The sequence below is a fragment of the Aminiphilus circumscriptus DSM 16581 genome (genome assembly GCF_000526375.1).
Taxonomy (GTDB): Bacteria; Synergistota; Synergistia; order Synergistales; family Aminiphilaceae; genus Aminiphilus; species Aminiphilus circumscriptus.
This window is the reverse complement of the sequence record NZ_JAFY01000007.1, coordinates 228,623-458,616: the sequence shown is the minus strand read 5'-3', so window position 1 is coordinate 458,616 and position 229,994 is coordinate 228,623. Positions and strand designations below refer to the sequence as shown.

Annotated in this window: 220 protein-coding genes, 9 tRNA genes and 1 other RNA gene (2 of these 230 running past the window's edge); 31 read left to right on the top strand and 199 right to left on the bottom strand. The window is 60.1% G+C overall.

The window, feature by feature from the left end; all coding sequences use genetic code 11:
• The 33 genes from K349_RS0112970 to K349_RS0112775 all read right to left on the bottom strand — a co-directional run.
• Nucleotides 1-66, bottom strand: partial view of a 2-oxoacid:acceptor oxidoreductase subunit alpha gene (locus tag K349_RS0112970; RefSeq protein WP_029166197.1) — the start only. The gene continues 1,065 nt to the left of window position 1, outside the view; only the first 66 of its 1,131 coding nucleotides appear in the window; it begins with the start codon at nt 64-66; the stop codon falls past the left edge of the window.
• Nucleotides 59-268 carry a 4Fe-4S dicluster domain-containing protein gene (locus K349_RS0112965; RefSeq protein ID WP_029166196.1) on the bottom strand — a complete coding sequence of 70 codons (210 nt, stop codon included), beginning with the start codon at nt 266-268 and terminating at the stop codon, nt 59-61. Before K349_RS0112965 ends, K349_RS0112970 begins: the two co-directional genes overlap by 8 nt.
• A gap of 236 nt (nt 269-504) precedes the next feature.
• Nucleotides 505-1,656: an NAD(P)/FAD-dependent oxidoreductase gene (locus K349_RS0112960; protein ID WP_029166195.1), complete on the bottom strand. Its 1,152-nt coding sequence runs from the start codon at nt 1,654-1,656 to the stop codon at nt 505-507.
• The gene (locus tag K349_RS0112955; RefSeq protein WP_029166194.1) at nt 1,653-1,928 is read right to left on the bottom strand and encodes a (2Fe-2S)-binding protein; all 276 of its coding nucleotides are present in this window, start codon (nt 1,926-1,928) and stop codon (nt 1,653-1,655) included. Before K349_RS0112955 ends, K349_RS0112960 begins: the two co-directional genes overlap by 4 nt.
• 3 nt (nt 1,929-1,931) lie before the next feature.
• Nucleotides 1,932-2,435, bottom strand: a complete 504-nt coding sequence (locus K349_RS0112950; protein WP_029166193.1) for a 4Fe-4S dicluster domain-containing protein — start codon at nt 2,433-2,435, stop codon at nt 1,932-1,934.
• A 4-nt stretch (nt 2,436-2,439) separates the two neighbouring features.
• Nucleotides 2,440-3,540, bottom strand: coding sequence for an NAD(P)/FAD-dependent oxidoreductase (locus K349_RS0112945; RefSeq protein ID WP_029166192.1), 1,101 nt, complete (start codon nt 3,538-3,540; stop codon nt 2,440-2,442).
• 2 nt (nt 3,541-3,542) lie between these two features.
• Nucleotides 3,543-3,878 carry a (2Fe-2S)-binding protein gene (locus K349_RS0112940; protein ID WP_029166191.1) on the bottom strand — a complete coding sequence of 112 codons (336 nt, stop codon included), beginning with the start codon at nt 3,876-3,878 and terminating at the stop codon, nt 3,543-3,545.
• 553 nt (nt 3,879-4,431) lie between these two features.
• Nucleotides 4,432-4,584: a helix-turn-helix domain-containing protein gene (locus K349_RS18870; RefSeq protein WP_084460387.1), complete on the bottom strand. Its 153-nt coding sequence runs from the start codon at nt 4,582-4,584 to the stop codon at nt 4,432-4,434.
• Nucleotides 4,585-5,244: 660 nt separating this feature from the next.
• Entirely contained in the window at nt 5,245-5,976 is a 732-nt protein-coding gene (gene tsaB, locus K349_RS18210) for a tRNA (adenosine(37)-N6)-threonylcarbamoyltransferase complex dimerization subunit type 1 TsaB (RefSeq protein WP_029166188.1), read from the bottom strand.
• On the bottom strand, nt 5,973-6,665 hold the full coding sequence (gene tsaE, locus K349_RS18205) for a tRNA (adenosine(37)-N6)-threonylcarbamoyltransferase complex ATPase subunit type 1 TsaE (protein WP_029166187.1): 693 nt from the start codon (nt 6,663-6,665) through the stop codon (nt 5,973-5,975). Before tsaE ends, tsaB begins: the two co-directional genes overlap by 4 nt.
• Nucleotides 6,662-6,922 (bottom strand): hypothetical protein, encoded by a 261-nt coding sequence (locus tag K349_RS19405; protein WP_029166186.1) that lies wholly within the window; start codon nt 6,920-6,922, stop codon nt 6,662-6,664. The genes tsaE and K349_RS19405 overlap by 4 nt, the downstream gene beginning before the upstream one ends.
• Entirely contained in the window at nt 6,864-8,609 is a 1,746-nt protein-coding gene (locus K349_RS0112905; RefSeq protein ID WP_029166185.1) for a bifunctional ADP-dependent NAD(P)H-hydrate dehydratase/NAD(P)H-hydrate epimerase, read from the bottom strand. The genes K349_RS19405 and K349_RS0112905 overlap by 59 nt, the downstream gene beginning before the upstream one ends.
• 222 nt (nt 8,610-8,831) lie before the next feature.
• On the bottom strand, nt 8,832-9,197 hold the full coding sequence (acpS, locus tag K349_RS0112895) for a holo-ACP synthase (RefSeq protein ID WP_029166184.1): 366 nt from the start codon (nt 9,195-9,197) through the stop codon (nt 8,832-8,834).
• A gap of 558 nt (nt 9,198-9,755) precedes the next feature.
• Nucleotides 9,756-9,830: transfer RNA gene (locus K349_RS0112885), tRNA-Val, on the bottom strand.
• Between the two features lie 183 nt (nt 9,831-10,013).
• Nucleotides 10,014-11,000 carry a PGN_0703 family putative restriction endonuclease gene (locus K349_RS0112880; RefSeq protein ID WP_029166182.1) on the bottom strand — a complete coding sequence of 329 codons (987 nt, stop codon included), beginning with the start codon at nt 10,998-11,000 and terminating at the stop codon, nt 10,014-10,016.
• A gap of 305 nt (nt 11,001-11,305) precedes the next feature.
• Nucleotides 11,306-12,421 (bottom strand): 23S rRNA (guanosine(2251)-2'-O)-methyltransferase RlmB, encoded by a 1,116-nt coding sequence (rlmB, locus tag K349_RS17250; protein WP_051464371.1) that lies wholly within the window; start codon nt 12,419-12,421, stop codon nt 11,306-11,308.
• Complete coding sequence (gene uvrA / locus K349_RS0112865; protein WP_034265733.1) at nt 12,405-15,266, bottom strand: excinuclease ABC subunit UvrA; 2,862 nt, start codon at nt 15,264-15,266, stop codon at nt 12,405-12,407. Before uvrA ends, rlmB begins: the two co-directional genes overlap by 17 nt.
• Nucleotides 15,223-17,235: an excinuclease ABC subunit UvrB gene (gene uvrB / locus K349_RS0112860; RefSeq protein ID WP_029166178.1), complete on the bottom strand. Its 2,013-nt coding sequence runs from the start codon at nt 17,233-17,235 to the stop codon at nt 15,223-15,225. Before uvrB ends, uvrA begins: the two co-directional genes overlap by 44 nt.
• Before the next feature lie 402 nt (nt 17,236-17,637).
• A complete protein-coding gene (gene ftsH, locus K349_RS0112855; RefSeq protein WP_029166177.1) occupies nt 17,638-19,572 on the bottom strand; it encodes an ATP-dependent zinc metalloprotease FtsH in 1,935 nt (644 codons plus the stop codon).
• Between the two features lie 124 nt (nt 19,573-19,696).
• Nucleotides 19,697-20,233, bottom strand: coding sequence for a hypoxanthine phosphoribosyltransferase (gene hpt, locus K349_RS0112850; protein WP_029166176.1), 537 nt, complete (start codon nt 20,231-20,233; stop codon nt 19,697-19,699).
• A gap of 192 nt (nt 20,234-20,425) precedes the next feature.
• Nucleotides 20,426-22,408, bottom strand: coding sequence for a tRNA lysidine(34) synthetase TilS (gene tilS / locus K349_RS18200; RefSeq protein WP_029166175.1), 1,983 nt, complete (start codon nt 22,406-22,408; stop codon nt 20,426-20,428).
• Between the two features lie 345 nt (nt 22,409-22,753).
• Nucleotides 22,754-22,830 (bottom strand) — tRNA-Met (locus K349_RS0112840).
• Nucleotides 22,831-22,832: 2 nt separating this feature from the next.
• A tRNA-Met gene (locus K349_RS0112835) sits at nt 22,833-22,909 on the bottom strand.
• 9 nt (nt 22,910-22,918) lie between these two features.
• Nucleotides 22,919-23,003, bottom strand: a tRNA-Leu gene (locus K349_RS0112830).
• Nucleotides 23,004-23,232: 229 nt separating this feature from the next.
• Entirely contained in the window at nt 23,233-24,195 is a 963-nt protein-coding gene (locus K349_RS0112825; RefSeq protein WP_026368683.1) for an IS5 family transposase, read from the bottom strand.
• Nucleotides 24,196-24,729: 534 nt separating this feature from the next.
• A complete protein-coding gene (locus K349_RS0112815) occupies nt 24,730-26,163 on the bottom strand; it encodes an RtcB family protein (protein ID WP_029166173.1) in 1,434 nt (477 codons plus the stop codon).
• A 300-nt stretch (nt 26,164-26,463) separates the two neighbouring features.
• The gene (locus tag K349_RS0112810) at nt 26,464-27,390 is read right to left on the bottom strand and encodes an archease (protein ID WP_029166172.1); all 927 of its coding nucleotides are present in this window, start codon (nt 27,388-27,390) and stop codon (nt 26,464-26,466) included.
• A 198-nt stretch (nt 27,391-27,588) separates the two neighbouring features.
• Nucleotides 27,589-29,109 carry a MocR-like pyridoxine biosynthesis transcription factor PdxR gene (gene pdxR, locus K349_RS0112805; protein WP_029166171.1) on the bottom strand — a complete coding sequence of 507 codons (1,521 nt, stop codon included), beginning with the start codon at nt 29,107-29,109 and terminating at the stop codon, nt 27,589-27,591.
• Between the two features lie 941 nt (nt 29,110-30,050).
• Nucleotides 30,051-30,126 (bottom strand) — tRNA-Lys (locus K349_RS0112795).
• 15 nt (nt 30,127-30,141) lie between these two features.
• Nucleotides 30,142-30,217: transfer RNA gene (locus K349_RS0112790), tRNA-Arg, on the bottom strand.
• 9 nt (nt 30,218-30,226) lie between these two features.
• Nucleotides 30,227-30,303: transfer RNA gene (locus tag K349_RS0112785), tRNA-His, on the bottom strand.
• A gap of 111 nt (nt 30,304-30,414) precedes the next feature.
• A tRNA-Arg gene (locus tag K349_RS0112780) sits at nt 30,415-30,491 on the bottom strand.
• A 145-nt stretch (nt 30,492-30,636) separates the two neighbouring features.
• Complete coding sequence (locus K349_RS0112775) at nt 30,637-30,840, bottom strand: transposase (RefSeq protein WP_029166169.1); 204 nt, start codon at nt 30,838-30,840, stop codon at nt 30,637-30,639.
• Nucleotides 30,841-30,994: 154 nt separating this feature from the next.
• Between K349_RS0112775 and K349_RS0112770 the strand changes: the two genes are divergently transcribed.
• The 3 genes from K349_RS0112770 to K349_RS0112755 all read left to right on the top strand — a co-directional run bounded on the left by K349_RS0112770 (nt 30,995) and on the right by K349_RS0112755 (nt 33,923).
• The gene (locus K349_RS0112770) at nt 30,995-31,228 is read left to right on the top strand and encodes a hypothetical protein (protein WP_029166168.1); all 234 of its coding nucleotides are present in this window, start codon (nt 30,995-30,997) and stop codon (nt 31,226-31,228) included.
• A 267-nt stretch (nt 31,229-31,495) separates the two neighbouring features.
• Complete coding sequence (locus tag K349_RS0112760) at nt 31,496-32,458, top strand: IS5 family transposase (protein WP_026368683.1); 963 nt, start codon at nt 31,496-31,498, stop codon at nt 32,456-32,458.
• 256 nt (nt 32,459-32,714) lie between these two features.
• Nucleotides 32,715-33,923, top strand: coding sequence for a Synerg-CTERM sorting domain-containing protein (locus tag K349_RS0112755; RefSeq protein WP_029166167.1), 1,209 nt, complete (start codon nt 32,715-32,717; stop codon nt 33,921-33,923).
• A 39-nt stretch (nt 33,924-33,962) separates the two neighbouring features.
• Here the strand turns inward: K349_RS0112755 and K349_RS19755 are convergent, their stop codons facing one another.
• From K349_RS19755 to smpB, 3 genes are all read right to left on the bottom strand, one after another.
• Nucleotides 33,963-34,814 carry a tyrosine-type recombinase/integrase gene (locus K349_RS19755; protein ID WP_420834462.1) on the bottom strand — a complete coding sequence of 284 codons (852 nt, stop codon included), beginning with the start codon at nt 34,812-34,814 and terminating at the stop codon, nt 33,963-33,965.
• 578 nt (nt 34,815-35,392) lie between these two features.
• Nucleotides 35,393-35,742, bottom strand: a transfer-messenger RNA (tmRNA) gene (ssrA, locus tag K349_RS18865).
• A gap of 4 nt (nt 35,743-35,746) precedes the next feature.
• Nucleotides 35,747-36,208: an SsrA-binding protein SmpB gene (gene smpB, locus K349_RS0112745; protein WP_029166166.1), complete on the bottom strand. Its 462-nt coding sequence runs from the start codon at nt 36,206-36,208 to the stop codon at nt 35,747-35,749.
• Between the two features lie 187 nt (nt 36,209-36,395).
• On the opposite strand from smpB, the gene K349_RS18195 reads away from it, so the two are divergent.
• On the top strand, nt 36,396-37,148 hold the full coding sequence (locus tag K349_RS18195) for a nucleoside/nucleotide kinase family protein (protein WP_029166165.1): 753 nt from the start codon (nt 36,396-36,398) through the stop codon (nt 37,146-37,148).
• Here K349_RS18195 and K349_RS0112735 read toward each other — a convergent pair.
• From K349_RS0112735 to xseB, 6 genes are read right to left on the bottom strand one after another with little or no spacing between them, the layout of a single operon-like run.
• The gene (locus tag K349_RS0112735; protein WP_029166164.1) at nt 37,102-38,802 is read right to left on the bottom strand and encodes a DNA repair protein RecN; all 1,701 of its coding nucleotides are present in this window, start codon (nt 38,800-38,802) and stop codon (nt 37,102-37,104) included. The genes K349_RS18195 and K349_RS0112735 overlap by 47 nt on opposite strands.
• Nucleotides 38,803-38,805: 3 nt before the next feature.
• Nucleotides 38,806-39,717 carry an NAD(+)/NADH kinase gene (locus tag K349_RS0112730; protein ID WP_029166163.1) on the bottom strand — a complete coding sequence of 304 codons (912 nt, stop codon included), beginning with the start codon at nt 39,715-39,717 and terminating at the stop codon, nt 38,806-38,808.
• A gap of 39 nt (nt 39,718-39,756) precedes the next feature.
• A complete protein-coding gene (locus tag K349_RS17230) occupies nt 39,757-40,659 on the bottom strand; it encodes a TlyA family RNA methyltransferase (RefSeq protein WP_029166162.1) in 903 nt (300 codons plus the stop codon).
• Nucleotides 40,652-42,499: a 1-deoxy-D-xylulose-5-phosphate synthase gene (gene dxs / locus K349_RS0112720; protein WP_029166161.1), complete on the bottom strand. Its 1,848-nt coding sequence runs from the start codon at nt 42,497-42,499 to the stop codon at nt 40,652-40,654. Before dxs ends, K349_RS17230 begins: the two co-directional genes overlap by 8 nt.
• Nucleotides 42,500-42,512: 13 nt before the next feature.
• Nucleotides 42,513-43,415 carry a polyprenyl synthetase family protein gene (locus K349_RS0112715; RefSeq protein WP_029166160.1) on the bottom strand — a complete coding sequence of 301 codons (903 nt, stop codon included), beginning with the start codon at nt 43,413-43,415 and terminating at the stop codon, nt 42,513-42,515.
• Nucleotides 43,412-43,651, bottom strand: coding sequence for an exodeoxyribonuclease VII small subunit (gene xseB / locus K349_RS0112710; protein ID WP_029166159.1), 240 nt, complete (start codon nt 43,649-43,651; stop codon nt 43,412-43,414). The genes K349_RS0112715 and xseB overlap by 4 nt, the downstream gene beginning before the upstream one ends.
• 152 nt (nt 43,652-43,803) lie before the next feature.
• On the opposite strand from xseB, the gene rpmB reads away from it, so the two are divergent.
• On the top strand, nt 43,804-43,998 hold the full coding sequence (gene rpmB, locus K349_RS18860; protein WP_084460383.1) for a 50S ribosomal protein L28: 195 nt from the start codon (nt 43,804-43,806) through the stop codon (nt 43,996-43,998).
• Here rpmB and K349_RS0112705 read toward each other — a convergent pair.
• The 6 genes from K349_RS0112705 to mltG form a co-directional block, all read right to left on the bottom strand.
• Nucleotides 43,995-44,765: a thiamine diphosphokinase gene (locus tag K349_RS0112705; protein ID WP_029166158.1), complete on the bottom strand. Its 771-nt coding sequence runs from the start codon at nt 44,763-44,765 to the stop codon at nt 43,995-43,997. The genes rpmB and K349_RS0112705 overlap by 4 nt on opposite strands.
• 6 nt (nt 44,766-44,771) lie before the next feature.
• Nucleotides 44,772-47,378 carry an FtsK/SpoIIIE family DNA translocase gene (locus K349_RS18855; protein ID WP_029166157.1) on the bottom strand — a complete coding sequence of 869 codons (2,607 nt, stop codon included), beginning with the start codon at nt 47,376-47,378 and terminating at the stop codon, nt 44,772-44,774.
• On the bottom strand, nt 47,365-48,735 hold the full coding sequence (locus K349_RS0112695; RefSeq protein WP_029166156.1) for a TldD/PmbA family protein: 1,371 nt from the start codon (nt 48,733-48,735) through the stop codon (nt 47,365-47,367). Before K349_RS0112695 ends, K349_RS18855 begins: the two co-directional genes overlap by 14 nt.
• A gap of 125 nt (nt 48,736-48,860) precedes the next feature.
• Nucleotides 48,861-50,024: a GTPase gene (locus K349_RS0112690; protein ID WP_029166155.1), complete on the bottom strand. Its 1,164-nt coding sequence runs from the start codon at nt 50,022-50,024 to the stop codon at nt 48,861-48,863.
• Nucleotides 50,025-50,084: 60 nt separating this feature from the next.
• A complete protein-coding gene (locus tag K349_RS0112685) occupies nt 50,085-50,393 on the bottom strand; it encodes a DUF4911 domain-containing protein (RefSeq protein WP_029166154.1) in 309 nt (102 codons plus the stop codon).
• A complete protein-coding gene (gene mltG, locus K349_RS18185) occupies nt 50,380-51,534 on the bottom strand; it encodes an endolytic transglycosylase MltG (RefSeq protein WP_029166153.1) in 1,155 nt (384 codons plus the stop codon). The genes K349_RS0112685 and mltG overlap by 14 nt, the downstream gene beginning before the upstream one ends.
• A 978-nt stretch (nt 51,535-52,512) precedes the next feature.
• On the opposite strand from mltG, the gene K349_RS0112675 reads away from it, so the two are divergent.
• Both K349_RS0112675 and K349_RS0112665 read left to right on the top strand, forming a co-directional pair.
• Nucleotides 52,513-53,991, top strand: coding sequence for a sodium-dependent transporter (locus tag K349_RS0112675; RefSeq protein WP_029166152.1), 1,479 nt, complete (start codon nt 52,513-52,515; stop codon nt 53,989-53,991).
• Nucleotides 53,992-54,285: 294 nt separating this feature from the next.
• On the top strand, nt 54,286-55,026 hold the full coding sequence (locus tag K349_RS0112665; protein WP_029166151.1) for an aspartate/glutamate racemase family protein: 741 nt from the start codon (nt 54,286-54,288) through the stop codon (nt 55,024-55,026).
• Nucleotides 55,027-55,129: 103 nt separating this feature from the next.
• Here K349_RS0112665 and K349_RS0112660 read toward each other — a convergent pair whose 3' ends face one another.
• From K349_RS0112660 to hpf, 12 genes are all read right to left on the bottom strand, one after another.
• Complete coding sequence (locus K349_RS0112660; RefSeq protein WP_029166150.1) at nt 55,130-56,137, bottom strand: proline racemase family protein; 1,008 nt, start codon at nt 56,135-56,137, stop codon at nt 55,130-55,132.
• Nucleotides 56,138-56,161: 24 nt separating this feature from the next.
• A complete protein-coding gene (gene dut / locus K349_RS17220; RefSeq protein ID WP_051464427.1) occupies nt 56,162-56,644 on the bottom strand; it encodes a dUTP diphosphatase in 483 nt (160 codons plus the stop codon).
• 176 nt (nt 56,645-56,820) lie between these two features.
• Nucleotides 56,821-58,233: an argininosuccinate lyase gene (argH, locus tag K349_RS0112650; RefSeq protein WP_029166148.1), complete on the bottom strand. Its 1,413-nt coding sequence runs from the start codon at nt 58,231-58,233 to the stop codon at nt 56,821-56,823.
• Nucleotides 58,234-58,251: 18 nt separating this feature from the next.
• Complete coding sequence (gene surE / locus K349_RS0112645; RefSeq protein WP_029166147.1) at nt 58,252-59,031, bottom strand: 5'/3'-nucleotidase SurE; 780 nt, start codon at nt 59,029-59,031, stop codon at nt 58,252-58,254.
• Nucleotides 59,032-59,044: 13 nt separating this feature from the next.
• Nucleotides 59,045-59,668, bottom strand: a complete 624-nt coding sequence (locus K349_RS0112640; RefSeq protein WP_029166146.1) for a site-2 protease family protein — start codon at nt 59,666-59,668, stop codon at nt 59,045-59,047.
• Nucleotides 59,669-59,731: 63 nt separating this feature from the next.
• Nucleotides 59,732-62,422: a CBS domain-containing protein gene (locus tag K349_RS0112635; RefSeq protein ID WP_338022319.1), complete on the bottom strand. Its 2,691-nt coding sequence runs from the start codon at nt 62,420-62,422 to the stop codon at nt 59,732-59,734.
• The gene (gene coaE / locus K349_RS17215) at nt 62,380-63,285 is read right to left on the bottom strand and encodes a dephospho-CoA kinase (RefSeq protein WP_029166144.1); all 906 of its coding nucleotides are present in this window, start codon (nt 63,283-63,285) and stop codon (nt 62,380-62,382) included. Before coaE ends, K349_RS0112635 begins: the two co-directional genes overlap by 43 nt.
• Nucleotides 63,245-65,266, bottom strand: a complete 2,022-nt coding sequence (locus tag K349_RS0112625) for an ATP-dependent helicase (protein WP_245588055.1) — start codon at nt 65,264-65,266, stop codon at nt 63,245-63,247. The genes coaE and K349_RS0112625 overlap by 41 nt, the downstream gene beginning before the upstream one ends.
• The gene (gene hypB, locus K349_RS0112620; RefSeq protein ID WP_029166142.1) at nt 65,263-65,943 is read right to left on the bottom strand and encodes a hydrogenase nickel incorporation protein HypB; all 681 of its coding nucleotides are present in this window, start codon (nt 65,941-65,943) and stop codon (nt 65,263-65,265) included. The genes K349_RS0112625 and hypB overlap by 4 nt, the downstream gene beginning before the upstream one ends.
• Nucleotides 65,928-66,326 carry a hydrogenase maturation nickel metallochaperone HypA gene (gene hypA, locus K349_RS0112615; RefSeq protein WP_029166141.1) on the bottom strand — a complete coding sequence of 133 codons (399 nt, stop codon included), beginning with the start codon at nt 66,324-66,326 and terminating at the stop codon, nt 65,928-65,930. Before hypA ends, hypB begins: the two co-directional genes overlap by 16 nt.
• Entirely contained in the window at nt 66,319-68,289 is a 1,971-nt protein-coding gene (locus K349_RS0112610; protein WP_169731354.1) for a molybdopterin-dependent oxidoreductase, read from the bottom strand. Before K349_RS0112610 ends, hypA begins: the two co-directional genes overlap by 8 nt.
• A gap of 104 nt (nt 68,290-68,393) precedes the next feature.
• Nucleotides 68,394-68,945, bottom strand: a complete 552-nt coding sequence (gene hpf / locus K349_RS0112605; RefSeq protein WP_029166139.1) for a ribosome hibernation-promoting factor, HPF/YfiA family — start codon at nt 68,943-68,945, stop codon at nt 68,394-68,396.
• Nucleotides 68,946-69,123: 178 nt separating this feature from the next.
• Here hpf and K349_RS0112600 point away from each other — a divergent pair, with 178 nt between their 5' ends.
• Nucleotides 69,124-70,314: a pyridoxal phosphate-dependent aminotransferase gene (locus tag K349_RS0112600; RefSeq protein ID WP_029166138.1), complete on the top strand. Its 1,191-nt coding sequence runs from the start codon at nt 69,124-69,126 to the stop codon at nt 70,312-70,314.
• Nucleotides 70,315-70,678: 364 nt separating this feature from the next.
• Here K349_RS0112600 and K349_RS0112590 read toward each other — a convergent pair whose 3' ends face one another.
• Nucleotides 70,679-72,988, bottom strand: coding sequence for a polyribonucleotide nucleotidyltransferase (locus tag K349_RS0112590; protein WP_029166137.1), 2,310 nt, complete (start codon nt 72,986-72,988; stop codon nt 70,679-70,681).
• Nucleotides 72,989-73,111: 123 nt separating this feature from the next.
• A complete protein-coding gene (rpsO, locus tag K349_RS0112585) occupies nt 73,112-73,378 on the bottom strand; it encodes a 30S ribosomal protein S15 (RefSeq protein WP_029166136.1) in 267 nt (88 codons plus the stop codon).
• A 287-nt stretch (nt 73,379-73,665) separates the two neighbouring features.
• Between rpsO and K349_RS0112580 the strand changes: the two genes are divergently transcribed.
• Nucleotides 73,666-74,349, top strand: a complete 684-nt coding sequence (locus tag K349_RS0112580; protein ID WP_029166135.1) for a response regulator transcription factor — start codon at nt 73,666-73,668, stop codon at nt 74,347-74,349.
• Nucleotides 74,350-74,515: 166 nt separating this feature from the next.
• Nucleotides 74,516-74,821, top strand: a complete 306-nt coding sequence (locus tag K349_RS0112575; protein ID WP_157367390.1) for a clusterin-associated protein 1 — start codon at nt 74,516-74,518, stop codon at nt 74,819-74,821.
• A 120-nt stretch (nt 74,822-74,941) separates the two neighbouring features.
• On the opposite strand, the gene K349_RS0112570 is transcribed toward K349_RS0112575, so the two are convergent.
• The 8 genes from K349_RS0112570 to K349_RS0112540 all read right to left on the bottom strand — a co-directional run bounded on the left by K349_RS0112570 (nt 74,942) and on the right by K349_RS0112540 (nt 81,908).
• Nucleotides 74,942-76,351, bottom strand: coding sequence for a Do family serine endopeptidase (locus tag K349_RS0112570; protein ID WP_029166133.1), 1,410 nt, complete (start codon nt 76,349-76,351; stop codon nt 74,942-74,944).
• A gap of 204 nt (nt 76,352-76,555) precedes the next feature.
• Nucleotides 76,556-77,338 (bottom strand): prolipoprotein diacylglyceryl transferase, encoded by a 783-nt coding sequence (gene lgt / locus K349_RS0112565; protein WP_029166132.1) that lies wholly within the window; start codon nt 77,336-77,338, stop codon nt 76,556-76,558.
• 6 nt (nt 77,339-77,344) lie between these two features.
• On the bottom strand, nt 77,345-78,007 hold the full coding sequence (locus K349_RS0112560; protein ID WP_029166131.1) for a Jag family protein: 663 nt from the start codon (nt 78,005-78,007) through the stop codon (nt 77,345-77,347).
• 72 nt (nt 78,008-78,079) lie between these two features.
• On the bottom strand, nt 78,080-78,868 hold the full coding sequence (locus K349_RS0112555) for a YidC/Oxa1 family membrane protein insertase (RefSeq protein ID WP_029166130.1): 789 nt from the start codon (nt 78,866-78,868) through the stop codon (nt 78,080-78,082).
• A 31-nt stretch (nt 78,869-78,899) separates the two neighbouring features.
• A complete protein-coding gene (gene yidD, locus K349_RS17210; protein ID WP_051464425.1) occupies nt 78,900-79,154 on the bottom strand; it encodes a membrane protein insertion efficiency factor YidD in 255 nt (84 codons plus the stop codon).
• Nucleotides 79,155-79,224: 70 nt separating this feature from the next.
• Nucleotides 79,225-79,653, bottom strand: coding sequence for a ribonuclease P protein component (gene rnpA, locus K349_RS0112545; protein ID WP_029166128.1), 429 nt, complete (start codon nt 79,651-79,653; stop codon nt 79,225-79,227).
• 8 nt (nt 79,654-79,661) lie between these two features.
• A complete protein-coding gene (gene rpmH / locus K349_RS18850) occupies nt 79,662-79,796 on the bottom strand; it encodes a 50S ribosomal protein L34 (protein WP_084460272.1) in 135 nt (44 codons plus the stop codon).
• A 192-nt stretch (nt 79,797-79,988) separates the two neighbouring features.
• Nucleotides 79,989-81,908 (bottom strand): ATP-dependent DNA helicase, encoded by a 1,920-nt coding sequence (locus tag K349_RS0112540; protein ID WP_034266056.1) that lies wholly within the window; start codon nt 81,906-81,908, stop codon nt 79,989-79,991.
• A gap of 189 nt (nt 81,909-82,097) precedes the next feature.
• Here K349_RS0112540 and rpsT point away from each other — a divergent pair, with 189 nt between their 5' ends.
• Nucleotides 82,098-82,370 carry a 30S ribosomal protein S20 gene (rpsT, locus tag K349_RS0112535; protein ID WP_029166126.1) on the top strand — a complete coding sequence of 91 codons (273 nt, stop codon included), beginning with the start codon at nt 82,098-82,100 and terminating at the stop codon, nt 82,368-82,370.
• 93 nt (nt 82,371-82,463) lie between these two features.
• On the opposite strand, the gene K349_RS0112530 is transcribed toward rpsT, so the two are convergent.
• The 5 genes from K349_RS0112530 to radA all read right to left on the bottom strand — a co-directional run bounded on the left by K349_RS0112530 (nt 82,464) and on the right by radA (nt 89,761).
• A complete protein-coding gene (locus K349_RS0112530; protein ID WP_029166125.1) occupies nt 82,464-83,390 on the bottom strand; it encodes a DNA polymerase III subunit delta in 927 nt (308 codons plus the stop codon).
• Complete coding sequence (leuS, locus tag K349_RS0112525; RefSeq protein WP_029166124.1) at nt 83,390-85,876, bottom strand: leucine--tRNA ligase; 2,487 nt, start codon at nt 85,874-85,876, stop codon at nt 83,390-83,392. The genes K349_RS0112530 and leuS overlap by 1 nt, the downstream gene beginning before the upstream one ends.
• Before the next feature lie 326 nt (nt 85,877-86,202).
• Entirely contained in the window at nt 86,203-87,027 is an 825-nt protein-coding gene (locus tag K349_RS0112520) for a slipin family protein (protein WP_029166123.1), read from the bottom strand.
• Nucleotides 87,024-88,373, bottom strand: coding sequence for an NfeD family protein (locus K349_RS0112515; RefSeq protein WP_084460446.1), 1,350 nt, complete (start codon nt 88,371-88,373; stop codon nt 87,024-87,026). Before K349_RS0112515 ends, K349_RS0112520 begins: the two co-directional genes overlap by 4 nt.
• Before the next feature lie 17 nt (nt 88,374-88,390).
• Nucleotides 88,391-89,761: a DNA repair protein RadA gene (radA, locus tag K349_RS0112510; RefSeq protein ID WP_029166121.1), complete on the bottom strand. Its 1,371-nt coding sequence runs from the start codon at nt 89,759-89,761 to the stop codon at nt 88,391-88,393.
• 202 nt (nt 89,762-89,963) lie between these two features.
• Here radA and hisD point away from each other — a divergent pair, with 202 nt between their 5' ends.
• From hisD to hisIE, 8 genes are all read left to right on the top strand, one after another.
• The gene (gene hisD / locus K349_RS0112505) at nt 89,964-91,226 is read left to right on the top strand and encodes a histidinol dehydrogenase (protein WP_029166120.1); all 1,263 of its coding nucleotides are present in this window, start codon (nt 89,964-89,966) and stop codon (nt 91,224-91,226) included.
• Complete coding sequence (locus K349_RS0112500; protein ID WP_029166119.1) at nt 91,223-92,434, top strand: ATP phosphoribosyltransferase regulatory subunit; 1,212 nt, start codon at nt 91,223-91,225, stop codon at nt 92,432-92,434. Before hisD ends, K349_RS0112500 begins: the two co-directional genes overlap by 4 nt.
• Nucleotides 92,428-93,081: an ATP phosphoribosyltransferase gene (gene hisG, locus K349_RS0112495; RefSeq protein WP_029166118.1), complete on the top strand. Its 654-nt coding sequence runs from the start codon at nt 92,428-92,430 to the stop codon at nt 93,079-93,081. The genes K349_RS0112500 and hisG overlap by 7 nt, the downstream gene beginning before the upstream one ends.
• Nucleotides 93,068-93,637: an imidazoleglycerol-phosphate dehydratase gene (locus K349_RS0112490; RefSeq protein WP_029166117.1), complete on the top strand. Its 570-nt coding sequence runs from the start codon at nt 93,068-93,070 to the stop codon at nt 93,635-93,637. Before hisG ends, K349_RS0112490 begins: the two co-directional genes overlap by 14 nt.
• Nucleotides 93,634-94,359, top strand: a complete 726-nt coding sequence (hisH, locus tag K349_RS0112485) for an imidazole glycerol phosphate synthase subunit HisH (RefSeq protein ID WP_029166116.1) — start codon at nt 93,634-93,636, stop codon at nt 94,357-94,359. The genes K349_RS0112490 and hisH overlap by 4 nt, the downstream gene beginning before the upstream one ends.
• The gene (locus K349_RS0112480; RefSeq protein WP_029166115.1) at nt 94,356-95,075 is read left to right on the top strand and encodes a 1-(5-phosphoribosyl)-5-[(5-phosphoribosylamino)methylideneamino]imidazole-4-carboxamide isomerase; all 720 of its coding nucleotides are present in this window, start codon (nt 94,356-94,358) and stop codon (nt 95,073-95,075) included. Before hisH ends, K349_RS0112480 begins: the two co-directional genes overlap by 4 nt.
• Nucleotides 95,069-95,842, top strand: coding sequence for an imidazole glycerol phosphate synthase subunit HisF (gene hisF, locus K349_RS0112475; RefSeq protein WP_029166114.1), 774 nt, complete (start codon nt 95,069-95,071; stop codon nt 95,840-95,842). The genes K349_RS0112480 and hisF overlap by 7 nt, the downstream gene beginning before the upstream one ends.
• 364 nt (nt 95,843-96,206) lie before the next feature.
• Nucleotides 96,207-96,833 (top strand): bifunctional phosphoribosyl-AMP cyclohydrolase/phosphoribosyl-ATP diphosphatase HisIE, encoded by a 627-nt coding sequence (gene hisIE, locus K349_RS0112470; RefSeq protein WP_029166113.1) that lies wholly within the window; start codon nt 96,207-96,209, stop codon nt 96,831-96,833.
• A 21-nt stretch (nt 96,834-96,854) separates the two neighbouring features.
• Here the strand turns inward: hisIE and K349_RS0112465 are convergent, their stop codons facing one another.
• The 6 genes from K349_RS0112465 to K349_RS0112440 form a co-directional block, all read right to left on the bottom strand.
• Nucleotides 96,855-97,781, bottom strand: a complete 927-nt coding sequence (locus tag K349_RS0112465) for a PHP domain-containing protein (protein ID WP_084460378.1) — start codon at nt 97,779-97,781, stop codon at nt 96,855-96,857.
• A gap of 4 nt (nt 97,782-97,785) precedes the next feature.
• On the bottom strand, nt 97,786-98,121 hold the full coding sequence (locus tag K349_RS0112460; protein ID WP_029166111.1) for a serine kinase: 336 nt from the start codon (nt 98,119-98,121) through the stop codon (nt 97,786-97,788).
• Entirely contained in the window at nt 98,118-99,437 is a 1,320-nt protein-coding gene (locus K349_RS0112455) for a [Fe-Fe] hydrogenase large subunit C-terminal domain-containing protein (RefSeq protein WP_029166110.1), read from the bottom strand. The genes K349_RS0112460 and K349_RS0112455 overlap by 4 nt, the downstream gene beginning before the upstream one ends.
• Nucleotides 99,434-99,901 (bottom strand): ATP-binding protein, encoded by a 468-nt coding sequence (locus tag K349_RS0112450; RefSeq protein ID WP_029166109.1) that lies wholly within the window; start codon nt 99,899-99,901, stop codon nt 99,434-99,436. The genes K349_RS0112455 and K349_RS0112450 overlap by 4 nt, the downstream gene beginning before the upstream one ends.
• On the bottom strand, nt 99,898-100,272 hold the full coding sequence (locus tag K349_RS0112445; RefSeq protein ID WP_029166108.1) for a hypothetical protein: 375 nt from the start codon (nt 100,270-100,272) through the stop codon (nt 99,898-99,900). Before K349_RS0112445 ends, K349_RS0112450 begins: the two co-directional genes overlap by 4 nt.
• A gap of 156 nt (nt 100,273-100,428) precedes the next feature.
• Nucleotides 100,429-101,640 carry a type 1 periplasmic-binding domain-containing protein gene (locus K349_RS0112440; protein ID WP_029166107.1) on the bottom strand — a complete coding sequence of 404 codons (1,212 nt, stop codon included), beginning with the start codon at nt 101,638-101,640 and terminating at the stop codon, nt 100,429-100,431.
• A gap of 84 nt (nt 101,641-101,724) precedes the next feature.
• On the opposite strand from K349_RS0112440, the gene K349_RS0112435 reads away from it, so the two are divergent.
• The 10 genes from K349_RS0112435 (at nt 101,725) to K349_RS0112385 (ending at nt 112,724) form a co-directional block, all read left to right on the top strand.
• Complete coding sequence (locus tag K349_RS0112435) at nt 101,725-103,107, top strand: sodium:solute symporter family protein (protein ID WP_029166106.1); 1,383 nt, start codon at nt 101,725-101,727, stop codon at nt 103,105-103,107.
• Between the two features lie 246 nt (nt 103,108-103,353).
• Complete coding sequence (locus K349_RS0112425; protein ID WP_029166104.1) at nt 103,354-104,745, top strand: YfcC family protein; 1,392 nt, start codon at nt 103,354-103,356, stop codon at nt 104,743-104,745.
• Between the two features lie 167 nt (nt 104,746-104,912).
• A complete protein-coding gene (locus tag K349_RS0112420) occupies nt 104,913-106,244 on the top strand; it encodes an N-acyl-D-amino-acid deacylase family protein (protein WP_029166103.1) in 1,332 nt (443 codons plus the stop codon).
• Between the two features lie 61 nt (nt 106,245-106,305).
• Entirely contained in the window at nt 106,306-107,487 is a 1,182-nt protein-coding gene (locus K349_RS0112415) for a M20 family metallopeptidase (protein WP_029166102.1), read from the top strand.
• An 82-nt stretch (nt 107,488-107,569) separates the two neighbouring features.
• Entirely contained in the window at nt 107,570-108,073 is a 504-nt protein-coding gene (locus tag K349_RS0112410) for an adenosine-specific kinase (RefSeq protein WP_029166101.1), read from the top strand.
• 98 nt (nt 108,074-108,171) lie between these two features.
• Nucleotides 108,172-109,323, top strand: coding sequence for an ABC transporter substrate-binding protein (locus K349_RS0112405; RefSeq protein WP_029166100.1), 1,152 nt, complete (start codon nt 108,172-108,174; stop codon nt 109,321-109,323).
• 132 nt (nt 109,324-109,455) lie between these two features.
• Entirely contained in the window at nt 109,456-110,337 is an 882-nt protein-coding gene (locus K349_RS0112400) for a branched-chain amino acid ABC transporter permease (protein ID WP_029166099.1), read from the top strand.
• A 13-nt stretch (nt 110,338-110,350) separates the two neighbouring features.
• On the top strand, nt 110,351-111,223 hold the full coding sequence (locus K349_RS0112395) for a branched-chain amino acid ABC transporter permease (protein ID WP_029166098.1): 873 nt from the start codon (nt 110,351-110,353) through the stop codon (nt 111,221-111,223).
• A gap of 5 nt (nt 111,224-111,228) precedes the next feature.
• Nucleotides 111,229-112,002, top strand: coding sequence for an ABC transporter ATP-binding protein (locus K349_RS0112390; RefSeq protein ID WP_029166097.1), 774 nt, complete (start codon nt 111,229-111,231; stop codon nt 112,000-112,002).
• Complete coding sequence (locus K349_RS0112385) at nt 112,002-112,724, top strand: ABC transporter ATP-binding protein (protein WP_029166096.1); 723 nt, start codon at nt 112,002-112,004, stop codon at nt 112,722-112,724. The genes K349_RS0112390 and K349_RS0112385 overlap by 1 nt, the downstream gene beginning before the upstream one ends.
• Nucleotides 112,725-113,010: 286 nt before the next feature.
• Here K349_RS0112385 and K349_RS0112380 read toward each other — a convergent pair whose 3' ends face one another.
• Nucleotides 113,011-113,451, bottom strand: a complete 441-nt coding sequence (locus K349_RS0112380; protein ID WP_029166095.1) for an OmpH/Skp family outer membrane protein — start codon at nt 113,449-113,451, stop codon at nt 113,011-113,013.
• A 302-nt stretch (nt 113,452-113,753) separates the two neighbouring features.
• Here K349_RS0112380 and K349_RS0112375 point away from each other — a divergent pair, with 302 nt between their 5' ends.
• Entirely contained in the window at nt 113,754-113,975 is a 222-nt protein-coding gene (locus K349_RS0112375; protein WP_029166094.1) for a putative Se/S carrier protein, read from the top strand.
• 84 nt (nt 113,976-114,059) lie between these two features.
• On the opposite strand, the gene pseC is transcribed toward K349_RS0112375, so the two are convergent.
• From pseC to murJ, 116 genes are all read right to left on the bottom strand, one after another.
• On the bottom strand, nt 114,060-115,229 hold the full coding sequence (gene pseC, locus K349_RS0112370) for a UDP-4-amino-4,6-dideoxy-N-acetyl-beta-L-altrosamine transaminase (RefSeq protein ID WP_034266039.1): 1,170 nt from the start codon (nt 115,227-115,229) through the stop codon (nt 114,060-114,062).
• 449 nt (nt 115,230-115,678) lie between these two features.
• Nucleotides 115,679-116,644, bottom strand: a complete 966-nt coding sequence (locus tag K349_RS0112360) for a hypothetical protein (RefSeq protein ID WP_029166091.1) — start codon at nt 116,642-116,644, stop codon at nt 115,679-115,681.
• 303 nt (nt 116,645-116,947) lie between these two features.
• The gene (gene pseH / locus K349_RS0112350; RefSeq protein ID WP_029166090.1) at nt 116,948-117,523 is read right to left on the bottom strand and encodes a UDP-4-amino-4,6-dideoxy-N-acetyl-beta-L-altrosamine N-acetyltransferase; all 576 of its coding nucleotides are present in this window, start codon (nt 117,521-117,523) and stop codon (nt 116,948-116,950) included.
• 161 nt (nt 117,524-117,684) lie between these two features.
• Nucleotides 117,685-118,716, bottom strand: a complete 1,032-nt coding sequence (locus K349_RS0112345) for an N-acetylneuraminate synthase family protein (RefSeq protein WP_029166089.1) — start codon at nt 118,714-118,716, stop codon at nt 117,685-117,687.
• 82 nt (nt 118,717-118,798) lie between these two features.
• Nucleotides 118,799-119,533, bottom strand: a complete 735-nt coding sequence (locus tag K349_RS0112340) for a DUF4910 domain-containing protein (protein WP_029166088.1) — start codon at nt 119,531-119,533, stop codon at nt 118,799-118,801.
• A gap of 231 nt (nt 119,534-119,764) precedes the next feature.
• A complete protein-coding gene (locus K349_RS0112335) occupies nt 119,765-120,496 on the bottom strand; it encodes a cytidylyltransferase domain-containing protein (protein WP_029166087.1) in 732 nt (243 codons plus the stop codon).
• A 6-nt stretch (nt 120,497-120,502) separates the two neighbouring features.
• Nucleotides 120,503-121,498, bottom strand: a complete 996-nt coding sequence (gene pseB / locus K349_RS0112330) for a UDP-N-acetylglucosamine 4,6-dehydratase (inverting) (RefSeq protein ID WP_029166086.1) — start codon at nt 121,496-121,498, stop codon at nt 120,503-120,505.
• Between the two features lie 289 nt (nt 121,499-121,787).
• A complete protein-coding gene (locus K349_RS18180; protein ID WP_029166085.1) occupies nt 121,788-122,150 on the bottom strand; it encodes a flagellar protein FlaG in 363 nt (120 codons plus the stop codon).
• A 75-nt stretch (nt 122,151-122,225) separates the two neighbouring features.
• On the bottom strand, nt 122,226-124,565 hold the full coding sequence (locus K349_RS0112320; protein WP_029166084.1) for a flagellin N-terminal helical domain-containing protein: 2,340 nt from the start codon (nt 124,563-124,565) through the stop codon (nt 122,226-122,228).
• Nucleotides 124,566-124,675: 110 nt separating this feature from the next.
• Complete coding sequence (locus K349_RS0112310; protein WP_029166083.1) at nt 124,676-127,429, bottom strand: 6-hydroxymethylpterin diphosphokinase MptE-like protein; 2,754 nt, start codon at nt 127,427-127,429, stop codon at nt 124,676-124,678.
• 139 nt (nt 127,430-127,568) lie between these two features.
• Nucleotides 127,569-127,799 (bottom strand): carbon storage regulator CsrA, encoded by a 231-nt coding sequence (csrA, locus tag K349_RS0112305; RefSeq protein ID WP_029166082.1) that lies wholly within the window; start codon nt 127,797-127,799, stop codon nt 127,569-127,571.
• Nucleotides 127,799-128,362: a flagellar assembly protein FliW gene (fliW, locus tag K349_RS17200; protein WP_029166081.1), complete on the bottom strand. Its 564-nt coding sequence runs from the start codon at nt 128,360-128,362 to the stop codon at nt 127,799-127,801. Before fliW ends, csrA begins: the two co-directional genes overlap by 1 nt.
• Before the next feature lie 77 nt (nt 128,363-128,439).
• On the bottom strand, nt 128,440-131,781 hold the full coding sequence (gene flgL, locus K349_RS18175; RefSeq protein WP_029166080.1) for a flagellar hook-associated protein FlgL: 3,342 nt from the start codon (nt 131,779-131,781) through the stop codon (nt 128,440-128,442).
• Nucleotides 131,782-131,823: 42 nt separating this feature from the next.
• Nucleotides 131,824-134,379 carry a flagellar hook-associated protein FlgK gene (gene flgK / locus K349_RS0112290; RefSeq protein ID WP_029166079.1) on the bottom strand — a complete coding sequence of 852 codons (2,556 nt, stop codon included), beginning with the start codon at nt 134,377-134,379 and terminating at the stop codon, nt 131,824-131,826.
• A gap of 35 nt (nt 134,380-134,414) precedes the next feature.
• On the bottom strand, nt 134,415-134,861 hold the full coding sequence (gene flgN / locus K349_RS0112285; RefSeq protein ID WP_029166078.1) for a flagellar export chaperone FlgN: 447 nt from the start codon (nt 134,859-134,861) through the stop codon (nt 134,415-134,417).
• Nucleotides 134,862-134,865: 4 nt separating this feature from the next.
• Entirely contained in the window at nt 134,866-135,147 is a 282-nt protein-coding gene (flgM, locus tag K349_RS0112280; RefSeq protein WP_029166077.1) for a flagellar biosynthesis anti-sigma factor FlgM, read from the bottom strand.
• Nucleotides 135,148-135,338: 191 nt separating this feature from the next.
• A complete protein-coding gene (locus K349_RS0112275) occupies nt 135,339-135,740 on the bottom strand; it encodes a hypothetical protein (RefSeq protein WP_029166076.1) in 402 nt (133 codons plus the stop codon).
• Nucleotides 135,727-136,341, bottom strand: a complete 615-nt coding sequence (locus K349_RS0112270) for a ComF family protein (protein WP_157367388.1) — start codon at nt 136,339-136,341, stop codon at nt 135,727-135,729. Before K349_RS0112270 ends, K349_RS0112275 begins: the two co-directional genes overlap by 14 nt.
• A gap of 221 nt (nt 136,342-136,562) precedes the next feature.
• Entirely contained in the window at nt 136,563-137,765 is a 1,203-nt protein-coding gene (gene metK / locus K349_RS0112260; RefSeq protein WP_029166074.1) for a methionine adenosyltransferase, read from the bottom strand.
• 272 nt (nt 137,766-138,037) lie between these two features.
• On the bottom strand, nt 138,038-138,478 hold the full coding sequence (locus K349_RS0112255) for a GNAT family N-acetyltransferase (protein ID WP_245588054.1): 441 nt from the start codon (nt 138,476-138,478) through the stop codon (nt 138,038-138,040).
• A gap of 30 nt (nt 138,479-138,508) precedes the next feature.
• Nucleotides 138,509-138,727: a hypothetical protein gene (locus K349_RS0112250; RefSeq protein ID WP_029166072.1), complete on the bottom strand. Its 219-nt coding sequence runs from the start codon at nt 138,725-138,727 to the stop codon at nt 138,509-138,511.
• 48 nt (nt 138,728-138,775) lie between these two features.
• A complete protein-coding gene (locus K349_RS0112245; RefSeq protein ID WP_169731353.1) occupies nt 138,776-139,981 on the bottom strand; it encodes a DUF3084 domain-containing protein in 1,206 nt (401 codons plus the stop codon).
• A 366-nt stretch (nt 139,982-140,347) separates the two neighbouring features.
• A complete protein-coding gene (gene lat, locus K349_RS0112240; RefSeq protein WP_029166070.1) occupies nt 140,348-141,709 on the bottom strand; it encodes an L-lysine 6-transaminase in 1,362 nt (453 codons plus the stop codon).
• 516 nt (nt 141,710-142,225) lie between these two features.
• Nucleotides 142,226-142,654, bottom strand: a complete 429-nt coding sequence (locus tag K349_RS0112230; protein ID WP_029166068.1) for a YkgJ family cysteine cluster protein — start codon at nt 142,652-142,654, stop codon at nt 142,226-142,228.
• A gap of 2 nt (nt 142,655-142,656) precedes the next feature.
• Nucleotides 142,657-142,974, bottom strand: coding sequence for a hypothetical protein (locus K349_RS0112225; RefSeq protein ID WP_034266017.1), 318 nt, complete (start codon nt 142,972-142,974; stop codon nt 142,657-142,659).
• Complete coding sequence (locus tag K349_RS0112220) at nt 142,974-144,128, bottom strand: flagellar basal body P-ring protein FlgI (protein ID WP_245588052.1); 1,155 nt, start codon at nt 144,126-144,128, stop codon at nt 142,974-142,976. The genes K349_RS0112225 and K349_RS0112220 overlap by 1 nt, the downstream gene beginning before the upstream one ends.
• 14 nt (nt 144,129-144,142) lie before the next feature.
• Nucleotides 144,143-144,721, bottom strand: a complete 579-nt coding sequence (locus tag K349_RS0112215; protein ID WP_029166065.1) for a flagellar basal body L-ring protein FlgH — start codon at nt 144,719-144,721, stop codon at nt 144,143-144,145.
• 5 nt (nt 144,722-144,726) lie between these two features.
• Nucleotides 144,727-145,635, bottom strand: a complete 909-nt coding sequence (gene flgA, locus K349_RS18170; RefSeq protein WP_029166064.1) for a flagellar basal body P-ring formation chaperone FlgA — start codon at nt 145,633-145,635, stop codon at nt 144,727-144,729.
• 2 nt (nt 145,636-145,637) lie between these two features.
• A complete protein-coding gene (gene flgG / locus K349_RS0112205; RefSeq protein WP_029166063.1) occupies nt 145,638-146,426 on the bottom strand; it encodes a flagellar basal-body rod protein FlgG in 789 nt (262 codons plus the stop codon).
• Nucleotides 146,427-146,450: 24 nt separating this feature from the next.
• The gene (locus K349_RS0112200) at nt 146,451-147,245 is read right to left on the bottom strand and encodes a flagellar hook-basal body protein (protein WP_029166062.1); all 795 of its coding nucleotides are present in this window, start codon (nt 147,243-147,245) and stop codon (nt 146,451-146,453) included.
• A gap of 18 nt (nt 147,246-147,263) precedes the next feature.
• Nucleotides 147,264-148,307, bottom strand: a complete 1,044-nt coding sequence (gene mreB, locus K349_RS0112195; RefSeq protein ID WP_029166061.1) for a rod shape-determining protein — start codon at nt 148,305-148,307, stop codon at nt 147,264-147,266.
• 15 nt (nt 148,308-148,322) lie between these two features.
• Nucleotides 148,323-149,180: a tRNA pseudouridine(38-40) synthase TruA gene (truA, locus tag K349_RS0112190; RefSeq protein ID WP_029166060.1), complete on the bottom strand. Its 858-nt coding sequence runs from the start codon at nt 149,178-149,180 to the stop codon at nt 148,323-148,325.
• Nucleotides 149,177-149,986: an energy-coupling factor transporter transmembrane component T family protein gene (locus K349_RS0112185; protein WP_029166059.1), complete on the bottom strand. Its 810-nt coding sequence runs from the start codon at nt 149,984-149,986 to the stop codon at nt 149,177-149,179. The genes truA and K349_RS0112185 overlap by 4 nt, the downstream gene beginning before the upstream one ends.
• Nucleotides 149,974-150,828 carry an ATP-binding cassette domain-containing protein gene (locus K349_RS0112180; protein ID WP_029166058.1) on the bottom strand — a complete coding sequence of 285 codons (855 nt, stop codon included), beginning with the start codon at nt 150,826-150,828 and terminating at the stop codon, nt 149,974-149,976. The genes K349_RS0112185 and K349_RS0112180 overlap by 13 nt, the downstream gene beginning before the upstream one ends.
• Nucleotides 150,813-151,640 (bottom strand): ATP-binding cassette domain-containing protein, encoded by an 828-nt coding sequence (locus K349_RS0112175; protein ID WP_029166057.1) that lies wholly within the window; start codon nt 151,638-151,640, stop codon nt 150,813-150,815. Before K349_RS0112175 ends, K349_RS0112180 begins: the two co-directional genes overlap by 16 nt.
• A 3-nt stretch (nt 151,641-151,643) precedes the next feature.
• Nucleotides 151,644-151,997 (bottom strand): 50S ribosomal protein L17, encoded by a 354-nt coding sequence (gene rplQ, locus K349_RS0112170; RefSeq protein ID WP_029166056.1) that lies wholly within the window; start codon nt 151,995-151,997, stop codon nt 151,644-151,646.
• 4 nt (nt 151,998-152,001) lie between these two features.
• Complete coding sequence (locus K349_RS0112165) at nt 152,002-153,051, bottom strand: DNA-directed RNA polymerase subunit alpha (RefSeq protein ID WP_029166055.1); 1,050 nt, start codon at nt 153,049-153,051, stop codon at nt 152,002-152,004.
• A 43-nt stretch (nt 153,052-153,094) separates the two neighbouring features.
• Nucleotides 153,095-153,721, bottom strand: a complete 627-nt coding sequence (rpsD, locus tag K349_RS0112160) for a 30S ribosomal protein S4 (RefSeq protein WP_029166054.1) — start codon at nt 153,719-153,721, stop codon at nt 153,095-153,097.
• A gap of 37 nt (nt 153,722-153,758) precedes the next feature.
• Nucleotides 153,759-154,151, bottom strand: a complete 393-nt coding sequence (gene rpsK / locus K349_RS0112155; RefSeq protein WP_029166053.1) for a 30S ribosomal protein S11 — start codon at nt 154,149-154,151, stop codon at nt 153,759-153,761.
• 34 nt (nt 154,152-154,185) lie between these two features.
• Nucleotides 154,186-154,563: a 30S ribosomal protein S13 gene (rpsM, locus tag K349_RS0112150; protein WP_029166052.1), complete on the bottom strand. Its 378-nt coding sequence runs from the start codon at nt 154,561-154,563 to the stop codon at nt 154,186-154,188.
• A gap of 6 nt (nt 154,564-154,569) precedes the next feature.
• Nucleotides 154,570-154,695 carry a 50S ribosomal protein L36 gene (rpmJ, locus tag K349_RS18845; RefSeq protein WP_084460445.1) on the bottom strand — a complete coding sequence of 42 codons (126 nt, stop codon included), beginning with the start codon at nt 154,693-154,695 and terminating at the stop codon, nt 154,570-154,572.
• Nucleotides 154,696-154,751: 56 nt separating this feature from the next.
• Nucleotides 154,752-154,970: a translation initiation factor IF-1 gene (infA, locus tag K349_RS0112145; RefSeq protein WP_029166051.1), complete on the bottom strand. Its 219-nt coding sequence runs from the start codon at nt 154,968-154,970 to the stop codon at nt 154,752-154,754.
• A gap of 171 nt (nt 154,971-155,141) precedes the next feature.
• Nucleotides 155,142-155,915 carry a type I methionyl aminopeptidase gene (gene map, locus K349_RS0112140; RefSeq protein ID WP_029166050.1) on the bottom strand — a complete coding sequence of 258 codons (774 nt, stop codon included), beginning with the start codon at nt 155,913-155,915 and terminating at the stop codon, nt 155,142-155,144.
• Entirely contained in the window at nt 155,912-156,565 is a 654-nt protein-coding gene (locus K349_RS0112135; RefSeq protein ID WP_029166049.1) for an adenylate kinase, read from the bottom strand. The genes map and K349_RS0112135 overlap by 4 nt, the downstream gene beginning before the upstream one ends.
• Nucleotides 156,566-156,579: 14 nt before the next feature.
• Complete coding sequence (gene secY, locus K349_RS0112130; RefSeq protein WP_029166048.1) at nt 156,580-157,872, bottom strand: preprotein translocase subunit SecY; 1,293 nt, start codon at nt 157,870-157,872, stop codon at nt 156,580-156,582.
• On the bottom strand, nt 157,873-158,319 hold the full coding sequence (gene rplO, locus K349_RS0112125) for a 50S ribosomal protein L15 (RefSeq protein ID WP_029166047.1): 447 nt from the start codon (nt 158,317-158,319) through the stop codon (nt 157,873-157,875).
• An 18-nt stretch (nt 158,320-158,337) separates the two neighbouring features.
• Entirely contained in the window at nt 158,338-158,523 is a 186-nt protein-coding gene (rpmD, locus tag K349_RS0112120) for a 50S ribosomal protein L30 (protein WP_029166046.1), read from the bottom strand.
• 13 nt (nt 158,524-158,536) lie between these two features.
• On the bottom strand, nt 158,537-159,040 hold the full coding sequence (gene rpsE, locus K349_RS0112115; RefSeq protein WP_029166045.1) for a 30S ribosomal protein S5: 504 nt from the start codon (nt 159,038-159,040) through the stop codon (nt 158,537-158,539).
• Nucleotides 159,041-159,055: 15 nt separating this feature from the next.
• Nucleotides 159,056-159,424 (bottom strand): 50S ribosomal protein L18, encoded by a 369-nt coding sequence (gene rplR / locus K349_RS0112110; protein WP_029166044.1) that lies wholly within the window; start codon nt 159,422-159,424, stop codon nt 159,056-159,058.
• 14 nt (nt 159,425-159,438) lie between these two features.
• Nucleotides 159,439-159,978, bottom strand: a complete 540-nt coding sequence (gene rplF / locus K349_RS0112105; protein WP_029166043.1) for a 50S ribosomal protein L6 — start codon at nt 159,976-159,978, stop codon at nt 159,439-159,441.
• A gap of 12 nt (nt 159,979-159,990) precedes the next feature.
• On the bottom strand, nt 159,991-160,395 hold the full coding sequence (rpsH, locus tag K349_RS0112100) for a 30S ribosomal protein S8 (protein ID WP_029166042.1): 405 nt from the start codon (nt 160,393-160,395) through the stop codon (nt 159,991-159,993).
• Nucleotides 160,396-160,425: 30 nt separating this feature from the next.
• Nucleotides 160,426-160,611, bottom strand: coding sequence for a type Z 30S ribosomal protein S14 (locus K349_RS0112095; protein WP_029166041.1), 186 nt, complete (start codon nt 160,609-160,611; stop codon nt 160,426-160,428).
• Between the two features lie 15 nt (nt 160,612-160,626).
• The gene (gene rplE / locus K349_RS0112090) at nt 160,627-161,169 is read right to left on the bottom strand and encodes a 50S ribosomal protein L5 (RefSeq protein WP_029166040.1); all 543 of its coding nucleotides are present in this window, start codon (nt 161,167-161,169) and stop codon (nt 160,627-160,629) included.
• 18 nt (nt 161,170-161,187) lie between these two features.
• Nucleotides 161,188-161,514: a 50S ribosomal protein L24 gene (gene rplX / locus K349_RS0112085; RefSeq protein WP_029166039.1), complete on the bottom strand. Its 327-nt coding sequence runs from the start codon at nt 161,512-161,514 to the stop codon at nt 161,188-161,190.
• A 13-nt stretch (nt 161,515-161,527) separates the two neighbouring features.
• Entirely contained in the window at nt 161,528-161,896 is a 369-nt protein-coding gene (gene rplN, locus K349_RS0112080; RefSeq protein WP_029166038.1) for a 50S ribosomal protein L14, read from the bottom strand.
• 3 nt (nt 161,897-161,899) lie between these two features.
• Nucleotides 161,900-162,196, bottom strand: coding sequence for a 30S ribosomal protein S17 (gene rpsQ / locus K349_RS0112075; protein WP_029166037.1), 297 nt, complete (start codon nt 162,194-162,196; stop codon nt 161,900-161,902).
• A 6-nt stretch (nt 162,197-162,202) separates the two neighbouring features.
• The gene (gene rpmC, locus K349_RS0112070) at nt 162,203-162,418 is read right to left on the bottom strand and encodes a 50S ribosomal protein L29 (RefSeq protein WP_029166036.1); all 216 of its coding nucleotides are present in this window, start codon (nt 162,416-162,418) and stop codon (nt 162,203-162,205) included.
• A 3-nt stretch (nt 162,419-162,421) separates the two neighbouring features.
• On the bottom strand, nt 162,422-162,844 hold the full coding sequence (gene rplP, locus K349_RS0112065; protein ID WP_029166035.1) for a 50S ribosomal protein L16: 423 nt from the start codon (nt 162,842-162,844) through the stop codon (nt 162,422-162,424).
• Between the two features lie 6 nt (nt 162,845-162,850).
• On the bottom strand, nt 162,851-163,525 hold the full coding sequence (gene rpsC, locus K349_RS0112060; protein ID WP_029166034.1) for a 30S ribosomal protein S3: 675 nt from the start codon (nt 163,523-163,525) through the stop codon (nt 162,851-162,853).
• A 14-nt stretch (nt 163,526-163,539) separates the two neighbouring features.
• Nucleotides 163,540-163,872 carry a 50S ribosomal protein L22 gene (gene rplV, locus K349_RS0112055; RefSeq protein ID WP_029166033.1) on the bottom strand — a complete coding sequence of 111 codons (333 nt, stop codon included), beginning with the start codon at nt 163,870-163,872 and terminating at the stop codon, nt 163,540-163,542.
• Nucleotides 163,873-163,888: 16 nt separating this feature from the next.
• Nucleotides 163,889-164,170 carry a 30S ribosomal protein S19 gene (gene rpsS / locus K349_RS0112050; RefSeq protein WP_029166032.1) on the bottom strand — a complete coding sequence of 94 codons (282 nt, stop codon included), beginning with the start codon at nt 164,168-164,170 and terminating at the stop codon, nt 163,889-163,891.
• Between the two features lie 24 nt (nt 164,171-164,194).
• Nucleotides 164,195-165,022, bottom strand: a complete 828-nt coding sequence (gene rplB, locus K349_RS0112045; protein ID WP_029166031.1) for a 50S ribosomal protein L2 — start codon at nt 165,020-165,022, stop codon at nt 164,195-164,197.
• An 18-nt stretch (nt 165,023-165,040) separates the two neighbouring features.
• Nucleotides 165,041-165,337: a 50S ribosomal protein L23 gene (gene rplW / locus K349_RS0112040; RefSeq protein ID WP_029166030.1), complete on the bottom strand. Its 297-nt coding sequence runs from the start codon at nt 165,335-165,337 to the stop codon at nt 165,041-165,043.
• Nucleotides 165,334-165,960, bottom strand: coding sequence for a 50S ribosomal protein L4 (rplD, locus tag K349_RS0112035; RefSeq protein WP_029166029.1), 627 nt, complete (start codon nt 165,958-165,960; stop codon nt 165,334-165,336). The genes rplW and rplD overlap by 4 nt, the downstream gene beginning before the upstream one ends.
• A gap of 15 nt (nt 165,961-165,975) precedes the next feature.
• Entirely contained in the window at nt 165,976-166,605 is a 630-nt protein-coding gene (gene rplC, locus K349_RS0112030; protein ID WP_029166028.1) for a 50S ribosomal protein L3, read from the bottom strand.
• A 36-nt stretch (nt 166,606-166,641) separates the two neighbouring features.
• The gene (rpsJ, locus tag K349_RS0112025; RefSeq protein ID WP_029166027.1) at nt 166,642-166,947 is read right to left on the bottom strand and encodes a 30S ribosomal protein S10; all 306 of its coding nucleotides are present in this window, start codon (nt 166,945-166,947) and stop codon (nt 166,642-166,644) included.
• Nucleotides 166,948-166,966: 19 nt separating this feature from the next.
• Nucleotides 166,967-168,160 carry an elongation factor Tu gene (gene tuf, locus K349_RS0112020; protein WP_029166026.1) on the bottom strand — a complete coding sequence of 398 codons (1,194 nt, stop codon included), beginning with the start codon at nt 168,158-168,160 and terminating at the stop codon, nt 166,967-166,969.
• Nucleotides 168,161-168,197: 37 nt separating this feature from the next.
• Nucleotides 168,198-170,261 carry an elongation factor G gene (gene fusA, locus K349_RS0112015; protein ID WP_029166025.1) on the bottom strand — a complete coding sequence of 688 codons (2,064 nt, stop codon included), beginning with the start codon at nt 170,259-170,261 and terminating at the stop codon, nt 168,198-168,200.
• 53 nt (nt 170,262-170,314) lie between these two features.
• Nucleotides 170,315-170,785 (bottom strand): 30S ribosomal protein S7, encoded by a 471-nt coding sequence (gene rpsG / locus K349_RS0112010; RefSeq protein ID WP_029166024.1) that lies wholly within the window; start codon nt 170,783-170,785, stop codon nt 170,315-170,317.
• 19 nt (nt 170,786-170,804) lie between these two features.
• On the bottom strand, nt 170,805-171,182 hold the full coding sequence (rpsL, locus tag K349_RS0112005) for a 30S ribosomal protein S12 (RefSeq protein WP_029166023.1): 378 nt from the start codon (nt 171,180-171,182) through the stop codon (nt 170,805-170,807).
• Between the two features lie 44 nt (nt 171,183-171,226).
• Complete coding sequence (locus K349_RS0112000) at nt 171,227-171,502, bottom strand: L7Ae/L30e/S12e/Gadd45 family ribosomal protein (RefSeq protein WP_029166022.1); 276 nt, start codon at nt 171,500-171,502, stop codon at nt 171,227-171,229.
• A 108-nt stretch (nt 171,503-171,610) separates the two neighbouring features.
• Nucleotides 171,611-176,557 (bottom strand): DNA-directed RNA polymerase subunit beta', encoded by a 4,947-nt coding sequence (gene rpoC, locus K349_RS0111995; RefSeq protein ID WP_029166021.1) that lies wholly within the window; start codon nt 176,555-176,557, stop codon nt 171,611-171,613.
• Complete coding sequence (rpoB, locus tag K349_RS0111990) at nt 176,558-180,169, bottom strand: DNA-directed RNA polymerase subunit beta (RefSeq protein ID WP_029166020.1); 3,612 nt, start codon at nt 180,167-180,169, stop codon at nt 176,558-176,560.
• 152 nt (nt 180,170-180,321) lie between these two features.
• Nucleotides 180,322-180,408: transfer RNA gene (locus K349_RS0111985), tRNA-Leu, on the bottom strand.
• Between the two features lie 334 nt (nt 180,409-180,742).
• Nucleotides 180,743-181,726 (bottom strand): L-threonylcarbamoyladenylate synthase, encoded by a 984-nt coding sequence (locus K349_RS0111975; RefSeq protein ID WP_029166019.1) that lies wholly within the window; start codon nt 181,724-181,726, stop codon nt 180,743-180,745.
• Nucleotides 181,723-182,925, bottom strand: a complete 1,203-nt coding sequence (gene tgt / locus K349_RS0111970) for a tRNA guanosine(34) transglycosylase Tgt (protein ID WP_029166018.1) — start codon at nt 182,923-182,925, stop codon at nt 181,723-181,725. The genes K349_RS0111975 and tgt overlap by 4 nt, the downstream gene beginning before the upstream one ends.
• Nucleotides 182,922-183,719, bottom strand: coding sequence for a TatD family hydrolase (locus K349_RS0111965; RefSeq protein ID WP_029166017.1), 798 nt, complete (start codon nt 183,717-183,719; stop codon nt 182,922-182,924). Before K349_RS0111965 ends, tgt begins: the two co-directional genes overlap by 4 nt.
• 18 nt (nt 183,720-183,737) lie before the next feature.
• Complete coding sequence (gene metG / locus K349_RS0111960) at nt 183,738-185,669, bottom strand: methionine--tRNA ligase (RefSeq protein WP_029166016.1); 1,932 nt, start codon at nt 185,667-185,669, stop codon at nt 183,738-183,740.
• A gap of 12 nt (nt 185,670-185,681) precedes the next feature.
• Nucleotides 185,682-186,557, bottom strand: coding sequence for a 16S rRNA (cytidine(1402)-2'-O)-methyltransferase (gene rsmI / locus K349_RS0111955; RefSeq protein WP_245588051.1), 876 nt, complete (start codon nt 186,555-186,557; stop codon nt 185,682-185,684).
• Nucleotides 186,515-187,255, bottom strand: a complete 741-nt coding sequence (locus K349_RS0111950; RefSeq protein ID WP_029166014.1) for a tRNA1(Val) (adenine(37)-N6)-methyltransferase — start codon at nt 187,253-187,255, stop codon at nt 186,515-186,517. The genes rsmI and K349_RS0111950 overlap by 43 nt, the downstream gene beginning before the upstream one ends.
• The gene (gene smc / locus K349_RS0111945; protein WP_029166013.1) at nt 187,255-190,695 is read right to left on the bottom strand and encodes a chromosome segregation protein SMC; all 3,441 of its coding nucleotides are present in this window, start codon (nt 190,693-190,695) and stop codon (nt 187,255-187,257) included. Before smc ends, K349_RS0111950 begins: the two co-directional genes overlap by 1 nt.
• Nucleotides 190,670-192,166, bottom strand: coding sequence for an Rne/Rng family ribonuclease (locus K349_RS0111940; RefSeq protein ID WP_029166012.1), 1,497 nt, complete (start codon nt 192,164-192,166; stop codon nt 190,670-190,672). The genes smc and K349_RS0111940 overlap by 26 nt, the downstream gene beginning before the upstream one ends.
• Nucleotides 192,163-192,810: a TIGR03936 family radical SAM-associated protein gene (locus tag K349_RS18165; protein ID WP_157367387.1), complete on the bottom strand. Its 648-nt coding sequence runs from the start codon at nt 192,808-192,810 to the stop codon at nt 192,163-192,165. Before K349_RS18165 ends, K349_RS0111940 begins: the two co-directional genes overlap by 4 nt.
• Nucleotides 192,810-194,741 carry a TIGR03960 family B12-binding radical SAM protein gene (locus tag K349_RS0111930; protein WP_029166010.1) on the bottom strand — a complete coding sequence of 644 codons (1,932 nt, stop codon included), beginning with the start codon at nt 194,739-194,741 and terminating at the stop codon, nt 192,810-192,812. The genes K349_RS18165 and K349_RS0111930 overlap by 1 nt, the downstream gene beginning before the upstream one ends.
• A gap of 176 nt (nt 194,742-194,917) precedes the next feature.
• The gene (gene rodA / locus K349_RS0111925) at nt 194,918-196,045 is read right to left on the bottom strand and encodes a rod shape-determining protein RodA (protein WP_029166009.1); all 1,128 of its coding nucleotides are present in this window, start codon (nt 196,043-196,045) and stop codon (nt 194,918-194,920) included.
• Entirely contained in the window at nt 196,042-196,338 is a 297-nt protein-coding gene (gene minE / locus K349_RS0111920; protein ID WP_029166008.1) for a cell division topological specificity factor MinE, read from the bottom strand. Before minE ends, rodA begins: the two co-directional genes overlap by 4 nt.
• 18 nt (nt 196,339-196,356) lie before the next feature.
• Entirely contained in the window at nt 196,357-197,157 is an 801-nt protein-coding gene (gene minD / locus K349_RS0111915; protein ID WP_029166007.1) for a septum site-determining protein MinD, read from the bottom strand.
• A gap of 21 nt (nt 197,158-197,178) precedes the next feature.
• Nucleotides 197,179-197,883 (bottom strand): septum site-determining protein MinC, encoded by a 705-nt coding sequence (gene minC, locus K349_RS0111910; RefSeq protein ID WP_051464365.1) that lies wholly within the window; start codon nt 197,881-197,883, stop codon nt 197,179-197,181.
• On the bottom strand, nt 197,880-199,637 hold the full coding sequence (mrdA, locus tag K349_RS0111905; RefSeq protein ID WP_029166005.1) for a penicillin-binding protein 2: 1,758 nt from the start codon (nt 199,635-199,637) through the stop codon (nt 197,880-197,882). The genes minC and mrdA overlap by 4 nt, the downstream gene beginning before the upstream one ends.
• On the bottom strand, nt 199,627-200,091 hold the full coding sequence (locus K349_RS18160; protein ID WP_029166004.1) for a hypothetical protein: 465 nt from the start codon (nt 200,089-200,091) through the stop codon (nt 199,627-199,629). The genes mrdA and K349_RS18160 overlap by 11 nt, the downstream gene beginning before the upstream one ends.
• Nucleotides 200,088-200,864 carry a rod shape-determining protein MreC gene (gene mreC, locus K349_RS0111895; protein ID WP_029166003.1) on the bottom strand — a complete coding sequence of 259 codons (777 nt, stop codon included), beginning with the start codon at nt 200,862-200,864 and terminating at the stop codon, nt 200,088-200,090. The genes K349_RS18160 and mreC overlap by 4 nt, the downstream gene beginning before the upstream one ends.
• 41 nt (nt 200,865-200,905) lie before the next feature.
• Nucleotides 200,906-201,961, bottom strand: coding sequence for a rod shape-determining protein (gene mreB, locus K349_RS0111890; protein WP_029166002.1), 1,056 nt, complete (start codon nt 201,959-201,961; stop codon nt 200,906-200,908).
• The gene (locus K349_RS0111885; RefSeq protein WP_029166001.1) at nt 201,946-202,650 is read right to left on the bottom strand and encodes a JAB domain-containing protein; all 705 of its coding nucleotides are present in this window, start codon (nt 202,648-202,650) and stop codon (nt 201,946-201,948) included. The genes mreB (K349_RS0111890) and K349_RS0111885 overlap by 16 nt, the downstream gene beginning before the upstream one ends.
• A 9-nt stretch (nt 202,651-202,659) precedes the next feature.
• Nucleotides 202,660-203,340 (bottom strand): MBL fold metallo-hydrolase, encoded by a 681-nt coding sequence (locus K349_RS0111880; RefSeq protein WP_029166000.1) that lies wholly within the window; start codon nt 203,338-203,340, stop codon nt 202,660-202,662.
• 4 nt (nt 203,341-203,344) lie between these two features.
• Nucleotides 203,345-203,794: a D-aminoacyl-tRNA deacylase gene (gene dtd, locus K349_RS0111875; protein WP_029165999.1), complete on the bottom strand. Its 450-nt coding sequence runs from the start codon at nt 203,792-203,794 to the stop codon at nt 203,345-203,347.
• Nucleotides 203,795-203,798: 4 nt separating this feature from the next.
• On the bottom strand, nt 203,799-206,072 hold the full coding sequence (locus K349_RS0111870; protein ID WP_029165998.1) for a RelA/SpoT family protein: 2,274 nt from the start codon (nt 206,070-206,072) through the stop codon (nt 203,799-203,801).
• Between the two features lie 61 nt (nt 206,073-206,133).
• On the bottom strand, nt 206,134-207,807 hold the full coding sequence (locus K349_RS0111865; protein WP_029165997.1) for a single-stranded-DNA-specific exonuclease RecJ: 1,674 nt from the start codon (nt 207,805-207,807) through the stop codon (nt 206,134-206,136).
• Nucleotides 207,804-208,334 carry a LapA family protein gene (locus tag K349_RS18840; RefSeq protein ID WP_029165996.1) on the bottom strand — a complete coding sequence of 177 codons (531 nt, stop codon included), beginning with the start codon at nt 208,332-208,334 and terminating at the stop codon, nt 207,804-207,806. The genes K349_RS0111865 and K349_RS18840 overlap by 4 nt, the downstream gene beginning before the upstream one ends.
• A gap of 97 nt (nt 208,335-208,431) precedes the next feature.
• Nucleotides 208,432-209,304 (bottom strand): protein translocase subunit SecF, encoded by an 873-nt coding sequence (gene secF, locus K349_RS0111855; protein WP_029165995.1) that lies wholly within the window; start codon nt 209,302-209,304, stop codon nt 208,432-208,434.
• A gap of 19 nt (nt 209,305-209,323) precedes the next feature.
• The gene (gene secD, locus K349_RS0111850) at nt 209,324-210,712 is read right to left on the bottom strand and encodes a protein translocase subunit SecD (RefSeq protein WP_029165994.1); all 1,389 of its coding nucleotides are present in this window, start codon (nt 210,710-210,712) and stop codon (nt 209,324-209,326) included.
• A 112-nt stretch (nt 210,713-210,824) separates the two neighbouring features.
• Nucleotides 210,825-211,157: a preprotein translocase subunit YajC gene (gene yajC / locus K349_RS17170; protein ID WP_034265984.1), complete on the bottom strand. Its 333-nt coding sequence runs from the start codon at nt 211,155-211,157 to the stop codon at nt 210,825-210,827.
• Between the two features lie 178 nt (nt 211,158-211,335).
• Entirely contained in the window at nt 211,336-211,965 is a 630-nt protein-coding gene (locus tag K349_RS0111840; protein ID WP_029165993.1) for a redox-sensing transcriptional repressor Rex, read from the bottom strand.
• Nucleotides 211,966-212,013: 48 nt separating this feature from the next.
• The gene (locus K349_RS0111835) at nt 212,014-212,394 is read right to left on the bottom strand and encodes a RidA family protein (RefSeq protein WP_029165992.1); all 381 of its coding nucleotides are present in this window, start codon (nt 212,392-212,394) and stop codon (nt 212,014-212,016) included.
• Nucleotides 212,395-212,437: 43 nt separating this feature from the next.
• Nucleotides 212,438-213,718, bottom strand: coding sequence for a phosphopyruvate hydratase (gene eno / locus K349_RS0111830; RefSeq protein ID WP_029165991.1), 1,281 nt, complete (start codon nt 213,716-213,718; stop codon nt 212,438-212,440).
• A gap of 66 nt (nt 213,719-213,784) precedes the next feature.
• Nucleotides 213,785-214,057 carry a S4 domain-containing protein gene (locus tag K349_RS0111825; protein ID WP_029165990.1) on the bottom strand — a complete coding sequence of 91 codons (273 nt, stop codon included), beginning with the start codon at nt 214,055-214,057 and terminating at the stop codon, nt 213,785-213,787.
• Between the two features lie 126 nt (nt 214,058-214,183).
• Nucleotides 214,184-215,587 carry an RNA polymerase sigma factor RpoD gene (gene rpoD / locus K349_RS17165; RefSeq protein WP_034265981.1) on the bottom strand — a complete coding sequence of 468 codons (1,404 nt, stop codon included), beginning with the start codon at nt 215,585-215,587 and terminating at the stop codon, nt 214,184-214,186.
• Between the two features lie 347 nt (nt 215,588-215,934).
• Nucleotides 215,935-217,668, bottom strand: a complete 1,734-nt coding sequence (gene dnaG / locus K349_RS0111815) for a DNA primase (RefSeq protein ID WP_029165988.1) — start codon at nt 217,666-217,668, stop codon at nt 215,935-215,937.
• A gap of 107 nt (nt 217,669-217,775) precedes the next feature.
• Nucleotides 217,776-219,734: a sodium-translocating pyrophosphatase gene (locus K349_RS0111810; RefSeq protein ID WP_029165987.1), complete on the bottom strand. Its 1,959-nt coding sequence runs from the start codon at nt 219,732-219,734 to the stop codon at nt 217,776-217,778.
• A 142-nt stretch (nt 219,735-219,876) separates the two neighbouring features.
• Nucleotides 219,877-220,656, bottom strand: coding sequence for a molybdopterin-guanine dinucleotide biosynthesis protein MobB (locus K349_RS0111805; protein ID WP_029165986.1), 780 nt, complete (start codon nt 220,654-220,656; stop codon nt 219,877-219,879).
• Nucleotides 220,657-220,702: 46 nt separating this feature from the next.
• Nucleotides 220,703-221,491, bottom strand: a complete 789-nt coding sequence (gene larB / locus K349_RS0111800; RefSeq protein ID WP_029165985.1) for a nickel pincer cofactor biosynthesis protein LarB — start codon at nt 221,489-221,491, stop codon at nt 220,703-220,705.
• A 4-nt stretch (nt 221,492-221,495) separates the two neighbouring features.
• Entirely contained in the window at nt 221,496-223,031 is a 1,536-nt protein-coding gene (guaA, locus tag K349_RS0111795; RefSeq protein ID WP_029165984.1) for a glutamine-hydrolyzing GMP synthase, read from the bottom strand.
• A gap of 218 nt (nt 223,032-223,249) precedes the next feature.
• Entirely contained in the window at nt 223,250-224,890 is a 1,641-nt protein-coding gene (gene groL / locus K349_RS0111790; protein WP_029165983.1) for a chaperonin GroEL, read from the bottom strand.
• Nucleotides 224,891-224,972: 82 nt separating this feature from the next.
• A complete protein-coding gene (gene groES / locus K349_RS0111785) occupies nt 224,973-225,260 on the bottom strand; it encodes a co-chaperone GroES (RefSeq protein ID WP_029165982.1) in 288 nt (95 codons plus the stop codon).
• 311 nt (nt 225,261-225,571) lie between these two features.
• A complete protein-coding gene (gene tsaD, locus K349_RS0111780; protein ID WP_029165981.1) occupies nt 225,572-226,594 on the bottom strand; it encodes a tRNA (adenosine(37)-N6)-threonylcarbamoyltransferase complex transferase subunit TsaD in 1,023 nt (340 codons plus the stop codon).
• A gap of 184 nt (nt 226,595-226,778) precedes the next feature.
• Complete coding sequence (locus tag K349_RS17160) at nt 226,779-227,324, bottom strand: hypothetical protein (protein ID WP_029165980.1); 546 nt, start codon at nt 227,322-227,324, stop codon at nt 226,779-226,781.
• Between the two features lie 276 nt (nt 227,325-227,600).
• A complete protein-coding gene (gene murJ, locus K349_RS0111765; RefSeq protein ID WP_029165979.1) occupies nt 227,601-229,205 on the bottom strand; it encodes a murein biosynthesis integral membrane protein MurJ in 1,605 nt (534 codons plus the stop codon).
• A 90-nt stretch (nt 229,206-229,295) separates the two neighbouring features.
• On the opposite strand from murJ, the gene K349_RS0111760 reads away from it, so the two are divergent.
• Complete coding sequence (locus K349_RS0111760) at nt 229,296-229,784, top strand: hydrogenase maturation protease (protein ID WP_034265973.1); 489 nt, start codon at nt 229,296-229,298, stop codon at nt 229,782-229,784.
• 188 nt (nt 229,785-229,972) lie between these two features.
• On the opposite strand, the gene lptB is transcribed toward K349_RS0111760, so the two are convergent.
• A protein-coding gene (gene lptB, locus K349_RS0111755) for an LPS export ABC transporter ATP-binding protein (RefSeq protein WP_029165977.1) crosses the window boundary here: on the bottom strand, nt 229,973-229,994 show its end. It continues 704 nt past the right edge of the window; the window shows 22 of its 726 coding nt (coding positions 705-726); the start codon falls outside the window, past its right edge — the gene reads right to left on this strand; it ends in the stop codon at nt 229,973-229,975.

The window sequence follows — 229,994 nt, the reverse complement described above, 5'->3', positions numbered from 1 at the left end:
GCATCCCGCAGCGATGGCTCCCATGGCGATGCCCATGTTCCCCTGCCAAAATGCGATCTTAGGCATCCTGTTCACGCTCCTTCACCGTAATGGCAAGATCCGGACAGATATTCTCACACTGTCTGCATCCGATGCAGTCGTCCATTCTCACCGGCTCGCACTTCACACGGTCGTCGAGTTCGAGAACGTTCTTCGGACAGACGGCGATGCAGAGTCCGCATCCCTTGCACCATCCTTTGTTGATGAGTACGTCGAACTGCTTGCTCACGAAATGCACCATCCTCCCTTTAGAGACTCAGCCAAGATGCACCACCGGCATTATGACACCTTGCGCACAAGGTTTCAAGCACAAAGTTCGCGAATGAACCATATTCGCAATAATTGTACAGTCATATTCGAAATTTTCCATCGTTTTTTCAGGTTCCAGGCGACACGCGAACTCCAAAAAAGCGAGGGGGGATACGCTTCCCCCCTCGCGGGCTTTTCCCTCCGCAGGATTTCTCCCTACACCACCGCGGGCTCCAGGATCAGTTCTCCCTTCGCGAAGCGGCGATAGTGCAGCATGTCGATGGGAATCGACGTCTTGCCGGTGAGGATGTCCTCGGCGAGAAGCTGGCCCGTGATAGGACCGAACATGAACCCGTGGCCGGAGAAACCGCAGGAATAGTAGAAGCCCTTCACCTCGTCGGCCTGGCCGAGAATGGGCTGCTTGTCCGGAGTCATGTTGTACATGCCGGACCATTGCCGCACCACCCGGATGCCCTTCGTCCGGGGAAGCAGTTTCGTGAAGGTCTTCGACATATGCTCCAGGAAGTTCCAGGTAGCTTTGTTCTCGTAGTCCTCGGGATGCCCCTCGGGGCTGCACCCGCCGATGATGGAACCGTGGGGGCGCTGCTGGATATAATAGTTTCCGGAGAAGCTCATCAGCATGGGCGGGCAGACGCCGAACTCCACCGGCTCGGTGATGAGGATCTCGTGGCGCTCGGAGAAGTTGGGGATCTCGATGCCCACCATCTTGGAGATGTGCTGGGAGTAAGGTCCCGCGGCATCGACCACGACGGGGGTGTCGATGGTTCCCTTTGTGGTGGCAACCTGGGTCACCCTGCCGTTTGCGACGGTGATGCCCGTGCACTTGGTGAACTTGTGGAAGACCACGCCGAGGCGTTTCGCCGCCTCCTGGTAGGCGAAGGTAGTGAGGAAGGGGTCCGCGTGTCCGTCGCGCTGGTGGAAGGTGAAACCCACCGCGTCCTCGGCCCACAGGGCGGGGCAGATTTCGTAGGCCTCTTCCTTGGTGACCGTCCGGGTCTTGATGCCCAGGCTGTTCTGCAGGACCATGCTCTGCCTGAGCCGCTCGTACTCGCTCTCCTTGTAGGCAACCATGAGATAACCGCACTGGTTGAGCCCGATATCCATGCCCAGCTCGTCACTGAGCTGTTCGAAGAGGTCGAGGGCGGCGCCTCCGAGGCGGCAGTTCATCTCCGTGCCCCACTGGGCACGGATGCCTGCGCCGCACCGTCCGGTGGAACCGGAGGAGACGGTGTTCATCTCCAGAACCACCACGTTCTTCATGCCCATCTTGGCGAGATTGTAGGCGATGGCGCACCCCTGGATGCCCCCGCCGACGATGACCGCATCCGCGTGTGTTTTCCAGCTCATCGCTCGTCGCCTCCTTCCGCCAGCAGAGCGAGCTTGACGGGTTTTGCCGGGGGACGGATGGTTCCGGGAGGAATCTCCGCGTAGGGGGTTCCGGTGATCTTGGCGATCTCCCGGAGGATGATCTCACGGCAACCCCGGCCCTGGCACGGACCCATCCCCACACGGAGAACGCGCTTCAGTTCGTCGAAGGTATCGTATCCCTTGCCGATCCATTCCCGGATCTCTTCCATGGTCACTTCCTCGCAACGGCAGACGATGACTTCCTTCTCCATGTCTCACACCACCTTCACGGCCCGGACTTCCGAGACGAGTTCTCTCGGTACGGCCACGGAGACGACGTAGGTCCTGTCCTTCCACGGCTGGGTGACGTTCACGACCTGGGTGCGGTGCACTTCGTCGCCCTGGCGGTTCAGACACGCGACGGTCTGCCCTTTCTCGGGGACGGGAAGCATTTCGTAGGGGAGTTTCAACAGGGCTTCCTTCTCTCCCCAGGTAAGGTCCGCGACGAAGCAGGCGAGGCCGGGGCACTTGGCGACGCACAGGGCGCAGCCGGTGCATTTGCTGTAGTCGATCCGGGGGGTGTCGTTGATGTCCTCGAAGGGGATGACTGCGCCGGTGGGGCAGCTGGTGGCGCAGGGGTTGCACGGGATGCGCTGGGGGCACTCGATGAGGACGAGGCCGTTCTTCTTGGTCTCCCAAAGCTCTTTGGGGGGAAGGACGGCGCCGGGGCGCTCTCCGGTGAGGATGCCGCTGTTGAAGGTCTTCTCGTTGTCGGTCATGGGGCTATTCCTCCCATTTCTGGACGCCGGCGGCGCTGACGCCGATGCGGATCTTTTCGCCGACTTCTCCGGCGCGGAGGTCGGCAAGGCGTTCGCTGTAGTGGGCAAACCGCTCTTTGCGTTCTTCGGGGGTGCCGTGTCCGCAGGCTCCGGCTGCGCCGAGTCCGGCGATGCGGCCTTCGACCATGGCGGAGGAGGCTTCTTCGATTCCTGCGGCGTCTCCGGCTATCCAGATGTCGGGATGGCTGGTCCGCATGGAGGGGTCGCGAAGGGCGACGTGTCCGCAGAGCTGGGGAATGAATTTCATGGCGCATCCGGCCTGCCACAGGAGTTCGCAGGTGGGGGCGAGCCCGACGGCCATGCAGATGATGTCGCAGTCGATGGTGGTGCGTTTGCCGCCGGGGGTGCAGTCGGGGGCGAGGTTCTCGATGATGGCGCCGGTGACGGTGCGTTCACCGAGGGCTTCGACGATGGTGTGCTGGAGGTAGATGGGCACGCCGAGACGGCGGATCTTGGCGGCGTGGACCCAGTATCCGCCGACTTTGGGCATGAATTCGACGACGCCGCACACCTGGACTCCGGCCTGAAGGAGCTGGTAACTGACGATGAGGCCGATGTTGCCGGCTCCGACCATGAGGACGCGGTCGCCGGGGGTGACGCCGTAGACGTTCATGAGGGTCTGGACGGCTCCGGCTCCGTAGACGCCGGGAAGGTCGTTGCCGGGGAAGGGGATGAGCCGTTCCTGGGCTCCGGTGGCGACGACGATTTTCTTGGGCCGTATCCGGAAGTATTTCTCTTCTCCGATCATGCAGGTGACGATGCCGTCCTCGGGGTAGTAGCCGGTGGCGGTGCAGTCGGAGAGGATTTCGATGCGGTCGGCGTTTTTCCTGAGGTCGTCGAAGAGGATGTCGGCGATCTTGTACCCGCGGGTTCCGGCGTATTCGTCCTTGGAACCGAAGAATTTATGGGTCTGTTTGATGAGCTGGCCTCCGAGCTTCAAGTCGCTGTCGACGACGGTGACCTGCGCTCCGAGGGTGGCGGCTTCGATGGCGGCGGAGAGGCCGGCGGGGCCGCCTCCGATGACGAGGATTTCCGTGGTCCGCACGCTCAAACCCTCCTTTCCTCTTCGCTGCGCACTTCGCCGCGGCCGCGCTGGGTTTCGACGCTCATGCCCTCGCGAAGGGGGATGATGCAGGTCCGCACGTTCGGAACTCCGTCCACGACCATGAAGCAGGACGAGCATTTGCCGATGGCGCAGAAGAATCCCCGGGGACGCTTCATCTCCGGCGTCTCACGGTAGATCCGCACGCCTCCGGCGTGAAGCGCCATGGCGATGGGTTCTCCTTCGAAGCCTTCCATCTCGCTGCCGTCGAAGGTGAAACGCACTTTCTTCTTCTTCCCATGCTCGAAATCGAGTATGGGATGTTCCTGGATGAGTCGCATTGCCATTGCCACCCCTCCCCAAAAAGTATATGATATCTTCCCCACAATGACCGCGTTCTCGAAACTCTCCGGTCACCTCCTTGGAATGGGACCAAATTCAGAACAGTCGCAAAAAACCTTTCCGAATCCACAGGGACACCCACTGCTGAATTCAATCTGATGTACAGAGTAAAGTATACCGTATATATCAGAGATATGCCAGATCCATTTTCCTTCCTTTTCTCCCCTTTCGGCTCCGTCGGAGAGGGGAGCTCCGGAAATCACCACGAAAGCGAGATGTTTCGCAAACATACTTGCAAAAGCGGGGACATCTCACGAAAATTCTCCGCGGAACCGTACCGCAACCGGAGAGGAGTCGCAGAGGCACTGGAGAAGTTTTCTTGAGAACCGCGAAAATTCCCGCAAGATCGGGAAGGTGCTAAGGTGCTGTGGAAAACTTATGGAATCTCTGAATAGGGCTACGCCAGCCCCACAGGGCGCCTCGCAGAGCCTGACGCGACCCGAGTCAAAGGAAAGCGAAAGGTCTTTCTTCAGAGCTTCCTTATGAAAATCCTCACGACAATGCGGCGCTGGAGCGCGGAATCTCCCGGCGGATGGTGCTCCTGGAACGCCCGATCCGGAAAGCGATCTCCTGCTGGGATACTCCGATTCGCAGGCCGATGACGATGATCTCGCGCTCGTCTCTGGCAAGATGGTGGTGGCTCATGGCCGGTTCCTCCCCGCTAGTTGGCTGTTATGGTGACTCCATCTTAGCGAAGGGCTTGCCATGGGCCTCCCTGTTTTTTTCTTGGGGGACTGTTCCTTAGCCCTTGTTGCGTTTGAAGTGTAAATCCACTCCCCAAAATGGCGAAGATGTCGCGACAATGCCGCCAATACTGCGGGCGGCGGCGGAACTTTCCGCAGAGTCGGGAAAGCCCCGTGAAGAACCTGCGAAAATCCCGAAAAATTCCGGCGGAACAGGGAAAGTTATCCGGAGGGACCGCGAAAATCTCCCAATTACATTGGGAGGTTCTTTGAAACCCCTCCGGCACTGCACTGTGCAGGATTTCCGGAAAGCCCTTCCGGAGTTCCGGAGAAGGCGGCGAAAATTCTTGCGAAAGAAACGACGATTCTCAAAAATCCTTGCGAAAAGAGAATATCGATGCCCGATGGCACCCCTTCCGGTGTTCCCATTGCATGCACCGGAAATTCTCGCTGAAGAGAAACGATGCCGCCCGACGTTACCTGAAAAAACGAGGACTCCGCGTCCAACCATGGGGAACATCGCTGCCCGATGGCACCCCTTTCGATGTTCCCATTGCCGGAAATCCCTTGCGGAAGAGAAACAGGATCGATCGAAGCAGGCTCCGGAGATGCCCGCATGTCCTCAGCCGATGTCCGCACCCCGGAGATAGTCCAGGCGGACCTCCTGTGGTGCGAGGGACTTCTCTCCGGAAAACTCGCCGAGAAGGGCCACGGTGCTGCCCGGAAGGACCGTTGCGGACAGCAGGGAGATCTCCGGCCCCAGGGCGGCGGCGAGGTGCTCCATTCCTACACCGACGAGCATCTTTCGGCAAGCGTGCTCCGCCAGGAAGCGGGCGACCTCCTCTTCGGCGAGGACCGTGGGCTCCAGCACCGACTCCGCCGGAAGAGCCGGAACGTTCGGTGCGCCCGGCGCACCCGGAGGTACGACGGCATTCGGCAACGCGGCGTCGCCCGGAGAAACGGCGGCGAAACGGTAGGCGGCGAGGTAGTACTGCCCCTTCCGGGCCCGCAGGTAGGGTACCACGAGGAACTCCGGCACGGGGAACGCCATGGCCAGGACCTTCAGGGTGGACATGGGGGCGATCCGAACACCCAGCCCCTCCGCGAGGGCCGATGCGTAAGCGACGCCCACGCGCGCACCCGTAAAAGCCCCAGGTCCGGTGGTCACGGCGATAAGATCCACGTCGGAGAGGGTAGCCTCCACATTCCGGAGGAGCTGTTCCACGAGAAAGGGCAACAGGGCGGATTGGCGCCGCCCCAGATCGAGAGAGATGTCCCCCAGAGGGGCTCCGTCTTCACAGCAACCGACGCTCGTCCACCTTGTGCAGCAGTCGATGCCCAGAACCAGGCTCATGGCGTTTCGCCTCCTTCTCCGGGCCGTGCTCCACCCGCGTTGTTCGTTCCGGCGTTCGTGCCGAAGAGGGTCGCACCCGGGCCGTTCGTGCCGGAAAGGTCCATGTCCTCTTTTACCGCTCCGAGGCTCCGCCGGGCCCGCTCTCCCAGAGCTGTACAGTGGATGCGCCGCCGCGCGGGAAAAGACTTGGTTCCTCCCCCTCCCTCTTCGCCCTCGTCGAAGGCAAAGACGAGGCGCCACTGCTCCTCTCCGGCAACGTCCGTCCAGCGGTCCGCCCATTCCACCAGAAGAATGGCCCCGGCCCGAAGCGCCTCCTCCAGGTCGCGGAGGACCGGATCGCCGGAGGAAATGCGGTAGAGATCGGCGTGCACGAGGAGGGGGTCTCCTTTGTATTCGTTCACCAAGGTGAAGGAGGGACTTCGCACGCCGCGCCTGCCGAAGTGCTCCGCGAAGAAGCGCACGAACTGGGTTTTCCCCGCGCCGAGGTCGCCCTCGAGGAGAATGACGAGCCCCGGAAAGCTCCGGGCGGCGCAGGCCCGGGCGAGACGCGCCGTCTCCTCGGGAGATGCGGCGACAAAAAGAAAGGAATCAACGGAGGAGGTGTCTCCAGAGTAGGACGAAACGCCCCCCCCGGAGCAGAGGCCCTCCCGGGATAGTTGCGCGCCTTGGGGCATGATGTTTCGCGTCACTTTTTGTTTTTCCTCCCAGCCAGCAAAATCATGAGAAGCGTCCCCGAGGCGAGTCCCCCGAGAACAAGGAACGACGGTCCGAGGGGCCATTCGCGGTGCTGTATCTTTATCATGAGAAGGAAGAGGAGCACCGCGGAAAAGGTCACGAGATGCCACTTGAGCCCCCGAATCCGGCTCCGTTCAGTGAGGCGCTCCTCCTCATCCCAGTCTACACGGTGTTTCCGCTTCTTTTGTCGCTCTTTTTCCAGTCTTTCCATGGCGTACCTCCTCAATGACACCGGGAAGAGCCTCCGCGATCTCCGAGGCGAGAAGCCCTTCCTCGCCCCGTTCCGCCGCCAGGCGCTCCCCCGCGGCGCCGTGAAGCCAGCAGGCCACTCCCGCAGCGTCTCCCGGCGCAAGCCCCCGGGCCAGCAGCCCCGCGAGAACGCCCCCAAGCACGTCCCCAGAGCCTGGAACAGCAAGGCCAGGCGAGCCCGCAGCGATGACGAGGGTCGTTCCCGGCGCACCGGGCACCTGGAGCGTGTTCGCTCTCCGCGCACCCGCCGCGGCGGAGATTTCCGGCATCGGCGGCACGTCCGATGTGCCGGGCGTCGGCGTCTCCCGCGTTTCGGAGGCCGCTGGAAGATCGGACATGCCCGGAACGCCGAGGATATTCGGTATATCCGGCAAATGGACTAGCGTGTGTGGCCCCTTGAGCACCGCACACCCCAGGGCTTCTCCGAGACGACGGACCGCATCGAGGCGGGCGGCGGCCACGTCGGTGCTCCGAAGGCCGAGTAGACGGGCGCACTCTCCCTCGTGGGGGGTCACGACGGCGTCAGCCCGAAAAGGAATGCCTCCGGAGGGATCCGCCAGGGCGAAGAGGGCGTCCGCGTCGAACACCACCGGGGTGGTCCAGGTGCGCCAGAGCTTCCGCACGCAAGCCAGGGTTTCGGGATCTCTTCCGAGCCCGGGGCCGGCCAGGAGCACCTCCGCCCGGGATTTCCAGTTCTCCAGCACCGCAAAGGTCCCCGGGCCGTGCCGCGTTCCCGGAACCGGTTCGAGCACCGCCTCGGGAAGGGCCGCGGCGCAGCGGTCCGCGATGGCCTCGGGTACGACGAGGACAACGAGTCCCGACCCGGAGCGCAGTGCTCCCAAAGCGGCGAGCAGGGGCGCGCCGGAATAGTTCGCCGAACCGCCCAGAACGAGCACCGTCCCCTGCCTCCCCTTGTGGGTGTCCCTCCGACGAAAGGGAAAGAACCGTCGCACATCCTCTGCGTCGAAGAGGACCGCGTCGGTCCCCCGGGGCAGCACCGCCGCCGGGGGAACGCCGATGGGAATCACCCGCACCTCTCCCGCGGCATCCGCTCCGGGAAAGATGAAGAGCCCCCGCTTGGGGGCGAGAAAGGTGGCAGTCGCCACGGCGGAGACGTGGGGTTCGTGGGCCGCTCCCGTGTCAGCATCAATGCCGCTGGGTAGGTCGAGGGCGAAGACCGGGACGGCACTGGTCCCGGCGAGAGCGACGAGCCGGGCCGCCTGTCCCCGGGGAGCGCCGGTGCTTCCCGTTCCGAGAAGAGCGTCCACGAGCACGTCCGCCCGGGACAGCTCCTCCAGGAGATGCGCGTCCGAACAGGCTGCGGCGCAGCGGAGATCCCCCCCGAGCAGGCGAAGCGCATCGAGGTTGCTCCGTGCGTCTCCCCGGTAGTTTTCAGGGTCCGCGACGAGGAAGACCCGGCAGGAAAGGCCATCCAGAAGGGCGTGACGTGCGAGGACAAAACCGTCCCCGCCGTTGTTTCCCGCCCCGGCGAGGACCACCAGGCGCCGCGCCCTGGGAAAGCGCTCCCGGAGAAACCGGTACGCCCCGGCTCCGGCATTCTCCATGAGCACCATTCCGGCAAGGCCGTACTCCTCCGAGGCCCGGAGATCCGCCTCCCGGATGGCCCGGGAGGAAAACAGAGGCATCATGGACATCCGCTCCTCTCTCGCAAAGAACCTGGTGACGCCACGGAAACAAACCAATGTGGAGAACACCGCCACCGGGGCGAAAAACACCACGAGAACGCCAACGTAGGGGTGAACCAAGCACTCTGGTGTGAAAATTCCGCGCCAATGCCGCTCAAAAGTCGGGCTGTGGGGCCGATCCCGGGACGGAAAGCCGCACCGACACTCCTCCCCCTTGTTCTCCTTCTATCCTTCCAACACCACCATGGCCACCGCGTAGTCTCCGTCGTGGCTGACGCTCACCCAGCACCTGTCGGCGCCGATGCGGGCGAGCAGATCCTGCGCAGGAGGGGTGAGCAGGAGCACGGGGCCGGTGTCGGTCCGCCGGAGACGCACGTTGCGGAGCCCCGTCGCGGCAAGGCCCCATCCTCCGGCCTTGGCGAAGGACTCCTTCGCCGCGAAGGCCGCGGCGAGGTGTTTCGCGGGGTCGCTGCGCTCCATGGCATAGCGGATCTCCTCCTCCGAGAAGACCTTCTCAAGAAACCGCGGATTCTCCATGGAGCGACGCAGGCGCGACACGCCGCACAGGTCCACTCCGATTCCTCTGATCATCGCATTGCTACCCCTTCCGCCCCTCTTCCGCCGGACGGCCGACTGCCTCCGTCCCGCCGTCTTCTTCTGTTCCGAAGAGAAACCGGAGGAGGCTGAATCGCAGCCGAAAGACACGCAAAGCAAACCATATCGAACACGACTTCGGACCCAGGCCCGGAACCAGCCACCCAGTACCGCCCGAACGCACCGGACATTCCGGACGCGCCGGGCGCACCAAGGAAAAACGGAAAAACCGGTGGACCGGCTCCGCTGCGCGGCTTCATCGCCCACTGTCGAGAGCGCCTCCGTCGGAGGATGGCCTCGTGCTTTTCCTCACACATTATAGTCCGTTCCGGGGACGTGACGAAGGGAAAAACGCGAAAAAGCGAAAAACGGCAGAGGAAACGACACACAGCATGTACCACGCGGCGCGGAAGAACCGCGAAAGAGCATAGGCACTCCCGCCGTAACGTGCGGCACCCCGCCGGGAGAGTACGTTGCCGGACATGCCCAGCCGGAGAAAAAACAAAGACTCCTTCCCCGCGCCGAAAGGCGAAAGAAGGAGTCACTTCTTGCATATGGTGGGTGGTATAGGACTCGAACCTATGACCTCTTCCGCGTCAAGGAAGCGTTCTTCCTCTGAACTAACCACCCGCAAGCGCAAAGGAATTGTACCCGCCCTACCGGAGGTTGTCAACCATCCGGAGCCATTCGGACATTCCGGTTGCTGCGGCCACAGTGACGCTTCGGGACTCGTGCGCCTCCGCACGAGTCAGGGTACCATGCGGTCCGACCCAAGGGCCGGTGAGCTCGCGGACTTATGGACCGTCTGGCGTTTCACGCGGGTTTTGCCGCGGGGAGGGGCATACCGTATTTCTCCGCGAATTCACCGGTCCAGTTCTTGTGTCTGCCGTCACGCCCGGAGCCTGTCACGACCGCCTGAAAGACTTCCTGTACGCTGATGGCAATGACGCGGGAACGGATCTCCGGAGGAAGCATCGCAACGAGAAAGGGAAAGAGGCCCCGGTCCCCGTCGGGGCCTCTGCAGCAGAAGGTGGGATTTCGCTCGTCGTGCAGAAGGACGAACACGCCGTTCCGGTGCAGGGCAAAGAGCACTTCGCGGAAAAACTGGTAATAGACGGACAGGGGACAAACCGGGCTCGCCGACCACGCCGGGGTGAGGATGCCGTGACTCTGAAGCAGCGGCCAATAGGTGCGGCCGATGTGATGCAGGTAACAGAGCGAGAAACGCTCCGCAGGGTTTCTGCCGTCGCAGTCCCCTCGCTTGAAAACCGAGCATCCGCCAAACTCCCGCTCGACAAACTTGGCTTCGACGAACAGGTCGGGAGACGACCCGTCGGAAACGACCAGGTCGACGGATGTAGGTTGGCCGTACGCTTCGTTGAACACGGTTCGGTCCTCGATCTCAAAGTGCGCCGAAACGGCATCGCCACCCCATGCCGCGCCTTTTGCCGCAAGCACGCTTCGGATCGGTTCGAAGTCGTTTTCGAGGACCAACGGACCGACGAGGTTGAAGAGCATGGCCTGGCTGCTTAAACCGTGATGCAGGTAGTGATGGAGAGGAAAACCGCTCCCTTGTTCCGCCCGGCGCTCCCTCTCCCGGCGGATGTATGCGGCGACGTTTCCGAGAATGATGTTGGACGGCCACTGTTCCCAGTCGGCCAGAATGAAGGGGTATTTTTTCCGCACCGGATATCCCCTGGCCCGGAAAAAGGCGGCGGCGCGACCGCGAAGCTCCGACTCGAAATCCTCGTGCCGGGGATACGGCCAGGAAGTGGCTCTGTTGCGACCACTAGTCTGCATTGCTCCACGCTCCTTCAGGGGATTCCCGCGCAGGAGTTCGATGGAGGGCGAAGGGGCGCGATGCGGCCACACGCCAGACTCTGCCGAAGACATTCCCGCACGGATATAGTACCACGGGCATGGAGACGAGAGAGCGAGCCACCGCTCCCCCACTTTCAGAGCTTTGACCCGGGATTTCAGCAGAGATTTCGCGGAGGGCGAAGGACGACGGCCTCGTCGGACAGGTCCCGGTCCCGAGAGGGCGAAGGGCAGGAAACGCGGAACGGTTTGTTCCGCGCTCTCTGCCCCGCGCTGATCACACGGTCCTAGCGAGGGGTGTCGTCAACCGTCCGGACCCATTCGAACATACCGATTGCCGCGGCCACGGCGGCGTTGAGGGAACCCGTGCGTCCCCGCATGGGGATGAAGCGCAGGAAGTCACAGGTCTCCGCCACGAGGCGGGAGAGGCCGGTCTCTTCTTCGCCCACCACGAGGGCCAGGCGGGAGGGGCAGGCGTCACCTTTCCAGAGGGAGTCGGGGCCTTCCGCGTGGAGGCCGAGCACCCACAGTCCCTGTTCTTTAAGGAATTCCAGGGCGGCGACGAGGTTGGTCACGCCCACGAGGGGGATGCGCAGGGCGGCGCCGGAGCTGACTTTCGCGACGGTGCCAGTGGGAAGGGCACCCCGCCGCCGGGGCAGGATCACCGCCAGGGCTCCCGCCACTTCGGCGGAGCGGATGATGGAGCCCAGGTTGTGTGGGTCCTTCAGGTGGTCGAGGACGACCACGAGGGCGGGGGCGTTCTTCTCCCGGAGGAGCGGCAGGAGGGTTTCGATGTCCCGCAGTTCCGCCGGGGCGGCCTGGGCGACGAGTCCCTGGTGGTTGGCTCCTGGGCAAAGCCGCTCCAGGGCATCCGCCTCCAGGAAGAGGAAGGGAATGCTTGCGGCTTTGCAGAATTCGGTGACCCGGGCGGCGAGACGGGGGTCGCTCCCCTTGCGGAGGTAGACTTTGAGGACTTTTTCGGGGGTCTCCTCCAGGAGGGAGAGCACGGCGTGCCGCCCCCAGTAGAAGGAGTCGTCGGTCTGTCCCTGCGGGGGCTGCGCGTCCGCGGGCCGTGGAGGCTGAGGCTTCCGGGGCCGGAACTGCCGGTCGCTGGAGTGGTCGGCACGATTCTCGGAACGCCCGCCGCTGCTGGAACCGGGATGCCCGGAGGTTCGGCGCTCGTTGCCGATATCGCGGTTGCTCCCCTCGCGGTTGTCAGGGCGGCCGGAGGTTCCGGGGCGGTCACGGTCACCGGGGCGGTCACGGTTTTCGGGACGTTCAGAGCGGTCGCCGCCCTCGCGGTTGCCGGGGCGCCCGGTTCCGAAGCGTCCGGGGGACCGGCGGTCGTTTCCACTGCTCTTGCGATTTCCGCCGCTTCCGCGGCGCTTATCCGACCCGTTCATGAGCCACCGTCCTCTGGCGCAGTTCGCCGAAGTAGCTCCGGAGATATCCGGAGGTGTATCCCTTTCCCGACGCGGCGAGTTCCTCGGGGGTTCCCGCGGCGACGATGCGGCCGCCGCCTTCGCCGCCTTCGGGGCCGAGGTCGATGAGATGGTCCGCGGAGACGAGCACGTCCAGGTTGTGCTCGATGAGCAGCACGGTGTTACCCTGGTCCACGAGGCGGTGGAGGAGGTGGAGGAGTTTCTCCACGTCCCGGAAGTGGAGCCCCGTGGTGGGCTCGTCGAGCAGGTAGAGGGTCTCGCCGCTGAAGCGCTTTGCCAGTTCGGTGGCGAGCTTCACCCGCTGGGCCTCGCCTCCGGAGAGGGTGGGAGCCTGCTGCCCGAGCCGGATGTAGCCGAGCCCGGCCTCCCGGAGAACGCCGAGTTTTCCCGCGATGCGAGGGAGATCCTGAAAGAGGTCGAGGGCCTCCTCCACGGTCATGTCGAGCACGTCCGCGATGGATCTGCCCCGGTAGCGCACTTCCAGGGTCTCCCGGTTGTAGCGTTTTCCCCGGCAGACGTCGCAGGGGACGTACACGTCCGGAAGGAAGAGCATGGAGACTTTGGTCACGCCGTCGCCCTTGCAGGCCTCGCAGCGGCCCCCCCGGTGTCCCGGGACGTTGAAGCTGAAGCGCCCCGGTCCGTAACCCCGGAGCTTGGCCTCGGGAAGCGCAGAGAAGAGTTCCCGGATGGCGGTGAACACCCCCGTGTAGGTGGCGGGGTTGGAGCGGGGGGTTCTGCCGATGGGGCTCTGGTCCACGAGGACGACGTTGCGCAGTTCCTCGTAGCCCTCGATGGTGCGGTGTCTGCCCGGGCGCTCCCGGAAGGAGGCGTCGAGGCGTTGCCGGAGTCCGCGGTAGAGCACGTCGTGCATGAAGGTGCTCTTGCCGGAGCCGGAGACGCCGGTGAGACACGTGAGGACGCCCAGGGGAATGGAGACATCCAGGTCCTTTAGGTTGTGCTCTTCCGCGCCGAACACCTGGAGGACCCCCCGGGCTGTGCGCCGGCCCCCCGCGGGGAGAACGGCACCGCAGATTTCTCCTTTGAGGTAGGGGCCGGTGAGGCAGCGGGGTTCCCGGGCGATCTCCTCAGGCGTCCCTGCGGCGACGATGTGGCCGCCGTGCTCGCCCGCGCCGGGCCCCATCTCGACGAGGTACTCCGCGGCGAGCATGGTCTCCCGGTCGTGCTCCACGATGAGCACGGTGTTGCCCAAGTCGCGGATTTCCTCCAGGGTCTTGAGCAGGCGCCCCGTGTCCCGGGGGTGCAGGCCGATGGTGGGCTCGTCGAGCACATAGAGCACGCCCGAGAGTTTGGAGCCGATTTGGGTGGCGAGGCGGATCCGCTGGCTCTCGCCGCCGCTCAGGGTGTCGGAGCGCCGGGAGAGGGAGAGGTACTCGGCTCCCACGTCCACGAGGAAGCCGACGCGTTTCTTGAGTTCCTCCAGCACTTGGTGGGCCACGGCGCTGGCGTTTTCGGGAAGGTTGAGTTCTGAGACGGCCCGATAGAGGTCGGACACGGGCATGCGCACCATGTCGCCGATGCCGTAGGGACCGACCTTGATGGCGAGAGCCTCGGGGCGAAGGCGCAGGCCACCGCAGGCGTCGCAGATTTTCTCGGAGCGGAACCGGGCGAGTTCTTCCTTCACGGCGTCGGACTCGGTCTCCTCCCAGCGGCGCTCGAGCCAGGGGAGGAGCCCTTCGTAGCGCCCCATGTACTGCTGCTCCACGCCGCGCTCGTTGTAGGTCATGGGGACTTTGTCGGGGTGTCCCTGGAGGATGTGGGTGCGAATCTCCTCGGGAAGTTTCTCGAATGGGCCGGCAAGATCCCACCCCAGGGCCTCGGCGAGGTGTCCCAGGCGCCGGAGCATGTAGTGCTGCGGTCCGTTCCAGGGCAGCAGGGCACCCTCGGCGATGCTGCGGTTGGGGACCACCGCCAGCTCGGGGGGGAAGAACTCGTGGCTTCCGAGGCCCATGCAGGCGGGGCAGGCGCCGTAGGGGTTGTTGAAGGAGAAGAGCCGGGGGTCGATCTCGGGGAAGGCCGTGTCGCAGTGGGGGCACACATAATTCTCCGTGAGGAGCCGCTCTTCTCCCCCCTCGATGACGAGGAGGACGAAGCCGGCGCTCTCCGCGAGGGCGGTCTCCACCGCCTCGGCGAGGCGGTCGCGCTTGTCCGCCCGGGCGGTGAGCCTGTCCACCACGATCTCCACGACGTGCTTCTTGTTCTTCTCCAGGGAGATCTCCTCTTCGAGCCAGTAGACGACGCCGTCCACCCGGGCCCGGAGGAATCCCTTCTGGCGAATCTGCTGGAAGAGGTTACGGTGTTCCCCCTTTTTGCTCCGCACCACCGGGGAGAGGATCTCGATCTTTTTCTCCGGGTAGTCCCGGAGGATGAGGTCCACGATCTGGTCCAGGGAATACCGGGCGAGGGGCTCGCCGCAGTCGGGACAAGTGGGCACGCCGACTCTGCCGAAGAGGAGGCGCAGGTGGTCGTAGATTTCCGTGACGGTGCCCACGGTGGACCGGGGGTTGTGGGAGCGCCCCTTCTGCTCGATGGAGATGGCCGGGGAGAGCCCGGCGATGTCCTCCACATCGGGCTTGCTCTGCATGCCGAGAAACTGCCGCGCATAGGCCGAGAGAGATTCGATGTAGCGCCGCTGCCCCTCGGCGTAGATGGTGTCGAACGCCAGGGAGGACTTGCCGGAGCCGGACGGCCCGGTGATGACCACGAGGCGGTTCTTGGGAATGGAGACGGAGATGTTCTTCAGGTTATGTTCTTTTGCGCCCCTTACGACGATGTGGGTTTGCGACACGAGTTGTTACACCTCCACGCAGGTCCAGAAGGCGGTCGCGAAGCTTTGCCGCCTTTTCGAAATCGAGTTTTTCCACCGCTTCCCACATGAGCTTTTCGAGCATGGCCTCCGTCGCCTCGGGAGAGGCGGCTCCGGCAGCGTCGGCGGAGCCGTCGAGGACCGCTTCCTCCGTCAGGCCCGGGGGCAAAAGACTTGCCACGTCCTTGCGGATGCTCCGGGGAGTGATGCCGTGTTCCTGATTATAGGCTTCCTGGATGGCCCGACGCCGGTCGGTCTCTTCCACGGCCCGACGGATGCTCTCGGTGATCTCGTCGGCATAGAGGATGACCGTGCCGCCGATGTTGCGGGCGGCCCTGCCGATGATCTGCACCAGGGATCTGGTGGAACGCAGGAAGCCCTCGCGATCGGCGTCGAGAATGGCCACGAGGGAGACCTCCGGAAGGTCGATGCCCTCCCGGAGGAGGTTGATGCCCACGAGGACGTCGATGGTGCCCTCGCGGATCTCCCGCAGCAGGTCCGCTCGCTCGAAGGCGTCCAGCTCGGAGTGGATGTATTTTCCCTTTATGCCCAGCTCCACCAGGTATTCCGCGAAGTCCTCGGCGGAGCGTTTGGTGAGGGTGGTCACAAGGGCGCGCTCTCCCCGTGCGACGACGTCCCGCAGGCGGTCCAGCAGGTCATCCACCTGGGTCTTCGCGGGAAGCACCAGCACTTTGGGGTCCACCACACCCGTGGGGCGGACAATCTGCTCCACCACCCGATCGGAGTGCTCCAGCTCCCAGTCGCCGGGAGTGGCGGAGACGAAGATAACCTGGTGCATGAATCCGGAGAACTCCTCCCAGGTGAGGGGGCGGTTGTCCAGGGCGGTGGGAAGGCGGAATCCGTGCTCCACAAGGGTTTCCTTCCGCGCCCGATCGCCGTTGTACATGCCACGGATCTGGGGGATGGTCATGTGCGATTCGTCGATGACCATGATGAAGTCCCGGGGAAAGAAGTCGAGAAGGGTTCCCGGTTGTTCGCCGGTCCGTCTGCCGTCGAGATAGACCGAGTAGTTCTCGATGCCCGAGCAGTAGCCCACTTCGGAGAGCATCTCCAGGTCGTAGCGGGTCCGCTGGGCGAGGCGGTGGGCCTCCACGATCCGTCCGGCCCCGTTGAGTTCCGCCACGCGCCGGTCCAGATCGGCCCGGATGGCTCCAAGGGCGCCCTCGATTGCCTCGCGGCTGGTGACGTAGTGCTGGGCGGGGAAAATGGAGGCCCGGAGCTTGGAGACCACCTGCCCTCCCGAGACGGGGTCGATTTCGTCGATGCGCTCGATCTCTTCATCGAAGAAGCAGATGCGCAGCGCCGTGTCGCTGTAGGCGGGGTACAGCTCCACCACGTCGCCCCGGACGCGGAAGTTGCCTCGCTCCAGGGTGAAGTCGTTCCGCTCGTAGTAGTTCTCCAGGAGGCGCTCCAAAAAGTGCCGCCGGTCCATGTGGTCCCCCACGGCGAAGGAGAACACCGCGTCCTCGTAGTTCTTGCGCTGTCCCAGGCCGTAGATGCAGGAGACGCTGGCCACGACGATGACGTCCCGCCGCTCCAGCAGGGCCTTGGTGGTGGCAAGGCGGAGTTTTTCGATGCGCTCGTTGATGGAGGCGTCCTTTTCGATGTAGAGGTCCTGGGCGGGGACATAGGCCTCGGGCTGGTAGTAGTCGTAGTAGCTGACGAAGTAGTGCACGGCGTTGTCGGGAAAGAAGAGTTTGAATTCGCTGTAGAGCTGGGCCGCAAGGGTCTTGTTGTGGGCCAGCACGAGCACGGGGCGGTTCAGCTGCGCCGCAACATTGGCGATAGTGAAGGTTTTGCCGCTTCCGGTGACGCCCAGCAGGGTCTGGAAGCGGGCTCCGCCTTCGAGCCCGTCCAGAAGCTCCCCGATGGCCTTGGGCTGGTCCCCCGAGGGAGGCCAGGGTGCCCGAAGCGAGAACGTGTCCTGCATGATCGAGTCCTTTCGGGATCAAAATCCTTTCGGAATGGTGGGTTCCGGGAGAACGCGCCTGCGGAAGCGGTGCCCCCAGGAACGGCATATCTCTCGCAAACGGCGGGGTTCGGGAAAACGCGTTTTCGGGAGGAATCGCGCCGGAGCCGAAAGTGTCTCCGGTTCCGGCGCGGGCTCGGGAATTCCTCCGGCGGCGGCGCGCCGCAGGTGCGGTGGCACGTCCGATGCCTGTCACGTTCCGCCGTCTGCCGGGTTCTGCTGTCACACTGCGATGCCGCGCTGCGACGTCCTCTTTCGCTGCCGTGCTGCCGCGGGTGTTTCACGGCGCGGCGGCGTTCCGATGCGGCATTCCGGGGAGCGCATTGCGATGCCGCAGTTCCTTTCAGGGCGCGGCGCGGCGGATCAGGCGGTCTCCAATGGTGGCCCGTCCAGGGAGGGGACGCCCCCGGCAGCGTCGGGACGCCGGTCGGCCTTGGCCTTGGCGGGGTCGGCGGGGGTCTCGCCGGGCTGCTCCTGGGCGGCCTTCACCGGGGGCACGTAGGTGCCGTCGATGATGGCGTCAAGGTCCTCCGCCTCGATGATCTCCTGTTCCAGCAGGGTGTCGGCGATGCGCACGAGGAGGTCCTTCTTCTCCAGGAGAAGGGTCCGCACCTCGTCGTAGCAGCCGTCGATGATGGAGCGCACTTCCTGGTCGATGGCGAAGGCGATCTCCTCACTGTAGTTGCGGTCGTCCACGATGTCCCGGCCGAGGAAGACTTCGTGCTGTTTTCTGCCCAGGGTGACCGGGCCGAGTTTCTCGCTCATGCCCAGCTCGGTGATCATCTGTCGGGCCGTCTGGGTGGCGCGCTCCAGGTCGTTCTGCGCTCCCGAGGTGACGTCGCCGAACTGGATCTCCTCAGCGACGCGGCCTCCCAGAAGCCCTTTGATGCGGTTGAAGAGTTCCTTCTTGGAGATGAGGAACCGGTCCTCCTCGGGGATCTGGAGCGTGTATCCCAGGGCGCGGTGTCCCCGGGGGATGATGGAGATCTTGTGCACCCGGTCGGAGCCGGGCACGAACTTGGCCACCAGGGCATGCCCCGCCTCGTGGTAGGCGATGATCTCCTTTTCTTTCCTGCTGATGAGCCTGCTCTTGCGCTCGGGGCCGGCAATGACGCGGTCGATGGCCTCTTCGAGCTCGTCCATTCCGACGGCGGGCTTGTTACGCCGCGCCGCGAGGAGCGCCGCCTCGTTGACCAGGTTGGCCAGGTCGGCCCCCACGAAGCCGGGGGTGCGCCGGGCGATGATGTCCAGGTTAACACCCTCCGCGAGTTTCTTTTCCTTGGCGTGCACTTTCAGAATGGCTTCGCGCCCCTTGAGGTCGGGCCGGTCCACCACGATGTGCCGGTCGAAACGCCCCGGACGCAGTAGGGCCGGGTCGAGAATATCCGGCCGGTTCGTGGCGGCGACGAGGATGATGCCGCTTCCGGCCTCGAAGCCGTCCATCTCCACAAGGAGCTGGTTGAGGGTCTGTTCCCGTTCGTCGTGGCCTCCACCGAGCCCGGCGCCGCGCTGGCGCCCCACTGCGTCGATCTCGTCGATGAAGACGATGCAGGGCTGGTATTTCCGGGCCTGGTCGAAGAGGTCCCGCACGCGGGCGGCACCCACGCCGACGAACATCTCCACGAAGTCGGAGCCGCTGATGCTGAAGAAGGGGACGTCCGCCTCACCGGCGGCGGCCCGGGCGAGCAGGGTCTTGCCCGTGCCGGGGGGTCCCAGAAGCAGCACGCCCCGGGGGACCTTGGCGCCGAACCGGGCGAACTTGCCCGGGTCCTTGAGGTATTCGATGACCTCCTGCAGTTCTTCCTTGGCCTCGTCGCATCCGGCCACGTCGGCGAAGGTGACCTTGGGACGGTTGTCCAGGAAGAGTTTGGCCTTGCTTTTGGCGAAGTTCATGACTTTGCTGCCGCCGCCCTGCATGTGGTAGATGATGAAGATCCAGGCACCGATGAGCAGCAGCGTCGGGAAGAGGGTGGACATGAGGCTGGCCCACCAGGGTGTCTTCTGGGGGGGGAGCACTTCCACCTCCACACCCTTCTCCACGAGTTTCGGAGCCAGGTCGCCCACGCCCACGGCGTAGCTCGTGAAGGGCAGCCCGTCCGTCATGGTTCCCCGGAGTCCTTCCTCGGAGATGGTCACTTTCTGGATCTGCCCGTTCTCCACGTGGTGCAGAAAAGCGCTGTAGCTCAGTTGACGGGCTTCGAGCGGTCCCTTCGTCGGTGTGAGGAACACATTTACGATGCTCACGACCAGGACGATGAGGACCAGGTACAATCCCAGGTTCTTCACCAGTCGTTTCAAACCGAAACCACTCCCTTTCAGTCTTTTGTCTTCGGTCCGCCGTCTTCGGGCGGGGGCGCCGTCAACCGGATTTCTCTCGGGCGAGGCCGCCGGTCGGGCTTTTTTTCCGGGCGCGGGAGCGCCGTCAGTCTGTCATCTCGACCTTGTGGATGTCGGGAAGGTGCCTCCACCGCCCTCCGCAGTCGAGTCCGTAGCCGACGACGAACTCGTCGGGTATGGAGAACCCGCAAAAGCGGACCGCCACGGGGGCCTGCCGCCGCTCGGGCTTGTCGAGCAGCGCGCACGCCGCAAGCGATTCCGGCTCGCGCTCCTCAAGGATCTTGAGAAGGTAGGACAGGGTGAGCCCCGTATCGACGATGTCCTCGACCACGAGGACGTGTTTTCCCCTGATGTCCGCGTCGAGGTCCTTGAGAATCTTCACCGCTCCCGTGGTCTTCGTGGACGCGCCGTAGGACGACACGGCCATGAAGTCGAGGGATGCCTCCACCTGGGGACGCAGGGTCCGCACGAGATCCGACAGAAAGACCACGGCGCCCTTGAGGATGCCCACGACGACGAGATTCCGTCCCTCGTAGGCGGCGGACACCTCATCCCCCAATTCCCGAACGCGCTGCGCGATCTGCTCCCGAGAGAGCAGGATCTCCCCCACAGAATACGCCATTCGCACCGACGCTCCCCTCTTCTCTCGCACACGTTCTCTCCCGTGCGCCGCATGTTCCGCGCGTCTTCACGCCGCCGTCTTTCGCTCGGCCGCTCACATGTCCCCCGCATCGGAAAACGGTGCCCCGGTGGGGGCTTCCGGAAACGGAATGCGGCGCAAATGAACGGCATGCCTGCACGGCACTTCGACGGGTTATTCCGATGTTCGTTCCAGGACGACGGAGAACCTTGTTATTCTAGCATGATTCCGAAAAGAGGCGAAACAAAAGAGCTGCGCCCTTGCGGCGGAGCCATCCGCCTCCGTGGAGGGGGTGTCCGTTGCGGGGTCCGCCGAAGACGCTGACGCTTCCGGGGAAAGCGCAGGGACCGTGGCGGAAGCCGGTGTGGTCGTCGAAGCCAGGACGCAAGTCGAGGTCGCCGCCGTTGTCTCCTGCGGGGAAGACCACAGGGGAATCAGGGGCGGCAGGCCGGGAAAAAGGACGGCGGGGGTTCCGGGGCGGCACCACCAGGGCACGCGGGCTTTCTCCTCCGGGGCGAGGTCGAGGTGCTCCACGGAACGCAGAACGACGGAGACGGCGAGAGACGATCCGGCGCACGGATCGGGACACGGCGCGGAGAAGCATGCGGAGGCAGGGCACTTCTCCGAGGCGGGGCAGCCGTGGAAATGTCCTGGGGGCGCTGCTTTTCCTGGTGTCCGAAGGAGTTCCGGAAACCTGGCACTCCGGCTTTCCAAGGCTGCGGCACATTCGGGGGACGCCAGGCACTCGGAGATCTCTCCGATTTTCGGGGCCGCCAAAGTCCTCGGGTTTGCCGAAGGTGCCAAGATCTCCGAAGGTGCCGGAATTGTCGGCGTCTTCGTGGTTGTCGGGGCTACCGAAGGCGCCGAAGTTCCCAAGGCATCAAGGGTTTCCAAGGGTTCCGGAGTCTTCAGGGTCTCCGGGCTTGCCGGAGTTTGCGAAGTCTCCGGGGTTTCCAGGATCTCCAGGCTCCACCGGACACGCCATGTCCCCCAGAGGAACGCCCCCCGGGTGACCGCACGGTTCGGACGGAAGCACAGCTCCAGTTCCAGCCGCGCCTCCGGAGGCGGAACGAGCATGGACCGGTTTCCCCAGCACAGAAAGCCCCCGCCGCAGAGGAGTTCCTCCTCGCCGCTCCACTGGAAGCGCCAGGTGCCCGAGGTGCAAAGCAGCCGTTCCAGCTCTTCCAGGCGGCGCCGCGAGAGCAGGGGCAGCCCGAGGCGTTCGCCCTCGTCGCGCAGGGCGTGGCGAAGGTCGTAGCTCCCCAGCCGGCGGGCCGCGGCGACGCGCCAGACACACTTTCCGTAGGGAAGATCCACCCTCAGGGTGGGCAGCAGCGCTTCGGTGCGCCGCCGCCGGAGCGACTCCGCCTCGGCGGCGTCCTCTCCGAGGGCCGCGAGATGGGCCAAGGCGTTCTCGTTGACGGTCTTGGCCAGGTAGGGAAGCACCTCCCGGCGGAGACGGTTGCGCAGGTAGGTGGTCTCTCGGTTGGTGGCGTCCTCGCACCAGGTGATTCCGGAGTCGCGGAGCATGCGGCGCAGCGCTTCCCCGCCCAGGCGGAGCAGGGGCCGGACGAATCCGTCGCGCACTTCGGCAATGCCCGCGAGCCCACGGAGGCCCGTCCCCCGGAGGATGTGGTGCAGCACGGACTCCGCCTGATCGTCCAGGGTGTGCGCCGTGGCCACCCAGCGAGCGCCCCGGCGGCGGCGCACGTCGTCGAGGAAGGCGTAGCGGATCCGCCGCGCCGCGGCCTCGACGCTCTCGCCCTTTTCTCTGCGGCCGAGCACGTTTCCCCGCTCCATCTCGAAGGGAAGGGCGAGACGCCGCGCCCACTCCTCCACGAAGCGGGCGTCCGCCAGGGATGCTTCGCCGCGGATGCCGTGCTCCAGATGGGCCACCACAAGCCGCTGCCGGTGCCAAAGCGAGGCGAAGAGCAGGAGCAGGGCCATGGAATCGCCACCCCCGGAGACGGCCACGACGAGGGGGTCCGTGCACTGCCACCACCCCTGGCGCTTTCCCGCCTCGCGGAAGGCCCGGGCCACGTCGGGGGGAACGCGCAGGCGCGGCGCGGTGGTGGAAGTAGATGCGGGAAAAGCGCCGGATGCCGGGCCGGGATTGACGGTGAAGTCGGCGCCAGAGTCGGGATCAGGCCGCGCCATGGCAGTTCGCCTCCTTTCGGGTCATCGGTTTCTTTCTGGAAGTAGCACCCGAGGTGACGCGACCACCTCGACAGACACTACCTAAAACACTACCTAAAAGCGATAGGTCACGCGGAAAAAGCGGCCAGCAAGGCGAGAAAAGCGACTGGGGTCGGTCGTCAATTGGGATCGGTCATCATGGGGTCGGTCGTCAATAGCGGACACCAAAACATGTAAGCAGCCTACTGCTCTTTGAAAAATTGTTTCTCATAGGCAGCGACAGGGGAGAGATAACCAAGTCTCTTCTGCCGTCGCGGACGATACGAAAAAAGCGGTTCACCTCGTCGGTGAACCGCCTTGAATTCCTGGTGGCGGTGACTGGAATTGAACCAGTGACACTGCGGGTATGAACCGCATGCTCTAGCCAACTGAGCTACACCGCCGTTGGTTGCGGGGGCAGGATTTGAACCTGCGACCTTCGGGTTATGAGCCCGACGAGCTTCCTGACTGCTCCACCCCGCGATACCCTCTTGGTGCCGGGCGCGGGACTCGAACCCGCATGGATTCGCTCCCTGGGATTTTAAGTCCCATGCGTCTACCTTTCCGCCAGCCCGGCCAGCGAGGAACATTATATGCACGGTACCCCATCCCGTCAAGTCTGAATGTGGAATCGAAAGTAAAACCTTAAGGAAACCCTGAACAAGCTTCTCTAAAAATGTTCACAGCGGGAGGAAAAGAGGAAATGCCCCGCAAAGACCACGTTTCCCGCACCTTTGGCAGCGAAACGTGAGGAATTATCTCCGTCTTCCAACCCTTTTTAACCCCGGTAGCGATTTTTAGAGACACTACCCCCCTGTGGACAGGAGAAAACCTCTCGCCATGTAGAGATTGCACAGAGCGAAGAGCACGTACACGACACCGGTATTTTTGGCGAGACCTTTATAGCGCACTTTGGTGAATCCGAAGACGCATTTGACGACGTGGAAGACATGTTCAACCCGCGAACGGACTTTTGAAAGAAGACGGTTTTGCTCTTTCTCTTCTTCGGTGAGCTTTTTGTGCTTCGTGGCTCTTTTTTGGGTATAATCCACGGCGCGCGGGGCTTTCGTCCGGATCTCTTCGGTTTTGCCCATGTAGGCCGAATCTCCCCGGACTTCTTTTTCTTCTCCGTGCAGGAGTTCACCGATTCGGGTGGAGTCGTGCACGTTCGCCGGAGTGGTGACGAGACTGTGGACCTGTTTGCTTTCCTTGTCCACACCGACATGGACTTTCATACCGAAGTAGTACTGGTTGCCCTTCTTCGTGGAATGCATCTCCGGGTCGCGTTTCTTCTCCCGGTTTTTCGTCGATGAAGGAGCATGGATGATCGTGGCATCCACGATGGTTCCCTCGGAGAGTTTTAAGCCCCGGGAGGCGAGATGAAGATTCACCGCCTCGAAGAGTTTCTCTGCGAGCTTGTGGGTTTCCAGAAGATGGCGGAACTTGCAAATCGTGGTCTCGTCCGGAACGGGTTCGTTGCCGAGATCGATACGGGCGAAGCGCCGCATGGACTCCACGTCATAGAGGGCTTCTTCTACACCCCTATCGCTGAGGTTGAACCAGTTCTGGAGAAAGTGGATCCGGAGCATTCTCTCCAGCCCTATGGGAGGACGTCCTCTTCCCTCTTTCGGATAGAAGGGTTCGAGACGAGCGCAAAGCTCTTTCCAAGGAACTATCTGTTCCATTTCGGCGAGAAAGAGTTCCCGTTTGGTGGGTTTTCGGTATTTCTCGAACGAAATGGCGCTCGCGAAAGTTTTCTGTCGCTTCATCGTACCTCAGCCCCCTGGAAAGAAGGTCGCACCGGAGGAACATGGTGGCTTTGGGATTCATTTTACGGTCTCAAGGAAAAAACGGCGACATCCGCGCGGAGTTTTTCAGAGATTCCTTAAAACGGCGCCGGAAAGCGCGCCGAAAGCGGGGCCGAAAAAAGGGAGTGTCCCTGGTATCTGGATGTTTCGAAGCGTTTGCGGAAGGGTTGCGGCGCAGACAATAGTACAAACGGAGTCCCGAAAAAGCGACACTGGCAAGCGGAGCCGGAATCCGGAGGGAAACGCTTCTCGAAAAATCTCCGGGTGCACCTCCGGTGACGGGATGCGCCGAGGGCGGCGGCATTCCCTCCGAAGGCCGGTGCAGGTTCGGAGAAGATTCATAGGAAGGGGACGCTTCACAGGTACGGGACAGGTTTGGAAAAAGTCCGAAGCACATTCCGGATGCGAAAAAAAGCCCCGAAGCGGAACGCGGGTTCGTGGGGACAGGTGCAAAAAAGCCCGGAGCGTGCCCCCGGGGAAAGGGGGTGCGCCGCCTTACCCCTTGACGACGCCAAGGGGACGAAGCGAGGCGATCTTCCGGGCGATGCCCGCACGGTGCACCACCTCCACCACTTTGTCCACATCCTTGTACGCCCGGGGGGCCTCTTCGACGAGGGTTCTCTCGGAATGGGCCACCACACGGATGCCCCGTTCCTCCAGGCTCCGCCGCACTTCGGCGCCCGAGGTGACGTGTTTGGCGCCGGTGCGGCTCATCACCCGCCCCGCGCCGTGGCAGGTAGAGGCGAAACTCTCCCGGGCGGCGCGCTCCGTGCCGACGAGCACGTGGCTGCGGGTTCCCATGCTTCCGGGGATGAGCACGGGCTGTCCGGTGCGGGCGAAGTCCGGGGGCAGGGAGGAATGCCCCGGCGGAAGCGCCCGGGTGGCGCCCTTGCGGTGGACGCAGAGTTCGCGGGCGTGCCCGTCCACCCGGTGGGTCTCGATGCCCGCGATGTTGTGGCACACGTCGTAGAGGAGGGAAAGAGGCGTTTGGGGCCAGAAGCGGTTAAAAGTTTCCCGTGCGAGGGCGGCGATGAGCTGCCGGTTCGCCAGGGCAAAGTTGCCCGCGCAGCGCATGGCCCCCAGGTAGGTCCGGGCCTCATCGGAAGCGAGGGGCGCGCAGCAGAGCTGTCTGTCCGGAACGGCGATGCCGTATTTTCTCATGGCCCGGGCCATGAGCTTGATGGCGTCATCGCAGACCTGGTGCCCCAGTCCTCGGCTACCACAGTGAATCATGACGGTGACGCCGCCGGGGCGGAGGGCGAAGCGGCGCGCGGTCTCCTCGTCGAAGATCTCGTCCACCGCCTGGATCTCGATGAAGTGGTTGCCCGATCCCAGGGTGCCGAGCTGGGAGGCTCCCCGCTCCCGCGCCCTGGGCGAGACGCCGCCAGGATCGGCCCCGGCGAAGCATCCGCGCTCTTCCGTGTGCTCCAGGTCGGCCCGGTCGCCGTATCCCCTGTTCACCACCCAGCGAGCACCCTGCAGCAGCACCGCCTCCAGCTCGCGGGGCTTCAGAGAGAAGGCGCCGCCGGCGCCCACGCCGCTGGGGATGGCGACGAAGAGGGCGTGCAGCAACGGTTCCAGCTGTGGCAAAAGCTCCGTCTCGCTCAGAGGGGACACGAGGAGCCGCACGCCGCAGGCGATGTCGTACCCCACTCCTCCCGGGGAGAGGACGCCCTCTTCGGTGTCGAAGGCGGCCACGCCACCGATGGGAAAGCCGTATCCCCAGTGGATGTCCGGCATGGCGACGCTCTGCCCCACGATGCCCGGCAGGGTCGCCACGTTCGCCACCTGGGCAAGGGCGTTTTCTTCAAGGATGGTCTCCAGAATGTACTCGTCCGCGAAGAGCAGCCCGGGGACGCGCATGCCCTCCCGGGCGCTCCGGGGTAGGGTCCAGCGCAGGCCGTCGTCGCTCTGCAGCAGGGATCGCATGGGTTTTCCCTCCTCACGTCACAAGGTGATGCAGCATCGCGCCGATGCGCGGACGTCGCTCCTTCGAGCAAGATCGGATTAATGCACAAGTATTGACGGTGCAAGAGTGCGCTCATTGAAACATTTACAGAGAATACACAAATATCGACGATGCACAGGCGCGCCGATGCGCGAATGCCGTTCCCGAAATGCGGAGTCGGAGCACCGGGGCAGCATCGCCCAAAGAGCGGAAATCGTATACGGGCGGACGCGGAGTCGCCGCGGTTTCACCGAAAAGTGCCGCTGCGCTTCCGGAAGGGTTCATGCCATCGCCAGAGGCGACAAAAACACGTCAGGCCACCGGGCCGGAATGCGGGCGTCACACGTCGAAGAAGAGCCGCAGCAGTGCGGGCGGCCCCGGCATGACCAGTGCTCCGCCGTAGGTGACGGCCTTGATGCCGAGGGAGGGGGCGGGGGCGGGACGGCACTCCCCTCCACGACGAGCGAGAACGCGGTGCCAGGGGCGTCTTCGCTCTCGCACCCGGGAAAGCCGGTTGCTCCGCCAGCTCCGGCTGAACGTTCCGGGAGAACGACTCCGGCGCTGGCCCCAGGAGCGCAAACCAGGTCAGGGACGGGGGCGGAGGCTCCGTCGGTGTAGGAAATGAAAGGGGCGTCGGCAGCGCGGACGGTCAGGCGGACCGAGCGGAGGCACAGGCGCTCGCCGCGCACTTCGAGCAGAAAAAGCAGTTCGTTGAGCCACGAGACGAAAAGCTCCACCGCGTCCAGGGCCTCCACCTCGATGCGGCGCTGGGTTCCGGTTCCGGGCGCGGCGCGGGAAGCAGGCACAGCGCAGGATCCGGAGTCGGGTGCGGACACGGCGCGGGAATCAGACGCAACGCAGAAGTTGGCATCGGAGTCGGACACGGCACGGGAGGCGGCGCTAAAAAGGCACGCAACAGCAGGCTCGGGGGCAAACTCGGACGAAGAAACGTCGCGGGGTGTACATGCGGCACCAGGTAAGCCGACCTCGGGGACGGTTTTCCGGGCAGCCCCGGAGAGCGTTTCGGCAGCGCCGGAATCGGAAGCACCGCAGGGCTCGGGCGGGAAAGAAGCGTCGCTCCGCCGGGCTTCTGCCCCGAAGAGAAGGGCATAGAAAGCCCTGGCGGACTCGGCCACAAGGTCCTCCAGGGTCTCCGCCCACACTTCCAGACCGACATCCGCGGTGTGTTCCAGCTCACGCCAGGGCAAGGATTCACCTCCTTCTCATCGGGGGGTAGGTGGCGCCTCTCCGGCGCACGGCGGGCAGTCACGACAGGCCGCGAGAGCACTGCGGGCAAAAGACCGGCGACAGTCGCAAAGCCTGGCCGCGAGAAGGCGTGCGGCGGGGCGGACGATTGTCCGCAGGGCAGTCCGGCGACGGATCACACGGCAAAATTTTGCGGCAGGTCAAACGATGGGGCGCAACTCTTCGATCTCCTGCTTCACCACGGTCTGACACCCGCGGTAGCACTCCCGGAAGGCCCGGAGGAAGTGCCCCACGCCGGTGACGATCTCCTCCCGGCTGGAGGCGGAGAAGTTGAGCCGGGCGCAGCCGTGCCCCCGCTCCTCCACGGAGAAAAGCTCCCCCGGCGAGTAGGCGACGCCCTTTTCGATGGATTTGGCGAGGAGCGCTGCGGAGTTCACCTCTCGGGGAAAGCGCACCCACACGAAATAGCCGCCGTTCGGGGTGTTCCACTCCAGGCCGCCGTGCCGCCCGCCCTGCTGCAGGGCCTGCACCATGGCGTCGCGGCGGCCTGCGTATTCCTGCCGGATGGTCTGGAGGTGCGGCCGGTAGAAGCCTCCCCGGAGAAAGCCGTCAACAATCCACTGGGAGAGGCTGCAGGTAGAGAGGTCGGAGATTTTCTTCACCTGGGCCAGCCGCCGCACAATGGGACGAGGCGCGGTGATCCACCCGACGCGCAGCCCCGGAGAGAGGGATTTGGAGAAGGTGCTGATGTAGATCACGTAGTCGTTCTCGTCCAACGCCTTGAGGGTGGGAATGGGCGTTCCCTCGTACCGCAGATCGTAGAAGGGATCGTCCTCCACGATGGGCACCTGGTACCGCCCCGCCAGGTCCAGCAGGCGCCGCCGCCGGTCCACGGACATGACATACCCCGTTGGGTTCTGGAAGGTTGGGATGGTGTAGATGAACTTGGGCGCCCGCCGCTTGAGAATGCCTTCGAGCACGTCCAGGCGCATTCCCTCCTCGTCGAGGGGCACTCCCGCAATCCTGGCGCCGAGAAAGCGGAGCTGGCGCTTGCAGTTCACGTAGGTGGGGTCCTCCACCACCACCAGGTCACCGGGCTCGACGAAGGCCCGGGAGACTACATCGAGGGCCTGCTGGGAGCCCGAGAAAATGAGCACTTCGTCGGGAGTGGCGGCGATACCCCGCCCCTCCTGAAAGCTGCAGATGGCCTCCCGAAGGGATTTCAGCCCCTCGATGCAGGTGAGCCGGAGGATGTCCTGCCCGCGATCCCGGAAGAGGCGGTCCTGAATCTCCCGGATGGTCTCAAGCGGATAGAGCTGCGCATCCGCCTCGCCGCAGGAGAGGGAGACGAACCCCTCGCGATACTGCGCATCCGAGACCTGTCGCAGAAACGATTCATGCGTCTCCTCCCCGGTGTAGCGGAGGTAGCGCTCCCAATGGAGGGGGGGCTTCGTCGCCGGATGGAGCGGACAGATGGACCCATCCATTCTCTTGACCACCGTGCCCCGCCCCACGTGGGAGTCGATGAGCCCCTCCGCCTTCAGTTCCCGGTAGGCGTTGAGCACCGTGGTCCGGTTGACCCCGAGTTCCTCCGAGAGGCGGCGCTCCGGGGGCAGACGGTATCCTTCCGGTAACACGCCGGAAAAGATCATCTCCCGTATCTGGTTGCGGATCTGAAGGTAGATCGGAATGGATTTTCCCCGTTTGACATCGAGCTCCAAAACAATCCTCTCCTTTTGCCCTTCGGCCTCCCGAGCTCGCACGCCCTCACCTCGCCGCGTTGCTCCGCGCTCGTCCCGCCTGTGCGTTCCGGCCGCTTCCTCTTCGCCCTCTGTGCTCCCTGCTCCGCTCTCTGCGCTCGTTCCGCTTCCTCCCCGGCCCAATGCGTTTCAAGCTCCGGCCGCCGCACTCTCCGGCCGCTGCGCGCTTTTCTCTTGCTTCTTCCAGCGGCTTCCAGCGGCCCGATGCATTCCGCCCTTTCGTCGGCATTCCGGTTTCGGTCTTTCGGCGCTTCGGCCCTTTGCTTTCCAGCCTCTTGCGTTTCGGTCTTCTGCGCTTCAACCTCTTGCGTTCTCGGCCTTCTGCCTTTTTGTTCGGTCTTTTTGTCCTTCGGGCACTTCGGGCCGCTCTGGCACATTGGAACCGGCCAATTTTAACTATACCCGAGGAACGCCGAAAAAACAACAACCGGTCCGGTCCAATCGGGCACGACCGGAAAGAGCAGGAGATGCGGAAAGGTGGAGAGGTGAAAAGGCGAGGAGGCGGACCGGAAATCAACCGGAGGCAAGAGTATTCTGCCGGTGAGCCGCAATAAGCCGGAACAGGATCGGAGCGAGATGAGAGGGGGGACGAGGTGAGGAGAAGAGAGGAAAGAGGAGAGAAAAGGTGACGAAAGGGAGGGAAAAGGGAACGATGGCGGAGACGGCGACAGGCACGGCGGCGGCAAGTGCAACGGAAGACAAAACACCGAAGAAAGCGAAGCAGAAGAGAAGAGCGGTTCGGAAGACAAGTGCGAAGAAGAAAGCAGCGGACACGGGTGGCGGAAGATGGCGGTGGCCCGAAAGATGACGGCGAAGAAAAGAGCGGCGGCGGAAAACGAAAAAAGCCGCCCTTGCGACGGCCTGCGTTCTTTACGGACAGAAACGAACGTGGCGGAAATAAATGGTGGACCGTGCAGGAATCGAACCTGCAACCCCCTGATTAAGAGTCAGGTGCTCTGCCAGTTGAGCTAACGGTCCACATTCGACGAAAACTGGCGCGCCCGGCAGGAGTCGAACCCGCGACCGACGGATCCGAAGTCCGCCGCTCTGTCCACTGAGCTACGGGCGCAAAAAGAAATGGGGTGAACGAGGGGACTTGAACCCCCAGCCTCTGGAGCCACAGTCCAGCGCTCTAACCAATTGAGCTACGCTCACCACGCCAAAACCGACACGGAACAGACAACCGAAAAAACGCTGTACCCCTGAAAGACGGAAACGCTGCAACGTATCTTCAAAAAACATGCCGAGCACGAATACCTGCATAAGTGGCGCGCCTGAGAGGACTTGAACCTCTGACCTACGGATTAGAAGTCCGTTGCTCTATCCAGTTGAGCTACAGGCGCCCGAAAGAACATTTCGCGGCAGAGGTGATTCTACAGCAGCCTTCCGGATACGTCAAGCGCAAGGTTCCGCACCGTGACATCATCGCACTGCCGCAGGGAATGGGTGAAACACTCTTCTCTCTCGCAGGAATGAAGTCCAATAGAGCTACCGGAGGATGCTTTGGGGTCGGTCGTCAATAGCGGAAAGTTTTCCGGCCTTGTACGCTCTCACCCAGTTTTCCAGGGTCGACTTGGGCAGGGAGAGTTGACGCGATGCTTCATATGCTGTCAAGCCGCCTTCAATGATCATGTTGACGGCTTCATGCCGAAATTTTTTCGAATAGCGACCGTTCGTTGCGTTCTTTGCCATTCAGACACCTCCGTTTTGGTTGGATAGTAACTTTGGTGTCCGATATTTTCAACGTACCTCACAATTCTCGTTCCATTTCGACTTTTGCCATCCTGAGCACGATTCCAAAGGGCTTTACCCCGTGGATTGCGCTCTTGACCTTCCGGAAGGGCAGATGGCACACATCTTCGCAGTGAACAACGAGGGCAAAGGAAAAGAATCCCTGATCACCATGCTTCACTACAAGAACAAAGGGCTGTCGGTTCCCAATGCTGTCGTCTTCGGAAGCGATAAGGACATTTCCAGAAAAACCTGGACAAGAATCTCCGATGTCGCAGACAAAACATTCTCGTCCATTCCAGCGGCAAGAGAACGATTTCCCAACTATCTTCAGAAGTTGCATGCCTGAATATAGTCCTCCAACAAAAAGAGCCCCTGAAACATCCAGGGGCTCTTTTTGTTGGACTCCCGCGAAGGGGAGATCACACGCCCCCTCTTGTCTTTTTCTTCACGCGAAAACATCCTTCTGGAAGGTCAACTATGGTCATTCATAAAATTAAGGAATCTCTGAAAAACTCCGCGCGGATGTCGCCGTTTTTTCCTTGAGACCGTAAAATGAATCCCAAAGCCACCATGTTCCTCCGGTGCGACCTTCTTTCCAGGGGGCTGAGGTACGATGAAGCGACAGAAAACTTTCGCGAGCGCCATTTCGTTCGAGAAATACCGAAAACCCACCAAACGGGAACTCTTTCTCGCCGAAATGGAACAGATAGTTCCTTGGAAAGAGCTTTGCGCTCGTCTCGAACCCTTCTATCCGAAAGAGGGAAGAGGACGTCCTCCCATAGGGCTGGAGAGAATGCTCCGGATCCACTTTCTCCAGAACTGGTTCAACCTCAGCGATAGGGGTGTAGAAGAAGCCCTCTATGACGTGGAGTCCATGCGGCGCTTCGCCCGTATCGATCTCGGCAACGAACCCGTTCCGGACGAGACCACGATTTGCAAGTTCCGCCATCTTCTGGAAACCCACAAGCTCGCAGAGAAACTCTTCGAGGCGGTGAATCTTCATCTCGCCTCCCGGGGCTTAAAACTCTCCGAGGGAACCATCGTGGATGCCACGATCATCCATGCTCCTTCATCGACGAAAAACCGGGAGAAGAAACGCGACCCGGAGATGCATTCCACGAAGAAGGGCAACCAGTACTACTTCGGTATGAAAGTCCATGTCGGTGTGGACAAGGAAAGCAAACAGGTCCACAGTCTCGTCACCACTCCGGCGAACGTGCACGACTCCACCCGAATCGGTGAACTCCTGCACGGAGAAGAAAAAGAAGTCCGGGGAGATTCGGCCTACATGGGCAAAACCGAAGAGATCCGGACGAAAGCCCCGCGCGCCGTGGATTATACCCAAAAAAGAGCCACGAAGCACAAAAAGCTCACCGAAGAAGAGAAAGAGCAAAACCGTCTTCTTTCAAAAGTCCGTTCGCGGGTTGAACATGTCTTCCACGTCGTCAAATGCGTCTTCGGATTCACCAAAGTGCGCTATAAAGGTCTCGCCAAAAATACCGGTGTCGTGTACGTGCTCTTCGCTCTGTGCAATCTCTACATGGCGAGAGGTTTTCTCCTGTCCACAGGGGGGTAGTGTCTCTAAAAATCGCTACCGGGGTTAAAAAGGGTTGGAAGACGGAGATAATTCCTCACGTTTCGCTGCCAAAGGTGCGGGAAACGTGGTCTTTGCGGGGCATTTCCTCTTTTCCTCCCGCTGTGAACATTTTTAGAGAAGCTTGTTCAGGGTTTCCTTAATGATATTTCGCTCGTTTTGTGGTCATATTATCCAGTGAGGTCGAATCGCGTAGAAAAGCATGGAATGAGACGCGTAAAAGAAGGAGGTATGCTGTGTGAAAAAAAATTTAGCAATTCTGATCTTAGCTTTCCTAGCCGTAATATTTGGAGGACTTACCGCATGGGGAGGAGGGTACAAATACGACATCCTTTGTGACACCGCAAGTATCGAAGATAGGACCAGCGAAGCAAAGGAATCATTTCCGAGCTGCACAAAGGCAATAATGGCAACAGGCAGACCCGGAACACTCTTTCTCGAATTCGAGCCGAAAGCGACCTACCAGGATGAAGGTTCTCTCCAGCCACCAACGAATTTGAGAACAATGGGTTGGTTTGGTTCCATCATGCTGTATTGGAATACTCCGGAAGGCCAGGAAGACGACAATGTAGAAATCTGGGAAAGCCAGGAGGACGACCTCTCAACCGCTGAACTGATCGCAACAGTCTCCGGCAGGACTAATTCGTATGAGCGATATCTCGGGAGCTTCCAGGGTCGCTACTACTGGGTACGCGCAATCAGCAGAACCGGGCTTGTCAGTGATTGGAACTCACGATCTGGAACATACGGATACAGCGAACAGGAAAGTCATTCCGTGAAAAAAACCGACTCCGCACGTGTTTTCACCGTCTACGCGAAAAAATTCGACGGGTCTTTCGTTGAAATATACCAAACAGAAAGCGAAAACGACATCAATTGGTACTCGTTCAACATTGCACAGGACTCCGGATATGATCTTGTTCACGGCGACAACACAGTAACCGGGTACGTCGTCCTATGTTCCGAGTTGAAAGAAGCTCCGACCCCGACTGGAAGTGAATCGTATCCCGTTGCGGGAACATGGTACTACGAAGGATCAGGAACCATTAACGGATATAGTGCAAGCGACCAGGGACGCGTAACTGTCCAGACATCCGGAAACGCGGGAAGCGAAACGATCACGTACTTGTCGTTCTCCGGAACAATGAAGAACGAGGTTTCAGGACAAACCGCTCCATATTCGTATTCCATGAACGTCAATATCCCGTTCGATGGGGATTTCTCCATTACCTACGACGGCATAACTCAGACATTCACCCAAACCAGCGAACGAACCATGACCGCAACGGCAAACGGAAAGCAAAGCAGCACCGGCTACACGATTCACATGAGCTACACCGCCGACAAACAGGAAACAGCGGGAGGCAGTTCCGGCGGCGGCTGCTCCCTGGGCGTTTCCCCGCTCGCATTGTTCCTTCTGGTGCCAGTCTGGCTTCTGAAGCGATAGATGACAAGAGAGCCCAGGGATGTGCCCCTGGGCTCTCTCTTATTTTCCCATCTGGTCCTCAAACCACGCTCCCCACCACTGCATCATCTCCCGCCGCTTCTCCAGATGCTCGGCATGGTTGTAGGCGGCGCGGACGGTATTCCTCTCGATATGCACCAACTGCCTCTCGATCACATCCGGCGGCCAGCCGTTCCCGTTGAGAATCGTGCTGGCCATGGATCGAAAGCTGTGGCCAGTCAATTCCTGCTGGCTGTAGCCCATGCGTCTCAGGGCGGCATTGATTGTCATATCGCTCATGGGACGCCTGAAATCGCGGATTGATGGAAAAAGGTATCGGGATTTGCTGTTTGTGACGGGCCTCAACTCGTCCAAAACAGCAAGGGCTTGAGCTGAAAGGGGGACAATGTGAGGGCGACGCATCTTCATGCGTTCCGGAGGGATTTTCCATTCCGTTTTCGAGATCTCACTCCACTCGGCCAACCTCAGTTCGCCCGGGCGGACGAAGGTGAGGATCTGCAGTTTGACGGCACAACAAACAATCGGTGAACCGTTGAGGCTGTCGATGACCCGGAGAAGTCCGCCGATCTGCTCGGGGTTCGTCATCGTCGGAAAATGTTCCGGGTTCCCTGAAACGAGAGATTCCTTCAGGCTTGAGGTTGGGTCCATGTCAGTCCGGCCTGTGGCGACGGCATAACGCATGATCTGGCCGCAGATCTGCATGACCCTGTGGGCCGTTTCGATCCGGCCGGCGGCCTCTTCCTTTTTCGCCAAGGAGAGTATGCCACCCGTAACGATGTCGGCAACCGGTTTTTTCCCGATGAATGGGAGGATCAGTCGATCAAGTCGGGATGTGACCGTCCTGACGTGCCCATGTGTCCGACTTTTCTCCATCATCTTCAGCCATTTCTGTGCGACGGATTCAAAACTGTCGGCCCGATTTACCTGCAATCCGTTGCGTTCGAGTTCCTCGGCAAGCTGATCCCCGAGGCGTCGCGCCTCCCGTAACCCGATTTTGGGGTACTTCCCCAGGGACCGGCGGACCTCTTGGCCCTACACCTGCTTCCTCAGACGCCAATGCTTGCCTCCGCCAGGCAGGACCTCAATGTAAAGTCCCTCCGCTCCGAATCCAGAATGGAGTATCTCTTCTCCTTCGGAGCCAAACGACAAATCGTCACGTCAGTAAGTATCGCATTTCTCCCCCTAAGTCGGACACTTCGGAAACACCTCCAAAAGCGTGTCCGGAAATGTGTCCGTTTGGTGCGGTGCTTAGGGTAATATTAGGGAAGCTCTGAATAAAGACCTTTGGCTTTTCCTTGACTCGGATCGCATCAGGCTCTGCGAGGCGCCCTGCGGGGCTGACGCAGCCTTATTCAGAGATTTCTTAGAGATAATGCGGCTTATTAGTCAATGCAAAAAAGCAGTTGCCGCAAGGACTGATGATACTTGTCCAAGCGGCAACTATTGCCTTCTGGTGGAGGCGCGGGGAATCGAACCCCGGTCCGACAGGGGCCAGCCATGGTGGCAACTACAGGCTTATCCTTCGTTTTGATGTCGAGCCGCCTCTCCCGAAGGCGGGATAGCCGACTCCAAGTTCCCTGATCTTAGCCGGAAAAACGGGAACGGGCTTTCCGGAGCAACCGCTGTTTGTGACGTTTCTCTTCCTCCCAGCGGCACAAAAGAAGGAAACGTGGCTACACCTTAGGCAGCCAGTGCGAAGTTATCGTTGGCAATTATTGTTTTTGCCGCAGTTTAGCGAGGTCACGGCACCTCGGCCTGCTCCTCCAGACCCTCCAACCTGCCGTCGAAACCGTACGCCCCCTTTCTCACTCTTCCCGATTCCGGCGAACAGCCCTGGCCATATCCCGATTCGCATCTCGCTCAGCGACGGCATCACGTTTGTCGTGCGCTTGTTTTCCCTTCGCGAGGGCGATTTCGATCTTGGCCCATCGGGACTCTTTAATATACATGCGCAAGGGGATAAGAGTCAATCCCTTTTCCTGTACCTTGCTCGCGAGACGTCGGATCTCCTGGCGTGTCATGAGCAGTTTTCTCCGCCGAAGAGGTTCGTGGTTGTAGTGCGTCCCCTGTTCGTAGGGAGAAATATGCACGTTCACAAGCCAAAGCTCTCCGCCGTCGATACGGACATATCCTTCCCGAAGGTTCGCCTTGCCAGCCCGTACGGACTTGATCTCCGTTCCTGTGAGAACGATCCCTGCTTCGAACGTTTCGAGAATGTGAAAATCGAACCGGGCCTTCCGGTTTTGCGCAACAACGGCGTGTTCCATCCTTTTCTCCCCTTTTTTTCAGTATATCTTGTATAGATACGCTTCGTCAATATTCGTCAAATTTCAATCGCCTTTCCGGAAGCAGCGGAAATCACTTCCGGAACAAAGACAAATGCGACTCTCCCCGTGGAACCTGTTGACCGTACAACGGTGCGAGGAGTATGGTCTTTCCGAGGAGGTGGTGGACATGCAAGGTCTAGTGATTCTCGCGGGTCCCTCCTGTGTGGGGAAGGGCCCGCTGATTGCGGCGTTCAAAACGTTCCATCCGCGTCTTGCGGCGGAACTGGAACCCCTTGTTCTCTACAACAGCCGTTCACCCCGTCCGGGTGAACGCAACGGCGTGGACTATCATTTCCGCTCACGGGAAACAATTGAGCACATGGGCAAAAGAAAGGACTTCCACGTCTTCGAGGTTCGAGGAGATCTCCAGGGCCTCGACGCGGGGGAACTCAAGACGACGCTCCGAACAAAACGCCTTCTCTTCGAGGGCAACCCTTTCGTTGGCGAGCAGCTCCTCAGTCTGGCCACGGAAGAGGAAATTTCCGTGACGTGTGCCTTTCTGTCACCCTTTTGCCTTGAGGAGATCCGTTTCCTGAGCAGCCCGGAGAGCGGCGTGAACCTGCAGAAATTTGTCACGGACGTTATGAGAAGGAAACTTCTCCGGCGCATGCAACGGCAGAAGGGAATTCTCTCTCTTCCCGACCTTGAAGAGGTGGAGCGCCGTGCAGGAAGCGCGCTGAAGGAGATCTGTCTCGCCCCACGTTTCGGCAACGTCATCCCGAACCACGACGGAGAGGATAGTGAACACTGGAACGCCTTCCCCTATCCGCTGGGGGATGCCCGAAAAGCATTGGCGGCCTTTACGGCTCTCCTGAAGGGCGAAGAATCCCCGTTCATTGAGCGTTGGGACGAGACGCTGCCGCTTCCGCTCCATTCATAGCGCCGTTTCCCTCGAGGAGAAGTCTTCGTGCGTGAGCGCACGCCTCGGGGGAGTCGGCGTCTCCCGAGAGCATTCGGGCGATCTCACGCACTCGGATCTCATCCTCCACTTCGTTCACAAACGTCTGGTCTCCCTCCCGGGTGACCACGAAGTGCTGGGTAGCCAGGGCAGCGATCGTAGCCTCATGGGTGATGAGAAGGACCTGGCATTTTTCGGAGAGGTCCTTGAGCTTGTACCCGGCAAGTAGCGCCGCCCTTCCGCCGAGGCCTGCTTCCACCTCGTCGAAGACGAGCGCAGAGGGAAGGCGCTCCTGGGGAAGGGAGAGTTGAAGAGCCAGCAACAGGCGGCTCAACTCGCCGCCGGAGGCGACCTTGGTCACCGGTCCCGCCTCGGCACCTCCCACCGCCAGGGTGAAGGCGACCTCTTCCGCGCCGCCGGAACGAACCTTGTCCAGGAAGTGGAGCCGAACGGAAAAGGTCATCCCTTCCATAGCAAGTTCATCGAGAACTGCGTTGATCCGTTTTTCCAGGTCAGACGCGGCAGCACTACGAAGGCGGCGCAACTGCATTGCAAGGCGTCCCGCATCGCGGCGAAGCTGCTCCTGTTTTTTACGAAGCTGTTCAAGTTCTTCCCGGCTGGATTCGAGCCAAGCCAGATCGCCCTTTGCCGCGGCACAACGATCCAGCAACTCCTCCGCGGTAGCGACCCGGAACTGGCGCTTGAGTTTTCGAAGCGCTCCGATCCGGCTCTCCAGGACATCCGCCTCGTGCTCCAATTCCTCCGGAGGACGCTCTCCAAGGGCGTTCCGAAGCGCCACACCGAGAGACTGCAGGCGCTCCAGTGCTTCATTGCCCGAGGCCAGGACAGAAAGGTCCTCCCGCTCCTCAGTTAGTTCCGGAAGTTCCCGGAAGAGATCTTCCAGCTTTGCCAGGATTCCCGCGTCGGAAGCGTTCCCCCAAAGCACCTCCACTGCTGTTTGAAGTCGCACCGCTCTCTTGAGTTTTTCTCCGAGAGATATCAGTTCCCTGCTCCACTGCTCCTCTGCATCCGGCACGATTCCGAGGCGCCCTACCTGACGGGTCAGTTCCTCAAGATTTTCGTATCGCTCCTCCAGTTCGGCTCTGCGTTGCCGGATGAGCGCAATTTCCCGTTCCCCGTCCAGCGCCTCCGCGATGGTTTGCCCCAGTTCCCGGCGAATCTCCAGGATCTCCTGCCCGCCGAAGACATCCAGCATCTCCATCTGTTGTCCCGAATCGAGAAGATTCAGGTGGGCAAACTGGCTTTGAATTTCGACGGTGCCTTCGAGGGATCGGGCGAGAAGATGCAGCGGCACCGGGTTCCCCTGGATGTAGCTCTTTCCCCGCCCGCTACGGGAGAGCACGCGACGGACCACGAGCGTCCCCTCCTGGGGACGGCATTCTTCGGGCAAGCCCTCGATCCGGTCCATGGCGAGAAGGGCCTGTACTTCCGCTTCCTCCTTGCCCACCCGAATCATGGAGGTCTGGGCTCTCTTCCCCGAGACGAATTCCAGCGCCCGTACGAGACTGCTCTTCCCCGCACCGCTCTCGCCGGTGATTGCGATGAGTCCGGATCGGAACCGCAGCACCGCCGAGGCGATTCCACCCACATGGCGCACGTGGAGCTCCTCCAGCATGATTCAGAATCCCTCCGTCCCCAAAGGACCGTCCATGGCGCTTCTCCCCCACTGGAACTTCTCCTGGAGGAGAGCGTAATAATCTCTATGAGGAAGTGAAATGGTGGAAATCGTCTTGTCTTTCGAGAGCGCAACCTCGACCCTGTCTCCGGGAAGGATCTCGTATCCGAGCTGCCCGTCCTGAGTGAGCATGAGTTCCCGGTGCTCACCCAGGGCGACGAAGGTGGCCGTGTCGTACTCACCCAGCACAAGAGGACGGGCATACAGCGTATGCGCGCAGATGGGAACAAGCAGCATGCACGGCACGTGGGGAGGAACGATGGGACCTCCCGCGGAAAGCGCATAAGCCGTGGATCCCGTCGGAGTGGAGATGATCATTCCGTCCGAGGGGAAGGTGTTGAGGTGCCGCCCTCCCACGAAAATCTGCAGATAAATGAGCCTTGCGAACGCACCCTTGGTAATGACCAGATCGTTCAGCGCATAAAGAACATGGACGGGAGCGCTCCGGGAGACATCTCCACCGCTTCCGCGCCACACCTTTCCTTCAATGAGGCGGCGATGCTGCACCTCGTGTTCTCCCCGGAGAATCGCGGACACATCCGCCTCGGCAGTCTCCGGATTTCCAATCGCAAGAAACCCGAGTTTTCCCGCATTGATGCCGAAAAGGGGAATGTCACAGCCCAACACGTAGCGAACGGCTCTCAAAAACGTACCGTCTCCACCGATCACGACGGCGAAATCGACGCTGTTCCGCCATTCCTGATCGGAGACGCCGGGAATACCGAGAAGGGAAGCCTCGTAGGGAGGCGCGAGAAAGTTGACTTCCTCACGCTGCCCCCAGAGAATCAACCGTTGTGCAATGGCGAGTGCCGTTTTCTTCTGGGTGTTCACCATGAGCCCCACGCGTCTGTTCATGCCACCGTTTCCACCTTTCGGATCATCCTGGAGGAGCTGTCAAACCCCTTTCCCTCCACACGGCCTTTCGGAAAAATCTTCCGTACGGGCATGCCCCTCTTGGACGACCCTGGCAAGCTCCGCGTCGTCCAGCGGGCGGGTTGGCTCGGAAAAGGCGAGATGTGCGAGAAATTCGATGTTGCCCTGAGGTCCCCGCAGGGGTGAAAAATCCACGCCGTGCAGAAAAAGCCGCAGCGATGTACGAACAAAATCCCGAAACTCCAGAAGAACCGCCTCGTGAACACGAGGATCACGAACGACACCTTTTTTCCCGATGCGCTCTCTTCCGGCTTCGAACTGGGGCTTCACGAGAACAACCATCTCACCCGAAGGGGCGAGCAGTTTTTCGAGAGGCGGCAGGAGCAAACGCAGTGAAATGAACGAAGCATCGGAGACAATGAGATCCATGGCCTCTGAAAACTGCTCCGGCAAAAGATGACGTGCGTTGGTCCTCTCCATGACAACCACACGGGGATCGTTACGGAGACGCCAGGCGAGCTGGCCGTACCCGACATCCACCGCATAGATTCTCTCCGCCCCTCGCTCTAGGAGTACGTCCGAAAATCCTCCCGTGGAAGCACCTACATCCATGCAAACCTTCTTCTCCGGAGAAACACCGAAAGCATCCAGTCCTCTGAGCAATTTATAGGCTCCCCGACTGACCCATCGGCGTTCCTCGCAGCGAAGTTCTATCTTTCTGCCCGCATCCACGAGCGTCGCCGCCTTTGTGGCAACCAGCCCATCCACGAAAACTCTTCCGTCATCGATGAGACGTTGAGCCAGACTCCGCGTGGCGACCACACCGTTCTTCACAAGAACGAGATCGAGGCGCATCCTGGACGGTACAGCAAGATGCCGCACTTGCGAACACGTGAGATCGTCCCCCCCGTTCCAATCAGCCATGAAAGAGATCCAGCACGTTTTCCGCCGTGAGACCGCAGTACTGTCGCTGCTCCTTCGGCGTCCCTTGAGGAACGTACGCATCGGGAACACCGAGACGTCGTACCTTCGCTCCGTCTTCGAGCCTTCCGGCCAGTTCCGCCACGGCCTCACCGATGCCTCCCGCCAGGGACCCCTCTTCCGCCACCACGGCCAGGCGATGTCGCGCAAGCACGTCCTGAAGCAGGGCTTCGTCCAGGGGTTTGAGAAAACGAAGGTCCACCACGGTAGGCACCGGAATGTTTCGTTCCTCCGCAAGAGCACGAGCCTCCAGGAGAAGTGGAATGGTGCTCCCGAACCCGAGACAAACCCACTCTGTTCCCTCGAACAAAATCTCCGCCCTCCCCCAGGGGGCGCAAGCGGAACTTGCGGAAGCTCGACAGATCTCGGCGGGCGCACATCCCCGGGGATAGCGCACGACAAGAGGCCCTTTGTTCCGGTGCGCCCGAGAGAACAGGAACTCCAAATCCCTGCGGTCCCGCGGTGCCGCGAGAGTCAGCCCGGGGACGGCCCTGCACCAGGCGACATCAAGTACACCGTGATGCGTTTCACCATCCTCTCCGACCAAGCCCGCCCTATCCAGGGCGAAGAGGACGGAATGTCCCTGCATGGCCGTATCGTGCACCAACTGGTCCATGGCGCGCTGGAGAAAGGTCGAATAGATGAAGACCAGGGGGCGCAGACCTCCCGCAGCCATTCCCGCAGCGAAGGTCACCATGTGCTCCTCCGCGATTCCGACATCGAAGAAGCGATCGGGAAACCGCTTGGCGAAAGAAGCCAGTTTCGTCCCTTCCATCATGGCTGCGGTGAGGCAAACCACGCCCGGATCCGATTCGGCCATCGCCTCTGCCACCTCAGCGGCAGCAGCGCTCCAGCTCATCTCTCCCCTGTTCCCTCCCGCAGAGGGGGGGGAAATCCCATGAAACCGGGCCGGATCTTTTTCCGCCGGAGAATATCCCTTTCCCTTCTTTGTGATCACATGGAGCAGGAGTGGTTTTTCATAGAGTTTTGCGAGGCGGAAAATGTCCTCAAGCTCCTCCGGATCGTGTCCGTCAAAAGGGCCCCAATAGGAAAGTCCCAGATCCTCGAAGAAATTCGAGGGCTGGAGAATAGTCTTTACCTGGGATTTCACCTTACCCAGCACGCCTTCTAGGCTTTCTCCCTTGGGAAGCAGGCGACACTGCTCCTTTACCATTTCCTTCAGTTTCAGGTAGGCTGGATGGACGGAGAGACGTGCCAAATGCTCCGCAAGTCCACCCACGCGCCGATTGATGGACATCTCGTTGTCGTTGAGAATAAAGAGCACCCTCGTGTCGGCCTCGCGGGCACAGTTGAGCGCTTCCATGGCCATACCGTTCAGAAGCGAGCCATCACCAATCACCGCAACGACATAATGGTCCTGCCCCAACAGGTCTCTCGCCTTGGCGTATCCCAACGCCGCGGAGAGGGACGTACTGCTGTGCCCCACGTCGAAATGATCGAACGCGCTTTCAGAGCGTTTGGGATATCCCGAAACGCCATCCCAGGTTCGGAGGGTTGCAAAACGCTCCCTGCGACAGGTGAGAATCTTGTACGCATAGGCTTGGTGCCCCACGTCGAAGAGCAACTTGTCCCTCGAGAAATCGAATACCCGTAAAAGCGCCACGATAAGTTCCACCGCCCCGAGCGACGAGGCCAAATGTCCTCCGTTGCGAAGAACCGTCTCGGTGATGAGAGCCCGGATCTCCTCGCACAGATCCGGGAGAGCGGACGAACGGAGTTTTCGCACATCCGACGGGCCGGAAATATTCTCCAGAATGGACATCGCCGCCTCCATCTCACCTGGACCGGTGCTCAAGGTAGGCGGCAAGGTCCCGAAGCAATGTTGCTCCCTCGACGGCTTCGATGGCTGCCTGCGCTTCCCGGGTCGCATCGAGAGCACATTTTTTCGCACCGTCCAACCCGAAGGTACTCACGAAGGTCGTCTTGCCCTGGGCCGCGTCCTTGCCCGGGGTCTTGCCCAGCTCCTCCACGGGAGCCGTGGCATCCAGAATGTCGTCCACAATCTGGAAGGCCAGGCCCAAATTCGCCCCATAGCCGGAGAGCTGCCGCAATGTTGTCTCCCCCGCACCGGCGAGAATCGCCCCGGTAAGCAAAGAAGCCCGAATGAGCGTCGCCGTTTTCTGCTCTGCGATCTCCCTGACGAATCCGGCTGAGTCTTTTCTGCTCGCGGGATCGGAATCGAGAACCTGGCCTCCGCAGATTCCCCCGGGACCGACAGCATCCCCGAACACACCGAGAGCGCGGACAATGCGCGGAGCGGGCACACCGCAAAGGGGCAGATATTCCGCAGGATAGGCGAAAGCCCAGGCGAGAAGTGCGTCTCCCGCCAGAAGGGCGAGCCCTTCGCCGAAAACGACGTGGTTTGTCGGCCTTCCGCGGCGAAGGGTGTCATCATCCATGCAGGGAAGGTCGTCATGAATGAGCGACGCGGTGTGTACCATCTCGAACGCCAGCGCCATGGGGAGAAGACGTTCCCTTGCCTCCCCGAAGAGTTCTCCCGCGGCAAGACAGAGGGCGGGACGCAACCGTTTTCCTCCCGCCAGGAGAGAGTAGCGCATGGCCTCCCAAAGGCGTTCGGGAACGTTCTCCGGAGGTGTGGAACAAAGTTCCTCCAACGCGGAATCCACGTATTCCCTTGTTTCCGAAAGAAAACTCCTCACCGTGTCGAAGGATGTCATGCGTCTTTTTCCTCCTCAAGTGGATCCCAGGGAATCCCCTGGTCCTCTCCCCCCCGTTCTTCCTCGGAAGCGAGAAGGGTCACCTTCTGGCGAGCTTCACTGAGAAAGCGCTCGCAGCGACGGACAACGGCCACTCCCTCTTCGAACAGCGCGAGCGCCTCCTCCAGCGGCAACTGCTCCTTCTCAAGCCGAACCGTCACGTCCTGCAACCGCTCCATATCTTCGGTAAAGGACATCGTTCGTCCCTCCTTTCAAAGCTCCATTATCACCGACCCGGTGCAATTCGACAACAAGTTTTTGCCCGACGCTCAAGATCTCATTGCACGGAAGGCCTTCCTGTGCTAGAATCCCTCTGTTTGTTCGGTGTAAGGATCAAGGAGGGATTGCCATGGCAAAGGTATGTCAGTGTTGCGGGCGAGGACCGACCACGGGCAACAACGTCAGTCACTCGAATCGCCATACGAGACGGCGTTGGCTCATCAATCTCCAGAGCGTGAAGGTTGACGTGGGATTCGGCGAGTCGCAGAAATTGCGTATCTGCACCAAATGTCTTCGTTCCGGTAGAGTGAAGCGGGCCGTTTAGCACGGCCCGCTTTTCTCTTTTTTCGTTTTCCCCTCCGGATCGGTGTTGAACCAGGAGACGTGAACACCCAGCGTACCTCGTCCGACCCGGATTTCACAGGTTTTTCCGTCCAGAGAACGGTTGCTGATCGCGTAGGGAACGGCGCTCTCGAGACGGACATCAGCCAAAGGCCAGCGAACGCGGGAAATGCTCACTTCCGAGCACTCCGGAGTCAGAGGAAGAAGGGATACCGCCCCGGGAGGGACGCGGAAGCGCAAGTCCACTTCCGCAGGCGCCTTCAGAAACACGCAGATTTCCCGCTCGTCCGCAAAAGCCGCGACATCCACGCCCTGCCGTTCGGCCCACAAAACGGAAAACCAGGCACTCCAGGCATGATCGAACCGACCTCCCCAAATTCCCGTCACAAGAACACGCACGGCACTTCCGAAACGCTGTCGCGCTTCGAGAAAGGCGAGCTGGAGGTCCGTCCACTCTTTCTCCGAAGGATGCATGCACAGAGGAACGTCGCGCTTCCGTAATTCCTCCAGCACCGCCTCACTGCAACTGTCCGCATCTCCCACGTATCTTTCCGGTACGATACCCGCCTCGAAGCAGGCCATGGCTCCGCGATCGACACTCCACACACGGCATGCTCCGGCGAGACGGTACAACCAGTCCGGTTCGGGGAACCGCCCCCCCGCCACAAGGAGGAGCGTCTCTTTCGACACCGTGCCCCTTTGTCCCTTGCAACCCACGGACATCTGGGGAAAATGCAACACGCTTGCCATGGGTGCCTAGATTCCTTCCCCGTACAGTGCTCCGTTCCGCTCCCCCTTCGGAGAGAGAGAGGCGAGAAGCTCCTCCGCCCGGTCCTCGTCCACAAGAATTTCCCGTGGTCTCGCTCCGTCCGGCGGACCCACGATACCCATCTGCTCCATCGTGTCCACCAACCGGGAAGCACGCGTGAACCCGACACGGAGCTGACGCTGCAGACGGCTCGCCGAGGCGATGCCTGTTTCCAGAACAATGCGGACCGCTTCCTCCAACAGTGGATCGTCCGCGGAAAGAGTGCCATCTCCGAAACCGGAGTCTTCCTGAGCGGTAATGTCCACGTAGGCGGGCTCTCCGAAAAGAGCGACCAGATATTCCACGTACTGAGCGATATATTTCTCCTCGATCCATGTGGCTTGGCAGCGCAGAGGTTTGGGAAATCGGGAGGTGAGAAGCAGCATGTCTCCCTTTCCGAGAAGTCGTTCCGCTCCGCTGACGTCGAGAATCGTCCTCGAGTCCGCTTGGGTCGGCAGTGTAAAGGCCACCCGAGCGGGAATGTTCGCCTTGATGAGTCCCGTGATGACGTTCACCGACGGACGCTGCGTGGCCAGAATGAGGTGAATTCCCGTGGCTCTCGCCTTCTGCGCCAGACGGCAGATGTAGTCCTCCACGTCCTTCGGTGCGGTCATCATGAGATCCGCCAGCTCATCCACCACGATGACCACATGCGGAAGCCGGTCCTTGGGAAGGGTCTTGGCATTGTACGCTTTGAGATGCCGCACTCTGGCCCGGGCAAACACTTCGTACCGGCGCTCCATCTCCCGGATCGCCCAAGCGAGGGCATGCACGGCCTTTTTGGAATCCACGACAGGAGGTGTAAGGATATGGGGAATCCTCTCGTACAGCGTCATCTCCACCCGTTTCGGGTCGACGAGAATGAGGCGCAGCTCCTCCGGGCGTCGGAGAAAGGTGAGCCCGATAAGGCAGCTCGAAATGAAAACGCTCTTTCCCGAGCCGGTGGTTCCCGCCACGAGAAGGTGGGGCATGTCCTCAAGGGACATCACCATGGGGCGACCATCGACGCTCACACCCACGGGAAGCGGAAGATCCGCCCTGGTGTTCCGGAAAAGCTCTTCCTCCAGCAGCGAACGAAGAAGAACCGTGACTCTCTCCGGATTGGGAATCTCCACCCCGACATAGGGTTTCCCCGGGATGGGAGCCTCCACGCGGAGGCTCGGTACGGCGAGCCCGACCGCAAGGTCGTTCGCGAGTCCCGCCACCCGGCTTACCTTGATGCCCGGAGCAAGCTGAAGGCGGAACTGGATCACCGTAGGCCCCACCACGGTCTCCGCCAACGCCGCTTCGACACCGAACTCTCCGAGAGTGCGGATGATACGCTCTCCCTGAGAGGCAATCTGCTCCTCCGTGATCTCCCGGAGAGCTTCCTCCCGGGGACCCAGCACGTCCAAGGGGGCCGGAAATATTCGTCCATCCTTCTCTCCGGGGAGGACGAACTCGTCCTCCCCGTCAGTGCAGGAGTGTTCTTCCTCAATTACCAGAAGTTGTTCGAGAGGATCGGTGGCAAGAGGCGTTTCCTCGGAAACAAATTCATGACGTCCCGTTTCGCAGGGTTGGCTTTCCTCCACTGTCGGCGGCCGATGCCGTTCGGCCCTTTCCACCTCGGAGCCGGAATCGCTCCGTTCCTCCTCGACCCGTTGCAGAGGAGTCGATACCGCTCGAGCCGCGTTGCCAGGCCTTCGCAGCACCAATTCATTTCCTTCCCCGGCGGGCTCTTCGAAATGTTCAGCGGCGAATCCTCCAGAGGGGGCAATGCAAGGTACCTCCGCACCGGCGCCGTTTTCCCGGGACAAAAAGGCAGACGAAGACGTCCCGGATTCTTCGGGCAGGGCAGCAACACCCTGTTCCGGAACACCATGCCCTTCCGGCGGAAGAGAGGACTCTTCAGGGGATGGAAGAGGACCTTCGAGAGAGGGAGACGCTCCTTTTTTTCGAAGAGCGATCAGAGAAAAAACAACCTTGAGGCGGAGCAGAAGCCCTCCGAGCTTTTCCGGATCGAAACAACCGTACAGAATGAGCGAGGAAAGCAAAAGTCCCAGTCCGACGAGCACCGTTCCAGCGGGACCGAGGTTCGTCACGAGAAATTTCGAAAGTGTCTCGCCCACAACCCCTGGTGCGAACTGGCGCAGGAATATCCGAAAACCGAGCAGACGTTGCAACCCCAGCAACATGGCGACAGCAGCATAAAGCACTACCGTCCCCGCGAACTGGCGGAAAGGTTTCGGCACTGGCCTCTCCACGAGCGATGCTCCAGCTATGTAGACCCCGAAAAAAAGGAGGAAGACGCTGCCTCCACCGAGGCTGGAGAGAAGGAACGCCGCACAATTCCGCCCCCACACCCCCGTCCACGGCGTGAGAACCGCCGCGAGAAGATAGAGAAACGACAGAAGCGCGAGAAGGGAAAAGGTCATTCCGAGAAAGGGAGGAAGGATATCCCCGGAACGCTTCGCGCTCCTTTTGCGGACCACGCCGCCTCCGCCGCCACCCTCGGAAGCGAGAGGCAACAGCGCCGATTCTTCTCCGTTCGTTTTTCCGTTCCTAGTTCGAGCCATGATCGACGTCGCTGCCTCCCACCGTGATTTCCCTAAGAAGGAGCGTAGGCTGTCCGTCCGTCACGGGAACACCCTGTCCACCCTTTCCGCAGGTTCCCGGAAGGAAGAAGAGGTCGTTTCCCACCGCGAGAATATCCTGCAGAACTTGAGGACCGTTTCCCGTGAGAACGGCTCCGCGGACAGGCTTGCCCACACGTCCCTTTTCGATGAGATATCCCTCCGTCACATGAAAGACAAAGTCTCCAGAGGTGGGGTTCACTTCGCCTCCTCCGAGTTTCTTCACAAAGAGGCCCCGTTCCGCCTGAGCAACGATATCCTCGGGAGAAGTCTTTCCCGGAAGAATGTAGGTGTTGCTCATGCGCGGCTGCGGCAGATGCCGATAGGATTCCCTCCTTCCGTTTCCGGAAAGGGGCAGATCTCCGGCAAGGGCCGATTCGACATCCGTGAGATATCCTTTGAGCACACCGTCTTCGATGAGAACTGTCCGCGCCGCAGGAGTGCCTTCGTCGTCAACGGAGAAACTCCCGTAGGCGCCACCCCCCAGAGTGGCGTCGTCCACGAGAGTCACACCGCAGGAGGCCACTCTTTCCCCGATCCGTCCCCGGTAGACGGAATAATCCTTCTGGACGATGTCCGCCTCCAGACCGTGCCCCACCGCTTCGTGCACCATGGTTCCCCCCGCTTCTCCGGAGAGCACCACCGGCATGGGACCGGCGGGGCATGCCATGGCATCGAGCATGAGAAGCGCCCGAAGTGCCGCCGTCCTCGCAACGGAAAGAGGATCGAAAGTTCTGAGAAACTCCTCCAGGGAACGCTGCTCCGCTCGTACCTCGTATCCGGTCTGAAGAACATCCCCTTTCGAGGCGACAACCTGTGCGGAGAAAGTACAGTACTGCCGATAGTCCTCGGCGACACTGCCCAGGCCGTTCGCGAGAAAGATGCGCTGCCGGGTGGTACGGAAACGGAATGCCACCTGAGAAATCGCCGACGACATGGACCGGATCTCCCGATCAACCCGGTGGACAAACTCCCACGAGGGGGGATCGAAGGGTTCGGCGGGTTCCACCAAAAACGTGGAGGAGGGTTCTCGGCGGGCGGAAACACCATGGGCTGCCGCGATGTCCGCGTAACACCCCCAAGCGACGTTCGCCCCGATACCCGGCGCGTGGGAGATGATGGAATGACTCCCCTGAAGGGAACGCACACTTGTCCCCTGGGAGACGAAGGATGATGTCTGTTCGATCTTCCCGTCGTCGTAACTCATACTGTGTCCAGCTCCCGACTGGACATAGAGATCGACATACACATCCCCGCGGCGTCCCAACGCGACGAGCGCTTCTCTCAATCGGTCTCTCATCTATGGCGTACTCCTTTCCGCAACGAGGCGGCCTTCTTCGTCGGTCTTTGCGAGCCGCGCTTCTTCATCGTTTCACCTTTCTCTGTCCATGTTTTTCTCGTTCATGTACGCTCGGGATCCCCCGCTTATCGCCTCTTCCGCGGAAAACGGTGCCCTGCCTTTCGAAGATCCACTAACCAGGAACGCACCAGGGGCGCGCAGCCCTCCGGAGCCACAACTTCGAGTTCCGCCTCGCCGGTCTGCACCGCCACCCACCCGAGCGCGGGAAAAACCAAATCCTCTCCCTCGGCGACACGGAGGGAAAGCCCCGGCTCCTTCATGTCCGCCTTCAGGGCATCCCAGCAGGCACGACAGGGAAAACGGAAAAGATCGCCACTGTGCCTGTCGAGAAGCTCCCGTTCCTTTCCCGCTTTCGTCCTGTGTAGGGGAATATCCTCGGGGACAAAGGCATTCATCTTCACCCATCCGCGGCTCCCGCAATCGAGAACGCGAATCCATCCCAGACCGCCGAACATGTAGCTCATTCCCGGGTGCAGTTCGAAGCCCTTGGAGAAAAGCCTCTTCCGTGGAACCGCCGCGACGAGGCACTGAGGACAGAGCTGCGCCAAAAAGGGATTGGACAGCTTGAATCCGGGATAGTCGAGCAACGTGAGTCCCCAGGAAGTGCGAAGAGTGACCTCTCCAAGCGTCGTCCCGGGGAGACGGGAAACCGAAAGCCTTCGGTCCTCCGAAAGAATCGACAGGAGCGTGCTCTTGCCCGCGTTGGTCGCCCCCAAGGCCAGAACGGTCTTTTCACCGGGGAACGTTCGCTGGAGTAACTCCCGTAAAGGCTTGGCGCAATGTCCGTCCCTCGCGGAGAGCGCGATGGTCAATCCCGGATGCAGGCCGAACCGTCGGACGAAGCTGGCTTCGATCTGCGCGGGTGTCATCCAACGGAGAAGAAGATCCGCTTTGTTGAGCACGGTCAGGACAGGTTTTTCGTTGCCCGCCACGTCAAGAACCCTCGGCAACGTTTCCGGGTCGGAAACGTCACAGACGATGAGAAAGCCGTCCACCCTGGCCGAAACGCTCTTCAGGGCACGGAACAGCGACTCGTCTCCCAAAGGAGCCTTGCTGAGAATTCCGTAGTGAATCAGCCCGAAACAACGCCGACACACCACCTTTTCGCCTTCCTCCACTGTCGGGGGAACGTAGCCGGGTTGGTCATCCTTCTCGCTCTGAAAGGGAACGCCACATCCAGGGCAGCGTTTGCCCTCCAGGGTCGAGTGCTTCTCACTCCAATCCGCCATTCCACCATTCCTCCTGCGTCGTCGCATTCTTCAGAAGAACTCCGTATCCTCTTCCTTCTCTCATTCTTCGAGGGAGCACCTCTGCGTTCCCCGTGAAAAAGAGGCCTCGCGACGTTCCGTCACTTCGAGAGGAATTCCCTCTTTCCGAAGAGCTTCCAGAAGAGCGAGGACTTCCCCCTCCTGCTCGGTGGGACAAAAAAGGGACACAGTCCCCTTCAGAGCATCGTCGGTACGGACAAAGCCAATCCCTTCGTAGGCATCTACGGTCCAGCTCAGGGAAAATATCCATTCCCGGGGAAGGCGGATGCTGATGCGGACCATGTCCGGAAACTCTGAAAACGCCGGACGGTCCACATCAGCGATTTTCATTGCGGATTTTCCTCTGGGCATCCAAGTGCTCTTTGTAGCTCCGGGAAAAGACATGCCCTCCCTTGTTATCCGCCACGAAGTAGAGAAGATCGTGCTCCTCGGGGTGAAATGCGGCAGACCAGGAATTTCGGGAGGGAACACAAATCGGTCCGGGCGGCAGACCCGGATGGAGATAGGTGTTGAAAGGCGATTCGATTTTGAGATCCTCGTAGGTCAGCGTCCGAAGGATACGCCCCTGGAGTTTCCACGCGTAGACGACCGTCGCGCAGGACTGAAGGGGCATTTGCCGCTCCAGTCGATTCTGAAACACTCCTGCCGCGATGGGGCGTTCCTCTTCCTTGCGGATCTCCTTCTCGATGATGGAAGCGAGGGTCGCCAGAGAACGCATTTCGGTCGCGCTCTTTTTCGCTACGTCAGAAGCAAAAGCGCGCCACCACAGAGAAGAGGCCTGACGCACCAGGGAGACGGCCAGCGAAGGCGACGGAGGAAGCACAAAGGTTTCGGGCAGAAGAAAGGCGAATCGCTCAGAGGGGTCTTCCGGCAATATTTTCCGCAGCGGTTCGGGGAAATGCGTTTCATCCGCGAGCGCAGCGAAAAGATCCGCCGATGTAACGATGAACCCCGGCGCAGGGGAGTCCGCCGCCAGCGCCGTGTGCATCTCCCCGGCCTTTCCGGTAAGGATATCACCGCTCGCGGGGAACGGTTTTTCCTGGAGATTGGAAGAAGAGACATCCTCCCAGAAGGAGGCAACGGCGTCGCCGAGAAATTGCGCAAAAACGTCCACGTCGCTCCCCGGAACGAGAACGACGCGGAAGACACGTGGTTCCGCGTTCACAAGCTGTTTCGCCACCTCCCAGGGACTTCCCGGACGCAGAAAATATACCCCGGGTTTCAAAGAACGATCGACACCGAAGGCAGTCAACCACCGAGACAGGGCCTGTGCCTCGCTCGTAATCCCCTCCCGAACGAAATGCCGTGCGGCGTCCCGGGCGCTCATGCCCGGTTCGACCATGACGAAAACCGAAGGCCCATGTCCGATTTCCAACCGCTCCTGCCACCAGGAAATGGGGAGAACAAGAAAAGTCAGGTAAGCCATGGCGGTCAATAGAAACAACAGCAGTGTGATTGGTTTGTCCCGCATACGTCTCCGCCTTTCCTCTCTTTCTCCATGACACACATTTGCGTCGTTTTGAAGGAAGCTCTGAATAAAGGCCTTTCGCTTTCCCTTGACTCGGGTCGCATCAGGCTCTGCGAGGCGCCCTGCGGGACTGACGCAGCCTTATTCAGAGATTCCTGAAGATATCCGCCGAACGATGAACAGACTCCCACTATGACACATCATCGCCAGCTCTCAAAAATTGTTCCGGAAATTCGCGTCTGTTAAGGAGCCTCTGAAAAATGCCGTGCCGATCTCGGAAAAACGCGATGCAATCGAAAATCGAGAGAGGGCGATTCCTACTTGATCAGGGTTTCCCTAACTTGTAAAACCCAGCCCAAAGCCCGTCCCGTCCCACACCGATTCATTATACCCCGTAACAAACCACCACGCACGGCATGCCCTCTCCCGGGAAAGGATGGAAGAGCTCAAGAACTCAAGAAGATGTTGTGCTTCGTCATTTTTGGGGAGGCTTTACGGAGAAGCGGTGACAGCAAATTATCCCTTTGCAGGAAATTGGCTTTTTTGCACAAGAAAAAACCAAAAAACAAAATATGCCTCCTGTCTTTCGATATTTTTCACAAAAATAACACAGAGAAGCTCCGTGCATCAAATGCATTTCGCACTAATCATTATTTTTTATACTTTTCAAAACTCTTCCAAAGCCCTCGCGCCAACGCATTCTTCAGAAAAGAATACTAGACAAGCGTCGAAGCATCCCCTAAGATAGGTCCGTTCGTGCAACTTCTGTACCCTGTGGGCTGCGTACAGGCATTTTCGTACAGTTTCGGCCCCGGCGAGAAAGGAGGAATGCTCATCGCAAAGGACCATTCAGCCAGCCCACTCACCGGAAAAACTCCATAGGGCACACCGTTCCTGGACATCGGCTTGCTTGTCGAAATGGCACCACTCATCCCGAAACCCTTAAGAAGAGAAATCGAAATTAAGGAGGGAGACCTGTTCATGGCGGAGAACACGGAGTTGAAAGGCACTGGGCAGTTTTCGAAATGGGGCTTTTTGTTCGCATGTATGGGCATGGCCATCGGCACGGGAAACATCTGGCGTTTCCCCCGGGTCGTCGCCGCCAACGGCGGTGGTGCATTCATCCTCGCTCTTTTCTTCGCTTTGTTCCTCTGGGCAATTCCCCTGATCTGCATGGAAGGAGTCCTCGGCAAGGTCACCCGCATGGGCTGCATCGGCGCCTTCAAGGAGCTGGTCGGCCGCAAGTACACCTGGATGAGCTGGTTCTTCGGCCTCTGTTGCTTTTTCATCACCTGCTACTACGGCGTCGTCCTCGGCTGGTGCATTCGCTATCTGGTCTTCGCTCTCCAAGGTGTTCTCGTTGCCGGAGTGGACACGGAAGCGCTCTGGACCAACTTCCTCGGTAACGCGGATCAGGGGATGTACTTCTACTGGGCGGCCATCGCCCTGTGCGCCTTCGTGGTAGGGCTGGGCGTTCAGAACGGTATCGAAAAAGGAAACAAAATCTTCATCCCCGGTATTTTCGTCCTCCTCGCCTTTCTCGCCATCCGAGCCATGATGCTCCCCGGCGCCACAGAAGGACTGAAGTTCCTCTTCCACATCAACACCGCGGATCTGCTGAAACCCAAGGTATGGCTCGAGGCCTTCACCCAGGCGGCCTGGTCCACAGGCGCAGGATGGGGACTCTTCCTCACCTACTTCGTCTACACGAAGAAGGACGAAGACATTCTCCTCAACGCCTGCACGGCCTGTTTCGCCGACACATCGGCGGCACTCTTGGCCGGCATGGCGGTCATTCCCACCGTTTTCGCCCTCGCCCCGGACCCCAACGCCGCAATGGCTGGCGGCAACAACGGCCTGGCCTTCATTAATCTCACCCGTCTCTTCGCCAATCTGCCGGGAGGAACGATCATGGCCGTCGCCTTCTTCGGCGCCCTCATCCTGGCAGCGCTCTCCTCGGAGATCGCCATGCTCGAGCTGGGGGTCCGCATGCTCATGGACATGGGCAAATCGCGACGCACGTCCCTGTTCCTCGTCACTCTCGTGGTGCTGGTGATCGGGACCTTCGCCGCCCGGGACAACGTGATCTTCGAGAACATGGACTGGACCTGGGGCGTTGGCCTGCTCATGTCGGGCCTCCTCGCCGCCATTGCCGCCATGATCGTCGGCGTGGACAAGATCTGGGACGAGTACATCGCTCCCGTCTCGGACATCAAGGCAAAGTGGATGTGGTCCCTCATCCGCCTCTTCCCGGTGTGGTTCGTTCTCATCTTCGGCTGGTGGGTACAGCAGTCCATTTCCTGGTATCCCGGGGAGTGGTGGAAGATCTTCCCCATCGCCAAGTACAACTACGCGCCGGCACCCATGTTCCTCCAGTGGGCCATTCTTCTCGGCGTCGGCTTCGCCCTGAACAACTGGCTGGCCGACCACATGAAGCACAAGTTCGAGCCCAAGGTGTAAGGAGGCAAACGACATGTGGGTCTTCAACATGTTTCTTGCGCTGGCAATAAGTTTCGGAGCCTTTGCTCTCTGCATAAGCATTGCGATGAAAGCCGAGGAGCGCAAGGCAGCCATGCGGCGGAAATCCTAGTCGCTCCGAATCGAACCTGATTATCATCCCTCTGCCGCTGCGGCGCCACCGGTCCCGGGCGCCGCAGCGGTTTTTTCGGGTTGTTCTTTCGCTGGCATAACGACGTAACGACGGCATGATTCAGCGTGTCACAAACCGCACGCCTCTGAAGGGAGAACAGAACCATGACGGTGTACCGGATCAAAAGCAAAAGCAGATCCTGGGACGGAGAGCCCATCGGCATTCTCATCCTCGACGCGGCCTACCCTTGCGTTCCGGGAAACGTGGGAAACGCCACGACCTTTCCCTTTCCCGTGCGCTACAAGGAAGTGCGTGGCGCCTCCATCACGCGCCTTCTGAACGAACGGGACCCCGCGCTCCTCGCCCCCTTCATCGACGGAGCGAAGGAACTGGAGGCGGAAGGCGTTCGAGCCATCACCGGCGCCTGCGGCTTCATGGCGCTTTTCCAGCCACAGGTGGCAGCGGCAGTGCATGTACCGGTCTTCCTCTCCAGCATGCTTCAGGTCCCGTTCATTGCAAGAACGTTACAGCCGGAACAACAAGTGGGCATCATTACCGCCAACGCAGCATGCCTTACGGAGGAACATTTCGTAAACGTGGGAATTACTCCGGAGATCTCCAAGGTCGTCTACGGCATGGAAGAACAGGAGGAATTCCGCACCTCCGTGCTGGAGGAAAAGGGAACACTCGATTCAGAACTCATAGAGAAGGAGGTCGTGAGTGTTGCAGAACGGATGGTGCGGGAATGTCCCAAGGTCGGAGCGATTCTCTTGGAATGCAGCGACCTCCCCCCTTACGCCGCAGCGGTTCACGAAGCGACGGGACTTCCTGTCTTCGATTTCATCACCATGATTCGCCACGTGCACTCCGCGTTGGTTCCGACGCGTTACAGCGGCCATATGTGACAATTCGGCGCAGATGCACATATGCACATAAAAAGGGCGAGACGGAAGTTCTCCACAGAACGCCATCTCGCCTTGTTCGAACACTCGCCCAGAAAAGAGAATCCTATTTGGGAAGCAGGAAACCATTGCCCACTTCGTCTTCTTTCTGGCGGAGGAGGAAATTCATCCCCGTCACGAAGGAACGGCCACGCAGGGTGGGCACCACCGAGGAAAAACCGGCCACATCGGGACCGGGTTCGCAGGACCCCAAAAAAACGCTCCCCGTAACACTCTTGTGGAGAAATTCCTCGCCGGGGCGAAGCTTCCCCTTTGCCGCGAGGAGTGCCATTTTCGCACAGGTCCCCGTCCCGCAGGGAGAGCGGTCCACCGAACCAGAGGCGAAGACCACGCAATTCCGGGTCATTTCGCCGCTTCTTTCGAGGCTGAACTCTGTGAGTTCCACCTTGTGGATGTGCGTCTCCACGGGATGTCGCACCTCCATCTTCCGGTTCACCGCATCCCGGATCTCGAGCCCAAGGGGAATCATCTTCGGCACCTCCCCGGGAACGATCTCGAAATCGAACTGATCGGCGGGAACGATGGCAAAAAAGTTTCCCCCGAAGGCAATATCGAGGTGAATGGGTTTGGGCCAGGAGGGGACCGTCACCTCCACGTCCCTCGCGAAGACGAAGGCCGGGACGTTTTTCAGCGTCACGTCCCCAACCACGCCATCCGTGACGGCCACGCGCAATTCCACGAGGCCCGCCGGGGTATCCAGAACGACCTCCGTGAAGGGCTCCTGCTTGGGGATCATGCCCAGATCGACAAGAGTCCTTCCGAGGCCGATGGAGCCGTGACCACACATGCTGATGCTGCCGCTCGAATCCATGAAGATCACGCCGTAGTGAGCGGCCTCCGAGCAGGGGGGAACCAGGAGAGCGCCGAACATATCCCCGTGCCCGCGAGGCTCGCACATGACCATGACGCGGAAGTCATCGTGATGCGTGACAAAGTCGATCCACTTCTCTCCCATGGTCTTGCCCCGTAAAAGTGGTGCTCCTCCAATGATGAGCCGGGTCGGTTCACCTCCGGTGTGCGTGTCGATGACTGCCGCAGCTCGTGTGATCTCCATCTGCCCCATCTCCTCCCGATGCCGTCAGTGTCCCGTACTGCCGAATCCGCCACTGCCGCGTTCGCTGCTCTCCAACACGTCCGTTTCCTCCCAGACAACCCGGACGACGGGGGCGATCACCAGTTGGGCGATGCGATCTCCCTTCTCCACCGTAAAGGGATCCCTGGAGTGATTCACGAGAAGCACACGGACCTCTCCGCGATAATCCGCATCGATGGTTCCCGGTGCATTGAGCACGGTCACGCCATGTTTGAACGCCAAGCCGCTTCTCGGACGCACCTGTCCCTCGAAGCCCTCGGGAATTTCCACGGAAAGGCCCGTTCCGACCGACGCCCACTCTCCCGGCAACAAAAGCGCCTCCTCGGCGGCACGGAGGTCCATTCCCGAGGAAAAAGGCGTCGCATACGTCGGAAGAGGCAATGCAGCCGCCTTCTCGTCCCGAAGAACTCGGAGAACCGTGCGGGGCGCTCCATTGTTCCGATCTTCCGCTGCGAGTTTTTCCTGGATCTTGTCCTTTTTGGAACTCTTCGAGGACGTCGTGCCCAAGATCACCACTCCTTTTCCTCGGCGTCAAGAACAAAACACTGCTGTCGTGCGACACTGACGATAGATTGTAACACGACACGCTTTCCCAGTCTCTTTTCCAGGAACGGGGGAACATGCTCTACACGTTTCCTTCTTCCCTATGTTCCGGAAAGGATCTCCTTTTTCCCTCGAAACGTTTCTCGCAATCCGTTCAAAGCATCCATCCCCTGCGCCTGCTGCCACCGTACCTGTTCCGGAGACGTTCCGCCGAGGGTTTTTCGTCGCTCCACCGACGTCTCCGGAACAAGCAGCCCCGGAAGATCCGCCTCGGCCTCGGGAAGCAGGCGACGCCACTCGTCGGAGGAAAGCCCGGTGAGTGCACGTTTCTCCTCGACGCACCATCGCACGAGCCGCCCCACCTTCTCGTGGGCCTCTCGAAAGGGAATTCCCCTGCCCACCAGATATTCCGCCACGTCCGTCGCGAAGATGAAACCGTCGGAAAACCCTCGCCGGGCCTTTTCGGCGGAGACTCCAACCCGGGCGAGCAGATCCGGCAATACCGAAAGAATCTGGAAATACACCTCGAAGGAAGCCCAAAGCCCCCGCTTGTCCTCCTGAAGATCCCGGTTGTACGTCAGGGGAAGCCCCTTCACGCTCACCATCAGATCCGTCATGTGTCCCACAAACTGCCCCGCCTTCCCCCGAAGGAGTTCCAGCACATCGGGGTTCTTTTTCTGGGGCATGATGCTGGATCCCGTACAAAAGGCATCGGGAAGCTCGATCCATCCGAATTCGGTACTGCTGTAGATGATGAGGTCCTCCGCAAGCCGGCTCGCATGCAGTCCGAAGGAGACGAAGAAATAGTGCACATCCAGAAGATAATCTCTCTGTGCCACGGAATCCATGCTGTTTTCCGTGATTCTGGAAAAACCCAGATCCCTCGCCGTGAACTCCCTGTCCAGTGGAAGCGTGGAACCCGCGAGGGCACCGGCACCCAGAGGACAGGCATCGCAGGAGTGATAGGCTGCGAGAAGCCGCTCCGCATCCCGAAGAAAAGCCCAGAAATACGCCATCCAGTACTGTCCCATGGAGATCGGTTGCGCCTGCTGCAGGTGGGTATAGCCGGGAACCACCACGTCACGATGCTCCCCGGCTTTTTGCTGGAGCGTTTCGAGAAGAACTTCAAGACGCCCCCACACATCGAGCAGGGCCTCCCGGAGAAAGAGACGCATCGTGGTCGCCACCTGGTCGTTTCTGCTTCGCCCCGCGTGGAGTTTCGCACCGAGGGAACCGCACCGCTCGATGAGAGCGGCCTCGATGTTCATGTGCACATCTTCGAGACTTTCCTTCGGAACGAGAATGCCCGCGTCGATGTCTCTTCCGATGGCGAAAAGGTGTTCCTCCAATGTTCGCGCTTCCTCCGGCGTGAGGAGCCCGATATGGGCAAGCATCCGGACGTGGGCGACGCTCCCCCGAATGTCCGCGGCGGCGAGCCGCCAGTCCACATCGAGAGACTGGGTGAAGCGGCGGACTGTCTCATGTGTTTCCTCGGTGAAACGGCCTTTCCACATGACAACCACATGCTCCTTTCAGAGAGTGACGGAGGTAAAGGTATCCCTGAGGTGTTCCAGAGTCGGAAAGTGCGTCATGTCCATGTGAACCGGCGTGACCGAGACGGCGCCGTGTGCCACCGCCCAGACGTCCGTTCCTTCGACAAGCTCGTCCTCGGGCCTTCCTGCGATCCAGAAGTACGTAAGCCCCCGTGGGTCCCGAAGCTTGTTCACCTTGTCCACGTAAACCCGAACGCCTTTCCTCGTGGGAAGAATCCCCCGGATCTCCTCGAGAGGAATGTTCGGAACGTTCACGTTCAGAAGAACACCTTTCGGAAGCGACGTCCCGGGGAAACGATCCAGAAGGCGCAACATCACCTCCGCCGCCGTCTCGTAATGCTGTTCCGCATCGTCCGGCGCGATGGCGAGAGAGACCGCCAGGGAAGGACGGCCGAGGACAACTCCTTCCATAGCGGCCGAGACCGTCCCGGAGTAGGTGAGGTCGTCTCCGAGATTCGGTCCGCGATTGATCCCCGAAAGAACGAGATCCGTCTCTGGGGCCACCTCTTCGAGGGCGAGAACGACGCAGTCCGACGGCGTCCCGTCGCAGGCATACACATCCTGCCCCGCTTCGTAGGGCCCCGAGGCGATCCTCCAGAGGCGGAGCGGGCGGGTGAGCGTTATGGAATGTCCCACGCTGCTCCGCTCCCGGTCCGGTGCGACCACGAGCAGGTCGTGCCCTGCATGGGCAATTGCCCTCGCCATGGCGGCGATCCCCGGAGCAAAAACGCCATCGTCGTTGGTCAGAAGAATTTTCATGGCTCACCGCTCCTCAGAAAGGAAGCCACGAGGGCAGCACCATTCTCGCGAGGAGGCGTACGAAAGGCCTCATGATCAGGGGAATGACGTTCAGCAGCACCAAGGCCATGAGCACGAACATCCCATACCGCTCAAGCCAGAAAAAGCCCCGGAGAAAACGCGGCGGAAGGAGCATGTACAGGATTTTCGATCCGTCGAGAGGCGGTATGGGAATGAGATTGAATACTGCGAGCCCCAGGTTGATGTATACCATAAGGAGCATGAACGTGAAAAGTGGCACGTTTGCAGCGAAAAGGCGAGGAAAGAGATGCAGCAGAAGCCCTACCATCGCGGCGGAGAGAATGTTCCCTGCGGGGCCTGCAAGGGAAACGAAGACCATGTCCCGGGCGGGATTTCGGAAATAACGGGGATCCACGGGAACCGGCTTCGCCCACCCGAATCGGAAGAGCAGCAACATGAGCGCGCCGATGGGGTCGAGATGCGCCAGGGGGTTGAGCGTGAGCCTTCCCATGCGCGCCGCGGTGGGATCGCCGAAGTAATACGCCGCATAGCCGTGGCAGAATTCGTGAAACGTGATGGCCCAGAGCACGGCGGGAACGCTCAACAACAAATCACTCAGATTGGGCAGGGAAAACATGTCTCGTCCGTCCTTTCTTTTTTCCTCTTCCGCTATCCGATCCCGAACAGCGTCTCTCTCATTTCAATGTCGAGAAATCCCTTGCCTCGAAACACGCTCCACTTGCCCGAGGGGATACCGCGTGAGCACCCAGCGAATCTCCTCCTCCCGCGTCTCGACGTCTCCCTCAAGACGCGCACGAAGAAGTCCTTCGAGAATATCTCCGATGTGAGGACCGCTCCGGTGCCCGAGATCCAAAAGATCCCTTCCTGTGAGCATCGGACGCACGCGGCAAAGCCGCGTGAGATACAGAAGGATTCGCCTCCGAACACGCCACCGCTCCGTGGCGACAGCCCAAGAGAGCGCCGTGGCATTCGGAACATCCCGGAGAAATGCGACGATCTCCGAGGGAGGCTTTTCTGCCCGTCCTCCAAGTTCGTGTTCCGCCGCGCCACGCTCAAAAAGCGCCCGTTCCACGATCATCCGTTCCCTGGGAGCAAGATGCAGCCTGTCCGGCACTGCCCTTCGGACCTTCTCCGGCGAATCCTCAAGAAGCCCCGCGAGAGAGGCAAGCCACAAGTCGTTGCCAAAATCAGGAAGATCCCGACGGATACGGTGGAAGAGTGCCCCGATCCGACGGAGACAACGGGCAGCCCCCGTTCCGAAGAGAAGGCCGGGAAAAAGCATCTCCCAGACCCCCAGTTCACCGAGACGACGGGCCGCCGGATAAGGATATTCCTCCCTGAAGATCTCCTCAAGTTCCGTGCGAAGGCGAACCCCGGAGAGCAGGGTGATCAGACCGCCCTTGACACAGTTCTGAAGAAGCCTCAGGCTGTTTTCCTCCAGGCGGAACCGGAGACGCTGCTCAAGACGGATCCCACGAAACACCCTCGTGGGATCCTCCACGAAACTCAAATTGTGCAATACCCGCAGGATCTTGCGCTGCAGATCCCTTCGGCCTCCGAAATAGTCCAGAAGCGTACCCCAGTCGTCCTCGTTGATGGAGACCGCCATGGCGTTCACGGCGTAATCTCTGCGGTAGAGATCGTGTTTCAGAGAGTCGCTCGATACCCTGGGCTGAGCCACGGGATATTCGTAGAACTCCCTCCTCGCCGTAGCGACATCGACACGTCTGTTCTCCGGAAACACGATGGTCCCCGTGCGGAAACGAGCGTGCACGGCCACACGGCATCCGTCGTTCCGCCAGCTCTGCAGGAAGGGCACCGCATCGCCCTCCACCACGACGTCAATGTCCAGGGTCGGGCGATGCAACAGAAGATCCCTCACAAAACCTCCCGCCACGTATGCTCTCATACCCATCTTTCCCGCCCGACGCCCGAGCTTTCGGAGGATGGGAACCACCCATCCGGGCAAGCGGCGCTCCAGAAGATCCGAAACGTCCTCCTGCCAGGGACGCTCTTCCTCCCTCGCATGTTCCCGTCTTCCGAGCGACACGGGATAGAGGGCCCGCAACATGTCCGTCCTCGTCACGATGCCCACGAGCTCGCCCTTCCGGACGACGGGCAGTCTGCCGATATTGTGGAGCACCATCTTCCGGTGTGCTTCCTCCACGGAAGCCTCGGGAGACACCGTGACGATTCCCTCGGTCATGAATTCCCGCACCGCCACGCTGCCCAATCCGTGAAGCCTGGCTTTGTCGAGATCCTTCCGGGTGATGATCCCCACAAGAACATGCTCTTCCACGAGAGGCAGGGCAGCGTGTCCATACCGTATCATAACCCGGTAGGCATCGTCCACGGAAACTCCCGGAGAAACGGCCATGACGGGGCTGCTCATCACATCCCGAAGGAGAAGGGAGGGCTCGATGCACTCCTCGACGCGGCGCTCCAGTTCGGGGAGCAGGTCCTCGGGTTTCACCGCAGTGAGCGTTACCGACGCCGCCTGGGCGTGTCCCCCGCCGCCGAGGGTTCCCAGAAATGCCGCCATGTCCAGAACACCTTCCCTGCTCCGCCCCACCACGTAGGTACGCTGCTCCATGCCCACGACGGCGAGGGCCACGTCGGCGTCGTAGTAGTCCCGAAGCCGATGCACAAACAAAGAGAGACCGTCCACGTATCCTCCGATGCGCGCATCGGCAAAAACCACCTTGGCGCCACGGATGTAGCGTTCTCTCGCACTCTCCACGAGAGCGTCCAGCAAGCCCCGCTCCTCGGCATTGAGGGCGATCTCGATGTGCGAAGGAATCATAGTCATGTCCGCACCGAGCTCCCGGAGATATGCCACAATCTCGTAGTCCCTCCGGCAGGTGGCGCCGAAGGTGAGCGCCCCCGTGTCCTCGTAGATTCCCATGGCAAAGAGAGTCGCCTCCTGCGGGGAAAGGGAAATTCCTTTCTCCCGAAGCAGTTCCACGAGAAGTGTCGTGGTGGCTCCAACGGAGTCGATCAGGGAAAACGACGCCGGAATGGGATCGAGAACGGGAGGATGATGGTCGTACACGTGTACGTCGATGTTCTTCTTTCCGAGGAGAGACGCGAAAGGACCGATGCGGGAAGCGGCGCGCACATCCACGCACACCAGCATTGAGACCGCATCCAGGTCGATCTTTCGCGGCGTGAGGACCTGCCAGCGCAAACCGAACCGTTTCAGGAACTCCCGCACATTCCGGGTCGCCGACCCGGCGAAACAGAGCACCGCATCCTCGTAGAGCCTGGACGCCGCAACCATGCTTGACAGAGAATCGAAATCCGAACCAATGTGGCTGGTTATGACTTTCATGAGGGTTCCGTCGGAGCGACGCAGGAACGAACGATCCATTCGAGCGCCGCTGCGTTTCCCCGCCGCACTTCCCTGGCGGTGATCACCGGCAACTCGTAGGAATGCGCGGCGAGAAGCCTTTCCCGAAGGACCGGGAAAAGCCTTTCCGTGGTCGTCGCCACGAGCAGGTGTTCCGCCTCGGTTTCGACGACACTTTTCCACCGGAACACGCTCTCCACCGGAACAATGTGCGTGCAGGCGGCAAGATTCTCCCGAACGAGCATGCGGGCCAGAGAAAGCGCTTCCTCCCTGGAAGCGCAGGGACACTCCACCGAGAGCAGTTCCGCCATGGCACGCAAGAGCAGCCCCAGAGCTCTGCCTTTTCGACGGAAGGTCTCCAGATCCGCCCCGTTTTCAAGAACGAAACGGGAGCGTGCCTTTTTCTCCTCCGAAGAGAAGAGTCGTCGTTCCCGAAGCAAGAGCGCCTCCCTGCCGATACCCCGATATTCATTCCTTGCAGCCCGAATTTCCTCGGGAGCCGTGACAAACACGACCAAATCCATCCACCAGGGCACTCCCACCTCGAAAAGGAGGGGAATCTCTGCCACAACCCACCTGGAAGCGGCGCTCACGAGCCGCTCCATCTCCTCGAGAACAGGAGGATGAAACAGGTCGTTGAGCCACCGATAGGTTTCGTCGTCGGCAAAAACGCGCTCCGCCACGGCGGCCCTCCGCGCACGCCCCTCTTCGTCGAAGACGTCGGGCCCCAGACGCTTCCGCACCGCGTCGAGGATGTCCGGCGAGTTCCAAAGCCGGGCCACGATCGCGTCGGCGCTCACCACCGTCGCCCCCATCCCGCTCCAGAGGTGTGCGAGGGTGCTCTTACCAGCCCCAACGTCTCCGGTCAAACCGACGACCACCATGGGCGCTCTCCTCCTTGCGGTTCTCCATCGTTCTGCATTCATCGGGAATCTCCCAGAGAAACCGGGAAAATCCATTCCGCTGCACTGTTCCGAAAAGAACCCTGGAACGGGCTCCCGACAGATAGAGGCGTTCCTCCGCTCTTGTCATCCCCACATAGCAGAGCCGTCGCTCTTCCTCGATGCCGTTTTCCTCCTCGATGCAGCGGGCATGCGGGAAAACACCTTCCTCCATTCCCACGAGAAAGACGACGGGAAACTCCAGCCCCTTCGCCGCATGGAGCGTGAGCAGGTTCACCGCATCCTCGGAACCGTCCTCTCGGCGGTCCAGATCCGTGAAGAGCGCCACCTCCCCCAAAAATTCCTCCAGCGTTCCCTCCGAAGGAATCACGGAAAGAAGCTCGAACACATTCTCTTCCCGCTCCTCCCAATTCTCCGGTTCAGTCTCCCGAAGAAAGGCCGCGTATTCCAGATCGTCCATCACGTAGCGAATGGCTTCGTCCACGGCATTCTTCCGCTCTCCAAGGTTCCGCATGTGCCGTGCCAGCGCACGGACCCCCTCGTCGGCCTTGCCGCGCAATCCCAATCCGGTCTCCTCCAAACGTTTCCAGAGAGAGACGCCATCCCCCTCTCCGGTTTTTCCGAGGACCTCCGCGAGAGATTCCAATCTCTTTTTGCCGAGTCCCCGAGGAGGCATGTTTCCTACCCGAAAAAGCGAGAGACGATCCCACGGATTCACGGCGAGACGGAGAAAGGCGAGCACATCCTTGATCTCTTTTCGCTCGTAGAAAGCCGTTCCCCGGACAACCCGATAAGGAATGCCACCCTCGAGGAATGCCTGCTCGTAAACGCGACTCAGGGCGTTCATCCGATAGAGGACCGCCATATCGCCGTATCGGTATCCCTCGTTACGCAGGCGTTCCGTCTCCTCCGCGACAAAGAGCGCTTCCTGACGTTCGCTGCCTCCGAGAAAAAGATGAAGGGGACTCCCTCCGTCCCGAACCGTCCAAAGATCCTTGTTTTTTCTGGCGTTGTTGTTTCGGATCACCGCGTTGGCCGCCTTGAGGATCGTCGCGGAGGAGCGGTAGTTTTGATTGAGCACCACCACCTTGGCTCCGGGAAAGTCCCGCTCGAAGTTGAGAATCATACGCATGTCCGCCCCTCGCCATCCATAGATGGACTGATCCGGATCGCCCACAACCATGATGTGTCCCTCGCGTCCGACGAGCATGCGGAGCAGAAGGTATTGAAGGCGATTCACATCCTGGTATTCATCCACGAGCACCCAGTCGATGGCCCCCCGCTCCCTCCGGAGTACCTCCTCGTCCGTGGCGAGAAGGTGCAGCGGAAGACGCAGGAGATCGTCGAAGTCGAGCGCCCCCTGTGCCCGAAGCGCACCGGTATAGGCGTCAAAAAGTTCCCTCATGGCAGCGCGCAGCCCCACCGGCTCAAGGGTCCGCACGTCTCCTTCGTTCTTCGCCCGGGAAAACAGTTCCAGAATGCCTCCAATGTCCTCCTTCGCCTGCCCGCCCATCGGGACATTCCCTTGGGCGGCAAGCAGGTCCTTCACCAGAGACCGCGTGTCGTTTCGGTCGAAAATGACGAAGTTTCTTCGGAAACCCCGTTTCTCCAAGGCGTCTCCCGAACGCAGGAGGAAACGGAGACCGAAGGCATGGAACGTTCCGATCTGCAACGAGCGATTCCCCCAGGTTCCGGCTCCTTCCCCCAGAAGGTTTGCAACCCGATCGCGCATCTCCGTGGCAGCCTTGTTGGTGAACGTCACGGCGAGAATGCGTTCCCGAGGAACGCCTTGAGAGACAAGATACGCAATCTTCGACGTGAGCACCTTCGTCTTGCCGCTTCCTGCACCGGCGAGCACGAGGAGAGGTCCGTCGCAATAGCGAACCGCCTCCTCCTGACGTGGGTTCAGGGAATTTCGGAGATCCGCCCCAGGAGTACCGGGAGCACGCATTTTTTCGGTCATCGGTGCCGTTTCTCCTCGAGCCATTCGTCGAGCCCGAAAAGCCACTCCTCCAGCCCATCCCCCTGGATGGAATCGACCAGAAAACGCCGTGCCGAGGGGTTGAGCTTCTCCACGTCGCCCCAGAAGCGCTCTGGAGAAAAACGGACGTAAGGCGCGAGATCTCTCTTGGTGAGAATCACCGCCCGAACCAGATGGAAGAGATGCGGATATTTGAGCGGTTTGTCGTCCCCCTCGGGAACACTGGAGACGGCGACCTTGAAATCCTCGCCGAGATCGAACTCCGCCGGACAGACAAGGTTACCTACGTTCTCCACGAAGAGAAGATCCACCTCGTCCAACGGAAGCGCACCAAGAGCTTTTCGAACGAGATGCGCCTCCAGGTGACATCCTCCCTCGGTGTTGATCTGCACCGAAGGAACACCGAGCGCCATGATGCGCTCCGCGTCGCGGCTCGTGGCGACATCTCCCTCGATGACGGCACACCGAAAACGGCGCGCCTCCGACCGCTCCGCGTTCTTTCGCAGCGTCGCCTCCAGCAACGTGGTTTTTCCCGCGCCGGGAGAACCGATGAGATTCACCAAAAGCACGCCGCGTCGCCCCAGTTCTTCTCGGACAGCCTCGGCGTTCCTCCGGTCCTCCTCGAAGACCGACCTCCGAATGTTCACCAATCTTGGCATGATCGACTCTCCTTCGTTGCCTCTTCGGGGTTTTCCTCGAAATCTTCGACTTCCACAAAATCGATTTCCAATTCCATTCCCTCTCGCAAAACCGTCCGCATTGCCCCGCAATTCGGGCAAAGTGCGTTTGCGGCATCTCCAGGCCAAACGTTCCCGCACTCCAGACACATCCAAAGAAGCGGAACGGGAACGATGTCAAGGACGGCGCCTTCAAGAATCGTCCCTTTTGAGGCCACGTCGAAACAGAACAGGAGCACATCGGGAACCACCTGGCGCATCTCCCCCACCCGGAGAGCAATCCGGGTGACCCTGGGCCATTTCTGTTCCTGTCCCTGTTGCAACAGTTCCTTGCAGAGTGCTTCCACAAGGGAGAGTTCATGCACGAGCGGGCGCACCTTTCGACCTTGTGACAAGCACGCGGCTCTCCGCATAGGGAGCGCCGTATCCGGGGCTCACCAGGGCCTTCGTGAGGCTGTTCACTCCCGGAAGTCCCTGGGGAAGAATGACGTACCCTCTTCCGAGAGAGGAATCGACCACGAGGTGGACCTCCATCTTGCCCTCGCCGTTTTCTCCCTGCAGCAAAAGACACTCTCCCTCGGCAAATCCGCGCTCCCGAGCCTCGTCGGGAGCCATGCGACATTCCGGCAGATCCGGGAGTCCCCGCACATGTCGACTTTGACCGTTCGTGTACGCCGCCACGTGAACCGTCACAAGCCGAAGCGGAACATGCCTCAGACCCTCCGTCTCGGAAACGATATAGGGCATCGGAGAGGACGTCACGCCTTCCCGAGACAGAGTCGTACCGTCGTCCCCACTTTGAGGAAGCTCCAGGGGAAGCGACGCGCAAGAGTCCTCCAACCTCCAGAATTCCGGCTCGTCCCACCTGTAAAGCCCCTCGCCGACGCACTCCAGCCGCGTATCGGCGAGAAGGCGCGCATCCATGAGACGCTTGCGCTCCTCAAGGTCCACCGAAAGACCCAACGCCTCGGCGAAACCAGAGAAAATCTTCACGTCCGGCAACACCTGTCCCCGGGGCGAGAAAACCTGCTCGCTCCGGACAAGATAGTTGTGCCAGTAGGAACCACGCCAATCGTCCCCCTCTTCGAGAAAGGTCGCCGCGGGAAGCACAAGGTCGCACGCGGCGGCGGTTTCGGTGAGAACATGGTCCACACAGACCTTGAAGGGAATGTTCCGGAGCGCCCGGGCCAGACTGTCACTCTGAGGACTCTGACGCAGAGGATTCGCGCAGGTCACCACCAGAAGTGTCACGGAAGGACTGCAGCGAGGCAGCTCCCTGAACCAGGCGGCAATGGGCAGGCGCCTCTCCAGGGGAAAAAGCGGGAGAAACTCTTTCGGAAACAGCGCGGATTCGTCTTTGCCGAAGACGACACCGCCTCCCGGGCTCTCAAAAGCACCCAACAGCACCGCCAGGGCGCCGATCCACCAGAACTGAAGGTGTCCCGAGAGGTAGCGCTGCATTCCGTATCCACCATAGTGTGTCACCGGAAAGAAACGACAAAGCCATGCAAGCAACTCCAATGCTTCCTCCCGAGGCATTCCGGCATTTTCGAGGAGCATAGCCTCGTCCAGGCTGTCCAGAAAAGCCGCAAAAGCCGCAGAGTTCCGAGCGCGGGCCCTCCAGGCGGGAGAACAGCGTCCCTCCAGCACAAGGCGACGACACAGAAAAGCAGCGAGAAAGGCGTCACCGCCGGGGCGCACTCTCCAAAAACGGTCTCCAAAGGCTGCGGTGGCGCTCTTCCGGATTTCCACGGAAGCGATTTCGCCGCCTCGTCGCCGAATTTCCCGCAGAAGGGGCACCACATGGGGGTGCGTCTCCAGAGCGTTCCTTCCCCAGAAAAGGATCCCCCCGGCAAAGCGCTGCGTCGTCTCGGGACGTTGCACCGGGACCTCACCGAAACAGTTGCGCAATCCTCTGTTTCCCGCGGAACCACAGAGCGATCCCACGGTACGCGTGCATCCGCCGAGCGCCGCAAAAACCGACGGAAGAAGCGCTTTCGAGAAATAGAGACTGCCTGCGTGGTGGTAGTGCATCATTGAAAGAGGGCCGAAACGATCGAGCGTTTCTTTCGCTTTGTCCGCCCAGAGGCGCCATGCACTCCGCCAGGAAAGCTCCCTCCACCCCGCCCCGTCCCGAAGAAGAGGCGCCGTGAGCCGATCGTCGCCGAGGGTCCGCTCAATCCATGTCGTTCCCTTGGCGCAGAGAAAACTGGTCCATGGATGTGCCTCGTGGGGACGAAGCGACACTTCTCCCGCAACGCATTCAGCCCGCATGACACAGCCGTCGGGACAATCATTGGGACATGCGGTGGTGCAGACGCGGGACATGGCCTCACCTCCAGGAAGGTTCATATGGAAAAGAGGGGAGCCGCGGCTCCCCTCGCTCTGTCCGGATCTCGGAACCAGGGTCGCAATTTCGGCCCCGGCAGGAATCACTTCTCGGGCTGGAGAAGTCCGAAGTTTCCCTCTCTTCGCCGGTAGACCACATTGATCTCCCCGTTGTCGGAATTTCTGAACACGAAGAAAGTGTGTCCCAGTAAATCCATCTGCATGGTTGCCTCCTCGGGAGACATGGGACGCACGGGGAAACGCTTGATCTTGACGATCTCCTCCTTCCCGACGGAGGCGGAGTCCTCCCCCAGAGGCAATGTGCTCTCCAGGTCAAAGGAAATTTCGGGGATTCCCTTCTTCAGGTGTGAGCGATCCCTCAGGTAATCCTTATGTCGTTTCACCTGGCGTTCGATGTTCTTGAGCGCCTTTTCAAAAGCTTTTCTCATGTCCGGAGCGTAATCCTCACCCCTCATGATCACGCCGTTCACGTTGGACGTGATCTCCACAACGAACATGCCTCGGCTGTGGTGGACCTCCACCTGCGTATCGAGAATGCGGTCAAAGAATTTCTCCAGTTTCTCGAGCTTCTTGTCCATCAAGCTACGGATTTCGTCGGGCATCTCGATATTTCTCGTGACATAGCGGATGTCCATGACTACCCCTCCTCTTCTCCTGCGGCGTTTCGTTGTACCTCGTATTGTATCACACTCGCCTTTCCCTTTCTTTGCGTTATAATCGCACCTGATGCGGAAGTGGCGCCGCTTGAAACGCTCACGTACCGCCGTGCGACAAGGCAAGACAACACAACAACAGGGAAGGGGCTTGGAAACAATGAAGATATCCTCCCGCGCAGGACGACTTGAACCGTCGGCAACACTCGCGGTAACCGGCAAGGCGAAGGCTCTCAAGAGCAAGGGCAAGAACGTGATCTCCTTCGGAGCTGGCGAACCGGATTTCGCCTCCCCCCCGGAAGCGTTGCGATACGCTCGGGAAGCCATGGAGCGGGGGGAAACGCACTACACCGCCGCCAGCGGCATTCCCGAACTCAAGAAGGCCGTCGCGGAATACTATGCGCGCCGTTTCGACCTCGTCTACGATCCCGCGGACATTCTCATCGGCGCCGGAGCAAAACCCCTGCTTTACTATGCGTTGGGGTGCATCGTCGACCCCGGCGACGAGGTACTCGTTCTCGCTCCCGCCTGGGTGAGCTACGTGGAACAGATTCGCCTCCTCGACGCGGTTCCGGTGGAGGTCGACACGAAAGCAACAGGCTATCTGCCCACTGTGGAAGCCATCGCGCAGGCCATCACTCCAAGGACGACGGCGATCATCCTCAACAGCCCCTGCAATCCAACGGGCATGGTACTCGACCGTGACCTTCTTTGCGCCATCGGCAAACTCGCCGAACAGCATGATTTGTGGATTCTTTGGGACGAGATCTATGAACGTCTCGTCTACGGAGAGGCGGTACACCATAATCTCGTTCAGCTCATGCCGGAGCTTCGCCCCAGAACCATCGTGATCAACGGTGTAAGCAAAGCCTTCGCCATGACGGGCTGGCGCATCGGCTACGCCCTCGGCCCTTCAGCGGTGATGGAAAAGATCGCCGCCTTTCAGGGACACATCACCTCCAACGCCTGTTCCATCGCTCAGTGGGCCTCCCTCGGCGCTCTTCGGGGAGGCGAGGCGGAGGTTCGCGCCATGCACGCCATTTTCTCCGAACGCAGGAATCTCATGGTAAAACTCCTGCGGGATATGCCTCTCGTCACCTTCCCGGAGCCCAGGGGCGCCTTTTATGTCTTCGTGAATATCAGTGCCTGCATGGGCAAAACCCACGGACGAACGACCTTCCATGACGACATGGCCTTCTGTGAAAAACTTCTCGAATCAGAGCTGGTCGCTGCCGTTCCCGGAAGTGCCTTTCTCTGTCCGGAACACGTGCGTTTCTCCTACTCCAACGCCACCGAGGAAATCGTCGAGGGCATGGCCAGATTCCGTCGTTTCCTTGAATCTCTTTCCTAAAAGACGTCGCTCTTCCTGCGGAACACGCTCCGGCGGCATGATGGCAACCACCTGAACGCCGAAAGAAATGCGGTTACGGCTCCACGAGAGGAAATCGGACGCGAGCCCACGAGGACAGAACGAAGGCCTTCTCCGGGGAGAAGGCCTTCGTTTTTGGCTTATGTTCAGAGAAAGGCGTAATGGAGCACAGGCACCACGCCCGCGAGAGACAACATTTCCCCCACATTCTCCATCGAGAGCAGCATGAACATCAACCTCTCCACCGCCGGAATCCTTTCATCGACACTCCGCCCGACATTCCTCGTATTCACCTCACAAAGGGAAACACCACACGTGCTTCGGTTCGGGCGGAGGACACCGAGGACTATTCCTCCCGGCGACGGGGCGGCCTGCCACCGCCTCTGTTCTGTGAGCCTCTCCGGTCTCGATCACCGAAAGAGCGATTTCCGTCCGAGCGTCCTCCGGAGCGCTCCGGACGGTCCTCTCCGCTTCTCGGAGGACGCGTCGTCGCCACGGCGGCGATCTTCTCCTCCCGGTCCCGCTCCAGGGCGAGAAGATCCCCGAACCTGTTCTGCAAATCGAATTCCTCCGCCCGCTCGAGAAGCCTGCGGCGGCTCAGGTTTACCCGTCCCATGTCGTCGATCTCCTTGACGATGACGAGCACAGGGTCGCCGGGCTTAAGGATGTCGTCCACCTTGGGGACGTGATGCGTGCTCACCTCGCTCACGTGAAGCAATCCGTCCTTTCCTGGAAGCAGCTCCACGAAGGCTCCGAAGGCCATCATGCGGACCACTTTGCCCGCGAAGATCTCTCCCGGCTGCACTTCACGAATGAGATCGTTGATGAGGGAAAGCGCGTGGCGCGTCCCTTCCTCGGACACGGAGGCGATGAAGACCTTGCCGTCGTCCTGGATGTCGATCTTCGCCCCCGTCTGGGCCACGATGCTCCGGATGGTTTTTCCGCCGGGACCGATGATGTCACGAATCTTCTCCAGGTCCACCTGAATCGTGGTGATCCGGGGAGCAAAGGCCGAGAGCGAGTCTCTGGGCGTGGAAAGCACCTCGTCCATTTTTTCGAGGATGTGGAGCCGTCCCTCCTTTGCCTGTCCGAGGGCGGCTTCCAGAATCTCCCGGGTGATCCCTCCCGCTTTGTTGTCCATCTGCAGCGCCGTAATGCCATCGCGGGTTCCGGCGACCTTGAAGTCCATATCTCCGTAGTGATCTTCGAGCCCTTGAATATCCGTGAGGATCTCCACCTTGTCCCCTTCCTTGATGAGTCCCATGGCAACTCCGGCGCAGGCTTTCATAAAGGGAACACCCGCATCCATGAGGGAGAGGCTGCCACCGCAGACCGAGGCCATTGAGCTGGATCCGTTCGATTCGAGAATATCCGAGACGACGCGGACGATATAAGGAAATTTTTCCTCCTCGGGCATGAGCTGTTTGAGTGCCCGTTCCGCCAGCGCACCGTGCCCGATTTCACGCCTTCCCGGGCCGCGCATGGGGCGCACCTCTCCTACGGAATAAGGAGGGAAATTGTAGTGAAGCATGAAACGTTTTGAGGGCTCGTCGATCTTGAGTCCATCGAGAATCTGCTCGTCCTCACCCATCATACCCAGAGTCGTCACGGCAAGGCTTTGCGTCTCTCCCCTCGTGAACAGGGCGGAGCCGTGACAGCGAGGGAGGACTCCGACCTCGACGGAAATGGGACGTACATCACGCATGCCCCTGCCGTCGGAGCGGAAGCGCTCCTCGATGACGAGGGTGCGCATGGCCTTCTTCACCTGCTCTTCCACGGCACACTTGATATACCAGGCGCTGTCGGGAAAGGTCTCACTGAAGGCGTCGAGCGCTTTCTGCCGCGCCGCGGCGATTGCCTCACCCCGGGGCTTCTTCTCATGAATCCGAACGGCATTCCGGATATCCTCCCGAAGCGTCTCCTCCACAAAACGGTCGATCTCGGGGATACGCACCGGGTCGGGAATGACAATCTTCGGCTTGCCTATCTCCTCCCGCATCTTGAGCTGCGCGTCCACGATCTTGAGAATTTCCCGGTGCGCCAGTTCAAGAGCGTCCACCATGACCTCCTCGGGCAATTCCTTCGCCCCCGCCTCGACCATGGTGATACCCCCCGCATGCCCTGCCACGAGAAGATCCAGATCACTGCGGGGCATGTCCTGCTCCATGGGATTCACCACGAACTGTCCATCGATGCGCCCGATGCGTACGGCTCCGACAGGCCCCTCCCAGGGAATCTCGGAGATCGTCAACGCCGCGGAGGCGGCGTTCACCGCAAGGACGTTCGGTGGATTCACCTGATCCACGGAGAGGACCGTGGAGACCACGTGCACGTCGTAACGAAGGTTGTCGTCAAAAAGTGACCGGATGGAGCGGTCGATGACACGGCAACTCAGGATCGCCGTCTCCGAGGGACGCCCCTCGCGTTTGATGAACCCTCCGGGGATCTTCCCCGCCGAATAGTACCGCTCTTCGTAATCGACAAGGAGCGGGAAGAAATCGATGCCTGATCGGGGCGTTTCGGAGATGCACGCCGAAACGAGAACCACCGTCTCACCCTGTTTCGCCAGAATGGACCCGCTCGCCTGTTTCGCCAGTTTTCCGGTCTCGAAGGTGATGTTGCTTCCTCCGACCGTCACCTCAAAAGTTCTCATCATTCTTTTCGTTCCTCCCATTCTTCGACCTGTTCGTTTTCACCGCCAAGAAGCATAACACATGAAACACGAAAAACGAGAGCGGGGAAATCCCGCTCTCGTTCGTCCTTCGCTTCTCGGCCTCCGTCAGTGGCGGAGTCCCAACCTTTGGATCAACGCCTGATAGCGCCCGAAATCCCGACTCCGCAGATAGGCAAGAAGCTTACGACGCTTGCCGACCATCTTGAGAAGCCCTCTCCGGGAGTGAAAATCCTTGGAGTGCACTTTCATGTGCTCGGTCAACTCACGGATCCGGTGGGTAAGAATAGCCACCTGTACCTCCGTGGAACCCGTGTCCGATCCATGCATGGAGAACTCTTCAATGATCTGCTGCTTGACTTCCTTTTGAATCATCGCCATCACCTCTGGAATTTTTCCAAGGGCCCAGAAGGAGGACGTTTCCATCCCCCGAGCACCCGGTACAGCGGATCATATCACGCACGCGTTGGAAAGACAACGGTAATAGCGCCAACCAACCGTTCCGAATCCTCATCCGCTGGATGCACTGCAAAAAACGATCCTGAATCAGTAAATTCTGCACTCGACATTTCCCTTACCTCGTGCTTTAATAATACAATAAACCATAAAGGGAAGAAAGATAGAATCAGACTAAATGCTCTACGAGGGAGGTCCGATCCATCATGAAATTGCTTATTATCGAGGACAATCGAGATTTGGTTCAAGTGCTCGCAGAAGGATTCGCCGAACATGGATTCCGCGTGGAGGGAGCGAAGAACGGAGAAGAAGGACTGGCATTGCTCACGCAAAACGAATTTGACTGCGTCATTCTTGATGTCATGCTCCCCGGACGGGACGGTTTCGAGGTGGTCGAAAAAGTCCGCGAGGCAGGCAAGAAGGTTCCCGTGATCATGCTCACGGCAAAGGACGCCATTGAAGACCGAGTCGAGGGACTGAACAGAGGTGCCGACGACTATCTCGTCAAACCCTTCGACTTCCGAGAACTCGTTGCCCGCGTCAACGCCCTCATCCGGCGGAGTTCGGAACAACAGCGTCCCATCCTCAAGTGCGGCCCCCTCGTCCTCGACCCTGTAGCGAGAGAATGCCGTATCGACGGACAGCCTGTCCTGCTCCGCCGACGCGAGTTCGACATCCTGGAACTGCTCATGCGCAACGAAAACCAGGTTTTCAGCCGCGAACAGATCATCAACAAAGTCTGGCAGAAGGAATACGATGGAACCAGCAATGTGGTGGACGTCCATCTCAAATATCTTCGGGACCGTCTTCGCCCCTTCAATCTCGATGCCATGGTGGTCACGGTACGTGGCGTCGGCTACAAGGTGCACTGCCCCGAATTCGACATGTAGACCATTGTTCCCGAAGGCGTGTCCGCAGGCGCCACAGCAGCGGACACGCCTTTTTGCGTCGCCGCTTCTTTTGCATGCCCGCTCCGGAAAAACGGATCCCATCGCGAAGGAGCAATTTTCATGTTCGGAATTCTTTCCGGCAAAGGAGACCCTCTCGGATACATCCATGGCATTTCTCACCATGGTTCTCAACACCTCTTCCACCTACCTCCGCAATCGCCTTTTCTGTAAGGTGATTCTTCGCCTCAACGAAGCGCTTCATCAAAAAATTACCGCCTTGACGGCCATGGGACGTCGCCTTCAGGCTGACCAAGCGAAACTGGAGCAAAAGGTCCTCAAGAAAACGAAAGAGCTGGAGGAAAAGAACGCACGGCTCCAGGTGGAAATGAACACCAAGGGACGGATCGCCCGGGAATTCGAAGAAAGCGAACTCCACCGCCCCAGTCTTTTCGAACATGCACCCCTTTGGTGAAGGCACTCCTTGAAGTCCTGGAATGTCCTCACCTTCGTCCTGTTTACGCCTGCGAAACGAATCGAAAAAAGCGCCGGAGCCCGAACGCTCCGGCGCTTTTTTCGATTCGTCACCCTTCATCTATTCGGGAAGCCGCATGGAGACAAAGAATGTTCTTCCTTCTCTTTGCACCACAAGAACAATGGAACCCTTCACCCGTCCCAAAGCTCGTTTCCACGACGTGAGATCCTTCACGGCAGTCCCGTTCACCTCGAGAATCTGGTCTCCCGCTTTCAGTCCGAGACGTTCCGCAGGTGAACCACCTTCTACCTTGGTGATCACCACGCCCGCGTTTTCTTGAAGAGAATAACGCCTCCTCAACTCTTCCGTGACGGGGCTCACGTTCAACCCCAGCTTTCCCTCAAGGTCCGACGGTGCTTCTTCAGTGGCCTCTTCCGTTCCAGGAATCTCCTCAAGTTGGACGCGAATCGCCTCTGATTTTCCTTTGCGCACGACGTCGAGAACCACCGTGTCACCAGCGAGATGCCGCCTGATGCCGAAAACGAGATCCTGATGTGTTTTCACGGGAGTGCCGTCCACGGCAAGAATCACGTCGCCCCTGAGCAAACCGGCCTTCGCCGCTGGCGAATCAGCTTGAATATCCGCGACGAGAGCCCCCTCCGTTCCCTTGAGACCGTACGCTTCCGCAATTTCCGGGGTGATAGGCTGGACATAGACACCAAGCCATCCTCGCTTCACTTTTCCGAAACGAACAAGGTCATCCATGACTTGTTTCGCCATGTTGACGGGGATGGCAAAACCGATTCCCTGCGCGTAGGGAATGATCGCCGTATTGATGCCCACGACCTTTCCGTCGAGGTTCAGCAACGGGCCCCCGCTGTTTCCCGGATTGATGGCCGCATCCGTCTGCAGGAATCCCTGAAAGTTCACATCTCCGGCGTTCACGCTCCGGTTCTTGGCGGAGATGACACCCACCGTCACCGAATGTTCGAGGCCGAAGGGATTTCCAATGGCTACCACCCATTCGCCCACATCGATCCGGTCCGAGTCCCCCAGCTCGAGTACGGGAAAATTGTTCCCCTCGACTTTTATAACCGCAAGATCAAAGGTCGGATCGCGCCCTACGAGCTTCGCTTCCAATTCCCTTCCGTCGGACAGTGTCACCGTGATTTTGTCCGCCCTCTGAACCACGTGATTGTTGGTGAGAACATATCCATCCTTTGTAACCAGGAATCCGGAACCCTTGCCTCGCATAGGAACGGAACGGCTGAACCGTTCGAACTCCTCTCCGAAAAAGCGCCGGAAAAAGGGATCGTCCGCGAAAGGAAGGGGAATGGGAGAACGCTGGACTATCGTCTCCGTGTCGATGTTCACCACCGCTGGAGAAGCATCCCTGGCGATCTTCGCCACGGGATTGCCGCTGTAGACGTCCTGAGCCTCTCCGGAAAAAGGAACCAGCCCGAGAAGAAGTGCCGCAAACAAAACTGCAGAAACTATTCCGAATCCGTTTCCATGGCGTTTACCGATCATCTTCGGTCACCTCCATATGGGTTCAGGGAAAATGCACTCGTGGGTTCGTTCAGGGAAAATGTACTCGGCCGTGGCATTTTGGATATCGTGGGATTTACGGACCTCCACACACCCGAACTCTACGTATTTCGCTTCTGCGAAGGGAAAGCCCCTTTTTTCCGCGCCGCACCGTATCACCGTATCGAAAAAAAGCGCGCAGAGACATCAAAAATGCTTTTCGCTCCCACTCCTCCGAAAGAGCAGAGAATGCCCCAGCCAGAGGAATCCGAGCGTCGCCGCAACTGCCCCGAGAACCACCGCGGTGGACATCGCTTTCTCCAGGCTATCCTGGCGGAGCGAATCGAAAAGAACGCGGTAGAGACCATAGCCCATCATGAACAGGGGGCAAAGGACAGCACCCCTGACTCGTCGCGCCTTGAAGGAACCGAGCCACCGCTCCACGACAAAGAGGAGGCCGAGGAGAAGCAGGCCCAGAAATGCCTCGTAAAGCTGTGTTGGATGGCGCAGGATATCTGCCCTGTCGAAAGGAAAGCGGACTCCCAGAAAAGAGGTCGTGTGCCTCCCGAAACAGCAACCGTTCAGGAAACACCCCCACCGCCCGATGGCGATTGTGGCAGCCATGGGAAGGCTTGCCACCTCCGCGACGGGCCAGAGGGAACGCCCCTTGTGCCGGAGATATCCGAAAGTCGTGACGGCAGCGCCGAGCATGGCAGGAACGGCGGAGAGCCCACCTTCCCAGGGCGCGAAAGCGAGGAGCGGATTCGCCGAGAAATAGCTCCAGTTGTCGATGACGCCCCCGACACGTGCGCCCAGATACATTCCGCCCAACGCCCAGAGGAGAAGACGCGCCGCCTCCGGTTCTTCGTAGCCGAGGGCGTTCATCAGACGCGACTTGGTCCAGAGAACCGCCACACACAACGCAACGGTCCACAGCACATAGTAGCTGTGGACCGGAACGGAACCGATGGAGAAAAGAACGCGGTACATGCGTTCCTATTTTCTGTTACGGAAACGGTACGTCACCGTTCCGCGCGCCGCGGCGGCGCTCTTTTTGGGCCAAATCACGACCCGCCGCAGAGGCTCTTCTCCCACGGATCGGGTCTCCACGTCCGTACGGTCCTTCAATTCCACATGAATGAGACGCCGCTCCCAACTCGTCATGGGCTCGAGGGAAACGGGCCGTCGACGGGAAAGGGCATCTTCCGCCGCGGCAAGAGCAAGGGCGGCGAGCGCCTGCTGTCTTCGCTCCCGGTACCCCTCACTGTCGAGTTTGATCCACTGCCCCTGGAGTTCTTCACGGAGCATGAGATTGAGCACGTACTCGAGGGAGCGCATCGTCTCATTCGAGGCAAGGAGCAAATCCTTGTCGGGACCGGCGAGATCCATAACGCCATCCTCGCGCAATGTCGCTTCGAGATCGAGTCCCATCTTCGCCAGCAGTTTCCTCAGAGTGTTTCGAGCCAGGAAAAAGGAACGGTCAAAAGCCGGAACCACTTTGTAGGTCGTCCTTTTTCCCAGGAGTCCGAAAAAGCGTTTTTCCTCGTCCACCAATTCCACATGAAGATCTTCGGGTTCCAAATACCATTTCGCCGCGGCAGCCTCCAGCGCTTCCTCCGGAGAAGCCGCTTCAAGCACCAAGGACTCTCGTTCCGTCACGAGCGAACCTCCTTCCCCACACCCCTTCGGGAGGAAACTCCTCCTCCCGGACACGGGGACACGGACTTTCCCTTACTCGCCTTTTACTTTGACAGGTGGTTTCTCCTTGAACAGCGCGGGTTTCTCCTGCATCTCAATGTCGGTTCTCCTGTGGACCCACCACTGCTGCGCAACACCGATGAGTGAGGAAACCGCCCAGTAGAGCAGCACACCGCCGGGTAGGCTCAAACAGATGAACACCAGAAAGAGCGGCATGAACCAGTTCATGAACGCCATCTGCGGATTCGATGCACCCGTGAGCTGCTGTTGGAACCACGTGATATAGCCAATGAAGGCCATGAGAAGCACATTCCCCAAATAGAGCCCCACTTGAGAGAGGCCTCCCGGATTGGTTCCGATGGCGTTCACAATGGCCATGAGCCCCACCTCCGGATCCGTGATCCCGAGGGCGGAACCGAGAGCCCCGTACACGGATTTATCCAGATGGATACCGAGAAAGGAATAGCCAGTAAGATTCAAGTCCATAAGAACGCGGAACAGGAGAATCAGAATCGGGAGCTGCACGAGGAGGGGAAGACAACCCGCCGCGGGATTCACGTTGTTCTCCTTGTAGAGAGCCATGGTCTCCTTGTTCAGTCGTTCCTTGTCTCCCGCGAACTTTTCCTGAAGTACTTTGAGCCTGGGCTGGAGTTTCTGCATTTTCTGCATACTCACCAGTTGTTTGTGCGAGAGCGGATGCAGCAGAATTCGCACCACCACCGTCAAAAGGATGATGGCGATACCATAGGAATGGAACAGGTTGTAGAAGAAGTTCAAGATGCCGAGCAGCAGCGCGCCACCCGCATTCCACAGTGCACTCATCTTCGTTCACCGCCTCTGAAAAGCTGTTTCTTTAAAGCTGTTTCTTTCGTTTCTCGTCCGCTCGGGTCTTTACGCCGCGGATTTTCTCGGGAACGGGATCAAAACCCCCTGGGTTCCAGGGACCGCACCGCAAAAGACGTTTCACGCCGAGCCCGGTTCCGCGCAGAACGCCGAACCGGAGGATCGCCTCGAGCATATACTGGGAACAGGTGGGATAAAAACGGCAATTCGTTCCCAAAAAGGGAGAAAGACACCGCTGATAGAAGAGGATGGGAAGAACCGCCATCCTCGCCGGAAACGACGCGTCCCGGCGAGAGTGCGGGTTTCCGCCCGGCGAAGAGAAGGACATCTCCGCATCACCGCCGTTCTCCGGAACACTTTTCGCAAGAGTCCCGAGAAGACAACCGGAGCACTTTCCATTCCACCGGCATTCGGGAGACTCGCAGCAAGCCCTCCGCAAACAAAACCTGTCGCATGTCGTCGTAGACACGCGCAGCAGAATCGCCAAGGGCACTTTGACGAAGCATCGCCACAATCCAGAGTCCTTCCTTCGTCAGAGGAAGCAGGTGACGAAATGCCTCTCGGAGAACACGTTTACCCCTGCTCCGGCAAACCGCGCCGCCTTGCCGTTTGCCCACGGCGACGCCCACGCGGGTTATTCCGTCGGGGGCATCCACAAAGAACAACCGCACCAGCCTTCCCTGGATCTTTCGGCCGGTGCGGAAGACGAGGTCGAACTCCCATCCGCTTCGCAGGCGAAGCGATCGGGAAAAGGGAAACGCCACGCCCTTTACTAGACCGCCAACCGTGCGCGGCCCTTGCGCCTTCTGTTGCGAAGAATTCGACGACCGGCGGCGGAACGCGAACGTACCAGAAAACCCATGGCCCGCTTGCGCCGGGTATTGTGCGGTTGATATGTACGCTTCATGGGGACACCTCCTCGAACACATGCGGATGAAGGGAAAAAGCCGCTCTCTTCAGACAGCCGGATTACTATAGCACACCAGATTCACCGGAGCAACTGACAGTCCACAGATTCGGCACATGACCGCAATTCCTTCGCCCCGTTCCAAAGCAAACCGAAACACGCTACAAAACCGCTTCGGCAAAGGAATATACATCAAGAGCGAATCCGCACTCGCAAAGGTCGAACGACCACCCGGGGAAGCGCGTCGAGAATTTTCCAATCCTTCCTTTCCACCACTCGACCGTCGAGAATGACCACTCTCCCCCTGTCCGTGCGAGTCCGAATAAGGCGTCCCACGGCCTGCTTGAGGAGCAGCTTTGCCCAGGGAAGTGTCACATCCCGAAACGAGGAATTTCCCTCCAGGCGATTCCGCGCTTCTACAACGGGGTCATTCGGATGAGGGAAAGGAATGCGATCGATGATGACCTGAGTGAGACCGGAACCAGGAACGTCAATTCCCTCTCGAAAGGACACACTCCCCACCAGGACGGATGCAAGGTCTTCCCTGAATCGACGCAGCAATTCCCCCCTCGGCAGGCTTCCCTGAAGGAAAATGTCGTATCCCCTCTTTCGGGAGGTGAGCCGCTCTCCAACCGTCCTCAACAGACGCAGCGACGAGAGAAGGACAAGAGTACTCCCCCCGTTCTGTTCCACAAGCTTTTCGACGATTTCCGCCACCCTTTGGTCGTAACCAGGGTCGGGAACGGCCATCCCCGTTGAGATCACCCAGACTTCCATCTGCTCCCGCAAGGGAAAGGGGGATTCGAGAACGAGCGTATCGGTCGGCTCCAAGCCGGTTTCCCGCCTCCAGAAACGCAGATCCCCCGCCAGGGAAAGCGTCGCCGAGGCGACCACGACGGCGTGAGGAGCACAGCGTTCCACACCTTCGCGAATCTGCTCGGAACAGAGTGTGGGAGCGCTTTGCAAAGATGTCCCGTCCCACCAGTAGGCCCATTCGGGATAGTTTTCGACGGCGAGACACCAGGACAGCGCACCGAGGGCTTCCTTCAGCTCGTCCCGCCAGGCAGCCAAGGTAGCTCTCTCCTCCGATATTTCGTCGCCCTCCATGTCGTCAAGAAAGGCAAGCGGTCGCAACACGGCTGTCACGGCATGACATACTTTCCGTCCGGCCTGGACCAGCTGCGGATCGGCGGTGAAAAAGGTCTTCCCCGCTCCGTATCGAAAGGAAATGCTTCCGAAAAGAACTTCGATTTCTCTGTTGCATGTGCCGAGATGTCCAAGAACAGCTTCACCGTTTCGGCCACTTCGTGTCAGCGAGAAAAGCGCCGATGTGACGGCACGTCCTCCGAGAAGACGTCTCCATTCGTCGAGGCTCGTTGTACGGCTCGCGGCGGAACGGGCCGAATCGGTCATGCGATGCGCCTCATCACAGACGAGCAGATTGAAGGAAACGGGAAAGGGAACGCCAAGGCCGATGGTGTAGGCAAAAAAAAGATGGTAATTCGCGATGACAAGCCGGGCATCCTGGGCGAGACGGAACGCCCGAAGAACGAAACAACGCTCTCTTTCCGGACAACGAGCACCGAGACACCCCCTCTGCTGTGCCGCCGCCGCCGCAAATAGAGGATGTCCTCCGGGCAACCCGAGTTCGTCCAGTTCCCCCGTCTCCGTCCTCGAAAGCCAGTGCAGGAGTGTCTCCACTCCAACACCGGCGTCCCCATTGAAAGAGACGAATCCCTCCGGACCTCCAAGGTCAAAAGCTCGTCGTCTGCAGACATATCTGCCCCGCCCCTTGAGCACCACGAAAGGAACAGAAAAACCGAGCACGCGGAAGAGGGAGGGGAGATCCTTGTCCCGGAGTTGCTCCTGCAGCGGAATTCCCGCCGTGAGGAACAGAATGCGCGCGTCTCTTTTCTGTGCCCAGAGCAGAGCCGGAACGAGAAGAGCAAAACTCTTGCCTATCCCTGTAGGAGCTTCTGCAGCGAGGATGCCGCCCTCGGAGCTTTCACAGAGATCCCATACCCGCCTTGCGAGGTCCTCCTGCCCCGGCCGCACCTCGTAGTCGGGAAAGGTCTTCGCGAAAGGCCCCTCGGGGCCGAATATCGCCTGCATGTCCGTGTTCATCCCATGAACGCCCCTCACCCAGTTCTCCGTCGCCCCGTCCGAAAAAAAATCCCCGTCAAAATCCGACGCGGGACGCATAATCATAGCACATCTTCGGAAAACATCACTCCGGGAGTTGCCCAAGGAGCATTCAGCATGTTAGAATGGCCTCTGCTCATGACGAAGGAGGTGACAGCATTGCCGAACAAGAAATCCGCCGAAAAGCGAGTGCGTATCGCCGAGCGAAACCGGCTTTACAACCGCTACTGGACAAGTCGTTGCAAGACTGCGGGAAAGCGCGTTCTCGAGGCCGTTCAGAGCGGGAACGACGAACTTGCCCAGAGCAGGCTCAATGAAGCCCAGTCCATTCTGGACAAAGCGGTGGTCAAGGGTGTTCTCCACAAGAATACCGCTTCCCGCCGCAAGGCGAACCTCACCAAGCTCGTCAAATCCCTCGCCACGGGCAAGTAACGTTTGTTGCACCGCTTGCGGAAAACACAAACAGAGGACGCCCCTCCGAGGGACGTCCTTTTTTGATGCCATCGCACCCCCATCCGCCCGGGGTTACTTCATCGCACCCAGAACAATGAGTTCCAGGTCGTTCCATCCGGCACCCCGACCCCATTTCTCCCGGCAGGAGAGGGCGGCTGTCTCGGCCACAACATGTTTCAGCGTCTCCGGCGTATAACGCGAGGCCGCCTCTTCGGCGAGTTTGCGCTGGTAAGGCCGTAATCCGAGCGCCCGCACCACTTCCTCATGGAGGGTTCCTTTCATCAACGACAGATACATGGCTCCACGAACCCTGTTGTAGAACGCCGTTACCGCAGCGAGCACCTCGTCTCGTCTGCGCAGGGTTCCAAGTGCATCCAGAACGGCACGTCGATCCTTCCGGCAGAATCCGTCGAGAAAATCCAGAAGTGCCTTGCGTCCCTCGTCCACGGAAAGCGCCCTCACGAGATCGCCGCTCACCTGCTCACCTCCGGAGGCGATGCCGAGTTTTTTGATCTCGCTCCGTAATTCCTCCGGATCCTCGAACCACTCTCCGAGAAGAACCCCCGCCTCCCGCCCCAGGCGCACCTTCTCCTCCGAGGCGATGCTCTCTATCCAACGGCGCCTCGCCTCTCCCCAACGGGGCGGTTCCACCGCCTCCCGCAGGGAAAGACGGGGAAGAAGTCCCTTGGAAAAGTACTTCTTGCAGTCACCACCGTAAACGGCCACAAGGATCGTTTCCGCGTCTTCCGGTTCGAGAAAGCGTTCGAGTGCCTCCGGAAAAGGCCCGAGGTTCTCAGCGGATTCAATAACGGTGACAGAGGCGACCATAAAAAGCGTTCTCGTCCGCTGGACGGCGAAAAGATCATGCCAGGACATCTCCGCATCGGCTTCGACACGCCGTCCTGTTTCGTATCCTTTCGCCGTGAAGGTTTGAAGGAGTTCGGACAGCAAACGCCGCTGGGAAGACCCGGCGGCGTTCACCACGAACAGATGGGGCATTATTTTTTCACCACCACGTTCACCAGCTTGTTCGGAACCACGATCACCTTGAGGATCTCCTTGCCCAAGAACCGTTCCTGCGCCTGAGGAGTTTCCAGAATTCTTTCCCGAAGCTCCTCCGCGGAGAGTCCCGCGGGAATTTCGAAACGATCCCGGAGCTTGCCGTTTTCCTGGAGCACCACCGTCACCTGGTCCTCCACCAGTGCCTCTTCATCCGCCTCCGGCCAGGGCGTTTCGGCGAGACAGGGAGTATTGCCCAGCATACTCCAGAGTTCTTCGCAGAAATGGGGCGTAAAGGGCGACAGAACCGTCAGGAGCGTCTCCACTCCCTCCCGGAAAAGAGTGCGTCCCCGTTCGTCCCGTGCGGAAAAGGCTCCCAATGCGTTTGCCAGCTCCATGATACGCGCCACCGCCGTATTGAACTGCATTTCCTCCTGGATGTCCTTGGAAACCCGGTAGGTCGTGCGATGGATGATTCGCTTGAGATCCCGCAGTTCCCTCTCTTCGAGATCGGACATGGGGATTCGCTGCCTCCGGGCATTGCGCAGCAGGGGCAGACTCTCTTCCACGAGCCGCCACACCCTGTTGAGGAAACGGTGCGCTCCTTCCACTCCCTGATCGGACCAGTCGAGATCCCTTTCCGGAGGCGAGGCGAAAAGGATGAACAGACGCGCCGTGTCCGCTCCATAGCGGGAAATGATCTCGTCGGGATCGACTACGTTCCCCTTGGACTTGGACATCTTGGCGCCGTCCTTGATGACCATGCCCTGCGTGAGCAGGTTCTGAAAAGGTTCGCGCACCGAAATATACCCGAGGTCCGCCAGAACCTTGGTGAAGAATCGGGCATAAATGAGATGCAGACAGGCATGCTCGATACCGCCGATATACTGATCCACGTTCATCCAGTAGGCGGCATCCTCCTTCAGAAAGGGAGCCTCCTGCGTCCAGGGAGAGGTGTACCGCAGAAAATACCAGGAGGAACAGATGAAGGTGTCCATGGTGTCCGTCTCGCGCCGGGCGGGACCGCCGCATTTCGGACAGGTGGTGTTCACCCAGGAATCCGTCACGGGGAGAGGGCTCCGTCCTCCTTCGAGAAGCTGCACCTCCATGGGAAGTTCCACGGGAAGCTGTTCCTCCGGGATGGGAACGATACCGCAGTCGTCGCAGTAGACCACCGGAATGGGAGCCCCCCAGAAGCGCTGCCGCGAAATGAGCCAGTCCCGGATACGGAAGTTCACTTCCCGGACGCCGTATCCCTGCTCCTCCGCCCAGGCAGCCATGCGGGGAATCGCCTCCTGCGAGGGCATTCCGTCGAAAAATCCCGAATTGCACTGGATCCCAGGCTCTTCGAAGGCCTTGGGCATGGTGTTTCCGTCAAGCTTCGTTCCGTCCGCGGGAGCGATGACGACGCGAATGGGAATGCCGAACTTGCGGGCAAAATCGAAGTCGCGCTGGTCGTGGGCGGGAACGCCCATGATGGCCCCGGTGCCGTATTCCATGAGGATATAGTTCGCAATGTACAGAGGCACCTCTTCGCCGTTCACGGGATTGACCGCCGAATACCCCGTGAAGATGCCCTTCTTCTCTCCTCCCACAGCCGTCCGGTCGATCTCGCTCTCGGCAGTGACTTCCCGAACAAAGGAGCGCAATTTCTCCGCTTGAGGAGAGCGCGCGATGATTTTTTCCACCAGGGGATGCTCCGGCGCCAGGGCAAGAAAGGTCACGCCGAAGATGGTATCGAATCTGGTGGTAAACGTCTCCAGCTCTTCGCCGAATTCCGGAACGGAAAACGCGAGACGCACACCCTCGGATCGGCCGATCCAGTTCTCCTGCATGACACGTACTCTCTCAGGCCACCCGGGAAGCTCTTTAAGTGAGTCGAGCAACTCCTGGGCATAGTCGGTGATGCGCAGGAACCACTGCTCGAGGGCGCGCTTCGTCACCGGCGTGTGGCAACGCCAGCAATGCCCTCCGTCAATCACCTGTTCGTTGGCGAGAACAGTTTTGCAGTCGGAACACCAGTTCACCGGTGCATGCTTCCGATAGGCGAGCCCCTTCTTGAAGAACTGGAGGAAAAGCCACTGCGTCCACCGGTAATAGTTGGGATTGCAGCTCTCCACCCGACGACGCCAGTCGTAGCTGCAGCCCATCCGCTTGAGCTGGTCCGTCATGTGCTCGATATTCTGCCACGTCCACTGATGGGGGTGTACGCCGTACTTGATGGCGGCATTCTCCGCGGGAAGCCCGAAGGCATCGAATCCCATGGGATGCAGCACATTGAATCCCTTCATCCAGAGGAACCGGGCCAACAGATCCCCGATGGAATAGTTCCGAAGATGCCCCATGTGCAGCGCACCGCTCGGGTAGGGGAACATCTCCAGACAATAGAACTTGGGCTTGCCCGGATCCCGTTCCACGTGAAAGACGCCCTTCTCTTCCCAGTACTGTTGCCACTTCTTTTCAACGGTCGGAAAATCGTATCCCATTCTGTCGCGACCTCCTCGCCCGCCTCGGCGGGCGGAAAATTCCCTTCTGACCCGGAACGACGCACAACACATCCCCCGGGCACCTTCCGAAAAACCGGGCTTCAAGGCGGACCTTTTTTCGAGGTACACCTCCGACGATCGGCAAACGCGCACCATTATGCCACGACGCGGAGAGAACCGCAAAGCCGTCCCATCGCGCCTCGTTCTCTCCACGTCCCTCGCTCTTCTCGACTCCTCACGCCTGCGCCGGAAACAACGTCCACGGCGGGACGCATCGGGTATCGAGGCAGACGCGCCCTCTCGCCCGCCTCGCGTCAGGAATTACCCTAGTGCCCTTCACCCGAAGCGCGAGTCTCCTGCTCCTTCGCTTCCGAAAAAAGATGCCGTTCAAGAAAAGGTTTCACCAGGTCGATCGGAAGCGGGAAGATGGTCGTGGAATTCTTCTCGCTCGCAACCTCCCGAAGCGTCTGAAGATACCGGAGCTGAAGCGTCACCGGAGATTTCTCCATGAGATGCGCCGCCTCGGTGAGCCGTTCCGCCGCCTGGAACTCGCCCTCGGCATTGATGACCTTGGCCCGGCGCTCCCGCTCGGCCTCGGCCTGCCTGGCCATGGCGCGTTTCATTCCCTCCGGAAGCTCCAACTCCTTCACTTCCACGGCGCTCACCTTGATCCCCCAGGGATCGGTTCTTTCATCGATGATCTGCTGCAGTTCCTGATTGATCTTGTCCCTCGCGGAAAGCACTTCGTCCAGTTCCGCCCTTCCGATGACAGATCGGAGCGTGGTCTGGGAAAGCTGGCTGGTGGCCATGATGTAGTTCTCCACTTCGACCATGGAGCGGGAGGGATCCATGACGCGAAAATAGACCACGGCATTCACCTTGATGGGAACGTTGTCCCTCGTAATGACCTCCTGAACGGGAACATCCAAGGTCACGACCCGAAGATCCACGCGGAGTACCCGGTCCACGAAGGGAATCACGAGTACCAGTCCGGGCCCCTTTGCGGCGATGAGGCGCCCGAGGCGAAAAACCACCGCTCTCTGGTACTCCGGAACAACTTTCACGGCAGAGACGAAAAGGATCACCAGAATGAACAACCCTCCGAGGCTGCTCCCCGCACCGATCAGCATCTCCAGTATTTCCCGGATCATGAACGATCCCCCTCCTTCTTTTCCTCTTTCGCTACAGTGCGGACGACAAGGGTGAGTCCCTCCGCACGCACCACCTCCACCCTGGAGCCAACGGAAAGATTCTCGCCGGACTCGGTCCGGGCACGCCAGAATTCACCGTGACAACGGATCATTCCTTCCGGCACAAGAGCCTGAACGACCTCTCCGACGGCACCCACGAGCCCCTCCTTTCCCGAGGTGGCCCGCTTCCGAAGAGAACGAACCACAAGCCACGCCGCGAGGACGAAGAACACCGCAAGGGCGAGGACAGCGCCGACCATCATCTCGTAGGAGAAACGCATCAGTTCCCCCCCCGGAGCGCGAAAGAGCACAAGCCCTCCTACAAGGAGCGCCGCGGCGCCGAAGACGCTCAAAATACCCACCCCCCCAACGAGCACATCCGTCACCAATACCGCGATGCCCGCAAGCAGGAGCACGATACCCGCCCAGTTGAAGGGGAGCATGCGGAGGCCGAAGGCACCGAGGAGCACCATCACCGCACCGGAGACGCCGAGAACGAACCCTCCCGGTGAGAGCACTTCGAAGACAACAGCCAGAATTCCTCCCAACAGCAGGAGATACGCCACATCCGGCCTGGAAATGAGTTCGAGCAGGCGGAGGGATTCCGACACAGGAAGCTCCGTCACTGCAACATCCCGGAGAAGTATCTGCCTGTTCTTGCCCTGAACGATGACGATCCGCCCGTCCACCGAGGCCAGAAGCGTCTCCAGGTCGGAGGTGACGACATCGACCACACCAGCATCCAGCGCTTCTTTCGCGGTGAGGGAGAGGCTCTCCGTGACCATCTTCGCTGCCAGTTCGGCGTTGCGGTCCCGTTCTCCCGCGAGGGAACGCATCTGCGCCGCCAGATCGTTCGTGATCTTTCGGTTCAGCTCCTTGCTTTCCACATCACGTCCGGAGGCCATGACAGGATGGGCCGCACCCATGGTCGTTCCCTCCGACATGGCCGCAACGTGGGCGGCCTGAACGAGAAAGGCCCCCGCCGAGGCAGCCCTGGCTCCCTTGGGAGCGACCCAGACAACCACGGGGAAAGGTGCGTTCAGGATGTTCTGCACCATGCCACGCATGGAGGTGACAAGCCCTCCCGGCGTGTCGAGTTCGATCACGAGGAGGGATGCCTCTTGCAGCTTCGCCTTGGAGAGCACCTCTTCCAGGTGTTGTTCCATGGCGATGCCGATGCTCCCTTTTATGGAGGAGACCACAACTCTGTCCGCCCCGAAGACCTCCGTGCTCCCCCACAGAAAGAACGACGCGAGGAGGAGCACACGGAACACCCCCAAGAAGAGACGCTCCGCCCTCCGGCACACGGAAACGTTCTCCTTCCTCACGGCAGAACAGCACGCAGTGTTTCCGTCAAAGACCCCACGCGCACCACCTCCATCTCGCACTCCAGATCCTTCGCTTCGCGTCGGCTCACCAGGGCTCGCGTAAACCCCAGGCGCGCCGCCTCGCGGAGACGCCCCGCAACCCGACCACAGGGGCGCACTTCGCCGGCGAGTCCCACTTCTCCCAGAAAACAGCAGCGCCCCTCCAAAGCCCTGTCCAGCATGGACGACGCCAAGGCCGCACAGAGCGCCAGGTCCGCCGCGGGATCCCGGATCTGCAACCCTCCCGCCACGTTCACGAACACGTCGGAATTCCTCGAGGAAAGGCCGCAGCGCTTTTCGAGCACCGCCAGGAGAAGCTGCGCCCGATTGAGTTCCACTCCTCGGGTGGTCCGTTTCGGATAGGGGTACGGGGTCTGGCACGCCAGAGCCTGCACTTCCGCGACGAAAGGACGGGTTCCCTCCAGGACAACCGTCCTGGCGACACCGGAGACGTCGTCCTGCAGGCCGCTCCAGAAGACGCGCCCCGGGTCCGCAACGGGAAGAAGCCCTTTCTGGGCCATCTCGAACACGCCCAATTCGTCCGTTGCGCCGAAACGATTCTTCGAGGCCCGAAGCAGCCTGTGGGACGATGCGTGTTCCCCGGAAAAAGAGAGAACCGTGTCCACCATGTGCTCCAGCAGTTTCGGCCCCGCGATCTGGCCATCCTTGGTCACGTGCCCCACAAGCACCAGAGGCACGTTCGTCCCTTTAGCCGCGTCGATGCAGGACTGGGCCACCGCACGGATCTGCGTCGGCGTACCCGGCCAAGTCTCCACCTCGGCGGAACGCATGGACTGTACGCTGTCCACCACCACGAGAGCGTACTGTTCCACCCCATCGAGAAACAGGGACGGATCGTCCGATGCGACCAGCTCCATTTCCTCCGACACCGCTCCAAGACGCCTCGCCCGCTCCGCAACCTGAGACAGGGATTCTTCTCCCGAAACATAAAGAACCCGTTTCCCCGCCTCCGCCATAGCGCCGCAGATCTGCAACAGCAGCGTTGACTTGCCTATTCCAGGCTCTCCGGCAAGGAGGGTCACGCCTCCGGGCATCCATCCTCCGCCGAGAACCCGGTCCATTTCGTCCAGACCCGAAGAAATCCGTCCTCCCGACGACACGTCCCGCAGCAGCACCGCCCCCGCCTGACTCTTGCGCAAAATGCCCGAGCCATCCCTCCGGGGAACACGAAGCGATGTTCCGCTTCCCGGGATCCGTTCTCTCTCGAAACTCCCCCAGGCGCCGCACCGGGAACAACGCCCCAACAGCGACAGGGCCACATGTCCGCAGGCGGAGCAGACATATCTTGCCTCTTCTTTCCTCGCCATACCCGTCTCTCCTCGCCGAAAAATGCGCCGACCGCACAAGAAACCCCTTCGCTTTTTCTTCAACCGCTCTTTTCGAGAGTCTACCTTTCAAAAGAGAAGCTGTCGAGAGAAGAAGGCCTTTACAGAGCCCTGCCCCCGTGGTATCATGCCCGAGTCTTGCGAGCCTACCATTGCATTTGTTCATCTTAATAAAGGAGGAGCCATGAACTATCTCAAGAATGTTTCCCCATCGAATGAACCGATTCTCTCCGCCGCGAGGCAAAGCACCGCCGCCATCGTCCAGGCGGTACGCCAACGCGGCTGGTCGGCGGTCCAGGAGTTTTCCGCCAGATACGACGGTTTCTCGGGCCCCTTCCGCATTCCCAGGGAACGAGCCGTCGAGGCCATCTCGGCCATGTCTCCGCATGTGCGCACCGCACTGGAAACTGCCGTGAACAATGTACGCACCTTCCACCGCCTGCAGCGTGACCTCTTCCGGAACTGCACCTGGGAGATCGCCCCCGGCGTTAGCGCGGGACTGCGCTTCCTTCCCGTGGAAAACGTCGCGGTGTACGTTCCGGGTGGACGCTACCCTCTTCCCAGCACCGCCGTCATGGGCATCGTTGCAGCTCAGGAGGCGGGAGTTTCCCGCATTGCCGTTCTTTCTCCGCCCCGTGGTCCCGAAGGCATCCACCCCGTGGTTCTGGGAACTCTCGGTCTCCTCGGGATCGAGGAGATCTGGGCGCTGGGAGGGGCCCAGGGCGTTGCCGCCCTCGCCCTTGGAACAAGTCCTGTGGCAAAGGTGGATATGATCGTCGGACCCGGAAATGTGTATGTCACAGAGGCCAAACGTCTTCTCTTCGGCGAGGTGGGCATCGACGGATTGGCCGGTCCAAGTGAGGTCCTCGTGGTGGCGGATGAAACGGCCTCCCCTGATCTGATCGCCGCGGATCTTCTCGCCCAGGCGGAACACGATCCCCTGGCCCGAAGCATTCTCCTCACTCTTGATGAAAAAACGGCTTTGGCTTCTCTGGCGGCGACGGAACGGCTTCTCGGGGAACTTCCGGAGGAAAACGCCCGCATCGCCCGGGAATCCTGGAGCACGGGAGGTGTCGTCGCAGTGTGCACACTGGAGGAAGCGGCAGCCTTCGCGAACCGTCTCGCGCCGGAACATCTGGAACTCGCCCTCGCCGATCCGGAGAGCGCCCTTCCACTCTTTACCGCCTACGGAGCGGTCTTCCTCGGTCACTTCAGCGCCGAGGCCTTCGGCGACTATGTGGCGGGAACAAACCACATCCTCCCCACGGAAGGCCGGGCACGCTTCGGCGGCGGCCTCTGGACGGGGACTTTCCTCAGGCCCCTGCAACAGCTTCGTCTTTCCAGGGAAGGAGCGGAAGCACTCGCGGAGGCGGGAAACGCCCTGGCGACCGCGGAAGGACTTGCCGCCCACGCCCTTGCCATGACAAAGCGGGGAATCCCCTCATGAACCGTATTCCCAAGGGATGCCGCAACGTCGGAGGACCGCTGGCGGAAGCCATGACCCAGAGTCGCGAAGCCGTTCTGGGGACGCTTACCCAATACGGCTACCGCCCTCTCTGGCCCTCGGGACTGCAGCTTTCCGAAGTCGTTTGGGATCGTCTGGCCCCTCATTTCCGGAATCGCCTGCTGGGGCTCAATTCACCCTTCGGTGAGCCCTGTGTGCTCCGGGGAGATCTCACCCTCGCCGCTGTCGCCCATCTCGCCACGCATTACGCACCCCACGAACGCCCTCTGAGGCTCTGCTACGCCGACCGGGTATATCGTATTCCCGGACCTTCGGACACGGAGCTGGAACAGTTCCAGGTTGGGGCGGAACTCCTCGGATGGGAGGGAACGGGAGCGGACATCGAAGTCCTCTCGCTGCTTCTCCGGGCATTGGGGCGGGCGGGCATCACCGCCCCCACGCTGGTGCTCGGCGACGTGACGATCTTCTCGGCCATCTTCGACGGCGTGGACCCGCACCTCGCCAGGGCACTCACGGCGGCACTCCAGGAGGATTCCTACGCGGCTTACTACGACATGCTCGGTCATCACCCGCTGACGCCGGAAAAAAGACGCCTTCTCGAGGAATTTCCGCGTCTGAAGGGAAAACCCGACCAGGTCTTCCCCAAAGCGGCGGATCTGCTCGGATCGGACAGGCCGACGGAAGCGCTCCAAAGCATCGTCCGCTCTCTCGGGCATCTCGGCTTCGGAGAGCTCCTTCAGGTGGACCTCGCTCTCTTTCGTGAACTGGGCTATTACAGCGGTCCCGTCTTCGAGGTCTACCTCTCGAACAGGGGACGGGCACTCGGAGGCGGCGGGCGCTACGACGGTCTTCTTGCCCGCTACGGACTGGTCGGGCAGGCTCTGGGCTTTGCGCTGGATCTGGAGGCCCTCGCAAAAGCGTCGGGAATCCGCAGGAACACCCCCGTTCCGGTCATGCTCTGGGGGCGGGAATGCGAACCCGAGGAAGCATTGCGCCTCGGAGAGGAACTGCTCTCCCGGGGAGCGCGGGTGGAGATGAGCTGGCACGATGTGCAGGCGTTTTCACGGGAACTTGCGCGACTCCGGGGCTACACCTGGTGGATCGACGCCTCGCGGCGCACCGTCTCCCAGGTGGGCGCCGCGGGTGACATCCCCCTCGATCTGTGGATGGAGGAGACGTTCCCATGCTGACCATCGCCCTGCCCACGGGGCGGGTTCAGGAGGACGCCATCGTTCTGCTGCAGGAACTCGGCCTTCCCACGGAAAAACTGCGTTCTCCCGGACGATCGCTCGTCATCTCCGAGGAATCCGTGCGCTACATTCTCGCCAAGCCCATGGATGTCCCGCTCTACGCCCATCACGGCGTGGCCGATCTGGCCTTCGCCGGAAGCGACGTGCTCTGGGAAACCAGCGCATCTCTGGTTCTTCTCGCCGACACGGGCATGGGACGCTGCCGTCTCGTCGTGGCGGGCCCTCCGGAAATGGCGGACCGTTTCCTCGCCCACGAGAGCAACATCATGGACATCCGGGTGGCCACCAAGTATCCGCGCATCGCGGACGCACACTTTTCCTCCCGGGGCGTCCAGGTGAACATCCTGCATTTGAACGGCTCCATCGAACTGGCACCGCGCCTCGGACTCGCCGACTGCATTCTGGACATCGTGCAGTCGGGCAACACGCTCAAGGCAAACCATCTCACGGTCCTGGAGGACGTGGCTCCGGTCTCTTTGCATCTCGTCGCCAGTCGCAAGAGCGCCCATCTTCAGTGGGACCTCATCGGCGACCTGGTGAAACGATTCCAGGAGAGAAAGGCGGGAAGAAGTCATGACTCGGCGTGAGCGACGCTCCCGGGAGACGGAAATCGCTCTTTCCCTCTCCCTTGAACCCGGCACCGGCGCCATCGACGTGCCCTGCGGCTTCCTCGGCCACATGCTGGAACTCCTCGCCCATCATGCAGGGTGGACGCTCGCCGTGACCGCCCGTGGAGATCTGCAGGTGGACGCTCATCACCTCACGGAGGATCTCGGCATCACTTTGGGGCAGGCGCTCCTCGAGGAACTCCGGAACGGAACCGGGCGGACCCGATACGGCTGGTGCGCCCTCCCCATGGACGGGACTCTGGTTCTCGTCGCGGTTGACCTGAGTGGCAGATCCCACCTCGGATGGGATGCGCCCTTCCCCTCTCCCCGGTGCGGGGATTTCGACACGGAACTCGTGGAGGAATTCTGGAGGGGGTTCTGTCGTGAAGCACGCACTACGCTCCACGTGCGCGCCCTCGCGGTTGACAATGCCCACCACCTGGCGGAAGCGGTCTTCAAGGGTGTCGGCAGAGCACTCCGACAGGCTCTCGTTCCAACGGAGGAACCGGGAAGCACGAAAGGGATCTGGCTATGACGGAAGAATCCGCGCCACTCCGCTGCGGCGTCATCAATTACGGTGCGGGAAACCTCGGCAACCTCCACCGGGCCCTCGTCCGCCTGCGTCTGCCGTCCCGGATCCTTTCCTCCCCGGGCGAACTACGTCCGGACGACACGGATATTCTGATTCTTCCGGGCGTCGGAGCTTTTCCTCCCGCCATGGAACTGCTCCGGAGAAAGGGATGGGAAAAGGCACTGCGCCGATGGGTCGATGCGGAACGGCCGCTTCTGGGGATCTGTCTCGGCATGCAACTTCTCTGCGAGGCGAGCATGGAGGACGGAAACACTTCCGGACTCGGTTTCCTTTCCGGTGTCGTCCATCCCCTCGAAGGTGTCTCCAAGGTGCCTCACATGGGATGGAACAGCATCACCTGGCTTCCCGGCAAAGAGAACATGCACGCTCTCGTACCGTCGGGCAGTTTCTTCTACTTCGTCCACAGCTTCGCGCTGCGGGAAAGTGCCCATGCGGCGGCAACGACCCGGCTGGACGACCTTCAGTTCCCTTCGGTCGTTCTCGGCGGGCGCGTCGCGGGATGCCAGTTTCATCCCGAGCGAAGCGGCCTCGAAGGTGTGGCGTTTCTGGGACGTCTGCTCGCCTTTCTCCGTCACGGCGTCTCCGCTCCCGGGGCGGGGAACATTTCCGCGAGGACGAACAACGCTTCCAAACACGGATCAACCGGACAAGGAGGCCCGACATGATCGTCTATCCGGCCATCGATCTCTACGGACACAAGGTGGTACGTCTCACCAAGGGGGATTTCAGCCGCCGAAGTGAGTACGGCGACGACCCGCTGGGTACGGCGGCATCCTTCGCCGAGGCGGGAGCGACATGGCTTCACGTGGTGGATCTCGAGGGGGCTCGGAGAGGTGCACCGGTTCATCTGGACCTGCTTCCGGACCTGGCGGCACTCGGGCTCTCCGTGCAGTACGGAGGCGGACTTCGGCGCCCCGAGGATATCGCCGCCACGCTCGACGCCGGAGCTTCCCGAGCTATGGTGGGGAGTCTTCTCGCGAAGGATGAGGAAACCGCCCGCCGTTGCCGGGAGGAATTCGGAAATCGTCTCTTGCCTACAGTGGACGTGAAGGGCGAATGGGTGGCCGTGTCCGGCTGGACCAGGACGAGCACCCTCACTCCGGAGGTGCTCCTGCGGCGCCTCCTCGACCTGGGATACGAGGAATTTCTCGTCACCGCCGTGGACAGAGACGGCACCGGCGAAGGCCCGGATCTCCCGCTCTACCAGCGGCTGCTGCGTCTCTGTCCCGAAGCTCGTCTCATTGCCGCGGGGGGCATCTGGTCGGAACGGCACGTCCATCTTCTGGACGAGGCAGGCTTGACGGGAGCCGTGGTAGGCAAGGCACTCTACGAAGGCGAGTTCGATCTTGCCACGGCGCTGCAACGGTGGCGCCTATGCTGACATCCCGAGTGATCCCCTGCCTGGACGTGAAGAACGGCAGGGTGGTGAAGGGCGTCAATTTCGTCGATCTCCGCGATGCGGGAGACCCTGCGACGCTCGCGGCCCTGTACATGGAAGAGGGAGCGGACGAACTCGTCTTCCTCGACATCTCCGCTTCGACGGAACGGCGCAAGACCATGCGCGACTGGGTCACCGCCGTTGCAGACCGTCTCTCCATTCCCTTCACCGTGGGGGGAGGCATTTCCACGCCGGAGGATGCGGTGGAGATCATCGGCCTCGGTGCGGACAAGGTCTCCGTCAACACCGCCGCGGTGCGCACTCCGGATCTCCTCACCGCCTGCGCGCGCGTCCTCGGAAGACAAGCGGTGGTTCTCGCCGTGGATGTCCGAAAAAAGGGCGACTCCTGGGAAGTGTACGTGGAGGGTGGCAGGACCGCCACCGGCATGGATTGCCTCGACTGGATCCGGGAAGGCGCACGGCTCGGGGCAGGAGAAATTCTCCTCACTTCCATGGACCGTGACGGCACCACCGCTGGATACGACACGGAACTGCTCGCCGCCGTGACCCGAGCCGTGCGGGTTCCCGTCATCGCCTCGGGAGGCGCCGGCACGACGGAACATCTGGCCGAAGCTCTCGCGGCGGGAGCCGATGCGGTGCTCGCCGCGTCGATCTTTCACTACGGACATCTCCGCATCTCCCAAGTGAAGGAAGCACTCCGGCGGAAAGGATTTGCCGTGAGGCTGGAGAACGACGGAGCATTTGTCTGAACGGGAACACTGATGGGTCGGGAAGCTTCTGGCGTTCCTCTCAAAGTGGAACAGGCTGCTTCCGCTAACATGGAGGTCAAGGCGGGGAGCTTCTGGAGCTCCTCTCAAAGGGAAAGGACATTCGGTTTCTCATCCGGGACGAACGGGAGAGAACCGTAGCGCTTCGCGACAAGAGACCGTGAAAACGCCTCAGTCAGACACGCCAGCGGAAATTTCTCGCGAGCGAGCGCCACGCTGTTGCGTTTGGCTTACTAAGCCAAGACCAGCACATCTCTCTTATCCGAAACAGAAGGCATACGACGCGGAAGCGGTTCATTCGGAGTTTCCGTGGAGAATCCGCGATGAAAGGAAATGAACGAGACTCATGACGACGTCGCATTGGGACACACTGCGTTTTGACGAGAAGGGACTCATCCCGGTCATCGTCCAGGACGCCCTTTCCGGGAAAGTGCTCATGATGGCCTGGGCGGATCGCGCGGCGCTCGAAGAGACCGTCGCGACGGGAGAGATGGTCTTTTTCAGCCGATCCCGCGGAGGGAGATGGCACAAGGGAGAGACCAGCGGAAACACGCAGAGGCTCCGGGAGCTTCGGGCGGACTGCGACGGAGACACGATCCTGGCACTTGTGGAACCGGCGGGACCGGCGTGCCACACGGGAAAGGAAAGCTGCTTCCACAACCCTCTCTGGGGAACGCCTCCGGGAGATCCCACCTTTCTCGGAACCCTCTGGCGCTATCTGCAGAAACGGAAAAACGATTCACCCGAGGAAAGTTACACCGCCCGCCTTCTCGGTAAGGGAATTCCCCGGGTAGCCCAGAAGATCGGCGAGGAAGGCCTGGAAACCTCTCTCGCCGTGGCGCTCCAGGACCGCGAAGGCGCGGTGTACGAGGCGTCGGACCTTCTGTATCACCTTCTGGTGGGGCTCCTCGCCCTGGACATTCCCCTCGAAGAACTGTGGCGGGAACTCGCCTCCCGTCACACACCGAAGTAAGAACGCTTTCCGAATCACCGATCAGGGCGGCGTTTCCTCCCAGGGCCAGAGGACACACCGTCCTGCCTCGTTTCGCAGGGCGAGGGCGACTTCGTCGAAGGTCGGCTCCGCGAGAAGAAGTTCCATGCAGTGCTCCCGACGGAGATCCTCAAGACGGTGCGCGTCGGAAGAACGAAGGATCGTCCTGCTTCCCAACCGATCCCTCCAGACAAGCGCCTCCTCGGCGGAAAGACGCCGGGACAGTTCCACCGCATCCACAGCAAGGTCCTCCGGCACGGAGCCGAGCACCGCCACATAGGAAAAGCCGGGGCGATCCACATGCGCGAGAAAGGAAAGCCCTCCTCTGCGGCGGATTTCCGCGATCACTTCATCCACGGAACGGGAAACCCCCTGGACGAGGAGCGTCTCCACCTGGTCAAGCACCGCGTTTTTTCCGTCGATGATCAACTGATACCCGAAAATGTCAGGATCGTTGGCACGGGAGGGAAGAGATTTCCAAAGCCATTCCTGAAAAACAAAGCCATCCTCCGCACTCCGGAAGAGAGCCACCAGGTGAATATCCTCCTCGGTTTGCACCTCCACACCACAGAGAATCCTGGGAATACCTCCGTCATCCACACCGGAGGCGCGCAGCCTCTCCCTTTCGGCCTCCGCGGCCTCCGCCAGGGCTGGGACATTGGCCACCGCGTTGTGGTCCGTAAGGGCCAGAAGGGCGATTCCCTCCCTACTGGCCCGGCGAACGATCTCCCGCGCACCCATCTCCAGTTCCGCACAGGGGGAGAGAACGGAATGCACATGCAGATCGACGCGAAACCGCCGCAGCAAAAGAGCCGTTGCTCCCGCGACTGGGGACGTGCTCGCTCCGGAATTCGCCGGATGTCCGCTCTCCGGAGCATGCACTTCCGTTTCCGATCGGGCGCGACGGCCCCCGGTTCCAGCGTTCTCCATGGCGTCAACCCCTCAAGCCGATCTCCCACAGTTTCCCGCATACATCGAAGGCGGTATCCTTCACCAACCCCACGGCGATGCCCTCCGCGCGACAGCGCTCGAGAAAATCAGGATTCGGCGTTCTTCCTCCCGCAAGAATCACACAGGGAATGTCCCGCAGGACCGCCACGGCAGCGACGTTCAGATGGCCGTGGATCGTGATCCACAGGGCATTCTCCGGAGCCGTGCCCATGACATAACTCAGGAGGTCGCCCACGATTCCCCTGGTCACCTCCCGCTCCTCGTCTCCAATATTCGCCACGTCCGCACCGAGATGAGCAAGAATCTCTCCGATGGTCATCGTTCGTCGCTCCTCGTCCGCAGTGTGTGAGGCACATTCTTCGAGAGATTCGTGATCTCCTCCGCCAGCGAAGCGATGCGATCCCGCAGTTTGAAAACACAGTCCGTCATCTCCGCGTCACCCCGGACGACATCCTCCGCCAGAGCATGACAGGAGGGGCGCCCACAGGCGCCGCAATCGAGATGAGGAAGTTCCGCATAGATGGACTTGAGCCGCTTCAGTTTGGCCATGGATTCCGCGAGGTCTTCCCCGAGAGGAAGCCTCTCCAGCGGCTCAACGGCCTTCTCGAGCCGCCATATGCCGCTTTCGTAAAGTTCCTCCACGGTTCTTTTCTCCTCGGGAGAAAGACGCCACTTCTGGGGAAGGTTTTTCAGACGGAGATGGGCGAGAAACCGTGATTCCGCATTGCCGATTCCTCCAATACACCCCAGGTCACAGACACGGCATTCCACGAAGTCAATGTTTTGAAGACGTCCCAACTCCAGCTCCCGCAAAAGGTCGATGCTATTGCGCAATCCGGACACAGCAAGCGTCCTCAAGGGACGGCGGCGGGAAAATTGCGCCATGTGCCGCGATTCTCCTCCACGGAGTCCCCAGAGAATCCATCGTTTGTTCTCCAGGGCAGGGACATCCTGCTCCACTCTGGAACCAGCGGCGAGGAGATCTCGAACCACGCGACGGACAGATACCGCGTGAGTGACGATGCTCGTTTCTCTTCCCACGGGTTCCCGGACCATGGCTATTTTGGCCGGGCAGGGAGCGGCCAGGGTGACAGGACGGACATCCCCCTTGTTCTTTCGATGGAGAAGCGCGGCAATCTCCAGGGGCGATTCCGAGGGAATCAAGTGTCCCAAAAGTTCGGGAAAGCGCGCTCTGATGAGACGGATCATGGCCGGGCAATAGGTGGAAATGAGCGGAAGCCGGTCGGGCGGTGTCTCCTCGATGGCACGGCAATTCGCATAGGCCACCAAGTCGAAGGCAACGCTCATCTCCTCCGCGAGATCCTCGACACCCCAGACTCCCAGCAGCGCCTCGCGAACAAGAGAAGGCCGCCAGTAACTACCGAACTGCACATAAAACGTGGGATCCGCTAAAAGGATCGGGGAACCGTAAGCACGAAGGACACCCCAATCGTCCTCATCGAGGCCAAGAGCCTTTTCTCGACAGGTACGCAAGCACTCTCCACAACTGATGCACAATTCAGGGATAATGTGTACGAGTCCGTCCACCACGCGGATCGCTTCGGTGGGACAGGACTTGATGCAGTTCACACATCCCTTGCAAACGGAATCCAGAATCTTGACACCTGAAATCACAACATTGCCCTCCTTTTTCCACCTCCCGAGGAGTCCTCCCCATCGAAATAAATGACCGCACGAAGCTCCGTCCCTCTTCCGACGACGGAATCAATATACAACGCGTCCGCGTTACGCTTGATGTTCGGCAATCCCATGCCCGCACCGAACCCAAGTTCCCTCACGTGATCCGGTGCCGTGGAGTACCCTTCGCGCATGGCCAGATCCACATCCGCAATGCCGGGCCCTTCGTCACGTGCAGTGAGTTCAATCCGCTCATGGGTAATCTCCGCACGCAGTGTACCACCCCGGGCATGAATGACAAGATTCATCTCCGCCTCGTAGGTGATCACCGCCGCCCTCCGGCAGATGCTTGACGGAACACCGAGCATCTTCAGCGTCTCCTTGATGTTGTTCGACGCCTCGCCTGCGGCGAGAAAATCCTCTCCCTCGACCGTGAACTCCACCACATACGGGTCGGTCAAGAGGATTCCCCTCCCCGCTCAGGAATATCGCAGGGAAAAACACCGGCTTTGTAGAGAAGGCCACAGCTCTCGTACATGCTTTTCGCGGAAACCAGAAGAGATATCCCTACCTGCTCGGCAAGCTTCACCACCTCTTCCTGGGGGCGCTTGCCTCGGACGAAGACCACTGCGGGAATATCGAGCATCTGGGCGGTACGGATGATCTGCACGTTGGTGAGCCCCGTGAGTAAGAGTGAGCCGGGGCATGCAAAGGCAAGGACATCGCTCATGAGATCCGCCGCGTATGCGTGATCCACCTCCACTTCCTCCAAGCACCCGGAGATGCAGAGAACGTCGGCTCCGAGCAATTCTGCCACGGTTTTCAGGTTCATACGGAATCCCCCCTGCGGGTAATATTGTTCCTCGCTTCACATATAGTACCATATCACAGGATCTTCGTCTCCCCGTTTTGTGCCGCTCTTGGCTTTCGCGCGGGCAATGTGCCCATGAATGTCCACGGAACCGTGCCATTCTCCGGCAGAAGCGGATTACTCCGGGAAAGCACCGGACGGAACAGAAACAATCCGTCGCAAAAACCATCCAGCTCCGTCACTTTCCAGAACGGCGACTTTTCTTTCCCGGGGACGATGCGTAGCGGGATCGATGGAAAGAATTTCTTCCCCGAAGGGAATGCCCGTCGCGTTTCCAAGCCTTTCCGGAAGCCTGGCGATATCCGAGGGAGGTGTCTCCTCCAGCCCACGGAGAAACCAACGGGCAAGTGCGTAGGCCCTTGCGGCGAGTGCCGCATCGGCCACGCGGACCCGGAGGACATCCCAGATGCGAAGCCTGAATCCGCGCAACGAAGGATCTCTCGAGAGCGGCTCGTCCTGATCGCTGAGCACCAATCCTTTTCGATCCGCGAGAAAGGGACTCATGCTTCCTCCGTACCAAATCGCAAGCGGACTTCCAGTTTCCCTGATCTGGCGCCAGAGATCGAGTGTTCCCATCACGTCCAGAAGGCTCACGAGGATCTGGCCCCCGGCGTTTTCCGCCTCGCGAAGACGGAACCGGACATCCTTGTCTCCCGCTCCCGCAACCCACACGGGAAGAGGGACAAACCCCCGGTCCTGAAGAAGACGGTCCAAAAGAACGCTCGATGCAGCCAGCACCGGATCCAGGCGATCCGCCACGAGAACGATCCCCGTGCCCTCCGGCATGGTACGCCGGAGTTCCTCCGCAAGGGACACGATGCGAAAACGACGAAAGAGAGACAGGGCAAACACGAAGGGCTCGGGTTGCCCGTCACCGTTCCGGAGGGAGAGCCATTCTCCCCAGGCCAACAACAGGGGCATTCCCTCAATCCGCAAGAGCGGTATCAGGGAAAGATTCGTCTCGTCATCGGCGAAGCTGAGCACCGCGATCACCCGGCGAGTCTTCCATTCCCGAAGCAAACCAGGAAAATCCAAAGGAATATCTTCACGACCCGGGAGGGTCACCTGAAAAAAGCGGACATCATGGCCATTGACTCCACCGTGGCTCTCGTTGACTTCCCCGGCTGCAAGGGAGAGGGCCATCCACACGGACTCCCCTTGCGGAGAATTCCACCCCTCGACAGGCGGAATCACCGCAATCTGCCACATCCATCCCTCTTCGACGGGATCGACTCCCTTCGGCACCGCAAGCCCCGTTTCAGGTCCTGAAATGAAAGAAACACAGAGAAACGCGAGAAGAAACAGTACCACCCGGGCTCGATGAAACACACAAACACCTCCTGTCGACCGACTCTCTCGTTGTAGAGTATCATATCCCCGCGAGCTTCGCTGAATCCGGGGAGGTCCTGCCTCATGTTCTTTACCGCATCCGCTCTTGCCGTCATCGTTCTGTTCTTTCTCGGAGGGACGCTCTCCGGAGGTGCGACGAAAACCGCGGGAGATTTCACTCTCGGCGGACGTCGCAGTTCTTCCGCAAGCGTCGTCGGCATCCTTCTCGGCGCCCTCGTTGGAGGCGCTTCCACCGTGGGCACCGTTCAGATGGCTTACCAGTACGGCCTCTCCGCATGGTGGTTCACGCTCGGAGGCGGTCTCGGCTGCCTGGTCCTCGGGCTGTGGTTCGCTTCGCCCCTCCGGGAGACGGAACTTACCACGATCCCGCAATTTCTCCGCCTGCGCTACGGCGGTCCCACCGCCGCCACCGCGATGATCGCCTCGATTCTCGGAACGTTCATTTCCGTGGTGGCGCAGTTCCTCTCGGGAATCGCCCTTCTCCAGAATGCCTTTCCCCTGTCCCCGGAGCTCGCCACGCTCGCAACGGCCTTTCTGGTGATGAGCTTCATCTTCGCCGGAGGATTGCGAAGCTTCGGCGCGCTGGGAAAGGCGAAAATCCTCTTTCTCTATCTCATTCTCGGCATCTGCGCCGGAGCGGCCTGGTTGAACGGAGCGACACCCGGAGCGCTATGGAACGCCCTGCCGTTCCACCCCTTCTTCACTCTCTTCGGAAGAGGGTTCTCGAAGGATCTGGGCGCCGCGACCTCTCTTCTCGTGGGAGTCCTGAGCACTCAGATCTACATCCAGTCCATTTTTGCCGCCGCCGACGCCGCGACGGCGAGACGGGGCGCCCTGCTTTCGGCGCTCATCATGCCACCACTCGGTATCTTCGGCATCTGGGTCGGGCTCCATATGCGGACCGCGGGCATCACGATTCCTCCCGCTCAGGCCCTTTCCCATTTTATCCGGATCACCTTCTCCCCCTTTGTCGCGGGGATTCTCTGGTCGGGAATTCTCATTACCGTTATCGGATGCGCGGCGGGACTGGCCCTGGGCATCGCCACCAACCTCGTTCAGGATGTGCTCCTTCCTCTCGCAGGAAAGAGATTGTCTCCACGCTCCGTCCTCCAGGCAAACCGCTGGGCCGTTTTTCTCGTCGTCCTGGCGGCGGCGGGTTTCGGCCTCCTTGGAAGGGACTCTCTCATTCTCGTCTGGAGCTACCTCAGCATGGGCCTTCGTGGAGCGGGGACCTTCTTTCCCCTGGTCTTCGCGGTTCTCTTTCCCGAAAGGATTCCGGCCCGAATCGCCTTCGCCTCCAGTGCGGGGGGCATCGCAACAACACTTCTCTGGCCGCTCTCGGGACTTGGCGGCGAGCCCCTCTTTGCAGGGCTCGCGGTGGCGGGAGCGTGTTTCCTCCCCACCCTTTTCCTCCGTCCCCAAGGCGCCGCGCCCCGGAATTTCTGACCGCCCTCCTCTTCTCTTTTTCTCAACAGAGTGACACTGCCATATTTCGGCGCTCATCAACTTGCCTGTGGCATAAGCACATGGTATATTCCGCTGGATGCCTCAACATTTGAAACACCTGCAAAAACAGGGGGTGGAAATTCCAGGTAGCCTCTTCGATGATCGTGTCGTTCCCTTTCACGAAAGTTTTCGTCATCCGCTTCTTCATCACTCTTCTATCCGGCAACGAGAAAGGGGATTCTGAACATGTCGGAAAGGAAATCCAAAGTACCGCATACCTTTGTGCTGCTCTTCGGTCTCATCGTTCTCGCCGTGATCGGAACCTACGTCCTCCCGGCGGGACAATTCGACCGCGCCAAGGACGAACGCACCAACAGAACACTCGTGGTTCCCGGTACATACCATCATGTGGAACAAACTCCGGTCAGCCCCTTCAACACCTTCATCGCCATCCAGAAAGGCATGGTCGATGCCGGAGAGATCATTTTCTTCGTCTTTCTCGTCTACGCATCCTTCTTCGTAGTGCTTCAGACCGGTGCGCTCCACGCATTCATCGGGTGGCTTCTCCGCATTCTGAAAGGCAAGGAAATATTAGCCATACCGGTCTTCATGTACACCTTCGCCCTCGGCGGCGCCATCTTCGGCATGTACGAGGAAACCTTCGGATTCATCCCTCTTTTCGTGGGACTCGCCATCGCCATGGGGTACGATGCCATCGTGGGCGTGTCCATGGTCTGCTTCGGCGTCGCCATGGGATTCGCAGCGGCGTTCATGAATCCCTTCACCGTAGGGATCGCTCAAAAGATCGCCGAGATCGATCCTCTCTTCGAGGGTATGGGATTCCGCATGGTCTGCTGGTTCGTCATGGTCTCCATGGCAGTGCTCTGGACCATGCGCTATGCAAAGAAGATCAAACAGGATCCGACAAAAAGCCTCGTCTACGGATTGGACATGGGCAGCCTCGCCCTCGATCACGACGAACTCGTGAAAAGTCACTTCCGCCCCAAGGACAAGGCGATCCTCGCCGTTGTGGTGGGCACCGTGGTGCTTCTCGTCTGGGGTGTCATCGAAAAGGGATGGTACTTCGACGAAATCGCGGGGCTCTTCCTCATCATGGGCTTCGCCTCGGGACTCCTGAGTGGCATGAGCCCCAGCAAACTTGCCTCCTGCTACCTCGAAGGATGCCGGGACATCGTCTTCGGCGCCCTCGTCATCGGCCTTTCCAGGGGTGTTCTCGTCGTCATGAAGGAAGGGCAGATCATCGACACGGTGGTCAACGGCCTCGCCCAACCGCTCTCCAACTTCCCCAGTTGGGTCGGCGCGGAGGGAATGCTCATTGTTCAGACCCTGATCAACTTCTTCATCCCCTCCGGATCCGGGCAGGCCGCGACGACGATGCCCATCATGGCGCCCCTCTCGGATCTCCTGGGAATTTCCCGGAACACGGCGGTGCTTGCCTTCCAGTTCGGCGACGGCTTCTCCAACATCCTCTGGCCCACCACGCTGCTTCCCGTCATCTGCAGCATCTCCAAGGTGCCCATCGAAAAGTGGTGGAAGTATTTCGTCCCCTTCTTCCTCCTTCTCTTCGTCGTGCAGATGGTCTTCGTCTGGGCGGCGGTGGCGTTCAACCTTCTGTAGCCGCACTTTTCTTGCCCGACTCCGGAAGAGAAAACACCGTTCCTCCCGGAGCCGGGCAAGTCCGCTCTTGCACAAATCGCTCATGTAGTTCACCATGGCAGGGGAAACCCTGCCCTTTTCATGGATGCCCCTTCCGTACGGGAACGGGGAGAAAGGAGTGTTTGCACATGAATGACCTGCGCATACGAGGGGGCCTGGTGGCCGATCCCGAGACGAAAACGCTCGTCGAGGCATCGGTGACGATCTCCGACGGACGAATCGTGCACGTTGGCAAGGAGGAAGGAGAATCGACGGAGGTTCTGGATGCGACGGGGTGCATTGTCTGTCCCGGCTTCGTGGACACGCACATGCACGATGAAGAACTCGACGACCCCCATTCGGTGGAACGTGCGCTGCTCCGACAAGGCGTGACTACCGCCATCGCGGGCAACTGCGGCTCGGGACCTCTGCTCGGAACGGTTCGACCGAAGCGACAGACCCCCTGGCTCAATCTGGGTTATCTCACGGGACATCGTATTCTCCGGGAATCCGTCGGCGTGAACGACATCTATCGCCCCGCCACGCCGGGCGAGACGACGGAGATGCAGGTTCTGCTGGAGCGGGAGCTTTCCGAAGGTTCCTTCGGGCTCTCCCTGGGACTCGAATATGTTCCCAATACCGACCCCGCGGAAATCGCCGCCCTCGCCGACGTGGTCGCGAAATTTCCCCGCCGGTGGATCTCCATCCACATTCGTTTCGATGGTCCCCGCTGCCTCGAGGCGATCCAGGAAGCCATCGACATCGCCGCGCGACACCGCGTGCGCGTGCAGATCTCGCATTTCGGCAGCATGACCGCCTTCGGCAGGCTTCAGACCGCTCTGGACATGGTGGATCAGGCATACGCAGCCGGAACGGACGTGACCTTCGACTGCTACCCCTATGCGGCATTCTGCACGTCCGTAGGGTCCGCCGTCTTCGACCCCGGGTTCGAGGATCGCTGGAACAAAGACGTGGGAGTTCTCGAGGCCGGATCGGGAAAATTCAAAGGGCAGCGCCTCACCAAAGCCATGTTCGAGGAAATGCGATCCGAAACGCCCACCGCACTCATCATCGCCCATGTGCTGAACGAATCCGAGGTGCGCACCTGCCTCAGGCATCCCCGCTGCGCCATCGCCTCCGACGCGGTCTTACGGAACGGCGAAGGACATCCCCGGGCCGCGGGAACATTCCCCCGGGGACTTCGCATACTCCGTGAGGAGGGGCTCTCCTGGCCCGAAGCACTCGCCCACGCCACGAGTATCCCCGCCGAAATGACATGGCTCGATCGCGGCACGCTCCGCCCCGGGAACGCCGCCGATCTGGTGCTCTTCGAGCCGGAGCGCTTCACGGACAAGGCGACATTTTCCGACCAGCTCGCGCCGCCCGAGGGCATCCGCGCCGTTCTTCTCGGAGGACGCGTGGCCGTACGAGAGGGAACGATCACGGAGGAGCCGCTCGGAACGTTCCTCCTCCGCCGCTGAGAGCACACCACCGCTCTTCCAAAAGCTCGGAAGAGACCAACCTTAAAAAGGGGATGAATCCATGCACCGACCCACTGCATTGGAAACAGAAGTACAACAGGCTCTGGAAACCTTTGCGGAAAAGGCTTACAGCCTGAGCGACCATCTAGCGGCCAATCCCGAAGTCTCAGAACAGGAATTCACTGCAAGCCGCCTCCACGTGGACTTTCTGAGAACATGCGGTTTCACCGTGGAACACCCTTTTGCGGGACTTCCCACCGCCTATTCGGCGGTTCTGGGAAACGGAAAACGCCCCAAAGTGGCACTCCTCGCCGAATACGACGCGCTGCCGGAAATCGGCCACGCCTGCGGACACAACGTTCATGGCGCGATGACACTTCTCGCCGCCGCGGGACTCGCTCCGGTGATGAACCAGCTGAACGGGACCCTGTGGATCGTGGGAACTCCCGCGGAGGAAACCAACGGAGCCAAGGTCTCCATGGCAGCCCAGGGCATTTTCGACGACACGGACCTGGCCATGATGATCCATTCCGGCGCCGGAAAAAGCTTTGTACGCTACCGATGTCTCGCCATGGACGCCATCGAGTTCACCTTCAAGGGAAAGGCCGCCCACGCCGCAGCCATGCCCTGGGAAGGACACAACGCACTGAACGGCGTACAGCTCCTCTTCCACGCGGTGGATATGCTCCGCCAGCACGTCCGGCCGGAGGTGCGCATGCACGGCATCGTCCGGGAGGGCGGTGCCGCGCCGAATATCGTTCCCGAAAGCGCCTCCGCCCGTTTTTATTTCCGTGCCCCCTGGCGCACCTATCTGAACGAACTCATGGAAAAAATCTACAACTGCGCCAGGGGCGCCGCCCTCGCCACGGGGACCTCCGTGACATGGCGCAACTACGAGGCGAGCTTCGACAACCTGAAACCCAACCCCACTGCGGAATTCATGATGGAGGACGTCTTTCGGAGTCTGAACATCCCCGTACATTCCTCCCCGGAACCGAGAGGATCCTCGGACGTGGGAAACGTGAGCTTCCGCTGCCCCGCTCTTCAGCCAGTGCTCGCCCTCACGGAGGAGCCCATGGCACTGCACACGCGGGAATTCGCCGCCCTCTGCGCCTCTTCCGCCGCACACCCGGGTATCCTCCTGGGCGCGAAAGCCCTCGCCTTCGGCACGCTCCGGACATTTCTCGACGAAGGACTCCGCAAACGCATGCGCGAGGAGTTCCTCTCCGGCGAGGCGCAATGATCACAATCCACGTCGCCAGTACAAACATAGCGAGCTGTTCGAAAGTCCGCTTTCGTTCGAACATCATCGGGAGGTGGAAAGAATGAGCGTTGTAGCGATCAAAGGATGGTCGGTGGAACAGATGGACGTTCCCGAAGGATGCAATCTCATCCTCGGCCAAAGCCATTTCATCAAGACCGTGGAAGATCTCTACGAAGCCCTCGTCACGGCGGGACCCCAGCTCGAATTCGGCATCGCCTTCTGCGAGGCCTCCGGCCCCTGTCTCGTCCGCAGCGACGGCAACACTCCAGACCTTGTCGAGACCGCCGTTGCCAACGCCATGAAACTCCGCACGGGACACACCTTCGTCATCCTGCTCCGGAACGGATATCCCATCAACGTGCTCGATCGCATCAAAACAGTCCAGGAAGTCTGCCGCATTGATGCTGCAACGGCAAACCCCCTTCAGGTCATTGTCTGCGAGACGGATCAAGGCAGGGGCGTCGCGGGAGTGGTGGACGGATTCGCCTCCAAAGGTGTGGAGACTGAAGAGGACGTAGCGGACCGCAGGCACCTTCTCCGCAACATCATTGGCTACAAACGTTGAAATGTGAGCAGGATTATGACATTTTCGACAGAGACACGATCCCGTCTTTTCTGCTACAATTCCGAATAGGCATTCAATCCTATCTGGAGGTGGTTTCCTTGAGGAAACTGGCGTTGACGGTGCTTCTTCTGGCTTTGGCGGGAACGATCTGTGGAGCAGCTTTTGCGGAGGATACAATCAAGGTCGGACACATCGCTGCGCTCACCGGTGACTGGGCTGCCTACGGCAAGACCGAAGAAATGGCCGCGAAGCTCGCCATTGAGGAAATCAATAGCGCCGGTGGAGTCCTCGGCAAGAAGATCGAACTCATCGTCTACGACTGGAAAGCGCGTCCCGAAGATGCCGTGAACGCCGCCCGGCGGCTTATCGACGAGGACAAGGTCGTCGCCATCATCGGCCCCAACGGCAGCGGCGGGAACATTGCCACAGCGCCTCTGGTAAACAGCAAGCAAGTCCCCCAGATCGGCACGTTGCCCACGAACCCCCTCGTCACCGTCGGCGAGGACGGCAAGGTGAAGCCCTACAACTTCCGCATCTGCTTCACCGATCCTTATCAGGGAAAGCTCATCGCCTACTTCACCGCGAAAGAACTCGGCAAGCTCAAAGCGGCCATCCTCTATGACGTGGCCAGCGACTATTCCCAGGGGCTCCGGGAGTTCTTCGTGGAAAGCTACAAAGAATACGGCGGCGAGGTCGTGGCGGACCTCGGCTTCCGCGGCGCCCAGGATGTGGACTTCCGTGCACAGCTCACGGAGATCAAGAACAAGAACGCCGATGTGCTCGTCCTTCCCAACATGGGCAAGGAAATGGCCCTCATCATCAAACAGGCCCGGGAACTCGGCATGAACGAGATCGTCTTCATCGGCGGCGACGGCTACGGCGAGTTCATGTGGGAGATCGCCGGGGATGCCATGGAGAACTCCTACTGGATCACCCACGTGGCTCCGGAGGACCCCAACATGGCCAAGTTCTTCGCGGACTACAAGGCCAAGTACAACGACGAATGCAAGGAATTCGCCAACGGCGTCATGGCCTACGATGCGATCTACTGGCTCAAGGACGCCATCGAGCGGGCCGGCGAAGTCAATTCCGTGAAAATCCGCGACGCCCTTGAGACGACCAAGGATCTGAAACTCCACCACGCCACGCTCACCATCAACCCCGCGGATCACAACCCCCAGGACAAGGATGGCGTCGTCCTCATCGCCAAGGACGGCAAGGGGCAGTTCTTCAAGAAAATCAAACCCTAGGAAATGATTCTACGGGGGCGTTTCGACACGCCTCCGTACACTCCATCCGCGTGAAGGGCTCCTCGCTCTCCGTGCGGGGAGTCCTTTACACTTTCGTGTTTTCCCATGCACACGAAACGAGGTGAATCACTGTTGGGTACTCTTCTGCAGCAGATCATCAACGGCCTGTCGCTGGGATCGGTGTACGCCCTCATCGCCGTAGGCTACTCCCTGGTGTACTCGATCCTTCTCTTCTCCAATTTCGCCCACGGAAGCTTTCTCGTCATCGGGGGCTACTCCTGCTACTTCGCCCTGAAGACCTTGGGAATGAACATCTGGCTCGCGGGAGGCCTGTCCCTCATCGCCGCGGGCGTGAGCGCCATCCTCACGGAAAGACTCGCCTACAAACCCATCCGTGAGCGCACCAACGTCACCCTCTACCTCCTCATCGCCTCCATGGGCATGAGCATCGTCATCGAAAACATCTTCGTCGTCACCGTGGGAGGCCGCTTCCGTGCGCTTCCTCCGGTCATTCCCACCAACCCCGTGAACCTCTTCGGGCTCGCCACCACCAGCGCCTTCGACCTCATCTCCCTCGTCGTCGCCATCATCTGCCTCGGAGGGCTCCAGCTCTTCCTCACCCGGACCAAATGGGGACTCGCCATCCGCGCCGCCGCGTACAACCTGCGCATCGCCGGCCTCATGGGCGTCAACGTGAGCCGCCTCATCTCCCTCGTCTTCTTCGTCGCCGGGGTTCTGGCCGCTGTGGGAGGCATCTTCCTCTCCGTACGGTACACCCTCTATCCCCAGCTCGGCGGCATCACCATCAAAGCCTTCGTCGCCGCCGTCATCGGCGGACTCGGCTCCCTTCCCGGCGCCGTCGTGGGCAGCCTCATCCTCGGCCTCGCCGAAATGCTCACCGCGGGCTTCATCTCCAGTCAACTCCGGGATCTGGTGGTCTTCTCACTCCTCGTGATCACCCTCCTCTTCCGACCCACGGGCCTTTTCGGCAAATCCGTGGGCGAGAAAGTCTAGAGGGAGGCAGACCATGTCCGCCTACACCGAAGGCATCATCACCCTGCTCATGATCAACGCCATCGCCGCCATGGGCGTGTGCCTCCTCACGGGCTTCACCGGCGTCTTCACCCTCGGACACGCCGCCTACATGGCCCTCGGCGGCTACGCCACCGCCATCCTCACCGTCAAATACCACCTCCACTGGCTTCCAGCCGTCGTCGCCGGAGGCATTCTCGCCATCGTCGTCGCCTACGTCATCGGCATCCCCACTCTGAAACTCATGGGCGACTACTACGCCATCGCCTCCATCGGCCTCGGCGAAGCCATCCGGCTCATTCTCGAGAACTGGCAGTCCGTCACCCGGGGCGCCCGGGGTTATCCCGGCATCCCCACCTTCACCACCATGCCCGTCGCCGTGGGATTCTTCCTCGTGCTCGCCTTCCTGCTCTTCTGTCTTCTCAACGGCAGCTACGGCCGCATGTTCAAGGCCTGCCGGGACGACCACATCGCCGCCGCCCTCCTGGGCTACGACACCGCCAGAGTGCGCGTCCTGAGCCTTACCATCTCCGCCTTCTACTGCGGCGTCTCCGGAGGGCTCCTCGCGGGCTTTCTCTCCTTCATCCAGCCCGTCATGTTCGACATGCTCAAATCCACCGAACTCACCGCCGTGGTCGTCTTCGGCGGCCTCGGCTCCCTGAGTGGATGCCTCCTCGGCACCACCATCATCACTCTCGTGACCGAACTCTTCCGCCCCATCTCCCAGTACCGCATGCTCATCTACGGAGCCGTCCTCGTGGTCATCATGGTCCTGCGTCCCGAGGGCATCATGGGCCAGTACGAATTCGGCCCGAAACTCTTCCGGAAACTCTTGGGAAGAAAAGCCCCCGCGCAGGAGAGGAGGTAGCACCCATGGCCTTCGCCCTCGAACTCGGCGGCGTCAACAAATTCTTCGGCGGCGTCCACGCCGTGAACGACATGAGCTTCATCCTCCAGGAGGGAGAACTCGCGGGGCTCATCGGCCCCAACGGCGCGGGAAAGACCACCATCTTCAACCTCGTCACCGGCGTCTACGACGTCTCCAGCGGCCACATCACCTTCTTCGGGGAGGACATCACCAACCACAAGACCTACGAAGTGGTGCGCAAGGGAATCGCCCGGACCTTCCAGAACCTGCGCCTCTTCGCCAGCGCCACCGTCCTGGAGAACGTCATGACCGCCTGCCAGCAACACCACCGCTACTCCTTCCTCGAAGCCTGCACCCATCTCGGCCGCTGGCGCTCCGTGGAACGGGAGATCCGGGACCGGAGCATGGCGCTTCTCGAACGGGTGGGGCTCGCCGACCGGGCTGACCAGACCGCCACCACCCTTCCCTACGGGCACCAGCGGCGCCTGGAGATCGCCCGGGCCCTCGCCCTGGAGCCCAGGCTACTCCTTCTGGACGAGCCCGCGGCGGGCATGAATCCCGAGGAAGTGCAGGACCTGAACCGTCTGATCCAGAAGATTCACGCGGACTTCGGTCTCACCATCCTCGTCATCGAGCACCACATGGAACTCGTCATGGAGATCTGCCCCCACATCGTGTGCATGAACTTCGGCGCGCTCATCGCCGAAGGCGATCCCGAGCACATCCAGGGACATCCCGAGGTGCTCAAGGCCTATCTCGGCGAGGAGGTGGAGGAATAATGGCCCTCCTGGACGTGAAGAATCTCTCCGTGAGCTACGGCGCCATCCGCGCCCTATCGGACGTGAGCATCGCCGTGGAGGAGCGGGAGATCGTGAGCGTCATCGGCGCCAACGGGGCGGGCAAGTCCACCCTGATGAACGCCATCATGGGCATGGTGAAGCGCGACAGGGGCGAGGTCTATCTGGATGGGAAGCTCCTGGCGGAGCGGAGTTTCCAGGTTGTCGCCCAGGGCATCGCCCTCTCTCCCGAGGGGCGGAAGGTCTTCGCCCCCCTCACGGTGTACGAGAACCTCCTCATGGGTGCCTTCCCCCGGTCCGACCGGAACAAGATCGCCGAGGACATGGAGTGGGTCTACACGCTCTTTCCCCGGCTCCGGGAACGCACGGACCAGTACGCGGGAACGCTCTCGGGAGGGGAGCAGCAGATGCTCGCCATCGCCCGGGCGCTCATGGCCCGCCCCCGGGTGCTTCTTCTGGACGAGCCCTCTCTGGGGCTCGCGCCGATCATCATCAAGGAAATCTTCAAGGAACTCCGGCGCATCAACGAGGAGGGGGTGACGATCCTCCTGGTGGAACAGAACGCCCGCCAGGCGCTCCTGCTTTCCCATCGGGCCTATGTGCTCCAGACGGGACGACTCATCCTCTCGGGAACATCCAAAGAACTCCTCGCGAATCCCGAGGTGGAGGCGGCCTACCTCGGCGGAAAACCCGCAACGCACTGAGCCGGGCACCACACGGACACCAAAAACAAAAACGAGACGATTCGGGGGGCGAAACGCCCCCCGAATCGTCTCTCGGGGCTCGTAACCACTCTCGCTCAATCGATCGAATGAGGTCCGCTCTTTCTCGCAAAACGAGAGCCGGCTGATCCCCGCGCAATGAACTCTCCAAAAAGGGAGGAATGACGATTCAGCGGCATCGGAGAGAAGGGAAACAAGTCGATGAGCATAAAAAAAGCACTGCCGATACGAATCGGCAGTGCTTTGGAAGACAATAAACGTTAAAACATTACTTCGACGCAGACTTCTTCAGTTCTTGAATAATGTCGTTGGTGATGTCCTCACCGCCGAAGAAGACCATGCCCTTGTCGAGAACCAGTGTGATCCCCTTTGCCTTCGCCACGGCGCGCATGGCAAGATCCACATCCTTGAAGAGGGGTTCCATGAGTTTGTTCTGCTCGGTTGCGGCCTCTTCGCGTTTCTTCTGATAGATGTCCGCCTTTTTCTTGTTGTCTGACTCGGTCTCGATGGCCATTTTCGCCTCGTCCTGTTTCGACTCGACAACCTGCTGGATTTTCTTCTGTGTCTCTTCGAACTTGGGGTGGTTAAACATGATCCTCTGGGGGTCAATGACACCGATCTTTTCCGCCGCAAGTGCCACCCCACTCGCTACCCCAGTGAGAACAACAACCGCCAACACCAACAGGACACCTTTTCCGAACGCTTTCATTCCCCACGGACCTCCTCGAAAGTACATTCGTTTGCGATACCTTTTCCCTACACCCGGAAAATTCTACTCTGCGGAAGAGTTCTCGTCTAGGTAGAAATGCTGAAACGGCCCTGTTTTCCGTTCTCCAATCGGATACGGAACACATCGCACACATCTTTGGGCGTTCCTCTCCGATGCGGATCATGGTAGCATGATTCAGCACGGAGAACGACGATTCTTTAAAACGGCAGGCACTCCGTTTGTCCGACAACCATCCCGTCCCCGCACAAAAATCCTTGCCCGACGCTCTGGAGGGATAGACCGTGTTCTGCATTGCCACTTTCGAGACGACCCACATGGCGCTCCGCTTCGAAAAAATGTGCCGCGCCGCTGGAATCAACGCCCGCATAACGCCGGTCCCACGGGAACTCTCCGCAAGTTGCGGTCTTGCCTGCCGCTTTCCCTGCGAAGCCCGAGATCACGTTCGGGCTCTCTGCGAGAAAAATCACGTCGAGGTTGCGGAATACCACAAAATGGAAGAATGACGGAACACGGACGATAAAACCCATTCACGAAGATACGGACATGGATATGGGCAGTGCCGGTCCGTGGAAACACCGTTTCACGCCTCACATGTTTTCCAGTATTCGTCGGATTTCTCCGACCACGCGAGAAACATCGTCGTTTTCCATGGAGGGGAAAAGAGGCAAGGAGATCTCCCCCCCGTAGAGGCGCTCCGCCACGGGGAAATCCCCTTCTTTCCAGCCGAAACGTTCCCGGTAATACCGGTGCAGATGGACGGGAAGATAATGCACCTGCACACCGATACCGGCCTTCCGCAATTCCTCGAAAAGGTGCTTCCGCACCGCAGGTTCGAAATTCGCCGCATAAAGATGGTAGGCATGTCCAGGGTGAGTGGGAGGCGTTTCGACGACAGGCGCGGACGTCTTTCCGTTCAGTTCCGGCAACAGGCGGTCGTAGAGCGCCGCCAGTTCCCGCCTCCGGGAGACAAAGGCGTCGAGCCGGCGCAATTGACTGAGCCCAAGGGCAGAGCCAAGATCCGTGAGCCGATAGTTGTAGCCCAGGTCCTGCATCTCCGTGTACCAGGGACCGTGGGGAACCGTTCGCATCTGCGCGGGATCCTTGGTGATGCCGTGGGAGCGGAACAGGCGAAGCCGCCGGGCGAACTCGTCGTCGTCGGTCACCACCATGCCCCCCTCTCCGGTGGTGATGTGCTTCACCGGATGGAAGCTGAACACAGTCATGTCCGCATCCCTGCCCACTTTGCGCCCCTCCCGCTCGCCTCCGAGGGAATGACAGGCATCTTCGATGAGAACGGCTCCGGCGTGCTTCGCCAGAGCCCGAAAGGGCTCCAGCGGCAGAGGAAATCCGGTAAAACTCACGGGAACAATGGCCTTCGTCCGGCCGGAAACGACCTTTTGCGCGGCCTCCGGATCCAGGCACCACGTCTCCGGCGCAATGTCGGCAAAGCGCGGAATACCTCCCATGTACAACACGGCATTGCTCGTCGCCGCAAACGTCATCGGGGGAACAATGACCTCGTCACCGTGCCCGACGCCGGCGGCATACATGGCACCGTGCAGCGCCGCCGTTCCACTGGAAAAACTCACCGCGTAGCGAGTGCCCACCTTTTCCGCCAGAGCGTTTTCAAAAGCATCCACCGTGGGCCCCATGGTCAGCCAGTCCCCCTTGAGAACGGCCACTACGGCGGCGATGTCCTCATCGTCGATCCATTGATGTCCGTAGGGAAGAAACGCCTGTTTTTCCGCCAAGGTCATACCCCTTTCCATCCGGCTCGGTTCCATTCCGGTTCTTTCGTTTTTGAACTTCATCTCCATGCGAAAACGCTTGTGGATTCGCACCGATTCTATCCCGCCGAAGAAAACCATCCAACGTCTTTCCGGTATAAAGGAAGCCCTGAATAAAGACCTTTCCCTTGACTCGGGTCGCATCAGGCTCTGCGAGGCGCCCTGCGGGGCTGACGCAGCCTTATTCAGAGATTCCTAAAGGCTTATCCCGAGAAGATCGACAACACTGGACCGCACTGAAAAACAGCACGCCTCCTGCTTCGCAATCACACGGCGTTCTCCGTAAGCCTCGCTCCGATTGCGTGGAAAAATTGAGATGTCCTCTTCAAGTCTTTGCATGGCATTGTGAACGAGAAGGTTAAAGAAGGTAACGATGACAGCAAGAGGAAAACGATCCACCACAGGCGACCATGCGAACTTCAGTGTCTGTCCTCCAACCACGCCCTCACCGTCCGCGCAACCTCGACAGCTCCATTGAGATTGACGGACGGAACCGGTTTTTTCCACTCTCGGGACAGCACCCGGGCCACGTCGTCTCCGGTGAAGGTCCCCCATTCTCCCAGGTTTTCGCCAAGTCCGCGTTGCTCGATGAGCCCTCCGATACGACACTGGTTTGACGCGACCTGAAAAACTGCGAGGGGCTTTTCGAGAGCAAGGGCCTCGTAGGCGGACACACTGGAGGTACAAAGGACAAAACCCGCTCCGGCCAACAGGCGCGGATACTCCTCGGGAGCCACGAGGAGGCGCACCTGAGGAAGACAACGCGCATGCTGCCGGGCCCGTTCGCGCTCCCCGGGAGGAACAAAAGGACCGAGCACGGCAACCAGCGGCGGAAAAGTAGGACGCCACCACTCAAGAAACGTGCTCGTCACGGAACGGATATCCGCACTGCCCGCGGCGAGAAAAACATACTCGCCGCTTTGCGGAACAACGTCCGCGAAAACGGAGCGGAGCAGAGCATACCGAAGCCCCAGAAGGGACCGTTCCGGCGAGCTTCCGTATCCCAACTCCTCGGCTCCCAGATTGTAGTTCAACAACACCGACGCAACCTCGTCAACGGGACGGTCCCGGTCGTCGTCAATCACGCAGAGCGGCGCAACGGCCCGCAGTTCGCGGAGGAACGAGAGTTCCGGAACGTAACTGTCCACCACGATGAGATCGGGGCGCTGCTTTCGTACAAGGTCAACCGCGTCGGAAGCGAACAGGAGCGCTTCGGGGAGAGCTTCCACAAGCGTTTCCCGGGGCAACATGGCCAGGGCGGCTTCGTTCACCACCCACCGGCATTGCAGCCCTTCCGCGCCGAAAGCCGCCGCCAGAGCGGCACAGCGGGAAAGATGCCCACCACCAATTCCGGGTCCCCCGTTCGAGAGGAAAAGTACGCGCATTTCTCTCACAATCCTGTCTCCACACGTCGTCTCCGCACAGCTTGTCTTTGTGGTCTTCTCCTCCTGTCACCAGTCTCAGGAGAAGGGCGAGGAGGTGCGCACCAAGGGCGGCGTCTCCCGGCGTCTCGTCTGGTGGATTCTTCCCGTGGTCGCTCCGGCACCGTCGGGGGAGTGACGGCTACAGCAGCTCTTCTCTTCCTCGTGTTCCCTCATGCGCAACATGGCAATGAAGGGACACGCCTCTCTCTGTGTGCATGATCGCTGTATGCATGAGAGACTTCCAGAATTCAGATCTCCACAGGTTCAACGCGACAAGGCCCATTGCAGAATACGGGACTTCTCCGCCTCCCATTCGTCGCGGAGCATGCCGATCCACAAAAGGTCCCTTCGCTCGCCCGTCTCGCAAAGGACATGTTTCCTCCATCGTCCTTCCTGGATAAAACCGGCTTTCAGATAAAGGTCCAACGCCTGGGCATTTGTCGCAAGCACGGATGTATAAAGGCGTTGCAGATCCGTTTCTTCGAATCCCCAACGGAGAATCTCCGCCAAAAGAACCTTACCCAAGCCTTTTCCCAGAAATTCCTTTTCTCCGATGTACATCCCCCAATCGGAGTTGCCCGCACGCATGTCGATATGATTCAACGAAACGACACCGAACGGTTTGTCATCCACATGGGCGACACGACAACGGGTCCCACCCGCGCCGCTCCGCTGTCCAGCAAGCCACGCCCCGTGCTCTTCCTGGGAAATCAAATGCTGCCGCAGCATTTGAGAACGAACGAAATCACTGTTCCGCCACTCCAGAATCCTCCATTGGATCTCGTCGGGGATCGCGGCGACGTCGAGAAAGGTTACGGCGGACTTCTTCGAGAAAGGCATCAGCACCGACTCTCCCTTTGTCGATCTCTCGTTTCTACAAAAAACGGCGTTCCTTCTCTTCACTCTCTCAGCAATAATTTTTCGCTGTCTGAATCACGATAGGTTTTTCTCCGGATATGCGACAAAGGAGAATCGCCTGGCCCCAACAAAAGAACACGCACTCAGATCATCTCCCAGGTGATCCATTCATCCGCCTCGATACGCCGTCGGGCGACCCGGCCCAGCACCAACGGCAAATGTTTCGGGCGAATGCCGAAACCAGGACGTTTCGCGCACACCATTTCTTCGGTGATGACCGTTCCCTCGGGAATGTCGACTGCCGCGTGGAGGCTTCTGCGCGCTTTCTGGTAAAATTCCAGCTCCTCCGGAGCAGGCCCGAGCTTTCGCCCGTCGCCCAGTGCGGCTTCCACTTCGCGGATCTGACGGACAAGCTCCGCGAGTTCGTCGGGTTCGATGGCAAAGGGGTGGTCGGGCCCCGTCATGGTCCGGTCCATGGTGAAATGCTTCTCGATAACCGACGCGCCGAGAGCCACGGCGGCGACGCTCACATGGATTCCCCGGGTGTGGTCGGAAAGACCCGTGGGAACACCGAAGGCGCGGCGCAGCGTCTCCATGCTCCGCAGGTTCATGATGTGCGCCGGTGCAGGATACACCGAAGCGCACTGAAGAAAGGCCACCTGTTCGTTTCCCGCGTCCCTGCACGTCACGTAGGCATCCTCTATTTCCTCCATCGAGGCAAGGCCGGTGGAGAGAAGGAGCGGCTTTCCCTTGGAGGCGCAATAACGAATCAGGGGAAGATCCACAATTTCAAAAGAGGCGATCTTGAACAACGCACTGACGGCGTCCAGCTCGTCCACGGCGGCGGCATCGAAGGGCGTGGCGAAGAAGAGGATGTTGCGCTCCTCGCAGTAGGCCGCCAGCTCGGGGAGCCAGTCCCGGGGAGTTTCGATCTCCTTGATAAGGGGAAAAAGGTCCTTGTCGTAACCGGAATGACGCGGCGTGTTGCGCGAATAGAGCGTCTCGGCGCTGTAGATCTGAAACTTCACCGCATCGGCCTTCGCGGCGACGGCAGCGTCAATCATCTCCTTCGCCAAAGAAAGGGAGCGATTATGATTCGCTCCTATTTCGGCGATGACAAAGGCCGGTGCTCCTCCGCCAACTGATCTTTCGCCTCTCAACATCAACAAAATCATACACCTCTCCTTTTCCTGTACGCTAGAGCTAGAAGAGCAAAACATAAAAATATTTTCTCATATTTCATAAAGCATTTCTCTTTCACATTCTCAAAAGCAGATCATGTGCTATAAGAATATCGACGAGAGAATACAGTTCCCACATTCCCACATCCAACCGCTCAGCGATATCCAACAAATCCGTCTCGCCATCGGCAAGAGAGAGGAGATTCATCATTGTTCGCACTTCTTTTGCCGAATTCTTCGTGCTCAGCGTAGGATAAAGCCCCCTCTTCCCGAGCTGGGGTTCGCAACAACATGCCGTTCGGTAAACCTCGTTTCGTTCCAAGGCATCCAGGCACATTTGATATATTTCGAAAGATTCCTGCAAACCTCCGGGGGTGACAAAGGATAAGTCGTCGGCTGACGTGTGATATTCGGGATATTCTCCATATTTCGAACGCATGATGGAAGCGACGGGAAGATCAACGCCGGGGCTGCAGTACTGCCGCTCATCGCTTCCCCGGTCCAGAAAGGAATATTCCCGATATTCCCCAACCGCATAGTACAGCACGTGGCGGCATATGCGATCCGTCAACGTATTTCCCCTGCGGGAGGGCAAGAAAGAGAAGCCATTCTCGTCCCCAACGCAAGTCAACACAAATCCGGCAATTGTCCTTTCCTTAAGCACTTCGAAATTGCGATTAATGTAAGCCACCGCACCGATCGTCTCGGGAACAAAAACCAGGCGGTGAGAAAAACGTCTTTCCTTCGTCCGCAACCATTTTCCCAATGCCGAGAGCAACAGTCCGTTCTCGAGTTGAACATATCCTTCCACGTCGTCACATGCGGCTTCGGATTTCCCAAGGTGCGCTATAAAGGTCTCGCCAAAAATACCGGTGTCGTCTACGTGCTCTTCGCCCTATGCAACCTCACCACAGCGAAAAGAAGGGCCGCCTGTCCATAAGTCAGTATGGTGTTGTAGGCCTGCTGCAGCTCGTCAAGAGAACATTTTTCCCCTGGGGGACCTTTCCTTTTCACGTAGTGACCGCACGCACCATACACTTCCTCAGTCTAATTTTTGCCGAACAGATGCATTCATCTTCCACAACTCCGGCATCTTTTCGAGCACGGACAGAACATCTCCCAAAACAAAGTCCGGTTTTTGGGGGTAAAGGGCTTCAAGAAGAAGGCGGATCAATTCGAAATCCTCCTGCGTGTCTACGGTCCAGCGATGGTGCGACAAGTCTTCCTCGTGCACGACATTTCCAAGACGAAATCGATCCGGATTTCGATAGAGAAAAGGCGTGACGTGCTCCCGCTCGGTGGGTGCAATCGCCTCGTGAAACGCCGTATTGAGAACGGAGAAGGAAAACACTTCCGTGTCAAGCCCGCGCGGAAAGGAGCGCACCAACGTGTTGGACACGTACTCAAAGGATTCGGCGTGGTCCAGATAGTGACGAATCACTTTCTCGGAGACGACGGGATCAATGAGCGGACAGTCTGCGGTGAAACGCACCACCACGTCCGCGTTCGCCTCGCGGGCGGCACCGTGGTAGCGAGCCAGGACATCCTCTTCGGAACCGCGAAAAAGGCCGGCACCACACGCAGACGCCAACTCCGCCACAGGATCGTCCGACGCGTTTTCCGTCGTCGCCACCACCAAGCCGTTGAGGGAGGGGACGCGGAAAAGGCGCTCCAGCTCATACTGGAGCAGCGGCTTTCCCAAAACCTCCTTGAGGACCTTTCCCGGAAGGCGCGTGGAGGTCATGCGGGCCTGAACGATTCCAACGACACGCATAAGGGCTCACATCCCTTCCCCAATAAGACTCCGGATCTCGGAGACGGAAAGATACCAGGGGTTGCTCGCGGAGTCGTACTCGAAACCCTGCCCTACCGGGACACCCCGTTCTCCAAGGGGGTTCTCCGAATAGTCCAGGGGCGTGGCGAAGGTGATGGCGGGACGGATCACGTAGTGATCCGAAAACTCGAGAACCAAGTGTGCATCGTCCCGGGGACACATGACCTCGTGGAGCTTTTCTCCCGGGCGAATGCCGACAACGCGGGTAGGCATGCCGGGGGCGATGGCCTCGGCGATATCGAGGATACGTGCAGAGGGAATTTTCGGCACGAACACTTCCCCTCGCTGCATCCGCTCGAAGACCTTGCAGACGAAGGCGACTCCCTGGGGAAGGGTGATGAGAAAACGTGTCATCTTCGGATCCGTGATGGGCAAAAAAGGTGCCTTTTCGGCGGCGAGCCTGCGGAAATAAGGAATCACGGATCCACGGGACCCGACCACGTTACCGTAACGCACCACGGCAAAGCGCGTACGGTGCCCTCCCGCGATGTTGTTCGCCGCGATGAAAAGTTTATCCGAGCAAAGCTTGGTCGCGCCATAAAGGTTGATGGGACCTGCCGCCTTGTCGGTGGAGAGGGCGATCACTTTCTCCACATTGTTTTCTATGGCGGCCTGAATGACGTTCCATGCACCGAGGACATTGGTCTTGATGCACTCCATGGGATTGTACTCCGCAGCGGGAACCTGCTTCAGCGCCGCGGCATGAACAACGTAGTCCACGCCGCGCATGGCGGCCTTCAGGCGCTCGCCGTCGCGCACATCCCCCAGGAAAAAGCGCATGGCCGGAGAAAGGAACTCCTGCTGCATCTCGAACTGCTTCAATTCATCCCTGGAGAAGACGATGAGCTTCGCAGGAGCACCGTCGCGGAGCACCTGTCGCAAAAAGGATTTTCCGAACGAACCCGTACCGCCCGTGATGAGTATCGTCTTTCCCGTGAACATGAACGTCTCCTCTCCTGCGCAACGCGTATCTTCTTCTGCATAATACCTGCCTGATTGCTGTATCGGCCGTTCCGGAAAGGAGATGCAGTTCTCGGGATCGTGCTTCGGAGAATTCTTTCCGCGGTTTGCGCTCGCTGCCCGTTTCTCGACGGCGTTTGTTCCTCGCCGGAGTCCAAACCCTGACGTTTCCGTCCTCTTGCGCCGCGAGGCGGGCGGCGCGACGCTTTGTCGCTTCGCCCGCCTCGCGGGAAAAAGAAAAATGCACGTCAACGATGACGACGGCCGGAGATCAGGCTTTTACGTCGAGCATGGCACCGAACATGTCGTGAATGTGCTCCACCAAGCGAACCACCTCGTCGGGGGGGATCTTCCGGATCACCTCGTCCGTCCCCGCGTCGATGACCGTCACCTGGACAATGCCCGCCTCTTCCATATAGCGGAATTTCAGATTGCGCCCGAAAACCTGGGCCATCTTCTCCGCCTGCCCGAGAGCCTGCTCCAGGACATCCTTGTCCTGGGACAACGCCTTCGCCTCCGGGGAGGCCGTTGCATTCTCTCCGTCACTTCGCCCACCCGGAAACGTAGCGCCGGGAAGGGATGTACTCCCTGCGGTACGACGGAGGGGGGATGCGTCATTCAACCGGACATCCATGTCGATTCCTCCTCATTGCCGCCTGAAAACACGAAGGGGGGGCTCCCCCCCCTTCGGACACTACAAACGGGCAGTCTACCGCAGGAGCGACAGCACGTTCTGGGGAAGCTGATTCGCCTGGGCCAGCATGGCGTTGCCGGACTGGAGCAGGATATTCAGCTTGGTGAAGTTCATCATTTCCTTCGCCATGTCGACATCCCTGATGCGGCTTTCGGCGGAAGTGAGGTTCGTGCTCGCCACGGTCAGGTTGTTGATGGTGTGCTCCAACCTGTTCTGGTAGGCACCGAGCTTGGCCCGCTGGGACGACACTTTATCGATGGCGGTGTCGATGAGGGTGATGGCGCTGGATGCGGACTCCCGGTCGGTGACGAGAACGTTGTCCACGCCGATGGCGCTGGAACTCATGTTGCCGATGCTGATGCCCATGTCCTCGCTCTCGTTGGCGCCGATCTGGAAGACCGTGGTGTTGTCCGCAAGGTGCAGCGTGGTCTCGTAGACGCCGTTCTCCTTGGTGAGGATGAATCCCTTGGCGGCCTCGGACCAGGCGACATCGATGTTCGCCATGGCATTGAAGGTGACGTCCACGTTCTCGTGCACCACACCGAGAAGCTTGTTGCCGGTGATCTTGACGCCCGAGGCGACGGTGTTGCCGTTGTGGGCGTCCTGGACGGTGACGCGGAACTCCGACTCGGAGGACTTTTTGATGACATTGAGGCTCAGGGCCTTGATGACATCCTCGTCACCGGCGAAGTTCAGCTCGCCCGCCTTGCCCGCCACGGCGGAGCGGATGACGAAGGTGCCCTGCACCGCCTCGGGGGTGGAGGCCGTCACGTCGTCGGCACCCACGAAGGAGACGAACTTGTCCGCGTCGGCACCCACGTACTGAGACTGGCCGAGACCGAAGGCGATGGCGTCGTTGAGTTTCTGCGCCACGCCGTTCAGCGTGTCCGTGGAGTTGAGGGTGATGGTGGTCTGCTTGCCGTTCCCCTGGGTGATGGTGATATTCTGGGGATCCTCCAGCAGGAAGCGGCCGTTGGCGTCCCAGAACTTGTCCAGATCCCGGAGGGACACATCCCCCTCGGCCACCTGTCCCACGTAGGCGGCGGTGAAGCTGACGAGGTTCGCCGTCGCACCCATGGCCGTCCATGCGGTCGTGTTGCTGTTGAATCCGATGGTGATGTCCGACTGGAAGACGTTTCCGTTCTGAGTGTTCAGGTAGAACGTCCTGAAGTGGATGTCCTGATTTTGAATCGCCGTCAGCGCGACCGCGAAGCCGCGCTCAAGCGTCCGATCCGCCGTAGCCGTGCTCCAGTTCCCCGCGGCGGCCCAGGTGCTGTTGATCGTGGCACTCACGTTGATGACACCGTCAACATCGGCAGCGCCGCTTCCCGCGAGATGAAGGACCATCTTACCCCCCACGACAAACTGCGTGATGTTATCAATGGCAAGCGCGGCCGTCCCCATCAGGAAACCAAGGCCGGTGTAACCGGTCTTGCTCGCTGTGGTGAGGGTGAGATTCTCGTCCGTGTAGTTCGTCACCGTTCCGTCGGCGGCCATCACGTAGGATTCTGCGCGGACCACGACGGTCCCGGCGGCGGTGTTCACGGAGAGCACCTCGAAAAGAATGCTCGCCGCCGCGACGGCTGTTGCATAACCGGTGCCTGCGCTCAGCGTGCCGAAGTTATAAACCTGGCTCGCCGTTGCGACAATACCCCCGACACTTCCGATCGTTATGTTGTAGTCCCCTGCGGGAAGGTTGTCCACCTCGACGCTCCGGGCACCCGCCTCGGTGTTGAGTCCCACGTTCATGACCACGTTCTCGTGCTTCACTTTGAAGATGTCGCTCTTCTGAACCTGCGCATTTCCGGGGTTGGCGCTGATGCGGATGATGTAGTTCCCCTCGGCGGAGGCCTTCTGGCCGAACTGGTCCACCGTGCGGAGCGCGCCGTTGATGGTGGCCACGGTGTCCAGGCTGTCGGAGGACCAGAGGGCGGCGGCGCTGCCGTCGAGGAGTTTTTTCTTGTTGAACTGGGTGGTCGTGGAAATACGGTCGATCTCTTCCTTGAGCTGGTCGATCTCGAGCTGGATGTAGCTGCGGTCCTGGCTTGTGAGCGTGTCGTTGGCGGCCTGGACGGCGAGCTCGCGCATGCGCTGCAGGATGGAGTGCGTCTCGTTGAGGGCGCCCTCGGCGGTCTGAATCATGGAGATGCCGTCCTGGGCGTTCGCCGAGGCCTGGTCCAGACCGCTGATCTGGGCGCGCATCTTCTCGGAGATGGCGAGCCCCGCCGCGTCGTCGGCGGCGCTGTTGATCCGCAAGCCGGAAGAGAGCTTGGCGATGGAACTCTGCATGGCGCTCGTGGTGGACGAGACGGAATTGTACGCGTACAGCGCGGGAATATTATGGTAGATTCTCATGAGAGGTCAACCTCCTTGTCCGTCGTCGGGCATCCGTACCCTGACTGCCAGATGTTTCTTCCCTCGGAGCGCAAAAACACAACGCACTTTTTTCGTTTCGCCGGCAGGCATCACTCCTCCTTCTCCGGTATCCCTCGGATACTCCCGCTTTCTTCTTCGGCACTCGCCACGGAAATCTTGAGTCCCGCATCGTCGAATCTTTCCAAAAGGCGCTGCGAGAGCGGAACGCGAAGCCTTGGGAAAAGAGAGACCCGGCGCAGCATGCCCTCCACCGCAGCCTCGGCGGCGTTCTGAATGGCCGGGTCCGCCGCGTCGAGACAGTTGGTGACGGTTTTTACCAGCCACAGAAGAAAGGGACGCACCAGATGGGGCTTTGTTTCCTCGAAATCGAGCACCAGGCGCCACACGGCGGCAAAGGTGGCGGGAAGATTGCCCGCGTTGAGCAGCTTCTCCGCCGCAATGCGCCGGGCCTCGAAGTCCACCTCGGGTTTTCCCGCCATGCCGGAACGGAGCAGGTCATCCAGGTATCCCTGCAGTCCCTGAAGCATTTGCTCCGTGAGCGCGGGGAGCTCCGGGTCTTCCGGGGCGTAGCGACGAGCGTTGTCGAGCAGCGTCCGGGCAAGGCGGTAGCGCGGCACGAAACAGAGATCGTGGGTGGCCACGATGCGGGCATAGTCTTTGAGAAAGGCCACGATCTGCTCCGTGGGGAGTTCCTTTCCGTCGTACTCCCCGTAGGCGCGCTCCATGTGGTGCACCGCCTCCTCGGCGCGCCCCTGGGCGTGGAGAAAGAGTGCCAGGCCCCATCGCTCTCCCGCCGTCCAGGGAGAGAGCCCCGCATCGCTCCGGGCGACGAGCAGGTTGAGCCGTGCCATGGCGGCATTGCGCGCCTCTCCGACCTCGGCGGCGAGGCGGCGGAGCAGCTCCGGAAAGCGGTCGGCGGCCTCGCCGTTATCGAGAGGCGGAAGCGGAACCCCCCTCTCGGGGGCCCCTCCGACTTCTTCCAAAAGGACGCCGATGAGCGCGTCGGCATAGCGGAGCCACTGGTCGAGAAAGGCCACGTTCACCCGGTGGGCCTGAAGGATTTCCCGCTGGATGCGGGCCCACTCCTCCACCTCCGCCACGGTCTCCAACCAGCGGGTGCGGGCCATGACCACCCCGGCGAGGTTCGCGTAGCTCTGGCCGATGAAACCGAGCACGGGATTGGTGACATGTACACGATCCAGATCGGTCGCCACCCTGCCGGCAATCTGTCGGCGCCGCTCGGGGGAGAGCCCCGGTGCGACGGCCCGCTCCACTGCGGCACCGATGTCGTCGAGGGCGGCACCGCAGGCGCGGATCTCCTCAAGGGAGCGGGCGATGCGCCCCCGCACTCCGGCGATGTCCGGAGTGCGCTCCCGCTGCGCCCTGATGACCAGTGCGCCGGGGGTCGTCTCCAGCGGCTCTCGGGAAAGGACGAAACGGTCCAGAAACTCCGCGAGAGGGCACACTTCCGTGCCGCGGATGAGAGCGCCTCCTTCGGTGCAATCGTGGACGGCGACACCCCGCAGATCGGGGATGAACATCTCGAAGACCTTGATGAAGAGAAACCAGACGTTCGTGGTCCGCACGGTGCCGCCGAGGGAGCCGGGGACGTCGAAGCCCCCCTCCTGTCCGCGTTTTCTTTCCACCTCCCGGGCGGAGACGTCGGCGGTGAGTTCCGCATGGCTTTGCCCCTCCTCGCCGAAGGCCAGATCCTGTCCGACGAGGGCAATGTGCGTGGCACCCCACATGGCGGCCACAACAAGGGCCATGTGCGCCACGGACATGCCGGACCGAAGGAGAAAGCTCTTCAGGACGGAGTGCATGAACCACCGGTCCACAGGAACCTCCATCTTTCCCACCACGGCCTTCGGACCGGGCCAGCGTCCCGGAATCTGGGGAGGACTCACCCCCTGGGAGAGCAACAGGATGTCCCGGCAGGCCTCGGCGTGCTCTTCCACAAGGGGGCGGAAATATTTGTTGTACATCTGCATGGGGCGCTCTAGAGTCACCACCACGTGAGGGCGGATGCCCTCGACGAGCAAGCGCCGCAGGGCCGTGTCCGCGGCGATGATGACGCAGCGGTCTTCCATGCCCCGGAGCAGGTGCAGGTTTTTTTCGAGCGAAGGCCCCGAGGCGACGCAGATGAAGGGCACTTCTCGGAAGTGCTCCGCCAGGGCGCCGAGGTCCGGGGTGGTGAGGAGCCAGGGGAGGTTCAGCACCATCTGCCGGAAGCCGAGGAGCGTGTCCTCCGGAGAGTTGCCCAGCATGTCGATGTGGGCACGGACCTCCCGCAGAAAACCGTCCCGCATCTGCCGGAAGACGCCGCCGAAGGCCTCCGTCTCGCCGTCGTGGAGCAGAAACTCCGCGTCGGCCACGATGTAACTCCCCATGGGGCGGATGTTGACGTCCATGGCCTCCCTGATGTCGGGAACATCCGCGGAAACCAGGAAGGAAAGGTGACATCCTTCGGGAACGGCCAGGTAGACCGACGTGAGGTTCAGGGTGTGGATGAGCAGGTCCAGGTTCGGCTCGAAGACCACCACGCCCAATGTTCCCTTTGGAAGGGAGCGAAAGCGGTGAAACAGATAGGGCGGCGCACCGACCCCCAGAAGAAGGAAGAGTGACTTTCTGGCAAGGCGCTTATCTCGGCGGGCTTCCACGGGGTGCTGAAAAAAGGGCACCGGAGACAGCCCCGAGATCCAGCGTCCGTTGCGCACCTCGCGGATCTGCGGCTCCGGCAGGTCCTGCCAGGCGGAAAGACGTTCCTCGATCTTCTTGGCCAAAAGAGGCTGGAGGGTGCGGAGTGTTCTCAGGTTCTGTTCGAGAAGGGGTGAAGGTTTCACGACATCTCTCCTCCGGCATGATCAGGTGTGGTTCACAAAGAAACGGGCCGACACGCAGGCGGCGTCGGCCGGAACAAGTGCAGCGGCATACGGACAACAGCCGGCGGCTTTCATGAAAAAGAGCGCGATCAGGGAACGTTCATTCTTCCTTCTTCGGAAAAAGGTCCTCCAGCGGCGCGGAGGGGCTCTGGGCGGCCGCCCGGAGGTTCTCTTCCCGGATCTGATCCCACAGCTCCTTGCGCCATACCCCCACGGAACGGGGCGCGCTGATGCCGATGCGCACCGAATCGCCCCGGGTCTCCACAATGACGATCTCGATGTCCTCGCCGATGACGAGTCCTTCCCCGACCTTGCGCGTGAGCACGAGCACTAGAAGTTCTCCTCTCCCGTCGGGGTAGTGCGGGAACCCGCCCCGTGTTCCTCTCCGAAGGCTCCGGCGGGACCGGCCGCACGGGCGGCCTCTTCGGCGGAAAGACGAGCCTGGGCTTCGAAGGATGCCCGCATTGCATCGGAGAGGACGAAAGCGCGAAGGCCGTATTCCTCGTTGCTGCAGATGACCTGTTTCGCCAGGCGCTTTGCCACGTTCACCACGATGGGAGCGCGCAGATTGGCGGTCATGTTCCAGGGTGCATCAGGAGGAATGGAGACCACGACCAGAATGCTCAGTCCGCCAGGATCCTCCACGGCAAGTTCTTCCAGATCACCGGAGACGATCCTGGCGTTATAGTCGGGCAGCACCGCCTGAGGTGGCATCACGGGAAGAGCGATGGCCCCGTCGGAAAGGCTTTGGAGCCATTTCACGGGGTTGTCGTCCTCTCCGGCAAGAGCCCATTCACGATGTTCGTAGAAACCGGGAATTCCCTTCGGAAAACGAAGCACATCTTCCTCGTTCACGGAAAGAACGCCGAACCGCGCGGTCGCAAAAGTCCTCACACCATCTCACCTCGTCGTCAACCAGCGGAGCAGCAAAACCGCCCCGAGGGAATGTCCCGCAACCGTCATCACCGACATCAGCTCAGGAAATCCACGAGCGTTGGCTGGATGATCTGGGCGATCACGGCCAGACTCGCCGAATAGATGGCCTGAGCCATCTGGTACTTGGTGATGGCATCGGCGAGATCCGTGTCCGCAACCTTGCTCTGCAGCTCCGTGAGAGACGTGGTGTTCATCGTCAGGCGCGCCTGGCTCTTCTCGTAACGCTGCACGAGCGCTCCTACCTCCGTGCGCTGCCGCAGAAGATTGTCGAGAAAATCGTCGATCTTGCCGAGAAGGGAATTGCTCAATCCCTCCCGATCCTGGGATGTTATCGCCGCCGTGAGGTCGTCGAGAAGACCGAAGAAATTCGTCTGGTTCTGGTTCGCCGCAGTGCGCACCGTCACGTTCTGGGTATAGGGTGTGTCGTCGGAAAGAGGACCGTTGCGCACCGCCGTGGTCGTCACACCTCCCGTGATCAACGTCCCGGAGGTGTCCGTCACGCTGATACGGTACCCCTGATCGGAGAGGAGGGCGAGATAGGATGTCCCTCCGTCGTCAAGGAGTTCCGCCCGGAGATCCTGTCCCTGGAAACGGTTGTTGATCGCGATGACGAGATCGTTGAAATCCACGGTTCCGGATTGGTCGTAATCGCGGATAGTCGACAGATCGATGGAATGGGTATATCCGTCCACGGTGATCTCGAGATTCCCCGCCGTGGGCAGGGTACCGCCGAGTTCCGCCCGGACGGTGTTGTCCAGCCCGAGGTATTGCGCCACATCTCCGGTGAGATCCAGCACGGAGACAGGGGAACCGTCCTTCGCGGAGAGGGCGAGCTGGACGGTTCCCCCGGCCGCACTCATGTTGGAGTCCACAAAGGACACGTCGAGCCAGCTTCCGGCGTTCAGGCGGATCTTCTCCGCAATCGTCTGGGGGGTATCTCCGGCGACAACCGCAATTTCCACGGTGCGCCCGAGGGTACTGATACGGAAGGTTCCCGGAGTACACAAAGCACCTACGGCCTCGTCGGACACGGCGTCACCGATCACTCCCGTGGTGAGGCCGAGCTGCAGGGCGATGCCGCCGCCGTATTCGTCGGCCTTAAGGTCCGGGTCGCCGAAGGGGAGATCCGTGATCCGCAGCGGTTCTCCGGTGTAACTGTAGAGGACGAACTGTCCGCTGCCAAGGTCGTCCGTGCCGAGCAGTTTGCCTCCGTATTGCTCGTTGACCTGGCGGACAATCTCCTCGGCGACCTTGACACCGTCGAGGTCGTTCGTTCCCGCCGTCGTCACATTCTCCCGGTAGAGTTTGACCGTGTATTCCCTGTCTCCCACGGTGACACTCACGAGCGCCGGCAACGTCTCGTCGAGACCACTTCCGGAAGGGAACGTTCCACTCGTGACGCCCTTCGTGACGGTGCTGACTCCGAGTTGGCTCGCGTAGTCGGCCCCAGCAACGGACGTCTTGTCGTAGAGAACGAAGGACTCGCCGTCGAGGGTCTTGATGACGAGGCGCTGTGTGGCATTCTCCGCGTTCGTTCCCCCCGAAGAGGCGGGGGAAAGCCCCTGGTCCTGCTCGTCCGTCTCCACCGTCACCTCAAGCCAGCTTCCGGCGACATTGCGGATGCGGGTGGCTAATTCCTCCAGCGTCAGATTCGCGTCATCGGTGATGAGGATCTCCGCCCGGTTGGAACCGCTCTCCAGCCGCCAGTGCAGTGCCGCCGCCGTGGTGTCGATGGAAAAGTTCGTGTCCACCTCCGTGCTCTTGATCGTGGTTTCCATGCGGAAAAGGCTGGTGAGGTCGATATGGCTGTGGTCGGTGGTCTTTTTCACGGCCTCGCTGGCAAGGGCGAGATCCTTCGCAGGATCCATCGTCAACGCTGTCGAGAAAAGATCCGTGGCGCCACCGGCCGGAGTGAGCGCCACCGTCCCCCCCGATTCATTGAAAAGGGCGATTCGCCCATTGCCCGCACCATCTTCAACGATCGCGGCAATGACACCCGAGACTCCGGCATTGATATTGTCCACGATATCCTGAAGCGAGTCCGTCGGAGCCACGTTGACGACGCTGGTCGTTCCGTCGCTTCTCTCGAAGGTGAGCGTACCGGGTGCAGTCACGGGTGTCGCCAAATTTCCATTTTCTCCCTCGGCGGATGGCGGCACGGGGAAAAGATATTTGGCACCGTCTGTCGCGGTAAGGTAGAATGCCTCTCCCTCTTCCTGACCGAAGACGACGAGCCGACCGTTCCCCGAACCGTCCTCCACGATTCGTGCAAGAACGTTCGGAATCTCGGCGTTGATGCGGTCCGCGATATCCTGGAGAGAATCGGCGGTCGTCACGTCGATGGTGCTGGTTGTTCCGTCGTTCCATCCGAAGGTGAGCGTACCGTCCGCCGCAAGGGGAGTCGCCAGATCCACATCGACGCCCTCGATCCCCTGAGAGAGCTGTTCCGCATCCGTACTGGGCCAGGAGGTGAGCTGCACGGGTTCTCCCGTGTGGCTGCGGATCACCAGTCGCTGCACGCCCGCGGCCTCGTCCTTGACGACCTCGACGGAGACGAGACGCCCCACGTCTCCCATGGCAAGGCTGGAATTGATGATCGCTGCGATCTCATCCAGAGTGTACCCTTCCGTCTCGTTGGGATCGCGGAACCGGTTGTAGTCCGTGTCGTCCACACTGTCCACGCCGTCGTCATCGGTCCATTTTTCCGGAATGAGAACCTTCGCCGTACGGTCCCCCACCTGAAACTGGAGCACCTCGCTGCGGCCGCTCCATTCAAAGTCGATGGGCACCTCGATGCTCTGCAACACGTACTGCGTCACATCCGACGGAAAGACCTCCAGGCCGTTCAGGGAGACCTTTCCCTCGGAGCCGCGTTCCGTCTCGAAGTAGATGTTGTAATCGTTGCCCATGTAGACCACATTGCCGTTCGCGTCGTACTGGAAGGGAATGGTGTCCGTGGCAAGCCCAGACAGGAGATAGCGCCCCTCCACACTGTAATTGGCGGTGAGCCGGAGTTCTTCCTTCAATTCCGCAATCTCCTGGGCGATGGCATCCATGTCAACATCCTCCAGCGCACCGTTTCCGGCATAGATCGTCAGCTCCCGGATACGCTGCACGATGGAGGTGATCTGGTCCAGTGCGGACTCGGTGTTCTCCAGCAGAGTAACACCGCTGTCCATGTTATACACGTATCTGGCATTCTCGAAAATAGCAGTGCCCAGGGACAGCTCCCGCGCCACGGCCACAGGGTTGTCCGAGGGGCGGCTGTAGAGCTTTTCCGAGGAAATCTGCTGCTGCAGTTTCAGGAGGCGGTTCAGGTTGTTGTGCATGTCCGCCAGTGTTGAAATCTGCACCATGGAATTCGTTACGCGCTGCATACCTACTCCCTCCTCCTGATTCCGGGAACCCTACGCGGCGTCTCAGCGACCGACGACGCCCATGCCGTTGATGATCTTGTCCAGGATCTCGTCCTGGGTGGTGATGAACCGGGACATGGCATTGAACGCCTGATTGAAGAGGATGATGTCCATCATCTCCTCGTCCAGGTTGACTCCCATCACCGATTGGCGCTGCGTCTCGATCTGGTTTACCAGTGCCCGCTGATTGGACGCCATGGTAGTGGCACGCAGTCCCTCACTGCCGATCTTCGCGATGAAGGTCTCGTAGTAGCCGTTGAAACTGGCACTGTTTCCATTGAGCACGGTGGCCTGTTTGAGCTGGGCCATGCGAAGCACGTTGCTTCCGTCGCCGGAACCGCACGTGTAGCCGTTGCCGTCGTCGCTCGCGGCGGCGATGAGATTCGCGTTCTTCTCTATGGCCGCATTGAGGCTCAGCTTGGTGGAGGCACCGGACCGGAGTGCAATGGGGTCGAAATAGGCGATGCCGGTTTCCGTGGCGCTGTCACCGTAACCGTGCCCGGCATAGTGGATGGCGTTCATCTCCTGGGCGAGCTCGTAGGCGATTTCGTCGAAGGTGGCGAGATGGCTCAGAATGATGTCGTCCCTGGCCTCCAGAAGTGCCGCGATCTCCCCGCCCTGAACGTGATGATCCACGGTGATTCCCGAGGTGCCCGTCGCCTTCAGGGTGAAGTGGATCCCCGTGCAGACCGTCTGCAGGGTGGACGCCGCATAGCCGTCGCTCTTGGACAGCAGGCGCGCCTCGGTGAAGGTGTTCTCCGAGGACATGTAGCGCACGCCGTCAAGCATGACCACTGCGTCCTGCGCCCGGGTGAGCACGCTGGTGGAGTTCTGCTCGACGCCGAGGGCCGTGTCCTCGGTATTGACGAGACCGAGCTTGCGTGCTGCGTAGAGGCTGCCGCCCTCGTCGCCGCCCACATTGATCCGGTACGCCTCGCCGACGACGTTGCTCTGGAGCACGAGATAGTGGCTGTTCGTGACTTCGTCGTAGCGGATCTCCGCGTGGAGCCACTGCTCCGGCGAATCGGGATCATCGTCGGAGGCCGCGAAGTGACCGTTGATCTTGTTCCGGATCGTCTCCAGCGTGTCCTCTTCGGTGATTTCGATCTCCACGGTAACTCCCTCGTCGGCCATGCCGAGCTTGCCCGCGAGGAGATCTCCCTTGACGTCCGTAAAGGAAAGAAGGCTGTTCTCCGTGGAGGCGACCTTGAGCCAAGATTTCGTTCCGGCGGTGTTCTCGCCGACGCTCACGTTGAGCCTCGCGTCGGTATAGACCGTGTCGGAGAGAAAAGCCTGCAGGTCGGAAAGCAACAGGGCGCCACCGGCACCGGAGCCGTTCACCTGCGTCGATCCGTGATTGTCCGTCAGTTCCCACTGAGCGGCCCCCGCATTCCAGGAAGCGGTGATGATGCTCTCGAAATCTCCGGAGGCGATGCGGAACTGATAGGATGTAGGGTCCGTACTCGCAGGCACGTCAAGGGCGATGGCGGTGGCGGCGCTTCCGTCGAACGAGGAACTCGTCTTCTGTGTTCCCGAGCTGCTCACGGTGATGCTGAAGCTGCCGGAGAGATTCAATGCCTCGTCCGTATATTGAGGTTCGACGCGGTCGTTGCCGTTGCCGATCTCCCAGGACGTCTCGGAGGCGAGGCGCTCCACGGTGAGCACGTGCACCGCTTCGGAGGCCTGCTGTTCGATGATGACGCCGAGCACATCGGGGTTGTCCACGTAATCGAACTCGTTGTCCTCCACCTGCACATCGTAGTACCCCAGGTTTCCCGCGACGGGGGCAAGGACGAGATGGCGCGTTTGTGTTCCCTGGACGAGGATCCTGCCGTCGAGATAGATCTTGTAATCGCCGTCCGCCTGCTCGGAAGACGTCGAGACGGTGCAGTCGATGAGCTTGCAGAGTTTCTCCACCAGAAGGTCCCGGCTGTCCAGCAGGTCGTTGGGATTTCCTCCGACACCCTGCACTTCGGCGATGACGCCGTTCAGTGCCGCGATCTGGTCGATGTAGTTGTTCGCCTCCTGCACCTTGAGCGCCACTTCCTCGTTCAGCGCCTCCCGGTACTGCGTGTAGTTCGTCGAGAGCTGATCGAGAAGCGTCGTGAGAGTGATTGTCTTCTGGACCAGCTCTTCTCTGGCAGCGGAGCTCTCGGGGTTCGTGTGCACCTCCTGGAGGGCGGACCAGAAGTCGTCAAGGGCACTGGAAAGACCATCCGTGGACGGTTCGCCGACGAAGACCTCGAGCGTGTTCATCACCTCTTCGATCTGCTCCCAATAGCCGAGAACCGTGGTCTCTTCGCGGTACTGCATGTCCAGGAAGGCGTCGCGGATGCGCACGATAGCATCCACACCCACGCCGGTTCCGATCTGTCCGGGGGAGGAGGGGCTGGAAAGGCCGGGCACCGTGTAAGGGTCGGTGCTCGACGCCTGGACACGCTGCCGCGAATATCCCTCGATATCGGCATTGGAGATGTTGTGCCCCGCCGTATCCATGCCCGTTCGGAAGTAGTTGAGCGCCCTTTTTCCCATCTCAAGGCCGAAAAAGGTACTGACCATGACGAACCTCTCCCTCCTTCGTTCGCACCGCACGCCTATCCCCGGAAATCGAAGCCTCCCGTCGGCGTCCCGAAAGATCCTTCAAGGCGGCGCCACTCGCCGATGAGCAATTCACCCAGCATGGTGCTCTGCTCCACGAGCCTCGAAAGGATCTGCATTTCCGATTTGAGCTTCAGCACTGCCTTGCACAATCCGTCTCCGGCGGAGCGAAGCCGACCCGCCTCGGCTTCCGCAAGGCGGGGGACAAATTCACTTAGAACAGGTGCGCATCCGAGGATACCCGCCAGAGAGTTCGTCTCCTTTTCGCGGGCGGCCTCCAGAGCTCGGGCCCGGGAGGAAAGCGCCTGCGCTTTCTTCATCAAGTCCTGCAACGAAGAAAGGCGCTCTTCCCGGAGCGCCTCCCGCTGCTGCACGACCACATTCCACAGCTCAAGCAGCGTCTGCGCCTGTTGCTCGAGCAGAGGAACCAATTTTTCCACCACGGGGTCATTCCTCCTTCTGCAGGATACCCGCAGTGAGAAGACGCCGTGCGACGAGATTCAGGTCCGGTTTGTACGTACCCGATTCGACCTGCTCGCGAAGCGTGTCCACGCGCTCACTCCGAATCTCCGGGAGCTTCTTGAGTTCGCCCGTCGCTTTGGCCAGCTCTTTGGCGAAGGTGCTGACCTCAAGTCCGTCGCTTTGGGTTTCTCCGGACGCCGACTTGTATTTCCCCGCGCTTTTCTGCAGATACTGGGCACCCAGAACGCGCTGCACCTTGTCGATCATGATCCCTCACCCCTGTCCATGAAGCTCGCTTCCAGTATCGGAATATCTTGAGAAAAGCTTTAGCCACCCGAGGAAAAAATCGGCGTTTTGCGCGACACGTGTGTCACACAAAACGCCCCAGGCGTTACGCGGCGCAGGCGCTCGCGGAACCGTCGCACAGGACCGCTACCGCAGAGCCGACGGAACCGCGCTCAACGCTCCTTTTTGTTGCGGCGGTATTTCTGATGAATGTACAGGAGGTTCTTCTTGTCCTTGAGAATGTCCGCGTGAATCCTGCGGGAGCAGGTAGAGCACAGGTTTCCCGTCACGATGGAGGCACCGCAGGATTGGCAGTTCCGTCGCCCCTTCCCGGGTTCGACTTTCTGAATGCGCCCGTCCTCGACAAGGGCCTGGAGGAATTTTTCGTCGAGATCGAGAAGTTTCGACAGGTCCTGAACGGTGGGAGTGAGCTTGGGGTGGGCGCGCAGGAAATCCCGCACGTAGGCGTACACCTCGTCGAGTTCGACCCGGCACTCGTTGCACACCGACGAGGTGCCGGCGCTCACGAAGGCGTTGCCGCAGACGGCACAACTGCGCAGATCAAAGTGGGCCATGCGGATTCCCTCCCCGGGAGCGACTCCAGGAAACCAGAGCGGACACCGCTCCACCGGCACGCATCACCGCGCCGGCGGCCCGCAGGAACGTGGTTCCCGTGGTGCACACATCATCGACAAGTATAACGCCTCTCAAGGGACCTGAACAGCGGCGCACCGAAAGGGCCTCTTCGGGAAGGCTTCTGCGGTCGGCGGCGGAGCGTTCCGCCTGTGGCGAAAGGGCTCTTTGCCATTCCAGCACATCTCGGACCGGGCGGGAGAGAACCGAGGCCATTCCTTCCGCGAGAAGTTTTGCCTGATTGAAGGAACGCGGACTCCCCCGATGGAGCGGAACGGGAACGAGATCGCCCTCGGGGAAGCTCGGGCACGCGGCGACGAGCCGGCCGAGCGCGTGCCCCATGGGGATGCCGAGAGAGGACTGACCTCGGTATTTGAGATCGAGGAGAAGACGCCGCGGCATGCCGTCGTGAAGGGTGCCGAAGAAGAGCGGCGGCAGATCGGGATGTGCCGGACAGGGTGCGGGAACACCACAACGGGGACAGACCGGTGTCGGCGGTGGAAGAAGCGCGTCGAGACAGGCGGGACAAACGGGAACCGCCATGCGTCCACAGAGCGGGCAGACTGCGGGCCAGAGGAGATGGCAGAAAACCTGTCGCAGAAAGGTGAACATGCCCTACAGCAGAACCGGAAACGTTCCGCCTCGAGAACGCCCGGCGAACGACACTCCGGTTTTTTTGCCGGAGGAACGGAAGACGGCAGCGAGGGCGAAATCGAACGCCCCCGCTGCCGTCAAAGAGTTTCTTCCCACGCGTTCGTTCTTTTTCAGCGCCCCGCGGCCTTGCGAAGCGCCTCGGCCCGATCCGTGCACTCCCACCGGGGCAGAGGATCCAGATCGATGCGTCCCATGTGTCCATAGGCGGCGAGCCGGCGATACTGGGGCTTGCGAAGTTCCAGATCCCGGATGATGGCGGCGGGACGGAAGTCAAACTGTTCGCGCACAAACCTCGTGAGCGTGGCGTTGTCCACGACGCCGGTACCGAAGGTCTCCACCATGATGGAAACGGGATGGGCCACACCGATGGCGTAGGCCACCTGGATCTGACACACCTCCGCCAGCTCCGCGGCGACGATGTTCTTTGCGGCATAGCGGGCCATGTACGCGGCGGAACGGTCCACCTTGGTGGGATCCTTGCCGGAGAAGGCACCTCCACCATGAGGCGCAACACCGCCGTAGGTATCGACGATGATCTTGCGTCCCGTGAGACCAGTATCCGCCATGGGGCCGCCCAGCACAAAGCGGCCCGTGGGGTTGACGAGAAGACGGGTCTTTCCGTCCAGCAGCGCCGCAGGGATCACCGGCCTGATGACGTGCTCCAGGATGTCCGCGGCGATCTGTTTCTGCTCCACTTCGGGATGATGCTGGGTGGAGACGACGATGGTGTCTGCACGGAGGGCTTTTCTCCCCTCGTATTCCAGCGTCACCTGGGTTTTTCCGTCGGGACGCAGATAGGGGAGAACGCAGTCTCTGCGCATTTTGGCGAGCCGCCGAGCCAGACGATGGGCCAGTGCAATGGGAAGAGGCAGATATTCCTCGCATTCATTGCAGGCATAGCCGATCATCATGCCCTGATCGCCTGCGCCGACTTTGTCGATTTCATCGTCGTTCATGTCTTTTTCGCGGATTTCCAGGGCCTTGTCCACTCCCTGGGCGATGTCGGGAGACTGTTCGTCGATGGCGGTGATCACCGCGCAGGTATCCCCGTCGAATCCGTACTTCGCTCGGGTGTAGCCGATTTCCTTGACGATGGATCTCGCAAGGGCCGGGATCTCCACGTAGCAGGACGTGGTGATCTCTCCCGCGACAACGACCAATCCGGTGGTGACGAGAGTCTCACAGGCCACTCGTCCCATGGGGTCCTGCTCGAGAATCGCGTCGAGAACTCCGTCGGAGATCTGGTCCGCCAGCTTGTCCGGATGCCCTTCCGTCACCGACTCGGACGTAATGAGAAAACGCTCGTTCGCCATAACCTACCGCACCTCCGCAACACAACATTACTGCCCATGCATAAGGAACATCACGGGCAGAGAAACGTCAACCTTGTGGAATCTCTGAATAAGGCTACGTGAGCCCTGCCGGGCGCCTCGCAGAGCCTGACGCGACCCGAGTCAAGGGAAAGCGAAAGGTCTTTCTTCGGAGCTTCCTTGTAATGTACATTTTATACAGTGCCTGGAAAGAAATGTCAACGTACAACATTTCTCACAGCCTTTTCCCGGAAAAAGCTGTGGGGAAAATCACGTCAGGAATATTCTATCGGTCTGCGAAGCAACATGACCGCCCCTTCCCTATGCTCGAATCCGTGAGGGGCGAGAAAGGGCGCCAAGTCGCTGGTATAGGTGATGAGAAGCGGGATCTTGCGCACCGCCGGATGTTCCAAGACATATTCAATCAGCGCGGATCCCAGCCCCTTGCCCTGGTGGTCGGGATGAACCAGGATGTCCCAGAGCGACCCGCGAAAGACAAAATCCGTAAGAAGACGACAGAAGGCCACTACCTTGCACTCGAAGTGGACGGAAAAGCACATGCTGCTCCCCTCGAGCATTTTTCGGATCTCCTCGAGAGAACGGCTTCTCCCCCATCGTGTGAAAAGGTAGAGGTTATGTATGCTCTCCGCGTCCACGGCCAGTTTGCTGTCGTAGAACAGATACCCCTGCGGAATGGGGTGCGGCACTTTCGGCACGGAGCAACCCGGATGCGTCGGAAACGGCCTTTACGACCGAGCCGTCGCGGAATCAGCGCCGCCGAGAGACATGCCGACACAGATACGCCGCAAATCGCCTCCGCGGGCATCGGCACTCACCGGAAGCTGCACCACCTGGCCGGTACCGCAGCGAGGACATATCCACATGGCCCGGGCCATGCCATCCGCGTCGGGAGCACCCGCCAAAACCTTCACTTCACCGCAAAGCTGGCATGCCACGATCAGCATTTCTCCAGATCTCCCTTCGTCTTCCCCGAGGAAACGCAGGATGTGTGTTTATTGTACCTCAGTTTCCTCCTCAGGGGAACGCACTTCCAACTTCACCTGCACGGGCCCTTCCGTAAAGGTGGTCTCCGCGGCGGTGACGATGAGTTCGAGCGTTCCTTTCGAAGAGGCGATCTTCTCCACGGCGTCGAAGAACTCCGCCGCGGCGAGAGTACCCACCGTTCCACGAAGCGGATCGCGCAGCACGCCGTCCGCCGTGGCTTTTCCGTTCACCTCCGCGAGGATTTCGTAGAGTTTCGCTTCCGCCGCATCGAGTGTAAGTCCTCCCTGGATCCTGCGCACGAGCAGAACCGTCCCCGCCTCGTAGATCCGCGTGCTCTCCAGCGCCTCGACTTTGGTCTGCACGCGCTCGCCGAGAACGGCGTTGGAGCTGGCCACCAGGCGAAGCACCATACGCAGGGGAGCCCCATCCGCGCCAACCTGATCGAGCACCTGACGAAGGGAATCAGCGCTGATCTCGACGGGCATTTCCTCGGAACCTTCGGGAAGGCGACGGCGGATCACCACAACGGCACGCTCGCGGAGAGACCGGATGGCCTCTTCCGCCGCAACGTCATCGCTCCCCTGGGGAAGAGGCAACTGGGCGATGATCTCTCCGGCCAGGACGATGATGCGCCCCGCACGGATCTGCTCGAGACCCGTTCGGAGCGCCTCGATGTCCTTTTCCAGTTCGGTCCGTTGCACCTCGAGACGATGCACCTCTCCTTCCAGTTTCTGGCGGCGCTCCTCGGCGGCACTCTTCGCCGCGAGAGAACGCTCGAGCTGCTCCTGAAGGGTTCGCAGCGACTCCTCGCTTTCGGCAAGGCGCTTTTCCACCTGGGCCAGTTCCTGACGCTTCGTGGCAAGCTCCGCCTGATTCTCGAAAAGCCGGAGTTCCAGCGCTTGCATTTCCTGCTGGTTTTCCTGGAGTTGGGAGGTAAGTTCGGTGATCTGTCGCTGAACGAATTTGAGGCTGAACAGCGCCGTTCGGACCGTGTCCGTGGTGGTGGAGAGAATGAACAGGGTGGCAAGGGTGATGATCACTCCCGTCACCGCGGTGACAATCGACGAGGTGTAGCGGGGCCGTAAGCCGAAGATGGAGATGCGCTTTTTCCCGATGCGCATGCCCAACACGTCTCCCACGTAGGCCACAACAGCACTCACGAGAATAAGAACGATCAGGAGCTTCCAGTTGATGTCGCCCAGGTGTTCAAGCACCGCTCCATCATCTCCTCGTTTCGAAAGCTCTCTGTCCGGAAACAGGCGGTCGAATGAAAAGCCGCGTTCCACGCACCTCGACGGAAACGACCTCTCGGCGCAGAGGTCTTTCAACGAACACGTTCGGCTCTCCTGACCCGAAAACTGTCGTCCGGTCTCGGAAAGACCCGTTCCTCCCGGTTTTTCGAAAAACATCACACCCTATCGGCGGTACTGGAAGGGTGACGCTTCAAGAAAAACAGTACCACATTTTCCCGGAATTACCGCATGTAAAAAAGCGGGCTCCACAAGGGAGCCCGCGAACATCGCTTCTTTACGCATCCGAACGCTTTCCGAAAGACGGCTCCGGGAGCGCGGGTCCTGCTTCTACTTGTCCATGCTCTTGAGAACTTCCCGGGAGATTTCGAGGCTCTTCTCGATATCCTCCACGGGAACGTTGAGGGCGGGACGATACCGCATGGAGACGTTGCCGCAGGGAAGAATGAGCATCTTTCTGTCCCAGCATCCCTTCTTGAAGGTATCCCGCAGCTCGGCGTTGGGGAAATCGTAGGCGCACATAAGCCCCTTGCCGCGCACGTTGGAAATGAGGTGGGGAAATTCCTTCTGGAGATCCATAAGCCCGCTGAGCAGCTGGGAGCCCGCCGTGTTGGCCACGTAGTCGAGGATGTTCTCGTCGCGGTAGATTTCGAGATAGCGGGTGGCGCGGACCATGTCGCAAATGGTACCGCCCCAAGTGGAGTTGATGCGGCTGGAGACGACGAAGCAATTGTCGTCCACGTCGTCGATGCGGGGCCCCGCCACGACGCCGCACTGCTGGGCCTTTTTCCCGAAGGAAAAGAGGTCGGGTCTCACACCGTGATGCTCCCAGGCCCACATTTTACCGGTGATGCCCATGCCGCACTGGACCTCGTCGAAGATGAGGAGGATGTCGCTCTCGTCGCAGATCTGGCGCAGAGCCTTGAAGAACTCGGTGCGGAAATGGTTGTCGCCGCCCTCGCCCTGGATGGTCTCGATGATGATCGCGCAGATGTCGTCGGGATCTTCGGCGATGGCACGCTTGATCTGGTTGAGGGACGTGCGTTCCATCCACTCGACGATACCCAGGTTCTGTTCGAGAGGCCAGACTATCTTGGGATTGAGGACTCTGGGCCAGTCGAACTTGGCGAAGAACTGGTATTTGTTGGGGTCATTGGTGTTGGTGGTGGAAAGGGTATAACCGCTGCGTCCGTGGAAGGCTTCGTTGAAATGGAGGACCTTGGTGCCCTTGCTTCCCGAAACGGCCTGGCCCTTGGTGATCTTGCCGGCCTTGAGAAGCTTGCGCACCTTCCAGTCCATGGCGATCTTGAAGGTGTTCTCCACGGCGAGAGTGCCGTAGTCGATGAAGAAGAGGTGATCCATGCCCTCGGGTTTCGCCACCTCGGCGAAGGTCTTCACGAACTCTGCCATTTCGACGGTGTAGATGTCCGAATTGGCAACTTTGTTGATGGCGGAGCGGAAGATCTTCTCCTTGAACTCGTCGGTCGTCGTCCGCGGATGATTCATGCCGAAAGGTGCCGAGGCGAAGAACGTGTAGAAATCAAGCCACTGGTCTCCGGTTTTCGCATCGACAATGTGACTGCCCTTCGATTTTTCCATGTCGATGACGATATCGAAGCCGTCCCGGAGCATCCATTTCTCGATGGTCGGGAACACCTGGTCCGGAGTCACGCTCCACTTGACGTGTGCCATTGTACCTTCCTCCTTGTGATCAAACGGCTCGACAGCCCACCCTCGGAAATCACCTTGTGAACTGTACTCTTAACTTCACCCGGTTTACATTCTATGTCGGACTCGATCTTCGCGCAAGTGGGAATTTCCAGACATCAGACGACAATTCGTTCTTTCGCGAAGACCATGTTTCATGGACACGCATCTTCCACCGCTGGTTTCGGCGGTCCGGACACGAAAAAGGGAGGAAAACTCTGAACAAAGATCTTTCGCTTTTCCTTGACTCGGGTCGCATCAGGCTCTGCGAGGCGCCCTGCGGGGCTGACGTAGCCTTCTTGAGGTTCCGGAAGATGAAGATGATTAACGGGAGCAAACTTCGGTCTTTCTGAAGGGATCGTGGATTCTCCGGACAAATGGCCTTTTTGAAGGGACACAAAACTGCAAAGCAAGTTTTCTTCAGGGGTATTCGGATTGGGTAAACGCTCACGGCGGAAATCTTTTTCAGCGGTTCCCGCCGGTTCAGCCGGATGAGGCGGACTAGAGATCTGGGAAGGGTGCCAGGGCAAGGTGTTCCCGAATGAGTGCGGCGGCGTGAAATGTTCCCGAATCCATGCCAGGACATCGCCTCGCCTCATCCGCCCAGTTGTCGGGGTGCGCGAGCAGAGAGGGCCAGAAGGGAAAGAGACGACACTGAAGAGGCCTGACGGGGTAAACAGCGCACTTCCCAAGGGAGGCATCGAAAAAGACGCAGTCGCCGTTCCACCGCTCCCGGAGAGAGGGACGGCGCTCCCTGGTCACCGTGTAGGAACGGCGGAACTGTTCCGGAGAAAGAGCGAGAAAGGTGCACAGAGCCTCCTCCTCGGAAGGAGTGAACCACACCGCTCCGGGCTCTCCTCGACAGCACCGGCCGCATCCTCGGCAGGAAAAAAATAAACCATTTATCCACCACGGTTGATTTTTTGACATCTTCAGGCGTCCGCCGCCTTGTCCTGCGGAAGCGCCTCTTTCAATTGCTCGTAAAGGATCCTCCAGAGTCCGATTCCTTCTCCCCGCGTGAGAGATTCGGCAGCCATCTCGACGGAAAGATCCTCGAGAACGCCGAAGGGGCGCTTTTCGTCGTGCCCCCCCATGCTGCGGGCCTGGCGCATCATGTCCTTCCAGAGCATGCCGAGGAAAATGCCCTCGAACTGGCGGCATGCCTCCTCGAGTTCCGTCGCCTCGCGTGAGGATATTTTTTCCGCGATGTCTCCGCTCCGTGCTGTCCCGACCAGATCGTCGATCTTCATCACATGACCACCAGCTCTCCGTGAAGTGCACCCGCCTGCTGGATGGCCTGGAGAATGGCGATGATGTCCCTCGGGCTGGCGCCGACGCCGTTCATGGATTTCACCAGATCGTTCACGCTCGTCGCCGCAGGGAGTGTGAGGAGTTGTCCCGGCTGTTCCTGAACGCTCACGTCCGTCTGGGTGGTCACCGTCGTCTCTCCCCGACTGAAGGGCTGCGGCTGGGAGACGTCCTGGCGCTCCTGAACCCGAACGGTGAGGTTGCCGTGAGCGACGGCGACGGAACCGATGCGCACGTCACCACCCATGACGACCGTTCCAGACCGCTCGTTCACCACGACGCGCGCGACCGTGTCGGGACGAACTCGAAGCCCTTCCACCTCGGCAAGGAACTGTGTGGGATTCGTACCGAAAGCGGGGGGCACCACGACGGCGACCCGGGTGGCATCGACAGGAGCGGCGATGTTGCCGTACTGCCGGTTGAGCGCTTCCGCGACCCGCTGGGCAGTGGTGAAATCCGGATTACGGAGCAGAAGGGTGATGCGCCCTCCCTCCGCAAAAGCCATGGGAACGTCTCTCTCGACGATGGCACCTCCGGCGACGCGCCCCGTGGTGGTGATGTTCTTCGTCACCTGCGCGCCCTGGCCTCCCGCGGCGAAACCGCCCACGAGGAGGGGACCCTGGGCCACGGCGTAGACCTTGCCGTCCGCGGCCTGGAGAGGTGTTTGCAGGAGAACGCCCCCCTGAAGGCTTTTCGCGTCCCCCATGGCGCTCACGCCGACATCCACGGTCTGCCCCGGGCGGGCGAAGGCAGGAAGCTCGCAGGTCACGGTGACGACCGCGGCGTTTTTGCTCTTGATAGCCTTGGTGTCCACGGCGACACCGAACTGGCGGGCCATGTTCTGCATCATGCGCAACGCCAGGTCACCCTTGTCTCCCGTGCCCTGAAGCCCTACCACGAGCCCCATGCCGATGAGCTGGTTCGGGCGGACCCCCTCGACGTTGACGAGATCCTTGACCCGAACGTCCGGATGGAGTTCCTCCGCAAAAGAAGCTCCGACCGGGAAGAGCGTCAACAAAAAAAGTCCTACGACTCCTACGACAGAAAGGATTCCCGCTCCCGGAAAAATTCGCCGCTTCATCTCGGTGCGATACACCGTCGTCACACTCCTCAGAACAGAACCTGGAAGATTTGCGTGAGTACTCCGGGACGTTGCACGCGCGTCAACGCACCCTTGCCTTCGATACCCACCTCGGCATTCGCCACGAGATCGCTCAGGACCACATTGTCGGAACCGATGTCACTGGGACGCACGACACCGCGGAAACGGAGTTTAAGGGTCTCGTCGTGGGTTTTGAGATCCCTTCCTCCCTCGATGACGAGGTTTCCGTTGGGCAGTACTTCCGTGACAAGACAGGTGACCCGCGCCGTCGCCGTATGGGTCCGCTCGGTACTGCCGTCTCCCTTGGTGGAACTGCCGGACTTGAACCCGAGGGCCTTGATGAAGTCGAACAATCCCCATCCGTCGGCGATGCTGGAATCGTTGGTCTTCGAGACATCCGTCTTGGCCTCGTCCTTGGTGGCGGTTTTTTCCTTGACGAGCACCGTGACGATATCCCCCACCTTCGAGGGTTTTTGATCCGCAAAAAGGCTCCCCCCGTCCTGCCAAAGGGACTGAGCCCCTCCGACAGAAGCAAGGAACACACCCAAGAGACCCAACAGGGCCGGAACACTCATGCGACGTCCCATGTTCGTCACTCCCCCTCCACGATGACCACGCCGGGACCGGAAACGACACAGGCGATGATCCGCCGGCTCAACACATTGCGTACTCGTATGGTATCACCTACACCACCGTTGTCGAGAGCCTCTCCCGAGGCCTCCACCTGAAGTCCTCCCGCCCGGAAAACCATCCGCACCGGATCTCCCTTGGCGATGACCGGCACCGATTCCACATCGTCCGTGAACACGACGCCTCCCTGCGCGAGATTTCTCGTAAGCCTCGCCCCGCAAAGCCGAAAGGGATCCGCGGGCGTCCGAAGCCCCGAACGTTCCACGAAAAGAACCCGCAGATCTTCCTCGGAAAGAACGCTTCCCCTCGGCAGAGAGCGGCGAAGCACCGCCGCGGGCTGGCGCCATTTGATGCGGACGGGGACCGAAAATTCCCGCCCCCCGGTCAGACGATACCGAAGGACCGTCGCGGTGATACCGGGCTTGATCTCTCTGGGACTGACGAGAACCGCTCCGGAAGGAAGCGTTCCTTCCCGCTCCACATCGAGACGCCAGACCCAACGTGAGAGACGGCGCACATCCGCCGTCACCGGATCCTCGGGCAACACGCGCACCTGCTCCGGCATGCGCAAAGCCACTCGCGTTCCGGCGAGTCCGCCCCGCAAAAGAGCCTCCAGCACCATTTCCCTGGTGAGGATCCCGTCCTTGGGAAGAATTCTGGCTCTCGCTGCCAGGGCGACGAGAGACGGATCTCCGTCGAAGCTCGCCGCCTCGAGGAGCATCATCTCGCCGCCTTGGTGAGCAAAGTCCCGCTCCAGAACGACCAGAAGCGCTGCGTTCTCCGCGCCGAAAGAGAGCGGAACCAAGAGAAACACGAAGGAAGAGAGAAACGCAAGGCGGGCCGAAAGACGACCCGCCCGAGAGAACGACATCGTTACCTCCGGAGGGAATTGGCGATGCGCAGAAGATCGTCGGCGGTCTGTATGGTCTTGGAATTCGCTTCGTAGGCCCTCTGGGCGACGATCATGCCCACCATTTCCTCCACGACTTCCACGTTGGACATCTCGAGAATATGCTGAATAGTGGTTCCCATCCCTTCGTCGCCGGGGTTGGCCACCTGGGGTGCGCCACTAGCGGCGGTCTCGACGAAAAGGTTTTTGCCAATGGCCTTCAATCCTCCGGGATTGACGAAGCGGGCGAGTTCGATCTGTCCCACGTTCTGGGGGTTCACGTCTCCGGGCACGAGAACGCTCACGTCGCCGGTGGGGCTGATGGTGATCTCGACGGCATCCTCGGGAACGACCACGGCGGGCTCCAGAAGATATCCGTTGGAGGTGACGATCTGACCGTCCCCATCGAGTCGCCACGCGCCATCCCGGGTGTAAGCGATATCGCCGTTGGGCAGTTGCACCTGGAAAAATCCGTCTCCCTCGATGGCGACATCGAGCTGGTTTCCCGTGACCTTGAGATTTCCCGCGGACATGAGACGGTTCGTCCCCACCACGCGGGTTCCAAGCCCGACCTGGATACCCGTGGGGACCACCGACGCAGGCTCCACGGGTGCACCGGGCTCACGGTCTATCTGATAGAGAAGATCCTCGAAATCGGCCCGGATCTTTTTGAAACCCGAGGTATTCACGTTGGACAGGTTGTTGGAGATCACGTCCAGATTCGTTTGCTGCGCGATCATACCCGTCGCGCCGGACCACAGGGATCGTATCATGATGAGTTTCCTCCCCTCGCCAGCCTAGGCCTTGCCGTAGGTCTGATTGAGACGGTTCGCCATTTCGTCCTGCACCGAAACGGTCTTTGCCGCGGCCTCGTAGGCCCGATTCGCCTCGACCATGCGAATCATCTCGGTGACGACGTTCACATTGGACATCTCGAGGCTTCCCGAGGCAAGACGGGGCTCCTCCACCGGTTGAGGTGCTCCCGAATCTTCCGTCTCGGAGAGGAGGGACTTCCCCTCCTGCCGGAGGTAGGTGGGAGATTCGAACTCGACCAATTGCAACTGATCCACCACGACGCCGTCGGCGATGACCTGCCCTCCGGCATTGATGAAGACCGAGACCGCCTCGGCTCCGACCGCCACGGGACCGCCAAGCCCCTGGACGAGATGTCCGTTGTGGGTGGCGAGGTTTCCCTCTCCATCGAGGACGAAATGACCGGACCGTGTGTAGAAGGTGTTGCCGAGACCGTCCTGAACGGCAAAAAAGCCCTCTCCGAGGATGGCCACGTCGAGAGGCGCGTCGGTGACCCGCATGGCTCCTCCCTGGGTGTCCGTCACCGTTTCGGAGAGGACGTTCGCAAAGGCGGCGCTGCCGATGAGTTCACGTTTTTTGAGACGGTCCGGCTTGGGTGGATAGGTTTCGCCGGGATTGCCGTCGAGCTTTTCCATGAGCAACGTCGGAAAGGACTTATTTACAGCGATGCGGCCACGAAAACCCGCCGTATCCACATTGGCGAGGTTATTCCCCGCCACGTCCAGCATCTTCTCCTGGACGAGCATTGCCGAAGCCCCCGCATACAGGCCTCGAAACATGAAGGCCCTCCCTTCCTCCTAGAGACCGCGTCGCCCTCCTTTTTTCAGGGCGGACAAAACGGTTCCGGATTCTTTCAGTTTGTCCAGGGAGTCGAGCGCCTTGCCCGTGCCGAGTGCCACACACTCCAGCGGATGCTCGGCAATGTAGCAGGAGATCTCCGTCTGCTCGGTCACGAGTTCCGTGAGCCCCCGCAGCAAAGCCCCTCCTCCGGTAAGGACGATTCCCCTATCGATGATATCGGCTGAAAGCTCGGGAGGCGTTAATTCCAAAACATGCCGAATTCCATCCACAATGGTCTGCACGGGTTCGCGGATCGCTTCGGCCACGTCGTTGCTGCTGATTTCCACCTGGCGGGGAAGCCCCAAAATGAGATCCCGTCCTTTGATGGTCATCTCGGCACTCTCGTCCTGTTTGGGGTGACAGGTGCCTATGGAGATTTTCAGATCTTCCGCCGTCTGTTCCCCGATGGCGAGATTGTACTGTTTCCGCACGAAGCGCATGATGGCCTCGTCGAATTTGTCGCCCCCAACCCGCAGCGATTCCGCCACGACGATGCCTCCCAGGGAAATCACCGCGATGTCCGTGGTACCGCCGCCGATGTCGACGACCATGTTTCCCCGTGGTTCAGCCACGTCGAGTTCCGCACCGATGGCCGCTGCCATGGGCTCTTCGATGAGATAGGCCTCTCTGGAACCAACCTCCACCGCTGCTTCGAGGACGGCCCGGCGCTCCACGTCGGTGGCTCCCGAAGGGACGCAGATCATGACGCGGTTCCGAAAGAACTTGCCCACTCCGGACGTGACCTTGCGGATGAAATGACGCAGCATGGCCTCGGTCATGGTGTAGTTGGCGATGACACCATCCCGGAGAGGGCGTACCGCCGTGACATGTCCCGGCGTGCGCCCGAGCATGCGCTTCGCGTCCTCACCGACGGCGAGGATTCTGTCATTCGTCTGATCGAGGGCGACCACCGAGGGCTCCCGCAACACGACGCCTTTGCCACGCACGAAAATGAGCACCGTCGCCGTTCCCAGATCTATGCCGATATCTCTTCCGAACACGGATGAGGACCCTCCTTACTCTTCCGTACCATCGCCGTCTGCGGAAAAAACGGCATCCTCCGGCGGCACGAAGTCCGCCCCTTCGCTACGACTATACGCATTCCCCGCGAGTCCTACAAGAGGATGCCACGGAGAGGGTTCATATCCAACCCTCCAGAGACACAACCCTCCGGGAGGTGCCGTCGGGCCGGCCTGAGTACGGGAGGCACCCCGGAGAAGATCGGCGATCCAGTCGGAATTCCTCCGCCCTCGTCCCACCTCGGCGAGACACCCCAGGATGATGCGCACCATGTTCGTGAGAAAGGATTTCCCTCTGATTCGAAAACGCACCAGAGGCCCCCGTCGGGCGAGGGAAACGGCGGAGATGGTCCTCCTAGGATTCTCCGGAAGATCACCGGCCCGACAGAATGCCGTGAAATCATGGTTCCCACGGAGATGTTCCGTAGCCTGCCGCACCGCGTCCCAGTTCCAGGAGGAACGGATCCACCACGCGTACCCCTGAACGTGAGGGAAGATGAAAGGGGCGTCCCAGATCTGATAGACATACTCTCTCCAGAGGGCGTCTTTTCTCGCGGAAAAGCGGAAAGGAACCACGGCGGCGCGAACCGCACGGACCGAACTCTCCAGGTGAAAATCCAGGGCTTTGCGAAGAGTCTCCGGATTCCATTCCTTTCGCAGGGAAAAGGAGATGACCTGTCCCCGGGCGTGCACGCCTCCGTCCGTGCGACCGGCGGCAATCACCGGCGTCGGTTCTCCGGAAATCCGCTCCAGAGCTTCCTCCACGACCTCTTGAATGCCCCGGCTTTCTTTCTGACGCTGCCATCCCGAAAAGGGAGTTCCATCGTAGGCGAGCTGTATCGCATACCTTTTCACGACAGAAGCCACCTGTCCATTCCAAGAACCCCTCCCAAGGCAAACGTGAACAGGAAAAGGGCTGCGGTGTCCCCCCTGCTCCACCGGAGCGGGTACATGCGGGTCCGCCCGGCACCTCGGTAACAGCGGGCCTCCATGGCGACGGCAAGTTCCTCCGCCCGTTGAAAGACGATGACGAAGAGAGGAATGAGCACCGGCACGAAAGCACGGAGGCGCCGGATGAGCCCACCTCGATCCAGGTCGGCGCCGCGTGCGAGCTGGGCCTTGAAAATGCGATCCGTCTCGTCAAGCAGCGTCGGGATGAAGCGGAGAGAGATCGTCATCATCATGGCCATTTCGTGAGCGGGAAAACCGAGCGGAACCAGCGGAGAAAACAGGCGCTCCAGACCGTCCGCCAACTCCATGGGAGATGTGGTGAGCGTGAGAAGTCCCGCGAAAAGAACGAGAAAAAAGAGGCGGCTGCTCATGCGCAGAGCAGCGGTCACGCCTTCTTTCGTGATGGAGAGAATGCCCAACGACCAGAGCGGCGTTCCCTTGGTAAAGAAAAGATGAATGAATGCCGTAAAGACAATAAGAATAAGAACGGGTCTCGCACCCCGCAGCACCATCCCAGGAGAAAGACGGGAAAGCAGCGTGAGGGCAAGAAGGAGAAGACCCCAGGCAAGAAAGGACACGGGGGCTCGCGTGAGAAAGAGTACAGTCATGACAAGCAGCGTACCGAGGATCTTGCATCTCGGATCCAGACAGTGCAACGGAGAACCCGTGGGAACATACTGTCCGAGCGTGAGGTGATTCAGGAATCGCACCGCTTCCCCTCCTTGGCGATCAGTGCATACAATGTCGTCGCATCGGGCGTGAGAGGGACGTTCCAACCGCGCTGTTTCAGCCCCTGCGAGAGTTCCACCACCGGCGGAAGGACAATGCCTCGAACAGACGCTCCTACCAATGCGTTCAACACCTCCTGTGGTGTCCCGAGAGCGAACACCTTCCCATCCTCGAGGACGAGAATGCGGTGCGAATGGGCGAGGGCGGTGTCGAGGTCGTGAGTGACGAGAACGACACTTTTCCCTTCCCGCACGAACCGACTCAGGAGGGAGAGCAACTCTTTTCTGCCCTTTCCGTCAAGTCCTGCCGTCGGTTCATCCAGCACGAGATAGTCGGGTTCGGAAGCAAGCACCGACGCCAGGGCAACCCGGCGTTTCTGTCCGCCCGAAAGGTTGAAGGGATTCATGCCGAGGAGGGACTTCTCCAGGCCGACACGTGCCGCAGCGGCATGGACGACTTCTGGAAGCCGCTCTTTGGAAATACCCCAATTGCGAGGTGCGAAGGCGATTTCTTCCGAGACGGTCTCGGCGAAAAGCTGTTGCTCTGGATACTGAAAGACGAGTCCGACTTTTTTCCTCGCTTTTCGGAGAAGTTCCGGAGCATCCTCGCGGAGAAAAACGCCATCCACTTCGACCACCCCTCGGGTGGCAAAGAGCAGTCCGTTGAGATGCTGCGCCAGCGTGGACTTGCCGCTTCCGGTATGCCCCACCACGCTCACCCAGGAGCCGGGCTCCACCAGAAGGTTCACACCATCCAGGGCACGCCTCTCCAGAGGGGTGCCCTGGTGGTAGACATGAGTGAGATCCGTCACGCGAATCGACATAGCGCCTCGGCGATGGATTCTGGTTCGGGGAATATAGTGGCACCGAGAAAGTGTTCTCTCTTCAACCGTCGCCACAACTCCAGAAAAGGCGAGATGTCCAGAGAGTGCGGAATCCTGGAACTTTCGAGCAGGTCCATGGGTGTTCCTTTCCAGACGAGCCGTCCTTCCGCGAGGATGCACGCCTCTGTGCAGAAGAGAATCTCTTCCAGATTATGGGTGATGGAAACGATGGTCATTCCTTGAGCATGCAGTTCGCGAAGAACGTGCATCAAATCCCGGCGCCCCTGGGGATCCAACATGGACGTGGCCTCGTCGAGCACAAGGCAGAGCGGACGCAGTGCCAGGGCTCCGGCAAGGGCGAGGCGCTGTTTCTGACCTCCAGAAAGAGCGTAGGAAGGGCGCTTTCTCATCTCCGAAAGCCCTGTCACCCCGAGAGCCCATTCGACTCGTTCCTGAATCTCGGAGGGGTCCAGGCCCAGATTTTCCGGCCCGAATGCCACATCCTCCTCCACCGTGGCTGCGACGATCTGATTCTCGGGGTTCTGAAAGACCATGGCCACACGGCGCCGCACTTCAAAGACCGTTCCGGGATGGGATGTGTCATAACCCAACACGACACAATTGCCCTGCGTGGGAATCAGCAGGGCATTCAACATGCGGGCACACGTGGACTTTCCGGAACCGTTGCTCCCCAGAAGCGCTATCCAGGCACCAGAGGGAATGTCGAGGGTAAACTCCGTCAGGGCCGGAGCGAGCGCTCCGGGGTAAGTGTATCCCACACCCCGAAGCGAACACACCGTACCGTTCCGCATGATTTACTCGACCAGTTCGAGTATTGCTGTGGGTGACGCGTCTCCCATGCGAAATCCCGTCTTGATGATTCTCGTGTATCCTCCCGGACGCCCCGCATAGCGAGGAGCGATTTCGTCGAACAGTTTCAGAACAGCCGCCTTGTAAGGCATTTTGGAGATAACCAGACGACGGTCGTGCAGGCTGCCTCCACGGGCTCTGGTAATGAGTTTCTCCGCCACGCGCTGCACTTCCTTCGCTCGCATGAAGGTCGTGCTGATTCGTCCGTGGATGAACAGCCCGGCGGCGAGGTTCGACAGCATCGCTTTCCTGTGGCTGCCGTAACGGCCAAGGGTGCTGTGATCCATACGGTGCCTCATGGGATTACTCCTCCTCTTCCTTTTCCTTCTTCTTGCCCGACCTCTGGGTCGAATCGTCCTCAGAGGGGGCCGGGAATGCATATCCGAGCCTGGCAAGCTTCTCTTCGATCTCCCGGAGAGAGATTTTGCCCAGATTGCGAATTTTCAACAATTCCTCATGGGATCGACTCAAAAGATCCCCTATGGTGTGGACACCGCCACGGAGAAGGCAGTTCTCGCTGCGCATGGAAAGTTCAAGATCCCTGATCGGCCTGGAAATGAGGGCATCCTCGGGATCCCATCGGACTCCCGTCGATCCCTCCTCGGAGACCGTATCCTGCGGCGAGGATTCGCCGGCATCCTCCACCGAGGAACCGGGCTGTTCCGTCGGACGGACAAGTACATCCTGCATTCTGGAAAAATAGCTTCGCAGCACGCCCGACGCTTCCGCCACGGCATCTGCGGGAGCCACCACTCCATTGGTCCAGACCTGGAGAATGAGTCGGTCGTAGTCCGTCCGCTGACCCACTCGAGCGTTCTGCACCTCGTAGTTCACGCGATGAACGGGGGAAAAGATGGCATCCACCAGGAGTGCGTCCACGGGAAGATAGGCCGGACGAGGCCGGTCGTTCGTGGCATAGCCCATCCCCTGTTCCACGTAGATATCCATGGCAAGATGCGCTCCCTCCGCCAAGGTGCAGATGTACGCGTCGGGATCGGCGCACTCGATATCGCTGTCACCCTGAATATGGGCAGCGGTGACCTTGGCAGGACCGTCCAGGTCCAGACGAAGGACCCGGACATCCTTGCTGTAGGAGCGAAGGGGCACGTGCTTGAGATTGAGGAGAAGGTCGATGACATCCTCTCGCACGCCGGGTACCGTCGTGAATTCGTGAAGAACTCCCTCGATGCGCACGGCTGTGATGGCCGCTCCGCCAATGGACGAATAGAGCACGCGCCGAAGGGCGTTGCCGAGCGTAACACCGTATCCGCGCTCCAAGGGCTCCACGATGACCTTTCCGAAACGGGGGGTGCTCTCCTCCACCCTAATCTGAGGCTGCAACAATTCCTCCAATGATCCCCCCACCTTTCGTCGCTTCGGTTTTTCCGACAATCCCTTATCTCGCGTAGAATTCAACCACGAGCTGTTCGTTCACCGGCGAGTCGATCTGCTCCCGAACGGGCAGAGAGATGATCTTCGCCTCCAGCCCCTGGGCGTTCAACTCGATCCAGGCAGGGATCGCCCTGGATGCGGCCACCTCGGCGTTATCCTTGAGAAGAACGATGTCTCGGCTCTTCTCGGCGATGGCAACCACGTCCCCGGCCCGAACGAGATAACTCGGAATGTCCAGTTTTCGACCATTCACGAGGACATGACCGTGACGAACGATCTGGCGGGACTGGCTTCGGCTCACACCGAAGCCCATTCGATGCAGCACGTTGTCGAGGCGCCGCTCGAGGATCTGAAGGAAATTGTGCCCCGTCTGGCCCGGCATCTTGGAGGCCATGCCGTAAAAGCGCCGGAACTGGGTTTCGTTCATGCCGTAATATCTGCGCAGTTTCTGTTTTTCCCGAAGCCGGATTCCGTATTCACTGGTCTTGACGCGTTTCGTACCGTGCTGCCCGGGGCGGCTGTTCCTCTTGTTGATGGCACACTTCTCGGTATAGCACCTGTCGCCCTTGAGAAAAAGTTTCGTGCCCTCCGCTCTGCAGAGCCGGCAAACGGCACCCGTGTATCTACTCATGCCTCTTCCTCCTTATTATCCTTCCGGTGCCCAGGCGCTACACGCGGCGGCGCTTGGGAGGACGGCAACCGTTGTGAGGGATGGGGGTCTCGTCCTTGATCATGTTCACTTGGAGCCCCACCGCCTGGAGCGAGCGAATCGCCGACTCGCGCCCCGGTCCTGGGCCCTTGACAACCACATCGATCTCCGTCACACCGTGTTCCTGAGCGACTTTCGCAGCGGTCTGCGCCGCAAGCTGCGCCGCAAAGGGCGTGGATTTCCGAGTTCCCTTGAAACCGACATTGCCGCCCGCCGACCAGGAGAGCAGGTTCCCCTGCTTGTCGGTGATGCTGATGATGGTGTTGTTGAACGTGGAGTGGATGTGCGCCACACCATAGCTGACGTGCTTCCTCTCCTTACGCTTTCCTCTTCGCTGTACTCGCTTGGCCACTGAGCATTCCCTCCCTTAGGGGCACTTCGTGTCGCTACTTGGTCGCCTTCTTTTTGCCCGCCACGGTGCGCCGGGGCCCCTTGCGGGTTCTCGCGTTCGTCTTCGTCCTCTGGCCGCGCACGGGCAGACCCGACCGGTGTCGCAATCCCCGGTAACAGCCGATCTCGATGAGACGTTTGATGTTCATGGCCACTTCCCTGCGGAGATCGCCTTCGACGACGTGATTGTTTTCGATCTCTCCGCGAAGTTTCTGCACCTCGTCCTCCGAAAGATCCTTCACCCGCGTGTCGGGACTGATCCCCGTGGCGTCCAGAATCCTGTGGGACGTGGGCAGGCCAATTCCGTAGATGTACGTAAGAGCCACTTCCACGCGCTTCTCGCGGGGAAGGTCCACTCCGGCGATTCGGGCCATCCTCCATTACCTCCTTGCACCCTGGCGCTGCTTGTGGCGGGGATTCTTGCTGCAAATGATCCGCACCACCCCATTCCGCTTGATAACGCTGCAATGTTCGCAGATGGGCTTTACCGAAGGTTTCACCTTCATGTCCGTCACGCTCCTTAACTTGAAAACCGTACCAGCCGCGGCACGCTTGAGGGCAATCATTTGAATCTATACACGATACGTCCCCGCGTCAAGTCATAGGGGGACAATTGCACGAGAACCTTGTCACCCGGAAGGATCCGGATGAAATGCATCCGCATTTTCCCTGAAACATGGGCGAGAACCTTGTACCCATTTTCCAGCTCCACGCGGAACATGGCGTTGGGAAGCGGTTCGACGACTTTTCCCCGTACTTCGATGACATCTTCCTTGGCCATTCGTCCGTCACCTACCCTCGATCGAACTCTGTTCCCAGCTCCGGCGGGCGCAGCTTTCCGCGCTCGCAACACCTGTTCCGCCTCCGGAGGAATACCGTCGAAAACCTTTTCGCGACCCGAAACAACCGCGATGGTATTCCACGACATCCCCCATGCAAAGGGTGTATCGACTCATTGTTCCCATGGCGTGAGGATCTCCACTCCATCGTCGAGAACGAGGACGGAGTGCTCGAAGTGCGCCGCGTCGGAACCGTCGGCTGTAACCACTGTCCATTTGTCCCGCGTCGTCAACACTTTTTCTCCTCCGGACATCACCATGGGTTCGACAGCGATGGTCATTCCCTTTTTCAGCGTGATCCCGGAACGCGGTCGTCCGTAATTCGGAACCTGGGGAGGCTCGTGAAGACGCCTTCCGATACCGTGACCCGCGTAGGTCCGGACCAGGCCGAAGCCGTTTTGAAGCACCGTCGATTCGACGGCGTGCCCAATGTCACCGAGAGTACTCCCGGAACGGATGACACCAAGTCCCCGATGGAGCGACTCAAGGGTGACATCGAGCAGTTTTCTCCTGAGGGGTGCGATCGAGCCGACCGGATACGTGCAGGCTGCGTCCCCATAGAACCCGTCTATGGAGACTCCCACATCGACACTGATGATATCGCCTTCCCGGAGGATGCGTCGCGCATCAGGGATCCCGTGCACGACTTCCTCGTTGATGGAAGCACAGATGGAACCGGGAAAGGGCATGGAAATGCCTGGAACGGTGTATCCTTTGAATGCGGGGCTTCCCCCTGCCCGTCGAATGAGGCCCTCCGCCTCGGTGTCCAGAAAAAGGGTGCTCACACCGGGGCGCACGAGATCCCGAAGGAGTCTGAGGACGTCGGCCACCACCTGACCGGCTCGGCGCATGGAACGGACATCTTCTTCGGTTTTCAAGGTGATCATGCGTCGTCTTTTCCCGCCAGCTCCGCCACCAGGGCGACCAGGGAATCCGGAGCCCCACCGGCGTCGAAACGGCGCAACAGTCCTTCGCGTTCGTAATACTCGATGAGCGGTGCCGTCTGTTCCTTGTAGACCCGGAGTCGGTTCCGAATGACGTCCTCCCGGTCATCGTCGCGCTGCATGAGAGGACCTCCGCAGGCGTCACACACGTTCTCTTTTTCGGGAGGATGGAAGCTGACGTTGTAAATCGCGCCGCAGTTTCTGCAGGTCCTGCGCCCGCTCAACCGCTCCACTAAAAGGTCGTCCGCCGCATCGAAGCAGATTACCGCTGTGAGATGCCTTCCCATAGACTTCAGTAACTCCGCAAGAGCCACCGCCTGGGGAACAGTCCGGGGAAATCCGTCGAGAATGAACCCTTTGGCACAGTCCTCTTCACCGAGACGCTCCCGGATCATTCCAATGATGACATCATCGGGAACGAGTTTCCCCGCATCCATGTATCCCTTGGCGGTTTTTCCCAGCTCCGTTTCCTGCTTGACCTGGGCGCGAAGAATATCGCCCGTGGAAATGTGGGCCAATCCATAGGTTTTTTTCACGAAAACCGCCTGAGTACCCTTGCCCGCTCCCGGAGGTCCCAGAAATATGAGTCGCATGGAAACCACCGATTCTACAGGCGCAAAAGCCCGCCGGTCTTGTCGCGGCGCTTCAGAATGCCCTCATAGTGCCGCATAAGGAGCTGCGCCTCGATCTGATGTACTGTGTCGAGAGCCACCCCCACAACGATGAGCACCGCCGTGCCTCCGAAATAGAAGGTGCTCATGTTCACCACGGAGGTCATGAGCGTGGGCACGAGCGCCACCACGGCGAGAAACACAGCGCCGCCGAGGGTGATCCTGGTCATGACTTTTTCGATGTATTCGGAAGTGGGACGCCCTGGGCGGATGCCGAGAATGAACCCTCCATACTTCTTCATATTGTTCGCCACATCCACGGGATTGAAGACCACCGCCGTGTAGAAATAGGCGAAGAACACGATGAGAACCACATAGAGTACCATGTAGACCGCGCTTCCCGGAGCGAAGAGATTCTGCATCGTCACGGCCCAGTCCCCGGAGAAGAAACGGAAGATCGTGTAGGGAAACAGCAGCACCGACGAGGCGAAAATGATGGGAATAACCCCCGCCTGGTTCACCCGAAGAGGAATGAAGGTACTCTGACCGCCGTAGACCTTGTTCCCAACGACCCGTTTGGCGTATTGCACCGGCAGACGCCGCTGTCCTTCCTGAAGAAGAACGCATCCCGCCACGACAACCACCATGAGGATGACCGCCACGAGAAGGGAAATCAGATTCAGCTCACCCATGCGCAGGAGCGACCATGTCTGCACCAGCGCTTCGGGAATCCGTGCCACGATACCGGCGAAGATGAGCAGCGAGATGCCGTTGCCTATGCCGTGATCGGTCACTTCTTCGCCGAGCCACATGACGGCGATCGCTCCGGTGACAGTGGTCACGACCGCCACGATGGCGTCAAGCAGCGTCCCCGAAAAGATTCCGAGATTCCGCAGCCAAATTGTCATGCCCACGGCCTGGACCAACGCGAAGAACACCGTTCCCCAGCGCGTGTACATGACGATCTTCTTGCGGCCCTCGTCACCTTCCTTTTGAAGTTTTTCCAGGGCGGGAATGACAACGACAAGCAGTTGCATGACGATGCTCGCGTTGATGTAGGGAGCGACGCCCAGCGCAAACACGCTGAAGCGCCGCAGCGCACCTCCCGCGAACATATCGAGGAACCCCAGAACGCCTCCCTGCTCGAACATTCTCGCCATGGCCTCCGTGTCGATGCCAGGGGTGGGCATATGCGCACCCAGGCGGAAGATGAAGAGCATGCCGAGAGTAAAAAGGATTTTTCGTTTCAGATCGGGAAGTCTGAAGGCATCGCGGAAGGAGTCGATCACCTAGATCACCTCTGCCTTCCCACCCGCCGCCTCCAGCTTCTTCACCGCCTGGGCGCTGAAAGCCTGTGCGTGGATCGTGAACGCCTTCGTCAGGTCACCCTTGCCGAGAATCTTCACCGGCTCGTCGCACTTGCGGACCAAACCCGCCCCCTGCAACGCAACGGCATCGATAACGGCACCGGTCTCGAAGCGATCCTCGATGAACTGAAGATTCACGATCTGATACTGTTTGGCAAAGCGCGCGTTATTGAACCCTCTTTTTGGAATTCTCCGAGTAAGGGGCATCTGCCCGCCCTCAAAACCGGGGCGGACGCCACCACTCTTGCGGGCCTTCTGTCCCTTGTGTCCCTTGCCTGCGGTCTTTCCGAGACCGCTTCCGATTCCCTGGCCAATGCGCTTCCGGGAACGTTTCGCCCCCGGAGCGGACCGCAGTTCATGCAGCTGCATGAGTGTTCCCTCCTTCTGCTACTTCCCGACCTCGGACCATTCGAGAAGGTGTTCGACCTCCCGAACCATACCTCGAATAGCGGGAGTGTCCTCCTGAATCACCGTGTGGTGGAGGCGTTTGAGTCCGAGCGCCCGAATGATCCGTTCCTGCTTGTCGGGACGACCGATAGTGCTCCGTTTCCAGGTGAGTCGCAACTGAGCCATGTTTCTCCCCCTCCTACGCTTCCTTGCGGTCCTTCCCGCGAAGACGCAGGATCTCGTCGGGAGTCCGCAGGGTCTTAACCGCCTCGAGCGTCGCATAGGCAACGTTGATGGGGTTGGATGTCCGGCCGATGACCTTCGTGAGCACGTCCTTGACCCCGCCGAGTTCCATGATGGCTCGGACAACGGCTCCGGCGATAACGCCCGTTCCGGGAGCGGCAGGTTTCAGCATGACCCTGGCCGCACCGAAATTGGCGATGACGGGATGAGGAATGGTATTCCCCACCTTGCGAAGATCCACAAGGTTCTTCTTCGCCTTTTCGATTCCCTTGCGAACCGCCTCGGAAATTTCTCTCGCCTTGCCGAGCCCCATTCCCACCTGGTGATCGTTGTCGCCCACCACGACGAGAACGCTGAATTTGAAGCGCTTTCCGCCCTTGACGACCTTGCTGACCCGGTTGATCGCCACGACGCGTTCACTGATTTCGACGCCCTTACTCGTCACATTCTTGGTCGCCATGCTTCCATACCCCCCTTAGAACTCAAGGCCGGCTTCGCGAGCTGCCTCGGCCAACGCCTTGACGCGCCCGTGGAACATATGCCCGCCTCTGTCGAAAACGACGGCCTTGATTCCCTTGGAGATGGCACGTTCCGCAATCGCCTTGCCCACGGCCTTCGCGGCCTCCGCATTGCCCGTGCTGCTCAGAGACGCCTTCATCGCGGGCTCGACGGTGGACGCGGCGGCAAGCGTATGTCCCGCATCGTCGTCGATGAGCTGCGCGAAGATGTGTTTCTCGCTCCGGAAAACGGCGAGTCTGGGCTTGTCAGCAGTCCCCGAGAGGGTCCGCCGCAGACGTTCGTGTCGGATTTTCCGCATTTCGTTACGACTACGCTTTTTAATCACGGCAGATCACCTCCCTATTTTCCGCCGGATTTCCCGGCCTTGCGAATGACGTACTCGCCCGCGTACCGAATGCCCTTCCCCTTGTAGGGTTCGGGGGGACGGTATCCACGGATGACGGACGCCACCTGCCCCACGACCTGGCGGTCGATACCCCGGACGAAGATTTTCGTCGGGCCGTCCGTCGCGATCTCGATGCCTGCGGGAGGGTCGAACTCGATGGGATGGGAATAGCCGAGGCTCAGGACAAGGGTGGTTCCCTTCATCTGCGCCCGATAGCCGACGCCGATGATCTCAAGCACCTTCTGGAATCCCTGGCTGACCCCTTCCACCATATTGCTCACCAAGGCACGCGTCATGCCGTGGAGCGCCCTGGTCTTCTTTTCGTCGTCCGCACGAGTGACCGTCAGCACCCCATCCTCAATCGAAAGGGTGATCTCGGGATGGATATCGAGGGAGAGCTCTCCCTTGGGACCCTTTACGGTAAGACGGTCCTCGTTCTGGATGATTGAAACGCCCTTCGGAACTTTTATGGGTTTGCGCCCGATCCGAGACACGATCCGCACCCCCTACCACACGTTGCAGAGGATCTCCCCGCCGAGACCACGCTTGCGCGCCTCGGCGTCCGTCATGAGACCCTGGGAGGTGGAGACCACCGCCATACCGAGTCCTCCCATGACTTTGGGGAGTTCCTTCGAACCCGCGTAGACCCGGCGACCGGGCTTGCTGATTCGCTTGATACCCTGGACGACATGTTCCCTGTTCGGGCCGTACTGCATGAAGACGCGCAAGACTTGGAAGGGTTTTTTCGGATCGTTGATAACTTTGTAGTTCCGAATGTACCCTTCTTCCTTGAGGATCTTGGCGATGGCGGCCTTGACTCTGCTCAGGGGCATATCGACGACATCGAGGTACACCATGTTGGCGTTCCTGATCCGGGTGAGCATATCCGCTATGGGATCATTAACGTACATTCCTGTTGCCTCCTTCGCTGCGTCCTGCACCTACCAGCTCGACTTCACGACTCCGGGAATCTTTCCTTCCCGAGCGAGCTTTCGGAAGCAGCAGCGGCACATGTTGAACTTTCGCATGAAGGCCTTCGGGCGACCGCAGAGAGGGCAACGGTTGTATCCCCGCACCTTGAACTTGGGTTCCAGCGTGGCCTTGTGTTCGAGCGCTGTTCTTGACATGCCTCTTCCCTCCCCCTACCGGCTGAACGGAAATCCGATTTCGGCGAGGAGCGTCTGCCCTTCCTCATCGGTCCGAGCCGTGGTCGTGATGGTGATGTTCATCCCCCGAATCCGAATGACCTTGTCGTAATCGATCTCGGGAAAAATAAGCTGCTCGCGAAGACCGAGGTTGTAGTTTCCCCGACCGTCGAAGCCCTTGCGGGAAACGCCCTGGAAGTCCTTGATCCGAGGGAGGGCAAGGGTGATCAGTCTGTCGAGGAATTCCCACATCTTCGCCCCTCTGAGGGTCACGCAACAGGCCACGGGCATACCCTCACGGACCTTGAATCCCGCCACGGACTTCTTCGCCCTCTTGAGAAGGGGACGCTGTCCGGTAATCGTGGTGAGTTCCTCCATGGCGACGTTCATGAACTTCATGTCCTGTTTCGCCTCGTTGACACCGATGTTCACGACGACCTTTTCGAGGCGCGGGACTTCCATGACGTTCTTGTAGTTGAACTTCTGCCGCAAGCGAGGAACGATCTCTGTGGAGTACTTTTCTTGCAGTCTCGGAATCATGGCGTCGTTCCTCCCCGCTTACACCTTGTCCATGATCTCGTTACACTGTTTGCAGACCCGGACCTTCTTGCCGCTTTCCAGAAACGCCCGACCGACGCGCGTGTTCTTACCGCAGGCGGGACAGACCAGCATGACCTTGCAGGCATAAATAGGAGCTTCCTGCTTGACGATACCGCCCTTGGGACTCTTCTGAGTAGGACGGACATGTTTGGTCACGATGTTCACACCCTCGACGAGCAGTGCGTCACGGTCGGGGAAGCGCCGAAGCACCTTCCCCTCGACTCCCTTGTATTTCCCGGAGATCACGCGAACGCGATCTCCCTTTCTGATCCGCATTTTGCTCATTCCATCCGCCTCCCTACACGACCTCGGGAGCGAGGGAAACGATCCGCATATACCGCTTCTCCCGAAGCTCCCGGGCGACAGGACCGAAAATGCGGGTTCCCTTCGGGTCACCGTTGTTGTCGATGATGACGGCCGCATTGTCATCGAAACGGACGTAGCTTCCGTCCCGTCTCCGCACTTCCTTCTTCGTCCTCACCACCACGGCTTTGACGACTTTCCCCTTTTCGGTATTGCTGTTGGGAATAGCTTCCTTCACGGAGGCCACGATGATGTCTCCGATGGAGCCGAAGCGCCGTTTGCTGCCACCGAGGACCTGGATGCACATGATCTTCTTGGCTCCCGTGTTGTCCGCCACGTTGAGCATGGTCCGGAGCTGGATCATGGACTAGGCCTCCCCCCGCACGGGCTGCTCATCGAGAAGCACCGGAGCCTTCTCGATAACCTCTGCGACGGTCCAGCGCTTGTGACGGCTCAAAGGACGGCATTCCCTGATGAGAACCTTGTCACCTTTGCCACAGACGTTCTCCTCGTCATGTGCCATGTACTTCTTGGCCCGAATGACGGGCTTGTCGTAGAGAGGATGCTGCGCCATACGATCGACGCGCACCACTACCGTCTTCTGCATCTTGTCGCTCACGACGATGCCCACCCGCGTCTTGCCGCGGGAAACGTTTTCCTCCATCGTCCGCTACCTCCTCACGACGGAGCTCGTAAGCCCCAGCTCTTTTTCCCGCATGACGGTAAGAACCTTGGCGATGGATCTTTTCACGTCACCGATTCTTCCGGTGTTGCCCAACTGACCGATCGCATGCTGAAAGCGAAGATTGAAGAGCTCTTCCTTGTATTGGCGATGCTTGTCCCGGAGCTCGTCCAGCGTCAGATCCCGCAAGTCCTTTGCCTTCATCGCTTACTCACCACCCAATCCCTCGCGGGCGACCAGGCGCACCTTGATGGGAAACTTGTGTGCCGCCGTATGGAACGCCGCCTCGGCGACATCCCGGGGAACACCGGCAATCTCGAACATGATGCGCCCTCGCTTCACGGGAGCGACCCAATATTCCGGGCTTCCCTTCCCTTTTCCCATTCGCGTTTCCAGAGGTTTCCTCGTAAGTGCCACGTCCGGGAAGATGCGAATCCAGATTTTGCCGCCCTTGCGCATTTTCCGGGAGATGGCCACACGGGCTGCCTCGATTTGTCTGGCGGTGATCCATGCACCTTCGAGAGCCTGCAGTCCAAAATCACCGAAGGCGACGTACTCGCCTCCCTTGGTCACTCCCCGAAGGGGGCTTCGGAAGGGCTTGCGATACTTTACACGTTTCGGGCTCAGCATTTCCGCTTACCCCCTTTCGTCGGCCTGAGTCTGTGCGGCCACACGACGGGTCTTTCGAGCGGCATCGGCCTTGTAGATCCACACTTTGACGCCGATGACGCCGTAGATAGTGCGTGCCACAGCCAAACCGTAATCAATATCCGCACGCAACGTGGAGAGAGGAAGCTGCCCCTCCAGATACCACTCGGTTCTGGCGATTTCCGCGCCGCCGAGACGTCCGGAGCACTGAATCTTGATTCCCTTGGCCCCGGATTTCATGGCTCGAAAAATAGCCTGTTTCATAGCCCGACGGAAACTGATGCGACGCTCGAGGGCGGAGGCGACGCCTTCCGCGACGACCTGGGCATCCGTGTCGGGATGCTTGATCTCCTGAACGTTGATCATGACCCGCGCACCAGTCAGTTTCTGCAGATCCTCACGAACGTTCTGAATCTCCTGACCACCTTTGCCGATGACGACACCAGGCCGGGCGGTCCAAACCGTAAAGCGCATGACGTTGCCGATGCGCTCGATCTCCACGCGGGAGACACCCGCATGTTTCCAGCGATCCTTGATCCACTCGCGGAGCTTGAGATCCTCGTGCAGGTTCTTCGCATAGGCCTTCCCGTCCGCATACCAGCGCGACTCCCAGTCGCGGATGACACCGATTCGGTATCCTACCGGATGTATTTTCTGACCCAACGTGCGTCCCCTCCTTACCGTTCCGCTACGACCACGGTGATGTGACTCGTTCGATGGCGATAGGGATGCGCACGCCCCATTGAAACCGGACGAAAACGCCGCATGACAGGCCCCTGATCCGCCACGGCCTTGACGACGAACAACTTGTCCACATCCATGCCGAAATTGTGATCCGCGTTGGCCACGGCGCTCTTCAGCACCTTCTCGACGATCCGAGCGGCCTTCTTCGGGGTGAACCGAAGCGCTAACAACGCCTTATCGACGGATTTACCGTGAACGAGCTGCATCACCTGCCGCACCTTCAAGGGGGAGATTCGCACCTGCCGGGCTTCGGCTCGTGCTTCCATTCCCGTTCCCTCCTCTTTACTTCACCTTGCTGGAGCGCTCTTGTCCGGCGTGACCGCCGAAGCGCCTCGTGGGGGCGAATTCGCCGAGCTTGTGTCCGACCATGTTCTCGCTGACGTACACGGGAATGTGGGTCTTTCCGTTGTGCACCGCAATGGTGTGTCCCACCATGTTTGGAAGAATGGTGGAACGCCGCGACCAAGTCTTCAGAACCCGCTTCTTTCCGGATTTGTTCATCTCGTCGATTCTCTTGGAGAGCTTGAGATCAACAAAGGGGCCTTTCTTCAATGATCGTGCCATCTGTCTTCCCGCACCTCCTCGTTCCTATTTCTGATGCCGGCGACGCACGATATGTTTGTCCGACGGCTTGCGCTTGCGCGTGCGGTATCCCTTGGCCGGCGTACCCCAGGGAGAGACAGGGTGCTTGTTCCCCTTGGTCTTTCCTTCTCCGCCACCCAGAGGATGATCCACAGGGTTCATGACCATGCCGCGCACGTAAGGACGTTTCCCGAGCCAGCGGGTTTTTCCGGCCTTTCCGTCGGAGAGATTCTCGTGCTCTTCGTTGCCTACCTGACCGATGGTGGCCATGCATTCCTGAAGAATGAGCCGGAGTTCTCCACTGGGCATACGAACGTAGGCATATTTGCCTTCCTTGGCCATGAGCTGGGCGGAAGTTCCGGCAGAACGGACGAGTACGCCGCCCCGACCGGGCTGAAGCTCCACGTTGTGGATGAAGGTTCCCACCGGCATGTCCTTGAGCTTCATGGCGTTGCCGGGCTTGATATCCGCATCGGGTCCGGACATGACCATGTCGCCCACGGAAATTCCCGACGGAGCGAGAATATACCGTTTGTCTCCGTCTGCGAAAAAAATGAGGGCGATGCGAGCGGACCGGTTCGGATCGTACTCGACCGCGGCCACTTTTCCGGGAATACCGACGTTGTTCCGCTTGAAGTCCACGATGCGATACTTTCTCTTGTTGCCGCCTCCCCGGTGACGCATGGTGATCCGTCCGAGGTTGTTCCGTCCGCCGCTTTTCTTGAGGCTCTCCACAAGACGCTTTTCCGGCGTGGTCTTGGTGATCTCCTCATAGGTCGAGACGGTCATGAACCTGCGTCCCGGGCTGGTGGGCTTGAATTTCTTGATGGCCATTCTTCCCTCTCCCCCTCTTTAGACCGTGGCGCCTTCGAAGAATTCGATCCGTTCGCCCGGGGCGAGGGACACGATGGCCTTCTTCCACGAGCGCGAGCGTCCTACATGAACACCCATCCGCTTCGGCTTGGAACGCACCTTGATGGTGCTCACTTTGAGAACCTTGACTTTGAAAATGGTCTCCACGGCCTTGCGAATCTCGATCTTGTTGGCGACAGGCAGCACTTCGAAGGTGTACTTGCCCTGCTCCATGAGACGACTGCTCTTTTCCGTGACGATGGGTCTCACGATCACATCGTAGGCAAGCTGTCTCATCGTCCGAACACCTCCTCGATCTTGCGGACCGCCTCGGGTGTGACGATCAGATGCTGGTGATGGAGAATGTCATACACGTTGATACTGTCCACATGCATGACCTTCGCTCCGGGCACGGCTCCCGCGGACTTGTACAGGTTTACGTTGGTCTCGTGAATCACGAAGAGAGGTTTTCTCTCCGCACCGACCTGCCGCAGAAATTCCACCACGGATTTCGTTCTCGGAGCCTCAAGCACCGGATTCTCCAGCAAAAGCATCCGCGAATCCTTCACCTTGAGGGTCAGTGCACTGCGCAGGGCAAGGCGCCGGACTTTCTTGTTCACTTTCTGGGAATAATCCCGGGGATGTGGGCCATGAGCGACGCCGCCTCCCACATGCAGCGGAGAGGTGAGACTTCCCTGGCGCGCCCGTCCCGTGTGCTTCTGCCGATAGGGTTTCTTTCCGCCACCACGGACGTCGCTGCGATCCTTGGTGTTCGCGGTACCCACGCGGCTGTTCGCCAGATGGGCCACCACAACCTGATGCATGGCGGGAACATGGACCGGAGCGGCAAAGACGACGTCCGCAACCTGCTCCTCCCCAAGAACATCTCCTTTGAAATTCACGAGCTTCACGTTAGGCATGACTTCCCTGCCTCCTTAAGAACCCAGTTTGCGCACCAGAACAAGCCCGTTGCGCGCACCGGGAACGGCACCTTTGATGAGCAGCAGGTTGTTTTCGGGATCCACGGCGAAGACAGCGAGATTGTTTACGGTGACCCTCTCGTCGCCCATGTGCCCCGGCATGGTTTTTCCTTTGAAGATGTGGCCCGGGTAGCTGTTCGCACCGGACGAACCGGGTTTGCGATGTACCTTGGACGCACCGTGCCCTTGGGGGCACCGGTTGAAGTTAAACCGCTTCACCGTGCCGGCGAAACCCTTTCCCTTGCTTCTGCCCGTGACCTTGACCTTCTCCCCCGCCTGAAACAACTCCACCGTCACGGTCTGCCCCACGGAATAAGCGGCACTGTCCGCGACGCGGAATTCGCGCAGCCATCGGACGGGCTCCACGCCGGCTTTGTCGAAATATCCCTTCTGCGGTTTGGTCACCTTGTGTTTCTTCCGCTCGCCGAAACCAAGCTGGACCGCAGCATATCCCTGCCGCTCAGGCGTACACACCGCAACGACGGGACACGGCCCCGCTTCGATCACCGTAACGGCGACGGCCTTGCCGGCCTCATCGAACACCTGCGTCATGCCGAGCTTGCGGCCAAGAATTCCCATACTCATGTGTCCCTTCCACTCCTTTCAGCTCAGAGCTCCCCGCTACAGCTTGATCTGGATATCCACTCCAGAGGGGAGATTCAGCTGCATCAGCGCATCCATGGTCTTCTGGGTGGGCTCCAGAATATCGATGAGCCGCTTGTGTGTGCGAATCTCGAACTGTTCGCGCGCGTCCTTGTCCTTGTGAGGGGACTTGAGCACCGTAAACTTCTCGAACTCCGTGGGGAGAGGAATGGGACCCGCCACTTTCGCCCCGCTCCGGACCGCCGTCTCGGCGATCTGAACGGCCGAGGTGTCGAGCACACGATGATCGAACGCCTTCAATTTGATCCGAATCCGTTTCGTCACAGCATTCACCCCCGAAGGGTCAGTCGAGGATCTGCGTGACCACACCGGCGCCGACGGTACGACCGCCTTCGCGCACGGCGAATCGCAGTCCTTCCTCCATGGCGATGGGCACGATCAGCTTCACTTCGAACTGCGAGTTGTCCCCGGGCATGACCATTTCCACGCCCTCGGGCAGTTTGATCTCTCCCGTCACGTCGGTGGTCCGGAAGTAGAACTGGGGTTTGTAGCCGCCGAAGAAGGGCGTGTGACGGCCGCCTTCCTCTTTCTTCAGTACGTACACCTCGGCCTTGAAGTGCTTGTGCGGCTTCACGCTTCCGGGCTTCGCAACGACCATGCCCCGCTCCACCTGCTCCTTGTCCACGCCCCGGAGAAGAATTCCCACGTTGTCTCCGGCCTGGGCATCGTCCAGAATCTTCCGGAACATTTCAAGGGAGGTGGCCACGCTCTTGATCTTGTCTTCCTGCATGCCGACGATCTCGACTTCGGAACCGGGGGTGATGATGCCGCGCTCCATCCTTCCGGTGACGACGGTGCCACGCCCGGTGATGGTGAACACGTCCTCGATGGGCATCAGGAACGGCTTGTCCACTTCGCGCACGGGCTGGGGAATGTGGTCGTCACAGGCACGAATGAGATCCCAGATCTTCTCGGTCCACTCGTTGTCGCTGTCGGACTCGAGGGCCTTCAGCGCGGAACCCCGAATGATGGGCACGTCGTCTCCGGGGAAATCGTACTTGTTCAGCAGGTCCCGAACTTCCATCTCGACGAGATCGAGCAGTTCCGGGTCGTCCACCATGTCCACCTTGTTCATGAACACGACGAGAGCCGGCACGTTGACCTGCCGCGCGAGAAGAACGTGCTCCCGCGTCTGGGGCATGGGACCGTCCGCCGCGGACACGACGAGAATGGCACCGTCCATCTGGGCGGCACCGGTGATCATGTTCTTGATGTAGTCCGCGTGTCCGGGGCAGTCGATGTGCGCGTAGTGCCGCGTGTCGGACTGGTATTCCACGTGGGCGATGTTGATGGTGATACCACGCTCACGCTCCTCCGGCGCCTTGTCGATCTGGTCGAAGGGGGTGAAGTCCGCGTATCCCTTCCTTCCCAGTGTCTTCGTGATCGCCGCCGTCAGCGTCGTCTTCCCGTGGTCGATGTGGCCGATGGTACCGATGTTCAGATGCGGCTTCGACCGCGCAAATTTCTCCTTTGCCATGCTGCTCCCTCCTCGAAAGTCAGAAAATCTCGTATCGCTATCGCTTGAGAACCTTCTCCGCCACGTCCCGGGGAACCTCCTCGTACCTGGCGAATTTCATACTGTAGGAAGCTCTTCCCGAGGTTTTACTCCGCACGTCCGTCGCGTAGCCGAACATCTCCGCAAGGGGAACGAAGGCCCGCACGATCCGGGCGTTGGCACGGGTATCCATGCCGTCAACGTGCCCCCGCCGGGCGGAGAGATCACCGATCACGTCGCCGAGATATTCCTCGGGCGTGACGACTTCCACCTCCACGACGGGTTCCATGAGAACGGGATCACCTTTGCGCATCAGCTCCTTGAAGGCCATGGACGCGGCGATCTTGAAAGCCATTTCGGAACTGTCCACCTCGTGGTAGCTGCCGTCGACAAGGGAGATGCGCACTCCGATGACGGGATATCCACCGAGGACACCATTGTTGATGGCCTCATCCAGGCCTTTCTCCACGGCGGGGATGTACTCCCTGGGAACAACGCCGCCGACAATGCGATCCTCGAATTCGTACCCTTTCCTCTCCGGAAGAGGTTCCGCTTCGAGCCACACGTGCCCGTATTGTCCCCGGCCTCCGGACTGACGGATGAAGCGCCCCTCCGCCCTGGAAGCAGTCCGGATGGTCTCCCGATACGCCACCTGGGGGTTGCCGACGCGCACCTCGACACCGAACTCCCGCTTCAAACGGTCCACCAGGATCTCAAGATGCAGCTCTCCCATACCGGAAATGATGGTCTGTCCCGTCTCCTGGTCCACCTTGACACGAAACGTGGGGTCTTCCTCGGCAAGGGCGGAGAGCCCCTTGGAGAGTTTGACCTGATCGGCCTTGCTCATGGGCTCCACTGCGAGAGAGATGACCGGCTCGGGAAATTCGAGAGATTCCAGGAGAATGGGAGCCTTTTCATCACAAAGCGTATCTCCCGTTCTCGCGGTTTTGAGTCCCGGAAGAGCCACGATGAGCCCTGCATGGGCGCTCTCCATTTCCTCCCGCTTGTTGGCATGCATGCGAAGAATCCGGCCGACCCGCTCTCGTTTGTTCGTGGAAGCGTTCAGGATGGAAACACCGTTCTCCAGAGAACCCGAGTAGATGCGACAGAACACGAGCCGCCCCACAAACGGATCGACCATAATCTTGAAGGCGAGCGCCGAAAAGGGTGCATCGCTCGAACACACACGTGACGTCTCCCCGTTCGTGTTCGGATCGATTCCGACGATATCCGGGAGATCAATCGGACTCGGGAGATAGTCCACCACCGCGTCGAGCAACGGTTGAACTCCCTTGTTCTTGAACGCGGACCCGCAGAGAACGGGAATGACGTCCAACGCGATCGTATGCTTCCGAAGAGCCCTTCGAAGAAGTGCTTCGGAAACGGGCTCCCCTTCGAGAAAGAGGGTGGCGATCTCCTCGTCGAAATCGGCAAGGACCTCCACGATCTCCTCCCGCATCCTTCGCGCCTCTTCGAGAAGGTGCGGCGGAATGTTCCCGATCTTCGGCTCGGCGCCGAGATCGTCCAGATAAACGATTGCCTTCATGGCGACCAGGTCCACGACCCCCTCAAAGGCATCCTCGACGCCAATGGGCATCTGGATCGCCACGGGGCGCGCCCCAAGCCGCTCGCGAATCCCCTTGAGGACCTGAAAGAAATCCGCCCCGACTCGGTCCATTTTGTTCACGAACGCCACTCTGGGCACGCGATATTTATCAGCCTGACGCCACACCGTTTCCGACTGGGGCTCCACGCCACCCACGGCACAGAAGACCGCCACCGCACCGTCGAGAACCCGCATGGAACGTTCCACTTCCACGGTAAAATCCACGTGACCGGGTGTATCAATGATATTGATGAGGCAATCGTGCCAATGACAGGTCGTCGCAGCGGAGGTTATGGTGATGCCTCTTTCCCGCTCCTGCTCCATCCAGTCCATTGTGGCGGCGCCTTCGTGCACTTCGCCCATCTTGTGCTTGCGTCCCGTGTAAAAAAGGATGCGCTCCGTAGTCGTCGTCTTTCCCGCATCGATATGGGCCGCAATACCGATGTTGCGAATTTTTCCAAGAGTAACTTCTTCCATCACAGATCACCACCACATGGACTGAAACATCATCTCGTCAAACCCACCCGAACCTACCAACGATAGTGAGCGAAAGCCCGGTTGGCTTCGGCCATGCGATGCGTATCTTCCCGCTTCTTCACGGCTCCGCCTTCGTTCTTGTAGGCGTCGGCCAACTCGCGAGCAAGGCGTTCCACCATGGGAATACCCTTTCTCGCTCGCGCATAATTGATGATCCATCGGATGGCCAACGCCTGAGCCCTTGCCGGATGAACCTCCACGGGGACCTGGTAGGTCGCGCCGCCAACCCTGCGGGGACGGACCTCGACCAGGGGACGCACATTCTCCATGGCCTTCTCGAAGACTTCCGTGGGCTGAGAGGAAAGCCGTTTCGCCGCCAGCTCGAGCGCACCGTACATGATCCGCTCGGCGGTGCTCTTTTTCCCTTCCCACATGACACAATTGATGAACTTGCTCACCGCCTGATTTCCGAAAACGGAGTCGGGCGGAGTGACGCGCTTGCGAACATGTCCCTTGCGCGGCATAAACGACCTCTCCTTCCCGCTATTTCTGCTTCGGACGACGAGCGCCGTACTTGGAACGACTCTGCCGCCGATTCTCCACACCGCCACAGTCGAGGGTTCCGCGGACAATGTGGTACCTGACTCCCGGAAGGTCCTTCACACGACCACCCCGGACAAGAACCACGGAGTGCTCCTGAAGGTTGTGTCCGACACCGGGAATGTACGCCGTCACTTCAATTCCGTTGGTGAGACGCACACGGGCGACCTTACGCAGAGCCGAGTTCGGCTTCTTGGGGGTCACCGTGTACACCCTCGTGCAGACTCCTCGCCTTTGGGGGTTCTGCTGCAGGGCGGGGGCGCTGGAACGTTGCCGCTTTTCCTCCCGCCCGTGCCGAATGAGCTGACTGATTGTTGGCACGAAGTTCCCTCCTCCACTTCCAAATACGCTGCCGTTCTTCCTCCTCAAACCCTACCGCGAGAACCCTCTCCATCCTCACCGAGAATGGCCGCCACGGATGCCTTTCGGCATAGCGCGCAAGCCCTCCCCAAAACCTGCATGTCCGGAGCCGATTCCACGGGGACTCCCCGGTTCTCCGCAAGACGTGCGATCTTCTCCCGCATGGCCCCATCCGCATCGGACGCGATGAAAACCTTCCGTACCGTTCCCCGGATCAGGGCTCTCTCCACTGCTCGAAATCCGGCCACTCTGGGCATGACACACAGCTCGTCAAGAGGCATAATTATTCCTCCTGTGCGGACGCACCCGGACATAATAGCAAACGAAAAGGAACCGTGTCAACAGATGGAAAAAGGACACGGTTCCTCTCGTCTTTTTCCGAAACTCCGTCAGACGGACTCGACCTGGAGCGGAGCCGGCCTGACCACGACCTTCCTGTAATAATCCACTCCCGTTCCGGCGGGAATGAGATGGCCGATGATGACATTCTCCTTCAATCCGCGGAGCGGATCGTTCTCGCCCCTCACTGCCGCGGCGGCCAAAACCTGCGCTGTCTGCTGGAAAGACGCGGCGCTGAGAAAACTGTCCGTCGCCAGGGCTGCCTTGGTGATCCCATGAAGCAGGGAGCGCCACATCGGCTCCTCCCGAAGGCGCCGGATGAAGGAAACCCGCTGGATGAGTCGTTTGGTCTCCGTCGTCGCGTACAAGGGACGCACGGTGAGACTCTCGGGGGAAACGCTTGCCAACGCCTCCAGGATCTGATGGTTCACTTCCCGTCCGGAAGGAACGATCTCGTTGCCGTCCTCGTCCCGCACCGTCTCCAGAAGAACCTTGCCGTAGACGAGTTCATTCAGGATCTGGCGAAGGATCTTTCCCCTCGAAACGACTTCGCCATCTACTTCGATAGCGGCAAGCTCTCCCTGGAGCAGCTTCTGCACGATCCCGGCATCCACTTGGGAAGGGATGCCCGTCATGGCGTTGCCCTCCGCATCGATGGCGGAGAGAAGTTCATGTCCATACACATGTTTCAACAGGTAATTCTGCATGGCCGTGGAAAGAACGATTTCTTCCGGGTTGCGCCAGATTCGGATCGTCTCCACGGAAGCCTTCCGGAGTATCCTGACATTCTCCTCGGAGAGAAGCGAATCGACGGAAAGGACAACCTCTCCTTCGTGAACAATATCCTCGGCGAGATAGGCCACGTCCCTCAATGTCGCAAGAGTTTCCGTGTCGCGCACGACAATCGGGCGGGGGGCCTGGCGGGTAATGTGCACCAACTGTCCCACCGTAAGGGACTCCGTGGGCTGAATGGTGACACCCTCTCCCTGATAGGGAACGAGCAGTTCGAGCCCCTCCATTTCGCGGCGGAAGCTGGCCTCCCCGACAACAACACGAAGGGAGCCCTCGGCGTCATCCACATAAAGTTCCGTCACGGGATTTTCGCTGAGCAGAATTCTCCGAACCATCTCCTCGGTGATGACCTGATCCTTGTATTGGAAAAGCGCCTCCATACTCCCCTGTCCCTCGATATCCCGAAGGACACAACCCACAAGAGACTGGACGGCTTCTTCCAGAAATTTTCTGTTGTCGCTCCGGATCGCCTCGAGTTCTTTCTCAAGATCGGCCATCCAAACCAATTTCTCCGCCACGAAGGAGCTGTCCCCCTCCTCCACGATGCGCACGCGGTTTACCGGCGCCACCTTCCGGAGGATGACCTCGATATGTTTGTTGTTGATAGAGACACCCTGAGATCGGTAGACCTCCTGAATTCCGTCCACCAGATATTTCTGCACGGCCTCGATGCCGAGCACGTCGAGAATGTCCTGGGGGTCCTCGTTACCCTCGGTGAGTTTCTGTCCCTTCTTCACCACCTCGCCTTCCTCGACGAGAATGTTCTGGGACATGGGAACGTTGTAGATGACCCGCGCCTCGTTTTCGTCCTCGGGGGCGATGATGAGCTTGTATTTCCCCTCCAGCGGACGTTTTTCCAAAACCGTTCCATCCACCTTGCTGAGGAAGGCGACTTTCTTGGGGCGCCGCACCTCGAAAAGTTGCTCAATACGGGGAAGACCCTGGGTGATGTCCTCGCCGGTAAGGCGCACGCCGCCCGTGTGGAAGGTACGCATAGTGAGCTGCGTTCCCGGTTCCCCGATGGACTGGGCCGCGACGACACCTACAGCCTCACCGATGACCACCTTTCTGCGCGTGGCCAAGTCCCTTCCGTAACAGGTTCGACAGACGCCGTTCCGCTCCTCGCAGGTGAGAGGACTTCGAATCCACACCTTGGAAAATCCGAGCGAATCAAGGCAAGACGCCATTTCTGCGCCAATCTCCTCGTTGCGGTGCACGAGCACTTCCCCCGTCTCGGGATGAAGAATGTCCTCAAGAGACGTACGACCGACGATGCGCTCTCCCAGGGGAATGGTCACCTTGCCATCCTGGAGAAGGGGTTCCATACAGATGCCGTGCATGGTACCGCAGTCCTCGGAAGTGATGATGAGATCCTGGGCCACGTCCACGAGACGCCGGGTGAGGTAACCGGATTTCGCCGTCCGGAGAGCCGTGTCGGCCAGCCCCTTCCGGGCACCGTGAGTGGAGATGAAGTATTCGAGCATGTTGAGTCCCTCGCGGAAATTCGCGGTGATGGGATAGTCGATGATGCGTCCCGACGGGTCGGCCATGAGACCTCGAATACCGGCCATCTGGGCCACCTGGCTCCTGGAGCCTCGGGCACCCGAATCAACCATCATGCGGAGGGAATTTTCCTCGGTCATGTTCTCCACGATTTTGTCCGCAATCTCGCGAGCGGCCTCGGTCCAGAGGATTTCCTTCTGGCGGAGATATTCCTCCTCGGTAAGAATACCCATCTGGTACTGGGAGGAAAGTTCCTCTTCCTGCTCGAGAGCTTTCTCGACGATCACGCTCTTTTCCTTCGGAATCACCACGTGGTCGATACCGAGACTGATGCCGCTGCGGGTGGACCACCGGTAGCCCAGCGTCTTCACCGCATCGAGCATCTCCACGAGAGCCGCCTGACCAACTCTGTCGAAGGCGTCGTCGAAGAGCTTCGAGATATCCTTCTTCCCCATCTGCCGATTGAGGAAGCGTAATTTTTTCGGAAGGGCACTGTTGAAAAGAACCCGGCCGGGCGAGGTCTCGATCCACTCCACGCCGTTTTCTCCCACCCATCGTAGCTTGATGCGCGCATTCACGTCCACTGCGCCGTGCTCCAGGGCGGTGAGACAGTCCTCGATGTCGGAGAAGTGTATGCCCTCTCCCTTTTTCCCGTTCCGCATGCCCGTGAGATAGTAGATGCCGAGCACGATGTCCTGGGTCGGGGTCATGACGGTACGTCCGCTCGCCGGCGACAACAGGTTGTTCGCGGAGAGCATGAGTATCCGCGCCTCCGTCTGGGCATCCAGGGAAAGCGGCACGTGCACCGCCATCTGGTCCCCGTCGAAATCCGCGTTGAAAGCAACGCACACGAGGGGATGCAGGCGAATGGCCTTTCCCTCCATGAGAACCGGCTCGAAGGCCTGTATACCCAAGCGATGCAGCGTGGGTGCACGATTGAGCAGCACCGGGTGGTCCTTGATGATTTCCTCGAGAATGGCCCATACTTCGTCGCGCCCTCGTTCGATGAGTCTGCGGGCGCTCTTCACATTGGGAGCGAGTCCCCGCTCCACAAGCTTCTGCATGACAAAGGGCTTGAAGAGTTCCAGCGCCATCTGCTTGGGGAGTCCACACTGATAGAGCTTCAGGTGGGGACCGATGACGATGACGGAGCGTCCCGAATAGTCCACGCGTTTTCCGAGCAGGTTCTGCCGGAAGCGCCCCTTCTTTCCCCGCAGGAGGTCGGACAGGCTCTTGAGAGGGCGGTTCCCCGCACCGAGCACGGCCTTCCCGACCCGGCCATTGTCGATAAGGGCATCCACGGCCTCCTGGAGCATACGCTTCTCGTTGCGCACGATGATCTCCGGAGCCCGCAGCTCCTGCAGTTTCCTCAAACGGTTGTTCCGGTTGATGACCCGCCGGTAGAGGTCGTTCAGATCAGAGGTGGCGAAGCGCCCTCCATCGAGCTGCACCATGGGGCGGAGATCGGGAGGAATGACGGGCAGCACCTCCATGACCATCCATTCGGGCTTGCCGTTGCTTTTCCGGAAGTCCTCCACCACATTGAGACGCTTGATGAGCTTCCGCTTCTTTTGTCCGGTACACTCGGCAATCTCTTCACGCAGCGTTGCGGCGAGTTCTTCCAGGTCGAGAACACGCAGGAGTTCCTGTACTCCCTCGGCGCCGATCCCCGCCTTGAAGCCCTTGTCGTAGGCCGCGCAGAGCCGATATTCCCGTTCGAGAATGATGCTTCCTCGCTCGAAGGGAGAATCCCCCTGTTCCACCACGATGTAACAGGGATCCTCCAGCGTGACGGACTCAACCTGGGCGCTGAAGCGTCCGGGATGTTTCTCGTGGAAGAGTTGATATTCGCTCGCCGACGTGACATCTCCCTTTCCGAAGGGAAGGTGCACCACCCCCGTGACGACAAATCCCTCCTGGTTGCCCACGAAAACTCTTTCCACGGAGAACTCCCATTCCTGGGAAGAGAATTTGTCCACCTGACCGGCGGAGAGAATGTCCCCTTCTCCGAAGAGTCCCCCCGGATGCGCGGCGGTGGTTCGAAAGGCGGGCTCGACCTTGAAGATTTCGTCCCCGTACTCCGCTTTGTAGCGCGCCACCATGGAGGCGGAAATCACATCTCCCTCGTTCACGGGAATGTCGTCCACCTGAAGAATCCGATAGGCCTCCTCGGCCTTGAATTTCGGGTCATAAAAACTGTGCAGGCGCTCCTCGCACGCCGAGAGAGTCTCTCCGCGACGCACGAGATCGTGCCGTTTCCCCTCCATGACGACCTTGTACACCGGTTCCCGGCGACGAGTGGGAGCGAAGTAGACCACCTTCTCAAGCTCCTTCGTCGCGGTTCCCAGAAGCAGACTGAGCCTGCTCGGAATACCCCGGAGGTACCAGATGTGCACCACCGGCGCCGCAAGCTCCAGATGTCCCATGCGTTCCCGGCGAACTCGGTTGTCCGTGACCTCCACACCACAACGGTCACAGACGACCCCCTTGAATTTGGGGCCGCTTCGCTTGTATTTGCCGCAAGCGCACTCGAAGCTCCTCGTGGGGCCGAAGATACGCTCGCAGAACAACCCGTCCTTTTCGGGGCGGAGCGTTCTGTAATTGATCGTCTCGGGCTTCTTCACCTCTCCGCTGGAAAGTTCCCGAATGCGTTCGGGGCTCGCCAGCTTGACGCGGACTCCCGCGATCTCCCGACGACTCATCTATGCGTTCCCCCCCTCTGGAGCATCGGTTTCCTCCGACTCCGTCTCGGAGACGTCATCCTCCCTCCCGAAAAGAAACGCCTCGGTGGTTCCCACAGGGGAGACGTCCTCGTCGGGTTCATCTTCCACCATCACGTCACTGCGGAAGGAGGAGAAACGGCCGATCCTTCCACTGTCGAACTCTTCCTCGTCCATGACCAGTTCGCCCACGGAGCCGTCGTCATAGGTGATTTCCACGTCGAGCCCGAGCCCCTGAAGTTCCTTCACGAGAACGCGGAAACTCTCCGGAACACCGGGTTCCGTGAGATTCTGCCCCTTCACGATGCGCTCGTAGGTCTTGAGACGACCCCGAATGTCGTCGGACTTGACGGTGAGCATCTCCTGGAGAATATGCGACGCACCGTATCCCTCGAGAGCCCACACTTCCATCTCTCCGAAGCGCTGTCCTCCGAACTGAGCCTTGCCCCCGAGGGGCTGCTGAGTGATGAGACTGTACGGACCGATGGATCTGGCGTGAATCTTGTCGTCCACGAGGTGGATGAGTTTGAGCATGTACATGCACCCTACGGTGATCTTGTTTTCGAAGGGCTCCCCCGTTCTGCCGTCGAAGAGGGTAATACGTCCGTCGGAGGTCAGATCCGGGTACTTTTCCTTCTGGAGTTTCTCCACGAGATCGAAGATATGCGTTTCCTGGGCACCTTCAAAGACGGGCGTGGCGATGCGGAAACGGCCTTCCATCTCCTTGATGCCGTTGTAGCCCACAAAACCCATGACGGTTTCGAGAACCTGCCCGAGGTTCATGCGGCTCGGCACCCCGAGAGGATTGAGCACCACGTCCACGGGAGTGCCGTCGGGAAGATAGGGCATGTCCTCCTCGGGAAGAATGCGGGAGACCACACCCTTGTTTCCGTGACGCCCCGCCATCTTGTCTCCCACCGTGATCTTTCTGAGCTGGGCGACGTACACCTTGACGACCTCGTTGACGCCCGGACTCAGATGTTCGCCGCTTTCCTCCCGAACGAGGCGCTTCACTGCCACGACCTTGCCGCCCTCCCCGTGGGGAACCCGGAGGGACGTATCGCGAACCTCCCGGGCCTTTTCACCGAAGATCGCCCGCAGAAGCTTTTCCTCGGGGGATTGGTCCGATTCGCCCTTGGGAGTCACCTTACCCACGAGGATATCCGCCGCCTTGGCCTCCGCTCCAACCCGAATGATCCCGTTTTCGTCGAGGTTCTTCAGGGCATCCTCGCCGACATTGGGGATGTCCCGGGTGATTTCCTCGGGGCCGAGCTTCGTGTCCCGACTGTCGATTTCGTACTCTTCGATGTGGATCGACGTGTAATAGTCTTCCTTTACGAGGCGCTCGTTCAGAAGAATGGCATCCTCGAAGTTATATCCCTCCCAGGACATGAAGGCCACGATGACGTTTCGTCCGAGAGCGAGTTCCCCCTTCTCCACGGATTGTCCATCGGCGATGACATCGCCTTTTTCGACCCGGTCCCCTGTCTGAACGATGACCTTCTGGTGAATGACGGTCCCCTGATTCGACCGTCTGAATTTGATCAGGTTGTAGGTATCCCTGGTGCCGTCGCCGGCGGTGATCTCGATGCCATTCGCATCGAGATGGGTCACCACGCCGGCACGTCGCGCCAAGATGCAGGATCCGGAATCCCTGGCGATACGTCCTTCGATTCCCGTTCCGACGATGGGAGCCTCGGCACTGATGAGCGGCACGGCCTGACGTTGCATGTTCGATCCCATAAGTGCCCGGTTCGCGTCGTCGTGCTCCAGGAAGGGAATGAGCGCCGTGGAGATGGAGACGACCTGCTTCGGCGCCACGTCGATGAAGTGAACCCCGGCGGGCTCCACGGAGACAATGGATCCTCGGGAGCGAACGTGCACTTCCGGCCCGAGAATTCGTCCCGTCTCATCCACGGGGGTATTCGCACGCCCCACGCAGTAATGATCTTCCTCGTCCGCGGAGAGATTCACCACGTCGTTGGTGACGCATCCGTCCACGACCCTTCTCTTCGGCGTGACCAGAAAACCGTATTCGTTGACTCGCGCGAAGGTCGCGAGAGAGGTGACCAGGCCGATGTTCGGTCCTTCCGGCGTTTCGATGGGACACACGCGACCGTAATGGGTGTAGTGCACGTCCCTGGCCTCGAATCCGGCCCGTTCCCGGGAAAGACCTCCGGGGCCGAGAGCGGAGAGGCGGCGCCGATGCGTGAGTTCCGCGAGGGGGTTCGTCTGGTCCATGAACTGCGAGAGCTGGCCGGAACCGAAAAACTCCCGAAGCGCCGCCGAGATGGGACGCACGTTGATGAGTTCCTTCGCGGTGGCCACCGCGAGGTCGGGAATCGTGGTCATGCGCTCCTTGGCTATGCGCTCCATGCGAAGCAGCCCGATGCGGACCTGGTTCTGGAGCAGTTCACCCACGGCTCTGACGCGACGGTTTCCGAGGTGATCGATGTCGTCCTCCTGGCCGGAACCGTTGCGCAGGGCGATGAGTCCCTCGATGATGTGCACGATGTCATCCACCGTGAGAAGGCGGTTGGACTCGGGGACATCGAGGTCGAGCCGCCGGTTGACTTTATAGCGCCCCACCCGCCCCAGATTGTATCTCCGGGTGTCGAAGAAGAGGCTGTTCACGTAGTCCCGGGCGTTTTCCATACGAGCAGGCTCGTTGGGGCGAAGCCGACGGAAGAGTTCCAGAACTGCCTCCTCGCTGTTTTCCGAGTTGTCCCGTTCAAGCGTGGAGGCCAATGCATTGTCTACGTTCCAAACGCGCACCGTGGTCCGCCCCATGTTCCAGAGCGTCTCAAGATTTTCCTTGGTGAGACGGCCGTTCCGGCGAATCACCGTCTGGCCGGCCTCGTTGAGAACGGCCTCCGCGAGAAGACGACCCCGGGCCTCCTCCTCGATGAGATCGACCTCCTCCGATTCGGCGCCGAAGAGCCGCAGCAGTTCATCGTTATTCGGAATGCCGAAGGCCTTGAGGAGCATGGTGACGGGGATTTTCTTCCGATTGTCGATGTTCACGGAGAGGATGTCACCTGGGGTGAGATCGAACTCAAGCCAGGCCCCGCGGTCTGGGATGACCTTCGCCGCATAGGACTCCTGCCCCGGCACGCTCGCCTCGGCGCTGAAATACACGCCGGCGGAACGGGCAAGCTGGTTGACCACCACTCGTTCCGTGCCGTTGATGACAAAGGTCCCTCTGGCGGTCATGACGGGGAAGTCGCCGAGAAAGATATCCTCCTCCTTGATCTCTCCTGTCTTCCGATTCACCAAACGAATGGTGGCCCGAACGGGCATATCCCAGGTCTGGTCGCGCTGCCGGGCCTCCTCCTCGGTGATGTTCGGCACGCCCACGTAGTACCGCACGAATTCCAGGGCGAAAGAGCCGTCGTAGCTGTCGATGGGAAAGATCTCGTCGAACAGTTCCTGAAGCCCGACACTCTGCCGGAATTCAGGATCCGTATCGAACTGGAAGAACCAACGGAAGGAATCGCGCTGTACTTCGACAAGATCGGGAAGCTCAACGAGATCCCGCTCTCGACCGAAGGTGAGCCGAGTGCTCCACGTACCGGCGGGGACAAAGTCGGCCATGGGAGTTACGACCTCCCTGTCTACGGAAAATTTTGGGGAATTGCAGATTCGTGACGAAGGTGCATCATAGCAAAAGGGACACCTTGTGTCAATAGACGCAAGATGCCCCCTTCCATATACTCCACTCTCTTTTTACGAGGGAGTTTTCAGGCTGGTGTCGAGGGGGGGATTTGAACCCCCACAGGCTTGCGCCCACTAGATCCTGAGTCTAGCGCGTCTACCAGTTCCGCCACCCCGACGCTGACGAATTCGTGACGGCGATGATTGTAGCAACGGCGGAGAAAAATTGCAAGCTCGGAAACCGACAAGCATGACCCGCCAGGAGAAAGACTCCTGTTATGAGGAGTTTCTTCCGAAACCGCGGGAAACCCACCTTTCGACAGCTCTGTTCCGTTCCGCCCCCATCTAGAAGTTTTGAGGAAACTCTGAATAAAGATCTTTCGCTTTCCCTTGACTCGGGTCGCATCAGGCTCTGCGAGGCACTTTCGGGGCTGACGCAGCCTTATTCAGAGGCTCCTTGAGAAAAAAAGGGGCATTCGCTTCCGCCGAAACACCTTCCTCCCTCCGAGCGATTCAGGAAAGCTGCGCAGCCCGGCGAAGACGATCTCGGAGTGCTCTTCCAATGCGAAAAGAGGAGGGCATATCCGCCACGAGGATCCGAAGATTACATTTTTCCAGATCGCGAAGCGTCGCAAAGAGGCCTGCCGCATAGGCATCCTCATGGGGAAAACGTCGCATGGCACCACACGGAAAGGGAGGTTCCCGCAGTCCCACGTATCCGATCTCCTCCGGCTGCGCGAGAGCCGCAACCTCCGTCCAGACCCGACCGTCCTCTTCCCAGAGAAAAAGAGGAAGCGTCGGCGCGTAATGCCGATGCCGCGTCCCGGGGGAGTGGGCGAGCAACTGGGCGGTTTCGGGGAGGAGAACCTTCCCCGCGACGGCTTCCAGTTCCTCCAGGGGAAGGCCTCCGGGACGGAGAAGAGTGAGTGTCTCCGAAACGGCGTCCACCACGGTCGATTCCACTCCAAGTGCCGTGGAACCACCGTCGAGAAGCACCGCCGGAGCATTTCCGAGGTCGTCCGCAACGGCTTCCGCCGTGGTGGGACTCGGCCTGCCGCTCGAATTTGCACTGGGAGCGGCCACGGGGCATCCGCAATGCCGAAGGAGTCCCAAGGCCACGGGATGGGCGGGAATGCGTACCGCCACGGTGGGCAGCGAAGCACGGACATTCTCCGGAACGTCTTCCCGTGCGGGAAGAACCAGCGTGAGAGGTCCGGGTGCGAATCTGCGGAACAGGGCCTCCGCCCGATGGTCCATGCGGGCCACCTGCCGCACATCCTCCACGGATGCCACGTGAACGATGAGCGGATTGTCCGCGGGCCTTCCCTTGGCGACGAAAATGCGCGCCACCGCCTCCGCGGAAAGCGCATTCGCGCCGAGACCGTAGACTGTCTCCGTAGGGAAGGCCACGAGGCGCCCCGACCGAAGCACTCTGCCCGCCACGGCGAGGGCGCGCTCGTCGGGCTTTTCCGGATCGAGGCGAAAACGGATTGTCATGACGACGCGCTCCCCTCTGCGTTCTCCTCTTCCTTCCGGCGTTTTCCTCCTTTTCCGAGGCGGAGTTCGGCCCTCGTCTCGTCATTGAAGCAGGAGAAAAATTTGCGCCGAAACTCGGGAAACGTGCCGTCGAGAATCGCGCCGCGCATGCGTCGCATGAGCCGCAGCAGGAAATGGATATTGTGCCACGTGCAGAGACGGGAGGAGAGTATCTCCCCTGCCTTGTAGAGATGGCGCAGATAGGCCCTGGTGTAGGTCCGGCAGACGTGGCAGTCGCATTCCGGGTCAAGGGGAGAGAAATCCCGGGAGAACTCCAGATTTTTGATGTTCAGGCGCCCTTCGGAGGTGAAGACCGTCCCGTTTCGTCCGTTGCGGGTCGGCAGCACGCAGTCGAACATGTCCACTCCCCGGGCAACTCCCTCCACGAGGTTCGGAGGATAGCCAACCCCCATGAGATAGCGCGGAAGTGCCGCCGGCATGAAGGGCATCACGGCGTCGAGAATGCGGTACATCTCCCCGTGAGGTTCCCCAACGGAGAGTCCTCCGATGGCGAGCCCGGGGAAGTCCATTTCCGCGAGACGGCGAGCGCAGTCGATGCGCTGTTCCGCGTAGACCGATCCCTGAACGATGCCGAAGAGGAGCTGGTCCTTCCTCGCGTGCGCCTTCCGGCAGCGGCGCGCCCATGCCAGCGTCCGCTCCACCGCCCGCAGGGAAGATTCCGGCGAGGAAGGATAGGGAACACATTCATCGAAACACATGGCGATGTCGCTGCCGAGCTGCTCCTGAATCGCGACGGAACGCTCGGGAGACAGAAAGTGGAGGCTGCCGTCGAGATGGGAGCGGAAAGCGACGCCCTCGTCGGAGACCTTCCGCGACGCCGCCAGGGAAAAGACTTGAAATCCGCCGCTGTCGGTGAGGATGGCGCGGTTCCATCCCATGAAGCGGTGCAGTCCCCCCGCCTCGGCGACGAGATCTTCTCCGGGGCGCAGGGAAAGATGGTAGGTGTTGCCCAGGAGAATGGACGTCCCCATCTCCACCAGCTCGAAGGGAGCCATGGCCTTCACCGTCGCCTGGGTTCCCACAGGCATGAACACCGGCGTCTCCACCACACCGTGGGAGGTGTACAGCTCTCCCGCTCTCGCCCCCGTAACAGGACAGGTGGCGATGACGCGAAAGCGTTTCTCCGAGACCTGCGTCACGAGATGCCTCCCTTCCAACGGAACAGGGTTTCCGCGTTTTTCCAGATCTGTTCGGCCAACGCCTCGAAAGTAGTCTTTCGCACGTCCGCGATGGTTTCATAGACGAACCGCACGTAGGCGGGCTCGTTTCTCCTGCCCCGAAAGGGCTGAGGCGCGAGATAGGGAGCATCGGTCTCGCAGAGAATCCGGTCCGCCGGAATCCGTCCGGAGATCTCCCGCAATTCGGTGCTTCGGGGGAATGTCACCGGCCCAGCGAAGGAGACGTAGAATCCCAGATCCAGTGCCGCCTTCGCGTCCTCCCAGGTTCCTGAAAAACAATGAATCACGCCGCCGCAACGGGACGCGCCCTCGGTGCGCAAAAGCGCGAGCGCATCGCCGTAGGCCTCCCGGATGTGCACCACAAGGGGTTTTTCCGCCTCGACCGCCCAGGCGACATGGTCCGCAAAGACGCGGCGCTGCACGTCCCGGGGGGAGTGATCGTAGTGGTAGTCCAGTCCCGTCTCCCCGATGGCCGCCACGCAGGGTGCGTTCGCCAGATCGCGCAGTTCCGCCGAAAGCCCCTCCGCCGCAGTGGATGCATCGTGAGGATGGACACCCACCGCGGCAAAAACGCCCCGGGCGGCATAGTCCAGGGCAAGACGGTGCGCGACGAAGCTCGATGTTTCGTCGGCCCCCACCACGAGAAGGCGGCGAAGGCCCGCCTCCGCCGCCCGGTCCAACACCGTCTCCAGATCCTCCCCAAACTGCTCCATATCCAGATGACAATGGGTATCCGCAAGAGAGTCCTTGTGCACGAGAATCCTCCAGATCTTCTAATGAATGCGCGACCCCGGCGCGATGTCCCGATCCACCGTGAGAAGCGCGAGTCCCTTGCCGTCGGCGGTCTCCGCGGCGAGGAGCATGCCGTTGCTCACCACGCCCCGCAGCTTGGCGGGTTTGAGATTGCAGAGAACGATGATCTTCCGCCCCACAAGCTCCTCCGGAGCATAGAACTCCCGGATGCCCGAGACGATGGTCCGTCGTTCGTATCCCAGGTCGAGTTCGAGTTTATAAAGCTTGTCCGCCTTCGGAACGGGCTCCACCGCAAGCACCGAAGCGACCCGGAACTCGCAGTTCCGGAACTGTTCCACCTCGATCTCCGGTTCGTGATCGCCGGGATCGGGAAGCATGCCCTTCCGGGCTTCCCGCTCGGCCTTCGCCGCCTCCCACTCCTTCAGGTCGATGCGGGGAAAGAGGATATCCCCCCGATGCACGGACACACCCGAGAGGTCCTCGGTCCATTCGGGAATGCCCTCGCCCCTCGCGATGATCTCCGCGTCCAGGCCGAGCTGATCCACCATGCGCGCCGCGGAATCGGGGATGAAGGGAGCCACGAGATACGCTACGGTACGAAGCACGCGACAGAGCGTGTTGAGCACCGTGCCGAGGCGCTCCGTGTTCTCCTCCTTGCCCAGCTTCCAAGGCATGGTGTCGTCGATGTACTTGTTTCCTCTTCCAACAAGAATCCAGATGCTCTTGAGGGCCTCATCGAAGGCATAGCGATCCATGCAGGAATCCACATCCCGACGTGTCGCGGCGACAAGTTCCACAAGGTCTCTTTCCAGCTCCGTTTCGGTCCCCGCGGCAGGAATCGTTCCGCCGCAATAGCGTTCCACCATCTGGAGCGTTCGGTTCAGCAGATTTCCCAGATCGTTGGCGAGATCCGCGTTCCGCCGCTGCACAAGGGCGAGTTCGGAGAAATCCCCGTCCAAGCCGAAGGGAACCTCCCGAAGCAGGAAGTAGCGGAAAGAATCCCGACCGTACAGCTCCACCATCTCGAAGGGATCCACCACGTTTCCCTTCGATTTGGACATCTTCTCCCCCTCCACGGTCCACCAGCCGTGGGCGAAGACAAGTTTCGGCGGGTTCACGCCGAGGGCGAGAAGCATGGCGGGCCACACCACGGAATGGAAGCGGATGATGTCCTTGCCGACGAGATGGTGAACCACGGGCCAGTATTTTTTCCAGGGCGCGTTCTCCTCGGGATAGCCCACGGCGGCGAGATAGTTGATGAGCGCATCGAACCAGACGTAGACCACATGTTTTTCGTCACCCGGAACGGGAATGCCCCAGCTGATGGTCGTTCGGGAGATGGATTGATCCCGCAGGCCTCCCCGAAGAAAGCTGAGAATCTCGTTGTAGCGTCCCTTGGGCAGGATCGCTTCCCCGTTCGCCTCGTAGTAGGCCAAAAGGGGCTCCGCATAACGGGACATACGGAAGAAATAGCTCTCCTCGGTCATCATCTCCAGTTTCCTGCCGCAATCGGGACAGGTCCTCTCCTCTCCCATCTGGGACTCCGGGACATAGGTCTCGCAGGGAACGCAATACCATCCCTCGTAGGATCCCTTATAGATGTCCCCCTTGGCGAGGAGAGTCGCAAAGATGTACTGTACCACCTTTCGATGGCGCTCCTCGGTGGTTCGGATGAAATCGTCGTTGCTCACGCCGAGGGCTTTCCAGAGTTCCTGAAAGTTCACCACGGTGCGATCCGCCAGTTCCTGGGCGGTGAGCCCCTTGGCGGCGGCGGCGCGCTGAATCTTCTGGCCGTGCTCGTCCGTGCCCGTGAGGAAAAAGGTGTCGAAACCGCACATTCTCCGGTAGCGGGTCATGACATCCGCAGCGATGGTCGTATAGGCATGCCCGATGTGAGGCACGTCGTTCACGTAATAAATGGGTGTGGTGACGTAAAATGGTTTCCGTGACATGTGAGAACCCCCTTACGATAAATCCCGTTCCCTCCGCGCAGCGCGGAGGAGCCGGTCCTTGACGACGTTTTTCGGAATACCATACCGTTCATGGATGAAGTTGGCAACCTCCCGGAGAGGAAGCCCCCGCCCCTGGAGATTTTGCGCATCCTCCTCCCAGGGAATTTCTTCGTCGGCACCCTCTGCCGCCACCGCTCCTTCCACGAGAAGAACCAGTTCGCCCCGAAGCATTCCTTCCTCTGCTCTTTCGAGAGCCTCCTCCGCACTGCCCCGAAAGACCTCCTGATGGATTTTGCTGATCTCCCGCACTACCGAAACCGAGCGATTTCCCAGCACGTCGCGAACCGACGCGAGATGCGCCGCCGCCTTGTGTGGAGACAGATAGAACACCAGCGTCCAGGGACATTGTCGCAGTGTACCGAGAAAGGCGACGCGCTCCCCCTCCCGGTCCGGAAGAAACCCGAGGAAGGCGAAGGGCGACGGGACCAGCCCCGACAGCAGGAGGGCCGGAATCAGTGCAGTGGCCCCCGGGAGAACATCCACGTCAAACCCGCGGGACAGCGCCTCGGCGAGAAGGATCGTTCCCGGATCGGAAATTCCAGGCGTTCCCGCGTCGGAGACGAGGGCTACCGTTTTCCCCTCTTCGAGGAGGGCGAGCACTTTTTCCGTGCGGGCCCGCTCGTTGTGCTCATGGCAGGAAAGCATGGGCTTCCTGATGGCGTACCGCCGCAGCAGAATGAGAGTCCGCCTCGTGTCCTCACAGGCGACGAGATCACATTCCCGGAGCACCCGAAGCGCCCGAAGGGTGATGTCCTCCAGGTTGCCGATGGGGGTTGGAACGACGATCAGGGGCAGGACAATCCCTCCTTCGAGTAGGCCCGCAGGCATTCCGCCGATGTCGCCCCCTTCTCGTCCGCCACGAAGAGGGGTGGCTCGACGACGAGCCCCATCCCGGCTCCTTTGGTGCTCTGCACGAGCAGAAGAAAGGCATTCTTTTCCGGCCTCGGGTGAACGGAACGGAGACGTTTCGGTTCGAGCCCGTTCTCCCGAAGTCTTCCAAGCAGTTCCGCACCCCGGTGAGCGCGGATGACCACGTAGAAACGACCACCTGTGGGGAGCACCCATCGCGCTCCGGAGACGACATCCTCCAGAGTGCAGCAGAGCCCGTGCCGTGCCATGGCCTCGGACCGGACAGGGCTCGGACGGCCCATTCCCTCCTCGTCGTAGGGAGGGTTGGCCACCACGACGGAGTGACTCTCGGGAGGAAGCAGTTCTTTCATTCTTCGCAGGTCTCCCGCAAGAAAACGGACACGGTCAGCGAGACCATTCTCCGCGGCGTTGCGAGCGGCGAGAGACACGAGGTCCTCCTGGATCTCCAGGCCGAGAATCTCCTCCGCCTCGGGGAAACGCCACCCGAGAAGCAGCGACACCGCTCCGGAGGCACTGCCCAGCTCCAGGACTCGTTCGCGCGCTTTCACCCGGGTAAAGGCAGCGAGGAGAATGGTGTCCACCGTAACCCTCGGACCCGTTCTCGGCTGGAGAAGGGAGAGTTCTCCCCAGAGAAGATCGTCTCTCGTGAACTCCATCAGGACCACTCCTCCAGCCGGACTCCCACCACCTGGGAAAGGCCCGGCTCGGACATGGTCACTCCGTAGAGCAGGTCCGCCTGTTCCATGGTGTACCGCCGATGCGTCATGGCCACAATCTGGATGGCGCGGGAATATTCCTTGGCCAGCACCGCAAAGCGCCTGAGATTGACCTCGTCCAGGGCCGCATCCACTTCGTCGAGCACGGCGAGAGGCACTCCGGCGATCTCCATGGCGGCAAAGAGAAGGGAAATAGCGGTGAGAGACTGTTCGCCGCCGGAAAGCTGACCGAGATGCTGCGGTTTTTTCCCCGGCGGACGGGCGATGACCTCCACGCCCGCCTCCCAGAGTTCACTTCCCTCCGCGAGGGAGAGGCGCGCCTCGCCACCACCAAAGAGACGTTGAAAGAGCGCGTCGAACCGCTGATCGATCCCCTCCAGCGCCTTGGAGAAAAGAGCGCCCGCATGGCGGTCGGTCTCTTCGAGGAAGCGCCGCAGCTCCTCCATGCCGGAGCGCACGTCCCCCACCTGCTCCTTCAGAAAAGCGAGGCGTTCCTCCAGGGAACGATCCTCGGACAAAGTGCCGAGGTCCACATCCCCCAGGGCCTTGAGGCTTCTTTCCCGCTCCCGGATTGTTCTCCGCAGCTCCTCGGTGCGCTCCCGGGGAGAAAGGGCACCCGTGTCTTCCGACGGAACATGAAAGGAATTTCCCGGATAGGGAAACTGTTCCTCCCAGAGTGCAACGGCATCGTCCACCTCGCGCTGAAGATCTTCGATGCGCCGCCGTGTCCGCATTTCCCGCTCACGATCCGCCGCCAGGCGCTCCTCGCCGCTTCGGATGCCGCGCCTCGCCCGGTCGCGTCGCCGATGGAGTGTATTCAGGGAAAGGCGCTCCCGTTGCAGGCGCCAGGCCAGCTCTTCTTCCTGGAGCTGCAACTCCCGGAACTCCTTTCCGAGAAGCGCAAGTTTTTCCCTCTCGGAGATTCCCTGGCGGGACAACTCCTCGCGATCGCGCACGTGGACGGCCAACGCTTCCCGAAGATCTCCGAGGGAAGCCCGGGTCCGCTCCGCCAGGTCCTTTGCAGCAAGGCGTTTCTCCTCCGCCAGTCGAGCGGTGGCGCGCAGGGCAGTCACGCGGGATTCCAATTCCCGATCCTCCGGAAGGGCGGACAGGGTTTGCAGGCGCTCCTGCAGTTCCCGGAAATTCCGCAGAAGCTCTCCATAGCGTCGCCCTTCCTCTCGGAGGGACTCCCTCGTTCGGAGAAGCTCCTCTTCCCGGTGGAGTTTCTCCCGAAGCGCGGATTGGAGAAGACGTTCCTTTTCCTCCAGAAATCTTTCTCTTGCCGCCAACGCTTCCGCGGTCTCCTGTTTGCGCTTGGAGGCGGCGCGTTCTCTGTCCTCGGCCTCCCGGAGACTCCAGGCAAGTTCCTTCGCCGACGCTTCGAGCCGGGACACTTCCGCCTCGGCCTCGCTCATCAGGCGCCGCAACTCCATGGCACCGGGACCACTTTTGCCGCGACCGCCGCTCACCGTCCCCGAGGAAAGAAAGACGTCTCCGTCGAGAGTGGCCACGGGGACTCGGCACCCGCTTCGGGAGAGGGATGCTCCCACCTCGTAGCGCTCCACCAGGAGAAGGTCCCCAAGAACGTGCCGAACGCAGGATTCCCAGTGAGGGTCCATCTGCAGGAGTTCCACCGCCCACCCCACCACACCCCGAGGAAGAGTAAGGTCCTTCTGAGGAAAGCGGGGATGAGTCCGTTCCAGGGGAAGAAAGGTGGCCCGGCCATTTCCCGTCCGTTTGAGCTGCTCAATACATACCTGAGCTTCATCGAACGTTTCCACGAGGAGCCAAAACTGGCGTCCTCCAAGAAAGGCCTCCACGGCACGGATAAGATTGGATGGACAGGTGAAGGCCTCCACCAGCGGCAGAGGTCGAGCGGAAAGCCTCCCCAGCTTCGCCGCAGCCACGAGATGCTGTACCGGCCTGGGATAGAGCTCTCCCTGGGCGGTCTCGCGGTACTCCTCCAGGCGCGACGCCGCACGCCCGGTTTCCCGGCGGAGCAACTGAAGCTCCCCCGCATATTCCTGACAGAGGGCATAGGCATCGCTGTGCCGAAGCACTGCCTCTTCGTGCTCGCGGCGGCACGCTTCCTCTTGAAGCCGTTCTTCATCCCGCTGCTTCTGGAGAAGGGCAAGACGCTCTTCCTCTTCCAGGCATGACGTCCGCAATTCCCAAACACGCTTTCCCAGGGCTCCGAGGCGTCCCTTCGAGGCGGAGAGATCCACGTCGACCCTGGCAAGCCCGGCCCGCAACTCCTCGCGAAGAAGCCGTTCTTCGCCGAGTGCCTCGGTGTGCCGGCGCCACACCGCATCGGCCTCCTCCAATTCCTGCAGTGCCCGGACAAACGCCGCGTCGGCATCCTGAAACGCCGCGGCCCGAAGGAGCGCCTCCTCCTCGGCAAGAGCCAACGCTTTTTCGGACCGCGCTTCCTGTTCGAAACAACGGACAAGGGTCTCCTTGACATGGCGCAAGGCAGTACCGGAAGCGAAGGCCTGGCGACGGAGCACGTCGCGCCGCCGTGCGATCCGTTCCGTTTCCTCCAGGAGTGCTCTCTCCCCCGTGGAAAGCTGCTCCGATTCCCGGACAAAGCGCTCTTCAAGAGCCCTCCAGCGTTCGAGCCATTTTTCAGCGAGCGTTCGGCGCTCTTCCATGTGACACGCTTCGGCGAGGAGTTCCTCTCGCTCGCGTTCCGCCTCCCCGCGGCGAATCCAGTAAAGCAGCCGCCTCGCTTCGTCCAGTTCGGTCCGAAGCGTCGACGCGATCCGGGCTTTTCTCACCTCCGGGGCGATAACGACCCGGCGAGCCTCCAGTTCGGCCATGAGCGTCTCCAGACGGGCAAGCTCCGCTCCCGCCGCATGAAGCTTCGCCACTGCGTCATCTCTCCGCCGTCGGTACACATCGATGCCGAAGAGCGCCTCCAGATGCATTCTCCGGGCGAGAGGGCGCTGCTGGACCACCTCCGTCACATCCCCCTGGCCGATGAAAGCGAAGCGGTCGCCCTCGAGGTTCCAGGCACGCTTCACCTCATCCAGATCCTGAAGGCGGACACGGGCGCCATCGACGAGAACAAGGCTCGTGCCGTCCCGTTGCACTTTTCGGCGAAAAAGGGAGGAACGCGCCTCGCTCCGGAGCTGCACGGCCACCTCCGCTTCTTCCGCCCGGGGAAGGGAAAGGCTTCCCGAGAAAATGAGATCGCTCTGCCGTACAATACGAAGGCGCCCCGGGTTCATGTCGCCGAGAACCCAGCGGAGTGCGTCAAGGAGATTGCTCTTGCCGCTTCCGTTGGGTCCCACCACGGCGGTGAAGCCCGGGCTCATGGGCAGATCGTGAACACCGCCGAAGCTCTTGAATCCCTTAAGCTGAAGTCGTGCGATGTACAATCGGAGGGACCTCCCTCTCCTCCAGGAGAGAGAGCTTATGCTCCACCTGCTCCAGAGACCCCTGGGCCTCCATGCGGTATTTCTCCCAGGCCACGTCGGGAACTTCGACGAGGAAGAGCCTGCGCTCGAACTCTTCCTCCCATGAGGCCAGGTAGGTCTCCGCCACGTAACGGGCCACCACGGGGTGCAGCTCCACCACCATGGCCTCGGACCTGCTGGAGCAAATCACCTTGCGCAGAAAGCGCTTCAGGGACATGGCGACGCTGTCCTCCTTGAGGACCCACCCGCTGCCTCCGCAGAAAGGACATCCTCTCGTGAAGGTACTTCGCAGGTCGGGACGTGCCCGTTTTCGGGTGATCTCCACGAGGCCGAGCTGCGTGACGCCGAAAACCTTCGCCCGGTAGCGGTCGTGCTGAAACACCCCGTGCAGCCTGTCCAGGAGGGTCTGTCGATCTTCCTCGTGATCCATGTCGATGAAATCGATGACCACGATCCCCCCCACCGCACGCAGTCGGAGGAGCCTGGCGATTTCCTCCGCGGCCTCCAGGTTCGTCTCCAGCACCGTGGAGCGCAGGTCCGTCTTGCCCGTGAACTTTCCCGTGTTCACGTCGATCACCGTGAGCGCTTCGGTCTGCTCGACAATGAGATAGGCCCCCGAGGGAAGCCAGATCTTCCGGTCCAGAGCCGCTTCGAGTTCCCGTTCGATTCCGAAGAACTCGAAGATGGGTGTCGCTCCCCTGTAGACATTGATTTCCGGAACCGTCTCCCCGGAAAAACGTGTCACGTAGGAACCGATGCGCTCCGCTTCCTCTTCGCAGTCCACCACGATCTCGCTCACCTCTTCCGTGAGTTCATCGCGCAGGACCCTTCCGAGAAGTCCCAGATCTCGATACAGGAGACAGGGAGCGCTCTGCTTTTTCGCGTTGTGCTCGATCTCCTGCCAGAAAACGAGCAGCTCCTCCAGATCGCGCCGAAGCGCCTCGTCATCCATGCCTTCCGCGACGGTACGGACGATGATGCCCACACCTTCCGGGCGAAGAGACCTAGCGACACGGCGAAGACGCTTCCGTTCGTCCTCGTCGAAAATCCGTCGGGAAACCCCGACCTCGTGCCCTCCGGGAACGAGCACCAGATATCTTCCGGGAAGCGAGATGCGTGGGGTCACCCGAGCTCCCTTTCCCTTTCTGGCGGACTTGATCACCTGCACCAACAGCTCTCCGTTGGGCTTCACCGTGATTCCCCTTGCGTCGGCAAGGTAAAGGAACGCGTTTCTTCCGTCCCCAAGGTTCAGAAAAGCGGAATGCATTCCCGGAAGTACGCTGTCCACCCTGGCCTTGTAGATTTCGCCGGTTCGCTGCCGCTCCCACATGCGTTCCACGAACATCTCCGCCAATCGCCCCTCTTCCACGATGGCGACTCTCGTCTCCTCGGGGTCTATGGTATTGGCGATGATCTTTCGAATGATGTTCATGGGGCGCCTCCTACGTTCACAAGAGGAAAGGGGAACGGTATACCACATGCTTCGCCGAAGTCGGAGGGCACAGAGTCGCCTCCGCTCCGCCCCACGCAGAGGCGGAGGAGAAACAGATCATCCCACCCTGCGGTGATCTCCGCGCCGACCAGAGCTTTTACGAGATTGCCCACGCCCTTCTCGGGAGTTTCCACGCTGAAAAAAAGCGCCTCCTCTTTTCGACAGCACCCTTTCAACGCACCAAGACCGCTTTCGCCGCTTTGGAGAAGGCGCTCCGCCTCGTCGAGCCGCTCGGGGTCCCGGAGACGAAGTCGATAGGCGGCGAGTTCGCACAGCGTATGCAACGCCGAACCGGAAACTTCCTGCACGGCGAGAACGGACACTCCCTCGGGCAGACAGTTCTTCCAGCGATCCTGAGTTTCCTGACTCCATCTCTCCACCCATATCTCGCCGGGTTCCGCAAGAGCCGGCACCCCCATGGGGAGCGCCGGTCCCAGACTGATCTTCGGGCGAGGCGAAAACCCTTCGGTATAGTGCAAGAGTACACCCGCACGGCGAAGCGACCGGGCAAAGACTTTGGGAAGCTCCACGTGAGGCAGAAAGGCGGCGCGACCTCGCTTCGAAAAGAGAAAACGCAGCCGCATCACGCACTCCCCTTTTCCTGCGGGATCTCCGAAGAAGGCCCGGAAGACACCGGAAGAGGACAGTCACACGAGCTTCCCTTCACGCAATCACCATCCAAGGGTTCCCCAGCGACGCCCCGGGAACGGAGACAGTGCCGCTCGAACCCGCATCCGGTGCATGCCCCGCGACAATCCGGCGTGAGCAGCGCCTTCCTGCTCCGCTCCCTCTCTTTCCAGAGAAACTCCCGGCGTACGCCGGAACGGATGTGATCCCACGGAAAAGGCTCGTTTTGCCCCCGTTCCCGCAATACGACGGGAAAAGGATCCACACCGGTCTCCTCGAAGGCGCGCCGCCAGATTCCGAAATCGAAGGACTCTCCCCATCCGTCGAATCGAGCGCCGAGCTGCCACGCCCGCTCCACCACATCACCAAGCCGAGAGTCCCCCCGGCCAAGCACTCCCTCCAGAAAGGTCTGCTCCGGTTCGTGATAGGAGAGCGTGATGCGTTTGTCCGTCGTTCTTGATTTGAGAAAGCGCCCCTTCTCCCGCAGTTCCTCCATGCTGGCCTGGGAATCCCACTGGAACGGCGTGTGCGCCTTGGGAACGAACCCCGCCACGGAGATCACCATCTGGGCGCGCTTCGTGTGCCGTCTGCCGATGGCGAGGAGGCGTTTCGAGACGGAGAGAATGCCCTCCAGGTCCTCCATCGTCTCGGTGGGAAGCCCCATCATGAAATAGAGCTTCACCCGCTCCCATCCCCGACGAAACGTCTCGTCCACGGTGTTCTCCATGTCTTCCTCGCTGATTCCCTTGTTGATGACCGCCCGAAGACGCGCCGTTCCCGCCTCGGGGGCGAAGGTCAATCCACCCCGTCGCAGTGGCTCCAGCGAATCCGCGAGGGCCACGGAAAATGCGTCCATCCGAAGGCTCGGCAGGCTGAGGGAGGTATGGCGCCCCTTCAGGAGAGGGCCGAGCCGGTCCAGGACAGCGGAGAGATACGAGTAATCGCAGGTGGCGAGAGACATGAGCCCCGCTTCTTCATATCCCGACGCATCGAGCAGTTTTTCCACGAGATGTTCCACCGACCCGGGGGCGCGCTCCCGGAGAGGACGGTGAACCATGCCGGCCTGGCAGAATCGACACCCCCGGGTACACCCCCGAAAAACCTCCACCACTGCACGATCATGCACGATTTCCGTGGAGGGAACCACCATCGTCTCCGGAGCGAAAACCTTGTCGAGGTCTGGGACAAAACGGCGTTCCACGGGGAGAGGGGTGCTGCCGCCGGAGACGAAAAACCCGGAAGGACCCGGAGTGTAGGTGACGAAGGCGGGAACATAGACACCGGGGACGGCGGCGAGCTGCCGCAGACGTTCCTCTCGTGACGCGCCTTTCACGGCACGAAGGCATTCGAGAATCTCCGGGAGGAGTATTTCCCCGTCACCCACGCAGAAGGCGTCGATGAAAGGAGACATGGGCTCCGGCGTAAGCGCCCCGGGACCACCGGCCACAACGAGAGGATCATCCTCACCCCGCTCCGCACTCCGCAGAGGAATGCCACCGAGGTGAAGCATGGTGAGGACGTTCGTGTAGGTCAACTCGTACTGAAGCGTGAAACCGAGGACATGGAACTCCTTCAGGGGACGGCACCCCTCCAGCGAGAAAAGTGGCCTGCCCGAGGCGACGAGTTCCCGTTCCATATCCGTCCACGGACAATAGCAACGCTCCACTCCGACCCCGGGGAGCGCTTTCGCCAGAGCATAAAGGATCTGGAATCCCACATAGCTCATTCCGACCTCGTACACATCGGGAAAGGCGAGACAGAGCCGAAGCAGTTCCCCGGAGGTCTTCGAAGGGATCCGGGCACCCCATTCGCCTCCCGTGTATCGAGAGGGTTTTCTTACTCTGGCAAGAATCCGCCACAACTCATCCGATTCTTCCGAAAAAACCATGAACACATCTCCTCACGCGACATTTCTCGCATTGTCTATCCTAAGGAGGCTCTGAAGAAAGACCTTTCGCTTTCCCTTGACTCGAATCGCGTCAGGCTCTGCGAGGCGCCCTGCGGGGCTGACGTGGCCTTATTCAGAGATTCCCTCAACAGGTCCCATTCGAAGCGACACCGGCGTTATTCTTCGTAGGGGCGCGTGGAGTGGATGAACACACTCTGCACCAGGCCCAGGGTGATCCCCTGCCCCAAGAGAGAGCTTCCCCCGTAGCTGAAGAGCGGCAGAGGAATACCCTTCACGGGAACGAGCCCCATGCTCATGGCAACGCATTGAAACACGTGGAACCAGATTCCCGCCGCGAGAGTTCCCACCATGACCTTGCACCGAAGATCCTTCGAGCGTGCTCCCGCAACGGCAATGCGCCAGAGCAGGAACCCGAAGAGAGCGAGGAGGATCACCGCTCCGACAAAACCCATCTCCTCGGCAAAAACGCTGAAAATGAAATCCGTGTGCGGCTCCGGCAGAAAGCGAAGCTTGCTCTGGCTTCCCTGGAGATATCCCTTTCCGAAAAGTCCCCCCGCGCCAACGGCGATGCGGGACTGGATCACGTTGTAGCCGGCCCCGAGGGGATCCACGTAGGGGTCGAGAAAAACGAGAATGCGGTTTTTCTGGTATTCCTTGAGAAAAGCCCAGCCGAGGGGCAGAAGCGCCATGCCGCCTCCGATGAGGGCTCCGAGATATTTTCCCGGCGTTCCCGCCAGAAAGAGGGCGACAAAAGTCATGAAGACATAGACGACGACACTGCCCAGATCAGGCTGGAGGAACACCAGTCCACCGAGCAATCCCGCAAGAGCCATTCCCGAACAGAGGTTCTTCAGATTCTTCGGCGGATAGCGGCACAGATGTTTTCCAAGCACCGCCGAGAGGGCGATCTTGCCCACATCGGACGGCTGAAGCCTGAAGAAGCCGAAGGAAATCCAGCGCTGCGCCCCCTTGGCTTCGATGCCGACGAGAAGAACCACCAGGAGAAGCAAAAGTACAAACCAGAAAAGAGGATAGGCATAGCGCAGTACCCGCTCATGACCTATCCAGATGGTACCTACATAGGCGCAGGCCGCAACCCCTCCCCAGAGAATCTGCTTGTAGGCGAAGAGTTCGCGCCCACCATAGCCCGCACTGTAGATGGCAACGACTCCGGTGACAAAAAGGATGACCGCTGCGGCGAGCGCGCCCTTATCGAGAAGACGGAGCCGCTCCCTCAGCGTGAGATGCTCCGTGAAGCTTCGGGTGGATACGGGTGCGTTCATTTGCCGGAAAGCGTCTCCCCGCCTCGTCCGGAACGAGCATAGACCCGTTTCACCGTGCGCACGGGAATGTTTGCCACAAGGGCGACGGAACGATCCTCCCTCTCGAGATCGATGTCGATGTGCATCTCGTCAATCTCGAGATAGTTGCTGATCACCGCAATGAGATCACGGCGCAGATCCTCCATGAGGGCGGGTGAAATATCCGTTCTGTCGTGGATCAAGACGAGCTGAAGCCGCTCCTTCGCGACGTTTTTCGTCCCTCCGGAGCCGAAAAACCTGCTCAAGAAACCCATGGTCGTTCCCCCCGTCCTCTACAGGCCAAAGAGTTTTCTTACCTTTCCGAAAAGCCCTTCTTTCTCGGGATTGTCGAGATCCAAGAAAGGCACATCCTCCCCACAGAGACGCAGCGAAATATTCTCGAAGGCCTTCGAGGCCGGACTGTTTCCCCCGAGTGTCAGGGGTTCACCCCGGTTGGTGGAGGTGACCACACTGTCGTCGTCGGGAACGACCCCCACGAGATCGACGGCGAGAATGTCCAAGACGTCCGCCACGTCGAGCATGTCCCCGCGCTTCACCATGTAGGGACGAATCCGGTTGATGACCAGCCGGATGGGAGATTTTCCCATGGCTTCGAGCATCCCGATGATCCGATCCGCGTCACGAACCGCCGACACCTCCGGCGTGGTCACCACCAAGGCTTCATCCGCACCCACCGCGGCGTTGCGGAAACCTCCCTCGATACCCGCAGGGCTATCGACGAGGACAAAATCGAAGTGTTCGCGCAGCTCGTCGCAGAGAGTCCGCATCTGTTCGGGCGTCACCGCGTCCTTCGTTCGCGTCTGGGCCGCGGGAAGGAGATGAAGATTGTTCACCCGCTTGTCCCGCACGAGCGCCTGGAGAAGCCGACAATTGCCTTCCACCACATCCACAAGAGTGTACACGATACGGTTCTCCAGGCCCAAGACCACATCGAGATTCCGAAGGCCGATATCCGCGTCCATAGCCACAACCTTGTAGCCTCGACTCGCCAGGGCCACAGAGAGATTCGCCGTAGTGGTCGTTTTCCCCACACCACCCTTGCCCGATGTCACAACGATTACGCGACAGGTCATATCCGAACACCCTCCCCGCTGCTACGACTGGATCGTCAGAGGCCGAACGATGAACGTCTCATCCTCGATACCGATGACGACGGATTTTCCCCACCAGGAGGAATCCTTGTCCACATAACTCACTTTTCGTCCGATGCGCACCTGCGAGGCTTCGAAGACCCTTGTCAGAATCCGGGCATCGGCATTGCCCTCCGAGCCGGCATGGGCAATTCCCTGGAGTCGCCCCCACACGACGATGTTCCCCCCGGCGAAGACCTCCGCACCGTCATTCACGGAGCCGACAATGACGACATCGCCTCCATGTTCGACCCTCTGTCCGGAGCGCAAGGAACGCTCCAACACGAGAGAACGATGAGTGCGTTCGGCGGCATGTCCCGTCGGAGCGGGTTCCCCCGTGGGAAATCCGCTCCGGCGGAGGATCTCCAGGGTCTCCGCGGAATAGGTCACCCAGGAAAGCACAGAAACATTTCCGGGCCAGACAAAGTGCTCCAGAATCCAGAGTATCTCCCCGGCATCCGTGGCACGCCCCTGGAGATCGAACACGATCCGGGCACCCTGGAGGATGTGTTTTCCTCCGGAGAGAATTTCCTGCAATCCCTTCCGCAATTCTTCACCGGAAAAATGCTCGGGAATGATGAGTCGTAATCCCTGGACGCCTCCCTTCAGGAGAATCTGTCCGTTTTCAGCAGTTTCTCCCCGGAGCTCTTCGCCGTTTTTCTCGTTCATTGCCCGCCTCTCCCCTCGTTTCCACGTCGTTCTCCGAGACACAGATACGCAAGAAGCTCGGCGACAAGAGGACCGGCCACACTGCTCCCCTTGCCGCCTCCCTCCACGAGAGCCACCGCAACCAGCTTCGGGTCCTTCGCGGGAGCGTAGCCGAAAAACCACGCGTGATCCTCGCCATGGGCGTTCTGGGCCGTTCCCGTCTTCCCCGCGATCTCGACACCGAACGCTCCGGCGGGCTTCCCCGTGCCCGTCCGGACAACCTCTTCCAGTCCCTTCCGAACGAGCCGAAGCGCCTCCTGAGGAAGCTGGAGATCCGTCACGGAAGCGGAATGACCTTCGGCGAAATGAGGGGTGACGAGTTTGCCCCCGTTTGCGACGACGGCAGCCATGCGCGCCACCTGAAGGGGCGTCATGAGCAGAAAACCCTGCCCGATGGAATAATTGACCGTATCCCCCTGGTACCAGGATTCATTGAGGCGCCGTTTTTTCCACTCCCTTCCCGCAGCGGTTCCCTCCACCTCGCCGGGAAGGTCCACCCCGGTGAGCTGCCCTATGCCGAAACGCTCCGCGAAGGACACAAGAGCGTCCGCACCGAGCCATAGCCCGAGCTGGTAGAAATACACGTCGCAGGAATCCCTGATGGCCGTTACAAGGTTCTCTCTGCCGTGCCCCCAACGCTGCCAGCAACGGAACGTCCTGTCCCCGAGATTCATGTAGCCGGGGCAGTGTACCGTCGTGGAGGCGGTCACCGTTCCGGACGCGAGCCCCAGAAGAGCGGGAACGACCTTGAAGACCGAGCCCGGCGGATAGACACCGCCTATGGCTCTGTTCAGCATGGGACGATCCGGATCATTGACGAGCTTTCCCCACTCCGACGGAGACACTCCCCAGGTCAGGGGATTCACATCGTAGGTGGGCGACGAATAAAAGACGCGCAGTGCACCGGTGTGCACGTCCATGGCGAGCAAGACACCCCTTCGCCCGCTCATGAGTTCCGCCGCAACTCTCTGGGCGCCGAGATCGAGGGTCAAACGAATATCCGCTCCCGGCGCGGGAGGACGATAATCGATCTGTCGAAGACGCCGCCCTCGGGCATCCACCTCGACGGCCTCCTCGCCCGCCTGTCCGCGAAGCTGTTCCTCGTAGAAACGTTCGATCCCGGCCTTTCCGAGCTGATCCCCACCGAGGTACCCCTGGTCACCCCGCTGCTGCAATTCCTCCCGAGTGATTTCTCCCACATATCCCGTGACATGCGCCGCGAGAGGACCCGCAGGATAGATACGACGCCACACGGGAAAGGGAAAGAGCTGCGGTACGAACTCCGGATCGGTCACGAGATCCGCCACCTGGGACAGGGTAAGATTGCTCACGAGCGTTACGGCCCGAAAAGGCGCCCAAAACTGTCTGTCACAGGAACGCGCCAGATCCTCTTCGGTAAATGGAATGCCATGTCGCTGAAACAGCACGGCAATTCGAGAAAAAACCCCCTCCTTGGAAAGATCCAGAGGATATCCTTTGATGTCGAAGGTCCGGACGTTCTCCGCGAGGGAGAGGCCGTTTGCGTCGTAGATCACTCCCCGAGGCGGAGGAATGCGGATAAACCGCAGCCGGTTGTCCGTGGCGAGCTTGACATAGCGATCCGCCTGGGCGACCTGAAACGAATAAAGCCCTCCCACCAGAAGAAACAGGCCCACCATCATGAAAATTCTCCAGACGAGAAGGCGAAAATCCATGGAGGTCCGTTCAGGGGACACGACACGGCCCTTCTCTCCGGGAAAACCAGAGAATGCCTAGGAGGATGAGGGGCATCCCCGCAAGCTGCTGCAGCAAAACAAGAGGCCACAGAGAAACCCCGGTGGAGAGCAGCAATACGCCTCGCATCAGGCCGATGGCGAGATGCCCGCCGAGGGCACAACAGCCGAACAGGGCGGAAGTGCGTCCCTGAGCCGGAATGAGACGCCAGGTACCCACCACCAGGGAGAGGAGCACACCGTAAAGGCCCGCGGTAAAACCAGGTAGCCCCGTCCAGCGCAGATCCCAGAACAATCCGCCGACAAAGGCGATCCACACCATGCCGCAGAGATCGTACTCCTCGGTGACGGAGAGAAGAAGCAGAAAAAGAAAGAAGAGTTCGGGAACCAGCACTCCGCTCGACGCCGCAACCTGGAGGAGATCCTGAAGATACCACATCCCCGCCGCCCAGATCACGGCAGTCCCTCCTGGACCATGACGGAAACGGTATACAGCCTGGCCAGATCACCACCGATGGCAAGGACGTAGGGGCGATATCCGCCGGTCACCTCCTCGGCAAAGGCGACTTTGCCGATGGGGATACCCGGGGGGAGGAATTCGCCCACAAGGGCGGTGCTGACGCTCATCTCCGCCTGGAGTTTTTTTTCCTCGGGGATGTAGAGCAGCAACACTCTGCCCGCGTCGTCGCCCGTCACGACACCCAAATCCCTCGTGCGGTCCAGTACGGCGGGAATGAGCAGCGTACTGGAGGTGATCAGTTCGACCCAGGCGAACCTCTCACCTGTCTGAGAGACTCTTCCGACAAGGAATCCGTTCTGCAGCACCGGTGAGCCCACGCGAATTCCCGAAAGGCTTCCCTGGTCGATCCGGATCTCCTGCCACCACCGACTCGGTTCGCGAAGAGTCACCCGGGCGGTCACCATGCCCCGGGCAGGTGGCTGCTCCGTCACGCCGAGACGGCGTACCACGGCGCGAAGCGCAAGGACTTCTCCTTCCAGCTGCTCGAGCCGCTCCTGACGCTCCGTTTCCCGGGTGATCCACAGGTACATCTCCCGGAGGTGACGTCTGAGCGCGCTGGCGGGGTATTCCGGCCAGTAAAGGAACCTCGCCGTGGCGTCCATGGCGCTTCGTGCGAGGGGAAGCTGCAAGGAGACGATGAAGAGCAACAGTCCCACCACACCGGCCAGGACACCATGAACCCAGGGATTGTTCACGCCCTTCCGTTCCATACCGTCACTCCGTTTCTTTCACTGCGTCAGCGCAAAGCCTCTCATTGCACTCCTTTATCCACGGCGATGAGAATTTTCTTCATCGCATCCAGTTCGTCGAGAACGCGCCCGACGCCGAGTGCAACGGAAAAGAGCGGCTGTTCGGCGGTGATGACGGGCACGTTCAGCGTCCGCCGGAGACGTTCCCCCATACCCCGAAGCAGTGCGCCACCTCCCGTGAGAACCATCCCCTGGTCCACAATGTCCCGAGCAAGCTCCGGAGGAGTCTGTTCGAGCGCATCCTTCACCATTTCCTCGATCCGGAGGGTGATGGGGTTCAACGCCTCCCGCACCTCTTCGGAACTGATGCGCACCGCTTTGGGAAGACCATCCATGAGGTCCCTTCCCTTCACTTCCATGACGAGCGGTTCGGCGAGCGGCATCGCAGTGCCGATGTTGATCTTGATCTCCTCTGCGGTGACATCGCCAATACAGAGCGTGTAATTCTGCCGAAGCATGTTCACGATGGCCGCATCGATCTCGTCGCCCGCGGAGCGAAGGGATTTGCTCACCACGATGCCCCCGAGAGAAAGCACCGCTACCTCGCTTGTGCCACCTCCGATGTCCACCACCATGTTCCCCCGCGGTTCGTGGATGGGGAGCCCCGCACCCATCGCGGCCGCGATGGGTTCATCGATGACATAGGCTTCCCGAGCACCCGCTCCGAGCGTCGCGTCGATGACGGCCCGGCGCTCCACTTCCGTCACGCAGGCGGGAACACAGATGACCACCCGGGGATGCGCGAGGATGTGACGCCTTCCCGTCGCAGCGGTCATGAAATGGCCGATCATGGCCTCGGTCATGTCGAAGTCGGCAATGACTCCGTGCTGCAGCGGACGCACCGTCACGACTCCGGCGGGGGTCTTGCCCACCATGGCTTTTGCGCTGGCCCCGACCGCGATGACCTCTTCCTTTCCCTTTCTTCCCGTGTGTTTGATAGCCACCGCGGAGGGTTCGCTGAGGACGATTCCCCGTCCCTGAACGTAGACGACGATGTTCGCCGTACCCAGATCTATGCCGACATCACGGCTAAAAAGCCCCGCTATCCACTTGAACACGCAGATTCCCCCGCTTTCCTTCTCTCTTCGCCGACCTCCACAGGAACGAACCTGCCGCCAGCCAGCACGAAATGCCCGAACAGCTCCATATCCAGCATCCGAAGACGCCTGGAGAGGAGCAACGTGAGTTCCCGGTCCTCCCTGCTGGGTTCCGGAGTACCGTCAGGATGATTGTGACCGAGAACCATCGCCGCCGCGTCGAGACGAACGGCCCTTCGCAACAGAAACGGCAGATCCAGGAAAGCTCCGTCCAGCCCACCATAGGAAACCTGTTTCTCCCCGAGGATCCGCCCCTTGCGATCCAGGAAAAGAGCAAGGATGAACTCCCTTTCTTCCGTTGCAAGGTTTTCGGCCCAAGAAGCGACACGGCTGCGCCACGTCTCGTTCCGGCCTGTTTTGGCACTTTCGCTTCGCAGCCTTCTCGCCAGCTCCAAAGCCGCGACGAGGTTCGCCACCTTGGCTTCACCCAGTCCCTTCACCGCGAGGAACTCCTCCGGAGCCGCCCGAGCGAGACCTGTGAGATCACCGAACTCCTCAAGAAGCATACCGCCAAGTTCCAAAACGTCCATCCCCCGGGAACCCGTATGCAAAAGAATAGCGAGAAGCTCGCAGAGTGAAAGTGCTTCAGGCCCCAGAGAGAAAAGGCGTTCCCGGGGCCACTGGTCCCGGGGTAACCGTGCAAGAAACACGCGATCCCCTTAGCGAGGCCAGAAAGGATTGCTTTCCCGCTCCCGCCCGATGGTCGTCTCCGGGCCGTGGCCTGGAAGCACCCGAAGCTCGTCGGGAAGCTCGGCGAGCTTCTTCAGAGAGTGGAGCAGGGTCGCCTCATCGCCTCCGGGGAGGTCCGTTCTGCCCACGCTCTGGGCGAAGAGCGTGTCTCCGGAGAAGAGCAGCGTCTCGTTCCTTCGCGAGGCCGACGCGGAGACACCTGTCGTTCCTTGCGAAAGGGACTTCTGCTCCTCCACGAGGAAACAGCAGGATCCCTCCGTATGCCCCGGCGTATGGAGAACGTGAATAGAAAACCCTGCGATCTCCAAAGTCATTCCGTCCTCAAGGAGCAACTCCGCCGCATTGCACACCAGAGGATTTCCTATGAAGGCAGAGAGGTTCTCCGTGGCGGCGGAGAGTTTCGGCGCGTCGAGCACATGGATGGCCACGGGAATCTTTTTTCCCCTGCGCAGCCCCTCCACACCGGCGATATGATCCGCATGTCCATGGGTGAGAAGGATTGCTTCGAGGACAATCTCCTTTTCCCGAAGCCAGGCATCAACCTCCGAAACATCGCCGCCGGGATCGACGAAAATTCCCCGCCGCTCCTCGGTCCACACCAGATATCCGTTCGTCCACAACGCCCCCAGGGCGAAACGGCGCATCTCCATGGTTTTAGAACACTCCTTTGCTGTCGATGATCATCGTGACGGGACCGTTGTTGCAAAGAGACACCCGCATGTCCGCACGAAAGATCCCCGTGGAAACGGGAATGCCCTTCTCCTCGACCAGACGGCAGAAGAGTTCGTAACAGGACTTGCCTTTCTCGGGAGGCGCGGCTTCCGTGAAGGAAGGCCTTCGCCCTTTCCGGCAATCCCCGTAGAGCGTGAACTGAGAGATCACGAGCATGGATCCGCCTACATCACCCAAAGAGCGGTTGAGTTTTCCCTCGGCATCTTCGAAAATGCGCAGCGTGGCGATCTTCTCGGCCATCCAGGTCACATCGGCGTCCGTATCCTCCCCGGAGACACCGAGGAGAACGCACATCCCCAAACCCACCTCGCCCACCGTTTCCTCGCCGACCCGAACATTCGCCCAATCCACACGCTGCACGACGGCACGCACGACATCACCCCCGTTCCACTTGCATGACACCTTTGACGGTATTGATCCGCGCCATGATCCGATAAAGGTGTTCCAGATCATGAACCTGAATCTCAGCGGTCATGACCGCACGATTGGCTCCCTTCACGTTGGCCTTGACGCTCAGAATGGACGCATCTCCTGCGGCCAAAGCCTGGGTGACCTCGGCAAACAGTCCCGGTCGGTCCGCCGCCTCGAGCTTGATCCTGCTCGTGTAGCGGGGAGCGGTCTTTTTTCCCCATGCAACGGGGATGGTGCGCTCCTCCGCCGAAGTGTCCACATTGGCGCAGTCCACCCTGTGCACGGTGATACCGCGGTTCTTCGTCACGTATCCCACGATGGCATCCCCGGGAATGGGCCTGCAGCAGTTGGCGATTCCCACAAGCACTCCTTCCGTTCCGTCCACCACGATTTCCGCATCGACTTCCCTCTTCGGAATAACTGCCTCCTGGGGGATTTCCACATCCTGGGACGTCGTTGCCCTAAGCTGCACAACCCTCGATGCGACGGCACTGGGATTCTGGCGCCCCGATCCGATTTCAACGAGCAGGTCTTCCCCGTTGGAAAATCCCATGTCATGGGCGATTTTGTTGAGAGCCCCCATGTACTCCGAGGTCAACTCCAGCTCCGGCTGCTCCAGGCGGCGGCGCAACTCCCGCTCGAGCATCTCCTGCCCCTTGCCCAGCCGTTCATCCCGCTCCGCTCTATCCTGCTGGCGAAAATAGCTCCGGATCTTCGCCTGAGCACGATTGCTCCGAACAAGCTTCAACCAGTCCCTGGAGGGGCGCCCCTGAGGGGAGGTGAGCACACGCACGATATCCCCGTTCTGCAGTGTGTAGTCCATCGAGACAATACGCCCGTTCACCATGGCCCCGACGCACTTGTTCCCCACCTCCGTGTGGATGGTGTAGGCGAAATCGATGGGCGTGGAGCCGTGGGGGAGATTCATGACATCCCCCTTTGGAGTGAAGACAAAGACCTCCGAGGTGAGCACATCCGCCTTGAGATGCTCAAGAAACTCCGCCGGTTCATTGTCCTCCCCGGGGGATTCGAGAGCCTGCCGTATCCAGGTGAGCTTGTTGTCGAGCTCGTCCATTTTGGTCTTGCGTTCTTTGTATCGCCAGTGAGCCGCAATGCCGTATTCGGCGAGGAGATTCATCTCCCAGGTTCGAATCTGCACCTCCAAAGGCTCGCCGCTGGGACCCACCACCGTGGTATGCAGAGACTGGTACATGTTGTTCTTCGGATTGGCGATGTAGTCGTCGAATTGCCCCGGAATAGGCTTCCACAGGGTATGCACCACACCGAGAACCGTGTAGCATTCCACCACTGTATTGACGATAACCCTCACCGCCAGCAGGTCGTAGAGCTGGTCGAGAGAGAGGTTTTTTCTTCGCATTTTCTCGTAGATGCTGTAGAAATGTTTTGCTCTTCCCGTGATGTATACATCGACTCCGGAACCTTTGAGTCGTTCCTGGAGCAGGTCGATGGCCTTCTTGACAATGGCCTCCCTCTCGGGAAGTTTTTTCCGGACCCGGCGGCGGATCTCGTGGTACATGTCCGGGTCGAGGATCTTGTAGGAAAGGTCCTCGAGTTCCCTCTTGATCTGATAGATACCAAGCCGATGCGCGAGAGGCGCGTAAATCTCGATGGTCTCCTTTGCGATGCGGAGCTGCTTGTCCCTCCGAAGGGCCTGAAGCGTTCGCATGTTGTGCACCCTGTCCGCGAGCTTGATGAGGACCACCCGGATATCCTTGGCCATGACGAGGAACATCTTGCGCAGATTCTCCGCCTGGTAGTCCTCGAAGGAACGAAAGGGGAGCTTGCCGAGCTTCGTGACTCCATCAACGAGGGTGAGCACTTGTGCCCCGAATTTCTGTTCCAACATCGCCGAGTCGAGAGGAGTGTCTTCGAGGACATCATGCAGAAGCGTCGCCACGAGCGTGTCCCTGTCGAGCTGCATGTCCGCAAGGATAGAGGCGACGCTGAGTGGATGCACAATGTAGGGGTCTCCCGTAGACCGCACCTGGTCCTTGTGCGCCTCCGCAGCAATCACGAGGGCTTCTCCCAGAACGGAAAGATCCTCTTTCGAAAGAAAACGGGCCGCTTTCCCCCACAATTCCTGCCATGCGAGTTTGACCGGCGTGACACGCTGGTTCTCGGGAAGCCTGCCGACGAAGCTGTCCCGAAGAAGACGCAAAGCAGCTATTCCCTGTCCTTGACGCGTCTCGGTCCCAAGCGTCCCCAAGGTGGCACGCATGGCCTTTCCCCGCACAAGGCTTCCTCGTTCTCCTCCGCGGTCTCGACCGCCTTCGTCCTCGTCACGCATGCTCAACGCCTCCGCTATGGACGATTCGCTCCAGCACGAACTGAAGGCGCGCTTGTCCCCTCCAGTGGTCAATTCGGGGAGCATACACCCATCCGCGGGGATTCGGACACCCCGCGAGAAGTTTGGCCGCATTGAATCCGAGGAGAGGCACGCCTCCAACCTCCACGGTGACGTGCCTCCCGTTGCCTCCGAGGGGACGGATCGACGAAACCCCTTTGTTCTCCGCGTAGAGGAGCGGTCTTGGATTGCCCATGCCGAAAGGCCCCAGCGTTTCCACCTCCCGCCAGGAAGCCATGTCGATCTCCTGCGGAGGAAAGGCGAGGACCTCCAGAAGGTCCTTCTGGATTTTCACTTCGGACAGGCTGTATTCGAGCCTTTCCTCCACGACATTCCATCTTTCGGGAGCAACGCTGAATCCAGCGGCTTGACGGTGTCCGCCCCACTCAAGGAGATGTTCCTCCACATTCCGAAGAATCGCCACCGCATCCACTCCGCCGGGCACGCGGAGAGTGCCGCGAAGAACCTCTCCCGCCGGCGCCGCCAGCGCGATGGGCCTTCGGAATTGCGAGCAGAGACGGCTTGCCACACTGCTCAGGATTCCCACAGGCCATTCGTTCCCCCGAAGAACATGACGTTCCTCCGCGGAGATTGCCGTGGAGATCTCGTCCACGAGCCGCCCGGAAAGATACTGACGTTTTCTGTTCAGTTCGACAAGCCGCTCCACCCACTGGAGCGTGTCCTTCTCTCCGAGAAGAACCCGAACGGACACATCCGCGAGATCGAGTCTTCCCGCAGCATTCAGGCAGGGAATGAGTTTCATGGCGAGGTCTTCCTCGCCGATACGCTGAAAAACGAGCCCGAGCCGCTCCGCGAGCAATCTCAGGCCCACCCTTCGCCCTTGGCGGATGCGCTCGAGTCCCTCGAAAACGAGGGCGCGGTTCAAAGGACCCAGGGAGACACAATCCGCCACAGTGGCCAGTGCCACGAGATCCAGGCGTTCACGAAGCCACTCCTCCGGCGCGAGGGCGTTTCGGAAAAGCCACGCCCAGAGGACTCCCGTGGCGCAAAGGCGCACTCCTTCTTCGTCTCCGTTCGAGGCATGGGGATTGATGAGAACGGCCCCCACGTCCCGGACTGTGGAACCTTCGGGCAAATGATGGTCGAAAACCCACACGGGAACACCGGCGGCGACGACGCCCTCCAGAATCTTCCGGTCCCTGGTGCCGCAATCCACGACGAGGAGAAGATCGCACCCCATCTGCAGAATGCGGCCGATCATCTCCTCGTGAATACCGTATCCCTGCAGGCGCCGATGCGGAATATAGTAACGGACTTCCGCTCCGTACGAAAGACACAGTTCCACCGCGAGCGACGTGGCAGCAACACCATCGACATCGTAGTCCCCATAGACGACGACCCGCACCCCCTCGCGAAGGGCGGCCCGGAGCCCTTCGCCTCCAGGATCTTCATTACCGAGGAAAAGTTCCTCCAAAGCGAGCCGAAGGCCCGGACGATGTTTCGCCCGAGCCTTCTCAGAACACCCCAAGCCGCGCATCTGGAGTACACTCGCGAAGATTCGGCTACATCCAAGAGTAAGGGCGAGGGTCGAGGCGTCTTCTTCAGGATACCTCACCCGGATCTCGTCACCGGCGCAGATATCGATCACCGCCGCTCCTGCTCCTCGTCCACTTTCATGACAACATCCTCAAGAGATTGCTCCTCCGCGGCAGCATCCTCGAACGAGGCTGGTTTTTCGGGCATTTCCGGTTCCTCTTCCCATTTTTTCACCTCGCAGGGAACACCCGCCGCAGCACATTCTTCGCTCGCGGGGATCCCCGTGGAAACTTTCTCTTCGGAGGGTGCGGGCACACACGTCGCGACATGTTCCCGCTCGAATCCCTTCAGGCTCGCAAGAGCGGTGAGCAGCGCCGTGCGTTCCTCGGAGAGAGCCTCGTTGCGCTTCTGCAAATCCCGGATCTCCCGCTTCAATCCACTCCGAACCTCCAAAAGAGCGACGAGAGAGACAAACCACATGAGAATGCCTCCAGCCGCGAAGAGAAGGATCTCCCAGATTCCCTGCGGAATCTGGCGCTCCCAGATGAGAAAGCGAACGGTCACATCACCGGTATTCTGAAAGGCATATCCGGCTGCCACAAGCATGGCTATCGCAATGGCAAGCGCATAACTCTTCATGTGCATCCCTCCTTGAGACTCGACGCACGGCTTCCAGCCCAACCCGCTTCGGCACAACTATAGCATGGTCCGGCCAACCCGCTCCGCCGCAAACCTCTCAGATTTCCGGTTTTCGGAGATTCCACTCGCAGAGAAGTGCCCCCGCGATATAGATGGAGCTGTAAGTTCCCACCAGAATTCCCGCCAAAAGCGCGAGGGAAAAATCACCGATGACGGGTCCTCCCCAGAGAAAGAGCGCCGTTACGGGGAGCAGCGTCGTCAACGATGTGTTGATGGTCCTCGAAAGTGTCTGGTTGATGGAAAGGTCGAGAAGATGGACGATCCCCTTCGAGCGAAGTTCCTTCCAGTTCTCGCGGACACGGTCGAGAACGACGATGGTGTCGTTCAGCGAATAGCCCACGACGGTGAGAATCGCGGCGATAAAGGTGAGAGAGATTTCTCTTCCAAGGAGGCTGAAAAGTCCCAGAGTGAGAATGGTATCGTGCAAGAGGGCCACCACGCTCACGACGGCGAAACGGAACCGGAAACGCACCGTGATGTAGAGAAGAATGCCCACAAGGGCCACCGCAACCGCAACGACGGCCTCCTCGCGAAGCTGTTTTCCCACCACCGGCCCGACTTTTTCGATGCGGAGCACGTTCACTCCGGAATCCTTCTTCTTCATTGCGTCGATGGCGGCCTTCTGGGATGCCTCATCGTCCGCGGCGAGCCGAACGATGACTCCCCTGTCGCTGTAGGCCTGAATGGTCACGTGCTGCTGTCCGCTCTCGGCAAGGGTCTCGCGCACCTCTTTGACCGTCACGGGAGAGGAGAACTCGACCTGAACGATGATACCTCCCGTGAAATCGATACCGAGATTGAGCCCCTTCGTCATCAGCAACGCCATACTGCCCAGCAGCAGCAGCGCGCTCAGGGCAAGGGAAACGCGGCGAATTTCCATAAAACGAATGTGCTTTGTTCTCAACGACATCTCCGCTCCTCCTAACCCTCTACTGCTGCAGCCGGACACTTCGGCTGCGCCCAAAGAAGATCTGCAGCAGAGCCCTGGTCACCACGATGGCGCTGAAAAGGCTGGCCATAATGCCGATGCTCAGGGTCACGGCGAAACCTCGAATGGGTCCGCTGCCGAAGTAGTAGAGCACCGCAGCGGCGATGAGGGTGGTGATGTTCGCATCCATAATGGTCGTGATGGCCTTGCGGAATCCCGCGTCGACGGCAGCAAGAGGTGTTTTTCCCGCTCGCTGCTCCTCCTTGATGCGCTCATAGATGAGGATGTTGCCATCCACGGCCATACCGATGGTGAGCACGATTCCCGCGATGCCGGGAAGCGTCAGGGTCGCCTTCAAGCTGATGAGTGCCGCGAAGACGAGAAGAACCGCCACACCCAAGGCCACATCCGCAGCGATTCCGAGGAATCTGTAGTAGAGCAGCATGAAGAGCACCACCAAAGCCGCCCCGATCAATCCAGCACGAAGTCCGGATTCGATGGAATCGCTTCCCAGAGTGGGTCCCACGGAACGGTTTTCGAGAATTTCCACCGGAACGGGAAGTGCGCCTGCCCGGAGCATGATGGCGAGGCGCTGCGCTTCCGCGGGGGAGAAACTTCCGGAGATCTGCGCGTCACCGCCGCTGATTCTCTCCTGCACCACCGGCGCGGAAACCACAACTCCGTCGAGAGCGATCGCGAGCTGACGTCCCACATTGTCCGCCGTGGCCTTGTCGAAAAGTTTCGTGCCTTCGGCGTTGAACTTGATGGTCACCACGGGACGCCCGAGATTGTCGAAAGCGGTCTTGGCATCGAGAAGATCCTTTCCGGTGACGAGGGGCGGCCCGAGAAGATAGGCGACGTTTTTTTCATCCTTCATGATCACGAGCGCGTCGTCTTCCTCGGCCCTGGCGGCCATCTCCTGCTGGGCAGCGGCAACTTGCTCCGCCGCCGCCTTCCAACGTTCCTCCGCCGCGGCAAAACTCGCATCATCCTCGTAATTCTTCCGCTCCGGCGAAGCGGGAACCCTGGGCGATATGCCCTCCACCGCACGGAACTCCAGAAGCGCTGTCTTGCCGATCAATTCGAGGGCCGCCTCGGGATCCTCCACTCCGGGGAGATCGACGATGATACGATCCCGGCCTTCGCGCTGAATGACCGGCTCGGAAACACCGTACTGGTCCACACGGTTCCGAAGCACGGCGAGAAGGCGCTCCACACTGTCCTCGGTAACGGGGTTTTCCGGCGTCCCTTTGGCCTGCAGCAGGATATGGGCGCCCCCCTTCAGATCGAGTCCCAGGCGGATCTTGCCCTGAATGGGAAAGACCGACGCCAGGGCGGCGGCGACCACCAGGACAACGAGCAGCAACCGCCAGCGATCACGTTTCAACATGAAAACACGACCTCCTTAATGCCGTCTTTTTTGAAACACTACCCCTCCGCACATGAGAAAAACGGAGCAGGCGCTTCGCACCCACTCCGTGCGGCAGATCGAAGAGCGCCTCCTACTGTTCGGAGCCGATTTCAGACGCCGTCTCCTCCTGAGGAGCGGTCTCTTCTTCCTTCTTAGACGTCTTGGCGACGTCGCTCTCTTCGGTAGACCGCTTGTACGAAACGGAACTCTTGAGCAGGCGGACCTTCACGCCATCGGCGATTTCAACGATGAAGCTGTCATCCTTGACGTCCTTGACGACACCGAAGAAGCCTCCCGCCGTCACGATCTGATCACCTCTCCGGATGGAGGCCAGCATGTTCTCGTGCTGCTTTTGCTTTTTCTTTTGCGGTCGAATGATCAGAAAGTAAAAAATGACGATAAACAACGCCAGGGGCATGAGCATGCCCAGAAGCCCTCCCTGCGATCCCGCCGACGCGCCTTCGGCGTGGCAGACCCCGGGCCACAGAAGACTCGCGAAGCCAATCAGCATTGCTCGCAACAACACCGCCTCCTCAAAATGTCTTCTCGACATGGAATGCACTCGATTGTACCACGAGCTCCGGTCAGGGGAAAAGAGAAGGTCAGTCGCCATTCGCCTGCTTGAGATAGAAAAGCAGTTTTTCGAGTTCCACCGAGATGTCCACGCTGTAGACGAGGATCCGGTCCGGCACGACAACGGGAATAGGTGCAAAGGTGAGAATTCCTTTCACCGTCTCGCTCTTCGCGATTTTGTCCACGCAGGATTGCGCCACATGGGCGGGAACGGTGAGGATGACCACCTCGACATTCTGCTCGCGAAGCACGTCGGTCATCTCCTCGACGTGAAAGCAGGGAATTCCTCCGATCTCTTTCCCGACCTTCTCCGGATCCACGTCGAAAAGAGCGCAAATGCCGAATTTTTCGCTTCGAAGCGCATTGTACCCGAGTAGAGCCTCTCCCAGATGCCCCACCCCCACGAGCGCCATCCGCCACACCCGCGGCGAAGACAGAATGGCACGAATGTGCTCGAAGAGTTTGTCCACGTGATAGCCCACGCCGCGCTTGCCGATTTCTCCGAAGTAGGACAAGTCCTTTCGCACCTGGCTTGCCTTGAAGGCGAGAATTTCGCCGATGTCCTGGGACGAGACGACCTTCCTGCCTTCCTCATGCAGCTGTTCCAGCAACCGATAATATTGCACGAGACGTTCCACGGTGGGCTCGGCAACCTTCATTTTCTGGTCTCCTCTTCTTTCCCGGATCGGCATCCTCGGGGACGAATCCTACCCTTTCGCGGCAATGAGTTCAATTTCAACCTTCGCGCCCTTGGGAAGTCCACAGACTTCCACGAAAGAACGGGCGGGCGGCTCCGTCTCGAACCAACGAGCATACACGGCGTTCACGTCCGCAAAATCTCCCAAATCCACGGAGAACACAGTGGTTTTCAACACATTTCGAAAGGAGAGCCCCTGGGATTCCAGAATGGCACCAATGTTCTTCAAGACCTGTTCCGCCTGTTCCGCGGAAGTTTTTCCCACGAGCTGTCCCGTGACAGGATCAAGTGGAATCTGTCCGGACAGGAAGAGCAGATCCCCCATCCAGATCGCCTGGCTGTAAGGCCCGATGGCAGCAGGTGCTTTATCGGTGCTCACTACACGCTTCATTCGCGCGCCCTCCTTCTCTGTTCCGGGTTTCTTACCGCCCTGTTCAGTCCTTTTTCGCGCAAACAACCCGAGAAAGGCCCGCATAAGGTGCCGTGCAGGTCTCGGCGATGCGGAGCAGCTGATTGTATTTCGCCACCCGGTCCATACGGGCCGGAGCGCCGGTCTTGATTTGCCCGACCCCCGTGGCGACGGCGAGATCGCTGATGAAGGAATCGTCGGTCTCCCCGGAACGATGGGAGATCACTGCTCCGTAGCCGCTCCAACGAGCCTTGTCGATGACCTGCAGCGTCTCCGTCACCGTACCGATCTGATTGAGCTTGATGAGAATGGCGTTTCCGATCTTTTCGGCAATGCCCCGGGAGAACCGCTCCGGATTCGTGACGAAAATGTCGTCCCCGACGAGCTGCACTTTTCCGCCGAGACGTTTCGTGAGCAGCGCCCATCCCGCCCAGTCCTCCTCGGCCATGCCATCCTCAATGGAGACAAGGGGGTAGGCGTCGCAGAGATCCGCATAGTAGTCGACAAGCTGTTCCGGGGTGAAGGTCCGCCCTTCTCCGGCGAAGGAATAGACACCGTCCGTGAACAGGTCCGTCACGGCACCGTCCACAGCAAGGGAGATTTGGGCACCAGGCGAATATCCCGCGGCTTCGATAGCCTCCACAAGAACATCCAACGCCTCCCTGTTGGTGCGAAGGTTCGGAGCGAACCCTCCCTCGTCACCGATGGAAACACTGTACCCCTTCTTCTTGAGGATCTTCTTCAGGGTATGATAGGTCTCCACACCCATGCGAAGCCCCTCGGCGAAACTTTCCGCACCGTGGGGAAGAATCATGAACTCCTGGATATCCAGGGTGTTGTCCGCGTGAGCACCTCCATTGATGACGTTCATCATCGGCGTGGGCAAGAGCATGGGACCAAGTCCGCCCAGGTAGGCCCACAGAGGAAGATCGTGGTCCTCCGCAGCGGCGCGCGCCGCCGCCATGGAAACGCCGAGGATCGCGTTGGCACCGAGCTTTCCCTTGTTCGTCGTCCCGTCAAGCGCAAGAAGTGCTCTGTCCAGAGCCCCCTGCTCCGCAGGATCCATTCCCACGATTTCGGGAGCGATTTTCTCATTCACGTGCTCCACCGCCTTGAGCACACCCTTGCCGAGAAAACGTGTCTCGCCGTCGCGCAGCTCCACTGCCTCGAAAGTTCCCGTGGAGGCTCCGGAGGGAACGGCGGCCTTTCCCACAATACCGTTGTCGAGCCACACTTCCACCTCGACCGTTGGATTTCCCCTCGAGTCGAGGATCTCTCTTCCATGAACACCGACGATGTAACTCATCCGTACACTCCTCCCCTTCGGGCGGTTAATTTTTTTTCTTTTCCTCCGGACCGGTCGGCCGGGGTGTTACCAAGGCGATGTCGCTCCATCAAGAGAACGTTCCTCCACAACGAGATAAGGCTCGCTCTTCCGCCGCAGAAGCTGCTCGTCATCACAGAGCACTTCCACGACGAGCAGGCGCCGGGGAAAGGCGACAGAAACCCGTGCCCCCTTCCGCACCTCCCCGGAGGGTTTCACGGGGCGTCCGTCCACACGGACAGCCCCCAGACGGATCATTTCCTGCGCCACGCTTCGCCGCTTCACCAAGCGTGCGAGCTTGAGATAGACATCCACTCTCATGATTGCGCCTCCGAGCACGAATCCAAAGCCAGTATAACAGAGAAACGGGTCGTCGATATAGGGAATTCTTTCACTGCTGTCGAAGCGGGTGTCATTCGGAACGTCCGCTTCGGAAGCACACGGCGCTTATTCCAGAAAATCGCGCAACTTTCGACTCCGGCTGGGGTGCCGGAGTTTGCGCAACGCCTTCGCCTCGATCTGACGAATGCGTTCCCGAGTGACACCGAAGCGCCTCCCCACTTCTTCGAGCGTATAGGGATGTCCGTCCTCGAGGCCGAAACGAAGGCGCAAAACCTCCCGTTCCCGTTCGGTGAGATCCTCGAGCATGTCATCCAGCTGCTCCCGGAGAAGTTGGCTCGCCGCAGCCTCTTCCGGACTCGGAAGATCCTTGTCCTCGAGAAAATCCCCAAGCTGGCTGTCCTCTTCCTCGCCGATGGGTGTTTCCAGGGAAACAGGTTCCTGGGCGATGCGCTGGATTTCCTCCACCTTCTCGGACTGGATCTCCATCTCCTGGGCGATCTCCTCCGCAGTGGGCTCCCGTCCCAGACGCTGTACAAGCTGTCTCGACACGCGAATCAGTTTGTTGATGGTCTCCACCATGTGGACAGGGATGCGTATTGTTCTGGCCTGGTCGGCGATGGCCCGCGTGATGGCCTGACGGATCCACCAGGTCGCGTAGGTACTGAATTTGTATCCCTTCCGATAATCGAACTTCTCCACCGCACGAATGAGCCCCAGGTTTCCTTCCTGAATCAGATCGAGAAAGAGCATCCCCCGCCCGATATATTTCTTGGCGATACTCACGACGAGACGAAGATTCGCCTCCACGAGAGCACTCTTGCCTCTTGGCTCTCCCGCCTCCACAAGTTTGGCCAGCGTCACTTCCTCGTCGGGCGTGAGCAGCGGAATCTTGCCGATTTCCCGCAGGTACATGCGCACGGGATCGGACAGGGGGAGATCCTCGAGAACACCCATGCTCTCCCCCGCCGCCGGTGGAACAAGCTCCTCGTCGGAAACGGATTCATCCTTGCCGCGCTTCGTCTCCTCCTGCACTTCGATCCCGAGAAGAGTGAACTCTTCGTAAAGCTTGTCCAGCGTCTCCGGGTTGTTCAAAAACTCCGGAGGAAGCTGTTTCTCGATCTCCTCGAACGTGATATACCCACGCTTCTGCCCTTCCTGAATGAGGGGAAGGAAAAGGAGATAATCTTTCTGCGTCTCTTCGAGGGGCAGTTCCCTCGCGAGCACCGGATCCGGACTCCCTGCCGCCACAGGTTCGGCGGTGGCAGGAACCGGACTGGTCACTTCATCACCGCCGAAGAGGGAAGGATCCTCCGCAAGAGGTTCCTCGAGAAAAAGTTCATCCCCCTCGGGCAGAGCAATTTCCTCTCCTTCCTCTCCCGAAAAAGCACCCTCCACGGAAGAGGCAACGTCTCCGCCCAAAGCTTCCGCAGGAGCAGCCTCACCGTCGGACAGAATCGAAGATGTCTCCGCCGGCACTCCTTCCAGAGAGATCTCTTCCTGCTTTTTCAGACTGCTCCGCTTCGTGTGCTTCTGCATTTTTTCCGATGCCGTTCCTTCATCCCGCGTGGTTGCAGACGATTCGGGGATTGTTGCCGTCCCCTCCGTCTCTCTTTCAGCACCATCGATCGACTTCACCGGAGATGCGTCCGCCTTTTCGGCATCACGACTCCCGGAAATGTTCATTCCCTCGGCGAAGCCGGAGGATTCGCCCTCTCCTTCAGTTCTCTTTTTCTTCCGTTTCTTTTTCACGTCGGCTCCATTCCGCCTTTCCTGAGGAGTTTGGCCGTGTCGCGTCGGTTCCTCCACCGGGACGTTTTTTCCCGCGTCGGCATCTTCTCTTTTTCCGCTCTGTTCAGTCACGCCGAATCCTTGCCCCCCTTCAGCTTCTGCGCGAGGCTCCGCAACGCCAGAAGATCCTCGTCGGTCGCTTCTCCACGGCGGCATTTGAGCTGCAGGGCTTCATACTGCCGTTTTCTGTTCCTCGCCTCGAGGAGACCCACAACCGTTTTCCACGCATCCTTCTCTTCGAGACGGGCACACCACTCTCCTCCGAAAGCCACCACCCGAAGGGGATAGGTTTCGCCGATGACATGCCATCGCGCCTCCAGTTCTTCTGGAACCTCTCCGGAAAGAAGCGCCATGACAAGATGGCGAAGTCGCTCTTCCGAAAAGAGGGGAAGGATTCCCTCCGGGGAGGCGTTGCGCCGACGGCTCGCGTCCGTCCACAGAAGAAAAAGCAACGCGGCTTCCACCGGATCCGCGGCTTCCTCTCCTTTCCCTCCAGTTATAGATACGCCGGAAAGGGAGGGTTTCCCTTGTTCCGATTGAGAAAGAACTTTTCTCTCTCTTTCGACGAGTTCGACGAGCTGATGTGCAAAAAGGCCGAAGGCAGCGGCGATCTCCGGCACAAAGGGGGCAAGATCAAGGGAAGAAAGCTGGGCGACACCACTGAGGATATCTCTGGTGGCCTGTTCTCTTTGCGTCGGATCACGCAGGGCGTCTCTCCGCAGGGAAAGATGATGTCGCACGAGAGGCATCGACGCGTCAAGACAGGCGGAAAAACGGGCAGCACCTCCGGGAGCGGAAAGAAACTCGTCGGGGTCCTTCGCCTCGGGCAGAGAGACCACCCGAACATCCAATCCGCGACTCTGCAGCACATACATGCCTCGCACCGCAGCCTCCTGCCCTGCCGCGTCCGCATCGAAACAGATATAACAGCGCGGCGCGAATCGCTTGACGAGATCCGCCTGTTCGGAGGTGAGAGCGGTGCCGAGAGACGCCACGGCCTCACCGAATCCTTCCATGTGGAGCCGAAGAGCATCCATGTAGCCTTCCACGAGAATTGCCCGTCCCCGGGCACGCATGAACTGTTTGGCCCGGTGCAGCAGGTAGAGACACTCCCGCTTCCGAAAAAGCACCCCCTCCGGGCTGTTGAGATATTTCGCGCCTTCCCCGTCCACAAGACGTCCGCCGAAGGCGATGATGCGCCCCGACACATCCGCGATGGGAAAGATGACTCGCCCGCGGAAGCGATCGTAGAGCCCTCTGTTGCCTTCGACGACCACGCCGCAGGCAAGGGCTTCTTTTTCGCCGACGTTTCGACTTTGCAGATGGCGCCACAGGGAATCCCAGCCGGAAGGTGCCCAACCCAGACCAAACTCCTTCCAGAAGTGTTCCGGGACATTTCTTTTTGCCAGATAGCGTCTTCCGGAAATTCCCCCCGGCCCCAAAAGACTTTCCGTGAAAAATTCCTGCGCCAGTGCCGACACGCTTCGCACATCGCCTCCGGGAGCACCTTTCCGTGCCGGATCGAGAGAAACCCCGGCCCGGGAAGCCAACAGTTCCAGGGCTTGAGAAAAAGAGATGCCTTCCGTCTCCATGACGAAAGAAAAGATGTCGCCACCCCGTCCGCAACCGAAGCAATGGTAGGTCTGCCGTTCGGGAGAGACGGTGAAGGAAGGAGTCTTCTCTCCGTGGAAGGGGCAGAGGCCCTTGAAGCTCCGCCCCGCTTTCTTCAGGGGAACGTAATCACCGATGACCTCGACGATATCCAGTCGCTCCTTTATCCGTCGCACATGGTCGGCATGCATGACTCGCACTCCTCCGAACAAACAGGCGGGGGGGAGGAGCGGACGCTCTTCCCCCCTGTGAAAAACGGGGGCGATGCCCCCTACGGACTTCTATCTTGAAAGGGTGATCAGCTGAAAAGCGGTGCGAGCACCAGGGCCACCACGGACATGAGCTTGATGAGAATGTTCAGGCTCGGCCCCGCAGTATCCTTGAAAGGATCGCCCACGGTATCGCCCACCACCGCCGCGGCGTGGGGAGCGCTTCCCTTTCCACCGTGGTTGCCCTCTTCGATGTACTTCTTCGCGTTGTCCCAGGCGCCGCCCGCATTAGCCATGAAGATGGCGAGCATGACCCCAGTTACAATGGAGCCACCCAACAACCCGCCGAGAGCCTGCGCGCCGAGGAAGTAGCCAACGAGCACAGGAGAAATCACGGCGAGAAGTCCCGGGAACACCATCTCCCGAAGGGACGCGGCGGTGGAGATGTCCACGCACCGTTCGTACTGCGGCTCTCCGGTCCCTTCCATGATACCGGGAATTTCACGGAACTGGCGCCGTACCTCGTCGATCATCTTCTCCGCCGCACGTCCCACCGCCTGAATGGCAAGGGCGCTGAAGAAGAAGGGGAGCATACCGCCCAGGAAAAGACCGACCATGACCCGAGGATCCTTGAGATCAATGACGCTCAGGTTCACCGCCGTGGCGTAGGCCGCGAAGAGCGCCAGCGCGGTGAGTGCCGCCGAGCCGATGGCCAACCCCTTGCCGACGGCGGCGGTGGTGTTCCCCACCGCGTCGAGACGGTCCGTGATCTTTCGGACTTCCTTGGGAAGATGACTCATTTCGGCGATACCTCCGGCGTTGTCCGCGATGGGGCCGTATCCGTCCACGGAGAGGGTCATGCCCACCGTGGAGAGCATGCCCACCGCCGCACAGGCGATGCCGTAGAGCCCGCCGAACTTCACTCCCACAAGAATGGCCGCACAGATGAGGATCACGGGAATCATGGTGGATTTCATACCCACTCCAATGCCGGAGAGAATGTTCGTGGCGGAACCCGTCTCGGAGGCATGGGCGATCTCCTTCACGGATTTGAAGGACGCGGAGGTGTAGACCTCCGTCACGTAGCCGATGAGCACACCCGAGAGCACGCCCGCCACCACGGCGAAGAAGAGCGTGTTGTCCCCGTCGAAGACACTGCGGGTGAGGAAGAAGGATCCGAGGATCATGAAGACCCCTGTGGAGAAGATTCCCATGCGGAGCGCCATCTGGGGATCTCCGCCCTCCTTGACCCGGACGAAGAAGGTACCGAGCACGGCGGAGACGATCCCCAGGGCGGAAAGGAGAAGCGGATAGGCGACGCCCCTGTCTCCGAAGGTCGCAAGACCGATGGCCATGGCGGCGATGATGGAGTTCACGTAGGACTCGAAGAGGTCGGCTCCCATGCCGGCAATGTCTCCCACGTTGTCTCCCACGTTGTCCGCGATGACCGCGGGATTGCGGGGATCGTCCTCGGGAATTCCCGCCTCAACCTTGCCTACCAGGTCCGCTCCCACATCGGCGGCCTTGGTGTAAATGCCGCCCCCCACGCGGGCAAAAAGTGCGATGGAACTGGCGCCGAACCCGAAGCCCGTGATGACGTTAGGATCACGAAAGAGCAGATAGGAAGCGACGACACCGAGGATGCCGATGCCCACCACGAACATGCCCATCACGGTACCGCCAGTGAAGGCGATGCGCAGAGCACTGTTCATGCTCTCCGTCGCGGCGAAGGCGGTCTTTCCGTTCGCCTTCGTGGCGATCCGCATGCCGAGAAACCCCGCCAAGGCGCTGCAGAGAGCGCCAAAGGCAAAGGAGACTGCAGAAGCCGCACCTATCTTGAACCAGAGAAGCGCCGCAACAATCACGACGAAAGGGGCGAGCCAACGATATTCACGGAAGAGAAATGCCATGGCACCCTTTTGGATGATCCCGGACAACTCCTCCACCCGTGCATTCGTTACGGGAAACGCCGTGATCTTTCCCATGGAGATGACCGCATAGAGCAATGCCAACGCTCCGGCACCTCCAACAATCCAATACAACTGCATTTCAAACGACCTCCTTAAGAAGTGATGAACGCGATTTTCGGCGGCGTGCGGGGCACGTCGCCGAAGTGCCCACCATTATAGACAGCAGAAGTGCGGGGCACAAGGGAAAATTCCGAAAAACAACGTCCTTTTTTTCCTCACATTACGCTTCCGGCGTCCTTCTCAGCCGTTCTCCCTCCTCGTCGGATTCCGCGCCCTTTTCCGGAGGTACCGCGAGGAGAATGCCCCTGCGGAAGTCTGCCCCCCCTTTCAGCGAACGTAGCATGCCCTCCAGGGCACCGCGAATAAACTCCGCCACGAAGGATTTCATGGGAAGGCGGGAAGAGCCCACATAGAGTTCGAGCGGAGCGCGTCCCCGCAGGACAAGGTCCTCCACCATCGTGGCAAGAGCCACTTCCTCTCCTCGAGCAACGTGGAGCACTTCGCCGCCGGAAGAAGCATTTTCCCTCCGACGGGAGAACTCTTTCGCACGTTCCCCCGTCGCATCACCAGAGGTTTCTCCGTAGAAAGCGATGATTCCCCTCACGTCTTCGGGAACCGTCTCAGGAGCACCCACCCAGACGCGCGGAAGAGGAAGACGCTTGCCGCCTTCCAGGAGAACCAGGTCGAAGCCGGGAAAGAAACGGCTCGTCATCTCCGCAAGGATCTCTCCGTCGGAAAGAGGCGAAGATGCCGCACCGGAGGAGGCTTGACGAACATGCCCAAGTTCGACGCGAAGCCCATCCTCTCCCCACCATACGGAAGGAAACCCTGCCTCGACGAACTTGCCCGTATCCGTTCCAGGATCACTGCACACCCGGTGGGACCCATGTTTCACATACGCGCACCGCAATCCCTTCCGGCGGAGAATCTCCAAAAGCACCCCACAGAGCGTCGTCTTTCCGGAATTCTTCAGCCCGCTCACCGCAAGAACAAAGGGCATGGCAACTCCTCCTTTCGCTCCGCTCACTCTGCACCGACGCGGTTTGTTATGCGCCGGGAGCTTCCTCGGGGCCGTTCCACAACATGCCGGAACGGGAGGCGAGCGCGGCGGCCACGCCGGCGCCGACACCGTTATCGATATTCACCACCACGACCCCGCTGCTGCAGGCGTTGAGCATGGCCAGAAGCGGTGCGAGACCGCCGAAGGATGCCCCATATCCAACCGACGTGGGTACGGCTACGACGAGGCAGCCCACAAGTCCCGCAACGACGCTCGGAAGCGCCCCGTCCATACCGGCCACGACGACGAGCACATCCATCTTGCGCAGTTCCGGAAGCACATCGAGAAGCCGATGCAGACCCGCGACTCCCACGTCAAAATAGCGCCCTACCCGGCACCCCGCAAAAGAGGCTACCAAGGCAGCCTCTTCCGCGACGGGCACGTCTCCCGCGCCGGCGCTCACCACCGCGACGGAGGTCCCGCGGGAGCGAGGCTCCTCCACCTGAAAAACGCCCATCCGGGGAAGAGGGTGATAGACCAGGCCATCCAGCTCGCGTGCCACGATCTCCGCCTGTTCAGGGGTCATGCGGCTGAACAGAGTGTTTCCGGGACGCTCCCGAAGAAGCGCGGCAATGTCCCGAAGCTGGTCCGGCGACTTCCCCTGGCAGAGAATGATCTCCCCGATACCGCGCCGGACACTGCGATGTCCGTCGAGGCGGACATCACCCCGCTCGGCGTAGGGCAAACCGGCGATGAATTCAACCACGCCATCCAGGGTCTCTTGCCCCTCCGCGAAGGCGCGCAAGCGCCTCCGGAGCGCTTCGGCGTACTCCACCGGTCTACTCCCACTCGATGGTCGCGGGAGGTTTCCCCGTCACGTCCATCACGACCCTGTTGATGCCGGGAATTTCGTTGCAGATCCGCCGCGACACCGCATCCACCAGATCCTCCGGCAGGCGATACCAGTCGGCGGTCATACCGTCCTGGGCCTCCACGGCGCGGAGCACCGCCACCTCCGCATAGGTACGAACATCTCCCATGACGCCCACGCTCCGCACAGGCAGAAGAACACAGAAAGCCTGCCAGATCTTTCGGTAGAGACCGGCATTTCGAATGGCCTCGAGAAAGATCGCGTCGGCCCCGCGCAACACGTCCAGTCTCTCCGGCGTGATCTCGCCGAGACAGCGTACGGCGAGCCCCGGTCCCGGAAAGGGATGCCGCTCGAGAATGCGCTCCGGAAGTCCCAGCAGGGCGCCTATCTTCCGTACCTCGTCCTTGAAGAGATCCCGCAGCGGTTCGAGCACGGCGAGACGCATCACCTCGGGCAATCCGCCCACATTGTGATGTGTCTTGATCACCGCCGCTCCCTTTCCCTTGTGGCCGCTCTCGATCACGTCGGGATAGAGCGTTCCCTGGAGGAGCCACTCCGCACCGCCGACATCCTCGGCCTTTTCCTCGAAAACACGGACGAAGACTTCACCGATGATCTTTCGTTTTCGCTCCGGCTCGACGACTCCCGCGAGGGCATCGAGAAAACGGGCCGAGGCATCGACAAAATGGACCTTCAACCCCAGCGTCTTATACGCCTCGAGCACCTCCGCCGCCTCGTTCCGCCTCAAAAGGCCGTTGTCCACGAAAATGCATTCGAGCCGATCTCCGATGGCACGGCTCGTCAGGAGCGCCGCCACGCTCGAATCCACTCCTCCGGAGAGACCGCAGACCACCCGGCCGTTCCCGACCTTTCTCCGGATCTCCTCCGTCATGGAGGTGACCCATTCGCCGAGGTCCCAGGTGGGCTCGCAGCGACAGACCCTGAAAAGAAAATTGCTCAGAATCTCCTGCCCTCCCACGGTGTGCGCCACTTCGGGATGAAACTGAATGGCGTAGATTCCCCGCTCAGGCAGGGCGAACCCCGCAGGAATTCCGGACTCGCTCTGTGCGATGATTGCGGCATCCGCGGGCAGTTCCGCCACTTGGTCCCAGTGACTCATCCACACTGTAAGCTCTCCGGGAAGACCCTCGAAAAGGGGGCTCTTCCGAAGGCTCACCCGGGTACGCCCGTACTCCGCCCTGCATCCTTTCTCCACCCTTCCTCCAAGGCGTTGAGCGAGGACCTGCATGCCGTAGCAGATGCCAAGGATCGGGATACCGCTCTCCAGAAGTCTCGGATCCATCGACGGCGCCTCTTCATCGCGGACGCTGGACGGCCCCCCCGAAAGAATGACGCCCCTGGGGGACGCGGCGAGGAGCGTCGCCACATCCGCATCCCAAGGAAGAATTTCGCTGTAGACCTTCATTTCCCGCACGCGCCGGGCAATAAGCTGCGTGTACTGAGATCCGTAATCCAACACGATGATGGTGTCTGACTTCTTCATGCGTCGGGCCGGAGCCCTTCACCTCCAACAACAGAATCTCCTCGCAGGGAACCGGGGGGCCGCACAAACAATTTCCCGACGAAAGCCTTCCCATGCCTCGGGAATGCCTCATCTCGCCCAATCATACCACGCCGGGGAAAGAGGACTCCAGCGAAAAGGCCCCCGCACTGCGGGGGCCTCGTGTTACAACAGCTCGAACAACCTCCGGGCCCAATGGCCTAGTAGTCCATGTCGCCCATTCCACCCATACCGCCGGGCATGGGAGGCATCTTGTCCTTCTTCTCAGGCTTGTCGGCAACAAGGCTCTCCGTGGTGAGCACCATGGCCGCGATGGAACCGGCGTTCTGGAGCGCGCTGCGGGTCACCTTCACGGGATCGATGATGCCAGACTGGACGAGATCCTCGTACTCACCGCTCACGGCGTTGAGACCGTGCCCCTTGGGAAGGGTGCAAACGCGCTCGACCACCACGTCGCCCTGAAGACCCGCGTTGCTGGCGATGAGATGGAGCGGCTCCGTGAGGGCCTTCCTCACAAGGGCGGCACCGATCTTCTCGTCCGCCTCGAGCGTGCCGAGGAACTTGTCGAGAGCGGGGAGGCAGTTCACGAGGGCCACGCCGCCTCCGGCGACGATACCTTCCTCCACGGCGGCCCTGGTCGCATTCAGGGCATCCTCGATGCGGTGCTTCAGCTCCTTCTGCTCGGTCTCGGTTGCAGCACCCACCTGGATGACCGCCACACCGCCCACAAGCTTGGCAAGGCGCTCCTGAAGCTTCTCCTTGTCATACTCGGACGTGCTGTCCTCAAGCTCCCGCTTGATCTGGGCGGCCCGCTTGCGGATCTCCTCGGGATTTCCCGCACCCTCGACGATAGTGGTCTCTTCCTTGGAAACCCGGATCTTCTTGGCGCGGCCCAGCATGGAGAGATCGGCGTTCTCGAGTTTGATGCCAATTTCCTCGCTGATGACCTGACCGCCGGTGACGATGGCGATGTCCTGGAGCATAGCCTTGCGGCGCTCGCCGAAGCCGGGAGCCTTCACGGCCACGACCTGGAGAATGCCCCGAAGCTTGTTCACCACGAGAGTGGCCAGAGCCTCACCCTCGATGTCCTCGGCGATGATCATGAGAGGCTTGCCCGCCTGCACGGCCTTCTCGAGGATGGGAAGCATGTCCTTCACGTTGCTGATCTTGCCGTCGTTGATGAGGATGTAGGCGTCATCCAGAGCACACTCCATCCGCTCGGGATCGGTGACCATGTAGGGGCTGATGTAGCCCTTGTCGAACTGGAGCCCCTCCACCATCTCGAGGGTGGTCCCCACGGTCTGACTATCCTCGACAGTGATGACGCCGTCCTCGCCGACCTTCTGCATGGCCTCGGCGATGAGCTCACCCACGCCCTTGTCGTTGGCGGAGATGGCGGCGACCTGGGCGATCTTCGCCTTGTCCTTCACGTCCAGGGCAAGGCTCTTCAGCTCGTCCACGACGACATCCACAGCCTTCTCGATACCACGGCGCATCAGGATTCCGTTGGCTCCGGCCACGACATTCTTCATGCCCTCGCGGATCATCGCCCGGGCGAGAACCGTGGCGGTGGTGGTTCCGTCTCCGGCGACATCGTTCGTCTTGGAGGCGACTTCCTTGAGAAGCTGCGCTCCCATGTTCTCGAAGGGATCCTCGAGTTCGATCTCCTTGGCGATGGTCACGCCGTCGTTCGTGATGGTGGGAGAGCCGAACTTCTTCTCGAGAACCACGTTGCGCCCCTTGGGTCCGAGAGTTCCACCGACGGTGTCGGCCACGTGGTTGATGCCCCGCATGAGCGCCCGACGGGCGTCTTCGCCATATGCAATAATCTTCGCTGCCATTGGTTGTACACCTCCTGGAGGAATTGGGTATGTCTACGTTCTTGTTGCGTCGAAAAGAACTCCCTGCCGAAGAAGAACGCCTCTAGCCGACGATGGCCAGAACGTCCCGTTCGCTGAGGATGAGAAACTCCTCTCCGTCGATCTTGACTTCCGTTCCGGAGTACTTGCTGAAGATGATGCGATCTCCCACCTTCACCTCAAGGGGAAGCTTCTGTCCGTTCTCGAGAACCTTTCCGGTCCCGACGGCCTTCACTTCGCCCTCCTGAGGCTTTTCTTTCGCCGTGTCCGGAAGAACGATGCCGCCCTTGGTCTTTTCCTCCTGGGAGAGGACCTTCACAACGATACGGTCCGCAAGGGGTTTGAGCTTCATTTACAATCCCTCCTCAAATTTTGTTTCCGTGTTAGCACTCATTCGGAACGAGTGCTAATTTGACCATGAATGATCTTACTGAGCTTCAGACAAGATCTCAAGCGTAATGAGATCCATATTTCCGCAGAAAAAAGCCATTTATCTTCTTTTTTCGCTTGCTGAGACGTTTTTTCGATCCTTTTTATCCGGAGCCTCTGTGGTCTCTCGTGACAGCACAGCCGTCGAGGCCGTTCTGTCCCAAATCAGGGACAAAACAGCCTCGGCCAAGGGGAAAACGGGCGCGCGAACACGCGAATTGCTCGTGGCAACGCTCAGCGGGAGAGCGGAAGCGATGGATCCGGCGAAAGAGAGAGATCCGAAAAGAATCCTCGTCGATAGATGTTGTATCCCGCAGCGGCGATCATCACCGCGTTGTCCGTGCAAAGAGAGAGGGGGGGAAGAAAAATCTCCACGCCGGGCAATGCACTCAGGGCGTTCCGCAGTGCACTGTTCGCCGCGACACCCCCCGAGACGGCGACACGGCGGACCCCCGATCGCAGAACGGCGAGGCGGACTTTTCCGACGAGCGACGCGACGGCAGCTTTTTGAAAGGACGCGCACACGTGAGCCACGGGAATGGGTTTCCCTTCCTTTTCAAGCCTTCGCAGCACCCAAAGGACCGCTGTCTTGAGACCGCTGAAGCTGAAACCGATCTCGTCGGAATGTTCGAGAGGCACGGGAAGCGGAAAGGCATCGGGATCTCCCTCCCGGGCGAGCCGGTCCACCTCCGGACCACCGGGATAACCGAGCCCAAGGAGCTTGGCAACTTTATCGTAGGCCTCGCCCACGGCGTCGTCCTTCGTCTCGCCCAAAAGTTCATATTCACCGAAGGAGCGCACGAAAACGATCTCCGTGTGTCCCCCAGAGACAATGAGGGAGAGAAAAGGGGGCTCCAGAGACGGATGAACGGCCACATTGGCGAAGAGGTGTCCCTCCAGGTGATTGACTCCCACAAGAGACACTTCCCAGGCCTGGGCGAGCGCCTTGGCGCTCATCACCCCCACGAGGAGAGACCCCACAAGGCCTGGTCCGGCAGTGACCGCAATAAGGGAGAGCTGTCGGGCCGGATTGTGAATTCCAGCTTTCTCCAGGGTCCTCCGCAGCAAAGGAAGCAACGCTTCCTGATGACACCGGGAAGCAACTTCGGGAACGACTCCTCCGAAGGGCGCATGTTCCTCGATCTGGCTCGAGATCCCCTGGGCGAGAACGGTGCGTTGGTTTTCGAGAACGCACACCGCCGTATCGTCACAGCTCGTTTCGATGCCGAGCGTCAGAAAAGGGGACTCCACCGTCAATGCCCCCCACAACCGCAGCCGCCACCGCAGCCGCTGCAGCTTCCAGTACAGCCCGCCTTCTTTCGACGGGGCTCCCCCTGTTCGTGGATGAGACTCTTTCCACGACAGTGGGGACACTTGTTCGCGAAGGTCTCACAGGAAAAACGCTCCCCGCAGGAAGCACACCGATACACGTGCACGCTCTTCACCTCCCAGGAATGCGCAGTTTCGTCGCGTACTCTCCATAGCCGAGACGAATTTCTTTCCCCGGAACGATCTCTTCCGAAGGAACGACAAACGCAAACACGCCCGCCGTATCGGAGGAAATCTCGCCGTGGGGAAAGAAATCTTTTCTTGTAAGGATGTCCTTCCACTGCACCGCATAGTTTCCAACAAAAATCTGTTCGGGGTCGAAGGTCCAGGGAATGAGCGCCCGGTAGCGGCAGATGAAGAGGATCTTTCCTTTCACGGCATCGCTGAGAAAATGCTGCACATGCCATTTGAGCCACTCCGGCGCTTCTGATTCGCCCCCGGAGGCGCGGCTGAGGACATTGTCCACGTAGACGAAGGTCATCTGCCCCCGGGCACCGACAATCATGCCCCCAAGATCCTGCCCCTCCACCCACACGTTGGCGGATCGCTCCTCCACAAGTTCCTCCACGGACAAAGCGCGAGCGACGCATTCGCTCACCGGGACAAGGACCATGCACACCACAAGACAGACGTTCAAGACACGGAATACGTTTTTCACGGCAAAATTCCTCCCTTCTCTACAGAGAACACCTGCGGAGGAACACGCTCCTCCCGGCGCAGATCATGATCCCCCCGGAGGACAAAGAACGCAAGCCTTCCCACTGTCCGGAGAGAGTCGAGTCATGCATCGTTCTTCTTTCTGACTGAAAAGGTTTCCGGCGGACGGAGCGCTTCTCACTTCCTCCTCTTCCAGGAAAAGACGATCTCATCCAAACGGCCTCCGCGCATGCTCCATCTTCGTCTCCGGTTTCATTCCACATCAGCGTCTCCGAAACTACGGTCGGTTCTTCCGAGACACCTCGCTTTCGCTTACCCCTCGACGACGCAACGCGCTCCGTACCCATTCCCATTCTCGACATTGCAATCGGCGTGTCACCAAGGCATAGACCGCTCCACCCATGCAGGCGACACCTCCAAGCCAGAGCAGTCGCAGCGTAAGAGATGCCGTGGAAGGATAGGGCAGCAGGAATTTCCAGAGCAGGATCATCGCCGTCGTGAACGCCAGGGAGATTCCCACAGGCTTTCCCCATTCCAGCGAAAAGAGCCGGTTTCTTCCCTCGCACGCTCCTCCTCCGAAGCGCCGAATCCGGACGTACCCGACGAGGGCGGAGACCGTAAAGGCCATCGATGCAGCCAGGGCAATGCCTCGATACGAAAAAAGAGACATGAGCAGTATGCTCGCGCCGAGGTTCACGGTCACGCTCGACGCTGTGACGAACAGTGCATCCCTGGGTCTGCTCCGTGCATAGAGAGCCCGCATGGTCACCGTGGTGCAGGCCATTCCAGGAAGGCCCAACGCGTACATGGACAAAGCTCCTGACGTGGCGTCCCAGGCCCACGCGTCGAAAGCACCTCGAAAGAAGAGCACGTGCACGATCTCCCGGCTGCACGCCACTGTCCCGAGCACCACGGGAAAGACCACGAAAAGAGCGAAGCGAAGTGCATCCCGGTAGAATTCCATGAACTCTTCGTTCTCTCCCGGGGCGATGCGGGAGAGCATGGGAAGAACCGCCTGGGAGAGAGCCACCACAAAGAGCCCCAGAGGAAGCTGAAGCACTCGGTCCGCGTAGTTCAAAACGGAAATGACCCCGCCCTCCAGAAAAGAACCGAGCATGCGGCTCACCAACGGATTCACCTGATTGAGGGAAAGCCCCACCGCGTAGGGAAGAAAGAGCACGAGCATGCGCCGGAGTTCCGGATCGTCGCGGTTCGGCCGTTCGGGGAAAAGCGGCACCCCCAGCTTCCAGTTCCATCCCCACTGAAGGAGCAACTGGGCCAGGCCGCCAAGGAGGACCGCCGCAACAAGACCTCTGATGCCGAGGGAAGGAACGAAAAGAAGAACCACGGCGATGAAGGTCACGTTGCTCAGCGCCGGTGCCACGGCGGGGACGAAGAAGGAATCCAGACTGTTCAGGACACCCATGGCGAGAGCCCCGAGAGAGACGAAAAGAAGGAACGGAAAAAGCGACCGGGTGAGGGATTCGGCGAGAGCCCGAATCTCCGGAGCGAACCCCGGAGCCATGAGACGAACCAGGAGCGGCGCGGCGACAATGCCTCCGAGCACCACGGCGACTCCAAGAAGCAAAAGCACCGTCATGGCCTGACGGGCGAGGTGCACCGCCCGCTCCTTTCCGTCCCTGGCAAGCACCTGGGAGAAGACGGGAACGAACGAGGCGGAGAGTGCTCCCTCCGCGAGGAGCTGGCGGGAGAGATTCGCCAGCGTGTAGGCCACGTAGAACGCATCGAGCTGCCTCGTCGCACCGAAACAGGCCGCCATGAGCACCTCGCGGATCAGTCCAAGGATTCGGCTGGCGAAGGTACCGAGCATCATCGTGAAGGCATGGCGTACCATGCGGGCGTTGCGTGAGGAACCGTCCATAGGATATCCTCCTTGACGGAGCGCGTTTCAGAAACGGCTCCCCGAGACGAACCGGAGAGAAACGGAACATCGAAGGAGCTGACAACCGTCATGAATGCGAAAAAAACGACGAGCGTTCTCTGGGGCGTCGGAAATCCCCTCCGCGGGGATGACGGCTTTGGAGTCCACGTAGCCGAGGCGCTTCTGGAGGCGCCTCCCCAAGGGATGAAAATACGCCTTTGTGAGACCACCCCGGAAAATCACCTGGCACACCTCCGGAGGACAAGACCTTCCCGGCTCGTCGTCGTCGATGCGGCCCTCATGGGACTTGCCCCCGGGGCTATGCGGCGCCTTCCGCTTGCATCCTGCAAAGGCATCTCCTGGAGCAGCCACGGCGTTCCGCTTTCCACTCTGCTGGAAGAATTCTCCCGGGAGATGGACCTGGTCATCATCGCCGTGGAACCAGCCTTCCGGGAGCATTCGCTCGAGCTTTCTCCGGAGGTGGCGGAAGCGAAAACAGTTCTTCTCGCCCTCCTTGAGGGCGGAGAACTCGAGAGCATTCCCTTGCTGGAAAAAACATCCCGCAATGCCATTCCGTAGCGCCATCGGAGAAAAACCCGACTCGATCCCAGACCGTCCTCGATCGCGTTCGTCCCGGTGCGACAAAGAACCCTGCTGCTCCGTTCCAGTCGCCTCCCGGTGAATTTCTTGCAAGGACCCGTTTTCTCAAAGAAGGATGCACAGGCAGGGAGTCGCGGAAGACCTCATTGAAGCACCTTCCTTGGCCGTCACCAGGAAAAACGTTCCCCC

What these genes read in the sequence shown, in the direction of transcription:
- pseC (WP_034266039.1), bottom strand. Translation starts at nt 115,229, where the DNA reads ATGACCTTGGCGGAAAAACAGGCGTTTCTTCCCTACGGACATCAATGG.
- K349_RS0111835 (WP_029165992.1), bottom strand. Translation starts at nt 212,394, where the DNA reads ATGAAGCGTGTAGTGAGCACCGATAAAGCACCTGCTGCCATCGGGCCT.
- K349_RS0112815 (WP_029166173.1), bottom strand. Translation starts at nt 26,163, where the DNA reads ATGCGATCCCTGCTGCAGAGCGACGACGGCCTGCGCTGGACCCTACCC.
- flgA (WP_029166064.1), bottom strand. Translation starts at nt 145,635, where the DNA reads ATGTCGTTCTCTCGGGCGGGTCGTCTTTCGGCCCGCCTTGCGTTTCTC.
- K349_RS0112590 (WP_029166137.1), bottom strand. Translation starts at nt 72,988, where the DNA reads ATGATGAGAACTTTTGAGGTGACGGTCGGAGGAAGCAACATCACCTTC.
- K349_RS19755 (WP_420834462.1), bottom strand. Translation starts at nt 34,814, where the DNA reads ATGGAGAAAAGTCGGACACATGGGCACGTCAGGACGGTCACATCCCGA.
- rplE (WP_029166040.1), bottom strand. Translation starts at nt 161,169, where the DNA reads ATGATTCCGAGACTGCAAGAAAAGTACTCCACAGAGATCGTTCCTCGC.
- K349_RS0112360 (WP_029166091.1), bottom strand. Translation starts at nt 116,644, where the DNA reads ATGCGCGTACTTTTCCTCTCGAACGGGGGACCCGGAATTGGTGGTGGG.
- K349_RS0112215 (WP_029166065.1), bottom strand. Translation starts at nt 144,721, where the DNA reads ATGGGACGTCGCATGAGTGTTCCGGCCCTGTTGGGTCTCTTGGGTGTG.
- rpmC (WP_029166036.1), bottom strand. Translation starts at nt 162,418, where the DNA reads ATGAAGGCAAAGGACTTGCGGGATCTGACGCTGGACGAGCTCCGGGAC.
- K349_RS0112410 (WP_029166101.1), top strand. Translation starts at nt 107,570, where the DNA reads ATGAGCGTTGTAGCGATCAAAGGATGGTCGGTGGAACAGATGGACGTT.
- flgL (WP_029166080.1), bottom strand. Translation starts at nt 131,781, where the DNA reads ATGCAGCGCGTAACGAATTCCATGGTGCAGATTTCAACACTGGCGGAC.
- tsaB (WP_029166188.1), bottom strand. Translation starts at nt 5,976, where the DNA reads ATGAGCCTGGTTCTGGGCATCGACTGCTGCACAAGGTGGACGAGCGTC.
- rpsH (WP_029166042.1), bottom strand. Translation starts at nt 160,395, where the DNA reads ATGTACGTTAATGATCCCATAGCGGATATGCTCACCCGGATCAGGAAC.
- K349_RS0112960 (WP_029166195.1), bottom strand. Translation starts at nt 1,656, where the DNA reads ATGAGCTGGAAAACACACGCGGATGCGGTCATCGTCGGCGGGGGCATC.
- rpmD (WP_029166046.1), bottom strand. Translation starts at nt 158,523, where the DNA reads ATGGCTCAGTTGCGACTCACCTGGAAACGGAGCACTATCGGTCGTCCC.
- rpmJ (WP_084460445.1), bottom strand. Translation starts at nt 154,695, where the DNA reads ATGAAGGTGAAACCTTCGGTAAAGCCCATCTGCGAACATTGCAGCGTT.
- K349_RS0112395 (WP_029166098.1), top strand. Translation starts at nt 110,351, where the DNA reads ATGTCCGCCTACACCGAAGGCATCATCACCCTGCTCATGATCAACGCC.
- K349_RS18165 (WP_157367387.1), bottom strand. Translation starts at nt 192,810, where the DNA reads ATGCGGCTGCGTTTTCTCTTTTCGAAGCGAGGTCGCGCCGCCTTTCTG.
- K349_RS0111825 (WP_029165990.1), bottom strand. Translation starts at nt 214,057, where the DNA reads ATGAGAGTGGATGTCTATCTCAAGCTCGCACGCTTGGTGAAGCGGCGA.
- K349_RS18870 (WP_084460387.1), bottom strand. Translation starts at nt 4,584, where the DNA reads ATGAGCCACCACCATCTTGCCAGAGACGAGCGCGAGATCATCGTCATC.
- minC (WP_051464365.1), bottom strand. Translation starts at nt 197,883, where the DNA reads ATGAACGAGAAAAACGGCGAAGAGCTCCGGGGAGAAACTGCTGAAAAC.
- K349_RS0111930 (WP_029166010.1), bottom strand. Translation starts at nt 194,741, where the DNA reads ATGGTTTTTTCGGAAGAATCGGATGAGTTGTGGCGGATTCTTGCCAGA.
- K349_RS0112955 (WP_029166194.1), bottom strand. Translation starts at nt 1,928, where the DNA reads ATGGAGAAGGAAGTCATCGTCTGCCGTTGCGAGGAAGTGACCATGGAA.
- K349_RS0112345 (WP_029166089.1), bottom strand. Translation starts at nt 118,716, where the DNA reads ATGATTTTGTTGATGTTGAGAGGCGAAAGATCAGTTGGCGGAGGAGCA.
- K349_RS0112690 (WP_029166155.1), bottom strand. Translation starts at nt 50,024, where the DNA reads ATGGCGGATTGGAGTGAGAAGCACTCGACCCTGGAGGGCAAACGCTGC.
- K349_RS0112635 (WP_338022319.1), bottom strand. Translation starts at nt 62,422, where the DNA reads ATGGATCGTTCGTTCCTGCGTCGCTCCGACGGAACCCTCATGAAAGTC.
- rpsS (WP_029166032.1), bottom strand. Translation starts at nt 164,170, where the DNA reads ATGGCACGATCATTGAAGAAAGGCCCCTTTGTTGATCTCAAGCTCTCC.
- coaE (WP_029166144.1), bottom strand. Translation starts at nt 63,285, where the DNA reads ATGGTGGTCGTCGGTTTGACCGGAGACGTTGGGGCTGGTAAGAGCACC.
- K349_RS0112940 (WP_029166191.1), bottom strand. Translation starts at nt 3,878, where the DNA reads ATGCGACTCATCCAGGAACATCCCATACTCGATTTCGAGCATGGGAAG.
- argH (WP_029166148.1), bottom strand. Translation starts at nt 58,233, where the DNA reads ATGTGGAAAGGCCGTTTCACCGAGGAAACACATGAGACAGTCCGCCGC.
- mltG (WP_029166153.1), bottom strand. Translation starts at nt 51,534, where the DNA reads ATGCGGGACAAACCAATCACACTGCTGTTGTTTCTATTGACCGCCATG.
- K349_RS0112095 (WP_029166041.1), bottom strand. Translation starts at nt 160,611, where the DNA reads ATGTCAAGAACAGCGCTCGAACACAAGGCCACGCTGGAACCCAAGTTC.
- K349_RS0112705 (WP_029166158.1), bottom strand. Translation starts at nt 44,765, where the DNA reads ATGGCAAGCGTGTTGCATTTTCCCCAGATGTCCGTGGGTTGCAAGGGA.
- rplQ (WP_029166056.1), bottom strand. Translation starts at nt 151,997, where the DNA reads ATGAGGCACCGTATGGATCACAGCACCCTTGGCCGTTACGGCAGCCAC.
- K349_RS0112675 (WP_029166152.1), top strand. Translation starts at nt 52,513, where the DNA reads ATGGCGGAGAACACGGAGTTGAAAGGCACTGGGCAGTTTTCGAAATGG.
- K349_RS0112825 (WP_026368683.1), bottom strand. Translation starts at nt 24,195, where the DNA reads ATGAAGCGACAGAAAACTTTCGCGAGCGCCATTTCGTTCGAGAAATAC.
- K349_RS0112640 (WP_029166146.1), bottom strand. Translation starts at nt 59,668, where the DNA reads ATGTTTTCCCTGCCCAATCTGAGTGATTTGTTGTTGAGCGTTCCCGCC.
- rplP (WP_029166035.1), bottom strand. Translation starts at nt 162,844, where the DNA reads ATGCTGAGCCCGAAACGTGTAAAGTATCGCAAGCCCTTCCGAAGCCCC.
- K349_RS0112685 (WP_029166154.1), bottom strand. Translation starts at nt 50,393, where the DNA reads ATGAAAATCGCTGATGTGGACCGTCCGGCGTTTTCAGAGTTTCCGGAC.
- K349_RS0112435 (WP_029166106.1), top strand. Translation starts at nt 101,725, where the DNA reads ATGTTCTTTACCGCATCCGCTCTTGCCGTCATCGTTCTGTTCTTTCTC.
- tuf (WP_029166026.1), bottom strand. Translation starts at nt 168,160, where the DNA reads ATGGCAAAGGAGAAATTTGCGCGGTCGAAGCCGCATCTGAACATCGGT.
- pseB (WP_029166086.1), bottom strand. Translation starts at nt 121,498, where the DNA reads ATGTTCACGGGAAAGACGATACTCATCACGGGCGGTACGGGTTCGTTC.
- rpsE (WP_029166045.1), bottom strand. Translation starts at nt 159,040, where the DNA reads ATGGCGACCAAGAATGTGACGAGTAAGGGCGTCGAAATCAGTGAACGC.
- yajC (WP_034265984.1), bottom strand. Translation starts at nt 211,157, where the DNA reads ATGCTCATGCCCCTGGCGTTGTTTATCGTCATTTTTTACTTTCTGATC.
- K349_RS0112735 (WP_029166164.1), bottom strand. Translation starts at nt 38,802, where the DNA reads ATGCTGGAGGAGCTCCACGTGCGCCATGTGGGTGGAATCGCCTCGGCG.
- K349_RS0112230 (WP_029166068.1), bottom strand. Translation starts at nt 142,654, where the DNA reads ATGTCAAAAAATCAACCGTGGTGGATAAATGGTTTATTTTTTTCCTGC.
- surE (WP_029166147.1), bottom strand. Translation starts at nt 59,031, where the DNA reads ATGAAAATTCTTCTGACCAACGACGATGGCGTTTTTGCTCCGGGGATC.
- rplW (WP_029166030.1), bottom strand. Translation starts at nt 165,337, where the DNA reads ATGAGACAGCTTGCCTACGATGTGATCGTGAGACCCATCGTCACGGAA.
- hpf (WP_029166139.1), bottom strand. Translation starts at nt 68,945, where the DNA reads ATGGACATCCGCTATGTCACGAGAAATATCGAGATGCCCGACGAAATC.
- rpmH (WP_084460272.1), bottom strand. Translation starts at nt 79,796, where the DNA reads ATGAAGCGTACATATCAACCGCACAATACCCGGCGCAAGCGGGCCATG.
- K349_RS0112270 (WP_157367388.1), bottom strand. Translation starts at nt 136,341, where the DNA reads ATGGCGGTTCCCGTTTGTCCCGCCTGTCTCGACGCGCTTCTTCCACCG.
- K349_RS0112335 (WP_029166087.1), bottom strand. Translation starts at nt 120,496, where the DNA reads ATGCGTGTCGTTGGAATCGTTCAGGCCCGCATGACCTCCACGCGCCTT.
- K349_RS0112480 (WP_029166115.1), top strand. Translation starts at nt 94,356, where the DNA reads ATGATCGTCTATCCGGCCATCGATCTCTACGGACACAAGGTGGTACGT.
- metG (WP_029166016.1), bottom strand. Translation starts at nt 185,669, where the DNA reads ATGTCACGGAAACCATTTTACGTCACCACACCCATTTATTACGTGAAC.
- rplV (WP_029166033.1), bottom strand. Translation starts at nt 163,872, where the DNA reads ATGGAAGCACGAGCCGAAGCCCGGCAGGTGCGAATCTCCCCCTTGAAG.
- eno (WP_029165991.1), bottom strand. Translation starts at nt 213,718, where the DNA reads ATGAGTTACATCGTCGGTGTTCATGGAAGAGAGATCCTCGACTCGAGG.
- rplX (WP_029166039.1), bottom strand. Translation starts at nt 161,514, where the DNA reads ATGAGCAAAATGCGGATCAGAAAGGGAGATCGCGTTCGCGTGATCTCC.
- flgM (WP_029166077.1), bottom strand. Translation starts at nt 135,147, where the DNA reads ATGATCGACAAGGTGCAGCGCGTTCTGGGTGCCCAGTATCTGCAGAAA.
- K349_RS0112880 (WP_029166182.1), bottom strand. Translation starts at nt 11,000, where the DNA reads ATGCAGACTAGTGGTCGCAACAGAGCCACTTCCTGGCCGTATCCCCGG.
- rplO (WP_029166047.1), bottom strand. Translation starts at nt 158,319, where the DNA reads ATGCAGCTGCATGAACTGCGGTCCGCTCCGGGGGCGAAACGTTCCCGG.
- K349_RS0112275 (WP_029166076.1), bottom strand. Translation starts at nt 135,740, where the DNA reads ATGGCCCACTTTGATCTGCGCAGTTGTGCCGTCTGCGGCAACGCCTTC.
- rpoB (WP_029166020.1), bottom strand. Translation starts at nt 180,169, where the DNA reads ATGGCCGACTTTGTCCCCGCCGGTACGTGGAGCACTCGGCTCACCTTC.
- rpsO (WP_029166136.1), bottom strand. Translation starts at nt 73,378, where the DNA reads ATGATTCAAAAGGAAGTCAAGCAGCAGATCATTGAAGAGTTCTCCATG.
- K349_RS0112500 (WP_029166119.1), top strand. Translation starts at nt 91,223, where the DNA reads ATGAACCGTATTCCCAAGGGATGCCGCAACGTCGGAGGACCGCTGGCG.
- rsmI (WP_245588051.1), bottom strand. Translation starts at nt 186,557, where the DNA reads ATGCCTGCGGGCCTACTCGAAGGAGGGATTGTCCTGCCCCTGATCGTC.
- K349_RS0112530 (WP_029166125.1), bottom strand. Translation starts at nt 83,390, where the DNA reads ATGCCCCATCTGTTCGTGGTGAACGCCGCCGGGTCTTCCCAGCGGCGT.
- K349_RS0112665 (WP_029166151.1), top strand. Translation starts at nt 54,286, where the DNA reads ATGACGGTGTACCGGATCAAAAGCAAAAGCAGATCCTGGGACGGAGAG.
- secF (WP_029165995.1), bottom strand. Translation starts at nt 209,304, where the DNA reads ATGTCGTTGAGAACAAAGCACATTCGTTTTATGGAAATTCGCCGCGTT.
- K349_RS18840 (WP_029165996.1), bottom strand. Translation starts at nt 208,334, where the DNA reads ATGAAGAGTTATGCGCTTGCCATTGCGATAGCCATGCTTGTGGCAGCC.
- K349_RS0112415 (WP_029166102.1), top strand. Translation starts at nt 106,306, where the DNA reads ATGCACCGACCCACTGCATTGGAAACAGAAGTACAACAGGCTCTGGAA.
- rpsM (WP_029166052.1), bottom strand. Translation starts at nt 154,563, where the DNA reads ATGGCCCGAATCGCCGGAGTGGACCTTCCCCGCGAGAAGCGCGTGGAA.
- rplD (WP_029166029.1), bottom strand. Translation starts at nt 165,960, where the DNA reads ATGCCTAACGTGAAGCTCGTGAATTTCAAAGGAGATGTTCTTGGGGAG.
- K349_RS18180 (WP_029166085.1), bottom strand. Translation starts at nt 122,150, where the DNA reads ATGGATGTCCGGTTGAATGACGCATCCCCCCTCCGTCGTACCGCAGGG.
- K349_RS0112445 (WP_029166108.1), bottom strand. Translation starts at nt 100,272, where the DNA reads ATGAACCTGAAAACCGTGGCAGAATTGCTCGGAGCCGACGTTCTCTGC.
- K349_RS0112905 (WP_029166185.1), bottom strand. Translation starts at nt 8,609, where the DNA reads ATGATGCCTCTGTTTTCCTCCCGGGCCATCCGGGAGGCGGATCTCCGG.
- rpsG (WP_029166024.1), bottom strand. Translation starts at nt 170,785, where the DNA reads ATGCCGCGCAAGGGACATGTTCGCAAGCGCGTCACTCCGCCCGACTCC.
- K349_RS0112570 (WP_029166133.1), bottom strand. Translation starts at nt 76,351, where the DNA reads ATGATCGGTAAACGCCATGGAAACGGATTCGGAATAGTTTCTGCAGTT.
- dnaG (WP_029165988.1), bottom strand. Translation starts at nt 217,668, where the DNA reads ATGCATGCCGACCATGTGCGACGGATAAAGGAGCGACTGGATATCGTC.
- K349_RS17230 (WP_029166162.1), bottom strand. Translation starts at nt 40,659, where the DNA reads ATGGCTGATTGGAACGGGGGGGACGATCTCACGTGTTCGCAAGTGCGG.
- K349_RS0112695 (WP_029166156.1), bottom strand. Translation starts at nt 48,735, where the DNA reads ATGAGAGACCGATTGAGAGAAGCGCTCGTCGCGTTGGGACGCCGCGGG.
- K349_RS0111805 (WP_029165986.1), bottom strand. Translation starts at nt 220,656, where the DNA reads ATGCCCTTTGTTCTTGCGGTGAGCGGGCTGAAGAATTCCGGAAAGACG.
- metK (WP_029166074.1), bottom strand. Translation starts at nt 137,765, where the DNA reads ATGGCGAACGAGCGTTTTCTCATTACGTCCGAGTCGGTGACGGAAGGG.
- K349_RS0112385 (WP_029166096.1), top strand. Translation starts at nt 112,002, where the DNA reads ATGGCCCTCCTGGACGTGAAGAATCTCTCCGTGAGCTACGGCGCCATC.
- K349_RS0112135 (WP_029166049.1), bottom strand. Translation starts at nt 156,565, where the DNA reads ATGCGACTCATATTTCTGGGACCTCCGGGAGCGGGCAAGGGTACTCAG.
- K349_RS0112200 (WP_029166062.1), bottom strand. Translation starts at nt 147,245, where the DNA reads ATGTTTCGAGGCCTGTATGCGGGGGCTTCGGCAATGCTCGTCCAGGAG.
- hypB (WP_029166142.1), bottom strand. Translation starts at nt 65,943, where the DNA reads ATGCCAAGATTGGTGAACATTCGGAGGTCGGTCTTCGAGGAGGACCGG.
- rpsD (WP_029166054.1), bottom strand. Translation starts at nt 153,721, where the DNA reads ATGAGTAGATACACGGGTGCCGTTTGCCGGCTCTGCAGAGCGGAGGGC.
- secD (WP_029165994.1), bottom strand. Translation starts at nt 210,712, where the DNA reads ATGTTGAAACGTGATCGCTGGCGGTTGCTGCTCGTTGTCCTGGTGGTC.
- fusA (WP_029166025.1), bottom strand. Translation starts at nt 170,261, where the DNA reads ATGGAAGAAGTTACTCTTGGAAAAATTCGCAACATCGGTATTGCGGCC.
- K349_RS0112540 (WP_034266056.1), bottom strand. Translation starts at nt 81,908, where the DNA reads ATGCAGGCGATATTCGGCCCCGAGGGGCCTTTCGCGAAGACCTTTCCC.
- dxs (WP_029166161.1), bottom strand. Translation starts at nt 42,499, where the DNA reads ATGTCCATTCTGGAGAATATTTCCGGCCCGTCGGATGTGCGAAAACTC.
- K349_RS0112580 (WP_029166135.1), top strand. Translation starts at nt 73,666, where the DNA reads ATGAAATTGCTTATTATCGAGGACAATCGAGATTTGGTTCAAGTGCTC.
- hpt (WP_029166176.1), bottom strand. Translation starts at nt 20,233, where the DNA reads ATGGCGTATTCTGTGGGGGAGATCCTGCTCTCTCGGGAGCAGATCGCG.
- flgK (WP_029166079.1), bottom strand. Translation starts at nt 134,379, where the DNA reads ATGGTCAGTACCTTTTTCGGCCTTGAGATGGGAAAAAGGGCGCTCAAC.
- lat (WP_029166070.1), bottom strand. Translation starts at nt 141,709, where the DNA reads ATGGCACACGTCAAGTGGAGCGTGACTCCGGACCAGGTGTTCCCGACC.
- infA (WP_029166051.1), bottom strand. Translation starts at nt 154,970, where the DNA reads ATGGCCAAGGAAGATGTCATCGAAGTACGGGGAAAAGTCGTCGAACCG.
- K349_RS0112180 (WP_029166058.1), bottom strand. Translation starts at nt 150,828, where the DNA reads ATGTCGATTCGCGTGACGGATCTCACTCATGTCTACCACCAGGGCACC.
- rplN (WP_029166038.1), bottom strand. Translation starts at nt 161,896, where the DNA reads ATGATCCAGCTCCGGACCATGCTCAACGTGGCGGACAACACGGGAGCC.
- hisG (WP_029166118.1), top strand. Translation starts at nt 92,428, where the DNA reads ATGCTGACCATCGCCCTGCCCACGGGGCGGGTTCAGGAGGACGCCATC.
- K349_RS0111760 (WP_034265973.1), top strand. Translation starts at nt 229,296, where the DNA reads ATGAATGCGAAAAAAACGACGAGCGTTCTCTGGGGCGTCGGAAATCCC.
- rlmB (WP_051464371.1), bottom strand. Translation starts at nt 12,421, where the DNA reads ATGAACGGGTCGGATAAGCGCCGCGGAAGCGGCGGAAATCGCAAGAGC.
- yidD (WP_051464425.1), bottom strand. Translation starts at nt 79,154, where the DNA reads ATGGCGGTTCTTCCCATCCTCTTCTATCAGCGGTGTCTTTCTCCCTTT.
- K349_RS0112775 (WP_029166169.1), bottom strand. Translation starts at nt 30,840, where the DNA reads ATGGCAAAGAACGCAACGAACGGTCGCTATTCGAAAAAATTTCGGCAT.
- K349_RS0112000 (WP_029166022.1), bottom strand. Translation starts at nt 171,502, where the DNA reads ATGCCTCTTGACGAGCTGTGTGTCATGCCCAGAGTGGCCGGATTTCGA.
- radA (WP_029166121.1), bottom strand. Translation starts at nt 89,761, where the DNA reads ATGGCGAGGAAAGAAGAGGCAAGATATGTCTGCTCCGCCTGCGGACAT.
- K349_RS0111870 (WP_029165998.1), bottom strand. Translation starts at nt 206,072, where the DNA reads ATGCGTGCCACCTTGGGGACGCTTGGGACCGAGACGCGTCAAGGACAG.
- lgt (WP_029166132.1), bottom strand. Translation starts at nt 77,338, where the DNA reads ATGTACCGCGTTCTTTTCTCCATCGGTTCCGTTCCGGTCCACAGCTAC.
- K349_RS0112555 (WP_029166130.1), bottom strand. Translation starts at nt 78,868, where the DNA reads ATGAGTGCACTGTGGAATGCGGGTGGCGCGCTGCTGCTCGGCATCTTG.
- tilS (WP_029166175.1), bottom strand. Translation starts at nt 22,408, where the DNA reads ATGGCGCGGCCTGATCCCGACTCTGGCGCCGACTTCACCGTCAATCCC.
- xseB (WP_029166159.1), bottom strand. Translation starts at nt 43,651, where the DNA reads ATGTCCTTTACCGAAGATATGGAGCGGTTGCAGGACGTGACGGTTCGG.
- K349_RS0111880 (WP_029166000.1), bottom strand. Translation starts at nt 203,340, where the DNA reads ATGGAGATGCGCCGTTTCGCCCTGGGGGCGTTGTGGACGAACGGATAT.
- K349_RS0112575 (WP_157367390.1), top strand. Translation starts at nt 74,516, where the DNA reads ATGGCATTTCTCACCATGGTTCTCAACACCTCTTCCACCTACCTCCGC.
- hisH (WP_029166116.1), top strand. Translation starts at nt 93,634, where the DNA reads ATGACGGAAGAATCCGCGCCACTCCGCTGCGGCGTCATCAATTACGGT.
- hisF (WP_029166114.1), top strand. Translation starts at nt 95,069, where the DNA reads ATGCTGACATCCCGAGTGATCCCCTGCCTGGACGTGAAGAACGGCAGG.
- K349_RS0111840 (WP_029165993.1), bottom strand. Translation starts at nt 211,965, where the DNA reads ATGAAGGTTGCCGAGCCCACCGTGGAACGTCTCGTGCAATATTATCGG.
- groES (WP_029165982.1), bottom strand. Translation starts at nt 225,260, where the DNA reads ATGAAGCTCAAACCCCTTGCGGACCGTATCGTTGTGAAGGTCCTCTCC.
- rodA (WP_029166009.1), bottom strand. Translation starts at nt 196,045, where the DNA reads ATGAACGCACCCGTATCCACCCGAAGCTTCACGGAGCATCTCACGCTG.
- K349_RS0111940 (WP_029166012.1), bottom strand. Translation starts at nt 192,166, where the DNA reads ATGAACATCATTCGAAAGATCATCGCCAATACCATAGACCCCGAGGAG.
- K349_RS0111975 (WP_029166019.1), bottom strand. Translation starts at nt 181,726, where the DNA reads ATGACAATCCGTTTTCGCCTCGATCCGGAAAAGCCCGACGAGCGCGCC.
- K349_RS18195 (WP_029166165.1), top strand. Translation starts at nt 36,396, where the DNA reads ATGCAAGGTCTAGTGATTCTCGCGGGTCCCTCCTGTGTGGGGAAGGGC.
- rplC (WP_029166028.1), bottom strand. Translation starts at nt 166,605, where the DNA reads ATGAGTATGGGAATTCTTGGCCGCAAGCTCGGCATGACGCAGGTGTTC.
- K349_RS0112380 (WP_029166095.1), bottom strand. Translation starts at nt 113,451, where the DNA reads ATGAAAGCGTTCGGAAAAGGTGTCCTGTTGGTGTTGGCGGTTGTTGTT.
- K349_RS0112390 (WP_029166097.1), top strand. Translation starts at nt 111,229, where the DNA reads ATGGCCTTCGCCCTCGAACTCGGCGGCGTCAACAAATTCTTCGGCGGC.
- K349_RS0112420 (WP_029166103.1), top strand. Translation starts at nt 104,913, where the DNA reads ATGAATGACCTGCGCATACGAGGGGGCCTGGTGGCCGATCCCGAGACG.
- K349_RS0112320 (WP_029166084.1), bottom strand. Translation starts at nt 124,565, where the DNA reads ATGAGAATCTACCATAATATTCCCGCGCTGTACGCGTACAATTCCGTC.
- K349_RS0112175 (WP_029166057.1), bottom strand. Translation starts at nt 151,640, where the DNA reads ATGCGGAACGGTACGGTGTGTTCGCTTCGGGGTGTGGGATACACTTAC.
- K349_RS0112225 (WP_034266017.1), bottom strand. Translation starts at nt 142,974, where the DNA reads ATGAAGATCGACGATCTGGTCGGGACAGCACGGAGCGGAGACATCGCG.
- K349_RS0112425 (WP_029166104.1), top strand. Translation starts at nt 103,354, where the DNA reads ATGTCGGAAAGGAAATCCAAAGTACCGCATACCTTTGTGCTGCTCTTC.
- pseH (WP_029166090.1), bottom strand. Translation starts at nt 117,523, where the DNA reads ATGCCTTTCTCGAAGAAGTCCGCCGTAACCTTTCTCGACGTCGCCGCG.
- K349_RS0112715 (WP_029166160.1), bottom strand. Translation starts at nt 43,415, where the DNA reads ATGACATCCTTCGACACGGTGAGGAGTTTTCTTTCGGAAACAAGGGAA.
- rpmB (WP_084460383.1), top strand. Translation starts at nt 43,804, where the DNA reads ATGGCAAAGGTATGTCAGTGTTGCGGGCGAGGACCGACCACGGGCAAC.
- smpB (WP_029166166.1), bottom strand. Translation starts at nt 36,208, where the DNA reads ATGGAACACGCCGTTGTTGCGCAAAACCGGAAGGCCCGGTTCGATTTT.
- K349_RS0111810 (WP_029165987.1), bottom strand. Translation starts at nt 219,734, where the DNA reads ATGCAGTTGTATTGGATTGTTGGAGGTGCCGGAGCGTTGGCATTGCTC.
- K349_RS0112250 (WP_029166072.1), bottom strand. Translation starts at nt 138,727, where the DNA reads ATGCTGATCGTGGCATGCCAGCTTTGCGGTGAAGTGAAGGTTTTGGCG.
- K349_RS0112770 (WP_029166168.1), top strand. Translation starts at nt 30,995, where the DNA reads ATGGCACACATCTTCGCAGTGAACAACGAGGGCAAAGGAAAAGAATCC.
- K349_RS18855 (WP_029166157.1), bottom strand. Translation starts at nt 47,378, where the DNA reads ATGGCTCGAACTAGGAACGGAAAAACGAACGGAGAAGAATCGGCGCTG.
- minD (WP_029166007.1), bottom strand. Translation starts at nt 197,157, where the DNA reads ATGACCTGTCGCGTAATCGTTGTGACATCGGGCAAGGGTGGTGTGGGG.
- rplB (WP_029166031.1), bottom strand. Translation starts at nt 165,022, where the DNA reads ATGGCCATCAAGAAATTCAAGCCCACCAGCCCGGGACGCAGGTTCATG.
- K349_RS0112465 (WP_084460378.1), bottom strand. Translation starts at nt 97,781, where the DNA reads ATGGAGAACGCTGGAACCGGGGGCCGTCGCGCCCGATCGGAAACGGAA.
- K349_RS0111950 (WP_029166014.1), bottom strand. Translation starts at nt 187,255, where the DNA reads ATGGAGTTCACGAGAGACGATCTTCTCTGGGGAGAACTCTCCCTTCTC.
- K349_RS0112660 (WP_029166150.1), bottom strand. Translation starts at nt 56,137, where the DNA reads ATGGAGATCACACGAGCTGCGGCAGTCATCGACACGCACACCGGAGGT.
- leuS (WP_029166124.1), bottom strand. Translation starts at nt 85,876, where the DNA reads ATGGGATACGATTTTCCGACCGTTGAAAAGAAGTGGCAACAGTACTGG.
- rpsQ (WP_029166037.1), bottom strand. Translation starts at nt 162,196, where the DNA reads ATGGAGGAAAACGTTTCCCGCGGCAAGACGCGGGTGGGCATCGTCGTG.
- minE (WP_029166008.1), bottom strand. Translation starts at nt 196,338, where the DNA reads ATGGGTTTCTTGAGCAGGTTTTTCGGCTCCGGAGGGACGAAAAACGTC.
- uvrB (WP_029166178.1), bottom strand. Translation starts at nt 17,235, where the DNA reads ATGCAGGACACGTTCTCGCTTCGGGCACCCTGGCCTCCCTCGGGGGAC.
- flgG (WP_029166063.1), bottom strand. Translation starts at nt 146,426, where the DNA reads ATGATACGATCCCTGTGGTCCGGCGCGACGGGTATGATCGCGCAGCAA.
- map (WP_029166050.1), bottom strand. Translation starts at nt 155,915, where the DNA reads ATGATCACCTTGAAAACCGAAGAAGATGTCCGTTCCATGCGCCGAGCC.
- acpS (WP_029166184.1), bottom strand. Translation starts at nt 9,197, where the DNA reads ATGATCAGAGGAATCGGAGTGGACCTGTGCGGCGTGTCGCGCCTGCGT.
- K349_RS0112730 (WP_029166163.1), bottom strand. Translation starts at nt 39,717, where the DNA reads ATGAACAGACGCGTGGGGCTCATGGTGAACACCCAGAAGAAAACGGCA.
- hisD (WP_029166120.1), top strand. Translation starts at nt 89,964, where the DNA reads ATGAACTATCTCAAGAATGTTTCCCCATCGAATGAACCGATTCTCTCC.
- mreC (WP_029166003.1), bottom strand. Translation starts at nt 200,864, where the DNA reads ATGGAACGGAAGGGCGTGAACAATCCCTGGGTTCATGGTGTCCTGGCC.
- K349_RS0112625 (WP_245588055.1), bottom strand. Translation starts at nt 65,266, where the DNA reads ATGACCGAAAAAATGCGTGCTCCCGGTACTCCTGGGGCGGATCTCCGA.
- K349_RS19405 (WP_029166186.1), bottom strand. Translation starts at nt 6,922, where the DNA reads ATGGAAAGACTGGAAAAAGAGCGACAAAAGAAGCGGAAACACCGTGTA.
- K349_RS0112490 (WP_029166117.1), top strand. Translation starts at nt 93,068, where the DNA reads ATGACTCGGCGTGAGCGACGCTCCCGGGAGACGGAAATCGCTCTTTCC.
- K349_RS0112460 (WP_029166111.1), bottom strand. Translation starts at nt 98,121, where the DNA reads ATGACCATCGGAGAGATTCTTGCTCATCTCGGTGCGGACGTGGCGAAT.
- groL (WP_029165983.1), bottom strand. Translation starts at nt 224,890, where the DNA reads ATGGCAGCGAAGATTATTGCATATGGCGAAGACGCCCGTCGGGCGCTC.
- K349_RS0112760 (WP_026368683.1), top strand. Translation starts at nt 31,496, where the DNA reads ATGAAGCGACAGAAAACTTTCGCGAGCGCCATTTCGTTCGAGAAATAC.
- K349_RS0112600 (WP_029166138.1), top strand. Translation starts at nt 69,124, where the DNA reads ATGAAGATATCCTCCCGCGCAGGACGACTTGAACCGTCGGCAACACTC.
- guaA (WP_029165984.1), bottom strand. Translation starts at nt 223,031, where the DNA reads ATGAAGAAGTCAGACACCATCATCGTGTTGGATTACGGATCTCAGTAC.
- murJ (WP_029165979.1), bottom strand. Translation starts at nt 229,205, where the DNA reads ATGGACGGTTCCTCACGCAACGCCCGCATGGTACGCCATGCCTTCACG.
- K349_RS0112950 (WP_029166193.1), bottom strand. Translation starts at nt 2,435, where the DNA reads ATGACCGACAACGAGAAGACCTTCAACAGCGGCATCCTCACCGGAGAG.
- K349_RS0112610 (WP_169731354.1), bottom strand. Translation starts at nt 68,289, where the DNA reads ATGTCCCGCGTCTGCACCACCGCATGTCCCAATGATTGTCCCGACGGC.
- K349_RS0112520 (WP_029166123.1), bottom strand. Translation starts at nt 87,027, where the DNA reads ATGATCCGGGAAATACTGGAGATGCTGATCGGTGCGGGGAGCAGCCTC.
- rpoC (WP_029166021.1), bottom strand. Translation starts at nt 176,557, where the DNA reads ATGAGTCGTCGGGAGATCGCGGGAGTCCGCGTCAAGCTGGCGAGCCCC.
- hisIE (WP_029166113.1), top strand. Translation starts at nt 96,207, where the DNA reads ATGACGACGTCGCATTGGGACACACTGCGTTTTGACGAGAAGGGACTC.